This is a genomic window from Collinsella aerofaciens ATCC 25986 (assembly GCF_964239575.1).
In the GTDB taxonomy this organism is placed as follows: domain Bacteria; phylum Actinomycetota; class Coriobacteriia; order Coriobacteriales; family Coriobacteriaceae; genus Collinsella; species Collinsella aerofaciens_BQ.
Genome location: NZ_CAXSQQ010000001.1, coordinates 57,672 through 281,773, shown reverse-complemented (window position 1 = coordinate 281,773; position 224,102 = coordinate 57,672). Strand labels below are relative to the sequence as shown.

Genomic DNA, 224,102 nt, shown 5'->3' with positions numbered 1-224,102 from the left:
TGAAAACGGCACCCACCTATCGGGTGGTACTAATGGTAAGAATGAAGATCAGCCCACAACCGTTACGGGTGGCGAAATCACTGATACCTTCAAGCGAAACGGCCATAAGGATCTATTCCTGATTCGCAAGTCAGATAATAACGACTACATCGCTGCCGTAACTGGTCAGATGCTTGGTGGCGGCGCTGCCAACTGGAAGGGCACGATCGACGGTCAACCGTCTACGACCATCGAGCCGCCTATGACCATCGGCAAGTACGAGGGCGCTCAAGCTAAGTACATGATTGGCCTCGATGCAAATCCTTCCGATGGTGATCAAGGGCTTGCCCGTGATAATGCCACGCTCTTCATCACGGGCAACGAATCCAACGTCCACGGTGGCGGCATCATGACCAACGGAGACGTTGTCGCCGGCTTCACCACGAAGGTGAGTGTGTATCCCAAGATGAAGCTCAGCGGCACTAAGGCACTGACGGGCCGCACGCTTAATGCGGGAGAATTCAAGTTCCAGCTGCTGAAGCAGGGTGAGAATGCGCAGGCTCCCTCGTTTGCCAATCGCAAATTGCAGCTCAATGGCTGCTTAAAAGTTGGCGATGGGGTCACGAATGACAGCGACGGCAGCTTTACCTTCGATTTGGGCAGGGTCTACTCCGATGATTCGATCGTCTACTACCTCGTTGAGGACCCCGGCGACAAACCCGTTGCTGGCGTGGACTACGACGAGACCATCTACAAGATTGAGTTTGAAACAAATGCGACCGAAACGCGGAAGGTGCTGGATATTTTTTACACCTACTATTCAGTTGCGAGTGTAAAGGTCACTAATCTCAAGAATAATCAGTCGGAGACGATTGCTCCGTCCAACAGCAGCGATGTCTCCATTAAGATCACCAAAGGCAAAACCTTTACGAATGCATACGCAGCCACGGGCACTTGGACACCTCGGGTGACCAAGAAGGTCGATGGCGGCGAGATGAAGAAGTTCAAGTTCAAGTTGTTTACTGAGAATACCGGCAACACGGAGAAAACTTTTCAGCCCATTTATAAATTTACTTCTGGGTCGAAAAACCCTCAGACAGTAGAGTTCGATTCGGTAGAAATCGGCCCACTAGGCGATGATGAGCTCGATAGCAATCGGCAGGCGCAGTTCACCTACTACATCTGTGAATGCCCCGCCGAAGAGAACGAAGGCACCAAACACGAAGGCTACAAGAACGACACCAAGAGGTTCAAGGTCGTGGTGACGGCAACGGACAACGGTGACGGCACGCTGAACTGCACGCCGACCTACTACGAGGTCGACGCCAACGGCGCGGAATGCAAGACCGATGACCCCACCTTCACCAACACCTACTCCACCTCTTTGCCCCTTTCTGGTATGTCGGGCGTCACTCTGACGTACCTTGCCGGCGCGGCGGTGCTTTGCGCTGCTGCGGCCTGGATGCACATTCGTCGCAAGGCGAATGCGAAGGGAGGTAAGCGTCGTGAATAAGAAAGTTTGCTCCTTCCCGATCTTGTTTGCGCTGCTTGCCCTCCTGATCGGCACCTGCGCGGTTGTGTTCCCCGCTTCCGCGCAGGCCGCGCCGACCTCGGCCGGTTCCATCACGGTGAGCGGCACCGTGGCGAGCAGCTACGACGCCTACCAGATCTTTAGCGCCAACGTCGTCGACGGCGACAACGACGCTAAGATCGCCACCGACCTCGCCTGGGCAAGCGACGCCGTGCGCGACGCCGCGCTGCCTGTGCTGCACAGCGCCGGCATGCCCAATTCCCAGACCACCGCGCAGGAAGCTGCCGAGTGGCTCAACACCGATTCCCACCTTACGAGCGCGCTGAGCGCACAGCTCGCTCGTTCCCTCCAGAGCTCTGACGCCGAGTCCGTGGCCCTTAACGCGGGCACGACGGCCGAGCTGCCCTGCGGCTACTGGCTCATCGTCGCCGACGACGACGCCATCGCCCAGGGCGAGGCCGGCACCGCGCCGATCATGGTCTTGGTCGGCGGCAGCGCCGTCACCGTCAAGCCCAAGGCGGCGACCCCCAAGGTCGCCAAGCATGTGTTGGAGGACAGCACCGCCGCTTGGCAGAAGGCCGCCGACGCCATGGTCGCCGACGACCTGTACTGGCGCCTCTCTGCCACGGTCCCGGTGGGCCTCACGGCCTACGACACCTATACGGTGCGGTTTGTCGACACCATGAGCGCGGGGCTCGACCCCTCCAAGGTGGCCGCGAGCATGCATGTTTACGTGGCGGCGGGCACGGACGGCGGCTTTGACGCCGTCTCGACCGGCAGGGACGGCCGCGCCGGCACCGAGCCTGCGAAGGGCTGGACCGACATCACGGCCCAGTGCGCCACCAAGGTAGCGGCCGACGGCAAGACCTTCACCGTGCGCACCGGCGACCTGATTGCCGCGCTCGGCGGGGCCGACGCCTTTACCGCGGGCGCCCGCGTGGTCGCCGTGTACAATGCGCCGCTCAACAGCGCATGCAACCACGGCATCGCTAAGGGCAACCCCAACGAGGTCTACCTGCGCTACCCGCGCTCTCCCTTTGCCGACCAGTCCGGCGACGCCGGATTCACCCGCACGCCGAGCGACGATGCGTGCGCTTACACCTGGGATCTCGCGCTCACCAAGCGCGGCAGCGACGGCGACAAGCCGCTTGCCGGGGCGGTCCTGAGCATCGCCGACGACCGCGGCCGCACACTGGCGGCCGACGGCACGTGGGATGCGGAGGGCAAGGCCACCGTTACCACGGGCGAGGACGGCCGCGTGGCCGTCTCGGGCGTGGACTCGGGCAAGCTGGAGGTCCGCGAGCTCAAGGCGCCCAAGGGCTACACCGCCTTTGAGGGCACGCGCTCCGTGACGGTCAAGGCCGAGGGCCTGGACGTCGACCAGGTGGCCGCCGCCAAGCCCAAGCTCACCATCACGGCCGAGTCGCCCCTGCGCGCCGACCGCGCGGACGGGTCGACGGGCAGCCTGGAGGCGTCGCTCATCAACACGCCCACCGGCACACCCCCTAGCATTACCACCGGAGGCTTTATGCCTTCGACTGGCGATATGGCAATGTACGCCGCGGCCGCCGCAGCGGTCGCCGGAGCCGCGCTCATCGTGGTCGCGCTCCTGGTCAAGCGGGGAGGTGGCAGCCATAAAGAGTAGCTGGCAGCCCCACAGAGAGCGGGGCGAGACGTAGCGAAGTAGATGCTTAGAAACAGACACACGATGACCGATCGAATGGAAATCAACCGGAAAACGGAGGAAAAGAAGATGAGCATGAACAAGAACATCGCACGCCTGGCAGTAACCGCCGGCCTCACAGCAGCGTTGAGCTTCGGCGGCGTCATGGCCCCGGTCACGATGGCGTTTGCGGCGGGTACGCCGGTGGCTACGACGAGTGGCAACGTGACGATTAATGAGGAGACCTACAAGGATACGACCTTTAAGGGTATCCAGATTTTCAAGGCTAAGGTTACGCAGGACCAGAAGAGCGAGGGAGTCTGGGATTCCACTGGCGATAAGACCCTTTCCGATATTGATTGGGCAAATAATTCCGTGAAGGCTGCAGTGACTACGGCGTTTGATAATGTTGATAATGGCTCTAAACCTAGTGATTTGCCTAACGATAATTCCGCTCAGGCATGGGTCAACTTCATCAATAACCACAGTTCTGAAGTTGTGGGCAATAACGTCAATGCCGGAAGTGTGCTCGACATGATTGCTAAGTCGCTTGAAGGCCAGACGTGGACAGATGCGAAGAATGGTACCCCGGGAACATTTGAGGGCATCGATGCCGGCTACTGGCTCTTTGAAACGAAGTCGGTCGGTGCAACTACTGGAGCAGATCGCAATAAAGACGCTTACACCTCACCGATCTTCGCTGTCGTCGGTGGCGAAGATGTAAAGGTGGAGCCCAAGAAGGATGTCCCCAACGTTACCAAGGCAGTCAAGGACGATAACAACGGTAGTTTTGTGACAGATGGGAACAAGGACGTTTTCGAGGCGCCCAATAGGGTTGCGGACTCTGCATCCGACCAGCTGATTGAGTACCAGCTTGCAGGTACCGTGGCCAGCAATATCAATACTTACGAAAAGTACAGCTATACCTTTACTGATGATCTGCCTTCTACGATGGTTCCCAACCTCTCCGACGGTAAACCTGTTGTTGAGGTCAAGATTGACAATGCTAAGGTCAAGGAAGGCTACTACACTGCGAACTACGTCACTGATCAAGGAAAGAACGAGCTTGTTGTTTCTTTTGACAACCTTAAGGGAGAAATTAAATCTGACAAGGATAAGGATATTACCGTTAGTGGTAGCTCCAAAATCTATGTGAACTATAAGGCAAAGCTCAATCCTACTAAGGTTAACGCCGATATACTCGGTAAAGGCCAGAAGAATACCGTTACTCTGACCTATTCCAATAACCCCCACTCTAACGAAACAGGTACAACAGTCGTGCATCCCGCCTACGACTACACCTACGGCATTGACGTCACCAAGGTTGGTAATGAGGAAACCCCTAAGAAGCTCTCCGGTGTTGTGTTCAAGCTGCAGGAGAAGAACGACGAGGGCGAACTCGAGAATATGTTCATCGATTGCACCGGTGTAAAACAGACGAACGCCGAGAAAGCCAAGCTTACCACGGATTCCAGCGGCAAGATTAACGTTGTCGGTCTCGATGAGGGCACTTATGTCCTCACAGAGGTCACGCCCGCACCTGGCTACGATAACTCTCACGGCGACAAAGGCATCACGTTCACCATTACAAGCGGTGAGCTTTCCGAGAACGACACCACCGTGGTTACCCCTAAGGCTAAGGTAACTGATGGAGACAATCAGACGCTCGTCAAAGTCGAAAACTCCACTGACGGCATGGTGCACCTCACCGTTACCGATAAGAAGGGCTCCAACCTCCCGCTGACCGGTCTCAATGGCGTGACGTTCACTTGGATCGCTGGTGGCGCGGTGCTGTGCATTGGCGTGGCGCACCTCATCCGTAGCCGTAAGCAGGCTGAGGAGTCCGAGCAGGAGTAACGCTCGCTCACACATCCCTTTGGCAGGTGGGATGTGATGGCCATGAGACTTGCGGACACTTTTCTCGTCCATCCACGTTCTTGCTTTGCCATTCTCTTTTCGGGGCAGACTCCGCACTGGAGTCTGCCCCGTTTTTTGGACAACACAGGCAGCCTCCACCGTCCGATGCGGACTCATCCGTCATCGCGTTTCTTGACTCGTATGAGGTTCGGTTTAAGGTCCGTAGGCGCTCGCGCGGTGCGGACGGTGGAAGGCATTTGCGCCGCAACAAGCGCAAATAAGAATGCCCGGGGTTAGAGGCCCGGGCATTTAACAAAACCAGAAAACTAGGCCGCCCGCGCTCTCTTTCATTTACGCGGGATGCGTCGTTTCCTATTGACATTGTATCCCGAACTGCTCTGCTGATTCGCGATATTTTGAAAACTCAAATACGGGCCTATGCCCGGCGGGGGAGCCTTCCAATCGGCTATTATTTGTTCAGACAACCTGAGCTGTAAAGGAGTGACCGGCGATGGTGCAGGGCGCCAAACATATGAAGAGCAATAACGCCGCGGACAACGGTGGCTCAAGTCCTCAGCCCCAACCTCAGCCAAAGCCCAAGCGCCGCCGCAAGCGACTGCCGCGCTGGGCCGATCGGCTCATCACCATCGTCATCATCCTTATTGGCGTGGGCCTTATGACCTGGCCGTGGATCTTGGACCGGCTCGAGGCCTCGGGCGTGTTCAACCAGATCAGCACGGTGTCCAGCACCGTGGACGCGCTGTCTGCCGAGGAGCGCGAGCGCATCCTGCTCCAGGCGCGCTCCTTTAACGAGCGGCTGGCGGGCGAGGCCACCGAGCTTCCCGCCGACCAGATCGAGCCCTACGCTCAACAGCTCATCTTTGACCGCGACCCCATGATGAGCTGGGTCGAGATCCCCTCCATCGACGTGAGCATGCCCATCTACCACGGCACGAGCGAAGAAGTCCTTATGGCGGGCGTCGGCCACCTGGAGGGCACGAGCCTGCCGGTGGGCGGCACATCGACGCATTGCGTGCTCACCGCGCACTCGGGCATGCGCAACCTGAGCATGTTCGACGACATCCACTCGCTGGAGCCCGGCGACCTGGTACTGCTGCACACCATGAACAAGACGCTCGCCTACAAGATGGTGGACTCCGAGGTCGTGCTGCCCGAGGAGATGGAGTCGCTGACCATCGAGCCCGGTGCCGACAAGGTGACGCTCGTCACCTGCACGCCCTACGGCGTGAACGACCATCGCCTGCTGGTACATTGCGTGCGCACCAAGTACAACAAGAAGGACGTCGACAAGCAAAAGTCGCTGGCCGGCCGCCACTGGGGCAAGCGCGAGTTTGCCGTGCTTATCGTGGTCGTGGCCATTGTGCTGTTGCTGCTGGACATCGTGATCCACGCGGTCCGCAAGCGCCGCAAGGCCAAGGCCTCGGCATAGGACATCGTTCAGAACCACCACAATGGGGACAGGCACCTTTGTGGTGGTCGGGACTTCCAAACCATCACAACATTCGATGAAAATCTCGATTTTGACGATAAACGTCGAATGTTGTGATGGTTTTCGTTGTGGGCGGCGCGGTTTTCGCTATGGGCGAGACGGTTTTCGTTGCGGGCGACGCGGTTTTCGCTATGGACGGTGCGATTTCGCAGCAGAACCGCCAGCTCGTTGCCTGCCAGCCCGCCGCCCTCGTTACGTTTTCGCTGCATTTGGGTAAAGCACCTGCTCCAAGCGGCGTTGCCTTGTATACTAGAGCGGTTTATCTGTTATGCGGAAGGGAGCGCCTATGGCACTCAGCGAGAAAGACGTGCGCGGCATCGCCGAGTACGCAAAGATCGCACTGACCGATGACGAGCTCGCCCAGATGACGTCCTACATGAACGACGCCGTCCAGATGCTCGAGCCCGTCCTGCAATATGACTTGCCCGACGTGGAGCCCACGTTCCATCCCATCGGAAGCCTGTCCAACGTGATGGGCGATGACCTGCGCGAGCCCGAGCGCGACCTGCCGCTCGACGTTGCGCTCGAAAACGCCGGCAGCGCGCGCGACCGCTACTTCCGCGTGCCGTCCATTTTGGGAGAGGGGGAGAGCGAGTAATGGCTCAGAGCTTCGATTCCCTTACCGCCGCCCAGATCGCCGCGGGCGTTGCCGCCGGCGACTTTACCGCTACCGAGGTGGCCCAGGCCTCCCTTGCCGCCATCGAGGCGCGCGAGGGCGGGGTCCAGGCATTTCTGCAGGTGGCGCCCGAGCTTGCGCTCGAGGCCGCCGCGCGTGTGGATGCCGACCGCGCCGCTGGCAAGCCGCTGCCCCCGCTCGCGGGCGTGCCGCTGGCCATCAAGGACAACATGAACCTCGTGGGCACGCGCACCACCTGCGCTTCCCGCATGCTCGAGAACTACCAGAGCGTCTACACCGCCACCTGCGTTCAGCGCATGCTCGATGCCGGCTGCCTGCCCATGGGCAAGGCCAACATGGACGAGTTTGCCTTTGGCAGCTCTACCGAGAGCTCGGCCTTCCACCGCACCAACAACCCCTGGGATACCGAGCGCGTGCCTGGCGGCTCTTCGGGCGGCTCCGCTGCAGCCGTCGCCGCGGGCGAGGTCGCGCTCTCGCTGGGCTCGGATACCGGCGGCTCCATTCGCCAGCCGGCGTCGCTGTGCGGCGTGGTGGGCTTTAAGCCCACGTACGGCGCCGTGAGCCGTTACGGCGTGGTGGCCTTTGGCTCGTCGCTCGACCAGGTGGGACCCTTTGGCCGCACGGTCGAGGATGTCGCGCTGGCCATGAACGCGCTTACCGGCGCGGGCCGCGATCCGTACGACTGCACCAGCCAGGATTGCGCCGTCGACTTTACTGAGCATCTCAACGACAGCATCGAGGGCAAGTGCGTGGGCATTATCCCTGCGTTTATGGAGGCCGAGGGCCTGACGCCCGAGGTCAAGGCTGCTGTTCAGCGCGCCGCCCAGGAGCTGCAGAACCAGGGCGCCGAGCTGGTCGAGGTCGACCTGCCGCACCTGGACGCCGCCATCGCCGCCTACTACGTCATCGGCCCGGCCGAGGCGTTCTCCAACCTGGCACGTTTCGACGGCATCCGCTATGGCTATCAGGAGGAGGGCTGCGCCAACCTGTCCGACCAGAGTTCGCTCTCGCGCGCCCACGGCTTTGGTGCCGAGGCCAAGCGTCGTCAGATGCTCGGTGCCTACCTGCTGAGCTCGGGCGTGTACGACAAGTATTACTACGCTGCGCAAAAGGCCCGCACGCTCATCACTCAGGACTACGACGCCGCGTATGCCAAGGTGGACACCATCCTCATGCCCGCCTCGCCGCGCACGGCCTTTAAGTTTGGCGAGATTAGCGACCCCACGCAGATGTACCTCTCCGACCTGTACACCATCTCGCTCAACATCTGCGGCAACGGTGGTATCTCAGTGCCGCTGGGCTTGGGCGAGGATACTCAGTTGCCCGTTTCTGCCCAGCTGGTGGGTCCGGCCTTTAAGGACCGTCAGCTGCTCACGTTTGCCCGCGCCCTGGAGCGCGGTTTTGCCGATGCCGCTACGGGTGCGTCCGCGCTTTCCGTCGCGCCCGATTTTGCTGGGAAGGGAGGCGAGCTGTAATGAAGGAGCTTTCCGAGGTCCTGCAGGATTGGGAGGCCGTGATCGGCCTGGAGATCCATACCGAGCTCACCGCACTCGATACCAAGATGTTCTGCAACTGCAAACTCAGCCACGATGACGAGCCCAACGCCAACGTGTGCCCGGTGTGCCTGGGCCTGCCCGGCGCCCTGCCGGTGCCCAACAAGCGCGCCATCGAGAGCATCGTCAAGGCAGGTCTCGCCACCAACTGCGAGATCCAGCGCCACTCGATGTTCTACCGCAAGCACTACTTCTATCCCGACATGGCCAAGAACTTCCAGACCACGCAGGGTCCGGTCGCCTTTGCCATGTACGGTCACCTGGATCTTGACGTGACCGGTCGCGGTGCTGCCGAGCGCCCCGACTGCGCGTTTGGTGAGGCCGAGGCCCAGAGCCTGGCGAGCGCTTCGGCCAACGCCGAGGGCCTGTCCACGTCTATGACGTCGACCATGCGCGAGGGCAATCAGCGCGCCGGCCATCTGGCCAGCTATGACGCGTCCAACCTGCAGATGCCCGAGCGTCGCGAGGACGGTTCCTACACGGTGCCCATCCGCATCCTGCGCATCCACATGGAGGAGGACGCCGCCAAGATGGTCCACGTGGGCGGCGCCGAGGGCCGCATTACCGCCGCGGCCGAGTCGCTCGTCGACTACAACCGCTGCGGCACGCCTTTGATTGAGCTCGTCACCGAGCCCGACTTGCGTACGCCCGAGGAGGCTCGCCTGTTTATGGAGAAGCTCCGTCGCATCTTTGTGACGCTGGGCATTTCCGACTGCTCCATGGAGAAGGGTTCCATGCGCTGCGACGGCAACGTGTCGCTGCGCCGCCGCGGCGAGACCAAGCTGGGCACCAAGACCGAGCTCAAGAACCTCAACTCGTTTAAGAGCCTGCATGACGGCCTTGCCTACGAGATCTGCCGCCAGGCCGAGGTGCTCGAGGAGGGCGGCATCATCTATCAGGAGACCCGCCACTGGGAGCCCAGCCGCAAGCGCACCGTGGTCATGCGTGTGAAGGAGACGGCCGACGACTATCGCCTGTTCCCCGATCCCGATCTGGCGCCGTTCGATCTGGACGACGAGTTCATCGACCGCTGCCGAGGCGAGATTCCCGAGCTGCCCGACGCCAAGCGTGCCCGTTTTGAGGCCGACTTTGGCATTAAGACGGCTGACGCCGAGCAAATCGCCGGCGACCCCGAGTTTGCCGACTTCTTTGAGGCCGCTGCTGCCGGTATGGCCGGCAAGGAGGCCCAGACGGTCGCAAACCTGCTGGTGAACGAGATGATCGCCTACCTTAAGGGTGCAGGCGTTTCACTAGCCGAGTCCGGCATTGCGCCGGCTCAGGTGGCAGCCCTTGCCAAGCTGCTGGCGACCGATGCCATCAGCTCCAACCAGGCGCACGAGGTCTTTGAGGCCATGGCCCAGACCGGCGACGACCCCAACAAGATTGTCGACGAGCGCGGTATGCGTCAGGTGAGCGATGCCGGCGCACTGCAGCCGATCGTGGACGAGGTGCTGGCGAACTGTGCCGATCAGGCGCAGCAGTATCGTGACGGTAACCAAAAGGTCATCGGCTTTTTGGTGGGCCAGTGCATGAAGGCGAGTCGCGGCAAGGGCAACCCGAAGCTCTTCAACGAGTTGCTGAGAACGTCGCTCTCGTAAACGGGAACCCGGGAGCCCCGGCAGGGCGGGTGCTTCCTCAAAATTTCGAACAGTCCTGCGCAAGACGAAGGCCACATTAAGTGGCCTTCTTTGCGTGCGGAACTCATTTTGAGCAAGCACCCGCCCTGCCGGGGCTCCCGGGTTCTGCAACGACTCGGCCGTTCGGGTCAGGTGGGGCTGAATGGAATTTGGTGAATGAGGGCGCCGTTGGCGCCCCCATTCTTTATATATGTTGGGAACGCCAGGTGGTGGGGGTGGTGCCGGTGTATTGTTTGAAGGCTTGGGCGAAGGCGGCTTGCTGAGGGTAGTCGAGCCGCTCTGCTACCTGCGCTATCGTGAGCCCGCTATCGGCCAAAAGGTCCTGTGCTCGCTCCATACGGCGTCTGCGAATGTAGGCGCCCATCGACTCGCCTGTTTGGGCCTTAAAGGTGGCGCATAGTTTGGAGCGGCTTGTGTAGAGCCTCTCGGCCACCTCGTTGATACCCACATGTCTGCCTTTGTCGAGCGCGCGCTCAATCATTGCCGTTGCTTCTTCGGCAATGGTTATGCTGACGCGTGTGTCTGCCGCCTGCCGCGCCTGCTTGTGGGCCGCGCGCGAACAGGCGAGCTCCGCGACCATGGTCTCCACGATGCCCTGCATATAGACGTGTCCGCCTACGGTGCGGGCGCGTTCCTCGTTAATCCGGCGCAGCGTGTGGCAGATGGCAGACGTCGCTTCCTCGTGCCATGGCTCGGCAAACGCCTCAAAGATTCCCGCGAACTCGGTGGGATAGCGGTGCTCCAGTTCGTCAAAATATCCAGGCAAAAAGAGCACCGAGCGCGAGTGATAGAGCTCCCCCGCAAACAGCGGGCTTAATTCCTCGCCACAGCTATCTTGGATAAAGCTGCAAACGGCATTGTTTGGCCACGGTCCATGCAATGGTTTGAGGTTCGCGGGCGTTATGCCAGCCTCGGGCATGCATGTAAGTGTGGGCGCGCTGACTTCGCTCACGCAGGCGTATGGCTCGGGTGTGTATTCGGCCAGGTACATATCGTGCGTCGGGGTGATGAAATGCTCCATGACGATGCAGACAGGGGAGAGAGGCATGATCCATGCGCGGCCGTGCGCCCGATCGTTTGCCACCTCGCCGGTAAAGACAGCACCCTTGCCAGTAAGCTCCAGGCCAAATTGCTCAAATTGCGGTGCGTAGAGCTCGGTTATGTCGGTCGCTGCCCGCCGTATTTGCAAAAGCGTCCCTTTCCTTTGCAGAAACGTCCACGCCTGGCTTGATTGTGAGCCATGGCTAACACATCAATGATAAGTTGAATACGGTTAACTCTCAAGCCGTTAGAAAGGAATCTCATGGCAAAGGAATCAAAAAGGGAAGGCGGCGGTATCGGCGAGCTGCTTGCATATGCCGGCGACCGTAAATTTCTAACTTATTTGGGCATGGCTCTCTCGGCGCTCTCGCAGCTGCTGGGCTTTGGCCCGTACGTGTGCATTTGGCTTGTCGCGCGCGATCTGATCGCCGTGGCACCTAACTGGAGCGAAGCCTGCGACATCGCGACGTATGGCTGGTGGGCTGTGGGGTTTGCCCTGGCAAGCATCGTAGCTTATTTCGTGGGGCTCATGTGCACGCACCTGTCTGCGTTTCGCTGCGCGTCCAATATCCGCAAGACTACGAGCGAGCACCTGCTTAAGCTGCCGCTTGGCTACTTTGACACGCACGCCACCGGTGAGCTGCGCCGTATTGTAGACGGATGCGCTGCCTCCACCGAGACTTTGCTCGCGCACATGCTGCCCGATATCGCAGGCGCCGCCGCCATGGTCGTGGGCCTGCTCGTATTGCTTTTCGCCCTCGATTGGCGCTTGGGCGCGGCATGCCTTATCTCGGTCGTCGTTTCGTTTGGCGCCATGGCCACCATGATGGGCGGCAAAGGCGCCGAGTTCATGAAGGCCTACATGGGCGCGCTGGTCAAGATGAACAAGACCGGCACCGAATACGTACGCGGTATTCCCGTGGTCAAGGTGTTTCAGCAGACGGTCTACTCCTTTAAGGCTTTCCACGATGCGATCGCCGAATACGCCGACATGGCACAAAACTATGCGGGCACGTTCTGCCGAGGTCCGCAGGTACTCAACCTTACCGCGCTCAATGGTCTTGTGGCATTCCTGTTGCCCGTGGCGTTGCTGTTGGCGCCGGGTGAGACGGACTTCGCGCATTTTATGACCAACTTCACGTTTTACGCGATATTTTCGGCCGTGGTACCGACGGCCATGACCAAGCTCATGTTTGTGGGCGAGGCCTCTCAGATGAGTGCCGATTCGCTGGCCCGTATTCGAAGCGTCATGGATTCCAAGCAGCTCTCCGTGCCCGCCCAACCCAAGCACCCTGCCGGCGGCGACGTGCGATTTGAGGACGTGAGCTTTACGTACGAGGGTGCCGAAGCGCCTGCCGTTAGCCATGTGAGTTTTAGCGTTTCCGCGGGTAGCACCCTCGCCCTGGTGGGTCCCTCGGGTGGCGGTAAGTCAACCTGCGCAAGCCTGATCCCGCGTTTTTGGGATGTCTCTTCGGGTCGAGTGCTCGTAGGCGGTGTGGACGTTCGCGATATGGATCCGCACGAGCTTATGGACCAGGTCGCCTTCGTGTTCCAGACCAACCAGCTGTTCCGGCAAACACTTGCCGATAACGTGCGCGCCTCCAAGCCTACGGCCACTGGCGACGAAGTGCGTGCGGCCCTCTCCGCAGCCCAGTGCGACGACATTGTGGCCAAGCTCCCACAGGGCATCAATACCATGCTCGGTGCCGGCGGAGCATATCTTTCGGGCGGCGAGGTCCAGCGCGTGGCACTCGCCCGCGCGATCCTTAAAGACGCGCCTATCGTGGTGCTCGATGAGGCCACGGCGTTTGCCGATCCCGAGAACGAGGCGCTCATCCAGCGCGCCTTTAGCAAGCTGGCGGCGGGTCGCACGGTCATTATGATTGCGCACCGACTCTCGACTGTAGTGGGCGCAGACCAAATCGTGGTGCTCAACCAGGGCAGCGTGCAGGAGTCGGGTACCCATGCCGAGTTGCTGTCCCAAAACGGTCTGTATGCCAAGATGTGGGCCGAATACGAACAGGCCGCGAGCTGGAAAATCACTGCAGCGACCGCGGATGCCGCCGTCACGAAGGGAGGCGAGGCCTAAATGTTCGCCTCATTCCAAAAGAAGTATTTCCTATCCGATAAAGGCATCGCCGGCGTAAAACGCGGCATCTTCTGGACCACGCTCACCAATCTTATTACCATGGCCGGCATGGGCTTTCTATTCTTGGTTATGGCCAGCTTTGTCGAGCATCTCGCCAGCGGGGCTGACCTGCCGGATGCCCTGCCGATCGTGGGCGGCCTCCTGGTCTTTTTCGTGATGCTTTTTGCCTCTAACTGGCAGCAGTATTACTACACTTACTGCATCTTTTACGAGGAGTGCGGCAAGCAGCGTATGGAGATCGCCGAGCGCTTGCGCAAACTGCCGCTGTCGTTTTTTGGTCGTCGTGATCTGGCCGATTTAACCGAGACCATCATGGGTGACGTCCAGGCCATGGAGCACGCCTACAGCCACGTGCTGGGAGAGCTTTGGGGTGCCATCATCGCAAGCGCCATTGTATTCGTGGCGTCGCTGTTCTTTTGCTGGCAGCTGGCGATTGCGGCGTTTTGGAGCGTTCCCGTGGCCTTTGCCGTGCTGTATCTAACACGCGGCCCCATGACTCCGGTGTTCGATCGCGTGCGTGCCGAGAAGGTCAAGGTTACCGAGGCTATTCAAGAGACGCTCGACTGCGTTCGCGAGATCCGCGCCACCAACCAGGAGGCTCATTATCTTGAGGGACTCAACGCCGTGATCGATGCCGAGGAGCGCGAGACCACCAAGGGCGAGCTCGCTAACGGGCTTTTGGTCAACTCCGCCTTTGTCATCCTGCGTCTGGGCATTGCCACCACGCTGGTTACGGGCGCCGCGGTGGTCGCCTCCGGGCAGGTCGACTTTTTGGTGATGTTTGCCTTCCTACTTATGGTGAGCCGTATCTATGCGCCCTTTGACCAGGCGTTAATGTTAATGTCCGAGCTGTTTGCCGCTGAGTCGTCTGCCAAGCGCATGCGTTCCATCATGGAAGAGCCTGTGGCGCGGGGCAGCGAGAAATTTGAGCCCGTGGGCCACGATGTGGTGTTCGATCACGTGGCATTTGGCTATGGTGCGGGCGAGGACGGCCGCGCCGGCGAGAAAGTTCTTACCGATGTGAGCTTTACCGCCAAGGAAGGCGAGGTTACGGCACTGGTCGGTCCTTCGGGTTCCGGTAAGTCTACGGTGAGCCGCCTGGCCGCGCGCTTTTGGGATGCCACCGAAGGCACGGTCACCGTGGGTGGCGTGGATGTTGCGAGTGTGGATCCCGAGGTGCTGCTGCGCGACTACGCCATCGTGTTCCAAGACGTGCTGCTCTTTGACGACACGGTGATGGGAAACATCCGCCTCGGGCGTCGTGATGCCACCGATGAGGAAGTGCTTGCAGCCGCGCGTGCCGCCAACTGTGACGAGTTCGTGAACCGCATGCCGCAGGGCTATGACACTATGATTGGAGAGAACGGCTCCAAACTCTCCGGCGGCGAGCGCCAGCGCATCTCCATCGCCCGCGCACTGCTCAAAGACGCGCCTATCGTGCTGTTGGACGAGGCGACGGCAAGCTTGGATGTGGAGAACGAGACCGTGGTGCAACAGGCACTCTCCCGTCTGCTTGCAGGTAAGACGGTTATCGTTATTGCCCACCGTATGCGTACGGTGGAAAATGCCGACAAAATCGTTGTGCTCAAGAATGGCGTGGTTGCCGAACAGGGCACCCCGGCGCAGCTCAAAGCGGCAGGTGGAGAATTCGCCCGCATGGTTGCGCTGCAAAAGGAAGCGGCGGCCTGGCAGCTGTAGGAGTGTGACAAACGGACAGTCCCTTTGTCATATTGAGTTCACCCCCATAGTTTCCAAAAAGTTAGCCGTTGTTGACCAAATAATTATACTAAACTTGTCTCAAAAGTGTACCCGAGCAAACTTGTTTACTCGGGTACTAAGGCACCGTGCCGCGTCCAATGCGGCAAAAGGGAGAAGCAACATGAAGAAGTCGACGTTCAATACCCTGCTTGTCGGTGGCGGTTTTCTGCTTGGCACGGCCGGCATCAAGCTGCTTACCAGCGCTCCGGTCAAGAATGCCTGCGTGCAGGGTATCGCGTGCGGCATGCGCATCAAGAACGGCTACCAGGACATGGTCGAGCAGGCCAAGGCTAATGTCGACGACATGGTTGCCGAGGCTGCCTACATCACCCAGAGCGAGGCCGCTGCTGACGAGGCAGCCGAGTAACGCTCCCAGGCACAAACTATGAGATTCTCGATTATTAGCGAGATCCCCGGCAGGACCCGTCTTCAATTGGCGGGTCCTGTGCCAGAGAGCGATCTCGATGCACTTCTTAAGCTCAGCGGCGATATCGACGGCGTGCACAAGGTGCGCGTGTATGGCCGCATTGGCCAGATGGCGCTGGAGTACGACGAGCCGCGCCGTGCAAGCGTGCTCGACGCCTTGGGCGCACTCGATGCTCAAGCTATCGCCGATGCCAAGTCGGGCTACGTGATGCAGCTTGAGCCACGCAAGCACAAGCTCGTCATGGATCTTGCCACACTTATCGGCGCCCACTACGCGCGCCGCTGGTTCTTGCCGACGCCTCTGCGTGCGATGTTTGTCGTGGCCGGCTACATGACCTTTTTGCGCACCGCCCTCCGTGAGCTCGCGCAGCCGCGCCTGACCGTTCCCGTGCTCGACGCTTCGGCCATCGGCATTTCGTTCATCAAACGTGATGTCGACACCGCGGGCCAGACAATGTTCCTGCTCAACGTGGGCGAGCTGCTCGAGGACTACACGCGCGCCATGAGCGAAAACGAGCTCATCAACTCGCTGCTCGACGTGCCCGACAAGGCACAAAAAGTGGTCGGTGACACCGAGGTAAGTGTTGCCGCCACCGAGCTCGAGCCCGGCGATCTGGTCGCCGTACGCACTGGCATGTCCATTTGCATCGACGGCGTGGTCGAGCAGGGGAGCGCTATGGTCAACCAGGCGACCCTGACCGGCGAGCCGCTGGCCGTCGAGCGCAGCGTGGGCGACGACGTGTTCGCCGGCACCGTCGTGGAAGACGGCAGCATCTTGGTGCGCGTGCGCGCCAACACGGCGCAGACCAAGCTGCGCTCGATCGTCTCGCTCGTGCAGACGGCCGACTCGCTCAAGTCCGAGGGCCAGTCGCATATGGAGGACCTTGCCAACAAGATCGTCCCGTGGAACTTCCTGCTCGCGGGCCTGGTTGCGCTTACCACCCGCAGCCTCATCAAGACCTCGGCGGCGCTGATGGTCGACTACTCGTGCGCACTCAAGCTCACGGGTTCCGTCGCCGTCATGACTGCCATGAGCGACGCCGCCAAGATGGGCGTAATGGTCAAGGGCGCGAAGTACTTTGAGTCGTTTGCCAAGGCCGACACCATTGTGTTTGATAAGACCGGTACGCTCACCGAGGCGCAGCCGCGTCTTGCCTGCGTACTCACCACCGATGGCTGGAGCGAGGACGAGGTCCTGCGCCTTTCCGCTTGCCTGGAGGAGCATTTTCCGCATCCGGTGGCGCGCGCCGTGGTCAATGCGGCACGTGAGCGCGGGCTCGAGCATCGCGAGCGCCACGCCGCCGTCGAGTACATCGTGGCGCACGGCATTGCCTCGTCCATCGAAGGGCGTCGCGCTATCATCGGTTCCGCGCACTTTGTATTTGAGGACGAGGGCGCGCAGCTCGATTCCGACATCAAGGAACGCATTGAGTCCCAGATGCAGGGCCTGTCGCCGCTGTACCTGGCGGTCGATGGCAAGGTCGTCGGCGTGCTCGGTATCGAGGATCCGCTCAAGGCCGGGGTCCGTGAGGCCATCGCCGACTTGCACGCGTTGGGCGTTAAGCACGTGGTCATGCTCACGGGCGACTCGGAGCGCACGGCCGAGCGCATTGCTCGCGAGGCAGGTGTCGACGAGTTTAAGGCCGAGCTGCTGCCCGAGGACAAGTACGCGTATGTTGAGCGGATTAAGCGCGAGGGGCGCCACGTTGCCATGGTGGGCGACGGCGTCAACGATTCGCCGGCGCTCGGTTTGGCCGACGTGGGGCTGGCCATGGGCGGCGGAAGCGACATCGCCAAGGAGGTCGCCGATATCATCCTGACTGACACGGATCTCGCCGCAATCGTGCGTCTACGCCGCATGAGCCAGGGGCTTATCGACCGTCTGACGAGTTCGTATTCCAAGGTGATGCTCACCAACTCGGCGCTCTTGGCACTGGGCATTACCGGCGCGATTACCCCGCAGACGTCGTCGCTGTTGCACAACGGCTCGACGATTGCGTACAGCTTGGACAACGCGAAAGCGTATCTGCGTTAGGGTTTTCGATTGAGCTTATGGCCTGCACCCGGGCGGTACCGCAGCCGCCAGGGTGCAGGCCTTTTTAGGCAAGTGCAGCTTTGATGGCAGGGGCTTCGGTGAGCTGCTCGGCTGCCTTTTCGTCTGAGCTGTCGAGTGCTGCCAGACTGCGGTAGACCCACTCGTTGACCTGGGTGTTCTTGACGCCTGCGGTCTGCATAAGGGCGCCTACCTCGCGGATTGCTGCGAACAGATCGGCTTTGGGACCCGCGAGCTCGACCTCGATGCCGTGGTAGGCGGCCGCGCCGCGGTTCTCACTCACGTGGTCGATAAAGCCCTCGACGGTCTCAAGCTGCTGGGCGAGAGCCGCATCATCGTCAGCGTCCAGCGCGACGAGTGCGTTCGATACCGTGAGGGCGGGATGTCCGCAGGGAACAAAGCCCTCGATCACATCCATAGCTTCGGTAATGGTTGAGCCCAGGCCTGCGAGTGCATTGACGAGTTGCTGCTTGGTATCCATAACGATCCTTTCGATGGGTCAATTTTGCTTGGCGAAAATATACGTGACGCGATCGGTAGCAAAAGTGCGAAGTGCGACGCACATTGGGGTCTTCACAGCTCGTGCATAGAACAGCTGTCCGCTTTCAGAACGTGGTAAGATAACACTCCACAAGCGGAGCTCGCTCCGTATGTTCCTTGAAAAGTCGACGGGTGTTGGGTGCTCGTGCTCAATACCATCCAGACTTTCCCGACATTCGGGGGCGACTGGTTTCGACACGATAGCTCTGAGAGAGGAAGCAAGCCGAGGTCTCCTCGCCTCGTTAAACAGGGGTACCGTCAAATTGAATTGACAACAACTCTTCTTTTGAGCCTATGGCTCTCGCTGCTTAGTTTATAGCGGCGCGTCAACCCGGTGATTTCCCCGACACCGGTGCGACGTCATTTTAGGGGAATGCTCCTGCGCACGTAATCGGTATGGCGCAGGCTAAGACAGAACCGGTTGGGACGCCGCGAGCGTGTCGCTGCGCGCAAAGCGTCCGAGACAAAACCAGCGACTGAGCTTGGAGATGCCAATCAGGGGGCTTTCGTGGACCGGAGTTCGATTCTCCGCGCCTCCACCAACTGTTCAGTAGGCGAACATATGCAGGTGTCCGTCGTTAGGCGGGCGTTCGTATTGCTCGTCGAATAGAAGAAGCCGCTCCATACGGGGCGGCTTCTTTGCGTTCTAGGCCTGCGGCATGATCTCCTGCTCGCCGTCCTCGTCGAGGTACGGCATGAGGAACACGCCGCCCTGCTCGGTGGTCAGCAGCAGGTACTCGCGGTTGTGCTCGTCGCACACGATTTCCTGGCCGATGCCCTCGGGCAGGTCGTATACGGGGCCGTCCGTGCGGGCTTGCCTCACGGTCACGTCTTGCGCTCCCATGGCCTGCGACGCGCAGCTGGCGGCGGCCAGGACGATGAACAGCAGGACGACCGCCGCGAGGATGGGGCCGCACCCGCCGTTGCGCTCCTCGTCTGCGGGGCTCGGGTACGGCATGGCCTATCCCACCTTCACCAGATAGTCGTCGGCCTCTGGCTTGCCCGTGGCCTTGCCCACGGCGATGTAGCGCGTTGCGCCGCTGTAGCCCGTGTATCGGCCCCACACGTAGCCGTCGGCGATTTTGTACCAGTTATCCAGCGTCACGGTCTCGCCGCTGGAATAGTGCGCCACCTCGGTGCCGCCCAGGCCGGGGGCGTCGCGCACGCGCAGGTAGTCCACAGTGCAGCGGTAGGTGCCGCCGAAGTTCTCGGTCGTTTCCTGCTGCGCAGGCTGCGGCTGCGGGACGGCTGCGGGGGCGCTTCCAGCAGTGATGCCGAAGCATTCCAGGTAGATGCGCGCCAGCTCGTCCAGGTTGCCGTTGAACTTCTCGCGGTCGCCGTCGTTGTCGATGAAGCCGTTCTCGCACAGGCGGTAGTTGATGCCGCGCGCGGCGGCTCGGTTCGGGTTCGCGAGGTCGGAACGGCGCACCAGCTTCTCGGAGCGCCCGGGCATGAACGCCGCCAGCTTGTCGGCCAGCGCATTGTCGTACTCGTCAGGCTCAAAGCCCTCCTTGATGATGACGTGCGCGCCGTGGGCCGTGGCGATGCCGCTGGCGTCCATGTGCAGCTCCACCACTGGCGCGTCGGTGCTCAGGCGGTTAAGCCCGCCGTCGGCGTACCAGTTGCGGGACGTATCGCCCAGCTCGACCTCGGAACCGCCCAGTTCCTTGATTCGCTGGCCCAGGGCGCGAACGCGCTCGGCCTCGGTGCAGCCGCCTGCGCAGCAGCCTGGGTCGCCAGCGCCGTGGCCGCAGATGATGAACAGTTTAGCCATTGCCTACTCCTTCCCGCCTACGGTCACGCCCAGCAGGGCGTCGAGCCACTTGGATGTGATGCCTACCGACTTGAACAGCGTGTAGGCCGCCTGCACGCCGCCTACCACGGCGAAGGCGCACGTGACCCATGCGCCCGGGTCTGCGGGCACGCCGCCCACGAAGCCGGTCACGACGCCCGCCAGGAGCGAGCAGCCCAGCGCCAGGATGCGCGCGGCCTTGCCGGTCATGGCCTCGGTCTTGATCAGCTGCACCGCGAACGGCACGGCGAAAGACAGCACGATGGCTGCGATTGCTTGCATTTCTGTCATTTCGGATTCCTTTCTATCGAGCCGATTCCTTGTAGAGCAGGTCAACGCGGTCGGCGATGTGGTCGACCTTCGCCGCCATGCCCTGGCTGCGCGCCTGGCTGTTCGCCAGGTCGGCGTGCAGCACCTCGTTGGAGGTCACGACGGACTCCATGAGCGCCTTCATAGCCTCCATCAGCGCGTTGCTGCGCTCCATCTGCGCGGCGATGCGGCCCTCCATCTGGCTTCGCTCGCGGTCGCGCTGCGCCCGCTCGTTCACCTCGTCCTGCTTTCGCTCTTCGCGCTTGAGGTCGATGTTCGCCTTGCGCTCGTTCTGGGCCTTGAACTCTTCGAGGAACTGCTTGCCGAAGTACAGGACCACTAGGACGAGCAGCGCGCTGAAAAGCGACCCGGGGCCGTACGGCGCGAAGATTTCCAGCACGTCGGTCATTCGTTTTCTCACCTCCTCGAATCGCTGCCGCGATTGTCCGCGAGGTGTCGCCGGGCAAAAGAAAAGCGCCCCCGAAGGGGCGCTCGCTACTCCTGCGGCGCTTCCGGCTGGTCGGGCTCCATGGCTTCCAGCTCGTTGATGCGGTCGCGCCACGTCTGGCGCTGCGAGATGATCTCGGCCACCTCCTTGGCAGCTGCGGCGATGGCCGAGAGCAGGTCGGTGATGGACGATGCGGAGAAGATGCGCTCCACCGCCTTCATGACCTTGTAGTCGCTCTGCTCAAGCTGCTGTTTGTAGCCGTTGATCTCCCCGGCGATTTCCTGTTCTGTCATGGGTCGCTCCTTCTGTTGCTAGGGTAGGGGCATGTTCCCATCCGTGTCGCCTCCAGGTTTGGATTGCATTGAGCAACCCCCCCCCGCGGGATTTCCGAACAGGCTGCGGTACAGCGCGTCCATGGCCCGCACGCTGCGGTGCGCGTCCAGCCGCTTCATGCCTCCGCGCCAGCTCTGGTAGCTCTGCTCCACCTGCTCGTGGGTCATGATGCCGTCGGCGACCATGCGGGCCATCTTCTTGAGCTTGCGGCGCTCCCGCGTTATGGAGTCTCGGCACGGCTTCACGACTATGCGGCCCGTCTCCGTGTAGAAGATGCGCTTCTTCAGCCACGTGAACCCGCGCGTGAGCTTCACCACGCGCGTCTTGCGCGGGTTCAGCTCGATGCCCAGCTCGGCGCATTTGCCCTCTATCAGCAGCAGGCACACCTGCAGGTACTCCTTGCTCTCGTGTATCAGGTAGAAGTCGTCCATGTAGCGCCCGTAAGACTCGGGGCGCAGCATCTCGGTCACATAGTGGTCGATGCGGTTGGGGTGGGCCACGGCGCATATCTGGTTCGGCTCGCTGCCCAGCCCCAGGCCCACATCGCCCTGCGCGTCTATCAGGCGGTGCTCCAAGGCGACCACGCGCGGATCTAGCAGCGCGGAGGCCACCTGGTCTTTGACGGGTTGGTGCGCTATGCGCGCGAAGTAGTCGGAGAAGTCGCCCAGGAGGATGTAGCCCTCGCGGCCGTGCCGCCTCCAGTGGTCGGCCAGGTGGCGCTTGAGCAGCTTCAGGGCGTAGTCGGTGCCGCGTCCCTTGATGTTCGCGGAGTTCGCGGCTATGAGGGTGGGCACGACCGCGGGCACGAGCGCGTTCTGCGACAGCGACTTCTGCACCACGCGCTCGGGGAAGTGCACGGCGCTGATATGCCTCAGCTTGCCGCGCTCCCACAGGTCGAAGCGGATGAAGCCCCGGCATATGTCGCGGCCCTCCAAAAGGTCGCGGCGGGACAGGACGGCGTTGCGCAGGTAGCTTCTCATGTACCGCTGCGTGGACGACTTCCACATGACGCCCCGCGCGGCCTGCTTGGAAGCCTTGCACAGGCTGTTGAGGTCGGCCACCGTCTCAAGCGTGCACGCCTTGACGCGCTCGGCCTTTGCCTTGGCCCGCTTCTCCTCGCGGCGCTTGCGGCGTGCGGCCCTTCTTTGCTCTGAGTTCATAGAGAGCACCCCGCACGGCTTGCAATGTGGCTCTGACAGCCGCTTGAGGTATGGCCATGAAACGCGGCGAAGCCACGGAGCGCCGCGCCATGCAAGCAGCGTCCGGCCACCCTCGCGGGGTGCGTATTTACGGGCGCATGCCCGACGGTCGCGCCTTCCTTCCTCTCCGCGCTCTGCTTTCGGCCCTGGGGCCTACTCGGTCTGGCAGTAAGGGAATCCGGGGCGGGGGCGAACCCAGACGTTCGTCGCCGAATTGTAGTTGGCATTGCCGTTGTTGTTGACGTAGCACACGTTGGACGAGGAGCCACCCATGACGGAACGCAGCCACCAATTGTACCGATATACAAGGCGCGACCGCCGCCCATTATAGCGAACGCAGGCGCTCTAGCTCGGCCTCGGCCTCGGCTATGCGCTCCTCGGCGGATTTCTTGCCGGTCACCCGCACGTTCTTGCGCGCCCCCTTCAGCAGCCTGATCTCCTCCTCGACCATTCCCGCCAGCGCCTCGAAGCGGTTGGCGTTCACGGGCAGGCCGATATCCATGAGGCACTGCATGTCCAGCATCAGCTGCTCGCAGTCCGCTATGGCCAGCGTCAGGTAGCGTTTCCTCTCCAGCGCGTTGAACGAGGTGTTGGGGTAGAAGCAGTCGGCGCGGTTGACGTTGCACACGATGCTGCGCGCCGTCTCCACCGTGGGCACCGCGTTCAGCAGACGGTAGGCCTTCGGAACCACGGAGGACGACGCCATCAGCTTGTTGACCTCCACGCGGATGGCGATGGCCTGCGTGAAGAACTTGTACTCGGACACCTCGCGGTTGCGCTGGTAGACGCCGCTCACGTGCACCTCCTGGGGAAACTGGCGGAAAAAAACGGCCCGCTTCGCGGGCGAGAGGCGACCGCGCAAGGCGGTCGCCTAAAAGCAGAGTATAGAGCACTCGGCTGGCTAGCCGACGATGAAGCCGGGGCGGGGGCGAACCCAGACGTTCGCCGCCGAGGTGTAGCCGGCATGGCCGTGGTTGTTGACGTAGCACACGTTGGACGAGGCGCCACCCATGACGGAACGCAGCCACCAAGCGTACCGATTTCCGTTGACTCGGTGCGCCGTGTCTCGGAACAGGTCAAACTGGCAGTCGAAGCCGACGCTGTAGCCCTTGGTGCCCCACACTGGGCAGCCGTACACCTCCATCTCCGACAGCGAGAACACCTTGCCGATATCCTGCCAGCTCCACGAGTTGGAGTCATTGAGCGCGCCACTGGCGCTGTACCGCTCCTCAAGCAGGACGCGCTGGGTCAGCAGGTACTTGGTCAGCCCCTCGGGCAGGCACGCCTCGAAGGCCGTCTCCCACGCCTTGAGGTTGCTGTTGGGGTAGGGGCATTTCTGGTCGGCGGTGCCCTGGTTCGTGTTGGTCGTGTTCCACATCAGGAAGCTGTCGTTGGCAACGCCGGTCACGGTCTTGGCCACGGCGATGGGCGCGGAGGCCACGAAGGCGATGTGGTGGCCTTTGGAGCTGTCGCCGCAGCAGTAGTACGGGTCGAAGTGCGCCAGGAGGAAGCGCACGGACTGCCGGGCCGCCACGCCCGACGCGCTTACCAGCGGCACGTCGATGTAGTCTCCCACGCGCAGACCCGCGAAGTTGCCGTTGGCGGCTCGCTTGTGCAGCGCGTCGTACACGCTGCCGCTGCCGATCTCTCCCGCCAGGATGGTGGCGATGTTCTGCCCGCCGTACTTGCCGATTTGGCCCTGGCGGTTGTACTCGGCGTTGTTGAGCGCCGTCTGCGCGTTGCTGCGCGCGGTATCGTCGATGACCTCGTAGCCGATGCCGCCCACCGACAGGGTTTTCGCTTGTGCCATTTCGTTGCCTTTCTACTTGAGGTTGAGGGTTGTGCCGGACGCCGTGCAGGTGCTCCCGAACGTGATGGTGCTGCCAGATGCACTGGCCTTGGAGGCGGGGCAGTACACGGTGCCGTCGTCGTAGATGAACGCGCCCGTGGCGTCGGCCAGCTTGCCGTACAGGTCGGCTATCTGCTGCTTCTGCTTGGCCATGTCCGAGCTGCCCGCGCTGCCCTGCGCCACGCTGTTGGCTATCTGCAGGGCGATGTTTGCCGCAGCGTCGGCGTTCGAGGCCGCGCCGTTTGCCGCAGCCGTGGCGGCTTGCGAGGCCGTCTTCAGCTGCGACGCCTCGGTCACGCGGTCGCTTTCCGCCGTGGCTCGCTTCTTCTCGGCCTCTGCGCGCTTGGTTTCGGCGGTCTGGCGTGCCTTCTCGTTCGTGGCGCGCTGGTTTTCCGCGCTCGCGCGGGAGGCCTCGGCCTTCTGCATCTGCGCGTTCAGCGCGCTCACGTCGGCTAGCTGCCCTTCGAGGTTCGCGATGATCGCCTCCACCGCATCGACGTACGGGCCGGATATCTCGCCCGACGCGCTCGCCGAGGGCAGCACGTTCACCAGGACGTTCTCGGTGGTGGCGTCCAGCCCCGCCGCGTTCCGCACGCGCACGTAGCACACCTTGAGCAGCCCGGCCACGCCGAAGACGGCGGGGTCGACCGTCACGGTGGCCACGTTGTCGCTGATGCCAGTGAACTGCTGCTCCACGTAGGTGTGGTCGGGCTTCGCAGCCATGAGGTGCACCTTGCAGCCCGTCAGGGCCGCCTTCTTGTCGCCGTCGTAGATGGCGGCCTTCAGGACCTCGGCGCTGTCGCCCTGGTGCACGGTGATGACGGGCGGCGCTATGTTGGTCTTCTTGAGGTTGAGCGTAAGCTCGTGCGTTGCCATGCCTCATTCCTTTCCTTCGGCCGCAAGTGTCCGCGATATGTCGCCGGGCTGCGCTCTGTGGACCCCGCATATCTCCTCGTCGGTGAGCGCCGAGAAGTCCACGGCGTTGGCCTCGCCGCCTTCCGCGTCCATGACGGCCACGGGGCTGGACACGAGCGTGAAGCCGCCCTTGCCGTCGAACTCGAACACGTCTTCCGATTCCACGATGGCCCGCGCCGTGGCCGGGTCGCTGATGCACTCGAACACCGGAAGCGCCTCGGGCGGCTTCGGCGCGCCGTCGAGCGCCTGCGGCGCTTCGGGCTGCTGCACAAGGTGGTAGAACATTCCGTTTCCCCTCTCGCTGGTCTAGTTTCCCGTGATGCTGCTCATGCCGGTGATGATTCCGTTCACCACGTTGATGGTGCCCCACTTCCAGTTGTTGCCGTTGTTGGTGATGCACCCGATGAACTGCGTGGAGCCCGTGTACCCGTAGGTGCCGCCGCTGCTCGGATTGGTTCCTATGGCGAACTTCGGGGCGAGTATCCTGGCGGTGCCCGACGACCCAATGTCTGCGCGGCTGCTATCCAGGTACACGTAGTTGTTGGAGTTCTCCTGCAGCTTCACGTACGCCGAGCCGCCCGCGTTGCTGTTGCCGCTCCTCATGTACAGCTGCTCGTCGGGATGGCTCATGTAGCCCGCGTAGTAGGGGGTCGTCAGCCACGTCTGGCGGTAGTAGCGGTTGACCGCCAGGAAGCCGTAGCCGCAGGTGGATATGCCCACGCCGTCGGTCGAGCTCGCCGTGGGGCTGTCCTTCGCGTGGACGGCCTCGATGGTGCAGTACTCGGTCGAGCCGTTCACGAACGACGCTCCCGGGTGGTTGTTCGTCGTCGTGCCGGTGGTGATGTAGTTGGTTGACGACGTGCCGACCATGTTGCAGCGGAACATGGAGGTGCTGCCCACCAGCACGGTGCCCGCGATGATGGAGCCGTTCTTGTCGTATATCTGGAAGCCGTTGGTGGCGTTGATATAGACCCTGTTGCCGTTGCTGTCGGTCATGAAGATGGAGCCGTCGCGCAGGTAGAAGGCCCCGCTGTCGAGGTCCCAGTACGAGTTCCCGCCTTTGATGCGGCCCGTGGTCAGCTCGTCGGCGGTCACGCCGTCGCCGGTTATGGCCGTGCGCCACTTCCACGCGCCGCTGGAGTACTTGGAGTTGGCCACGCCGATGATTCCGCCGCCTATCTTGACGCACTTGGTGGCGCTCTCGGGCTTTTTGTCGTACACCAGGATGCCTTGGCCGGGCTCCTCGTACACCCAGCCGCCCGTGGTGTTCACCTCGCTGTTGAGCATGTCAACGATCTTCTTGCGGATATCCGTCGGCAGCTGGTCGAGCTGTTTCTGCAGCCCATCCACCTCGCCCTCGGCGCTCGTCAGCCGTTCGTCCAGCTTGCCCGTGACGCCTTCCAGGTACTCCTTGTTGGCCTCGTCTATCTGCTTGAGCACGCTCTCGCTTTGCTCTATCGACGTGTCGGTGTACAGGCGCAGCACCTCGTCCAGGTCAAGGTTGCCGTCGTCGGAGTACTTCTTCAGCGCCTCCTCCAGCGTGGTGTCCCCGTTGTCGGCGTACTCCTTGAGGGCCTTGTCCAGCTCGTCCCTTATCTGGTCGGTGTAGTCCTGGGCGGAGCCGCCGACCTCCTTGGCGTACGCCTTCTGGCGCTCCTCGGCGGCCGCCAGGCTCTCGCCCCATTTGCCGGTCGATGCCTTGTTCGAGGCGTTCACGGCCTCGGTCACGGTCGCCCGAATGGTCGAGGCGGTGGACTTGGCGGCCGACTTCTGCGCGGCCATCAGCTCGGCGACCGTCTGGTAGTTACCGAACGTGTAGGTGACCTCGCCGGGGCGCAGCTGGTCCTCCACCACCTTGGTGATGCGCGTGCGCACGCGCAGCGGCGGGTCGTACACCTTGTCCACCACGGTCACCAGGTCGCCCTCGTCCGCGCCCTCGAAGCCCTCGCCGGCGCGCGCAAGCGCCACGGCGTCCACAGTGTAGGACACGGTGGGCACGCACGACTTCGCCAGCTGCGCCTCGGTGAGCTTCTTCAGCTCGGCGGCGTCCTCGCAGTCGGAGAACTCCACGTCGCCGAACACGTGCGCCTTGCCGCCCTTGCCGTCGGGCCGTCCCCAGCGCGCCAGCGCGTCGGCCGACCCCACCCAGTTCTGCCCGCCGTTCACGTCGCCGAAGGTCAGCTTGCGATCGTAACCGCCCGTCAGGTTGCCGTCCTCGTCGGCGGTCTGCAGGGACTTGCCGTAGCCGTACAGGGCGGTACACACGTTGCCCTCGTCCACGCTGCGCTTGACGCTCACGAGGTCCTTGGCGTAGGTGAAACGCTTGCCGTTGTCCTCGCCGACCTGCTTGGCCATGCACACGCGGCGTGCGGTCACCTTGGTGCCGCTCACCTGGATTTCGAACGACAGCTCGCCGCCCCAAGTGTCTGCCACGTCGTGGATGGCCGCCCATGCGTTGGTGTGGTAGAAGTTCGTGCCGGCCTGCCCGAGGTCGGCCACGGTTCCGACCTGCCAGCGCGAGGAGGACAGCGCCGAGGCCAGCGCGGCGTAGGCGCTCACGTCGTAGGGGCGCTTGTCCTCCAGGTAGTCGCCCAGGAGCTCGATTTGCGCCGAGGTCGGGCAGTAGTACGTGTAGAGGATGCCCGCGCTTGCGCGCTCCTCTTCCACGCCGTCCACGATGTTCTCGTGCCAGCGGCCCTTGAGGTCGCGCCACACCAGGCGGTCGCCCTTGTCCAGGCGCGCCAGCGTTGTGATGCTCAGGGCGTTCTCGCCGTTGACCTCGCGCGTGTCCTCGCACTCGAACAGCGTCTTGATGGGTCCCTTGTACGCCTCCCAGCGGTCGCATGCCCACAGAATCATCAGCCCACGTACCTTTCCGTCCACTGTACCGTCGCGGTGCCGCTGGACAGCTTGAGGCTGTTGGCCCCCGGCTCCAGCGGGAAGAAGTCACTCTCGAAGGTCACGGGCGCGGGGCTGCCGTCCACCGTGGCCTGCGGGGCGGCCATGTCGATAACCACCGCGCTCGATGCCGTCACCGCCTTGTCGATCTGCACGAACTCGCCCGTGCCCATGTTCGTCAGCCGCAGCGCCGACGTGCTGCCGCCGGGCCTGACGGTCACGGTGGGGTAGGTGCGGAACGTCCCGCCCACCTGCACGCCCGAGGTGCCCGACACGGTTGCGCGCCCCTCGGCCCCGTAGGCCACGGGGTCGTATGCCGTGAACGTCAGCGTGGCCTCGCCGGTGTGCCACAACGTGTCGAGCGCGCCCGGCGAGGTCAGCACGGCCATGTAGCGCAGGCCCAGGTGCCTCTCGTCGTCCAGCCACAGCTCGGCCTCCTTGAGGCACAGCAGGCGCGAGGCCATGAGGCGGCGAAGGGCCGCCATGTCGTCGGCGGGGCGCGCCCTCCAGGCCGCCGCCACGTCTATCGTCAGGGGTTTCAGCTCTGCGCGCATGAAGCGCGAGCCGGGCTGCCCGGGCACGTCGCGCGTGGCGATTTCGTACTCGGGCAGCAGCGAGCGGGTCACGAGCCGGGTGTCGAACCACGGCGCGAAGTCGAAGCCGTTGTATATCATGCGAAGCACTCCTGCCGTTTGATTTCCTTGGCTATCTGGCGGGTGATTTTCTCGATGTCGGCCTCCTCCCGCACGGTCGCGTACAGGTTGATTGTCACGTTCGTGTCGCCATGGGCCGCGCCGCCCTTGCCGTCGAGCAGCTTGGCGATGCCCTCGGCCAGCGGGCGCGCGCCGCGCTCGTTGAACGGCACCACGCCCTCGGGGCCCGCCTCGCCGACGCCGATGACGCTGGGGCCGTTGAACACGCCGCCCTTGGCGTACCAGTCGATGCCGAAGTGCGGCACGCTCGGCGGGGCGATGCTGAAGCTGCCGGAGATGGACAGGTGCGGCAGCTTCAGGTGGGGCAGCGACCACGAGAAGTTGAAGAACCCCTTGATGGAGTCGATGACGTTGCGCACGGTGTCGCGGGCGTTCTGTATCGGCGTCTCGATGGCGCTCTTGATGGAGTTCCACACGCTGCTCACGGTGTCCTTGGCGGCGTTGAACACACTGGAGATCGTGTCGCGGATGCCGTTCACGATGCTGGATATGGTGGAGCTGATGCCGCCCCACACGCTCGACGCCGTGCTGCTCACGGCCCCCCATATGGAGTCCCACACCGCCTGAATTGCCGACAGCACCGCCGATATGGTGGAGCTGATGGCATTGATGGCCGCGCCTATCGCCGAGCTGATGGCATCCCATATGCTGGAGGCGGTGAAGCTCACCGCGCCCCACACCGTGTCCCACACGCCCTGGATGACCCCAAGGGCCGCGCCTATCACGTCGCTGACGTACTGGATGTACGCGCTCACCGCGCCGTAGATGGCCTCCCATATGGCGCTGGCGGTGCCGCTGATGCCTTCCCACGTCGCGCCCCACCATTCGGAGAGCGCCGTCACCACGTCGGTGATGACCTGGCTCACCGCGTCGATGTAGCTTCCCACCGCGCTGCAGATCGCGTCCCATGCCGCCGTCAGCTGCTCGCCGAAGTTCTCCCAGATGAAGTTCCAGGGTATGAGCAGCGTCTCGATGGCCAGGTTCAGAATCTCGCCCAGCAGCATCACGGCGACCTGCACCACGTTGCAGATGCCGTCCCAGATGGACGAGGCGGTGCCGGCCAGGCCTTGGAAGAACCCGGCTATGGCGTCGATGGCCCCCTGCACCGTGGAGCAGATGCCGTCCCACACGCCGCCCAGCGTCTCGCCGAGCTGCGTGAAGAACTCGCCGACGCTTTGGGCCACGTCGCCCGCCACCTGGGTGGCCACCTCGAACGCGGCGCACACGGCATCCCACACGGCGGTCACCGCGTCGCGGAACTCCTCGCAGTTGTTCCACAGCAGCACCACGGCGGCGATGATGGCCGCTATGGCCGCTACCACGGGGTGCGCGGCTATGAGCCCCAGCGCGCTGGTGCCCAGCTTGCCGACCACCTGGAAGGCTGCTCCGATTTTCGGCACGGTGTCCACGACGGTGCCGACCGTCGACAGCACGGGGCCTATGGCGGCCGCTATCGTGGCGATCGCCAGCACGGCGGTCTGGCCGCCCTCGCCGATGCCGGCGAACCACTCGGAGAACGACTTGACGACACCCGCCACGTTGGTGGCGATGTTGAGCAGTGGCTCTCCAAGCGGCTCGATGGAGCCCTGCAGCTCGCGCATGGCCTCCTGCGATTTCACGGCGAAGCTGTCGGAGGCGGCCTCCTGGGCCTGCTGCGCAGCGCCCGCCACGTCGCCGAAGCTGTCCTGCACGCCAGCCAGGGACTCGATCATGCCCATGGCATTGTCCTCGCCCAGCGAGGACCACAGGGTGGAGGCCAGCGCGGCCTTGTCGTACTCGTTTGGCATCTGCGTGAGGTCGCCCAGCACCGCCTGCAGCATGTCCTCGGCGGTGGCGCTGCCGTTCTTGAAGTTCTCGAAGACCTCCTGCGTGCCCTCGCTGAACGAGCCGATGGATTCCTCCATGCGGCCGTCGGACAGCGCCGTCAGGAACTCGTTGAGGTAGTCGCCCACCTTGTCCAGGTTGTACGCGCCGTTGGACGTGCCCGCTTCGAGCAGCGAGAAGTACTCGCTGGCGCTCATTCCCGCCTCGCCCCATCGCACGGAGTATTCGCTCAGGTTGTCGCCCAGCTCGTCGGTGTAGTTCAGGCCGCGCTGCATGCCCGCCGTCAGCAGGTCGCTGGCCTCGGTGGCGGACAGCCCGAAGCCCTCCATGAGGGCGTTGGTGCCGCGTATGGACTCGTTCACGTCTGCGCCGAAGGTGTCCGACAGCATGAGTGCGTTGGTGGTGACGGTCTGCAGGTCCTCGTCGGACACGTCGCGAAGGGTGGACTTGCACTGGATCAGCGCATCGTTGACCTCGTCCAGGGACTGGCCCCAGCCACCCTCGTATATGCGCTTGCCTATGCCGCTGAAACGCTCGGCCTCCTCGCCGGACATGCCGAACGCGGCGGCTATGCGGGCGTTGGCCTGCTCGTAGTCGCTGGCCACGCCGAATACGGCCTTGCCGGCGGCCACCACGGGCGCGGTCAGCGTCACCGTGGCGGCCGTGCCGGCCTTCTTGAACGAGGACGACAGCTTCGCGGCCTTCTCGTCGCCCTCGGTTATGTTCTTCCAGGAGATGCCCTGGAGGTCGCGCTCCAGGGCCTTGATGTTCTTGGATACGTCAACGGTGTCGAGCACCGCTTTGATGATGACGTTGCCGTCCATGCTCACCTCGTCGCTCTCTTGAGCGCGGCGAACACATCGCGCATCGCCGCGTCGCTTCCTTCCTCAGAGCCGTGTGAGCTGCGGCCTTTGCCGAGTTCGAACGCCTTGTGGGCGGCGTTCCAGGCCTCGACCTCCTGCCTGTTGTATTTGGTTGGCTTCGGCTTGGTCGCCGGGTTGCGGTAGTGGATGGCCGCGCCGAGCGGCGTGTCCTGCGGGCAGCCGCCCACGAGTGCCACAAACTCGGCAAAGCTGATGCGACCGCGCACCTCGTCCCACTCGATGCCGTAGGCCTGGCGGAAGCTGGTGCGTATGCGCGCCGCGTCCTCCTCCAAGTCCCACAGCGGGGTCTCGTGCGGGCGGTCGCCGGTCAGGTCGAGTCCGCACATGTCCCATACCGCCGCGTCGCGCATCCGCACGAACTCGGCGGCGTCGTAGTCGCATGCGCACCACGCGTCCGCCCAGTCCACGAAGAACAGCGCCAGGAACTCGTCCCGGCGCTGGTCGTCGGACTTGCCCTCGTCGGTCAGCACCTCGATGACGCGGATGATCGTGAGCGCGTCGTCGCGCACCAGCACCTCCTCGCCGTTCCACGGGTAGCGCGTGGCGCTCGTGCCGTCGGGCAGCCGCACCCGCTCGGCCGTGAGCGCGGCTGGCAGCATTACTTGCCGCCCTTCTTCTTGCGCTTGGCCTTGGCGCGGCGCTGGGCGCGGTTGAGCGCCTGGACCTGATCGGCGCGCTCGCTGTATGCAAGGCCGCACGCCATCAGCTGCTCGCTGGTCGCGTGGCGCGCCAACATGTTGAGGAACGTGGCGAAGACCTCGCCCAGGATGCGGATGTTCTCCTCGGGCGCGATGGGGCCCTCGTCGCCGCCCATCCACGCGAGCAGCTGCTCCCAGCCCTCGGTGCCGATGAACGCCGAGATGGTGCGCTTCATGAGGCGGGCCTGCGCGGCGTTGGCCTCGGCCGCCTTCTCGGGGGTGTCGGCCTCGCGGGCCATCTGCTCGTTGGCCTGCGCGCGGTCGATGGCGTTGCCGACCTTGGCCAGGTACTCCTCGATGTGCTTGTCGTCGAACCACACGCGGAAGCGCGGCGTGTCGGGGTTCTCCTCGGGGTCCTCGAAGAACACGTCCTCGTACGCGCGGATGTTTTTCAGAAGTTCCATTTGTTGCCCCTTTCGTGAGCGGTGAGCGTCGGGCATAGAAAAGGGGCGCGGGCCGCTCACTAGCCCGCGCCCCCATGTCCAGGAGGTTATGTCTGGTGTCGCCTGCGGCTACTTCGCCGCCACGGTGACCTTCACCTGCGTGCAGATGCTCGGCTTGGACGCGCAGCGCACGGTGATGACCGCCTCGCCTGCGGCCACGCCCGTCACGTTGCCGTCGCTGTCGACGGTGGCCACGTCGGTGTTGCCCGATGCGAAGAAGCACTTGGCGTTCGCCTCGGCGGGCGTGACGGTCGGCGCGAGCTTCATGGACTTGCCCACGGCCGGGCCGGTCGGCGCGGTGCAGGTGACGCCCGTGGGCTGCTTGAGCTTGTTGGCGGGGATGTAGCGCATAGCGCCAGCGCCCGAGATTGTGCAGGAGAACGCGCCGGGGTCGGACGCCGCGCCCTGCTGCGAGCCGACGGTCAGGCCCAGGTAGGTGCAGTCGCCCTCCACCACGTCGCCGTTGGGGTCGGTGTGGCGGAAGTGGCCCGTGCGGCCCTCGCCGGTCTCAAGCGCCAGGCTGGCAACGAAGTCCTGCGCGGGGTCGCCGTAGCAGCGGTCGCCTGTGACCTCGTACTGCGGCTGCACGCTCTTCACCTTGTCGGTGGGAGTGCCGTAGCCGTCGTAGTAGTCCTTGGTCTCGGTGGTCTCGTTGGTGGTCGGCTTCACCTCGGTGATGCCGCGCGAGAAGATGGCCCACGTGGGGCTGGCCGCGTCTGGCGTAGTGTCGATCTCCAGCGCGCTCATGTAGTTGGGCGCGAAGCCCAGGTCTTGGTTCTTTGCCATCGTTATCCCTTCTCTATGGTTATGGTCGCTTTGATTCGGAACTCCCACAGGTACGGCCCGCCCTCCGGCGGCGTTATCTCCTGCGGCTCTGTGTACAGCGCCGCGCTGGTGAAGCCGTAGGAGCCGGTGGGCGAGGACAGGTCGGCCCCGTTCAACGCGTCGGCCAGGTCGTAGGCGTCGCCCATGGCCTTGGCCTCGGAGGTGTCCTTCACGATGACCTGCAGCACGTATCCGACACGGCGGGTGCCGTCCATGTGGCGCACCGCGTCGGCCGTGGGCATGGGCCTCAGCACCACCGCGTCGTCGTGGCCGCGCGATGCTGCCAGGCGGGTGAGGAGCACCGGGCCGTAGCCCAGGGCCTCTATGGCGGCCTTCGCCGCCTCCATCACGTCCGGGGCCATGTCACGCCCCCTCGGTCAGGAGGTCGACGGCCAGGCGCTCCCAGTCCTCGCCGTGCGCTTCCTTCGCGGCCTTCGGCCAGTCGGCCTTGGCCCTCGGGTTCTTGCCGTGCTTGATGGAGCTGTCGGGCAGGTCGCGCACGTAGGCGGCGTAGTCGGCGTCCCATATGACGAGGCCCTGCCTGAAGTCGGAGGCGGCCTGCATGGAGTTGTGCATGCGCTTGGTGTCCTCTGGCGTGAACGCGTTCATGTCCTCGGCAACGCTCATGGCGAACTTCACCTGCTTGGCCTCCAGCTCCTTCGCGCTGAAACGCTTCATGAGCTTGGTCAGGTCGACCGTAACTGCTGCGGGCATGGCTACCTCACCTCCAGTTCCCAGTGGTGGGGACGGGTGCCGAACGCGCGGCGGGGCGTGCACCTCGCCACGTTCATCCACTCGCCCCCGTCGATGCTCACGCGGCTGCCCACGGGCACGTCGAACATGCCGGGGCTGTCCGCGCCGTCTGCTATCACGAGGCCCTGCGCGCCGTCGCCCAGGCCGTACTCGCGCACGAGCCACGCCGAGACGGGCTCGAAGCGCACGCGACGCACCTCGACGGGCTGCTCGAACTCGCCGCCGTAGCCGCCCTCCCTGGGCACCTTGACGGACATGGTGGAGGGCCGCGCCGAGCGCGGCACCCGCATCATCTGGTACCCCCGATGCCCGCGTAGAGCAGCGGCGTTCCAAGCAGCTCGCGGCGGACGGCGGCCTCCATGTCGCTGCGGTAGGTGCTGGCCCCTTCGGTACCGGGGTTCCACGAGAACGAGCCGACGGTAAAGCCGCCGCCCTCCATGATGCCGCCCGAGCATCCGTATGCGGCGTCGACCTCGCAGGCCGCCATGACCGCGCGCGCCCACTCCTCGGAGCCGTCCGGCTCGTTGGGGAAGATCAGGTCGCGCACGGCTGCCGTGGCGTGGGGGAGCGCCGCCTTGAACTCCTCGGCGGACAGCTCCCCGCGCCCGGCTGCCAGGTGGTCCTCGTGGGTCGGGGCTCTAGTTTCCATCGTCCTCGGCCGCCTCGGGCTTTTCCGCCTTGCCCTTGGCGGGCTGCTCGTCTGCGGCCTTCGCCTCGGGCTTTTCCGCCTTGCCCTTGGCGGGCTTGGCCTTCTTCGGGGCCTCCTTCTCGAAGGCCAGTCCAACTGTGCGCATGTCGCGCCTCCTTCCTACGCGGCCTTCATGCCTGCGGTGATGTAGTGCGCCAGGTTCTCGCGGACGCCGCACACGCCGTACTTGCGGTACTTGAACAGGTGGCCGAAGCCCTGCTGGTTGTCCTCGGCGTCGATGACCTTGCCGTGCGCGAAGTTCCAGCGCAGCACCACGGCGTCCTTGTGGACAATGAGGAAGTTCATGTCCACCGCGCCGGTGCCCTTCTTGTAGTGGCCGATCTCCTCGTCCTTGGTGGTGCCGTCCAAAAGGTCGATGGCGCTGTAGAAGCGGGACTGCGGCACCTTCACGATGGAGGAGAAGCCGTCCAGCGCCTCTCGGGACTTGGTGGTGTCCAGGTCCTTCACCATACCCAGCAGGGTGGGGGTGATGAACAGCACGCGGCCCTCTTCCGGCACCTCTTTCTCGTCCATGTCGCACATGGCGGCGTTCAGGCCCTTGAGCATGTCCGCGCCGTCGGCGTAGGTCTTCTGCTCCTTGGTGATGCCGGTGCCTGCGCACAGCGTGGAGAACACGAACGCGTCTCCCTCGGGCACCACCTTGGTGCGGTTGAAGTGCGCGGCGGCGTTGCCGAACGCCAGATTGAAGGACTGGGCGTCCACTTTCTGGTCGATTTCCAGGATGGTGCCGCGGTCGTAGTTGGCGCTGATGGGCTTCCAAGTCAGGGACGCGCCGCTGTTCTGCGGCAGTCGCCCGTTGGCCTGCACGTCGCCCAGGCCGCCCATGGAGTAGACGGGGTAGTAGAACTCGCCCAGCTGCTCCATCTGCGCGATGTTGCCCTGCGGCGCGGCGCTCTCAAGCACTGCGGTCAGGGATTCCTTGCGGTACGCCTCCATGAGCACGTTCTCGTAGCCCTTGGGCAGTTCGATGCTGTTTGGCATGATTTACTCCTTTGAAGATTCGTCGGTGAGTCCGAAAGCTGCGCGGAAGTCGGCCAGGCCGTCGGAACCTGCGCCGCCCTTGGGGTCGCCGCCCGCGCTCTCGCGGGGCTGGTCGGTGAACATGTAGGCGTTATCCTTCTTCAGGGCCTCGAAGTCGATGCCCGTGAGGTTGCCCTGCTCGTCCAGCTTCGCGTCAGCGATGTTCGGGATGATCGCGCGCGCCGCCTTGGCGTTGCGCACCCCCATCTGCGCCAGCTTGGTGTCGATGGCGAAGTCGCGGCGCATGTCGGCCTCGCGCTTCTCGGCGTCGGCCTTGTACGCCTCGTTGTCGGCCTTGGCCTTGTCGAGCGCGGCCTGCAGCTCCTCGGCGTTGCCCGCCTTGGAGGTGAACTCCTCGATCTGCTTGTCGCGCTGCTCCAGCTCGGCCTTGAGGGCCTTCACCTGCTCCTGGTACTCGTCGGTCTCGCGCTTGTACTTCGCGTAGGACACGACCTCCTTCGCCGGTTCGGTCTGCTGGCCGTTGTCGCCGCCCTCGTTGCCTTGGGGCTTGTTGTCGTCCGCCATCGCTTGCTCCTTCCGTGTTTGGTTTTCGCGCTTCCCTGCGCGCTTGGATGGCCCGCCGTTGTCGCCGCGGTCGCGTGCGGGGCCGTTGTCGCCGCCCCATCGCGTGACCGCATCTTCCCCGAGGTGTCGCCAGGCAAAAGAAAAGGCCGCCCGTGATGGGCGGCCTTGATGCCGTGCGTCTACTCGGTTGTCGCTTGGTCTACTTCATCAGCCCCGCGTCGCGCAGAACCTTGCGGGACTTGGCGAAAAGCTCCTCGCGCTCTTCCTTGGTCAGCTTTTCGGCGGCTTTCGACTCGGAGGCGCTGTCATCTATGACGAGCACCCAGTCCTCTGGCGTCACTTCTTTTTTGTCAGCCTGAACCATTTCGCTTCCTCGTTTCGCTCGTAGAGCATTTCGGTGGCAAGCTGGTCGATAACGTCGCCGCCCACGTTCGGGCACTCTCTTTTCGCCAGCTCTCGCAGCTCCTCGTACGCTTGTACGACGCTGCGGTCGTTCACCTTGATTTCGTAGATTGTACCATCGTGGCACGCCACCACTGAGCTGCGCACCCAGTCGTTTTCCGCCACCGTTCGAATGTCGGTCCACGACGGCGGCGAGCTCATGGGGTGGTTGTGGATAAGCACCACGCCGCCCTTGGTGCGCCTGCACGCCTCCACCTGCTTGGCGGTCAGGCCGCACGCCTGGCTCTTCAGGCCGTGCCCGAAGGTGTCGGTGACGCGCTCGCCATTCTTCCACGACACGACGGACATGCGTTCGTAGCCCGTGCCGTCGCGGTCGCGCAGGATGCGGCGGCTCTCGGCGTACACGGCCTCGCTTGCGCGCTTCGGGATGGGAAGGGACGCCACCTTGTCGTGGTAGGCCCTGCCGTTCACGGCGCGGCGGCTCACGTCTGCGGCGGTGCCCGCGCCCTTGCCCGGCATGAACTTCTCGCGCACCCAGGTCTTGTCCGTGGCAAGCGGGTAGATGCGCTCCTTCGATTCCACGGCGGCCTCGCGCGTGCGCTCGCGGGACAGGTAGGGATGGGCGGCTATGTGCTCGCGCTGGCGCTTCTGCAGCTTGCCCAGGCGCAGGCGCTCCTTGGTGTTGTCGAGCCCGGCGGCCTCCAGGGCCGTTGCCTCGCGCTTGGCGGCGCGTATGCCGCGCTCAAGCTCGCGCTGCTTCTGCTCTGCCTGGTATCGCTCCTCGCGCTTCTCGTCGCCGCCATCTGGATCGCGCTCGTACCGCAGCTGCTGGCCCTCCACGTAGATGCCGAAGTCGTGCTTGCAGTTCGCGCCGCACAGGCCATCGACAGAGCCGTAGCCCGTCTCGCGGTAGAACGGCGGGTACTTCTTGGACTTGCCCGACAGACTGAACACGCGGCCCTGCCACTTGGCGTGACTCTCGCGCGCCCCGCCGTGCGAGGAGGTCTGCACGAGGTCGTGCCCGGTCTCTTCAAGCAGCTCCAGCGTGTTGCGGCTGCCGGCCTGCACCGCCTGCGTGCGAATGTGGCGGCGCATGGCCACGTCCGCCTGCGCCCACGCCCCGCTCTTGTAGTCCACGACGGACACGCCGCGCCGCGCCAGCTTCAGCACTGCCTCGCGGGTGGCCTGCTCGTAGCCCGCCATGCCCGAGTTCACCCGAGCCACGGCCTGCGCCACGACTTCGAGGTAGGCGCGCTGCACGTTGGCGGGCATCTTCAGGTTGTCGCGGCTCACTACGTCCTGCACTCCCGCCGCCGTGGCCCGCGCTGAGTTGTGCAGCCTCCACTGCATCGTCTTGGACAGCGCGCCCATGGCCGTGCCCAGCGTGGCCAGGTCGGCCTCGGCGCTCTTGGCCACGGCCTCGGCCGCAGCCTTGGCAGCCTCGCGCGCGGCTCTGCGGCCCTCCTCGTTCATGGCCTTCTGCACGTCCTTGGCGGCAAGCGACGCCTTGCGGGCGGCCTGCGAGTAGGCGCTGTCGCCCTCGAAGTCGATGGAGCCTATGAGCGCGGCGTAGATGCACACCAGGCGCAGGGTGTATTCGTCCATGGCCCCCTGCGCTGCGTCGGTGAAGTGCTCTATGTAGTCCGGCCCCAGCATCAGGCGAGCCCGTCGCCCAGCATGTCGAACGCGCCGCCCTGCTGCTCGGGCACGTTGGCCTTGGCCTCGTTGCTGGTCTCGCCGTAGAAGCGGCGGCGGTACTCCCACGGGGCCATGATGCCCGCGCCGACCTCGCTCATGGCCATCTCGCGCGCGCTCTGCGTGTCGCTGATGATGGAGTCGTCGAAGTCCACGGTGACGTCGCCGTAGGGCACGGCCTCGCCCTTGATGCTGCGGCACGCGTCGGCCATGCCGTTCACGAGGCGCACGATGGACTTGCGCAGGGCGTTCTCGTGCCGGTGGATGGATCGCATCAGCTGCGAGTTGTCGGCCGCCACCTCCTTGGCGGTCTTCAGGCCCGTGTGCGACTCCCAGGAGAAGTAGCCGTTGCCGAAGCCGCACGCCACCGACAGCAGGCGCAGGCCCGTGTTGATGGCGCTGGCGTTCTCGTCGGCCTTGAGGTCGCTCTGAACGGTCTGAATCTTGGCCGACCCCTCGTCGCCGGGGTTCATGCTGAAGATGGTGTCGTCGGCCTCGCCGAAGGCGTAGTAGGTCTTCGTGAGGCTGCCGTCCGGCCCCTTGTCGGTCTTGGACTCTATGAGGGTCTTGTCCACGAACGTGCGCGGGCGGCCCACGCGAATGTGGTCGAGCAGGGAGGTGGCGGCCTCGTCGACCACCTTCATGGCCCCCACGGCGTTGCAGTACACGCTCGCGCCCATCGCGCAGTAGTCGTAGAAGCGGTTCGACACGGCGGGGCGCACCAGCGCGAAAAGCGGGCGGGTGCAGCGCGTGTCCATGTCGGCGCTGATGCCCTCGACCGCCACCTGCTTGTGCGTCTTGGTGTCGAACAGCTGCGTGAGGATGTGGTAGGTGCCGCCCTTGAGCACGTGGGCCTGGCACTGGTCGTAGTCGCGCCCGGCGACCTCCACGCGGCCCACGAACGCGCACTGCGTGCAGTCGTCGGCGCTCCACGTGAGCGGGACTATCTGCGTGGCGTCGTAGCGCACGATGCGCAGCTCGGCGTCGGGCGTGTAGGCGCTGTCGGTCACGCCTCGCGGCTCGATGACCCATGCGCCCGTGCCCATGGCGAACGCGCGGGCTATGAAGTCGGCGTTGTCCATGGCGAACGATGTGGGCGCGTCGCCGTCCTCTGTCGGCTGCGGCGCGGCCTGGCCGTCCTCGTGCCCCTCGTCGCCGACGCCGCCCGTCGCCTTGGGGTTGGCGAAGTAGCGCGCCATCCAGGCGCGGCGCTCGTCGCTCGTGCTGGAGATGATCGTGCTCTCGTTCATGAGCAGACTGGCCCACTCGTCGGCCACGAGCGCCGCCGGGTGCAGGCTGGCGCGCTCGCGCTTGTACACGCGGAAGCCGCGCCGCTCGCTGTAGTGGTACCAGCCGTTGTTCGCCGCGAACCAGCCGAACCAGACGCCCACCATGCCCTGCATGCGGGTGTCCGGCTGGTATCCCATGCGGCGCAGCCACGCCTCGGCGTAGCCCGTGTTGCCTCGCTTCTCCATCAGAGGTTGCTCCTTATCCACAGTCCTGCGGCGTAGCCCGCCGCGTCTATCGCGTCGTCGTTCACCTTCGGCAGTGTCTCGGTTATGTCGCCCTGCCCGTTCGACACGTACTCGAACTCGGGGAACTCCTTGGCGGCGAGCGGGCAGCGGTCGGGGTCGATGACTATGCGCGTAAGGTTCTGCATCCACCTGATGCGGCTCTTGGGCGCGTTCAGGCCCTGCTTGAGCGACTTCTGCGCGCCGATGCCCTGCTCCTGGTAGTAGAGGATCATGCCGCGCGCCGCGCTGTCGCACCACACGTCGGCGGCGGGGTCCTCGGCCGCCTGCAGCTTGGCCGCCACCAGCTCGGCGGTCTTGACGTCGATGGCCTCGGTTCCCTGGCGGCTCTCCTCGTCCAGCAGGTAAAGCACGCGCTCGTTCTCGTCGTATCCCGCCTCCATGAACACCCACGGGTGCACGCTGCCCGCGTCCACGCCGAACGAGCGCAGGGCGATGGCCTCGCGTTCCTCCGCGGTGATGGGGCGTATGTCCAGCAGCTCGTCGGGGAACACCTCGGAGCCCGTGCCGATGACCTCGCCGAGCCATTGCCAGCGGTAGGAGTCGGGCGTCTTGCGGCGGCTGCGCTCGGCCTCCGCCAGCGCCGCGGCGCTTATCCACTCGGGGTGCTCGTCTATGACGTCCAGGTACGTGGTGTGGCATATGAAGCGCCCGTCCTCGCCCGGGTGGGCCTCCAGGTCGCGCGCCTCCTTGTTCACCCAGTTGCGAGCCGAGCGGGGAGGGTTGTAGCTGTAGAACACCCAGAACATGTCGCCGCCGCGCAGGAACGTGGCCAGCACGCTGCGCACCTCGTCCATGCCGTCGAACTCGTCTACCTCCTCGAACCACACCACGGCGCAGTAGCCGGTGCGGAACTTCGCGGACTTCAGCTTCTTCGGCTTGTCGCATCCCACAAAGCGTATGACCTGCCCGGTGGGGCGGTACGTCACCTCCATGGGGGACAGGCCGAAGTCGAACAGGTGCGCCACGCCCAGCACGTCGCACGCCCAGCCTATCTGCTCGTACACGGACGTGCGCAGCGTGTTGCCGACCTTGCGCAGCACGACGGCGTTGGCCTCCGGGTTGAGCATGATCAGCAGCACGATGGCGATGGATATGAACGACGACTTGGTGGAGTTGCGCCCGCCCTTGAACCAGTAGTGCGTGAACTCGTGCGCCTTGATGGAGCGCCACACGCCGGCGAACACGGAGGCCACGACGTCCGAGAGCCTAACCGAGGTCGTCAACGATGGTCACCCCCGCCTCCGCCATGGCGGCCTTCGCGCCGTCCACGCCGAACATGTCGTTGAGCAGCTTCACGCTCTCGGTTATGGCCAGGCGTGCGTCGCCGTTGATGCTGCCCTCGGCCGCCTGGCGGCGGAAGATGGGCAGCGCGCCGTCCAGCACCTCGAACAGCGGGGCGGCCGCGTCCTGCAGCTCCCAGCGGCAGTCCTTGGCGGCCGCGTCGCGGATTTCCTGGATTCTGTGCGCGATTCGTGGGTCGCGCATCAGCTTGGACGCGGCGCAGCTTATCGAGTTGTAGTTCATCCGCTTGCAGTCGTAGGCCGCGCGGTACGCGTCCTGCTGCTTGGCGCGGGGCTTGGCCATCTCGCGGGCGAACGCCTCCTGCTTCGCCGTGAGCGGCTTGTCCTTCTTGGGCACCTGCGGCCTCCTTCCTGATTAGTTTCGCGCTAGCCAAGCGACGCGATCACATCGCGCTCGCGCGGCGAAAGCGCGAAACGCTCTGCGGCTGCACGCTCTGCGGCTGCACGCTCTGCGGCTGCACGCTCTGCGGCTGCACGCTCTGCGGCTGCACGCTCTGATATGAGGTAGCCGCTGCCGTATATCGCCTTGCCCTGGCCGCGCTGCGCGTCGAGCGCCCTCGTGAAGCTGCACTCCTGCGGGCCTACGCGGAAGTCGATGCCGTACTTGGAGTAGCGCGCCAGCATGGGCGCGGTCAGCACCTCGTCGGGGTACTCGTACTTCGGCAGCGCCTTGGCCTTCTCGTGGCGCAGGCGCTCTATCTCGACATCCAGCTCGGCGCGCAGGTCGGGTGCGCTCCTCGCCTGGGCGGGGTCGAGGTTGGTCACGAACGAGGTGTTGACGCTCGCGCCGTTGGCGTATGTCACGCCGACGCCCGTCACGACCTTGCAGCAGTTGCGGATGCCCATGCACGTCAGGGTGGGGGCGAACAGGAAGAAGCCCACGCCGCGCTCCTGGTAGTGCTTGACGATTTTGCTCAGGATGGAGAACGGCGGGTTGTCCACGACGGTGCAGCCCTCCGGGTACTCCTCGCGCTCGTAGTCGCCGCCCGGGTAGAACGGGCGCGCCACCTTCGCCAGGTCGAACCCGTACTCTCGGTGCGCCCACCGCAGCACGCAGCCGTACACCTCGGGCGGGGTGTAGCAGTCGTCGGTCGTCCTCTTCGGCTCGAACTTGGCCGTGAACTCCTCGTATGTCTCGCCTCTCGCCATGCGTCTCCTATCTCTCGGCCCATATGGTCGCAAGCGTGTCGCCGGGCACGGAAAAGGCCGCCCCGAAGGACGGCCCTCTGCCTGTTTCCGTATTCGGTTGCCCCTATCCGCACGCCGCCACGGCCATGGCCATGAGCCCGAGCGCCAGCGCCCTTATGGCGTAGATGGCCGCCGCGTCTATGGCGATTGCCGCCGCTATGAACAGCAGGCACCCCCAGTTGCATCCCGGGCGGTTCATCGCTCCTCCCACTCGACGGTGCCGTCGCCGTACTCGGCCTTGGGCCATTCCAGGTAGTCGGCCTCCTCGCAGAAGCTGGCCAGCAGCCGCTTGCTGGTAGTGCAGCTGCTCATGCGGCTCGTCTCATACACGGCGATGAAGAAGGGCCACGAGTGGAACTCCGTCTCCGTGTGGATGGCCCGCTCGGGCGTGCCGAAAAGGTGCTCCCAGTTCGTCATCGCGCCCCCTCCTTCGCGCTCGGCCCGACCTTGCGGTAGGTGAAGTCCTCGAACAGGTGACCGCACCAGCGGCAGCGGTCGCCGCCCTTGGGCAGGTGGCGCCAGGTCTCGCGCATGCCACACTTCGGGCAGCGCACCTCGATACTGGGTCGGCGCTTCGGCTTCTCGGTCTGCTGCTCCATGGCTACTCCACCGCCATCCGCATGGCCGGCTTCATGGCCTCGCGCAGGCTCTTGGCCAGCTCCTCGGCCGTTACCTCCACGTTCACGTCGGGCATCGCGAAACCGTGCGCCTCTTCGGCCTTGAGGCAAGGCATGACGGCGTCCTGGGCCGCGCCCTTGAGCGTCGGTGACGCTGTCACCCTCGGCTCGCAGCGCCCCAGCCACAACTCGCACTCGTCCAGCTTCGTGAGCGCCAGGGCGCGCTCGCGGCTCGCCTCGTAGGCCGTCTCGATGCCCTTGCGCAGGTTCTGCACGGCCGTCTCTTCGGTTCCGGCGTCCAGCTTTTCGCGCAGTCGGGCGTTCTCGAACCTCAGGTTGCGAGCCTCGCGGCGCGGCACTGCTACCGTATGGCTTTGCTGCTCGCCCCAGCAGTCCTCGCACAGCGGCGCGTCTACGCCCATGTTGTCCTGCCCCAGGGCGTCGATATCGCGCCCGCAGGTATCGCAGATGATTCCCATGGCTACTCCCTTCCTTCCGGCTTCACCGCGCCTGCGAGGAACCACGCCCGCAGGCTCTCGGCGCACTCCGGGCACAAGGCCCTTGCCTCGCCGTCGATTCGCGCGCTGTTCCTCAGCACCATCTTGGCGTAACCCGCCAGGGTCGCCGGCACCTCCTTGCCGCAGCGTTCGCATGCGCACATGTACAGCCTCATGCCTGCTCGCCTCCCTTCGGCAGAGCGTCGGCGATTCGGTCCCAGTCGGTGGCCGGCTTCTCGCTGGGGTACTCGTAGGCCCCCACGCACGGCACCGGCAGCACCGCCATGCCGTCGTGCTCGCCTGCGTACTCGTCTGCGTCCGATCTGCTCTCGAACGCCAGCACCACGTCGCTCTCCGTGGCCACCGCGTAGATCTTCTTCATCGTTTCGTCTCCTATTCGAACTCGAAGCACTCGCATGCCTCGCTTGTCTCGTCTACCGCCTCCACGTCGGGGCCGCCGCCAGTCATGGCGTCGCGGGCGCACACGGCCTCGCCGCCAGCGCCCTGCACGCGGCCGCAGAAGCGGCACTCCCGGCACGTGCGGCCCTCCCACGGGTCGGGCCGGTTCCACGGTGCCCTGGGGTCGGACTCGAAGCACCCGGGCGGGAGGTTCCACCCGCTTGAAGGCTCGTACCCGCTCACATGCACCGCCTGCCCCTCGGCAGCCGCCCCCAGCCGTCCATGGCCAGGGCGTCCGCGTACTTGGTCGGTTCCGGCAGCAGCAGGTACTCCCAGTGCCCCGAGCCCGGCGGGGCGGGGCGGTTGAACCTCTGCTCGGCCCTGACCCAGCGGAAGTGCAGCCGGTTGGCGTGCGCCAGCCCGTGGCAGCCGCTGCCGTTGCCGCTGCCGCACAGCATCACCGTGGGCTTGGGAACCTCGCGCCCGTCGCGGAACAGCTTGCCCGCCCCGCGCCTCACGATGTGGTGGCGGTTGAGCGGCCACGGCGCGCCGCACACGGCGCACCTGGGCGTCTCGATGCTCGGCCCCTCCATGAGGGGGCGCAGGATCTCGGGCAGCGTGTCAACGTTTGCCATTCGATAGCCTCCTGTCCTTGCCTTGCAGCTCGTACTTGTCGCACATCTCCGACAGGCGGCTCACGATGGCCACCGCCGTCTCCTCGTCGCCGTTCTTGGCCAGGCGGCGTATGAGGTCGCCCTTGCCGTGCTGCGTGGTCACGACCACGGGCCTCATGTTCTCGTACCTGTCGTTCACGACGCGGAACACCTGCCCCAGCGTCCAGTCGGTGGGGGACTCCTTGCCCAGGTCGTCCAGCACCAGGCACCCCACGCGGGAGAGCCTGGACAGCACGCCGTCCTCGGTGCCGTCGCCGCCGTAGGTGCCCTTGATGGCGGCCAGCACGCCCAGCATGTCGGTCACCCTCACGCTGGTGCCGCCGTCCACCAGGAGCCGCGCCACGGCGCTCGCCAGGTGGGTCTTGCCGGTTCCCACGGGGCCGCAGATGTACGCCCCGCGCCCTTGCTCAACCTTCGCGGCAATGCCCTCGGCCATGGGGGAGGCGGCTGTCATGAAGCGTGGCTTGATTCCGGCCCGCTCGTAGGCCCGGCGGCGTTTGGCTGCGGCCTCCTCGGCCTTGGCCCTGGCCTCAAGGCGCGAACGCTCGTCGCGCTCCGCCACGGCACCCGGGCAGCCGCACGGCTTCCAGCCGCAGAAGGTGCGGCGGCCAGCCAGCACCACGTAGCGGACCTCCAGCTGCGCCCCGCAGTGGGGGCACTCAGTCGTACTCGGCATAGCCGTCGGCCTCCTTCCGGGTCCTCGGGCCGCGGTTCACGTAGTCCTCGAACTTCGGCGAGAACAGCGTGGAGGGCCGCAGGTACTTGGCCATCTTCGGGTCGCCCGCCCACTCGGCTGCCATCGTGTCGATGACGGCCAGGAAGTCGGGGAGGCGGTAGCCATCGGCCCAGCGGGCGTGTATCAGCCTGCGGGTCTTGGCGCTGCTTGAGCGGTAGCGGGTGCCGGCTGCCTCGTTGAGCGCATGCACGATTTCGTCAAAGGGGATTAAGGGGTTATCTATATACTCAACCTCAACCTCAACCTCTGCATTGCCGCAACTCGATGCGCCTGCATGTGCATCCGCATCTGCTTGCGCATGTGCGCCTGCATGTGCATCCGCATATGCTCCCGCATGTGCTTGCGCATCGGATTGCGCATCGGCTTGCGCCCGTGCCGCCGCATCGTCCACCGCGTCTTCCTTCCCCGGCCTGTTGCCCCAGCGGGCGTTGGCCGCCTTCCTTGCGCGCTCGCTCTTCTCGTCGCCCATGTCGAGCCTGCCCTTGAGCACCAGGAAGGTGGGCAGCCACGCGGGGCTGCCCTGCGGCTCCTTGCCCGTGAACCGGTACTCGACGATGGCGTAGATGAACGGCGCGCGCTGCTTCTCGGGCATGGCCTGCGCGGCCGCCCAGAAGTCGTCGTGTATAACCATGCCCATAGTGTCGCCGTCGCCTTCCCTAAAACGGGATATCCTCGTCGTACAGATCGGGCATGGCCTGCTGCTGCGGCGCGGGCTGCTGTGACGCGTACGCCTGCTGAGTGGCCGGCTGCGGCGCGTAGGCGGGCTGCTGCGGCGCAGGTGCCGGGGCGGGGCGTCCCTGGCCGTACGTGCGGGCCTGCGGCGCTTGCGGGGCCGCCTGGGGCGCGTACTGCTGCGGCGCGTAGCCCTGCTGCTGTTGCTGGCCGCTCATGAACTCCAGCTCGTCCACCACGACCTCCAGCGCGCTGCGCTTCTGGCCGGTCTGCTGGTCGTTCCAGCTGCGGTAGCGCAGCTTGCCCTCGATGGCCACCTTGCTGCCTTTGGCGAGGTACTGCGCCAGCTTCTCGCCGCGGGTGCCGAACAGCGTGCAGTCCACGAAGTTCGGGTAGTCCTCCCACTGCCCGGTCTGCTGGTTCTTGCGGCGGTCGTTGACGGCCACGCCCATGGACAGCACGGACATGCCGCCAGACGTGGAGCGCAGCACGGGGTCGCGGGTCAGGTTGCCGGATATGCACACGCGGTTGATGCTCATAGATACCCTCCTTGGGTTACGTCCCCGCTGTTCCAGATGCGGGTGATCTGCGCGTCTACCATGCGGATACGCAGCTTGATTACGTTGATGGCCTCCTGCGAGGCCTTGTAGATGGCCTCGGAGCAGTCGCGGCGGCGCTTGGCCTCCGCTATCTGCTCCTGGCCCCGGCACACGTCGCCGATGATGGTGACGGGCGTGCCCTTCTGGCGCTCGTTCAGGATGGCGATGCGCAGGGCCTTGCGGTACTCGGCCTCGTTCTCGGCGTACTGGCAGCCCGACTCCTTGCAGGTCTTCAGCTCGGCCTCCAGCCTGTCGGTCAGCTCGTCCAGCTCCTCGGTGAGCGCCTGCATCTACTCCACCTGCCAGTCGGGGCGCGGGCAGCACGGGCTGTTGGCCACGAACTCCATGTACTGCGGCATGCTGGCGAACTGGTAGCGCGCCCCGCAGCTGCGGCAGTGGGCCGTGAAGGGGCCGTCTGCGGGCGGCTGCTTCTCCTCGGGCGCGGGCTGCTCCTCCATGGCGTCGGGATCGCTCTGCCCGTCGATGGCGAACGCGCCGCACAGCGCGTACTTGCGGGCGTAGCTCGACGCCATGCCGGTCACCTGGGCGTCGTCCGAGCCCTTCTTGTGCTCGTCCTCGCGGGCGTAGGCGCTCACCTGCAGCAGGCCCTCGCCGCCCTCGGCGGGGAACACGCACGCCGTGGACTTCACGTAGTAGCGGTCGCCTATCTGCACCAGCTCGTCGGTCATGAAGAACGCCAGGCCCTCCTTGGCGCACGGCTCCTTCAGCGCGGCCACTATGTCCTCGTAGCTGCGGTAGCTGAACTTGCCGAAAGCGTTGTACTTGGCCTTGGGCACCACCACGGCGCGCTGCACGCGGGCAACGGCCGCCATGAGGTCGATGGACTGCTGTTCCTGGGTCATGCTAGTAGCCTCCGTTCATCCGCTCGTAAACCTGGCCCACCGTGCCGTGCATGATGGTGCCCACGACGCCCTGCGCCTTGAGGGCCGCCGCGACGCCCTGCATTTGCTCGCGCGTGGCGCACGGCACCACGACCGTCCACGGGTCGCCCGCCATGGCCACGGGTGCCGGTGCGGGCGGCGCTGGCGGCACCGGGGCGGGCATGGGCGCGGGCTGCGGCTCGGGCATCTGCTCAAGCGGCTGCGGGAACTCTGCGGGCTGGCATTCCGCGGGCTCGGGCACCGCTTCGGGTTCGGGTTCGGGTTCTTCCACGGGTTCCGGCTCCATGGCCGCCTTCAGCTCGGCGATGCGCCGGCGCTCCTCCTCGGCCTTGTGCGCCGCCGTTATGGCCGCGCCCAGGTCCAGGTGGGCGAACAGCTCGCGCTCGGCCTCGTCGTAGAACGGCTCGCCCTGGAACTGCGCCTTGAGGGTTTCCCAGTCCTGGGCCAGGCGCTCCACCTTGGCCTCCAGGGCCTTGAATGCCTTCACCTCGCCGAAGGTCTTGTTGGTCCACTGCTTCTCGTGGAAACGCTCATAGGGCACGACGGGGGCCAGCAGCCCGGCGAACTCCTCGTAGTGCTCCCGCAGCTTGGCGTACGCGCGCAGCTGGCGCTCCTCCTCGGCCTCGTCCAGCTGCGCCTTGATGCCGTCGGCTGCCTGCTTCGCGATGCCCGCCACGGCCTTGCACCTGTCCTCGAACGCGGCCAGGGGCTTCGTGTACTCGCGGCTCACGGCCTTGCGGCGCTCGTCTATCTCCTTGGCGATGCCGTTGAGGTAGGCGCGGTCGCGCTTGGCGGCCTTCACGTTCTCGTCCTTGCCCATGTCGTAGGTCGCGTCCTCGTAGTCGGCCACCAGCCTGCGCACGTGCGCCTCCAGGGCGTCGAAGTTGGCCTCGATCACGGCGGGGGAGTACGCCACGGTCAGCTCTGACGCCTCCTCGGGCTCGATGATCTCGGCCTCAACTGCTTCGCTCATTTACTCCTCGCTTCCCAGGCGCGCCATGCACGCCTCGTAGGTTTCCGTCTCGGCCGCGTTCGGCTCGTAGCCGTCGGCCTTCATGGCCTCGTAGATGATGGTCACGCTCTCGACCTTCGCTCGGTTGAAGTACACGGAGCCGCCGCCTTCCATGAGGCTCCAGGCCGTCCAGCCGCTCATGTTCCACGCTGCCCGCCAGCCCATGGCCGCGGCCAGCTCGGTGGGCGTGCGGTCGATGGGTCGGCCCAGCAGCTCCTCGAACGATTCCACGGCCTCGGACTCCATGGCGAACGCGGTCAGCGCCAGAGCCGTGCGGCGCATCGACTTGAGGTCGCCCGCGTGGGCGGCAAGCCACTCGCGGCGGGCCTTCGCGCCGTCCTCGTAGGCGGCCTGGAAGTCGGCCTTGCGCTGGGCTGCGGCCTGTGCGGCCTCGTCGGCCCCCTCGGCCACCGGCGCCAGCAGGGTCACGCCGAACGACGTCTCCTCGGCCAGAAGCCCCGCGCCCGCGTTGTCGGCCACGTAGGCGTCCAGCGCCGCCAGGTCGGGGCGGTAGTCGGAAAACGTGCGGCATGCGGCGAAGCCCTCGGGGCATTCGTCGACGAACTCGACGCCCGCGTCGGCAAGCACCGCCACCACCTCGGCGCGGTTGCGCCTCTGCTCGGCCTCGGCCTTCAGGCCCGCGTACACGCGCTGCCATTCGGACTGCTTGCAGTCGCGCAGCTCGGCCACGGCCTCGTCGTCGCCCTCGAACTCGGCGATGGCGGCCAGGCGGTCGAGCGTCATGTCGTAGGCGGCGTCCTGCACCCTGCGGGCGGCGCGGCGCGCCTTGGCCACGGTGCCCGCGTCGGTGCGGGCGGCCACGGCCACCTCCTCGTCGGGAATGTCGAGCGCCAGCATGGTCTGCACGCCGCGCGACTTCTCCTCGGCGGTCAGCCCCAGCTTGGCGTCGGTCTCCACCATGGCCTTGGCGGCCTCCACGCGCGCCAGCTCGGCGTCGTCCAGGTCGTCGTAGACCTCGGCGAGGAAACGCTCGGTGCCGATGGCCCTCATGGCGCGCACGCGGCACTCGCCGTCGATGATCCAGTAGATGCCGCCCTCCTTGTACAGGATGGGCTTCATGACGGGCTGGCCGGGGTTGAGGCGGTTGGCCTTGAACTGCGCGGCCAGGCCCGCGATGTGCTCGGCGCTCTCCCTGGTGGTGAAGTCGCGCGGGTTCATCGGCTCGCCGTCGGCGCGCTCGTAGGGGTACACGTCGCAGATCGCGACCTCCTCTAGCGATTGCATGCGCGGGCCTCCTCGTCTACGACCACGCGGCACTCCATGCCCACCAGGCGGGCGCGGCACGCCACGCGGGCCACCTCGCCCATGAGCGCGATGCGCTTGGTGGGCACGGGGCCGTTCTTGATTTGCGCGGCCATGCAGGCGGCCCCCATGTTGAACGCCTGGCGCATGGCGGCGTCGAAGCCGCCGTCGCCCGGCTCGGGCACGGGGACGGCGCGCTCGATGCGCTTCAGGATGCTGTCCACCGTCTTGTCCGCGACGGTCTTGCTGATGATTTCCGTGAGCATTTGGGTCTCCTAACTGGGAAAACTAAAAGTGATAAAAACTTTTCAGGATTTCGGAACTTTTTTCTCTATGCGCTCCTTGCGCTTCTGCGCCGCCTTGACCCTGCGGTACAGGTAACGGCACAGCCACCGCTCCATGGCCTCGTCGTGCGCCTCTGCTGCCTTGTCGGCGGCGTAGCGGCTCATGCCCGAGGTGTCCGGGGCCTGCGGCATGGGGTCGGCGCGGCTCTCTCGGCCGCACTCGGTGCGCTCGTAGGTGCGGCGCTCCTCTGCGGTCAGCCTCGGCAGCAGCTCGGCTATGCGGGCCTCTATGGCCTCAAGCTGCTGCTGGCGTCTGCACGGTTCGCAGATGCCGTCCTTGCCGAGGGTCGCCCTGCGGCACCCGCACGACGGGCACAGCTCCAGGCGGTGGCGGTAGCAGCGCAGGGACACGTGGCCGCCGCTGGCGTTGATCACGCGCCGCGCGTTATCCAACTGGTTCTTGGACAGCCGCAGCTCGCGGCGAATCTCGCGGGCGGGCACCTTTCCCGCCAGCTCGGCTATGCGGTCGAGGTCGGCCTTGCGCCACGCCCTGTGTGGCCTGCCCTTGTCTCGGCGGGTCACTCGTCGCTCACCTCCACGACCACGCGGGGGCGCGCCCTGTCGGTGAGCACCCTGTCGGGGCACTGCTCCACGTACTTGCGGGAGTCGTCCTTGATTACGCCCGCCGCCACCAGGCCGTCGAGCACGAACTTGCGCGCGAAGCCCACGTTGTCGGCGTCGCGGCGCATGTCGGGCTCGTAGAACGTGGTGCGCACGGTCACCCGGCGCTCGAAGCGCGGCGCGCGCTGCTGCATGGCCGCCGCCCTCACGCGCGCCGTCTCGCGCTTCTTCATGGCCGCCGCCTTGTAGCGGTTGGCGCGCTCGGCGCTGATGTAGTCGTTCAGGCTCGGCATTCGGCCCTCGACCGTGACGGTGCACCTCATTGCGCGCCCCTGTCGTAGATGCCCTGCGCCTCGGTTAGCGTGGAGGCGGCGAAAACGGCTGGGCCCACGATGGCCTCCCACGTGCCAACCAGGTCCACGGAGTCCACCGGCGTGCGGCGGAAGCTCACGGCGGCCAGCATGGAGGGGCGCTGCAGCACCATGTAGCGGGACAGCACGCTCCACAGGTTGTGGTCGCGCTTGAACTCGCTGGCCTCGCTCACGGTCATGCCGTTCTGGCACGCCAGGGTGTACACGTTGTCGCGCTGGATGACGTGGCCCTCCAGCATCAGGCGGTAGCAGATGCGGCGCAGCTTCGCCCATGTATCGGGGTTCGAGGCAACCCAGCCGCACGCCTTGGCCACGAGGGCCTGGGCCTTGGCGTCTACCTCGGCCATACTGTTGCCTCCAGCGCCCATGTGGCGGCGATGCACGCGCAGACGAACAGGGCGGCGAAAACGGCCTGCAGCCTCTCGCGGCGCTGCTCGGGTGTTACACTGGTCTCGGTTCGGAAGTGAACCGTTGCGGTGCGCGTCTTTCGCTTGCCGGCTGCGACGCGCACCCTCTTTCCCTTGATCTTTTCCATTCCTGGAACTTCCTCTCGTTCTCTGGGTCCTTGTAGAACTCGCGCATCATGGCGGCGCACTCGTCGCACATGGCGCGCTGTATCGGGGTCATTCGCCCGCGACGCCCGGCAGAAGCGGCGGGGCGTCCTCGTAGGCGACCTCACCGGTGTCCCTATCCACGAACATCACCTCCTGGTCGTCGTACACGTGGATGTTGAGCATCTGCCCCGTGAACTCCACCAGCTTGGGGATGAAGTCACGGAACTTCGGGTCCAGCTCAAACTGCAGCACGCACTTGCCGCTCTTCACGTTGAGGGCGGTGAACCCCCCCGTACGGTCACCTCGTTCAGCATGGCCTACTCCTTCTCGTCGTACGCGGTGTCGCGCGCGATGGTCTTGAAGTCGGTGCTCCAGCCCTTGCCGTTCACGCTGAACTGCACGGAGCTGTAGACGTTGAACTGCATGCCGCCGAGCTCTAACCAGGTCGTGCTCGCCTCCAGAAGCTCGATGCCGCTCGTCTGGAAGCCCCACATGGCCGCGATGCGGCGCTTGAGGCTGACGTGCGTCTCCTCCATGCAGCCGTTCTCGGCCAGCTCGAAGTTGACGGCCACGCGCTTGCGGTCGTCGATGAGGTGGTCGAGCGTTTTGCCGATGATCTCGGCGACGAACTCGGGCTGGTGGCTCTTGGTGGTCATGGTTTCTCTCCTATCTATAGGTTTAACTATCGTTGCTGCCGAAAAAAATATCAGCCACACGCACGCCGAAAAGTTTTGCCAGTTTTTTGGCGTCCTCGATAGTCACGCTATCGGGGTTGCTTTCCATCTTTGCGTACGTGGGCCGCGAGATGCCGAGAAGGCCAGCCACGGCCTCCTGTGAGTACCGTGCCTTCTTGCGCGCATCAACCAATTCCATCGAATCACCTCCTTGCTTGGTATGCCTAAGACTATAACCAAACATATAGTGACTGTAAAGAAGATTTGTCATATTCTGTAAAAAGATTTTAACGGTCGCAGCGGAAGGAGGACACGTGAGCATAGCCGAGAACATCCGAAGGATTAGGACGCAGCACGACATGACGCAGGAGGAGTTCGGCAAAGTTGCCGCCGTCTCCGCTATGGCCGTATCTCAGTGGGAAAACGGGCGAGCAGTGCCTCGCATGGGCGCAGTTCAGCGTATTGCGGATTATTTCAATATCAGTAAAGGCGAGGTTATTGACGAGGGAACAGATGGCGTTGTTTTGCCCGCCGGTGCCATGCCCGTGGTGGCCAGCAGCGCAACCGTGCCGCTGCTCACGCTCGGGCGCGTGCATGCCGGCGCGCTCGCCGACGAGGAGGAGATAGCGCACCGCGTTGAGGTGCCCGCCTCGGTGTGCGCCGGGCATCCGCGCGCGTTCGCCCTGGAGGTCGAGGGCGACTGCATGAACCGCGTCATACCCGAGGGCAGCCACGTGCTGGTCGACCCCGACCGCCAGCCCGCCAACGGGTCCATCGCCGTGGTGGAGACCGAGGACTACCGCGCGGTCATGCGCCGCTGGTACAAGGGCAGCACCAAGCTGATGCTGTCGGCGGATAGCTTCGAGGACTACGAGGACATGATTTTCGGCATGGACGACGGACCCGTGCGCGTGATCGGCACGGTGGTGTGGTTCCAGGCCGCCGACGAGATGGAGTAGACGTGGGCGGGCGCGCGGCGATATACGCCCGCTTCTCGAGCCACAACCAGCGCGGCGAGTCCATAGAGATACAGGTGGAGAAGTCCCGCGCCTACTGCGCCGAGAACGACCTGCGCGTGGTGGCCACGTACTGCGACTTCGCGCAGACGGGCACCAACACCGACCGCGCCGAGTTCCAGCGCATGATGGCCGACGCCAAGCGAGGGCTGTTCGATTTCGTGGTCATATATAAAGTTACCCGAATCATGCGCAACCGCGACGAGATGGCCATGGCGCGCATCATGCTGCGCCGCTGCCGCGTCGAGATACTGTACGCGGGCGAGGACATTTCGGACGGCTCGGCGGGCGTGCTGCAGCTGGGCATGCTGGAGGTGCTGGCGGAGTACGAGAGCGCGCTCGACGGCGAGCGCATACGCGACGGCATACAGAAGAACGCCGAGCGGTGCATGGCCAACGGCTGCGTGCGCTACGGCTGGGACATAGTGGACGGGCGCTACGTGGTCAACGAGGAGGAGGCCGCCGCCATCCGCCTGGGCGTGCGCATGGTCTTGTCGGGCAAGTCGGTGGCCGACGTGGTGCGCGCCTGGGAGCCGTACCGCACCAAGCGCGGCGGCAAGTGGCGCTTCCAGACGGTGCGCCGCATACTGATGCGGCGGGAGAACGGCGGGGAGTACCGCTACGCGGGCGTGGTCGTGCCCGGCGGCATGCCCGCCATCGTTCCCATGGATGACGAGGAGAGGGTGATACGGATGCTTGAGGACTCGCACAGGCCCCGCGCCAAGACCGAAGCGTGGGACTTCCCGCTCACGGGCAAGCTCTACGACGGGCGCGACGGCGGGCTGATGACCGGCACCAGCGGCACGGGCAAGTCGGGCAGGCCCTATCACTACTACCGCTGCCGCAGCTGCGGGCGCACCGTGCGCCGCGATGCCGTGGAGAAGCGCGTGGCCGACGCCGTGCGCGAGGCCCTGGGCAGCGCCGACAGCCGCGAGCGCATCGCTCGCATGCTGGCCGACGCCGAGGAGGAGCGCGCCGACGAGAAGCCCTTGAGCGAGACCATAAAGGGCGAGCTGGCCAAGATCGAGACGGCGTTCTCCAACATATGGGCGGCCATCGAGTCGGGCATCGCGCCGCCGGGCGGCAAGGAGCGCATAGACGCGCTGAAGCAGCGGCAGGCGCTCCTCAAGGACGAGCTGCGCACGGCCGAGGCCCTTGAGGCCGCCCGCCTTGACTACGACCGCGCGCTGTTCTGGCTTGAGGGCATGGCCGCCGCCGAGGTGGACGACGCGCAGCTCCTGCGCACGTTCGTGGCGCGCGTGGTGCTGGGCGGCCCCGACGATGACGACGGCCTGCGCGTGGCGTTCACGTTTGACGATTCTGCCGGCTTGGGCGATAATTCGTCGCTGCCTGGCGCTATGGGTCCAGGTGGCGAGGTGTTCGACCGAATGAACGCCAGCTCCACCAATAGTTACAGGCAGGTAGAGAAGTGTCTCTACCTGCTTTTTTATTACATATAGATACCGCGGAGAATCGAACTCTATGCAGGGCGCGAGCGTAAAGCAAACGCGAAGCGTTTGTAGCGAGCGGGCGAGGACGCCGGCAGGCGGCCGAAGCCGGCGCGGATTTGCGAAGCAAATACGCGGATTCTCCGCGCAATGCCCCAGCCCAAAACAGATGCGATGTTTATCGAATCTCAGCCGGCCATGCCCCGCACCAACGGAACCCCGTACCGCGGAGAATCGAACTCTGCGCAGGGCGCGGACGTTAGGAAAACGTCGCGGCAGCGCAAGGTGGAACGCGCTTTCCTAACGGTCATCCAACGGAAACTGCCTCCCAGAATATCGGCTCAGAATGGGATGCATTTTCCGGATGGACTGTTGGCGGAAAGCTCATCCCGGAATCCCGTCTCAAACTGGGATACGCTTTCCGCTCCATCTTCTCAACTCCAAAACCTATGCGCCCTCCATCCCAAAACTGGGTAGAAGAAGGCCAAAATGCAATCGCAGGAGGTCGATATGACTGCAGAAGATAAGGCAAAGAACGCCGGTAAGGTCGCGCTCGTCTTGGAGGGTGGCAGTTTTCGCGGGCAGTTTACCGCCGGCGTGCTCGACGTTCTCATGGAGGCCGGTGTCGAAATTCCGGCGGTGTACGGCGTTTCGGCCGGTGCGCTCAACGGCGTCAACTACAAGTCGCACCAGATCGGTCGCACCAACCGAGTCAATTTGACCTTCTGCAACGACAGCCGCTACATGGGCGCCGCGTCGTTTGCGTCCACGGGCTCCATCGTGGGCTACGACTTTATCTTCAACGATGTCCAGGACCGCCTGGATCCTTTTGATAACGAGACGTTCGACGCGAGCCCCATTGAGATGTACGCCGTCGCGACGGACATGCTCTTTGGAACCGCCGCGTACCTCCCGGTCAAAAGCGCCGTGCTCGACCTCGACGCCGTGCGCGCCTCGACGTCGCTGCCGCTGGTGACGCCGCCGGTCGAGATTGACGGGCACAAATACGTCGACGGCGGCGTGGCCGATTCGGTTCCTATCGAGCATGTGCTCGAGGAGGCGGGCTTCGACCGTGCGGTCGTCATCGTCACCCAGGACCGCTCGTACGAGAAAAAGCCCTACGAGTTTTTGCCGGCCGCACGCGCTCGCTATGCCGACTACCCCTACCTGCTCGAGGCTATCGAGACGCGCCACGATCGCTATAACATCCAGCGCATGCATCTGTGGAAGTATGAGCGCGAGGGCCGTGCGCTGGTCGTCGCTCCGCAAAAGCCGGTCGAGGTCGGCCATGTCGAGCACGATCCGGCAAAGCTTCTCGACCTGTATATTCAGGGTCGCCAGGAGGCAAAGCGTTTGCTCGCGGAGATCCAGGAGTTTGTTGAGCGCTAGCGCTGCAACGTCACGGCTCGTGGATGACATGTGCAGAAACTCTGGTCGGAGCCAAAATACCTGTTGACTCGTACGGCGAGCGGGGTAATATGGACGGGTTACTTGCAGAGCCCCGTGAATCTCTGTAACAACACGTACTGTACATGGAGGAGTCTAAGTGATTTCGAAATCGACTCACTACGCCAAGCAGGGCGAGGTCCAGCGCAACTGGGTTCTCGTCGACGCCGATGGTGCTGTCCTGGGCCGTCTTGCCACCCAGATCGCAATGATCCTGCGCGGTAAGAACAAGCCCCAGTTCACGCCCAACAGCGACTGCGGCGACTTCGTTGTCGTCATCAACGCCGATAAGGTCCAGCTTACCGGTAACAAGGCCGACACGAAGACCTATTATCGCCACAGCGGCTACAACGGCGGCCTCAAGGCTGAGAGCTTCCGCCAGGCTATGGAGAAGCACCCGGAGAAGGTCATCGAGCGCGCCGTTCGCGGCATGCTGCCCAAGACCACCCTTGGCCGTGCCCAGATGACCAAGCTTAAGGTCTACGCTGGTGCCGAGCATCCGCATGCTGCCCAGAACCCCACGAAGATTGAGCTGGAGGCTTAAAGATGGCTGAGAACACCGTTGTCTACCAGGGTACCGGCCGTCGTAAGAACGCCGTCGCCCGCGTCCGTCTCGTCCCCGGCACCGGCAAGGTGACCATCAACAAGCGTGACGCCGAGCAGTATTTCGGCCGTCATCAGCTTGTTGAGAACGCCCTTGCTCCCTTCAAGGTGACCGACACCGCCGGTCAGTTCGACGTTATCGCTCTGTGCGATGGCGGCGGCATCTCCGGTCAGTCCGGCGCTCTGCGCCTGGGCATCGCTCGCGCTCTTCTGAACGCTGGCGACTACCGTGCTGACCTCAAGAAGGCCGGTTTCCTTACGCGCGATGCTCGCGTGGTCGAGCGCAAGAAGTACGGCCTCAAGAAGGCCCGCCGCGCTCCCCAGTTCTCCAAGCGCTAAGGTTTTATCTCCTTACGAGATACAATGTACAAGCGGGGCCTGCCGATTGCTCGGCGGGTCCCGCTTTTCTTTTTCGACTAGGGTGGACGACTGCGTTTTGTCCACTTGGGAAGGAGCGATCCTATGCCCCAGAACATCTTCGGTACCGATGGCGTCCGTGGCGTCGCCAACGCCGACCTCTCGTGCGACCTCGCGTTTCGCCTTGGCCGTGCGGCGACCAAGTTCCTTGGTCCGGACATTTGCATCGGCCGTGACACGCGTCTTTCGGGCACCATGCTCGAGAGTGCTCTGACCGCCGGCATTATGGCCGAGGGCGGCCGCCCGCACTGCTGCGGCGTTATCCCTACGCCGGCCGTGGCGCTGCTCACCGTCCAAAACGAGCTCGACGGCGGCATCGTCATTTCTGCTTCGCACAATCCGCCGGAGTTCAACGGTATCAAGTTCTTTAGCCGCAAGGGCATGAAGCTTCCCGATGCTGTCGAGGAAGAGATCAGCGCCTGGGTCATGTCCGAGGAGGCCATGGCTGCCGACACGCTGCCGACCGGCGCCGGCGTGGGCCACATTATCAAGATGAAGGACGCCCGCAAGGCATATGTCGATCATGCCATCGATACGCTTGATGGCCTGAGGCTCGATGGCCTGGTCGTTGCCGTCGACTGTGGTCACGGTGCTTCCTGCCAGACCACGCCCGCCGCGCTGCAGCGCTTGGGTGCCACGGTGCACGCCATCAACACCGATTATTGCGGCACCGACATTAACGTTGAGTGCGGCTCTACGCATCTTGAGCCCCTGCGCGAGCTCGTGCTGCGCACCCATGCTGATATCGGCCTGGCCCACGACGGCGACGCCGACCGCGTGCTGTTCGTGGACAGCGAGGGCAATGAGATCGATGGTGACTACATCCTGGCTATCTGCGGTTCTGACCTTGCCGCTCGCGGCAAGCTCGCCAACTCCGAGATCGTCTCGACCGTCATGTGCAACCTGGGCTTCTCCATCGCTATGAAGGAGCAGGGCTTCGAGATGGTTCAGACCGCCGTGGGCGACCGCTACGTTCTGGAGCGCATGCTCGCGGACGGCGCCGTCATCGGCGGCGAACAGTCCGGCCACATCATCTTCCTGGAGCACAACACCACCGGTGACGGCCTGGTGACGGCTCTGCAGCTGCTGGCCGTGCTCAAGCGCACCGGTCGTACCCTCACCGATCTTGCCGGCATCATGAAGAAGTACCCGCAGGTACTCGTCAACGTGCATTCGGACAACAAGGCCGGCCTGGACGATTGCCAGCCCATTTGGGACGCCGTCGCTGCTGCCGAGAAGGAGCTTGACGGCCGCGGCCGCATTCTGGTGCGCCCGAGCGGTACCGAGCCGCTGGTCCGCGTGATGGCCGAGGCCGAGACGCACGAGCTGACCCAGCGCGTTGTCGACGACATCGTCGAGGTTGTCAAGCGCGAACTTCCCTAATGGTCAAAAACCGTTGCCAAGTGGTAAACTGTTAAGGTTATTTTGATTGATTGGTATGTCCGAGGGGGAGCATGTTCACTAAAGTCCTAAGGTCTTTTGGTATGCGTGGTCGAGTCCTTACGCTGGATGCTCCCATCTCGGGCGACGTCATTCCGCTTTCCGAGGTAAACGACCAGACGTTTGCCACCGGCCTTTTGGGCCAGGGCGTGGCGATTCAGCCCACCGGAACGCGTGTGATTGCACCGGCTGATGCCAAGGTCGAGGCCATTTTTCCCACGGGACACGCTGTTGCGCTTAACACGGTCGATGGCTTGGACGTGCTCATCCACGTTGGTTTGGATACCGTTCAGCTCGAGGGCAAGCACTTTACCGTACATGCGCAAGTGGGTGACATCGTCCATAAGGGCGATGTACTCATTGAGTTCGATCGCGAGGCAATTGCTGCCGAGGGCTACGATGTGACGGTTCCCATCTTGGTGTGCAACTCCGTTGAGTTCTCGAGCATCAAGGGCTCCGTTGGCGTGCATGTCGAAGAGATGGACCAGCTCATCGTTGCTCGCGAGCGCTAGCAAGTGCACGTGGCCATTAGCCTACAATTCAAACACGTTTACGGAGGGCGCCCTTGAAAGAGGACGCCCTCCGTGGCAAGATGGGATTTGTCCGAAGCTAAAAGGCTTTGGGTCACCGTGGACGGGCAGGGGCCTCGACGCGGTTAGACACGAGACACATACATTACGCGACCTCGCCCTGGTGGCCGCACACGTTGGTTGCGGCCGACGCGGGCCGCGGGCAAGTGCTTGTAAGGGAGCCTTGCCTCTCTTGTACGAGAAAGGACGCGTAATGAAGATCATTAAAGCTAAAGACTACGAGGATATGAGCCGCAAGGCCGCTAATATCATCTCGGCCCAGGTTATCCTCAAGCCCGACTGTGTGCTGGGTCTTGCCACCGGCTCCACCCCGATCGGTGCCTACAAGCAGCTCGCTGCTTGGTACGAGAAGGGCGACGTCGACTTTGCCGAGGTCAGCACCTACAACCTGGACGAGTATCGCGGCCTTTCGCACGACGATCCCCAGAGCTATCACTACTTCATGCGTGAGAACTTCTTCGATCACATCAACATCAACCTGAACAACACGCACGTTCCCGACGGTTCCAACCCCGACGCCGCCGCTGCCTGCTCTGAGTACGACAAGATCGTCGCCGACGCCGGTTACCCGGATCTGCAGCTGCTCGGCATTGGCAACAACGGCCACATCGGCTTCAACGAGCCCGATGACCACTTCTCCAAGGGCACGCACTGTGTCGACCTCACCGAGAGCACCATTCAGGCCAACAGCCGCCTGTTCGACAGCATCGACGATGTTCCCCGCCAGGCCTACACCATGGGCACTCAGACCATCATGTATGCCCGCATGATCCTGGTTGTCGCCAACGGCGAGGCCAAGGCTCAGGCCGTGCATGACATGTGCTATGGTCCGGTTACGCCCGAGTGCCCGGCTTCGATCCTGCAGCTGCACACCAACTGCGTTGTCGTTGCCGACGAGGCCGCCCTTTCGCTCTGCGAGTAGCGCGAATCCTGCAGCTCGACATAGCCTTGCCTAAGGCCTCCGCTTTGCGGGGGCCTTTTTGCTATTCCTTTTTGCCCACTTGACCAAAATCTTGCCGCAAGCTTGACGAACGCCAGATGTCCAACAGCTTGATTCATTCCATACCAGATTCTATGCAAAAATGCCACTAGAAGGTCGTAGACGGTAGCGGGTGCTAGGCGAGTTGAATGACATGGCTGAACCTTGTTCATCTGCGTTACACTGCCGCTTAGATGGGACAAGCTGACAAGCTCATTTACCTGCTTAAAGACCGATTAGTCGGGGGATTAATAACAATCGGCCCTCGCTGTACAAAAACTTGCCGCTTGCGTACCAAAAGACAACCTAAAACACAAGGTCGCTCTATTCATAGCGCGGCTTGTATGGTCTTGCGGCTACAGTGTCCATACGGTCGAGTTGAGGAGCGGGCATGGTAAACGATTTGAGCGGTATAGACGACCTCGAGCTGATGCCGCTGGGCGGAGGCTATATGGTGCGACGCGAACGCTTGATGAATGAGCTTATCGCCAAGGGCCGAAAGGCCGGCATCGTGGTTCTTTATGCGCCCGACGGGTTTGGGAAGACCTCGGTGCTGCTGCAGTACACCCATGAGGTTAAATGCGACCCGACGCGAGGCCCCGTGCGGATTATCGAGGCCGATCGCGCCATTGGGCGCGAGGTGTTTATGCAGCTCGAGGTGGTTGCCGAAGAACTCAAAGACAAACCGCACTCCCTTATCGCGATTGATAATGTGCCAAACCTCGATCAGCACGATACCGAAGACCTCATCGACAGGATTCGCGGCCTGCGCGCTATGGGGATAGGGCTCTTTATCTCCTGCCGTCCTTCAAATCGTCAGTTGATTCATGGGCTGGGCGATTCGGTTAAGATCAATGCGCAGATGCTCAAGGTGCATGCCTATGAGTATTCGGCGTGGGCATCGGCGTTTTCGATCAGCACATCGCTCGACTTTTATCAGCTCACGCAAGGCGTGCCCGAGCTCGTTTCGGCATTGCAGACGGGTCTGTATGGCCAAGGCGACGTAGCCGGCCTGCTCGAAAACGAGATTGTCAACGTATATGGCGCGGCACTTGTCGATCTGGCTTCGCTCGACAATAATGCACTGTTTTGCGTGGCATGTCTCATGGTTTTGATGGGCGAGGGCAATATAGCAGAACTCGAGGCTTGTGGGGTAAGGCTGTCGATGGTCGACCAGTCCTACTTTGTACGCGACTACCCGATCTTTGGCTTGGACCCCGCCGAGCGGAGTTTTACGTGTCTGGGCACGGAGGATAACGGACGCTTGCGTTTGCGTAAGTTGGTGGCCGAGGTTCGCCCCGAACTTGTTCCGAGGGCGGCCCGGATTTTGCTTAAGGCGGGCCGATGCGATGCGGCGATGGGCCTGACGGACGCCTTTTTGGACCGTGAGGCGGTTCTTGAACTTGCTGGGCAGTATGGGGTCGATCTGGCTCTGACGGGGCACGGGGCCGATATCTGCCGAGCAGCGCTGGGCACGATCGATGCCGACGATCCGGCTCCAGAGCCAACGCCTGCCGAGGCGCTTGGCGTATATCTGGCAGCGGTCAGCGTGTCCAATACAAAGCTTGCTCGCTATATGGCATCAGTCATCGAGCGCGGGGGCGAACGGGCGGCCTGCGAAATGGACCCTGTTTCATGGAGGGTGGCCCAGACACTGACGGCTGTTTGCTATGGGGACAACGGGCTTGGGCTTCCTACGAACCTGGCCGTACCAGAAATCGAGACGTCCCACACCGCACTCGACATGCTGTCCGCGCATATCGAGGTCAAGCGATGCCTGACCGAACGGGGAGATGACGGCGGCGTTCTACAGCAGCTCAAAACGAGCAAGGCCTACGACTGCGAGCTCGACATCGCGGGGATTGCTATACGAGCCGACAGCATGCTGGTGGAGCTCTTTGACGGGTCGTTTGCGGGAACCGACAAGCGCGACGACGAGATGGCGGTGGTGCGGGAGGCGCTCGACGTACGTGGGCTTAAGGCGATGGCTATCTGGGTGCGCATGGTGTTGGCGGCACGGCGGCTCCTTTCCGGCTTGCCGGTAACCGACGACGCGGCGTTCAACGAGCTCGATCGTTTTGCCGTGCGCATGCGCGACAACCAGATTCAGCTGTTTGGCCTGTTGCTAGAAGGCTGGCAGTCGCTGGCAGAGGGACGGCCGGTTAATGCAAAGTTCCGTGCGGTCCAAGTGCTCAAACTTGCCGAGGAGTCGATTGCGTACATGCGCGATAACGCATTGCTGCTGGAGCGCGCGGCATATCTGCGTAACACCTCGATGGTTTCGGTGCGCGAGGAAGCGGAGTTGCTCGATATAAGCCAGACGCAGGTTGGTGGAGCGGAGGCCTGGATGGTGGCGCTGCATTTGGCCTGTGCGGGCCGAGACAGCGATCTTGCGGCCTGGATGTCCATGAATCGTGCGGGGATTCTAGAGCCATCGTATCGGCTCTTTGCGCGCCTTGCCATGCATTGTCTGGGCGAGCCGGCGGGCAGGATACGCAAGAAGCTTCCCGTGCGCGAGCTATCGCGGTATTCGCTGCGCGATGATCTGGAAGGGGAGGGCGAGCGTCTGTTCCAGGCTGGCGAGGTTGAAGCCGTTGATACCATCGACCATATCGAGATTCGCATGTTTGGTGCGTTTCGCGCCGAGCGCGACGGGTTTCCCATCACGGACAAAATGTGGCGCCGCAAGAAGGCGGCGACACTTGCCGAGCGGCTTGCGCTGGGCATGGATGCGCTCGTCGATCGTGAGACGCTGGCCATGGAGCTGTGGCCCCATGCCGAATTCAATAGCGCCCGCAACAACCTGTACTCGACGATATCGCGCTTGCGGTCGGCTTTGGGGCCGACGCCAGACGGCAAGTCGTGTGTGCTCATCCAAAATGAATGCATCGGACTCAACGGCGACTACGTCAAGACCGATGTACGGCTGTTTGACCAGATAAGCCGCGAGGTTTTGGGAAATCGCACGGGTACGCGCGGGCCCCATCTGGTCGAGTTGTGCCTTAAGATTGAGCAGCTTTATGCCGGACCGTTGTATGTTCCCAATGGCTGTAATCCCACCTACTTTTTGCGCATGCGGCGCATTATGCAGTCAAAGTACATCGATTGCATGATTAAGGGAGCAAATGCCGCTCTAGAAGAAAACGATCTGCAGTCGGCGATTTGGCTGGCGGAGTCGGGGCTTCGGCAGGAAACGGCGCGCGAGGATATGGTGCGCTGTGCCATGCGCGTCTACAGTGCGGCGGGGCGGCGGCGCGATATCGTCGAGCTGTACAGCGGGCATATGCACCATCTGAGGGAGCAGGTCAATGGCGTGCCCGAGCCCGAGACGCGGTGCCTATACGAGCGCTTGGTGGAGGGGCGGCTCAATCGCGTGCTGGTCGAGCGATAAAAAACGGGCGCCCGAAGTACTTGGGCACCCGTAAGCTTGCTATGTGTTGGCTCGCCGGATCATTGGCTCTTAGACGAGCTTGATCTTCTCGATGTCCTTGCGCGAGGACTCGCGATACAGCGAGAACTTGCGGCCGATGACCTGGACGACCTCGGCGTGGCAGCGCTCGGCGAGCTCCTCGGCGGCCTCGCGGGCGGAAAGACTGGAGCCATCGAGCACGGAGCACTTAACGAGCTCGTGCTTCTCCAGGTAGGCGACCGTCTGCTCGACGGTGCCCTCGTTGACGTCGGACTTGCCGATGATGATGGCGGGGTTGAGGTGATGGGCCATGCTGCGAAGCTGCTTGACCTGTGCTCCTGTCAGTGCCATGGGTTCTCGCTTTCTATGTATGGGGCGCCCCGCGACGGGGCCTTAATCTACGTGAGCTGTCCCACGATAGCGCAGGAACGGCGCGGTGTGGAGCGCGTTTGCCCAGTTCAAAAAGAATGCGGATGCCAGGCGGGTGGACGGTGCGGGCTGCGAACAGGCTATGTGCTGGGCGCAGAGACCGGCTCCCATGCAATAAACGCCCAACGAACCTTGCGGACATGATCGAGCATATAGCGCCCCTGCGGCACGCCCTTGGAGCCCGGCTCGCCGGCATGGGGGTTCTCGATCATGTGTTGGGCGATGTAGTCGCGCAGACGGTCGACCTTATCTTCGTTGCCATGCTCGAGCATACGGGAAAAATCCGCCACACCCGCCTCAAGGCTATTGAAGGTATCGCGACGAGGCGATTCAAAGTACGTAACCTGCGGCAACGCACCCATCTGAATGAGGATATTGAAGGCGTACACAAAGCCATTGCTGCAGGTAACCGAGGCGCCGATGGCGTTCATCAGGTGCAGGTCATAGCGCGGGCTGGAGTTGGCGACCATCGTGACAGCACAACGACGACGAGCCGTACGATCAAGCTTGGCAAGCGCGCCTTTTAGATTGGTCGTCGTAACTGACCGACTGGCAAAGGCAACATCCACCGCTTTCGCGACGGGTCCAACCAAATCCCAATCATCATCCCAAGCAAGCTCAAGCGGCGTTATGCGCCCCTCGAGCCTGTAGTGCTCAATGCCGGCATCAAGCGTGCCCAGCATGGCGGGGGAGAAATCAGCCGCAATCACAGGATGCCCAGCCTGAGCAAGCGGAATAGCAATCGACCCAGCTCCACACCCCATATCAAGCACGGATTCACCAGGCTTTAACGCCAACAGCTTCATAAAGTCCCGGGCATACGGGGCAGTCTCAAGCGGCCGAAAATGCCGAGCCCGCTTATCCCATTCAAAAGAATCATCAGCCCGATGCCGAGCGGCCTGCAGACGCATCCATTCGCCATTCCAATCCGCAGAAAGCAGCTCAGAGCGAGCATCCCCATCAACCACGGGCCAACCTCCTAGCAACAAAAAAGCGACTCCTCCCAAAAGAAGAGCCGCAACCAGCATATATCAGAAAAAGAACCGTTCCAACGCCAAACCGCCGCACCAGTCAAGTGGTGCAGGAGCGAAGCAACTGCAACCGGGATAGAACCCAACCGAGGTCCCGTTGTGCGGGAGCCCCGGGGAGGGCAAATATATAAGGTCGATCGCGAGTTCCGCACGAGCCGGAGAGCACTTAATGTGCTCTCCGTGCGAGTCAGGACTGTCCGAGCAGGCGACCTTATATATTTGCCCTCCCCCGGGGCTCCTCGCCAGTCCCCCTCAGCTAGTTCTTCAGCGAGTTCAACGGCGCCGGGAAGCGTCCACCGCGGTGGGCAAGCACGGTGCCGGCGTTGGGGTTCACCGGCATGATGGGTGCACGGCCAAACAGGCCGCCGTACTCGACGCAGTCGCCCACGCCCTTGCCGATGGCGGGGATCACGCGGACGGCCGTGGTCTTGTTGTTGATGACGCCGATGGCCATCTCGTCGGCGATGATGCCGGCGATGGTCTCGACCGGGGTGTCGCCGGGGATGGCGATCATGTCCAGGCCAACGGAGCACACGCAGGTCATGGCCTCGAGCTTCTCGAGCGAAAGCGCGCCGGCTTCGACGGCGGCGATCATGCCGGCATCCTCGGACACGGGGATAAAGGCGCCCGAGAGACCGCCCACGCTGGAGCTGGCCATGACGCCGCCCTTCTTGACGGCATCGTTGAGCATGGCGAGCGCGCAGGTCGTGCCGGGGCCACCGCAGGTGCCCACGCCGATGATCTCGAGGATGCGGGCAACGGAGTCGCCGATGGCAGGCGTGGGAGCCAGCGACAGGTCGACAATGCCCTTCTCGACACCCAGGCGATGGGCGGCCTCGCGGCTCATGAGCTCGCCGGCACGGGTGATCTTAAAGGCGGTCTGCTTGATCTTCTCGGCGACTTCCATCATCGATGCGGAATCGGGCAGCGTCTCCAGGGCTGCGGCCATAACGCCGGGGCCCGAGACGCCTACGTTGATGACGGCGTCGGCCTCGCCACCGCCGTGGACGGCGCCCGCCATAAACGGGGAGTCCTCGACCATATTGGCAAAGCAGACAAACTTGGAAGCGCCGACGGAGTCCTGGTCGGCCGTGAGCTTGGCGGCGTCGATGATGGTCTGGGCGGCCATGAGCACGGCGTCCATGTTGATACCGGCGCGCAGGCTGGCGACGTTGACGCTGGAGCAGACACGGCTCGTGGTGGCGAGCGCCTGGGGGATGGACTGGATGACGCGGCGGTCGGCGTCGCCGATGCCCTTCTGGACGAGTGCGGAGAAGCCGCCCAGGTAATCGATGCCGAGCGTCTCTGCCGCGCGGTCGAGGGCGTGCGCGATGGGGGTGAGGTCCTCATCCTTGCAGCACGCGGCAATCTGCGCCACCGGGGTGACGGAAACGCGCTTGTTGACGATGGGGATACCGTACTCGCGCTCGAGGTTCTCGGCGGTCTCGACCAGATGCTCAGCCGTGTGCGTCACGTGGTCGTAGATCTTCGTGCACATGCGGTCGAGGTTCTCGTCACCGCAACCCATGAGCGAAACACCCATGGTGATGGTCCTGATGTCGAGGTTCTGCTCCTCAACCATGCCGCGGGTTTCCGCGATTTCTGCGGGCGTGATCGCCATCCTTGCGCTCCTATCTGCCAAAACGAGCATAGCCTTATCTATTCTAACGTGCCGCACGTGCCAAGTGGCGCATGCGGCACGTTTTGGTGCTCGGTTGTTTCCGTTGTGTTACTGCCCAAAGACCTCTTCGGCGATACGAGCGCTTTCGGCGGCGTCCTTGGCGTAGTAGTCCGCACCGATCTGCTTGGCGTATTCGGGGGTGAGCACGGCGCCGCCTACGATGATCTTGACGCCCGGCACCTCGGCATGGAGCAGCTTGATGGTCTCTTCCATGGCCACGACGGTGGTAGTCATAAGCGCCGAGAGGCCGACGAGTTTGATATCGCGCTCCTTGACGGTCTTGAGTACCTCCTGCGGATCGACGTCGCGGCCCAGGTCAAAGACGGTGTAGCCGTAGTTGTCGAGCAGCATTTTGACGATGTTCTTGCCAATATCGTGGATGTCGCCCTTGACGGTGGCCACGCAGATCTTTCCCTTGTCGGCAATCTCGCCGGCGGGCATCAGGCGTTTGATGGTGTCGAAGCCCACGCGCGCGGCCTCGGCCGAGGCCATGAGCTGCGGCAGGAAGAACTTGCCCTGGTCAAAGAGGACGCCGACCTCGTCGAGGGCGGGGATAAAGTGATTGTTGATGAGGTCCATGGCGTCGTGGTCTGCCAGTAGGCGCTCGGTCTCGGCAGCGATCTCGCCTTTGCGGCCCGAGACGACCATGTGGCGGATGGGGTCGTCATCGGCGCTTGCGGTGGTGCTTGCGGCAGGCGCGGCATCGCTCGTTGCTGACTGAGCGGCCGCCGGGTTGGCGGCAATCTTATACGGATCGGTCCAGCCGGCGTAGCGCTCGATGTATCCGGTCGAGCCCTCGTCCTCAACGCTCAGGACGCGATAGCTGTAGACGGTATCCATAAAGCGCTTGGAACCCGGGTTCATGATGGGGGCATCCAGACCTGCACCAAAGGCGGCGGCCAAAAAGACCGAGCCCAGCAGCGGGCGGGCAGGCAGGCCAAAGCTGATGTTCGACACGCCGAGTGCGCACTTGACGCCCAGGCGCTCCTTGCACATAGACATGGCACGTAGAATCTGCTCAGCCTGGCGCTGGTTGGTCGAGGCGGTCATGACCAGGCAGTCGATGAGGATGCGGTCCGGGCCGATGCCGTAACGGGCGGCCTCGGCCACGATGCGCTCGGCGATGGCGAAGCGGGCCTCGGCGGTATCGGGGATGCCGCCCTCGTCGAGCGTAAGGCCGACGACGTTGGTGCCGTAGTGGGCGACCAGCGGAAAGATCTCATCCATGATCTGCTGTTTGCCATTGACCGAGTTGATGATGGGCTTGCCGGCGTAGCGACGTACGGCGGCCTCGACGGCGGCGGGGTCGGTGGAGTCGATCTGCAGCGGCAACAGCGTGGAGCCTTGGAGCTGCTCGGTCGCTTGCTGGATGACCTTGACCTCGTCGATCTCGGGCAGGCCCACGTTGACGTCCAAGATGTCGGCGCCCTGCTCCTGCTGGCTGATGCCCTGGCTCACGACGTAGTCCAGGTCGCCGTCGCGTAGGGCCTGCTGCAGGCGCTTTTTGCCGGTGGGGTTGATGCGCTCGCCGATGACGGCGATCTTGTGGCCGTCGCAGGGAAGGTCCACGACCGTTTGGGCACTCGTGACCGACATGCTGGGCTTGCGGTGACGCGGGCTGGGCGTGTGGTTGTCGATGAGGGTGCGAAGTGCCGCCATATGCGTGGGCGTGGTACCGCAGCATCCACCGACGACGCTCACGCCGTCCTCGATCATGCCGGCGACGGCCTCGGCGTACTCGGGTGCCTGGATATCAAAGACGGTATTGCCGTCATCGTCCACGCGGGGCAGTCCCGCATTGGCCTGCACCATAACTGGCTTGTCGGTGACGGTGAGCATACGCGCGGCGAGTCCTCGGAGCTCGGCCGGGCCCTGGCTGCAGTTGATGCCCAAAACGTCGGCGCCGATGGCGTCGAGGGTGATGGCGGCGACCTCGGGGCTCGTGCCCAGGAAGGTGCGGCCGTCTTCCTCAAAGGTCATGGTGGCAAAGACGGGCAGGTCGGAATTCTCGCGGCAGGCGAGGACTGCCGCCTTGATCTCGGCCAGGTCGGTCATAGTCTCGATAATAAAGAGGTCGACGCCCGCATCGACGCCGGCGCGCACCTCCTCGGCAAAGAGGTCGTAGGCCTCGTCAAAGCTGAGGGTGCCCAGGGGGCGCAGCAGGGCGCCGATAGGGCCGATGTCGCCGGCGACGTAGCGGGCGCCGGCCTCGCGGGCGCAGGTGACTGCCGCGGCAAAGACGTCTGCCACGGTAGCGACGCCGTCGAGCTTGTGGGCGTTGGCGCCAAAGGTGTTGGCGGTGATCACGTCACAGCCGGCCTCGACGTACTGACGCTGAATATCGGTAATGACCTGGGGCTCCTCAAAGTTGAGCAACTCGGGCAGGGCGCCGGCCTTCATGCCGGCCGCCTGCAGCATGGTGCCCATGCCGCCGTCGAACAGCAGGTGCCCCGTGCCCTCGATGGCGGCGCGCAGGCGATCGTCCTTAATGTGCAGGTCGTCGATCGTGCGCGTTTTGTACGCGGCGCCGTTGCAACGCGCAGCATTGACAGGTGCCGCCAGCGCAGCACCGTCCAGATCATGAGTGATAAGCGGAGTAAACATCGGGGGCTCCTAATGGCTGGAATAGCAGGTGGTGTGGGCGGCGCGGAAGCGGCAGTGCTCGCGCATGCGGCAGATATTGCAGGTGGGGCGGCTCTGGGCGTCGTGGACTTCGCCGTCAAACAGGCCGATCACCGCGGTCACGCTCTTGGTGGGCATGAGCAGGCTGGTGGGGGTGACGGTAAGTCCAATGAGGCGCGTGGCGTTGAGGGCATCCACGATCGAGCGCTGGGCAGAGAGCGGGCAGTCGCCATAGCCGGGACTGAAGCGCCAGTTGCCGGCGAGTCCGTGTGCGGCGGCCGCAGCCTTGACCTGCTGGTCCATCTGCTCGACGGCAGCTTCTACATAGGCAGAGCATGCGGCATCGAGCACGGCGCCTTCCAGGGGTTGCTGAGCTCCGGTGGTTCGCAGACGGCGTTCGGCAGACATCCCGAGGGTACATGCCATGAGCGCCGCCAGGCGGGCGTCCTTAAGGTGGCGATAGATATCACGACCCCGCAGCTCAACATTGGTGCCAACCAAGCGGATGCAGGGCTCGCCCTGCACGTCAACGCCCGTGGCATCGACGGCAAACACGCGTCGCACGCCGCGGGGCTCGATATCCAGCTCTAGGCGCTCGACTACAAGCTCAATTCGTCGTGACAGCTCGGGCTCAATCTGCTGGCCGCCGTAGCCCAGATACCGCAGCATCTCGGCACGGTCGACACGAGGGTGGTGGGCAGCGTCGATACGGTAAAGCGCCGGCGACGCAAGGTCGGCCGGCACTTCAACAACGGTTGTATCGACGTGCGGTTTTTCCATTACCCCAGGCGCTCCATAATGGTCGCGGCGATTGCAGGACGGTTCATAGTGTACAGGTGCAGACCGTCGGCACCGTGCTCCTTAAGGTCGCAAAGCTGACGAGCAGCATAATCTACACCGGCTGCCTGCAGGCTCTCGGGGTCGTTCTCGTACTTGGCGAGGATCTTGATGACGGGGGAGGGCAGCGACGCGCCGCACATAAAGACCATGCGGCTGATCTGCGACTTGCCCATAAACGGCATGATGCCCGCGGTAATGGGCACGGTGATGCCGGCCTTGTCGGCAAGCTCGCGGAAGCGATAGAAGCACTCGTTATCAAAGAAGAGCTGTGTCACAAAGAAGCTCGCGCCGGCGTCTTGCTTTTGCTTGAGGTGCTCGACCGAGAGGTTGAGATCCTCGCAGGCAATGTGGCCTTCGGGGTAGGCTGCGGCGCCCACGCAAAAGCCGGCGTCGACGAGCTCGGGGATGAGGTCGCGGGCGTAGGCGTAGTCGGAGGCAGGCTTGTCGTCCTCGGTCGCGCCGGCGGGCAGGTCGCCGCGCAGGGCTAGCACGTTTTCCACGCCGGCAGTGCGATACTCGTCAATCTTGGCGGCGATGTCGGCGTGGGTGCGGCCCACGCAGGTGAGATGCGCTACCGAGGGCGTATCGAATTCGCTCGAAATCATATGCGCGATGGGGGCGGTGGTGGCACCGTTACCCGAGCCGCCGGCCGAGCAGGTGACCGAGACAAAGCTCGGCGAAAGCTTACACAGATTGCCTGCCACCTCGCGAGCCGTGTCGAGGGTAAGCTCGCCCTTGGGCGGGAACATCTCAAACGAAACGGGTGCGGTGCCCTGGGATGCTGCCTGCTTAAAAACCTCGTCGACGCGCATATCGTGCTCCTTTAGATACTTAATAGTGTGATGTGTAGTAAGGATTCTACAGCACCACTGTGTTACGGTGGAGTTTCACTCGCTATTTGGGGATACCAATCGAAAATGCTTTGCTATCGGCATTTCTTATAACAGAGCGGTCAATCTAGGATGGGGCTATAAAGACTGGTATCTTATACGAAATACCAGTTAATAGAGCCCCATCCCAAATTGACTACCCTTAAACTATGGGGAGAGGTCTGCAATTTATACAGTTGATTGGCCATTAAGGGCGGCAGCGCCGCTGTGATGCGGTAACCTCATTGATTGGTTTCGCGACAGCAACATAACGGTAATGTCGCGGAAACACGGCGAGTCTAAGCTATGACTCGTTCGTTAGTAATCAACACCGCTTCTCACGCGGTGCCGATACGAAGGGAGTTCCGTATGGCCGATCTTACTGACCGCTTCGGGACCATGGTGTTCTCTGAGGAAGTCATGAAGGACTACCTCCCCAAGGACATTTGGAAGCGCCTTGCTGCAACCCTCGAGGACGGTGAGCCGCTCGACCTGGATGTGGCCAACGCCGTTGCCCACGCCATGAAGGTCTGGGCCATCTCCAAGGGCGCGACGCACTACGCGCACTGGTTCCAGCCGCTTTCGGGCATTACTTCCGAGAAGCACGACAGCTTCCTCGAGCCCAACCACGACGGCACCGCCATTACCAAGTTTACGGGCAAGAACCTCATCCAGGGCGAGCCTGACGCCTCCAGCTTCCCCAACGGCGGCCTGCGCGCCACCTTCGAGGCCCGTGGCTACACCGCTTGGGATCCTACCAGCCCCGCCTTCATTAAGGACGATGTCCTGTGCATCCCCACGGCTTTCTGCTCCTACACGGGCGAGGCCCTGGACAAGAAGACCCCGCTGCTGCGCTCCATGACCGCGCTCTCGCGTGAGTCCAAGCGCGTTTTGGCGCTGTTTGGTAAGACCCCCAAGAAGGTCGTTCCTTCCGTGGGCGATGAGCAGGAGTACTTCCTGATCAAGAAGGACGCTTACCGCAAGCGCAGGGACCTGGTCATCACCGGCCGCACCCTCTTTGGTGCTGCTCCCTGCAAGGGCCAGGAGCTCGAGGAGCACTACTTTGGCGCTATCCGCCCCACCGTCTCGGCCTATATGAAGGACCTGGACGATGAACTGTGGGCGCTTGGCATTCCCGCCAAGACCAAGCACAACGAGGTTGCGCCCTGCCAGCATGAGCTCGCCCCTGTCTATGGCGAGGTCAACGAGGCCATCGACCAGAACCTGGTCATGATGGAGAAGATGAAGCTCATCGCCTCCCGCCACGACTTGGTCTGCCTGCTGCACGAGAAGCCCTTTGAGGGCATCAACGGTTCGGGCAAGCACAACAACTGGTCGCTTGGCACCGAGTCCGAGAACCTGCTCGACCCGGGCGACACCCCGCTCGACAACCTGCAGTTCATCGTCTTCCTCACCGCGGTGATTGAGGCCGTCGATAACTATCAGGAGCTCCTGCGTGCCTCCGTTGCCTCGGCCGGCAACGACCATCGTCTGGGCGCCAACGAGGCTCCTCCGGCGATTATGTCCATCTTCCTGGGCGACCAGCTTACCGAGGTCGTCGAGAAGATCATCGATGGCAAGGCTTCCGTCCATGCCACGCGCGGCGTGCTTGACCTGGGCGCCGATACCCTGCCCAAGCTGATGCAGGACAACACCGACCGCAACCGCACCTCCCCGTTCGCCTTCACCGGCAACAAGTTCGAGTTCCGTGCCTGCGGCTCCGAGCAGAACGTCTCCGACTCCAACCTGGTGCTCGATGCCGCCGTGGCCAAGTCGCTCAAGTCCTTCGCCGACGCACTCGAGGGTACGCCCGAGGATAAGTTCCAGGATGCCGCGCTCGAGTACTGCAAGAAGGTGCTGACCGATCACCAGCGCATCCTGTTCTCCGGCGACGGTTACTCCGACGAGTGGCCCATCGAGGCCGAGAAGCGCGGCCTTGCCAACAACAAGACCACGGCCGACGCTCTTCCCGCCTTTGTTTCCGATAAGGCTATCGCGCTCTTTGAGGAGACGGGCGTCCTGACCAAGGCCGAGGCCCAGTGCCGCTACGATTGCAAGCTCGAGAAGTACAACAAGCTCATGAACATCGAGGCCACCACGATGGTTCGCGAGGCGCGTCGTACCTATCGCCCGGTCATTACCGCCTATGCCACCAAGGTCGCTAAGGGCCTTGAGACTATTCGTGCCGCCGGTGCTGAGGCTGCCATGCAGTGCGAGCAGAACACGCTCAACAAGCTCTGCAACGGTATCACCGCCATCAACGACTCCATCAAGGCGCTCGACGCCGTGCATCAGAAGGCCGAGGCCCTCGATGGCCAGGAGCAGGCCAACGTATACGCGCACGAGGTCGTTCCCGCTATGGACACGCTGCGCGCCGCCGTGGATGCCATGGAGGAGATCGTGGCCGCCGACTACTGGCCGGTCCCGACCTACGACGACATCCTGTTCTATGTGTAGAACGTAACTGACATATCGTCACGGTATTGAGCCGGGGTCCGCATCGCGCGGGCCCCGGCTTTTTGTTTGCGAAGGACGCTTTGAAGCCCGTTTTGCCGCCGATGTGCCTAGGTATAAAGGGCTATGGGCAAAAAACGTCAAATATGAGTACTGTCACAAGTCCTGTAACATTATTTATTTGCAAAATATGTAGTGTTACGCAACATATGTCCAAGTACTTAGCCGATAAACGTCTGCAATTTTTCCGCCGTAGGACGCCCGACGGCTAAATCGCCTTCTGAAGGCATGAAATCGCTGTAACTAAAATGGTAACAGTACTCATATTTGCCATTTTCTGACCACAGGCCTTGCGATGATGCCGGGATTCGCACCCTGTCGGGTTCGAATCCCGGCATATCGGTAGCAAAAAGCCCGTCACCGCGGGGGTAACGGGCTTCTAGTTTCAAATGGTGCCCCCAGCGGGATGTCCGCGTGCGGCTGGCGCCGCCCGCTTCCGCTGCGTCGCTCCGCTCCTTGCGTGCTGCGCTGGAAAACGCTTGCGCGTTTCCTCAGCTCCGCACCCTGTCGGGTTCGAATCCCGGCATATCGGTAGCAAAAAGCCCGTCACCGCGGGGGTAACGGGCTTCTTAATTTAAATGGTGCCCCCAGCGGGATTCGAACCCGCGATATCCACCTTGAAAGGGTGGCGTCCTTGGCCGCTAGACGATGGGGACAGCGGGAAAGAGTATAGCAGACTTTTTTAGCCGTTCACATATCGTTGGCAAACTGAAAAACCACCACAAAGGTGCCTGTCCCCTTTGTGGTGGTGAGGTGCTAGGGGAGGAGCTTCATGGCGGCGTCGTGGGCGGCGTGCTCGTAGGTGTCGTCGAGGGGCTTGAGCGGCAGCAGGGCGGCGGCCTGTGCATCGCCACGGTGCTCGAGGGCATGGGCGATCAGCCAGTCGGCGAGCTCGGGGTTCTTGGGCAGCGCCGGGCCATGCAGGTACGTGCCGATGACGCCCTTGTAGATCAGGCCCTCAAAGCCATCGTCGCCGTTGTTGCCGGTGCCCGCGACGACGGACGTTCCGAGCGGCGTTGCCTCCGCGTCGAGCAGGGTGCGACCTCCATGGTTTTCGAATCCCACAAAGGGCTCAGGTGCCAGATCGGTTTTGACGGCTACGTTGCCGATCAGGCGATCGGAGCCACGTACGGTTTCGGCGGCAATGACGCCCAGGCCCTCGATGCGATCCTCACCCATATAGTACGAACGGCCGAGCAGCTGATAGCTGCCACAGATGGCAAGCAGCGAGCCGCCATCCTCAACATAGGATGCGACCTTGTCTTTTTGGGCGAGCAGCTCGTGTGCCACGGCTAGCTGGTCGCGGTCGGAGCCGCCACCCATCATGACGATATCGGCATCGGTGAGATCGAGTGACTCGCCCATACGGACCTCGTCCACGCGCACGGGAATGCCACGCCAGGCGCAGCGGCGCTCGAGGGCGATGACGTTGCCGCCGTCGCCGTAGAGGTTAAGGGCATCGGGATACAGGTAGACGATGCGCAGCGGGCGCGAAAGCTCGACTGGCGCGATACCGACAGGAAGAGCGCTGCCGTCGGCACGGGCTACGGCGCGCCCAGCAACAGCGTCGGCGGTGGCGCCTTTCAGCCCGTCGAGCTCCTTGACCAGCGGCGGGAAGGCCGTGTAGTTGGCGACGGCGTAGAAGGTGTCATCGGCGGCCTCGTCTGCCACGGCGCCAATTGCCTGCGCGACGTCCGAGATAATCGCGGCATCGATGCCGGCGTACCTGAGGCGCACCTGCATGTCGTGCGCGCGCGTGCCTCCGGCAAAGGCGACAAGACCCGGCGTGTCGGCGATGCGCTCAAAGTCGACGTCGTAGATCCACGATACATCGTGGCCGTCGGCATCGTTATCGTTGAGGAAGAAAGCGCAGAGTCTGCCGCCTGCCGTCTTGATGGACTGGATTTGTCGATCGAAGCCTACGGGATTCTTAGCCAGGTTGGCCTCGACGGTGCGGCCGGCGATATCCCAGCGGCCCATGCGTCCGCCGGCGGGGACGTAGGCATCGAGCGTGGGCTGCAGGTGCGCCGTATCCACGCCTAACTCATGTGCGGCAAAGAATGCAGCGGCAACGTTGTAGACCATGTACAGGCCGTTGTAACGCGTGACGATGTGTGCGGCTGGCGCGCTGGAATCAGATCCAAACACCAGGTCAAAACCATAGCCGTCGCAGCCGAGCTCCACGCCCGTCACGCGACGGACAAGCGCAGGGCGGGCCCAGCCGCACGAGGGGCAATGGTAGGCGCCGAGCTGGCCGTATTGCACGTAGTCATACTCCAGCGGCGCGTTGCACCGTGAGCAAAAACGTGAGTCGCTAATACGGTCGGACTCGGTGTTGGTGGCGCCGTCGATGCCAAAGGCAATACTCGCGTTGGGAACGCGCGCGGCAATCGAGGCGCACAGCGGGTCGTCGGCGTTGTAGATAAGCGTTGTTGTCGGCGAGAGCTCCAACGCATGGGCGATGACCTCCTGGGTGTGATCGATCTCGCCATAGCGATCCAGCTGGTCGCGGAACAGGTTGAGCAGCACAAAGTACGTCGGCTTGAGCTTGGGCAGGACGCGCACGGTGTAGAGCTCATCGCATTCAAAAACGCCCACGCGCTTGCCGCCGCCGGCTCGCTTGAGGCCGCTGCGCGCCTCGAGCAGTGCACCCACCACGCCCGGCTCCATGTTGTTGCCGGCGCGGTTGCATACCACGGTGGCGCCGCTGGCGGCAACGGCGTCGGCGATGAGGTTGGAGGTGGTGGTCTTGCCATTAGTACCCGTAATCACCACGCTGCGGTCGACAAGGCCAGCGAGGTCGCTCAGCAACTCGGGATCGATCTTCATGGCGATGCGGCCGGGGAGTACGCCGCCCTGGCGTTTGAGGACAGAGCGCAGTCCCCAGCGAGCGATATCGCTCGAGGTACAGGCGAGAGATGAGCGGAGGTTCATGAAACCGTTCCTAACGTAAACGACATGGTCGGGTCGAGTGCGTCACTAAAAACCGTAGCGGCGCGCAAATTCCTGGGCAAGCTGTGACACGTCTTCACAGGCATTGGCCCAGGGGGCAAAGTCGGGAGTGTCCGAGATAATACCGTCCGCTTCCCAAACGGCCTGGTGCGAAAGATCCCAGGGATCGCGCGGCTCGGGCCGGCAGGGAAGGTACGGCGTCTGGTACATGGGGTTCAGCAAGAAGAACGCGCCGCCCTCGCAACGGTTGGCAAACTCACGCAGCGCGCGTGTCGCCGGGCGCATCTTGTTCGTTTTGAACAATAGGATTGTGCGGGCGAGCAGATACCAAGGAGAGTTCTCGAGCGCGTCAGCCCCGATCTCTTCCTCGAGTTGGTGGGCTAGGGCAAAAAAGCCGTCCTCGTCTTCCAGACGAGCGAGGGCGAGCAACACGGTGCCTGCGGCTCGGGTGGGATAGCCTTCTGCTTTAAGGACGCGGCGGGCGTAGTTGGCGGCAGCACGGTAGCGAGCGCTCGCCATACATAGCTGCGAGATGGCCTCGAGTGTATGAAGCCACCCGATAAGAGCCGGCTCGCTCACGGTAAGGTCTGCTGCAGTGACACCGTCGGCCAAAACATTATTGGCCCAGTAGTGTGGGGCTTCCATGTCGAACCCGGGCACGCTTTGCTGCAGGTAATCGGCCGTGGTCGCCTCGAGCTTCATCAGGTCACCCAGGCAGGCGTCAACGGGCGTGTCGGCCAGGATGATGGCGAGCAGCTGTGCGTCGAGGACATGCGCATCGATGCGGGCGATCTTGAGCAGCTCATCGCGCATGTCGTCGAACAGACGATTGCGCGTCTGCTCGAACTCCTCGTCGCTGCCCATGTCCTCGATGCGATGGAGCTCGTCGAGCAGGTGGCGATGAACACCGGCATAGGACAGCAGCGCTTGGGCATGCTCGGACTGCGCATACTTTTGAGGATTCGCGCTAATGTCGTTATGGACAAGCTCGCGTGCTGCATCGGTGAGCTCGGGGTGCGACGCCAGATAGGTGCGCTCCAGGTAGGCGGGGATGTAGACGCTCGGATCCATTAGAGGTCCCCTCCCTTAAATGGAAGCCCCTGCTCGGCCGCGCGCAGGATGCGCTCGTCGATCTGGGAACGCACGATATCGTTGGTGGCGACCCAGGCGGCAAAGCTGGCGTTGTCGGGGGCGCCCAGGCCCTCCTGCAGTACCGGCGTCGCCTCGGACAGCGCAAGGACGAGCTCGTCGGTGGAGCCCACACCCACGTTGACGCGGGCATAGACGCCATCGGGAAACTCGGTTTGGAAGTAGAGTGCCTCGGCCGCGTGCGGGCACGAGCGTGCGAGGATGCGCAAATAGTGCTCGGCGCCCTCGTAGTCCAGCTCGCGCCAGGCAGCGCTCATCAGCGCGATGAGCGTCCATGGGTCCAAGTCGCGCTCCGCGTCCTTGGGACGACGGCGCAGCGGCGTGTTGGCGAGATAGGGGACGGAGTGTGCAGAGCGAAACCGTTTGAGCTCCTCGGCGGGGTATTCGAGCTTTGCCATGGCGAGCATTGCGGTGTGGCGGACACCAGCGGGGTCGTTGGGCGCAAAGTCCAAGCTGCGATTTGCGGTTTCGAGCGACATGCGATAGCGGCCGCTAATGAGGGCGCGTGACGCAAGGGCGGCAAGCCAGCGCAGGTAGGGGCGGCGCATGAGGTCGCCTGCGGCCTCACGCTCGTAGGGGTCCTGCGCCGAGGCGATTTTGAGCGCCAGGTCATGCTCGACTTCATCGCGCTTGGATGCCAAGTACTGTACGTATTCCTCGTTGGAGCTGGCGGTGAGCGCCGTCAGCATGCGCTGGGCATCCCAGTTGGCCGGATCGAGCGCGGCTGCCTCGCGGAGCATGTTCTCGGCAGCTGCCTCTTCTTGCTCTGCCTGGGTATCGTCAGGGATAAAGGGAATGCGGTAGTCGACAGCCTCGACCACCTTGGCAATGAGGTGCCCGGCGCGGTCGCGGTCGTGCACGATGAGCGGTGCGGGGTTGCGGGTGAATTGTTCCATCAGACGCTCTACGGCAGCACCGTCGGTGAGCGGGATATTGTCGCGGCGCAAGGCCTCAAGAACGAGGCGATGGTAATCCTCTTGAATGGGATCGAATGCCATGGGGCCTCCTTTGCTGCGGTTAGGGTTCAAATATCTCTATATAAGGTTCTAGTTTACCCGCATGTGGCACACCGGGGGTGCCGCACTTGGACTTGCACCTTTGCACCACGAAGACGGATGTCGCACAAATGTCGGCACCTTGGACGACCGAGTGGTATCACGGTGCCGCAAACGGTCGATTTTTGGCGGCGAACGGTGCATATTTTGGAGGGGCACCGTCCTGCCCGGGATATGTAGTCAACCTTGATAAAACGTTTGCCCAGCTTGGGAGTATGAATGCCGCACAAGGGTCTTCAGGGATAGAAAAAACGTTTCATCATTGGCGGCTTTAGGTGAATAACTGACCAACCAGAACGGTAAAATAGTGTTTGTCTGAGCGTTGAGACGTTTAGACATCGCGCATTGTCATCGCCGGCAACGCGCAAACCGGTCCTAACGGAGCCAATTGGGTGCTCCGTTATATACGCAAGTCTAAGAGGGGCTTGTTTAGGAGGCACAGTATGGGACGTTTTACCAATCCTCGCGATCTGTACTTTGGTGAGGGCGCTCGCCACGAGGTGAAGAACCTCAAGGGTAAGAAGGCCATCATCGTTTCTGGCGGCAGCTCTATGCGCCGCGGCGGGTTCCTGCAGGACGTTGAGGCCGACCTCAAAGAGGCCGGCATGGAGGTCAAGCTGTTCGAGGGCGTCGAGTCCGATCCCTCCATCGAGACCGTCATGAAGGGCGCAGCCGCTATGCGCGACTTCGAGCCCGACTGGATCGTTGCTATCGGCGGCGGTTCGCCCATCGATGCTGCTAAGGCCATGTGGGTCTTCTACGAGTATCCCGAGGAGTCCTTCGACAACATTATCCAGCCGTTCAGCTTCCCCGAGCTGCGTCAGAAGGCTCACTTCTGCGCCATCTCCTCTACCTCCGGCACTGCTACCGAGGTCACCGCATTCTCCGTCATCACGGATTACGAAAAGGGCATCAAGTACCCGCTGGCCGACTTCAACATCACCCCTGATGTCGCCATCGTCGACCCCGAGCTCACCTACACCATGCCCGCCAAGCTGTGCGCTCACACCGGCATGGATGCTCTGACCCACTGCATGGAGGCCTACGTTTCCACCTGCGCCTCTATGTTCACCGACGCCAACGCTCTGCACGGCATCCGCGAGATCGTCGAGTGGCTGCCCAAGTCCTATGCTGGCGACCATGAGGCCCGTCAGCACATGCACGAGGCTCAGTGCATCGCCGGTATCGCCTTCTCCTCGGGCCTGCTCGGCATCGTTCACTCCATGGCTCACAAGACCGGTGCTGCCTTCGAGAACGGCCACATCATCCACGGTGCCGCTAACGCCATGTACCTGGGCAAGGTCATCCAGTGGAACTCCAAGGATCCCCGTGCTGCCGAGCGTTACGCTTACGTGGCCAAGGAGATCCTGCACCTTCCCGGCGAGACCAACGAGGAGCTCATCGCTGCGCTCGTCCAGAAGATCCGCGATCTCAACGACCAGCTCAACATTCCGCAGTCCATCAAGGATTACGCGAATGGTGGCGTGAAGGTCGACGCCGAGAACCCGCAGATGGTTTCCGAGGAGGAGTTCCTCGCCAAGCTGCCCGAGATCGCCGCGAACGCCGAGCAGGACGCCTGCACGCCCGAGAACCCGCGTGAGACCAAGGCTGCCGACTTCGAGAAGATCCTCAAGGCCTGCTACTACGACACCGACATCGATTTCTAATCGACTCTTGTTATCGTAACGAGGGGCTCCGCACGTATCCGTACGGAGCCCCTTTCTTTTTTAGAGAATGGGATAGTTATGGCTGCAATTTTCAATAGCCCCAGCAAGTACATCCAGGGTCCGGACGAGCTCGCCAAGCTCGGCTCCTATGTCGAGCCGCTCGGCGCTAAGGCCCTCGTCATCGTGACGCCTTCGCGCAAGAAGCGCGTCGGTGCCAAGATCGAGGGCGGCTTTGCCGAGGCCAAGGCCGAGCTGCTGTTTGAGGACTTTAACGGCGAGTGCTCCAAGGGCGAGGTCGATCGCCTGGTTGCGCTCGCTCGCGACAACGGTTGCGACATCATCGTCGGCGTCGGTGGCGGCAAGATCCTCGACACCGCGAAGGCCGTCGCCTATTACCTGGAGTCCCCGGTTATCATTTGCCCCACCATTGCCTCGACCGATGCACCGTGCTCGGCACTTTCGGTGCTTTACACCGACGACGGCCAGTTCGATAAGTACCTCTTCCTTAAGGCAAACCCCAATATCGTCCTGATGGATACGACGGTTATCGCGGCGAGCCCGGTGCGCCTGACGGTTTCCGGTATGGGCGATGCGCTCGCAACCTACTTCGAGGCCCAGGCGACGCACGATGCCGACGGCGGCACCTGCGCTGGCGGCAAGGGCAGCATGGCTGGTCTGGCGCTCGCCAAGCTCTGCTACGAGACGCTTATGGCCGACGGCGTCAAGGCCAAGGTTGCGCTGGAGAAGGGTGCGCTCACGCCTGCCGTCGAGCACATCATCGAGGCCAATACGCTGCTTTCGGGCATTGGCTTTGAGAGCTCGGGCCTTGCTGCTGCTCATGCCATCCACAATGGCCTGACGATGCTGCCCGAGTGCCACGGCATGTATCACGGCGAGAAGGTCGCCTTCGGCACCATCGTCCAGCTGGTACTCGAGGATGCCCCGACCGAGAAGCTCGAGGAAGTCTTGGGCTTCTGCATTGAGCTGGGCCTGCCGGTCACGATGAAGGAACTTGGCGTTGCCGAGCTTACGCGCGAGCAGGCCATGATTGTTGCCGAGGCCGCCTGCGCGCCCGAGGACACCATGTGCAACATGCCCTTTGAGGTGACGCCCGAGATGGTCGCAAACGCCATTCTGGGTGCAGACGCACTGGGCCACTACTATCTCATGGATGAGTAAATCAAGCTAAGGAAGGGGCAAAGCCAACAGATGGCTTTGCCCCTTTTTGCTATGGTGCAAACTAACCTGGCCCCTTCGCACCAAGTTGGTGCAAAGGGGCCAGGTTACTTTGCACCAATCGTTGTTTGATGAAGGGCGGATTCTCGTATGGCGCTTCCTATGGTTTACGGCGGTCCCGGCCGGTATGTTCAGGGGCCGGGCGAACTGTCGCGTCAAGGCAGGTATTTGTCATGGTTGGGCTGCGCTGCCTATGTCTTGTTTGACCAGGGCACCGAGGATCGGCTGTGCAGGCAGATCGTCGATGGATTTCTGGACGAAGATCTAAGCGAGCCGTTCTTTAAGATTTATGACGGTCCGTGCAGCGAGATTTCCGATGTCGACCTGCAAGGTGTTGCAAATGCGGTCTTTAGAAACGAACGCAACATGGCCAACGAGCAGGCCAAAGTGACCAAACAAAAGCTCGTGCAGCTCATGTGCGAGGCATAGTTTGGCGCTTGATTGACCTTGTGCAATCGAGGTGGCGATAGGCATAGGCTATTTGCCGCAAAGATACGCCGCGTGTAATTTGCCCGAGGCGTGAGCTAATGGCGTATCATTATCTATCGCTTGTTTGCACTGCTCAGGGAGGGGCCGCGCATGGCGCAGGAACACGATCTGTTTGATGACATTATCGAGATCAGCAAGGGTTTCGACTTTCTTAAAAACCCGCTTGGCGGCGTGACCGATGCACTCGATCCGTCGGCACCGCAGTGGAATCCTGCCGACTACAAGGAGCGCCCGCGCGGCAACACCATTCCGTGCCTGACCTGCAAAAACGAAAAGAGCGGTTGCACCGCGTGCATGGACGTGTGCCCGGTCAACGCTATCGAGGTCGAGGAAGACGCCATCGAGATCCTCGACTCCTGTCGCAAGTGCGGCCTGTGCGCCGCTGCCTGTCCGACCGAGGCGATCATCTCGCCGCGCCTGGCGCCTAAAAACCTGTATGACGATATCGTCTCCGCTGCTACGAGCCACGAGACCGCCTACGTCACCTGCACACGCGCCCTCAAGCGCATGCCGCGTGAGAACGAAGTCGTCGTTGCCTGCGTGGGCGATATTACGGCCGAGACCTGGTTCTCGGTACTGGCGGACTATCCCAACGTGAGCGTCTACCTGCCACTGGGCGTGTGCGATAAGTGCCGCAACACCGGTGGCGAGGACATTCTGGGCGAGGCCATTGCTACCGCCGAGGAGTGGGCGGGTACGGGCATGGGCCTGGAGGTCGACCCCAAGAGCCTCAAATGCCATAAGCGCCGCGAGTACGAGCGCAAGGAGTACATGGATAAGATTGCCCGCACCACGGGCCTGACGGTGACCAAGCTCAATCCGGCGACGGCGGCGCTGGCCTCGGTGACGCAGAAGTTGAAGGCTCACCGTCACCAGATCACGCAGCTCGAGCGCACGCTCAACACCATGTGCGGCACCACGACGACCAAGCGTCGCCGTTCGCTCACGCACGGGCGGCAGCTGGTGCTCTCGACGCTGCAGAACCACCCCGAGCTTGCCCAGAATATGCAGGTGAGCACACCGGAATGCGATTTTGACAAGTGCACGTCGTGCGGCGAGTGCGTCAACGTGTGCCCCACGTTTGCCTGCGATTTGGTGGGAAGCGGTCGCTTTGCATTGGAGTCCACGTATTGCCTAGGTTGCGGAGCCTGCGTCAAGGTGTGCCCCGAGCATGCGCTCAAGCTGGTCGAGCACGATGCGTCCAATCTGGTCGTTGTCGACCCCGAGGCCGAGGAAAAGGCCGCTCAGAAGGCCAAGGCCCACGAAGAGGCCCAGAAGGCCAAGGCCGAGGCAAAGGCCAAGCTTGACAAGATGCTCGATCAGGTGGAGAAGCTCGCGGACTAGTCAGCGAGCTCTATCTCTGCTTCATTTGCGCCGCCGCGGTGTCCGGATTCGCCCGGATGCTGCGGCGGCGCTATACTTATACGGTTTGAAGTACCTGTACCAAAAGGAGCTGTCGTGTCCCTTTCCATCGGTATCGTGGGCCTGCCCAACGTGGGCAAGTCGACGCTGTTCACCGCGCTTACCAAAAAGACCGGCCTTGCCGCCAACTACCCGTTTGCCACGATCGACCCCAACGTGGGTATCGTCGACGTACCCGATAGCCGCTTGCAAAAGCTTGCCGACATCGTTAACCCGGGTCGCATTGTGCCGGCAACGGTCGAGTTCGTCGACATCGCAGGTCTGGTGAAGGGCGCTAACGAGGGCGAGGGCCTGGGCAACCAGTTCTTGGCAAACATCCGCGAGACCGATGCCATCTGCGAGGTCGTGCGCTACTTTAAGGATCCCAACGTCATGCGTGAGGTGGGCCGCACGGGCGAGTTCGTCGATCCCGCCGGCGATGCCGACACCATCATGACCGAGCTCATCCTGGCCGACATGGGCACGCTCGAGAAGCAGCTGCCTAAGCTCGAGAAGGAGGCCAAGCGCGACAAGGAGCTCATGCCCAAGTTCGAGGTTGCCAAGCGCCTGCTTGCCTGGCTCAACGAGGGCAAGCGCGCCGCATCCATGGAGATGACCGACGAGGAGCGTGCCGCCGCCAAGGGGCTGTTCCTGCTCACCATGAAGCCCATCCTGTATGTGGCCAACGTGGACGAGGATATGCTCAACGACGATCTGGCGCCCATCGACGGCGTCAAGCCGCTGCCGATCTGCGCCAAGATCGAGGCCGAGCTTTCCGAGCTCGATCCCGAGGACGCCGCCGACTACCTGGAAAGCCTGGGCCTGGAACAGCCCGGTCTGGACGTGCTCGCGCAGGCGGCCTATAAGCTGCTCGGTCTGCAGTCGTTCTTTACGGCCGGCGAGATGGAGGTCAAGGCCTGGACGGTTCGTCAGGGCGCGACCGCCCCGCAGGCCGCCGGCGTCATCCACACCGATTTTGAGCGCGGCTTTATTAAGGCCGAGGTTATTGGCTACGACGACTACATCGAGCTCGGCGGCGAGCAGGGCGCCAAGGCCGCCGGCAAGCTGCGCATTGAGGGCAAGGACTATGTCATGGCCGATGGCGACGTCGTGCACTTCCGCTTTAACGTGTAAGGACGACGCATATGTTTAAATATGGCAAAAAAGCTGGCTACATGGGTATTGCGCTGCTCGTACTTGCGGTGATTCCGCTGGTGGTTGCAGCGTGTGTTATCCCCAACATTGGCTCCGAGGTGGCAACGAAGTTTAACGCCGCCGGCGAGGTGACGCGCTGGGGTAAGAGCTACGAGCTGCTGGCACTGCCGGTACTCAATCTGCTGCTGAGCGTGGCGACGTACTTTACGGCGGGACGCCAAGCCAAGAACAATGACGACTCCGCCGCCATGGCGCGCATCGTGTGCGAGCGCTACCTGCGCAACGGTTGCATCACGGGTGTGTTCCTCAACGTGATCAACGTTTACTTTATGTACTCGGCGATTACCGGAACGGGCTTTGGCCTTGGTTTCTAGCTTGTCCTTTTAGGCAACGAGCCTGCACATATATTCAATGGCTGCTGCGAGGCCGCCGCTCGATCGTGGTTTAAAGACCATGTCGGCGGCGGTCTCGTTTTCGTATCCGGCACCGCGAAGGGCGAGTGCGATGCCGGCTTCCAGGAGAAGGGGCAGACCGCGTTGGCTGGTTGCGATTACGGCAGCCTGATTGAGCGAGCAGCTGTGCGCTTGGCATTGGATGGCAAGTTCACCTTGCGCCGGGCAAGGGACCAGAACAGCGGCGACGCGACTTGATAGCAATGCAAATGCTGTGCGCTCATCGGGCGAAAGGCATTCTGCTTCAACGACGACGAGCTTGGGCGGTGCGCTGTTTGTGCGAAGCGTGGCTCGGTACATGCGGACCGAAGAACCCGACATAGAAAACTCCTGTGTATTCGGCAAAACGTAAACTATAGTTTACGTTTATGTTCGGCTCCATTTCAAACTCGGCTGCATGGACGAACGTGCGAAACAGATTCTTGGCAGGCGGGTCGAAGAGACACGCAGGGACCTTGGTATCTCCAAGGTTGATTTTTGTGTGGCGACAGGAATCAGCCGACCCTACCTCGACCGAATCGAAGATGGGACGGCAAATTTCACGCTCAAGGTTCTATTTAAGATCGCGCCCGCACTCGGCATGACGGTGTCAGAGCTTCTCGAGGGTATCGAATAGGGGATACCCGTCGACAACTGAATTACGCCATCGGGATACGGTCGTGGTTGACTTGGCTGTAGAACAGGCGCTGGATTTCGGCGGCATCGCGTGACTGGCCGAGTGCCCACATGGTCTTGGCCACGAGCGTCTCGGTGGTCATGTCATCGCCACGCAGAATGCCCGGATGATCGGCGTAAGCACGGCCGACCTCATAAACGCCCAGATCGAGGCCCTCTTCGGGGACCTGCGTGGTCATAACGACGGTGCGGCCCGAATCGACCCAGTGGAAAATCGCCTCCTGGAATGACTCGCCGGACTCGCCAAACTCGGGAATACCGCCAATGCCAAAGGTCTCCAGAATCACGGCGTCGTAGCTATCGGCAAGGGCGTCAAGGATACCCGGGTTTACGCCGGGCGTCAGCTTAAGGACAAACACGCGCGGGTCGATGCTGTCGTAGAAACGCACCGGGTTTTCGCCCTGATGCGTGCCGTGAAGCCCGTTGCGCACGATGCGGTCGTTGCGGATGTAGGCAATGGGCGGATAGTTGACGCTAATGAACGCGTTAAAGCTCATGGTGCGCTGCTTGCGGGCGCGCGTACCGGCAATGGCGACGCCGCCAAACACGATAGAGACGTCGTGCGAATGCTCATCGAGCGCATAGAGCAGGCTCTGGTACAGATTGAGCTTGGCATCGGTAAAGGGGTTGCCCATGGGTTTTTGCGAGCCGGTGAGCACGATGGGCTTGGGGCTGTCCTGAATTAGATAGGAAAGCGCTGCCGCGGTGTAGCTCATAGTGTCGGTGCCGTGCAGAATCACGAAACCGTCGTGATCGGCATAGCCCTCGACGATGACGTCGCGGATACGCATCCAGTCACTGGGACGCATATTGGTGCTGTCGATGTTCATGGGCTGCACGACGTCGAGCTCGCAGAGGCCCGAGATCTCGGGGACGCTCTGGGCGAGCTCCTCACCGGTCAGGGCGGGGGAGAGACCGTTGCCGTCTTCGGTCGATGCGATGGTGCCGCCCGTGGCGATGAGAAGGATGCGCTTCATGCTGGTATTCCTATCGTATTTGCCGCCGCAGAGGCGGAGTCGTTCGGCAGTATTGTGGCACAGGGCGTCCAATGTTCAAACGTATTACATCATCTGTAACGTTTGGTAACACTTCAATTGCCGTCAAATAGGGGCCCTGGTCGTGCGTTTGCCGTGCGCTGATGGCTGCGAGGGACGAGAAACCCCATATAACGTGTACACTATGGAGGTTATTTTCGTTCATTCACGCGGGTGGGCACCGGCTCCCCGCCAACAAGAGGGGGAAACCATGGATCAAAAGGCTTCCGCAAAGGTCCTCGTACTCGACTTTGGTGCGCAGTACGGTCAGCTTATTGCCCGTCGCGTTCGCGACCTCAACGTGTATTCCGAGATTGTCCCCTGCGACATCTCGGCCGACGAGATTCGCGAGATGAACGCCTCCGCGCTCATCCTTTCTGGCGGTCCGGCCTCCGTGTACGCCGAGGACGCTCCGTCTATCGACCCCGCCATTTTTGACCTGGGCCTTCCCGTCTTGGGCTTCTGCTACGGCCATCAGATCACGGCAGTGACGCTCGGCGGCAAGGTCGGTCACTCCGAGGTGGGCGAGTACGGCCGCGCCACCATCACGCGCACGGCCGGCGCCAAGCTCTTTAACTCCACGCCCATGGAGCAGACCGTGTGGATGAGCCATCGCGACGCCGTTTCCGAGGTGCCCGAGGGCTTTACCGTTACCGCCAGCACCGACGTGTGCCCGGTTGCCGCCATGGAGTGCGTCGAGCGCAAGATCTTCACCACGCAGTTCCACCCCGAGGTCAAGCACTCCGAGTACGGTCAGCAGCTGCTGAGCAACTTCCTGTTTGAGATCTGCGGCCTGGAGCCCAACTGGAGTATGGACAACCTGGTCGAGACCATGACGGCCGAGTTCCGCGAGAAGGTCGGCGACGACCGCGTGATTCTGGCCCTGTCCGGTGGCGTCGACTCCTCCGTCGTGGCTGCGCTGGGCGCTCGCGCCGTGGGCAAGCAGATGACCTGCGTGTTCATCAACCACGGTCTGCTGCGCAAGGGCGAGCCCGAGCAGGTGGAGGAGGTCTTCACCAAGCAGTTCGATGTCGACTTTATCCACGTCCACGCCGAAGACCGTTATGCCGAGCTTCTGGCCGGTGTGACCGAGCCCGAGGAGAAGCGCCGCATCATCGGCACGCAGTTCTGGAAAGAGTTCTTCGCGGTTGCTCAGCAGCTTGAGACCGATGGTAAACCCGTGAAGTACCTGGCTCAGGGCACCATCTACCCCGATATCATCGAGTCCGGCGCTCGCAAGACGGGCGGCAAGACGGCCACCATCAAGAGCCACCACAACCTGATCCCGTTCCCCGATGGCGTGCACTTCGACCTCATTGAGCCGCTCGACCACTTCTTTAAGGACGAGGTCCGCGCACTTGGTCTGGCGCTGGGCCTGCCGGGTCACATCGTGTTCCGTCAGCCCTTCCCGGGCCCGGGTCTGGCCATCCGCATCATCGGTGCGGTCGACAAGGAGAAACTCGAGATCCTCAAGAATGCCGACGCTATCGTGCGCGAGGAGCTCGACGCCTACAACCAGCGCCTGTTTGAGCAGACCGGCGAGCGCAACTCCGAGCACAGCTGCTGGCAGTACTTTGCGGTTCTGCCCGACATTAAGTCCGTCGGCGTTATGGGCGACGAGCGCACCTACCAGCGCCCGATTATCCTGCGTGCCGTCGAGTCCAGCGATGCCATGACCGCCGACTGGGCCAAGCTGCCCTACGACGTGCTGGCCCGCATCTCCGGCCGCATCGTCGCCGAGGTCCCTGGCGCCAACCGCGTGTGCTACGACATCACGTCCAAGCCGCCCGCGACCATCGAGTGGGAATAATCAGAGACCCTTTGCGAGGGAGGTCGGAAACGGCCTCCCTCGTTTTTTATTTGCGTGCCATGGGTGCTTATGCATTGTGGTGTATGTGGTACATGCAAACCAGCCACGCAATCTCTCAAGCTGTTTAGCTGGGATTATTGTTTGCTGGTATGTTTTAAAGTGCTTTCAATTACCGAAGCAACGTCATCAATTTATTTCTAATTAATGCTGACCGGCAGATTGCGTCCGCCCGCAAGAGGCCGCTCGGACTGGTACTCAAAATGTACTCACGACGTTTTGGGTATCGATTTGCAGGTACTCACAGACGGCAAAAACGGGTGTCTACCTCGATATATTCGTTATCCCCAACGATTCCTCAACGAATATTGACTAGTGATTGAGTGCTGCATGGCTCAAATTATCTACGTAATTACGTAATTACGTATTTTGAAGTAAAATGGTTTCGGCCAATTAAGGAACGTAGAACAGGTCAATTCGGAGGGGCGACCATGGAGGAAGATCAGGCTGTTCATGCCGAAAGGGAGCTGGATAAGTTCACGCTTTCGATAACCCGCGAGGATAAGCGGGCTCTTAAGTCCTATGCCGCGCGCCAGGATAAGACAGTGGCTAAAGTCCTGCGCGAATGGATTGACGAGAAGTGCAAGGGGGAGAAGTGATGTCCCAGACGGCGCAAGCAGTCGTTCAGAACCTTGTTGATCGCGCTGTCAAACTGGGCGATCGTCAGCTCGCTGCCGACATCCGCGCCTTTGCTGCGCAGCGCCAGTTTGGGCTTGTATTTGAACACAACCGTCCAGAACGACTTCGCCTTTATGGCAAACCTATCATGAAGGGCGATGTCGTACAGGTACTTCCCGAGCGTGGTAGAAAAGAGGACTCTAACTCCCAACTGTTATGGTTGGTAAATACCGTTCGGGGGGGGGTTGCTGATCTAAAGCCATATCAATCGCCCTCATATGACGAAAACGAATGCGAGCCCCGCCCCGTTGCTGTCGACGATGTCGTGCCTGTCGCTGAATATGACCAGCCGATTTATGCCGGCCTCAAAGAGACTGGGCGTGTTGAGCGCGGTGGCGATAAGCCCTATCAGGTTGTCATTAACGGCGAAAACTACCATGCTCTTGAAACCTTAGCCTTTGCCTATGCAGGCAAAGTGGACTGTATATATATTGACCCACCCTATAACACTGGCGCCCGCGACTGGAAATACAACAATGATTACGTCGACGGCTCCGACGCCTATCGCCACTCCAAGTGGCTTGCCTTCATGGAGCGCCGCCTCAAGCTCGCCAAGCAGCTGCTCAATCCCAACGATTCAGTACTCATCGTGACGATCGATGAGAAGGAGTACGCAAGGCTTGAGCTTCTTTTAGAGAGCGTTTTTCCCAACGCGACCGGTATCCAGACGGTTTCAATCACCATAAACAAGAACGGGGTTGCCCGTGGCAACCAGTTCAAGAGGGCTGACGAGTACGCTGTCTTTTGCTTTTTTGGTACCGCCGCGCCGTGCCAAGTGGACCGCAGGCTCTATTCCGTCGAGTTCGGAGAACTTGAGGAAAAAGTGGCTGATGACGCGTCGAGCAGCCGCTCCCAACGTAAGGTACGTTGGGAGTGGCTGCTGAGGGGCGGTCCCAATGCCGCCCGCACCGCAAGGCCGAACCTCTTTTATCCCATCTATATCGATGAGGAGACCGCGACCATTAAGGAGCTCGGCGCTTCTCTCCCCCTTGAACAAGACTGGACAAAGATACCGACAAAAACGGGTCTCAGGGCAGTTTGGCCTATTAGGACCGATGGCCGAGAGGCGACTTGGAGGATCTCCCAGAATGCTCTACAGGCCAAGCTTGATCGCGGGTGCGCAAAAGTAGGTGAGTACAACAAAAAGAGTGATCGGTACTCCCTCCTTTACCTAGGAGATTCCCAAGAGGAGCGTCTCAAGAATGGAGAAATTAAACTCATTGGCAAGGCTGAGGATGGGTCCTTGCTTCTCGAAGAGCAGGGAGAGCGCTCTGCCATTCCAACAACCGTTTGGAGTGGCGCGCAGTTCTCTGCCGGTGAATACGGGAGCCGATATATCAAAAAGTTCATCGGCGATAGGCGCTTCACATTTCCAAAGTCCCTTTATGCGACCGAGCTCTCAATCGCTTCCGTTGTTGCCGACAAGCCCGACGCCCTTGTAGTCGATTTCTTCTCAGGATCGGGCACCACGGCGCACGCCGTCATGCGCCTGAACCATCAGGACGGCGGGCGCAGGCGCTCCATCAGCATCACGAACAACGAGGTCTCAGAGGACGAATCCAAAAAGCTCACCAAGCGCGGTCTTCGCCAGGGCGACCCCGAATGGGAGGCGCTGGGCATCTGCCAGTACGTTACCAAACCTCGCGTCACGGCGGCCATCACGGGCAAGACGCCCGAGGGCGACCCCATCAAGGGTGACTACAAGTTCACCGACGAGTTCCCCATGGCCGACGGCTTCGAGGAAAACGCCGTCTTCTTTGACCTCACCTACGAAGATCCAGACGCCGTCGAGCTGGGCGTGGCCTTCGAGGAGATCGCGCCTCTGCTCTGGCTGCGCGCTGGTTCGCGTGGCAGCATCATCAAGCACGAGCAGCCGGGCTTTGCCATGGCCGACGCCTATGCCGTCCTTTTCGACTTTGCTTCGGTTGGCTCTTTCATAGACGCCGTCAAGCAGAATGCCAGCATAAGGTGCGCCTATGTGATCACGGACGACACGGCTCGATATGCCTCCGTCAAGACTCAGCTCCCCGGGCTCGACGTTGTCCGTCTGTACGAGAACTACCTGCAATCGTTCAAGATTGCCGCCGAGGATGCGGTGAGGTAAGCATGAGAGTCGAACTTAAGGATTTCCAAGCCGGGGCAGTCGCGACCCTGGCAAACAAGTTGCAGTCGATGTGTCGACGCTATGAGCAGGACGGCGAACTGTCTTCGGTGTGCCTCGCATCTCCCACGGGCTCGGGCAAGACGGTCATGTGCGCGGCGACGATCGAAGCACTCTTCTTCGGAGACGATGATCTGGGCCTCATGCCCGACGAGAATGCCGTTGTTCTTTGGCTCTCGGATTCCCCGAGCCTGAACGAGCAGACGAGCGTGCGTTTCTCCAACGTGGCGGACAAGCTGGCAGACAGCATCCTCGACAGGCGCCATCTGGTCACGATTACCAACGACTTCGGAGCCGCGCACGACATTCTCGAACCGCGCCACGTCTATTTCCTCAGCAAGGACCTACTTAGCAAGAACGGCCTGCTCACCAAGGGTGGTGAGGCCAACTCCGGCCGCGTGTTCTGGGATATCCTTGACCGCACCATCAGGGACCCGGAGCGTAACCTCTATCTGTTCATAGACGAGGCCCACCGCGGCCTGGGGGCCAATGCGTCAAGTGAGCGCGGCACCGCGACGATTTACGCCAACCTAATTGATGGCCTGGATGGTCGTGCAGCGATGCCCGTCGTCGTCGGGGTCTCCGCCACGCCGCAGAGGTTCGAAGCCGCCATGGACCAGCGCGTCGACCGTATACGCATGCCGAAGGTCGCCGTGACCCCTCGCGAGGTCCAGGAATCGGGCCTGCTCAAGGACATCATCGAGCTACGCGTGCCAGAGAAGGACGACCCAGTCGAGCACCAGTACCTCACTATGGCGTGCGAGCGCTATGCCCTGGCCTGCCGCGAGTGGGGCGAGTACTGTGCCCGTGAGGGCGAGAGTTCCGTCAACCCGCTGCTGCTCATCCAAGCGGCGGACAACGTGAGCAGCTCGGCCCTGGCCGAGATGTGCGACCAGATCACGGGCCTGGTCCCCGGCCTTTCCGAGGCGATGTCGTTCGCCAACGTCTTCGGCGAGCATAAGGACATCGCGGCGGGAAAATACCTCATTCCCTATGTCGAGCCCGAGTTCGTTCAGGACACCTCGCGCATTCGCGTACTCTTCGCCAAGGAGGCTGTCTCCAACGGATGGGACTGCCCGCGAGCGGAGGTCATCTTCTCGCAGCGCAGGCGTTCGGACTCGACCTATATCGCACAACTCGTGGGACGTATGGTACGCACTCCACTTGCGCGGCGCATCGAATCCGATGATCTTTTGAACTCCGTCGCCTGCTACCTACCCCAGTTCAATCCCGAGAGCACTCAGGACGTGGTCGACTACCTCATGGGCCGCAAGGACGACATGGGCGAGAGCTCCATCGGCAAGCAGAACATCGTTCTCAACCCCGTGACTATCACGGCGGCTGTGCCCAAGTCCGAAGCCGACTACCAACAGGAGCTCAAGGCGTACAAGGAGAACGAGAAGGCCATCGAGGCGACGCGGCAGGCACAACCCGGCTACCAGGCGCCGCTTGCCGGCATCGCGATTCAGGAGCCGTTGGACATGCAGGGAACGCAGCCCTCGCTTGCCTCGGCGGTCAGGCCCGTCGACGTACCGGCGCCAGAAGCGGAGCTGACGCCTCAGCCCGCAACGGGCAACTACGTTGTAGCGCCTGCCCCGGAGCAACCTGCGACCCCTGAGCCAAGTTCCACGCAGACCGAGCCGACCCAGCCCGTCTCGGTCGTAAAACCCGTGCCCATGGCAAAGCCCAAGCCGCCCACCAAGCGCGAGCAGTCTTTCACGCACCAGGAGTGGCAGGGCATCCGCACAGCCTTCGACTCCATCCCCGTCCAGCGCATTCCGAAGAAGGCTAGAAACGAATTCCAGAGCCTGGTTAAGACGGCGACTCTGCTTGTCGAGACTGGCCTCGATGTCAATGCCGCAGCCGACGTGAAAAAACAGTTCGTCCAGAAGCTCAAGGGATACATCGTTGCTAACGAGGACGAGTACCGCGAAACCAAACACGACGTAGAGGTTGCCGAGACCGTCAAGATCACGCTCGACAAGCTCAACGAGACCGAGGACCAGGAGCAGGAGGAGGCCCGCACGGACGCCGAGGGTCTCAGAAAGGCCGCTCGCGACGCCGACATGCATTTCACTAAGGAGTTTGCGAATGAGTATCGTCGCGCCAACTTCAAGGAGCTTGGGCGGCCCGAGTGCGACCTGCGCCTTGCCGCAGCGGTTCGCACGCAGGCCATCGTTGATGCGCTCGAGGGCTGGGCGGCTCAATGCCGAAAGGGATACTTCGATAAGGTCGATGGATCTGGCGATTATGACTACCTTAACGACGTGGCAAAGCAACGCTACGACGAGCTGGCCCGTGAAACCGAGGGCAAGCGTCTCACAAAGATAGAGTGGCCCACGTCTACCAGCACGTCGGACGACTTCGCTAAGTATCCGTGCCATATCGTGCAGAAAGAGGACGGCCTCTGCCCGCTCGACCTGAACCCGGCGGAAGACTATATCGTTAGGAACGAATTGGCAAAGAATCGCACAGTTGCCTTCTATCGCAATCCGTCGGGCAGCATGTCTGCCAAGGCGTTTTCGATCCCGTACATGTCTTCGGTGGGACGCAAGGCCCTGCATCCAGACTTCCTCTTCTTCGTGAAGGATGCTGAGGGTGTCATCAGACCGTCCATCGTCGACCCGCATGGCGAGTTCCTCGGTGACACGCTGGCAAAGCTCAGAGGCTATGTAACCTACTTGCGCGATTATCCCGACGTGTTCAAGCAGGTACTCTTCGTCGGTGATATGGGCGAGGGCGTGTACAAGGTGCTCAACCTCCTGCGCCCCGAGGTCCAGGATGCCGTTATGGCCTACAGCGATGTCGACTGTAAGGCGCTCTTCTACGGTTCCTTCGCAAACGATTATCACTAGGATCGTCGGGATTTGCCCGGCAGACGTCTCGGCCATATACCAGAAGAGAAATAGTAAGGCACGCTAAGGCGGCCATCCGTTAGGGATGGCCGCCTCTCTTCAGTCTTGACCCATGTTTTCCAACGTTTCGGTGGCATTCGCCGGTCATGACCTCGTATCCGTTACGCGGGTGGCACCTCCGCTACGCTGCGTCAAGGGGACCCATGAGACCCCGCACAAACCTCCGCTCCGCTCCGGTTGGTGGAGGTCGTCATGGACCTCCCTTGACCCGTCTTCACTCCGGTGCGGCTTTGCAGGGAGCAAAGCCGACGACGACGCGCGGCGTCGCCATTCGGCTTTGCCCGCAGGGGCGAGATGTTGAGGGCAGGGTGCCCGGAACGGAGGAAGACATGCAGCAGCTGATGACCGAGGAAATCGCCAAGACGGTGCCGAGGCTCTACGAGCAGGACGGGGCGGAGGACCCCACGGTCTATGCCCACTACTTCTCGTGCGTGAACGGATGGGACTGGTGGCTGCTCGAGTTCGACGGAACGGACGAGGCGTTCGGCCTCGTCGAGGGCTACGACGACGAGCTCGGCTACTTCAGCATCAAGGAGATGGCCGAGCTGAACCGCCAGATGGGGTTCGCCGCCGTCGAGCGCGACGAGCACTTCTCCCCGAAGCCGCTCAGCGCCGTCAGGGGGAGGTAGCTCCATGGAGATGGACGAGTTTGACGCCGTGGGCAGATTCGGCAAGTCCCCGGGCGGAGCCGTCGGGCTGACTGTCGTCGTCGAGTTTGAGTCGGGTGGCGAGGGCGGGGCGTTCGAGATGGGCACAGCTCTGGAGGGGTCGCCCGAACTCGGGCGACTCGTCTCGGACGCATGCGACGAGGCCGACGCCTTGGTGGGGGACGGGGGCGGATGGGCTGCCGTCCGAATCGGATTCGGCGACGTGGAGAGCATCGACTGCGAGAGCGGCCGGACCGTGCACGTTGCCGAAGAGGGGTGAAGCGTACACAGAGAGCGCGGGCATGCCATCGGCGTGCCCGCGCCAGCTATTCCGGGGATGCCTCGCGCCATCCCCGAGCCCCTGCGCGCCAAGGGGCGGTGCCCCTTGGAACCTTGGCTAAGGTGGCTCGGGGGACATGGAGGATACCGGAGCGCGTGCGTCCGGCGGCATCAACAGAACTCAACCTGATGCTTGACCGCTACGGCCTAGAATTCGGCGGCTTCCGCTACTTCGTGGCACCGCAGGAACAAGTGTAGTATGCCGCAGAATCTGTAATCGTAACCGTTTCCACCCATTCCGCAGAATCTGTAATCGTAACCGTTTCCTCCCATGCCGCAGAATCTGTTACGGTATTGTATACCGTATGATATGCGCCACATGCTTTATTGCCTGCCATAAGTGCATTATACGCATGAGCTTGTTCATTGCCCGTGATATCTGCTCCGCAGCCGTTGCAAATTGAGCGCTCTTCCGTATGGGTAACTGCGGGATGGTTCACTTTCTCCGTATGGGTCACTGCGGGATGGTACACCTTCTCCGTATGGGTCACCGCAGGATGGTAGATATCATACTTATGAACATGCGCCGGGGTGTCATCCTTCTTCGAGGAGCTACCGGAGTTGCTATTGTTGCTTCCACTCGGCTTGCTGTCGGAACCGCTGTTCCCATTATCCTTCTTGGAGCCGTTGGATGAGCCTGAATCGCTCTTCTTGCTGTCGGAAGTTTCCGGGGTCTTCGCGTCGGACTTCTCTTCCTTGGCGGTCTCCTGCGCCTTCTCGGTCTCCTTCTCGACGGCACCGGCATCGGCATTCGGGTTCTTCTTGATGTTGTTCTCGAACTTCTTCACAACCTCAGCGCCCTTGTCACCGGTCAGGGTGGAATCGCCCTTCTTCACGGCTTCCGCAACGTCCTTGGCGATGGCTGTCAGGTCATCTTTCGTTACCTTGTCCGCATCCACCTTATCGAAAGTCACGCCTGTGGCAACTGTCTTGTCGGCTTTTCCGGCGGTAACCTTCTTCGATGGCACCTTATAGATTGAGCCGTCGGCGTTCACCGGTGAGATGAATGTGACGGTATAGGTACCGGACTCACCGACCTTCACGGTCACCTGCTTGTTCGCGGCGATAGCAGTGTAGAAGTCCACTTCCCCGTCCGCATCCTCTATATGGGCGATGACGGGCGTGGAGGTGTCCGCATCCCAGCCGTCAGCCTTCACCTCAAGGGATAGCACCATGTCCTGCTCCTCATCGTCCTTCGACTGCGACACCGCAGGGGCATTGGAATCTCCCGTCCAACTGGCATGTGAGATAGCGTAAGCCCCGCAGCCGATGAGAAGCGCCGCACAGAGGATTCCTGCACCAGCCGCGCAGACCTGTTTACGGGAGAACTCGCGCCCGAAGAGCTTGATTCGACCGCTATTTTCCATTCGTGAACACCGGGTCATACATCGTCTCTCCCAGCTTCAGAACCAGGCTGTCGTTACGTTTCTCGAGGGTATAGGCCACCGACGCCCCATCGGCCGTCAGCTCGCCCTTGTAAACGAGCGGGCGCGGTGTCGAGTCGGTATCCTTCGCCCTCTGGTCTTTGACCGTGAGGCTGTACTTTCCCGAATGGTCCGATGCGGCCCATTCGTCATCACTGGGACCTTGAGTGAACAGATAGCCCTTTTGGTTATACGACGCCTTCTTGAATGCGATCTTTCCGCTGTCGAAGTTGATCTCCTCGGGGCTCGCCATGGACTCCGGCCGGTTCGAGCGTTCCCATTCCTGCGATTCAAGCAGCTCTTTGACGCGGGCGACCGCCTTGCCGGTGTAGTCCTCGTAGTACTTCTTCGCATCGTCCTCGCTCAGGAAATAGCGCTCGCCGTACTCCTCGTCGCCAGAGGGGATATAGGCATCCGCATCGTCGGCCTTCTTGAGCGTCAGGGTACCGAGCTCGCTTGAGCTCAATACGATGTTCTCGTCTTCCTGCCTCCACGTTCCCGAGGACTCGAACGACCCTGCGTAATGCCAGCCGTCCCCGTCGTCGAAGGTGATCGTCGTCTCGGAACCCAGCTTGTTATTCGTCATCTTCCCGAGGGCGACGTTGTCGCAGACCGATATGTAATAGAGCGTCTTTCCCTTCACTCCCGTCGGTCCGCATCCGCTCAAGCCGCTCAATCCGGCAATCGACATCAGTCCGACAGCGCCCAAAAAGCCGCGCCGGGATACATTCATCGCCATGGCAGTTCTCCTTTGATTCATAGATGGTACTTACGGCGATCCCTTCAACCTGGAAAAGGGCCACGTGAGCATTGTATTGCAAATTGTCACTTATATAGGTGTGACTCATATAGGTCCGACTCAAATCATTGGCACCACCAGTCGGGAGGTACCAATGACTCAGCTAGATGCAAAAATGAAAGTCGGACTTCGCATCAAGGAATTGAGAAACGCTCTTGGATACAGCCAGGAAGCCCTTGCGTACTCGATAGAGATGTCTCGAACCTATTTTGCCGAGGTCGAAACCGGGAAACGGAACATCTCGATCGAGAACATAGAGCGCATAGCAAGGGGCCTTGGTGTTTCTCTAAGGGAGTTTTTCGATTCCGACCTGTTTACGGGGTGACTCGGTGACGGATCGCTGAAAAAATCTGTGGATGCGCGGTGCTGCTTCTCTTTATGCTATTCGAATATCGCGAGACCTGTTGACTTCTATTTCCGCCACGAATCGGCGGTGCAGGATAAGGCTCCACTACGTTTCGCCGGAGGCAAACGGCGCAACTCGGCGAGCCGAGTTCGAAAGCGCAGGTAGATGCCTGCGCCTAAAACGAAAAACACCCGCATCCACGTGTAGCGCGCGGGCGCGGGTGCGTAGTTGATTGGGGCGTTTCCGCTGGATATGGGCGATTACGCGGCTAGAAGCCCTCGGGAACGTAACCTGCGGCCGTTTTCGGCTTCGTCGGCGCTGTCGACGTGGCGTCGGGGGCGGTCGGGCCCCGCCAAACCCTCGGTGCCGTCTCGTTCCTGATCTTGCGGCGAGCGGTTGATCGCTCCATGAGTGTTCGTTCGGCATCGGGTGACGTCATCCCGAGCATGGGTCCCACGAAAGTCTCGGTAACGTCCCTGCTGGGGAAGGCCATGGGTACGCCGTCGTGGATCACGAGGGCTCCCGTCTCGCGGCCGGTCCAACGCTGGAGCTCGTCGGGCGTGATGAGCGGCCTGCGCACGAGTCCCTCGCTCGTGCCCGTCGAGCCGGTGTTCGTTCCCTTAGTTCGGCTCGTGGACTGCGCGACCGCCGTGTAGGAGCCCATCGACTCCGAGAGCTTGCGCGCGGTGTCGAGGTTGGAGCAGGAGAGAACGACCTTGTCCTTGAGGAGGTCGAGAATCGTCTCGGCCTCTTCTCGGCTGTAGCCGGAGACGGACTGGAGCTGGAGGAGCGACTGACAGAACCAGAGAACATGGACGCCTTCCGAGCGCATCTCTCCCAGGTCCTGGACGATCCTCTCGTTGCGGCCGAGGGAGGCCGCCTCATCGAGGAGGAGGACGGTCTCGACGGGGCAGCGCCCGGCATGGCCCGCGGCGCAGGAGCGCAGCGCCGAGAGCGCTTGGGAAACGAACGTCTGGACGAGTCGCTTGTAGTTGCCCGTTGCAGAGGATGATGAGATGAAGACCACCGTGGGCTCCTCGCCGATGCCCCCGAGGCCGCACTCGTCATCGTGGAGCATCCGAGCCACGTTGCCGTCGACGTACTCGGTGAGGCAGTTGCTCAAGGTCGAGACGATGCCGGGCCCGCCCCCGTGCTCACCGTTGAGCCCGCCGAGGAAGGGGAGCGCGGGGTCTTCCGCGGGCAAAGACGCCGCCAGGGCGGCGATGCGGTCAAGCGGTCCCTGGTCGCCCGACGGCGAGATCGCGGCAGCGACGGACATGACGGTCTTCTCGTCTTCCGGGATGGACGCGTCCTCGATGAGGGCGAGGGAGATACCGACGAAGAGGTTCCGAGCGCCGTCGTAGAAGAACGGTTGGCTTTTCGACGGCGCGGGCACGATGCAGCGTGCGAGCTCACGCAGCTCCCGTGCACAGCCGCCGGCCCCCTCCGCCCCAAAGGCCTCCTTTGCCCTCTCGAGCGGATCGAATCGTACTGAGGATGCAGGCGCGTCGAACATCACGTCGACGATGCGGTGAGTGCCCGTCTTCTCGAACACAGGCTCAAGGAAGGCCCTGAGCTCGCCCTTGATGTCGTTGATGATGAGGGAGCGGCCTTGCTCAAAGTTTGCCAAGGCTGACAAAATGGCGACGCGGCGGCTCTTGCCCTCGCCGCTCTCGGCGAGGACGCAGGCATGGACCGAGTCGATGAGCCTGACGCTCCTCCCGATCTCGCCCACGACTAACGTGCCGCCCGAGGGCTTGCCGCCCTCCTGCCATGACTCGCTCCTGCGCTTAAGCTCGCTGTGCGCCGAGACGAGCCTCGCGTCGCCGTGGATGGGCGCGCCCGGCGCACGACGCCCGCCGACCCAGGTCCCGTCGTGGAACCAACGCGACCAGTCGAGATGGCTCCAGATGCCGACGGCTATTGAGACAGTGAGGGTTGCCGCGCACCCCACGAGGAAGACATCGTCCCGGATCAGCTCCGGCAGGACTTCGAGCGGGTTTTGGAACATGGTGCCGGGGAGTTCGGGCACTGCGGCCATCCCGAAGCTCGTGAGCGTCGCGGCGATGCCGACGACCCATGCTTCCAGCCAGCGCCATGCCGCCGGCAGCAGGACGAGCGCGATCGCGGCCCCAGCGGCCGCGCCGGCGGCGACACAGCGCTTGAGGTGCGCGCCCTCGTCGACGTTGAAGCTCTTCTGCTTGCTCATAGAATCATTCCCTTCACTATTGTTTTCGCTGAGTCGAGCACGATGCCCGCCGCATCGCCCCTGATCGCGGCCGATACGGCGGCTGCGAGCGCCCTCGCGAGCGCGCGCTCGGCCTTCTGGCCGACTTCGTCTGACAGGTCCTTCTTGCCTTTGGGACCCTCTGTTGCGGACGCGAGCGCTTTGGCAAGGGCCCTGCCCACAGCAACGGGGGCTTTTGCCATGGAAAGCGCGTAGGACGGGCACGACCGGAGGCATCTCTCCGGGATGGGCCCGCGCTCGCGGACGGCTTCTCGCGCGCCCTCCAGGTCTTTTCCGGTGACGCAGGCGCGGACCTCGCCGACGAGCGGCCTCATGCGCTTGCGCTCCGTTGCGGGCCCGTCGTCCGGCCTTGCGGACCTTATCGGTTCCCTTTCGGGGTCCGTTGCCCGGTCGGGTGCGATGACCCTCAGCAGGGCGTTGCCCTGGCGCGCGCGTAGCTCGTGCATGGCGTCGTTCAAGTAGCGGTCCTGCGCAACACCTTCGAGCCCCTTGAGGCCGGCGCAGCGCTCCACGGACTCGCGGTAAGCCGCGCTCGCCTCCTTGATTTCAGGGTGCCTCGACCCTGCTTCCTCGATTGCGGCATCGACGGCCTTGGCGACATCTGGGTGCCAGCGGCGGAGGTGCGCGTAGGAGATGCGGCCGTCCGCAGGCAGCGTGACGCCAATCTCATCGGCGGGGATATGGCGGACGGCGTCGACCGCCCGCGACCTCGCGAGGTCGCGGGCCTCGTGCTCGGCCGCGAGCGCCGGGACCAGGGCCGCGTCGGTGAGCGCGTTCCTTGCCCGGTCGAGCCTGTTGCGGGCCATGAGCGAATCGAACGAGCCGTCGGACGACCAGGCAATAACGTGCACGTGCTTGGAATTCGGGTGGTTCTCGTGCTCGGCGGCTACCCAACGGACGCTGGACTCGGGGATGCCCATTGCCTCGGCAAGCGCCGGCGTGAGGTTTCGGCGGCAGAAGCGCTGCCAGTCCTCCTTGCATGCGAGATCGAGCTCGCACGCCTCGTCCCTGCGGACGCTGAGCACAACGGTGGCAATCGCACCGTCGGCCTTTTCGAGCTCCCTGCGGGCCGTGCGGAGCTGGACGGCCCCGTTCTGGTCGAAGAGCGCGGTCGACCCGGGCCTCTCGGCGCAGTAGCCGACGATCCCCATCCTCTCGGCGAGCTCGGAGCGCCTGAGATCGTCGACGGTGGCGGATTTGTCGGCCCCCTCGCGCGTGGCGACGTACTCGACGTTGTTGGTGATGACGGCGGAACGCCCGCGCGACCCGGAGAGGTGCACACGGGCGTTCACAACGAGGCTGCTACGACTTGCCATCTGAAAGGCGCTCCCTCGCCTCCGAGAGCGTCATGCCGCGCTGCATGAGGCCGGCCTGCTTGTCGTAGGCGGCGTAGATGTCCGAGGCGCTCACGCCGTCCAGGCCATTGAACGTGCCCTTCTCGATCTCGACGGCGGCGATTGCTGCGACGATCGAGGCACGCGTGGCGCGGTGCACAACGCGCGCGATGCGGTCCTCCTGCTCGGCGTTGCGCTCGCCGAGCGTGCGGTCGAGTTGCTCCAGCAGTGGCTGCATGACGCCGCGCAGATAGGTTCCGAGCTCGGTGGAGTAGAGCGCCAGGCCGTCGGAGGCGAGCCCAGCGGCGATGAGCTCGCGGGCGGCTGCACTGTCGCTAAGATCCTTTGAAACCCCGTAGGCGTGGAGGCGGCGATACGCCTTGTTAGGGAGTCGGAGGCTCATGACCTTCGACCCGTCTTTTCCGATGGCCATCTTAGAGTCCCTCGTTCGGGAGGGGCGCGCCGACAGCGCGGAGGGCGGCGATGTTCTCGGGCGTGCGCTCGTAGGTCTTAGGCCAGAAGGTGACGGGCATCATGGCGAGGTCATCGCGGGGGATGCCGTAGGCGAAGAGGTAGGCCTCGATGGCGTCGCCGTATTCTGCATCGTTGACGCGGTAGGCATCGGTGAAGAAGATGCCGGTCGGGTCGTCGTTGCTGCCTTTGACGAAGTGGACGCCGTTCCCGCCTTCCTTGAACGGGTTCAGAATCTTGAAATCAGGCTTCGCGTAGTAGGCGATTCCTGCACGGACGATGCGCGTGAAGCCCGGATGCTCGACGGGCCGCGCCGCGCGTGCGAAGCCCAGGTCGGGGTCGGACTCCAGCAGATGGGAGAGCACGGAGCCGACGGCGTCGTCCTTGTGCTTGGGGACGGTCCCGAGGAGGTCGTCGAGATGCGATTTGGTTTTCTTGACAAGTTCCATCATGGTTTTCCTCTCTGCCGGTGCCGTATGGGTACCGGTGGTTCATTTGAGGGTCTTTGCTGATGATGCTTCTAGCTGCGGCGAAACGTTGCGGTGCCGAAGGTGCCAAAGAACAGGAAAGAGTTTCTGGGCCTATGGCACCTTTGGCACCATCGAGAGACTTTGCAGGTGAGGGGGGCGACCGAGGTGCCGCAACGGCATGTTGCGGCACCTCTATCGGCCCTAATCCGTCTCCCGGTACACCCAACAGCGCTGCTTTCCGTACGGGGGACAGAGGCGCTTGTTGCCCGGGGCCCATCCCGGGCACTGCGACGACAGGATGCGGCTGACCATTTTGCAGTTGGCCTTGGTCTTCTCGAGGTGGAGGGCCTTGTCGAGAATCTCGAACGTGCACATGGGACGGTCGGTGTTGCCGGGGAGATACGCGAGGACCTTCTGCACGCAGGGGTCCTCCTCGACGAAGCGTCCGCGCTGTGCGGCCGCCTCGGTCTCCATCTCAGGTGTTAGGACGGTCGAAAAGCGGACATCGCCCGTCCTCATCCACGTGCGGGCCTCTGCCCATGCCTGGCGGATTGCGGCCGGGAAGTCCTCATCGAAGACGGACTTCTCAGTGCGCTCGATGCCGCAGAGCAACGGGAGGAAGCGCCTTGCGCCGCTTGAGCGTTCGCGTATAAAGTCTGCCTCGTTCGTGGTACCGACGAAGACCACGCGCCGGGGAAACGCCTCCGTCCTGCGGCAATAGGCCCCTCGGAACTCATCGACCTGACGGGTGACCCCAGCCTTCACGCTCTCGATAGAGCGCTCGGACATCCCGTTGAGCTCGGGGACCTCGACGATCCATTTGCCCCGGTTCTGCTCGCCCGTGAGCTTGACGTCGCCGAGGTTGATCACGGAGTCCGTGAAGTACTCGTCGCGGATGGCGAGGCCTCGGGCGAAGGACGACTTGCCGATACCCCCGGCGCCGCACAGGATGGGCATGTAATCGGCCTTGCAGCCCGGGCTGTAGGCGCGGGCGATGCCCTCGCAGAACAAGATGCGCTCGACCTCCGAGACGTATACGCTCCTCTCCGCACCAAGGTAGACATTGAGGAGCGTCCCTACGCGCGGGATGCCGTCCCAGGTGAGGGCGTCGAGCATGGCGACGAGCGGATCGTAGGCATTGTCCTCGGCGACGATGGTCAATGCGAGCAACATGAACTTCTCCTTCTGGAGGGAGATGGTCTGCTGGAGGAGGGCGAAGAGCCGTGCGTCGTCGCTGTCGCGCCACCGGCGTTCCCTCGCATCCGCGTCCCAGGGCAGAGGGCCGGTCTTGAAAAGCTCGTTTGCGAGCCGGTTGTAGCCGACGTTCAAGGGGAGGGACTTGAGCTCCTCGACGATCTCGTTGACCGTCGGCGGGGAGCGGCGCTCTGGAGGCTGCGGCCCAAGGACGTCGTCGTGCTTCTGCGCACCCATCAGGCCACCTCCTCGCGAGACTGGGGGCGTCGTGGGCCGTTGATGGGGCAGGCACTGCCGAAGACGAGCACTTCGAGCCGGCTAAGGCGAAGCTCCGTGTCGACCAGACGCTCGACCAGCTCTTCCTCTGTCAGGGGATGGTCGAGGCCGTGGTCGCGCAGGATGGTGCGGCGCCGGGCGGAATTCATCATGCTAAGATTCATCGATGGGGTCCTCCTTATGTGTGGACTCATGATTTTGGGCGACGGCCGAGCTTTGGTCGGGGAGGCCGTCGTCTATCCCGAGGTTTGCGATAAGTGCGTCTTCGAGTTCCACGGGGGAGCGCTCGGGCGCGAACGATTCGGCGAAGGCGGCAAGCGTCTCAAGCGACTCGACGAGCTCGTCGTCCATGTCTGCCGCGCGCCGGATACGCCGGAGTTCCGTTACGACGGGCCCCACGCGCTCCTTGACCGCCTTGCGCATGCGGGTGGTCGCGACCACGGTGAAAGTGCCCTCAAGCAAGCATTTCGTGATGTACTCCTGCTTTGACAGGCTACTCAGGGCGACGCGGAGGTCGAGCTGGTCCGCCTCTGCGGGCGACATGCGGAAGGCGATGGTCTTGCAGCGGCGGCGCCCCTTGGCGTCCATAATCGGCTTAGACATCCGACATCATCCCATCAAGGGCCTCCACTAGATCGTGCTGCGTCGAGGGGAAGAGATGCGAGTACATCTCCGTGACCTCGGCGGTCTCGTGGCCCATGCGATCGGCGATCGCCGTGGGCGAGTAGCCGCTGTTGACGAGGGCGCTCACGTGGGAGTGGCGGATGTCGTGGATACGGATGCGCTTCACGCCCGAGAGCTCGCAACCCCTCTTCATCTCATGCGACAACGCATGTTTTGTGATGGGGAAGAGTCGGTCGGTAGGAACGATTTCGGGATGTGCTGCCAGATAGTCGCGCAGTTCCTCGCGAAGGAGGCTCGGCATGACAATGTCGCGCTTCGAGGCTCGCGTCTTGGGTGGGCCGATAACGTCCTCGCCCTTGACGCGGGCATAGGAGCGGCGGATGCGGATGACGTTGAGCCCGAAGTCGATGTCCTCCGGACGAAGGGCAAGGAGCTCGCCCTCGCGGCAACCCGACAGATAGAGCGTCAGGAAAGCGAGGTAGATGAGGGGCTTATCCTCGATGGCCTGGGAGAAGAGCTTGAACTCGGTAGGGGTCCAGTAGAGCATCTCCTTCTCGGGACGCTTGGAGCCGACCTTTCCCGCCGCCAGCATGGGGTTCTGGGGCAAGCGGTAGAAGCGGACGGCGTGGTTGAAAATGGCTGAGAACTGGTTGCAGATGGTGTGGAGATAGCTCTGCGACAGGCCCTGCTCAAGGAGCCAATTCTCCCAACGCACAACGTCTGCGGCCTTGACGTCGCAAAGGCGCATCTTACCGAAGACCGGGAGGATGTACTTGTCGATGATGGCATCCTTGGTGAGCTTGGTTCCAACGCGCAGCCGAGGGTAGACGTCGCGGGTGTACATGGTCTTGACGAAGGCCTCGACGGTGATCTTGACGCGCTCGTTGCAGGACGCGAGGAAGTTGCGCTCCCAAGCGACGGCCTCCTTCTTGGAAGCGAATCCGCGCTTCGTCTTTTTGTGGCGCTCGCCTAAAGAGTTGCGGTACCAAGCCTCGACCGTCCAGGTCCCGCGCTTCTTGTCTCGGTTAACTGACATGGGCCATCGCCGCCCTCTGCTTGGAAGGGGCGGAGAGAAGCCGTGCCTCGAAGTACGAGCGCTGAACCTTCCCGGGGATGGTCATGATTCCCTGAGCTGCAAGTTCTGCATTCAAGGTCTTAATCAGCTTGAACGCATAAGACTTGCTCATGCCCGTGATCTCGGCAACCTCCTCCGCGCCGATAAGCTGACGTGTCATATGTAGTCTCCTTTCCAGAGCGGGGCACCGATTGCCCCTCGTCTTGATTATGTCCAAAAAACGTATGACCTACTACGGAAAGTGTAATTTTGCAGATTAAGTCACATCTCCTACATTTTTTGTATGCATGAGATTTCGCATGTAGACTTGAGAACAGTATTTCTTCGGAGGTGTATCTGGATGACTGCCGTCGATCGCATCGGTGCTGCCAAAGAGACCCTGACGTCATTTGTGGCCGATAGGGAGTGGGAACAAACGAGCAAGCGCTGGGGAAGGCTACGGCTGTCCGAGAAACTGCTCCGCCTCCGTTCGGCGCGAAAATGGACACGAAAGGTCGCCGCTCAGGCGGCAGGCATTTCGGAGTCGGCCTTGAGGAACTACGAGCTCATGAAGTCTGCCCCGAAGGAAGAGCATTTGGAGGGGCTTGCGAACGCCTATGGCATACGGGCTGAGGCGCTCCATTTTTATGATTTCAACGATACTGACCTGATTGCTCAGGCTTTTTTCCAATTTGCCGCGACATATGGGTTCGAGCCTGTTGCAAACGAGCGCTATTCAGCGCTCAAGCCGACTTCGCCTTTCATGGAGTCTTTTCTAAAGAAGTGGGCAGCTCAGTATGCTCAAATTGAGAGCGACTCCGATCGAGACGACTATGAAAGATGGAAGGACAACTTCTCAGCCGACTTTGATCCGTCCCAGTTCCCCCTCCGATACGAATATGATCCACGAGATTCTTGGGTGCCGATTACGCCTTGGCAAAATAGGATGCAGTCCAAGAAGCTGCCCGAGCTAAGGGCGCGGTGTACCCCTGCAAAGACCCAGCTGGATTTGGCCCGAGAGGCTGATCTCTCCCTCGCAACGCTACGTTCGTATGAACAGGGGGCTAGGGTGCCGAAATATGCGGCGCTTCAAAAACTGTCCAGCGCTCTTGAGGTGAAGAGGGGAGCGCTTGTATTTACCGATTTCGGTAGTCCTGTTCAAGCTGCTCATGCGCTATTTCAGCTCTCGGCTTCATATGGATTGATTCCGCTTCAACTGGAAGAGGGGCCGGCGCTTCTAGCGAGAGCGCCTGTTCCCGACTCTTTTCTTTTTGAATGGGCGAAGAGGTACGAAACGCGCGTGAAGCAGGCCGATGAATACGACGAGTGGCTTGATCAGTTCGACTATTTCGAGCACGATAAGTCCGATGGCTATGTCGAGAAGTTCCGGCAGCATGAGATACGCCAACCGAACGGTTCATCGCTTATTGACGGCTATGTCTATAGCGATTTCTGTCCCTTTGACGAGCGATTTAAGAAGGGGTATGCCCTACCCTAATTGTGGTCAGATTAGCCGGCGTGAGGACCAAATGAGTATCAAACGGCGATGGGAGAATGCCTGATAGAACGGACTGAGGTAAAACGAGCGCCTCATTTACCTGCGGCACCCGTTATCGAGTGGGAGTGATTTTCGGGGTCTGACGCTTCTCAACACCATCTTCCAAAAACTGACATTTCCGCAGGTCAAGAAAGGGTTTCGTTCGATTCGGACGGAACCCTTTCTCACAGAGGAAATAGACGAACGATCTCCAGTTAAAAGCCAGTCTTGGTAGCTTCTCCGATTTTACCAAAGCAGCCTATGGCTACTCGATGAGTGGTGCGCAAACGCGAAGCAGCCTGGTGCCGATATCGTCCCGCGAGTCGGTCGACGACTATGCGTCGTGGGCGAGCTCCTCGAGACGTCCAAGCGCGATTTCCAGCCAGTCGAGCTCTCGCTCGCAAGGTCCCATCGACCAATGCGTAATGTACCGGCACTGCGAGAAGACCGCGTTGCCGAGCGTCTGTACATTGTCGATGCGCGCAAGCTCGCGCCTGAGGCCCTGTGCATCATGCAAGGCGAGCCCGTAAAGCTCCTCATACGAGTGACCGCAATCCATCTCGAAGCCAAACTCCTGGAAGCGCGCCGCCCAGTCGTCGCGCTCGAGTGCGGCGGCACCACGTTCCTCGATCGCAAGCCTCAGCTTGCGAGCGTACTTTGCAACGTTATGAGGTTCCATCGCGGCGACTCCTTGATTCGAATAAGATGGGCTTGTGGTATCGAGGGCACGTAGCGCATCGCCCTCCTGCTCCTGCGGGGCATGCGCTACGGTCAGTTCAGGACGTGACCGAACGCCGCTACTGTTTCGTCAGATGCCCGGTCGGGCACCTCCTTGCCCATTGCCTGCTCGATGACGTCGAGGAGCCTCTTCGCGCGATCTAGGAAGAACGCGTCGAAGTCATCGGCGGCGAGGGCGTCGTAGTCGATGAGGTGCGACTCAACACGCCTACGGAGCTCATCACCGTCGATCTGCTCATCCTTCATGATCTTCGGCAGGTACTTCGAAGGGGCAACACCCCCGATCTCCCGGTTAGTGCGCGCGATGAGCGGGGTCTTGTTCACGATGGAGTTCCACTTCGTCCGTTCGAGCCCCGTCCTCTCACAGTACGCACGCGGGAAGATGTGGTGGATGTCCGGCGGGGTCTCCATCGACTTCACCATGGTCATTGGTGCGCCGTTGACGAAATCGAGGCAGTTCTCGCGGAACACGAGGGCCATGACCCCCTTATAGGCGGCGCTGTTTCTGGTCTGAAGGCCCAGCAGGCGCGTGGACTGGAAGTAGGCGGCGTTCACGGTGCGCATCTGCGAGTCGGCGCCCTCTATCGCCGCAACCAGGTCCTCGATGTCGTTGGCGTAACGCGTCTCGTTGGCGCCACCGTACATCTCCCCGAAGATCCCGCACCACAGCCACCGGCGGAGGATTGCCTTCACGGGCTGCCGGTCGAACGCCTTGCGCCCGATGTAGGCGCAGGTGGCCGCGAGAGGGATGAGCTGCGTCGTATAGGGAAGGTCGCGCATGCGGAAGACGCACTCGCCGATGAGCAAATCGCGCGCCATGTCGAACCCGTCCAACAGCGCGTCCAGGTTGGCGACGTAGTCCTCGTAGCGCAGCGCCAGAACGTCCTTCTTCTTGCAGCTGGTGCTGCCCTTGGTGCCGGCGCGCTTCGCGCGATACGTCGTGTAGAGCGTCATGGAGGTCAGAAACGTGGTCTCGTCGACGCCCTGCATGAGATCCGTTCTGATGTCCTTGCTTTCGGCGCAAATACGCGGGCGCACGACCTTGTTCCAATTCCCACGTAGGTCGAAGTCATAAGTGGCGAAGGCAGCCGTCACGAGTTCGAACACGGTAAGAGAGACACCTCCCGTGTTCACGTTCTCGAAGACCTTGCAGACCGCCTCACGGGGCGTCGTCTTGTCCAAGGTGATGACCGGAATCTTGTAGTCCTCCATCGTCCTGAGGACATTCTCTTTGAAAACCTTCCAAAGGGCGTACTCTTCGGACTTGAGACCATAGTGTTCAATGAACCCTGTAAACCAGTCGTCACGCCCCTGGGAGTCGAAAACGAGATTGGCGGGAAACATGAGCTCCTCGATTTCGCGCTCGCGGCTCGTGAGGTCGAGGACGATCTTGCGGCCGATGTCCTCGGTGACGACGCGCTTGTCCGATATGGAGGCAATCGCATCCTCGCGGTCTTCCTCCGGATCGAGGCACCTGCGCATGTTGAGGTAGTAGAAGCGGCTGAGCTTCTGGCCGCGCTCGTTCGAGGTGCTGACGGGGTCTTTCCCGAAAAGCGAGCAGTAGAGCGAGGTGAGACGCTGCTGGCCGTCGAGAACGAGGTAGTTGGGCTCGCGGGAGATGCCGTGCGTTCCCTCGAAGGCGCGGTACTTCAGCCTCACCTCGCTGCCGCCGCACTCGAGCCTCATGAGGGCTCCCATCGGATACCCCTGCGTCAAGCTCGCGATGATGTTCCTGATGCGCCCGTCATCCCACGTCCAGCCACGCTGGAACTCCGGGAGCTGATGCGTCCCCTTGCCAACCCCTTCGAGAAGCTCGCCGAGCGAGGTGTCATATGATTTGGGCGCCGCTATAGCCATATAGGCTCCTTCGAGGTAAATGGGAGTGATACCGGTGTATTACAATTGCCTGTAAACTCTTATTTTACAATGCGTAGCCTATATTGAGAACACGACGAGAAGAGCGGTGCAGCTACGAGGTGCCACATCCCACCACCACCCGCTGCCAATCCAAGGTCGCCCGCAGCCCACCCGCCTCCGCTCTGTTGCGCGCACGGCTCGGAAACCGCCCCGCCCTGCGCGGAGAGCGTCACTCACGGCCATGCCCGCCGCTCCGGCTGTGTATTGCTCCGCGGCTCGGGCCAGCCAGCTCCGCCTGCGTGTTGCTCCCGGCTCAGGTCAGCCGGCTGCGCCGTCTGCCCTTCGCGGCGGTTCGTGGATCCCCAGGGCGCAGACGATGTCGCCGTTGGAAAGGCCGTCCGCCTTGCGGCGGATCGCCTCGTCAGACATCTCCTGCGTCAGCTTCGGACGCCTTGCCATGCGTATCACCCCCGTGAAACTCGTCAGTTCTCTCACGGTGGATTCTCGCGGCACGTCACAAAGGCATGGAAAAGGCGGAGCCGTGTCCCGTCGTTTCCGTCGGGGCGTGCTCCGCCTTCCCCCATATTCTATCGCCTAGCGACGCTCCCGCTTCCTAACGCGCCAACTGGCTAAACAGAGACGATGTTATCCCTGCTGCGTTCTTTGCCATCTTCCCCGATCCAGCGCGTCTTGACCATGAATTTGCTGGTAGAGCCGTCGGCAAAGAAGATGGTTTCATCGAAGCTCTCGCCAGGTTCGAGCCGCTCGTAAGGCTCTTTATCCTGTATGAAAGCATAGGGTCCGGCATTCTCGTCATACTCACAGGTAACATTGGTTACGGTGGTGCCACCCGTGTTCGAAACTCGTATGCGGTGCCCTTTTAATCCAATGAGGACGTAGCGGGCTTCCACCTTGGAGGATGATCTTCTCTCTGCGGCTTCTTCCTCTCTCTGAAGCTGCAACTCATGAAGTTTGAGCTGCAGATTCTCAAGCTGCTCGCCTCGCTTCTTGTCACGCAGGCTCAGCCTGTAGTTCAAAACGAAAGAAACGACGGCGAGGATAAGGCTGAGCGCCGATATGACGATGGGGGCAAAGGTGATTAATTGCGAATCTCCAGTCATTTGACCTTCCAGCCCTTTCGCTTCAGTGCCTTCTTCAAATCCTTCGAAAGCGCCGAAATGATGTCGTCGCCCATATCCTGGATTGTCGCGTCGATTGATGCCGAGTTCGCTTCAGTAAGCTGATCTCTGGAGATTGCCGCTCCACAATGTGCGCAGATGAAACGTCGCTCATCAGCCGAGTCCTGATCTTGGCCAGATACCTCGGAGAACTCAGTGCAGCCGCACGTGGGACATGAAAGTGGCACCTGCACAGATAAGTCGTCCATGAATCGCCTCAATACAGTTCAGTTGGCCGGTATTCCAATATGTGCAATTTTACCGCTGACAAGGCGAGAGATTGGAGGCGAGCATGGCCGACACGCAAGAGCTCAACCCTGCCGCTCCCGCCGCCCCTTCAGCCCGTACTTCCTGCACAGGCGAGAGTTGCGCTGCCGCATCATGTCCCGCTTGCGCCGTACCTCGTCGAGCTCGGCGGACTCCTCCGCGTGCGTCCGCTCGCGCTCGAGCTGCTCGTTGAAGGTGCGCTCCTGCTCCAGGTGGTAGCGCTCGGTGCCTCTGGGCGGGTCTACGAACAGCAGGTTGACGATAAAAAATAGGGCAGAATCGCGCTCGCAATCCCGCCCATGAAACCCATGGGTTTTGACATCTGAGGCTATTCTAGCAAACCCAGCGATTCCGATAATGTACGTGTGAAGAGGGCCGCGGCTTCGACGGTCCCGATCGCACGTGCCGTAATGCGAGAGGCGAGCCGCTTCGTCGGCGAGCGCGGTCCGGCACCCTGCGCGACCCGCCGGGCGCGTCCGCGCCGCTCTGCTAGGAGAGCCGTTTCCTCGCGAGCTGCTTCAGGTAGGACTGCCTGAAGTCCCGGCGCGTTAGTCGGTAACGTTCCGGGCAAGAACGGAGTCTAGGATGTCGTGCAGCACGACCGCGACGAGGTAGAGGCCCTCGGAGAGGTCCTGGTCCCCGGATTCGTTGATATAGAGGTTCAAGCGGCCCGGCAAGATTAATCTCCAGAAAAAGGAAATGGCGAGGTACGTACCTCGCCAATCTGACACCTAGGGCTTCCGCCTTTCGGCAGGCTTATTTTGCCACCGTTTGGACCGGGCTTCAAGGTGGTCTGGTTCCGAGTGCTGCATTTTGCGGCTGACGGTGCCCGAACGCCTCGCCCGTTGGTCGGTGAGCTCCGCGGCGCTGGGCACCTTCTGGGCAATCGGAGGATGCATCGGACGAGATCGGCCGTTGAGGCCCCCGCTGCCTCCGGATGCGTTCCAGCTGGCGCAGGATTATTCCGCTGGTGGCAGATGGCTTGGAAGTGACGTCGGGAAACTGCCTCTCCGACGAGCTGTTTGCGCAGGTCATCTCAATTATTCCCGAAAGTTGCCGATTATTCTCACCAGCCCGCCCGGACCTTGCGCACTGGAGAAACCGGCTTGCCCGCGCTTCTTGCGCCGGCGATTATTCCTCACGGTCGTTTCCGCAGGTAGGATGGGCCGCCGGCGTGTACCGGCTGCCGTCACGGGCATGGGTGGCGCAACCCGTGTACCATCCCCAGAACCGGCTGGTGCACGGGTTTCGGGCGCTTTCCGGGCGCCGGGGGATAAGCGAAACTGCAGGTGAGAGCGCGAGTTGGTACAAGAAGCGGCACTCGATTTGATCATCGAGCGGGAATAACATCCGCACATCATTGTAAGGTTCATTTAGTAGCCTGATTTTTCATACGGTGGCTTCAGTTAGACAGGTTTTTCACCTGGTAAACCTGCAAGCCACTGGATTTCCTTTTGCCTCGCAACCCGAATAACGAGCATTTGACGAGCAAAATCGCAGGTCAATAATGATCGCTTTTGCTCACGTCCGTTCGAAAGCACAATAATGTGCTGAAATTCTGAATCGAACGTCGTGAGATAGAAAATGACGTCATGGGCGCAAGTTCCCGCCCAAAATTGCGCGATTTTGCGAAATAAGCGACATCAAGTGTGCGTCAAAGGGAAAACCGCAGGTCGCACAGCGAATAAATCAGACAATGAAAGGCCAGCGCATAACCGAAGGACGCAAGACGGCACATATAATATAGCAATATAGCCAAGAACAATATAAGAACGACCCTCACAAGGACTATGCCGATGGACAACGAAAGTTACGAAGAAATCGAAAGGGAGGCCGTACTGGGTTCCAAAAAAAGACGGGAGTTTTGGGACACTCTCTCAAGAGCACGCGGTTTTTCAAAAGAGGTTCGAGATACGGTCTTGCAAGCCCGTCCTCGAGTCAATCGGCTGTGCCGTTTCAGGACGTTTGAACCTGGTTCTCTTGAGCAATTGCGCACGAACACACTCTTGTTCTCTTCTCCCCCATATTATGACGATCCTCTCGACACATATTTTTATGTCGACAAAAAGGCTCTCCAAATCCAGTTCAATCTGATTATCGATGCATTCAGAGGACACCCCCTTAAAGAGATTATCGCTCTGCTTGGCCAATTCGGCATCCCTGACTTCAACAAACTGCGCGATATAATTGGAAGGGCTGAAATAGAAGAGCTCCCGTTTCAGTTCGATCAGCTGAACAGTCAAATCGACGATATTAGGCGAATAGTGCAAAACGTCGGATACTCCCTTTGCTTCTGCGATGACCCGCTTAACGAGGTGCTGTGGCTGAAATACGCAGATAACCATAAGGGCTTTGTACAGATATACGATGCGAACTGTTCCATAAGATTTCTATGCGGCCAAAAGAACAATTGTGGACTCTGCGCGAATGACGATTCCTCTTTGGCCCCTTTCCCTATTTACTACTCGAATGAGGGGTACGATGCAACACGATACGCACTTGTACTCCTTCTCCTTCGTGAGTTGCCAGCTAATGTGAAAGTATCCTGCCCAGAACTTATCAAATATCTTAAGGAATCAATTAGGTGGGAGTTCGAAAAGGTCACGCTTATCAAGCGTAAGCAGCACGAGTACGACTGCGAATGGAGACTTTTATGCAGAGGGTCTGCAGAGGGTAGACCATCGATTCAGATGGTTCCCTCGTCAGTCGTGTTAGGCCTCCACATGAAAGAAGCGGAAAAGCGAAGCGTTGTGGATGCAGCCAAGTCCGCCGGAATAAAAGAAATTTTGCAGACGCATATTGACGAGGGAACTGGCAAGCTTGCAATTCGCTCTTACCAATCAACAGAAGAATAAGTTAGCCGCTAATCGATTGGTACACCCCAAGGAAGACTGTCTTTCCCCTTCCCGTTTCTCTTGCTCTGCCATGTTGAAAAAAGATATCGATCGAATTCAAAGAATTCTGTTTCACTATATGGATGTTGCCTATCGTAACTGCCGATATTCGTTATGAAAGCGTTGTCAGTGGATCGCAACGCATAGTGTTGATACTTCAACGAAGGTAATAGTTGTTTGTATAGAGCATAGTTGAAGGAATCATCTATTTTCATATGTTTAACGAGCCGAGAGTACTCTCCATTAAGATCATAATCTACAAAAAGGGCGAGATTGATGGCACAAAGCGCAAATACGTCATCTGTTACACGACGAGAATAATAGGCAACTCCGTCAAAGCCGAGTTTTTTACACGCCATCATTATTGCCTGAGAGACGATATATTCAGACTTAAACGTCCTGTCAGCTTCATTAACCCTGTACGAAGTTGCTATCATGAGCATAAATAGCTTCAGCCAGCAATGAACGCGCTCCGCATCGAGATCGTTCAAACCACTGAAATCTCTCACGTTGATTGCTAAATTAAGTATTTTCTGTGTGCCATCTAGGACCACTGGCGAGACATTAAAATTGATTTCCGGCGGACGCCCCGTTTCTATCCAGCATCCATACGAGGAATTGGCGAGATAGTAACTCGGACTGCCGGGAATACTAAACCTGTAGCTTCCGGTCTTAGACCTTAGGCTTTTCGGCAAATGCAGCATATCTTTCGCCGTGTAAGCGCGAGAAGGGTTCCCAGTCCTCGACCGAAAGAATTGCAGCTCCCGAGTCCTGCACCCAGGAAAAGCCCAACTCTCATTCAACTTAGCAGCCGCAAAGGAATCGGAGCTGACATCCGACACCAAGTTTTTGATGATTGTATTGCATTTCACAACATCGGCTTTGTAGTAGCTACGAAGTGCCTCGATAATCTTTTTCCGATATCTCTTAATGATAGACAGGCTATCACCATCTGCTCCGGCCTTTTCGGCCTGATTGAGTATGATGTCGTAACGATCCTTAAGATCGGAAAGATAGCCGTTGTCACGTTCAACAACGAATGGAGTATAAAGCTCCCTGCAGATGAAGCCATTCATCAACCAAGATAGTCTCATATTCATATTATTGCTAATAGACCCATAATCAATCAGCACATTCTCCGAATTGAATATACAGGCTGCACTATTCAAAGAGTAAACGAGAAACACATTACGACACATACTATATAACCAAGAACAATATAAGAACAATCATTACAAGGACTATGTCGATGGACAGCATGCAAAGGAAGAAAAACGCGGCCGCGTTCGCCGCCGAATAGAGTGGGCGCGGATACGAGAAGGGCGACGCCCAGGTATTCTGGACGGAGCTCCTACAGCAGATCGTCTGCATGCAGAGCATCAGCCGGAACGTGAGGCTCGAGTACCGCACCGCCTCCGGCGGCTTCATCGACTGCCTCATCCCGGACGCAGGGGTCATCGTTGAACAGAAGGGGTTGGGCATAGACTTAGACAAACCCGAGGAGCGCCAGGGCCGCATGGTCACGCCCTTCGAGCAGGCCCTCACCTACGCGGAGAGCTTCCCGCGAAACCGCCAGCCGCGCTTCGTCGTGGTGTGCAACTTCTCCACCTTCCGCGTGCACGACCGCGACGCGTGCCCCCGCGCCGAGCTCGCGGGCAAGTACGTCGAGTTCACTTTGGAGGAGCTTGGGCGGAACCCGCACCTACTGGATTTCGTCACCGACCCCGCCAACAGCCGATCCGAACGCAAGAAGCAGGTCTCGATGGAGGCGGGCCGCCTCATCGGCGAGCTGCACGCCCTGCTCCAGGCGCAGTATATCGATCCGGAGTCCGAAGAGAGCCAGAAGGCCCTCAACATCCTATGCGTGCGCCTGGTGTTCTGCCTGTTCTGCGAGGATGCGGAGCTCTTCCCCAAAGACGCGCTCTTGAACTATCTGAGGAACGTCGAGCCAAAGAACATGCGCGTCGCGCTCAAAAGGCTCTTCAAGGCGCTCGACACTCCGATCGAAAAGCGCGCCCCCTACGACAAGTCGGTCAAGCCCTTCCCCTACGTCAACGGGGCTTTTCGCGGAGGAATCCGAGATCCCCAACTTCACCGACGAGATAAAGTTCAAGCTGCTGTTCGAGGTGTCCCAGCAGACCGACTGGTCACAAATCAGCCCCACCATCTTCGGCGGAATATTCGAGTCAACCCTGAACCCGGAGACCCGCCGCTCGGGCGGTATGCACTACACCAGGTGTCCGCGAGGCCCACGGCGGCGAGCACCTCATCTACGCGGCTCTCGGGAAGGCCCAGCAGCGTGGTGCGCACGCGCAGGTTCTCGCGCGCGGTGAGGTTGGGGTAGAGCGGCGCCTCCTCGATGAGGCTGCCGATTGCGTAGAGGTCCTCGCGGCGCCAGGCGTGCCCGGCAAAGAGGATCTCCCCGGCCGTCGGCCGCAGCATCCCGCAGATCATCTTGAGCGTTGTCGACTTGCCGGCGCCGTTGGGACCGAGCAGCCCGTACACCTCGCCCTCGCGGATATGAAGGCTCACGTCGGCCACGGCGTCCTGCGCCTGGTCGCCGCGGCCGAAGCGCTTGGTGAGCCCGCGCGTCTCGAGCATGTAACCCATGGGTTTATCCTTTCTCTTCCGGGCGCGCGGGCCGAGTCGCCGTGCCCGCGCGCCTTACCTTTCGGGTTCACCATCCATGGTGGGGCGCGTTTCTAACGAAGCTGTAACGGCCGTTGGGCTCTTTTGGCGCCAGCCCTTCTCGACCCGTACGCCACTCATGGTATGTTTATCGCGATAACAAGGACGGAGGTGCCCGTGGCACGCAATAAGTACCCGGAGGAGACGGTCGAGAAGATTCTCGACGTTGCCGAGCGGCTCCTCGTGGAGCGCGGCTACGAGCACACCACGATGATCTGAAGAGCAATACGCTAAACCGAAAAAGGTAATCGAAGCCGCGCCTGTGGACTTATCGAGGGTCGAGATTCCCGCCCCATCCATCGGCACCTAGCAGAAGGTCGTCGACATCCTCGACCGCTTCGGCACCCTAACGAAATCGCTCACCGACGGTATCCCTGCCGAGATCGAGGCACGCACTGCGCAGTACGGGTACTACCGCGACCGCCTGCTCGACTTCCCGCGCAAAGCGATCGGAACTGAATGGTCCGATGGAACCAGGGCTGCCGCTAAGGGCCTCCCAACGTTTGTTACGGTTGCGAACTCTTCGAGGGCCATATGGGCGGCGCGGCGGAAAATTGCCGGTCTGAACCGCGAGGCCCCATCTACATTCCCGCAGACTCTTTGCATAATCATAAAAGGAAGGGCACGGGCATCCGCGTTCGCGGAAACACGGCTCGAAGCGCGCATCAGCCTCTTCCGTGCGGCGTCGGCTTCTTACGTGAGCCGATTCCCGCTTCATCGTCTCCCGCTGATTCGCGAGCGCCTGCTGCGTCTTGGTGCTCCTCGCCGGCTGCTTAAGTGCTTTTGCCGCCTCGCGAGCGCGCCGCTTGGGGTTCTTCGCGGGCTTGCTCGCCTCAGTCGAATCGTGACCGAAGAACGAGAGCTTCGCCCATTTGCTGACAACGAATCGCAGGGTCTCCTCATCGGACGGCTCCGCGCCGAAGACGATGCGGGCGGCGCCGTACCTTCCGTCCTCGACATGCTCCGCCAGCCCGACCCAGAATTGGCCGTCGTGATATACGGTCAGGGTGGACGACACGTTGATCTGCATGGCTGGTTCCTCCTTTATGTAGATGACCACGCAGAGAAGGGGCAACCAAGGAGGTAGGTTACTGATGCGGACTCCCGCACGCCCACGACTACCCGACGGGGACTGTGTTTTCATCTCTGGTGCCCGCATTGTAGCACGCGCGGGTGCGCCCGGCATCGCTGCCGGCGTGGCGCGACTGGGAATCGCTCCTCGATGCATCCTTGTGCACCTTGCCTTCTCGGTTTCGAAACTTTAGAAATAATCGAGTTTCGAAACCGAGAAGGAGTGGATTATGGCTTGGGTAGACCGCAATATGTACCGACTCCACTGTGTTGGAGAGGCTGGCCGAGTACATGATGGGCAATTCCGGCAACCTCAACTCGCCCAACAACATCGCCAACGTCTTCGACGCCAACAGGGTTCCCACCAACCACGTCACCGTCGGGCGCTATATCTTCTACCTCCGCGACGCCTTCGTCTTCTATGAGGCAAAGCGCTACGACATCAAGGGAAAGAAGTACATTACAACCCGAAGAGGATTCCTCGCTGAACTCCCTTGAGCGTCGGGCGGCATTATTGAGTGTGGGCGTTATCGTAGGTACCTTTGATCTCCTCCGGCAAATTGTCGGGAATCAGCGCCTTCACCCTATCTTCGCTGCCATCTTGAATCGCCTGCTCGTAGTACCAGCATTTGAACTTCAACATGTCCAGCGCGCGGTTCATCTTCGCGATTTCCGACTCCATGTGGGTCTTCCGCTCCTCGAACATGGCCTTGCGCTTGGGATATGTCGATGGGCCTTCTGCGCACCATTCCATGAACAGCCGGATGTCCTTGATCTCCATTCCAGCCTTCTTTAAGCATTCGATGACCCGAAGCGCCTCGAGTTCCGTATCGCCGAATCGGCGAATGCCGGATGTCCGCTCCAATTCCGGAAACAATCCCTGCTTGTCGTAATAGCGCAGCGTGGAAACGGGCAGACCGAACATCTCCGCTACCTGTCCGATTGTGTACATGGTCCCTCCGGATAAATCTCGAGTTCATTCCTTGACTTAAAGTCAGGTTTAGGTATTACCTTCATTCTCGTCAATATAAATCGCGATTTCAAGGGGTATTCCGTAATGAGCAAAACGGTTTTGATAGTCTCTTCAAGTCCTCGAAAGAATGGCAATTCCGAGACGTTGGCGGATGCCTTCGCCAAAGGTGCGCAAGAAGCGGGCCACAGCGTGGAGACCGTGCACCTGCGCGAAAAGCAGCTCGGCTTCTGTAAGGGCTGCCTTGCCTGCTCAAAGCTGGGGTACTGCGTCATCCAGGACGATGCCATAGAAATCGCCGCCAAGATGCACGATGCGGATGTGTTGGTGTTTGCAACGCCCGTCTACTACTACAGCGTCTGCGGCCAGCTCAAGACCATGCTGGACCGCGCCAACCCACTCTTCGGTTCCGATTACGCATTTACCGAGGCGTATCTGTTGGCAACGGCGGCGGACGGTGGGCACTCGACCTTCGACGGCGCGAAGAAGGCGGTGCAGGGATGGGTCGACTGCTTCCCCCGTTGCACGCTTGCCGGAACGGTTTTCGCTGGCGGCGTGAACGACGTGGGCGAAATCGCCGGACATCCCGCCCTAGAGCAGGCGCGACGAATGGGCATGGAAATCTAGGCGCGGCTTAGCTGCGCGAAAGCAGCTTGTACTCAAAACCATCGACAGGAGGAAATCGATCATGGCAATTAAACAGACGGCAGGCAGAGATGCCCTGGGGGACTTTGCCCCTAAATTCGCTCAGCTCAATGACGATGTGCTGTTCGGCGAGGTGTGGAGCCGAGAAGACGGGCTTTCCCTTCGAGACCGCAGCGTGGTGACGGTGGTGGCCCTAATGGCGCAGGGGCTGACGGACTCTTCGTTCCAATATCATCTGATGTCCGCAAAGAACAACGGCGTGACCAGGGCTGAGATAGCGGAAATCCTTACGCACGCGGCGTTTTATGCGGGATGGCCCAAGGCATGGGCAGCCTTCCGCATGGCGAAGGAGGTCTGGGCGGATGACGATGCTGCCGACGCAAAAACCAAGCATCAAAACGAGATGGCCTTTCCCATCGGTGCCCCCAACGACGCATTTGAGAAGTACTTTATCGGGCAAAGCTACCTCGCACCCCTTTCCACCGAGCAGGTCGGCGTCTACAACGTGACGTTCGAGCCCGGTTGCCGCAACAACTGGCACACACATCACGCCAAAAGCGGTGGCGGACAGATCCTCGTCTGCGTGGCTGGTCGAGGGTTTTACCAGGAATGGGGTAAACCGGTACAGGAGCTGCACCCTGGCGATGTAGTAAATATTCCCGCGGGCGTAAAGCACTGGCACGGTGCGGCGCCCGACAGCTGGTTCTCCCATCTCGCGCTGGAGGTTCCGGGCGAGGAGACCTCCAACGAGTGGTTGGAGCCTGTGGGCGACAAGGAATACCTTAAAGCGACTGACAAGGAGGCTTAGGCATGGAGCAGTTGAAACTGACGCAGGAATGGGACAAGGTGTTCCCCAAAAGCGACAAGGTTGAGCACAGCAAGGCGACCTTCCACAACCGATACGGCATCACGCTGACTGCCGACGTGTACGTGCCTAAGAACGCGGAAGGCAAGCTGCCCGCCATCGCCGTCAGTGGCCCGTTTGGCGCTGTGAAGGAGCAGTCTTCCGGTCTGTACGCGCAGAAGATGGCGGAGCTGGGCTTTTTCGCGATTGCCTTTGACCCGTCCTATACCGGCGAGAGCGGCGGCACGCCCCGCTATGTAGCATCGCCGGACATCAACACCGAGGACTTCTGCGCAGCGGTGGATTTCCTTTCTGTGCAGGAAAGCGTTGATCCGGATCGTATCGGCATCATCGGTATCTGCGGTTGGGGCGGCATGGCAGTCAATGCGGCGGCCATCGACACCCGTATCAAAGCTACTGCGGCTATGACCATGTACGATATGACCCGCGTGACCGCAAACGGCTATTTTGACGCCGAGGATTCCGAGCAGGCGCGCTTTGAAAAGCGGAAAGCGTTGAACGCGCAGCGCACCGAGGACTATAAAAACGGCAGCTATGCGCTGGCGGGCGGCGTGGTTGATCCGCTACCGGAGGATGCGCCGCAGTTTGTAGCGGACTATTACGCCTACTACAAGACTCCGCGAGGCTACCATTCCCGCAGCCTGAACTCCAACGGTGGCTGGAATGTGACGTCCTCGCTGTCGTTCCTGAATATGCCGATTTTGCAATACAGCAGCGAAATTCGCTCTGCGGTGCTGCTGGTGCATGGCGAGAAGGCGCACTCCCGCTATTTCAGCGAAACTGCGTACAGCAAGCTTACGGGAGACAACAAGGAATTGCTCATTATCCCAGGTGCCAGCCACACCGACCTTTACGATCAGATGGACATCATTCCGTTTGGAAAGCTGAAGGCATTCTTTGAGGAATATCTGAAATAAGGCGTGCCTTGATTCAATGCCAAGCCTCCAGCAACGATTCTTCTAAAGAGTGGGAGTAGCTGAAACGAGGCGACTGAATAACTCCATACGTTTTGGTTAAAACAAAAAAATATGCCGCGCGCCTGCGGCATGAAGGAGGGAGATTTCTATGAATATCGTTGTATTGAGTGGTAGCCCGCGTAAGGGCGCCAATACCGACACCATGGTCGAGGCGTTTGCCGAGACCGCGCGTGAGGGCGGCAATACGGTCGAGGTCGTCCGCGTTGCCAGCAAGAAGATTGCTGGTTGTCTGGGATGCCAGTACTGCTTTACCCATGAGGGCATCTGTGTGCAGAAGGATGACATGGCCAACGTGATCGAGTCACTGAAAGACGCCGACATGGTTGTCTTCGCCTCGCCTATCTACTGGTTCGATATCACCGCGCAGGAGAAAGCCGCTATTGACCGCCTGTACGCCTTCGGTGCCACGGGCTTCCCGTTCACCAAGACGGCCCTTTTGCTCGATAGCCACAGCGAGGGCGTCTATGATGCGGCGATCGCTATGTACAAGTCAACCTGCGCGTACTGCAAGTGGGAGGACCAGGGCATTGTTACCATTAGCGGCATGACCGAGCGCGACAGCATGGCATCGTCGCCCAAGTTGGAAGAGGTGCGAGAGCTCGCTCGCAAACTCGCCTAGGGACAAGAAGAGCGCGTGGCAATCAGCACGAGTGGAAATGCTTGCTGTCCTTACCAAGAGGAATGCTGATTGCCATGCGCCGTTGCCCTTGCGGACAATCTTGGCGTGCTAGGAGGCCTTCTCGCTCAGGAACTCCCTGAATGCGGGGATGTCAAAGCCAACGAGACCACGCCCGCGCTCTCCGATGACGCCGTCCTCGAGGAGACGGCGTTTGTATTGGCTTGCATAGTTGCTGGCAACGCCCATACGCTTGGCTATCTCCGAGACCCTGCTGGGGCCAGAATCGGGCAGCATCGCGATCAAAAACTCAATGTCCTTATCGGAAAGCTCTCGATAGGTCGTTTCGAGAGAAGCCCGATGCCATGCTTCTCGAGTTGCCTGAAGATGCCATTCATGCACGTGCGCCAGTTGCCCTGGGCTTCTTGAACATATGTCCAATCGATGCCCACTGGACCAATTTGAACGCCGTTCATGCGCGCATGAGACTGTGAAAGGTAGCTATCTGCCGCTTCTTTGGTTCGCTCGATAATATCTTCGAGCATGCCTGGCATGGCGGAGCCATTTGCTGTACTCCATGGTGGCTCCTTTGCAAGTTTTGCTAATTTTTGCAACTTTTGCTAACTTTTGCGAGTTTTGCTAACGGCTTAGGACGGTGCGGGAAGCCCCCGTATCGTCGACATTTCCGAGGATGACCTCCGCAACGAGCGGGGCCCGGGGCGCGATATTGCTGCGCTCCGGGCCCCGCTGCTTTGTAAAACTATGGCGGTTCTGCCGTCGTCCTAATCAAACAAACTCGGCATGTCGTTTTCTTTCATGAGGGCACCGGCTGAGGGGAGGCTCTGCGCGGTGAACTTCTCGGCGGAGACGCCGGCGCCAAGGATCTCCTCGGTTGTGCCGACGGTGGTGACCGAGCGGCCCTTCTTAGCGGTAAAGGCCTGGACGCCCTGCGTGTTGGTGGTCGTCTTGGTCTTGAGCAGCGACGTGTTGAAGTTCATCAAACGATAGTCGCTCGAGACCAGCGCGATGTCGCGATCTTCCTTGAGCACCTGGGCATACAGCAGCTTGCTGCCACCGTAGATGGCGTTCTTAAGGCGTTTGCGGTTGGTCTTGGTGACGTATCCAGAAAGCGCGACGCGCACCACGCGGCCGTTCTCAAAGACGAACAGCACGTCGGCCTTGTAGTCCTCGGGGTCGATGACCCAGATGACACTCTCGTCGGGTTCCATCTCGAGGTCGGTGGGCAGGTACGAGCCCAGCTGGGCCGACTTGGTATCCTCAAACGTCGCGACCTTGCACTTGTATACCTGACTCTTGTTGGTAAAGACCAGCAGCTCGTGGGTGTTGGAGGACGGGAACTCGATAAAGGGCTTATCGCCGTCCTTGTACTTGAGCGTGGTCGCCTTCTTGAGCACGCGGTCCGTCATCTTCTTAAGGTAGCCATCGCGCGAGAGCATGATGGTCACCGGGTACTCCTCGACCTCGGGCTCCAGGCTTACCTCGACGACCTCATGGGGCTCGATCCTGCCCGTGCGGCGCGGCATCACATATTTCTTGTTGACTGCTGCCAGCTCATCGCTGATGACCTTCTTGATGTTGTCTTCGCTCGAGAGAATCTCCTCAAGCTCGGCAATCTCACCCTCGAGCTTGGCGATGTCCTTGGTGCGGTTGAGGATGTACTCCTCGTTGATGTTGCGGAGCTTAAGTTCGGCAACAAACTCGGCCTGGGTCTCGTCGATGTCGAAACCCTTCATAAGGTTGGGCACGACTTCGGCTTCGAGCTTGGTGCCGCGGATGATGGCGATGGCCTTGTCGATGTCGAGCAAGATCGCCTCGAGGCCGTGCAGCAGGTGCAGGCGCTCGGACTTTTTGCCCAGGTCATAGTTAATGCGGCGACGTGTGGACTCAATACGCCACTTGACCCACTCGTGCAGGATCTGGCGCACGCCCATAACACGGGGATAGCCATCGACGAGCACGTTGAAGTTGCACGAGAACGAATCCTGTAGCGTGGTCGAGCGATAGAGCTTGGCCATGAGCTTGTCGGGGTCGACGCCGCGCTTAAGGTCGATGGCGATGCGCAGACCCGAAAGGTCTGTCTCGTCGCGGATGTCGGCGATCTCCTTGACCTTGCCTTCCTTGGAGAGCTTGACGATGCGTTCGATGATGACATCGGTCTTGGTGGTGTAGGGGATCTCGTAGACCTCGATGATGCGCTCTTCGGGAATCCAACGCCAGCGGGAGCGGATCTGGAAGCTGCCCAGGCCGGTCTCAATAATCTTCTCCATCTCCTCGCGGCGGTAGATGATCTCGCCGCCGGTCGAGAAGTCGGGCATGGGCATGTACTCGAGCAGGTCGCAGTCGGGATCCTGCAGGTAGTGCATCGTGGCGGTGCAGACCTCGTTGAGGTTGAAGCCGCAGATGTCGGACGCCATGGCGACGCCGATGCCCTTGTTGGCCGAGACAAGGATGTTGGGGAACGTGGTGGGCAGCAGGCGCGGCTCCTTCATGGCACCGTCGTAGCTGTCGACGAAGTCGACCGGGTCCTTGTCGATGTCCTTGAAGATCTCGGCGCTGATGGGGGAGAGCTTGGCCTCGGTATAACGCGAGGCGGCGTAGCTCAGGTCGCCCGAATAGTACTTGCCAAAGTTGCCCTTCGACTCTACGAAGGGGGCAAGAAGCGCCTCGTTGCCGGTGGCCAGACGCACCATCGTCTCGTAGATCGCGGCGTCGCCGTGCGGGTTGAGCTTCATGGTCTGGCCCACGATGTTGGCGCTCTTCTGGCGCTCGCCCTTGAGCAGACCCATCTTGTACATGGTGTAGAGCAGCTTGCGGTGCGAGGGCTTAAAGCCGTCGATCTCGGGGAACGCACGCGAGACGTTGACGCTCATGGCGTAGGGCATGTAGTTGACCTCGAGCGTCTGCGTGATCGGCTGGTCGGTGACCTCGGAGTGCAGGCCGATGACGTTCTCGGCGTTGACCTGCTTTTTCTTTGGCTGGTTCTTCGTCTTCTTCTTTGCCACGATATCCTCTTGAACTTCTTATGGGCCGTCGTTATCGATTTGCTGTTACTGCAGGTCCAGCTGGTCCAGGTATTCCTTGCCGTGCTCGGAGATATGGCGCTTGCGGCCTGCCTCGTCGTTGCCCAGCAACAGATTGAACATGGTCTCCATCTTGGTGACGTCCTCGGGCTCCACCTTGATCAGGCGACGCGTCTCGGGGTTCATGGTGGTGAGCCACATCATGTCCGGGTCGTTCTCACCAAGACCCTTGGAGCGGTTGATGGAGCACTTTTGGTCGCCAATCTCCTTGAGGATGCCGTTCTTCTCGAGCTCGGTGTAGGCAAAGTAGGTCTTCTCTTTGCAGTTGATCTCGTAGAGTGGCGATTCGGCGATATACACGTAACCCTCGTCGATAAGCGTGGGCACCAGGCGGTAGAGCATGGTGAGCACGAGCGTACGGATGTGATAACCGTCGACGTCGGCGTCCGTACAGATGATGACCTTGTTCCAGTTGAGGTTGTCCAGGTCAAAGGCACCAAGGTTTTTGATGCGCTTGTCCTTGATCTCCACGCCGCAGCCCAGCACGCGCATGAGGTCCATGATGATGTCGGACTTAAAGATGCGCGGATAGTCTTCCTTCAGGCAGTTGAGGATCTTACCGCGGACGGGCATAACGCCTTGGAACTCGGCATCGCGCGAGGTGCGAATGGCGCCTGCTGCCGAGTCGCCCTCTACGATGTAGATCTCGCGGCGGCTCTTGTCCTTGGAGCGGCAGTCGATGAACTTCTGCACGCGGTTGGCCATGTCGGTCTTCTGCTGTAGGTTGGTCTTGATGCTCTGACGCGTCTTCTCGGCGTTCTCGCGCGAACGCTTGTTGATGAGCACCTGCTCCATGATCTTGTTGGCAGCGTCTTTGTTCTCGATTAGGTAGGTTGAGAGCTGCTCCTTAAAGAAGGCCGTCATAGCCTGCTGGATAAAGCGGTTGTTGATGGCCTTCTTAGTCTGGTTTTCATAGGACGTCTGGGTGGAGAAGCAGTTGGTCACCAGCACCAGACAGTCCTGGACGTCCTGCCACTTAATGCCGCTCTCGTTTTTGTTGTACTTGCCCTGTTGCTTAATGTAAGCATCGATGGCACTGGTCAGAGCGCTGCGGGCGGCCTTCTCGGGCGAGCCGCCATTCTCGAGCCACGATGAGTTGTGGTAGTACTCCTGCATCATGATGGTGCGCGAGAAGCACATGCACGCGGTGATCTTTACATTGTAGTCGGGCAGGTCCTCGCGATCGCGACCGCGACGGTCGGCCTCGATAAAGAAGGGCTCGGTGAGGTAGTCGGTACCGACCTTCTCGAGCACGTAGTCTTCGATGCCCTTGGGATAGCAAAAGTCCTCTTCGGAAAACTCGCCATCGTCGCCCTCAATGCGCAGGCGGAAGGTCACGTTGGCGTTGACCACGGCCTGGCGGCGCATGGTCTCGCGATACCAATCGTGGGGGATGCTGATGGAGGTAAAGACCTCAAGATCGGGGCGCCATTTGATGGTGGTGCCGGTACGGTCCTCGTCGCTGGGCTCAATCTCGAGTGCCTTCTTTTTGGCGCCAACGACCTTGCCCTTTTTAAAGTGCAGGGAGTACTTGTTGCCGTCGCGCCAAACCGTGACGTCCATGTATTCGGAGGCGTACTGGGTCGCGCACGAGCCCAGGCCGTTGGTACCGAGCGAGAAGTCGTAGTCGCCGCCCTGGTTGTTGTTGTATTTGCCACCTGCGTAGAGCTCGCAAAAGACGAGCTCCCAGTTAAAGCGCTTCTCGGAGGGGTTCCAGTCGAGCGGGCAGCCGCGGCCGTTGTCCTCTACCTGAATGGAACCATCGCGAAAGGCGGTAAGGGTGATGAGCTTGCCGTAGCCCTGGCGCGCCTCGTCAACGGCGTTGGACAGGATCTCGAAGGCGGCATGCGCGCAGCCGTCGAGTCCGTCCGAGCCAAAGATGACGGCGGGGCGCAGGCGTACGCGCTCCTCGTCCTTGAGCTGGCGGATACTGTCGTTACCATAGTTTGCGGTGTTTTTTGCCATACTCGCTCTCTCGGTGCTCCTTTGCTGCGTTTAAGTCATATAGATAGTCAAGGTAGCATAGCCCAGCCCACAGACGATTCCAACCAACACGAAATCCATCGAACAACCGTTCGATTAGATAATGAATGCTTGGAATGCGGGAGGGACCTGTCCTGTCCTATCCAAACATCTGCGGCAGGTCGATGAAGACGGTTCGATCGCTTTCGCCAGCTTCGAAGCCCGAACGGGAGAAGAATCCATAGCGATGGCACTTGAGTCCCGTTGCCTCGACTTGGGCGATTTCCTCGTCGACCATTTTTTGCGTGATGGGGGATTTGCGGAACTTTGCTTCGTAGAATGCGTAGCCCTCGGGGTCTTGCGTTACCACATCGAATTCGCCGCTCGTTTTGTTTGCGGGGTCGTCGTACCAGTACTTGCCTATGGCGTCGAAAGCCGGTTCGATCTTGCCGGTCCTGTTCTGCCGCACGAGGTATTGACGGCAGATCTCCTCGAACATATGAGGAACGTAGTTTTCCTCGAAGTCTTGGAAGACGTGACGATCATAGAAGACTTCCGGGTCGAGCAGCTGACGCGCTGAGGCATTGCGGAAAACATAGCGATAGTAAAAGAGCGAAAGCGGATCCACTACAAAGTAGCCAGACTTGCGCTTGTTCGTAGGGTCGTTGATGGGTGCACGCTTTTGGACGATTTCGAGTGACATGAGCTTGTCGAGCACGTCTGCCATGGCCGGACCGCTCGAGACGTGCGACTGTGCCAGCACGTCCCCCCAACGGGAGTAGCCTTGTGCGAGAGCCCCGAAAACTTCGTTGGCGTTGGTCATCTTCGAGATCTCGGCGTTGAGATAGGACGGCACCTCGCTTTCTAAGCGGGCGCCAGGTTCCGTGACGAGCTCGATGATGTTGTCGCGTACGCTTTGGGATTGATCGATGAGGCGATTGTAAAAGGGGATACCGCCAAAAACGCTATAGAGCCGCACCTTGTCCTCGGGCGAGAACGCGGGATAGAACTTCGCAGCGTCAAAGTAATCCATGGGCTTAAGCTCAAGCGCGAGATCAATTCGCCCGTAGAGGGGGCTTTCATGCTCGATGAGGGATTTCATAATCTCAACGTAGGAGCCGCACAGGACAATGTTTAAACGTGAGTCTTCCCTGTGGGCGTCGATTGAGGTCTGAAGAATGCTGTCTAAGCCTTTAACCGCATCTCTCAAGTAGGGGTATTCGTCGAGAACGAGGGTAATGTTCTTGTCTTTAGCTTGGGCAAACAGAAATTCGATGAGCTCGCGGATGCCTGTGAAGGCGAGCGGAGGAAAGCTCAGCGCTTCAGCAACAAGGACGGACAGACTCTCGAGGTTGTCTGCCTCGGAGGTTTGGCGGCACTCGTAATAGACCGTTGCGACGTCCGACAAATCGGTTAGCGCCTGCTTGATGAGCTCACTTTTTCCGACGCGACGCCTGCCGTAAATGAGAACATTGCGCTGCTCGGGTGCTTTGAGCGTTTTCTTAATACGGGCGAGCTCACGCTCCCTGCCAATAAATTCCACTTACTCGGTTCCTTCCGACTCGGTTTTGTCCGAGTTAATTGTATCGCATGGATCAGTTTATGCTCGAGTTTACTCGGACAAAACCGAGTCGGTTCTGCCCGAGTAAATTTGAAGGCGGCCGAATGCGTCTTGCTGCGTTTGCGGTTGGATACGTTGTCGAAAACGTGTCGTGCGGATTGTTGGATCGAATCGAACATTGGGACAGACGTCTCGTTTTATGGGCCGGGGGCGTGCATGTGCGAGTTCTTTTGGCCCATAAGGAACGCTGGTGGGTCGTTATTTGGGCCACGGGTCACTTCGCCGGCGCCGTGTTTCGTCATACGCTCATAGTGGAAGCCGATGCCACGGGGTCGACTTGGGACTCGGGCAATGGATGAGCTGCAAGCCGAAAGGAGCGGTGAGAATGATGAGGCCCATGACAAAGAAACTGCTGTTAGGAATTCCCACCGTGACGCTTTCGGCCGTGCTGGCGTGTACAGTGGCCGGCTGTGGCGGTAGTGCTCCGAGCGGCTCGCCTGGCGGTTCGGGCGGCAGCGCGCCTGTGCAGGAAAAGCCCAGGGCCTATGATTCGCAGACGGTCGAGGTGGCAGGCATTACCTATGAGTCGGTGGCTCACGGTACGTTCTATCGCGGCGATGCCAAGCTGCAGGACGGCTTTTACCTGCACATCAAGATCACCAACAACAACACAAAGAACAGGACGTTCAGTTCCTTTAACGTGCATGCTGCCCAGGGCGATCTTGAGGCAGGCGACCCGTTGTTTACTTCCGGCAAGGCGGCCGTGCTCGACTACGTTGCAAGCGAGGCTCCCGATGAGCTGCACGAGGGCATCGACCTTTCCGAGAGGCCAGGTATCGGCCCGGGCGAGACCGTTGAGTACGTGTATTTCTGGGCGCCCAAGACGGCGTACTACGGGCCCATAACTGTCGAGTTCGTAGACGCTTATGCCCCCGCCAAGAATCATGAGGCCATGCACTTTGACACCACGGGATGCGAGACCAAGGAGTTCAAGGCGGCCGGCGGCGTGGCCGATTCTGGCGAGAAGACAGATTTAACGGGCATCGACTGCGCATCGTACAGCATCGAGGCCGCCGATGGGTACACGCTGGATTCGTCCGACGAAGAGCGCGAAAAGGCAAACTTCTTCCACGACGAGACTGGAGGACGCCTGAACATCAGCATCTTCCCGCGCTCGCCGGAGGAAGAGGTTGCAAGCCTAGAGCAGGTCTACGAAGGCAAGGAGACAACAACCGACCAGGTCGAGTACAACGGCATAACGTGGCTGCGCTTTACCGGTCCCGACAACGGCCATACGCTGTTTGCGACGGCTCCCGCGACGGGCGAGACCGTCCGCGTGTCGATTGGCTGGAAGATCGATTGGGACGCCGCCGCGCCCATGACGGAGGCATTGAAGCTCAAGTAGCGGGTTGCGATTCCCATGTCAGGCGACTCAGGGCTGGCTCCGAGTTATCGGGGCCAGCCCCTTTTGGTGTTCGATGAGCCGAGTCGGCGTCTCTCACAAAAGTAACTAGGAGCTAGCGAGACCTATCCGAATTGACCTCATTGGCGGTGTCTTTTTCGAGCGCCGTGCGGCGGGCGCTGTAGGCGATGAGGCCGGCGCCTGCCGCGGCGAGTGCTGTAGCGGCTGCCGTAAGGGGAGCATTGACATCGCCCGTGCCAGCGAGCGCGCCCGCTTTTCCGGAGCGCTTGTTATTGCTGTGGTCCTTGCCACTGCCGGAGCTCCTTCCGCCGGAGCCGCCGCCCTTGTCAGTACCGCCGCCACTCGAGCCGCCACTGCCGTCCGCCGTCATCGGTGCATCGTGAAGCCCCGTCGTATCCGCGTTGTCGCATACGCCGACCTGAACTTCTGAGCGTTCGCATGCCGCGTCGGGCACATGAAGCTCGTGCAGCACGGCACCCAGCGCCGAGTTTGCGCCCGGTCGAATTTCCTCGAGCGTTACGGGATCGAGCGCCACCAGATTACGCGCCTTCGCATATAGCGTTACACGTTTGCCTACTTCGTCGCTCCAACTTTCGGGGATGGCGAAGCTCATGCGGAACTGTGCCGTGCAACCCGGTGCCAGCACGGCGTTGCCGTTGTCGGCTACCAGCGGGTGCGTTGCAAAACGCGCGCCCAGCGTCTCGAGCGCGTACTTCACATGTGCCATGTCGTTGGCCGAAGCGTCCTCGGCAAGCTCTGGATCGTAGATCGAAGCCATGCGTGCGTTCACTCCGAATCCGATGGATGCGCTGGAGAACGGCTGGCTGGAGCCCTCTCGGTATAGATCGATCGTGCCGGCGGTCAGCAAGGTGTTGCCGTCGTTTCGCACCGTGACCATGAAGGATTCGCCTGCCGCTCCGGGCACCACCGCGCCCGAGGTGGCTACCGCGCCCGTCGGCGTCGCGCATGCCACCAGAGGCACTTCGATACCGTGTAGCTCTGCCTCGCTCTTCTCTGCACTCACAATGTGCGTGGCGAGCGCCGAGAGCATGCCGCCCGACGTTAAAAATGTCGTTATCTGATCGACGGGATGGTCCAGCTCGCACATCACGAACGGCTCCGTGAACAGATCGCCAGCCAAGGTGCTGGCGAAGATGCGGAAGTGCTTGCCCATCACTGCTACCGGGTTGCCTTCTTCGTCGTAGGTTTGTCCCACCTTGCCATCGGTGTTCTCTACATAGAGCACGCACCTGCCGTTGTTGCTTACGCTAAACGATGCCGGGCCACAGCCTGCGGCACCCACGGGCTGCGTTGCAAATGCCGATGCGCCTCGCGTCCAAGCAATATGCTGCAGTTGCTCGTTGACGGTTGCCAAAAAGCCCGTGTGCTGCGGCCACGGCATCGCGTGGGGTACTGTGGCATCTGGCGACATAACGCCCCAACCCGCGATGGACTGGCCGATCACGGCGTACGACGCGCAGCCACAACCGCCTGCAGTCTCGTATGCAACGGGCACCACCATTTTGCCGTTGATATTCTCGGGCGCGCCCAGCTCGATGCTCGATGGTGCCTGCGGAAAGTGGAGGACCTGACGGAACGTGAGACTGTCGCCCAAATTATCCGACCACAGGGTAAAGCATTCCAGCGCAACCTCGGCCTCGCTGCCGAGCGCCTTCTCTGCGGTGGTTCCGCGGCGGTGGAGGTAGGCGCCCGACAGGCGCCCGTCGACCAGCGTCTTGCCCACCGTGATACGCGGGCACTGCAGGCAATGGTAGCCATCCTCCTGAAGGCGGCCGCGAGAGATGCTGCGCCACGACGTGTGCGATACCACGCGAACTCCGTCGTTGCTTATGCGCAGGCGCACAACGGACAGTATGCCGGCTGTGCTTGCCATATCGAAAAGGGTGTCGTCGCCGGCGGGGCGCTCGCCCGAGACCAGCAGCACGTAGGCGTCCTGGTTTCCTCTTCCGTCCGTATATTCCACTACGTCGAAGTCGTAATCGTATATGCTGTCGCGCTCCACGTCGCCCTCGCCAAACCCAAGGGGAAAGTCCACAGGCGTGGGAGCGGACCACGTTCCGTTTGCCTTTGTGTGTACCACCAGGCGCGAGCGACCATTGTCGCCGTAGCGCACCGAGGCGATACGGAACAGGCATTCTACGCCGGCAATCATTGCCAGCTTCATGTGGGCTTCGCTGAGCACGCCAGCAAACAGCACGTTGTCGCTCGAGGGCTTGATGCCGCCACGCTCGTCCTCCGACACGCCGGCAGAATCGGCGTTCGGGTCGGCAACGGTGTTCGTTGCCTGACCGATGTAGGTGTACTCATACATCGGCGCGGCGTTTTCGTCGTTCTCTATCAGTGCATGGACGAAATGCTCGATCTGTCCCGTGTCGTCGCTTTCTGCATCCGCCTCGAGCTCAATGCGCGTGACCGCTTGATCCCAATCGCGCACGACAGGCGCGGTGTTTACGGCAGTGGCCTTAACCTCGGCGCGTGCGAGCAGTTCGGCGTTGGTGACGATGGTGGCCGATGCGATAAATTGCGGCACACCACCCGCCTCGGCGTTGCCGGCCGAGCCGAAGCAGGCATCCAGCGTATAAGGCGTATCTCCATCCAATGCGAGCTCAGAGCGCTGGAGCACATACTGGTCGCCATTGTTCACCGACATATTCCACGAATCGATGAGTGTGGGCCACGACCCCGACCAAGCCTTGGTGGTCCACTTGAACATTACGAACTGGAGTATTACATCGACATCGACGTCTGCACCTACACGCAGTCGCGGAAGCTGGTGTCCATTTGCCTTTTCGTACCCAATGAACAGCGTGAGGGATGCGGCGCCGCGCACGGCAGACGAAGCGACGCCTGCAACGCCGGCGCCAAAGGTGACGGCAAGCCCGATCTGGATGGTGAACGAGCCCGACGTGTTTGAATAGTCGAGCGAAATGTTTTTAAAAAACGCCGCGCCGCTGCCGTGCGTGTGGGCACCCACGGTGAGCGCCAGCTTCGCCAGCACCCAGGGGTTGACGTTTAGGAAAAACGGCACCGGTCCTAGGGTAAACTGCTCGGTCCAATTGAGGTCGGTTCTTACTTGAAAGAGTGCCTTAATATTGCCGTATGCGGGGTCGTTGTTGTTACCCCAGGTTTTGCCCACCCAATCGTAGGCGAGCGAGCCGTACAGCTGTGTGGCGATATCCATCGTGAACAGCAGCGTGCAATGGTGGCGAAGGAGCTTAGTGTTTCTTGGATCGGTTCCCGAACCGGCACTCATACTCTTGTACTGATTCCACTTCCCCTCCATCTCGTCGAGCTAGCGGTTTGCCTGCTTGGCACCCGACTCGCGCGGTGACTTCTTCCAGTACTCCGGATCCGGATTGCCCGAATCGTTCATGTAGCCGACCGGTTTGTATCCTCCGCCAAACAGTACGTACCCGGCAAACGAGAAATCGAACAAAATAGGGAACGAGGGCATCCAGCAGGTGAACTTGTTGCCGCCAATGCCGGGAAACGCTGCTGGGAAATCAAACGGAGTAATCTCTTGGTCCATGGTAGTGGGGACGATAGTGGTCGATCCGGATTCCGCCTTTGCGGCCGGCGCGGTGACAACGGCCATGGGAGAGGAGAGCGTGTAGGTTTTGCCCTGATAGTCGAGGACAAAGCGCAGCTTGCACCCTTCTTCCAGAAGGCCCGATGCCGCATCGAGAAACTTGTCTTCGAGTGTGAACGTTGCCAGATTATCCGAACCCGATGCACTGGCCTTGACTTGGCCAATCTGCGTGACGGTTTCGGGCGAGCTACCCGCGGCAGGTGTCACTTTGTTAATGCGCAGCGTTGCCTGCCCACCCTGTGGCATATGTGCCTGCACGGTAAAGGCGTGCGTGTCGGGTTGATCGTTTCCGGCGTCGTCCTTCGGCAATGCCATGAACGTGGCTTCAGCGTACTGGATGTCCCATTCGTCAAACGTGAGCTGGCGGAAGTACGGCTCGCCGTCGGAAAGCGGACGCGTGGGTGCGGTTATGGCGGTGCCGCCCTGGATACGCGCAAGGGGAATCTCGACATCACGGTAGCCCGCCATGCTAATGGAAATGCCGCCGTTAAAGTCGTACGCGTCGAGAAGCGTTGCCTCGTCCACGTAACCTTCCGAAAGAGGGGCGATCTCAAAGATGGCCGTGCCCTCGTCGTCGGTTGTGGCGGTGAGCTGCTTGCCTGCGGCATAGCGCGATGTGAGCGTGACCTGGGCACCCGCGATGGGCGTATTTTTGTTGGCGACGTCGACCACGACCACACCAAACATGGTGCGCGAGAGAACGAGCACCCTGAAGGGGTCTTTTTCGTCGGCATAGGCTTCGGTGGGCGCGAACGGCAATATGAAGGCGTTTGCGCTTCCCGGCACGCGCGGCAACATAATGCTCGCCAGCGAGGACGCTCCGGCAACAAGTAACGAACGGCGATCAAGCATCTTTGGCTCCCATCCCGCAAACATCGGAGGAAATAATCCAATTTTGCGAGAAGGTGCCCCGTGGCGGTAGTGCCGTTCGATGGCCAAAATGTCCAATTTGAGTGCGCGAAAGCGTCAGGCCCCCGGAGGGCTTTCGATACGCCGGGCAGTCTGGCCGTTAGCGCAACATGTGGGCAATCAGCTCGGCGCGAGTTCCGATACCAAGCTTGGCATACACTCCTGATAGGCGGTTTTTAACGGTGCCCGGCGATACTCCCATGTGGCGTGCGATTTCGGCGTTGGTCCATCCGCGGCAGGCGAGCATGGCCATGGTGAACTCCGTGGTCGTTAAATCGTCGGCCACGTCCTCGCCCGAATCGGGGTTGTGGATGCGCCGCCAGCCGTAGCTGAAGCGGTACGTGATCTCGATGATGCGTGCGAAATCGTCAGGGTATTGCGATTTTAGGCATGCCTCGATGAGTCCCTGCAAAAGGCCATGGTGCTCGCCAATGAGCTCGATAAGGCCGTCGGGACGCGCAATGTCCCAAGCGGCTCCGAAGTGTGCCTTTGCGGCGTCGATATCCTTGAGGCTCATGCATGCCATGGAAGCCGACAGGTGCAGGAACAGCTCCGAGATGGGATAGCTTCACTGTTTCATGATCAGGGCGTTTTCCGTCATGCCCAGACTGCGGCCATATTCGCCGCGCAGGTACAGGGCATGCGCCATCACGTAGCTGGCGAACAGGCGCAGGCCTTCGGGCAGATGCGCCGCAAGTGGATAAAACTCTTCAGCAGAATACGGGGAAGGCAAGTGCAGCAGGACACTCGCAGCGGAGGCGAACAGGATATGCGTGGCGTGGACGGCGGGCGATTCCTCGTCAGTTGGCGCATCGAGGATGCCCGCAAGGCAACGGCGGGCATCGGCGATACGGTTGAGCGACAGACTGGCATATCCGCAGATAAGGCATGCGGAATAACGCAGTGCGGGGTCGGTGGCGTCAAGATAGGGGCGTGCTGTCTCGGCGGCGGGTGTGGCCTGTCCGCGAAAGTACAGCGCTTCTGCCGTGGCGATGGTGCGTGAATCGGGGTCGGAAATGCCTGCAACCGCAGCGTCAATCTGCCCCGGCACAAAGGCAGTGCACATCAACGGCATGGGAATGCGCGGGTAGCCATCGCAGTCCATCTTCCATCTCCCATCAGGTGGCAACAATGCAGCAATTGTACTCCTGTTGCTCGGGACCCCTTTCGTTTTACTGTTCGGTTAACGCTGCGGATCGTTTTGGAAGGCTTACGAGCATGGTAGTCCCGTTCTCGGAACTTGTTTCGACCTCTACCGTGCCACCGTGAAGTGCTGCAATCTCCCAAACAAGCGCTAGCCCGAGTCCTGCGCCGCCGTATGCCCTGCTGCGGGATTTGTCTAGACGAAAGAACGGCTGGAAGATGCTCTCTCGGTACTGCTTGGGTATTCCCGGGCCCTCATCTTTGACTCGCAGGAGCACGTGGCTGTCGCTGTCGCTGATGGAGACATTGACAGTCGAGCCGGAGCGACTGTAACGGATGGCGTTTTCGGCCAGGTTGAACAGCAACCGATAGAGGAGCGTGTCGCTCCCGATTACTAAAGCGTCTCCAGCACAGTTGAGGGCTATGCTCCTATTTTCGGCAAGTGGCGCAAGGTCAGTGAGGACCTCTTCGGACAAGGGACCGAGTTCAACATCGTCCTCGCAAGGAACGCTGCGGAGCTCACTCATCTCAAGCAATACCTTGGTCATTCGAGACATGCGCTCGGTTTGTTCTTGTAGCAGGCCGAGCAGCTCGGCTGTTTCGGGTTGCAAACCGGAGTGCTCGGAGATGAATAGTTCAATCTGTGCTTGCATAAGGGCGAGCGGGGTGCGCAGCTCGTGTGCGGCGTTGCCGGTAAACTGACGCTGTGCAGAGAATCCTTCGCCAAGACGGGCGATCATGTCGTTGAAAGAGGCGCTGCATCGTTGTAGCTCGGTGGGCACATCTTCACTGAGTCTGATTTCGCTTAGGTTGTCAGGCTGCACGCGCTCTACCTGGGCGGCGAAATCCCGTAGCGGTTTGAGTGCACGGCCGCTCACAAAGTATGCCAGCACGCCGCCAAGGAGTGTGACTCCAGCCGTGATGTACCAGGCTGTCGTGCCAAAAGACTCCTGTGCGTCGTTTACGACGATCGTGACCCTGTCATCGGGGACCGCTTTCGTTGGGTCGAACGCCTGGGGCGAATCTTCGCCGGTTGCGTTAAAGGCCGAGATGTTACTGCCGATGGCATCCATGTAGCGCATGCCCGTATAGCCGACCAGGCAGTTCGTCAGCACGCATGCTGCACACGTGAGCAGTGCTGTCATAATCGTTATGCGCCATTGCAGCGAAAGCCTTTTCATTCGCTATCCTCCATAACGTAGCCCTCTCCAATCCGATTACGAATCGGGTCGTATCCCAAAGCGCTGCGCAGCTTTTTGCGGAGTGACGAGATGTGAACGCGGGTTGCGTTGCTAAAGCTGTTCACGCTGCTATCCCAAACGTGCTCGATAAGCTCCTCTTGACTTACCGGACGCCCCTGATTAAGCATCAGGTATTCCAAGATTCCCGTTTCCTTGCGCGTAAGAGATAAAGCCTCGCTGTCCACGGAAGCGATGCGCGCCTTGGTGTCAAAGCTGAGCTTTCCGCAGGTTAAAACTACGTCGCTTTGTGTAAAGCGTCTTAGGGTAAGGCTGCGAATCCTTGCCGCAAGCTCGTCCAGATGAAACGGCTTGGTGAGGTAATCGTTGGCGCCGGCATCGAGTCCGGCGACTTTATCGGATACTTCGCCACGTGCGGACAGAATCAGCACTTTGGTCTCGCAGTCAGTTTTCCTAAGTTCCCTGAGTACGGTCATGCCGTCGATACGGGGAAGGTTGAGGTCGAGTACCACGAGGTCGAAGGCCTCAACGTCCAGCAGGTCGAGCGCCTCCTGCCCGTCGTGACAGCAGTCGACGCTGTACGCCAAGTTTCGCAAGCTGCGCGCGATTGCGTCACACAGCGCCTGCTCGTCCTCGACGATCAAAATACGCATAACAGTCTCCTTGCACATTTCAAATCGCGCTTAACACGGATTTTATAGTCGATATGGTCCAATAGGTCGCGTGACGAAAGGAGTGGTCAAGTTGTTCAAAGCGATAAAACCTGTAATGCAGGTTGCGTTGCTGATCGTCGGTGTGGCCATGGTGTGCTTTGGCGTTATGCGTGGCGAGGCGGATGCCGTGCTGGCCAAGGCGATTAGGCTGTGCTTGGAGTGTATCGGAATTGGATAAAAGAAAAAACACCGTGTCGCATGTTTTGGCCAGAATTCGCGGATTCATTCAGGCGGCGGCAACGCTCATCACCAACATTCACCTGCCAAACTTTGCTAAAGGCGGCATCTATCACGGCGCGGGAAAAACAGTCTGCGTACCCGGGCTTAACTGCTATTCGTGCCCCGCGGCATCGGGTGCGTGCCCCATCGGGTCGTTCCAGTCGGTGGTAGGTTCATCTAAGTTCAACTTCTCCTACTACGTTACCGGTACGCTCATTTTGCTCGGCGTGCTGCTGGGACGCTTTGTATGCGGCTTTCTGTGCCCGTTTGGCTGGCTTCAGGAGCTGCTTCATAAGATTCCCGGCAAAAAGTTCTCCACGAAAAAGCTCAAGCCGCTCACGTACATCAAGTACGTCGTGCTGTTGTTTGCCGTGGTGCTGCTGCCCGTCTTGGTGGTTAACGACGTGGGCATGGGCGACCCGTTCTTTTGTAAGTACATCTGTCCGCAGGGTGTGCTCGAGGGCGCCATTCCTCTGGCCATTGCCAATGCCGGCATTCGATCTGCGTTGGGACAGCTCTTTACTTGGAAACTTGCCGTTCTCATTGCCGTGGTAGTGCTGAGCGTTTTGTTCTACCGCCCCTTCTGCAAATGGATTTGTCCACTCGGCGCATTCTATGCGCTCATGAATAGGGTGTCCCTACTGGGGATTCGGGTTGACGCATGCAAATGTGTCTCGTGCGGCAAGTGCTCAAAGGCTTGTCAGATGGACGTTGATGTGGTCCGCGCGCCCAATCATGCCGAATGCATCCGGTGCGGAAAGTGCATCGGGGCCTGTCCCGTCGATGCCATCAGCTATCGCTATGGCCTGGATGTGTCGGCGGAAAAGCTTCCCTTGCCCGCCGATAAAAAGTAAACAAGCTTCGACAAAACGGAGGAATGACTATGAAGCTTTCTAAGATTGCGGCCCTGTTTATGGTGCCGGTGCTGGCCTTGTGTCTTGTGGCGTGCTCGGCACCTGGCGGCAATGCGAGCGAATCTGCGAGCTCCGATCCTAAGATCGCAGAACTCACTGCGCAGAAGCCGGCCAATGCCGACGAGGCCGCCGAGCTGTATGCGAAGCTCATGCAGAAGGAGAACGAGATCTTTTCGAGTGATAACGCGCTGTGGGAAAAGGTATTCAATGCGGCAAATAAAGACTCGGCAATGATTGAGGACGGCAGCAATTACGGCGATTTCCTGCTCAAGACCATCGACGGCGCCAAGGATGAGTTTACGGCGGATGAGCTCAAGACGCTCAAGGCCGGTACACAGCAGATCAAGGAGATCGAGGACAAGCTCGAGAGCCTGGAGAAGGAGTTCCCCGGCTGTGGAAGCACGCCGAGTGCAGGCGAGAGCGTCGACGCTTCGACCGCTGGCATGACGGCTGGTGCCAATGCTTCGAGCGAGGCGACGAAGTTCCCCAGCTTTACGGGCAAGGACCTGGATGGCAACGACGTGAACGGCGACGAGCTGTTCTCTAAGAACAAGGTCACCGTCATGAACTTCTGGTTCACTACTTGCAAGCCGTGCGTGGGCGAGCTGGGCGATCTTGAGAAGCTGAATCAGGAGCTTGCCGAGAAGGGCGGCCAGGTCGTGGGCGTCAATTCCTTTACGCTCGATGGCAACAAGGGCGAGATCGCAGATGCCAAGGACGTGCTGAGCAAGAAGGGCGTGACATATAAGAACATCTGGTTCAAGTCGGATAGCGAGGCCGGTAAGTTTACGTCAAATTTGTTCTCGTTCCCGACAACGTATGTCATCGATCAGAATGGCAACATCGTAGGGGATCCAATCGTGGGAGCCATCAGCTCCGCTGAGCAGCGCGCAGCGCTCGACAAGCTTATCGACCAGGCGATTGCGAATAGCGAGCAGTAGAAAACGCGTAAAGCATGGCGAGGATCGCGCGCCGCTGTGCGGAGTAGTCCGCTGCCTTTCAAGATAATCTCCACCATACAGAGGTCCCGCTCGGGACCTCTTCTTTTGGGCGTCGTCCCGTTCGTTTTTTGGCGCGGTTCCCTACATTCCTCACTGGCTCCGGCAAAAAATGGGGATAGAGTAGGACAAACGCGTCGAATACGAACGGCGGGGGAGAGCGGGCAAGTGCGTCCGCGTGGGAGAGGTTGCCGTCCATGTTGGAGCTCAAAGGTATTTGCAAAAGGTACGTCACACAGTCGTTTACGCAGGTGGCGCTCGATAACGTGAGCCTGGCTTTTCGCGATAACGAGTTCGTGGCCATTCTGGGTCCCTCGGGCTCGGGCAAAACCACAATGCTCAACGTTATCGGTGGGCTGGACCACTTTGATTCCGGTGACCTGTTGATTGACGGTATTTCGACTAAGGACTTCCGTGACCGCGATTGGGATGCCTATCGCAACAACCGCATCGGCTTTGTGTTCCAAAGCTATAACCTCATTCCGCATCAGACCATTTTGGAAAACGTGGAGCTGGCGCTCACGCTCACGGGCGTGGGGCATGCCGAGCGCCGCCAGCGTGCGCGCGAGGCGTTGGAGAAAGTCGGCTTGGGCGAGCACGTTAACAAGCGCCCGAGCCAGCTATCGGGCGGACAGATGCAGCGCGTGGCCATCGCCCGCGCCCTGATTAACGATCCCGAGATTGTGCTGGCAGACGAGCCGACCGGCGCCTTGGATTCCACAACGTCCGTGCAGGTCATGGACTTGCTCAAGGACGTGGCGCGCGACCGTCTGGTTATTATGGTCACGCACAATCCCGAGCTGGCGTACCAATACGCCACGCGCATCGTCAACCTGGCGGACGGCAAGATCACCGACGATTCCGATCCTTTCGATGTCGCTGACGCCACGCGCCGCGAGGCAAAGCCTACGCGCAAAACCTCGATGAGCTTTGTGACGGCGCTGGGGCTTTCTGCCCGCAACCTTATGACCAAGAAGGGCCGTGCGGCCATGACGGCCTTTGCGGGGTCGATTGGCATTATCGGCATCGCGGCGATTCTGGCACTGTCCAACGGCGTAAACGGCTACATCAAAAAGGTCGAGGAGGATACGCTGTCGAGCTACCCGCTCACCATTTCCAAGCAGGATTACGACCTGTCGTTCATGATGGGCGGACAGGGGGCCACGGATGACGAGGCGTCCAACGGCGAGGATTCGTCCGACGACGGTACCGACGGCAAGGCTCAGGAAACCGATAAGATTCCCGTGGTCACGGCCGTAAAGGATATGTTTGCGAGCGTTAAGTCCAACGACATGACGAGCTTTAAGGCATGGCTCGATGCCGGTGGCGACGGAATCGATAAAGAGGTCAACGCCATTCAGTACGGCTACGGTGTATCGCCGGTTGTCTATCGTGCCGGCAAGGGCGACGAGAAGCCCGTCCGGCTGGTGCCCAACGCTATGACCGAGGCCATGAGCGGAGGCGCAAGTTCGGCGGCAACGGTGAGCATGGAATCCATGGGAACCTCGGTCTTTAACGAGATGATCGACGACCAGAGTCTGCTCGACAGCCAGTACGATGTCGTCGCTGGTCACTGGCCCACGTCCGCCAACGAAGCCGTGATGGTGCTTTCGAGCCGTGGCACGGTGGGCGATTACACGCTTTACAGCATCGGCGCGCTGGATATCAACGAGCTCAACGACCTGGTTAACAGCGCCATGGCGGCCGACGGTGGGGCCGAAACGCCCGAGACCGGCGCCGACTTTACCTACGACGATGCGCTGTCCACGACGTTTAAGGTGTTGTCGCCGGCCGATGCTTATCGCAAAAACGAAGAGACCGGCATGTGGACTGACATGTCCGGTGACGCCGACTTTATGGCCGACAAGGTTGCCGACGGCATTGACGTGCACATTGTGGGCGTGGTGCGACCTAACGAGACGGCCAATGCGAGCGCGTTGTCTCCGGGCATTGCCTATACACATGCGCTGACTCACCAGCTTATGGAGCGCGCCGCCGATTCGCAGATTGTGCAAGAGCAGCTTGCCCACCCCGAGACGGATGCCTTTACGGGCAAGTCTTTCGATGAACTGCAGGGCGAGGCAAAACAGGGCGTGGATCTGGGCAGTATGTTCAGTGTGGACGAGGCGGCGCTGAAGAGTGCGTTCTCGTTTGATGCGTCTGCACTCTCGGGTGCGGCCGGCGGTATGGACCTTTCTGGTATCGACTTGTCCGGGCTGGACATTGACCTTTCGAACGTTGGCAAGGACATCGACTTCAGCGACATCATGGCCAAAGCGCCGGCCCCAGATTTCTCGGGCATCTTTGACGGTCTGGAGCTCACGCCCGAGCAAATGCAGCAGGTGGGAACGCTTGCCAACCAACTGTTTGAGGGCTTTTTGCAGTCTGATCAGTTTAGGGCGCTGTCACCCGATGATCTTAAGGACGCGTCAAAGCTTGCTGCCGCATTCTCGGCGTATCTTGAGAGTGATACGGCAGCCCAGCAAATCCTGGCCCAGCTCAAAGCGCTCGGCGGCGATGCCCTGGCCGAGCGCTTGCAGCAGGCGATGACCGACTATGTGCAAAAGCAGCTGGCTCCGTATCTGCAGCAGGCTATGGATCAGGTGATGAAGTCGATCAGCGATCAGATTGCGGCGACGGTGTCAGCTCAGCTCAAGGCGGGCGCGGAAGGGCTCATGGGCCAGATGGCGACGCAGATGTCATCGAGTTTTGCCAACCTGGCGAGCGCTATGCGTGTGGATGCGAGCGCCTTTGCTCATGCCATCCATTTCAACATGGATGCCGAGGATCTGAGTTCGCTCATGATGAGCTATGCCAAGGCTTCGAAGCTCACCTACGACAACAATCTGACCACGTTGGGCTATGCGGATGAGGCCGACCCCATCTCGGTCAAGATTTTCCCGCGCGACTTTGAGGCCAAGGAGCGTGTGCTCGATCACATCGATGCGTACAACAAGCAGGTCAAAGCCGCCGGCCACGATGAACAGGCGATCTCGTACACCGACTACATGGGCATCATCATGGGTTCGGTGACCGACATCGTGAACACCATCAGCTTGGTGCTCATCGCATTCGTGAGCATCAGCCTGGTGGTGAGCTCCATCATGATCGGCATCATCACCTACATCAGCGTGCTGGAGCGAAAAAAGGAGATTGGCATCCTGCGCGCGATCGGCGCGTCAAAGCGCAACGTGGCCAACGTATTCAATGCCGAGACCTTTATCGAGGGCCTCATCGCTGGCGTCTTTGCCGTTGTCGTCGTGGTGGCCGTGAGCTTTCCGGTTAATGCCTGGGCGCTTGCTGCCAAACAGGTCCCCAATCTGATGAGCCTGCCCGTGCAGGATGCGCTGGTGCTCATCGCGATTTCGGTGCTGCTGACGGTCGTTGCCGGTCTGCTGCCGGCCCGCAGTGCGTCCAGGAAGGATCCCGTGGAGGCCCTGCGCTCTGAATAATGTGACAAAGGGGCTGTTCCTTTGTCACATTGAGACCTTTGCGAAATTAGAGCGTAAGCCTTTAGTTCTTCTTTGCAGAGAGCATGAGCCTAATTTCCGGATGGGTGTATTCGTCGAATTCTTCTGCCGCTTCGGTGTCAAAGGTGTAGTACGACTTGATAGATTCGTCCTCCGTCTTGATGCTGATTTCTTCATATAGGGAGCCGGCCAAAAATGCCTGTTTAAATTCATCCGACAGGCTGCATGGCGTGAGGAGGTCCGGTGTGGCAACGGAAACGTCCAGCCCATTGAGCGAAGCACAGAGCGTCGCGATATCCTGCTCGGCGCGGGCGAGGTTGTCTGCAAGGCTTGCCACGGGGTCGATCTGGCTGGTGTAATCGACGTCCGTGAGCATGCCGTCTGCATCAAAAGAAAGGTAGACATAGGCTGCTTGAGCGCCGAGGTCATTATCGCGCAGATAGCCGATAACGCGGTAGCCGTAGTCGTGATACGACTCGTATGGGTTGTCTGCCGCAACGCGTTCGCACACGGGCTCCAAGGCATCCTGCGCAATGACAAGCTGTTCGGCTGCCGCGGCCTTTCTCGCCTGAAGTTCGCTGCTTCCCTGGACAAACTGCGGGATGTAGGCGCCAAGCAGCACAATGACTGGTACTGCGATGAGCGCGATCATCTGTTTCTTGGCGCTCGGAATCGCAACGCCGTATGCGTTTGCCATGGCTTCGGCATTGCTCGAGGTTTCGGCTAGCACGTCTGCCGCGGTGGCAACTGCCCCTACGGCGCCGGCAATCTCTGCGGCGCCGCCTAGGTTGCGCGCAACATCGTTATCGCTGTTCTTGAGCAGGCGGCCGGCAGCTTGCGTGGCAAGCACGCCGGCGACCTCCGCGGAACGGTCCTTGTTGGTCTGGGCTACCGCAAGCCTGCTCTGCAGCTCCTTCCACTGTTTGCCCTGCATTCCAAAGCGCGGTGCAAGAGCGCAATAGCAAAAGACGGCGAGTTCGATTACGGTGAGTGCGATGGCGGTATATATGCCCGCGGGTTGGAATTCTTTTTGGTGGAACGCGATATCGTTGATCATTTGGAGCGGCAACATCAGCAGGCATGCTACGAACGACATGGCGAGTGCAGTCGCTGCGATCTTGGGGTACGTGCAGTACCGCTGGATGCGTTTCTTTTCTTGCTCGGTGAGCTGCTGCATGGGGGCCTCGACTCTCATCGTTCTACGCGGGCGATGCACGCATGCGTTTGAGTATAAATGAGTGCAGGGCGTCAGTTGCTCTAACACGGCGCTAATGGCGTGGTGCTAGAGCACAAGGCATAATGAACATGACAAAGGGGCAGTTCCTTAGTCATGTTCGTTGATATGAGAGAAGAGTAGATGATCCTTTCGCTGGCCCCCATGGAGGGAATTACCGGGCATGTGTTTCGTCGCGTGCATGCGGAGTGCTTTGGCGCGCTCGACTGTTATTACACGCCGTTTTTGCCGCCGCCGCGGGTGGGCAATCGCTTTGGCGGCAAGGCGTTTAAGGAGATCGATCCTGCCAATAACCAGGGGCTCAACGTGGTGCCTCAGTTGATGTCCAAGAACGCGGATGAGTTTGTGTGGGCGGCACAGGTGCTCGCCGACATGGGCTATCGAGAGGTCAATCTCAACTTGGGTTGCCCCTCGGGGACGGTTGTCGCCAAGGGCAAGGGCTCGGGCTTTTTGCGCCACTTGGACGAGCTCGAAGTGTTCTTGAGCGATGTGTGCGAACGTTCGCCGTTGCCGGTGTCGGTAAAAACCAGGCTGGGGCTGGAGAGCGACGACGAATACGAGCGCGTGCTCGATCTGTATTGCCGCATGCCGCTGGCAGAGCTGATCGTGCATCCGCGCGTACAGAAGGACCGTTATACGGGCTCGCCGCGCAAAGAGTTTTACGGCAAGACGTTGGAGCGGGCGCCGTTTCCCGTGGCCTATAACGGTGACATTTTTGATCTTGAGGATATGGACGCGCTGGTGGAGGCCTATCCCGGCACGCGCCATGTGATGTTGGGGCGTGGCCTGCTCGCGAACCCCGCGCTGGCTCGCATGGTCAAGGGCGGCCCAGCTGCAACGGCTGCTGAGCTGCAGCGCTTCCACGACACGCTGTTTGCGGCATATGCAGAAGAGATTGGCGGCAATGCGGTCTTCCGCATGAAGGAGTGGTGGTTCTACGCCAAGTGCGCTTTCGCTGATCCCGCTACCGTCCACAAGATCGTACGCAAGACCAAAAAGGTCGACGAATACCGCGCTGCCGTCGAGCGCGTCTTTCGCGAACAGCTGCTTGCACCCACAGCTCGCTTCCACGGCTAACTAGTCATCGGGGGCGTTCTTTAACGACTGGTCATTTAAGGACGTCCCCAATGGCTGTGTTGCACTAGAGCAGGTTCTCCTGCACCCACGCGATGATGTCGTTCGACTCGTAGAGCGGTTTGCCGTCGATGAACAGGCAGGGAACCTGGCGCTTTCCGCCGACGGCGATGAGCGTCTGCTCGGCTTCGGGGTCGGTCGAGATATTGCGCTCGGGAATGGTCACGCCGTTATCGGCAAGGAATCGCTTGACTTTTATGCAATACGGGCAGCCGGTCATAACGTACAGCGTGAGCTCATGATTAGTAGCCATGGGTCTCCAATCGGTTGAGGTTTCGATTGAAATACCCAAAGCAGCCGCGGTCTATGCGCGCGTCAACGACGACTCGATGGCCTGGATCAGAAACGCCGTGGCTCCGGTGCCGCAGGGCTTGTCGTAGTAGTCAACAAAGCGCTGATCGGCAAGATAGCCGTGGGCGAGGCCCAGGTATGCTTCGTCTTGGGGCTCGCGTCCCCAGTTAAGGGCAATCCATCGACGGTGCATTGCGACAAGTTTGTGGGCCTCGTTGCTCCCTGGGTCGCCAATGCCCATGGCAATCGAGAGTTGACCCAGAATAGCGCGTTCAAGTTCCTTCATGTCGTTCCATGTCTCGGGGTCCATATCCAGCAGTGCTTCTTTTGCTGCATCGATAGCCTCATCGCCATAGCGCACCCGCGCTTCGGCGCCGTAGTGCTCCTCGTTTTCCTGCACGGTGCGCCAGCGCTCCAGTTGCGGCAGGACGGCGCCCATGAGCGAGACGGCTTCGTCGAGCGACATGCCGGTGTTTTGCGCCAGCCGCGGGGCGCAATCCTCGATCATCGCCTCCATGGTGGTGTCGTAGGTGTACTTGCCGTGGTCGTAGCACCACTTGCAGTAATGGTCGGTCGTGGCGCCCGTGGCATCGGTGCCGCAGTCGTTGGGCGTGAGTATCATGCCGCAGCTCTGGCAATAGTGCTCGGGCATTTCGAACAGGTGAGACAGAGGCTCGCCGGTTACGGCGGCGATGAGTTTCATCATGTCGATGCCCGGTGTGACCTCGCCGCGCTCCCAACGGCTGACGGCTTGGCGTGTGACGAAGAGCTTGGCGGCGAGCTGCTCCTGGGTAAGGTGATGGGCGCGACGGATGGCAATGAGCTTTTCTGCAAAGGCCATAGCGGCTCCTTTCTGCTGGTTGATGGCTTAAGCATACGCGGCGGCAGGCGCCCTTCCAAGCAACCGTTGGTTGCACGACGGGAAACCGCGGCGAAGAATTGCGCGCAACGCCCCAAGCCTCCATGCCGTACAATGACCGGCATGGAACCTATCGCACACATACTTACCGACCTGCCGCAGAAGTTCGGCATTCCGCGCAACAGCTTTTTGGCGCCTCATCTGCAGGGACGCATCGTTTTTGAGCCGGAATTTGCCTCCAATGCAGCGGTTGAGGGTCTGGACTCCTTCTCTCACCTGTGGCTGTTGTGGCGCTTCGAAAACGGAACGCCCGGTGGCACGGCTAAGGACATAGCCGCCGATGCCAAAACGCAGGACAGGTCCGGTACCAACGCAAAATGGTCGAAGACCGTGCGTCCGCCGCGCCTGGGTGGAGCCGAGCGTGTGGGCGTCTTTGCCACGCGCAGCCCGTTTCGCCCTAATCCCATCGGTCTCACCTGCGTCAAACTCGATCGTGTCGAGTTCACCGATGATGGCCCGATCATCCATGTGCTGGGGGCCGATCTGCGCGATGGCACGCCCATCTACGACATTAAGCCCTACATCCCGTTTGCGGATTGCCACTCGGATGCGACCGGCGGCTGGATTGAGGATGCTCCGTGGCAAGAGCTCGATGTTGAGTTTCCGCAAGCTCTGCAGGATACGGTCCCGCCCGCAAAGATTTCTGGCTTGGTCGAGGTTCTACGCCAAGATCCGCGCCGCGCGGGCAGCAAGCACGAGCCAAACCGCGTCTATCATCTGGCCTACGCCGGACTCGACATATCGTTTACGGTCGACGAAACCCAGCTAACCGTAGTCGCCGTCAACGACGCGCGGGGCTAACCTGCCATTCGTCTGCACCCGTCAAATTAAGCGCCAAACCCCGCGCCAAAACCGCCCACGCTGGTGGACAATAACGCCTACCAAAACAATCACTTTGCACGGGGGCTCAGCATGAAATACGACTTTAGCTCGCTTATCGACCGCCACGGCATGGACTCCATCGCCGTTGACTCCTGGGGCGAGATCCCCGGTATGGCTCCGAACGCACCCGACGAGGGCTTCGACCGCATTCCCATGTGGGTGGCCGACATGAATTTTGCCACGGTGCCCACGGTCCAGGAGCACATCATTCAGCGCGCTCAGCATCCCATGTTTGGCTACTTTAACCCGCGCGCCGAGTACTTCGACCGCATCATCGAATGGCAGAGCCGCCGCAATGGCGTCGAGGGCCTGCGCCCTGAACATATCGGCTACGAAAACGGCGTGCTGGGCGGTGTCGTGTCGACGCTGCGTGCGTATGTTCAGCCGGGCGATGCGGTGCTGGTCCACAGCCCCACCTACATCGGCTTTACCAAGTCCATCGAAGCCGCGGGCTATCGTATTGTCCACAGCCCGCTTAAACTCGACGACCAAGGCGTGTGGCGCATGGACTTTGAGGACATGGAGTGCAAACTCGCCCAAAACCACATTCATGCCGCGGTGTTCTGCTCGCCGCACAATCCCTGCGGCCGCGTATGGGAGCGCGACGAGATCGAGCGCGCCATGGACATTTATCGCCAGCACGATTGCGTGGTGATCTCGGACGAGATTTGGTCCGATATCATCCTGCCGGGACACAAGCATATCCCGACGCAGTCGGTGAGCGAGGATGCCCGCATGCGCACGGTTGCCCTCTATGCGCCGAGCAAGACGTTCAACTTGGCGGGTCTGGTCGGCAGCTACCACATTATCTACAACGAGACGCTGCGCGACCGCATGTGCGCCGTGTCCAACAAGACCCACTACAACGAAATGAATGTCCTCTCCATGCATGCGCTTATTGGTGCCTACCAGCCGCAGGGCTACGAGTGGGTGGACGAGCTCAACCAGGTGCTTGCCGGCAATATCGAGTACTTCTGCACGTATGCAGAAAAACACTGGAAGGGCGTCGCGTTTTCACGTCCGCAGGGCACGTACATGGTGTTTATTGACTGCGCCGAGTGGTGCCGCGAGCATGGCCGCGATATTCAGTGGCTGCTCGACGAGGGGGCGCGCGTGGGCGTGGGGTATCAGGACGGCCGCCCGTTCCATGGACCCTGCCACATTCGTGTGAATCTGGCGCTGCCGCTTTCGCGCGTAAGGGAAGCGTGCGATCGCTTGGACCGCTACGTTTTTAATGCACGGTAGGCGTGTGCTGCATGCGGGGCCTTCTGCCAAGCCGGCTGGAAGGCCCCGCATGGTAAAACGTCTGTAACCATTGGACGCTCGAGTGGTTTCGTTTGCTATTATCTTTAACCATTTTAGTCTGTAAACAGGATCTTCTGGAGCTCGATGAAAAGACCTCGCCGCTCGGTGTCCATATCGTTGTTTGTCGCGCTTGCGGTAGCGTGTGCCTTTGTCGTAGCGATAGCCGGCTGCTCCGGGTCGAATGACGGGGCATCGACGTCTGCATCAAAAGGCCTGGAGGCCTCGCAGGTCCAGGACGACAATCTTAAGACGCTCAACGTTGGCAGCGACCTCTATCCACCGTTTGTGTATACCGACGAGTGCGGCGATATCGTTGGCCTGGATGTCGAGATATTGACCGAGGCTTTGGCCCGCATTGGTTACAAGCCAAAATACCAGCTGATTGACTGGGAAAAGAAGGAAGAGCTGCTGGCGAGCGGCGAGCTCGATTGCGTCATGGGTAGCTTTAGCATGACGGGTCGCGAAAACGAGTATCGTTGGGCCGGCCCGTACCTTGCGAGCCGCCAGGTGGTCGCAGTCGATCCCCAGAGCGATATCTACACGCTTGCCGATCTTGAGGATAAGGTCGTGGCCGTTCAGTCCACCACCAAGCCCGAGGACATTTTGCTCAACCGTACAAATGAAAACGTTCCGCAGATCAAGGAACTCTACTGCTTTTCGGACCGTTCATACCTGAACCCGGCGCTCGTCGAAGGTCTGGTCGACGCCATCGCCGCGCATGAGTCCTCGCTGCTCACCTACGAAAAAGACTATGGCGTAACGTATCGCATTTTGGATGAGCCGCTGCTAGAGGTTGGTTTGGGCACCGCTTTCGATATCAACGATACGCGCGGCATCGACGTCAAGCTCACTCATGCCTACCAAGAAATGCTTGCCGATGGCACCATGGAACGCCTGGTGTCAAAGTACTTTGATGACCCTTCGCCATTTTTGAATATGGAGGGCCTGTCATGATCGATGCGCCCGACCACGCCGTAGGGGAGCGGGGCGATCGTTCGGCATGGGTATGGCTCATTGCCGCCCTGTTGGGGATAGCGCTCTCGGTTGTTGCCGGCATGATGAGCTACGGTTACACGACAGCCCAGGCCGAGCAGCGCTTTGCCGACGTTGTCGATTACGTGGCGACGCAGAGCCTTTCCTACGATGCATTCAATAGCGCCTATACGACCAAAAACCTGATTCGCGTTATGGAGATCGCCGGAGAGGTGGCGCGCGATATGGAGCGCGACGGCTCGGTGGATAACGCCGCGTTGGAGCAATATGCTGACCAGTTCAACGTGAGCGCGCTGATCGTGACGGACGCATCGGGCAACCTGGTGTCCGAGTCCTCGACGGATGATGTGGGCTACGAGTCGCTCGCTACGTATCTCAAAGAAGCGCCCGTGCTGGAGGTGGCAACCCATCCGCTTAAGTCCTATACCGCCCGCATCACGCTTGCGGATGACTCAGCCGCAGACATTGGTTGCGTGACCCGGCAGGATGGCGAGGGTATCGTTGTCGCGGTAAGACATCAGAGTGCGAAAGCAGTTGCAAGCAATACGCTCAAACTGCAGAGTATGCTCGAAGGCTATGAAACCACCGATAGCGGCAATATTGTGATCGAAAGCGACGGCAAGGTCGTTGCGACCAATACTGTCGAACCCACCGTATTGGGCGTGTTCGACCTGCCCGCGACGGACGCCATCATTGTCGACGGGATTAAAGAGCACTGCCTGCCCGGCAAAGTCCGACTGGTCAACGTCAACGGCGAGTGGTATTTGGGCACATTTGGAAAAGCGCGCGGGTTCTACGTGTACACCTATGCCTCGGCGCGGCGCTACTTTGAGGTCGTCGCGGCTGTTGCTGCCGGCGTGCTGGTGCTCTACGGCGGTGTTATAGCCGATGTTGTGATGGCGCGCCGCCGCGCTGATCGTCGACGTTTGACGGACTTGCTGCAGCAGGAGCGCGACTATGGTGACAGGCTGGCTAAGGCAGCGCGTGAGGCCTCGTCTGCCAACTCGGCAAAGACGGAGTTTCTACGTCGCATGAGCCACGATCTGCGCACGCCCATCAACGGCATTCGCGGCATGGTCGAGGTCGGCGATGCCAATGCGGACGATCTGCAAAAGCAGACCGAGTGCCGCTCAAAAATCTGGACGGCATCGGGACTGCTGCTCGACCTTGCCAACGAGGCGCTCGATATGAGTCGCCTGGAGAGCGGCCAGGTCAATCTGGAACTTGTTCCCACAAACTTGGTGACCCTCACCCGCGAAGTGTGCGATATTCTGGAGCGCCAGGCCGAGGAGCGTCTGGTGACAATTATCTGCGACCAGCAGACGCTTAATCATCCCTATGCACGGGTGAGCGTGACGCACCTCAAGCGCTTGTTGCTCAATATTGCCGGCAATGCCGTCAAGTACAACCGCCAGGGCGGCTATGTTCGTCTGGTGTGCCGCGAGGTGGAGCCAGCGGATGGCGTCCCCGTCTATGAATACACGATCGCCGACAACGGCATTGGCATGAGCGAGGAGTTCCAACAACACCTCTACGAGCCGTTTTGCCGCGAGGAGCAGCAAGTGGAGGGCGCTTCATCGGGAACTGGCCTGGGCGCGCCTATTGCCAAACAGTTGGTCGAGCTTATGGGCGGAACCATGAGCTTTACGAGTGTCTTGGGGCAGGGGACGACGTTTATCATCCGCCTGCCGTTCGAGAAGTGCGACCGCTCCGAGATTCCTCAGGCAGTTCGCGTAGATGCGGGCGACGGCGATGCGCTCCAGGGCCTGCGCGTTTTGCTCGTAGAGGATAACGATCTGAATGCCGAGATCGCGCAGTTTACGCTCAGCCGTGCCGGTGCCGTCGTGACGCATGCTAAGGATGGCGAGTCTGCCGTTGAGGCATTTGCCGCGAGCGTGCCGCACGAGTACGACGTGGTGTTGATGGACATCATGATGCCTGGTATCGATGGCCTTGAGGCCACGCGTCGGATTCGAGCACTCGATCGCGAGGATGCCGTGACCACGCCGATTATCGCCGTGAGCGCCAACGCCTTTGCCGACGACCGCAGACTTTCGCGTGAGACAGGCATGGACGCGCACCTGAGCAAGCCTGTGAGCTCGCAAGAGCTCGTCGAGGCGCTGGCGCACATCGCCGCCGACGCTTTATAACAATATGGCCCGGTTCCAAGGTGGGTTGGAACCGGGCCATATTGTTATTGATGAGGCCTGCTGAGAGGCTTACTTTTCTTGAATCTGCTTGCCGCAAAGATGCTCAATCGTAATCTCGTAGAGCTGGACGCCCTTAATGTCCTTGGCGATTTCCTCTTCGACTTCCTCGGCAGAAGGGTAGTACTTAAGGGCGAGCTGGCGGACTTTGTCCTCGATAAACGCGGGGGTGTCATTCGCCAGGCGACAACGGCCAAAGACGACGGTGCTCATAACGTAGGGAGCCCAGTCGCCGTCCTGGTACCACTCGTTTCCGTAAACGGTAAAGCAGACCTTGTCATCGCGCTTGAGTGCGTCGACCTTGTGGCCAGCCTTGGCGCCATGGAAATAAATCTTGTCGTGCTCGGCGTCAAAGAAGTAGTTGACGGGAATGGCGTACGGGTAGCCATCGTCGCCGTTGACGGCAAAGACGCCGCGCTTGCAGGTGGCGAGCAGTTCGTGCGCTTCCTCGTCAGTGATGGCGCGTTTCTTTCGACGCAAGGGCCTAAACATCGTTGGCTTCCTTTCTGGTCGTGCGTGGTGGTTGAGCACAAACTATAGCGAAACGGATCCGTTTTTCTTGATGCGGGCGAGTATGTTTTTGAGCTTGTTAAAGTCGAGCGGTTTGGACAGATGGGCGTTCATGCCGGCATCGTGTGCCGCCTTGGCGTCCTCGGCAAAGGCATTGGCGGTGAGCGCGATGATGGGGATATCGGCTGCATCGACCTTCTCGCTCAGACGAATCGCGCGGGTTGCCTCGTAGCCGTCCATGTCCGGCATCATAATGTCCATCAGGATCGCATCGAAGCTGCCGGCGGGATGGGATAGGTACAGATCGACGACTTCGTTGCCGTTGGCGGCGCGGGTGACCACGACGCCCTCGGATTCTAGCAGCGCCTGGGCAATCTCGGCATTCAATTCGTTGTCTTCGGCGAGCAGTACGTTCATGTTGGCCAGCGAGCAGTCGAGCGCCCTCTCGACCGTATTCGCCCGCGTCTGGGGGTTCTCGTCGATATCGAGCGGAATCTCCACGTAGAACGAGGTGCCCACATGGAGCTCACTGGTGACTTCGATGGTGCCGCCCATCAGTTCAATAAGCGACTTGACGATTGGCATGCCCATGCCGGTTCCTTGGAACTTGCTGCGCGCATCGTCACCTTCTTGGGCAAACGGCTCATAGATATGCTTTAAAAACTTGGGAGTCATGCCAATGCCGGTATCCGAAACGCTAAAGCAAAAGAGCGCGCGCCCGTTATCGAGTGGCTTGGTCTTTGAGCTAAAGGTGACGGAGCCGCCGTGCTTGTTGTACTTAATGCTGTTGTCTAACAGGTTGATCATGATCTGTCGGATATGGGTGGGACTGCCGACCATGTATGGCCCCGTGGCGTACGGCAGACTATTGTCCTGCATGATGATGCCGTTACTGGACGCGCGGAGCTTGCACAGAACCAGCGTATTGTCACAGAGCTCTTTGAGGTTAAAAGGCGCATGTTCCAGTGTTAGCTTGCGGTCTTCGATTTTGCCCATCTCGAGGATGTCGTTGATCAGCGAGAGCAGGTGATTGGCGGCAACGCGCGCCTTGGCACGGCTCTCGCGGGCGACCTTGATATCGCCTTCCTTCAATTCCTCAATCTCGATAAGGCCCAGGAGACCGTTGAGCGGCGTACGGATGTCGTGGCTCATGCGCGTGAGGAATGCCGTCTTAGCGGCGTTGGCGGCGTCGGCTTTTTTGCGCTCGGTTCGAGCGCGCACGAGCGCCCAGATGAGCAGGACGATGCCGACCGACAACATACCGATGAGGGTAGCGGCAATGGCGGTGCGGTTGCGAAAAAGGAATTGAAGCGTGTCTGATTCCTGGGCCGTGTACGACATGGAGGAGTAATTGCTTGCGGAGAGCGATTCTCCGGCATTGATGATCCCCTTGTTGATGATTCCCAGCAGCTCGGGCTTTCCGCGCGAAATCCAGCACGAGAGCTCACAGGTGTCAGGGAGCTCGACCGTCTCGTAGTCCTTGAGATCATGACGGTCACCGATAGTTTTTACACGTGAACTGGGAGCGAGGATGCAGCGCGCCGTTCCCTTCCTGAGGGCGTCGAACACTTCATTGTCGGATTGGTATTCGGTCACGGTCGCTGTGGGGAACAGATTTTCAAGTGCATTTTTGTTGACAAACGATGATTTGGTACAGGCGATGTTCTGAAGGTCTTTGTTCAGGTCGCTGCCGGTGTGGATGGCGGTGAGGGATATGGTCCCCAACGATACCGACTGCGCAACGCCTGTTTGCTCGGCAAACCAGTAATCTCGGTATACCGGCAGCGCAACGTCTATGCTTCCCTTTGACAGGGCCTTTGACATCATCTTGTAGCTATCAAAGGGGACGGTTTTGACCGTAATGCCAAATTTATCGTGCAGCGTCGTCGCAAGCGATGCGAGCGAGCCTTTCATTTCGCCGTTTTCGTCTTCGTTGCAGTAGGGGAGTTTGCCCGTAATGTAGCCGAGCGTGATGGTGTTGCCATTTGCTTTGAGCCAGGAACGTTCGGGGCCGTTGAGCGATGATGAACCGCTGTTTTGGGCCGAGTAGCTAGATTTGACTTCGTCGTTATAGCGTGGGTTGACGCGGGCGATTGCCGTCATGGCGGCATTGATGTCGTTCATCAGGTCGGGGCGGCTTTTGGGAACGGCAAGATAGTAGTCGTTCGAACCAATGTAAAACATGGGAGAGGCACTGGGCGACGAGATCGTGTCGTTCATGATGATGGCGTCGACCTCGTTGTTTGCGAGTGCGTCAAAGAGAACGGAGTCTCCGTCATACTCCCTGTATGTGCAGGCGATTCCCTCGTTGGCGAGCCACTGCTGGCCGACGAGGGTTTGCATAACACCGCGGTTGCAGCCGATAGTGAGCCCTTGAAGTGCTTGAGGGTCACCCTTTGCGAGGTCGTCACGGTCGGGCCTGGCGTAGATGTAGTAGCGCTCGGTGCCCTCGGGGTTCGAGGAAAAGAGCAGCTTTTGGGCGCGTTCCTCGGAGTAGGAGATGTTGGGCATGAGGTCGATCTCGCCCGCCTCGAGCATGTCCATAAGCTCGGTGAAGGTGCCGGAGACGTATTCGTACCGCCAGCCGGGCGTGTAGTACGACAGGGTCTGGAGGTACTCGTAGCCCCATCCCGAGAGACGCTCGCCGGGGGTGCCGTCTTGGAAGCCCTCGTTGCTGACGAGCCAACCAACGCGGACCGTCTTGACTTGCTGACTAGAGTCATCGGCAAAAGCCTGGACAGGCGCGATAGAACTCAGCACGGCAAGCGCGGTAAGCACAATGGCCAGGGCGCGATATATAACCGAACGAAGGACAGTGGCAGCTCTCACGTGCAATCCTAACGAATCGAGACATTACCGCATAAGGATACCAGCTCAGCCTGCCCAGTCGGCAGCTGCACTGCTAAACGCTCCCGCCCGGCAGTTGGGGACAGTCCCTTTCTGCCGGCAGTTGGTAGTCATTGGGGACGTTCTTAAACGACTAGTCATTGGGGACGTTCTTGTTTGACTAGTCAATTAAGAACGTCCCCAATGACTAGTTCCGTTTGCGGGGGAGGCGTGGGACAATACCGAGCGAATGCGATTGGTTGTTTGGGAAAAGGGGTCGCGATGAACAAGTTGAGGACGCTTGCCGACGTGTTGCGCCAGGCTGGCTTTGCGCGCATCACGGGCCTGTTTCTTATCTTTTACCTGCTGTGCTCGACGGCCGTCTGGTTGTCCGAGCCCGCGACCCTCACGTTTGGCGATGGGCTCTGGTTTAGCTTTGAGACGGTTTCGACCATCGGCTTTGGCGACATTCCGGCCGAAACACCGGTTGCCCGCGCTGTTACCGTCGTCTTGAGCGTTATCAGCATTTTCTACATCGCCATGCTCACGGGCGTGGCGGTGAACTACTGCAATACGCTCATCAAGATGCGTCAAAAGGACACCATGGCGCGCTTTATGGACGATCTTGAGCATTTGGAAGAGCTCGATCGCGACCAGCTTGCCGATCTTTCGCGTCGCGTGCGCGAGTATCGTCGACGCCAGCGCTAAGACGAACGTCGTGCGCCACAACAGGGAGACAAATATGAACATCACCGTGTACCTGGGTGCCAGTGCTGGCAATGACCCGGCGTTTCTGCCCGCGGTGCAGGAGCTGGGCAACTGGATTGGCGCCAACGGACACGCGCTCGTGTACGGCGGGTCCAAGTCGGGCCTGATGGGTGCGCTCGCCGATAGCGTGCTCGATGCCGGCGGACATGTGACGGGTGTGGAGCCGAGCTTTTTTATCGAGGCCGAGTTTCAGCACGACGGAATCGACGACCTTATCGTGACGAGTGATATGGCAGAGCGTAAGGCAAAGATGATTGAGCTCGGCGATGCGTTCATTGCCTTTCCGGGCGGCACGGGCACGCTCGAGGAGATTGCCGAGGTTATTTCTGCGGTATCGTTGGGGCACTTGAGCGCGCCGTGCATCTTGTACAACCTCGGGGGCTACTACAACGATCTTAAGGCGCTGCTCGAGCACATGATCGATAAGGGCCTATCGAGCCTTCAGCGTCAACGGGGCATCTTCTTTGCCGATACTTTGCTCGAGATCGCCTCGATCGTCACGGAACAAAGCGTGGAATAAAATCGCAGGCCGACCACAGGCGCCTTGCTCAACGGTGCCTCATGCGGCGCAGACGGTGGGTCAATTGCCGTCTCGTCCGTCGTAAAATAAAGCGCATCTATGACCGCATGACTCCGGGAGGTCCCGATGGATAACCTTGCCAAACCCACAAATCGCGCGCTGTTTTTGGTCAGCGTTGCCGTGACCGGTGCGTTCGCAGGTGCCGCGGTCTGGCTGTTCTTTTTTGCGATGGAGCACGGCATCGACTATCTATGGACCGAGATTCCGAGCACGCTGGGCGTCGCTTCGCCCGAGCTTGCCAGCGGCCCGTTTGGCTTTCTGCCGTACCCGTTTTTTGTCTGCCTGCTGGGCGGCCTGTTAATCGGTCTGTACGAAAAGATGACAGGCACCAAGACCGATGACCTCAACCAGGTGATGGCTAAGGTTAAGCAAGACGGGCGCTACCCGTACGACAACCTGGGCAAGCTTTCGCTCGCGGCATTGCTGCCGCTGCTGTTTGGCGGAAGTATTGGACCGGAGGCCGGCCTGACCGGCGTTATCGCTGGTCTGTGCAGCTGGGTCGGCGACCGCATGCGTCGCTTTGGCGCCGAGTTTAGGGAGCTTACGCTGCTAGGCACCCAGGCTGCCCTGACGGCGCTCTTTACCGCGCCCGTCTTTGGCTTTGTGGCGCCGCTTGCCGGTAGCGCTGACGGCCAGGGCGAAGACGCCGATGATGAGTCCGCGTCCGGCGAGATCACCATCAAGCTGCCCAAGGTGCAAAAGACGGTGGTCTACGGCATTGCGATTGCCGGCGGTCTGGGCACCTACCTGCTGCTTGGCCAGCTTGTGGGCGGCGGCATGGGCATGCCCAGGTTCGAGTCCGCCGAGGTGGGCAACCTAGAGCTTGCCTGGCTCATTCCTCTGTCGCTGATCGGAACAATCTGCGGCTGGTTGTACTTTGTCTCTGAGCACGCGAGCGAAGCGCTTGCCCATGCAATAGGGGCGCGTCCTGTCGTCAAGGCCATGCTGGCCGGTCTGGTACTCGCCGCCTGCGGTACTGTTCTGCCCTTCACCATGTTTGCCGGCGAAACGCAAGCCGACGTGCTCATGGAAACCTATCTGACCATTCCCGCCGGCGTGCTTATTTTGACCGGTCTGGTCAAGGCCATGCTGACCCCCGCTCTTATCAATTTGGGTTGGCGCGGCGGCCACTTCTTCCCGGTTATCTTCTCGGGCGTAAGCCTGGGCTACGGCCTGGCCATCCTCACCGGCGCAGATCCGGTCTTTTGCGTCGCCGTCTGCACGGCCTCGACGATGGGTGCCGTCATGCGCCAGCCCGTTATGGTCGTGGGCCTGCTGCTCATGTGCTTCCCACTCAAGGGTATCGTCTGCATGATCATCGCGGCCGTCATCGCCGCCGGCATTCCGCTGCCCAAGCCGCTGCGCAAGTAGCGCGGTTTTTCACGAGTCAATTCCAGGGGTACGAGATGATCCTGTACTTTAGTGCGACAGGGAACAGCGAGCATGTGGCGCGTCGCATTGCAGCGGCGACAAGCGACAAAGTTATGTCGATTGAGCGCTTTGATGCCGAGATCCTTCACCTTGCTGTGATGGAAGGCCCCTGTCGGCTGGGGTTTGTCGCCCCGGTATACGCCTGGGGCTTGCCGACGCCAATGATCGAGTTTTTGAAGACTGTCGACCTATCGGTTGCTGCCGGTACAAAGGGCGGCGAGCGCCCCTATACGTTCTATGTCTCGACATATGGTTCGACGACCGGGCAATCGGCCAAGTTCGCCCGCGATCTGCTACACGAGCGTGGGCTCGAGTTAGATGCGGCGATGAGCGTCAAGATGCCCGATACCTGGACGCCCGTGTTTGATTTGTCCGACTCCAAAAAGGTCGAGAACATCAACAAGGCGGCCGAGGTGCAGATCGATGCGGCGATTAAGGCAGTTCGGGCGCGCCGCACGGGCAACATGATGCGCCATCGCGTGCCTCTGTTTGCATCGTGCGCGTATCACGCAATTGGGCTGCCGCGCATGCAGCAGACGAGCAAGTTTGCCGTCGATGCCGATTGCTGCATCGGCTGCAGCCTGTGTGCCAAGCGCTGCCCCATGGCGGCGATCGAGATGCGCGACGGCCTTCCCGTCTGGACAAAGCCGGAGTGCGCAGCCTGCCTTCGTTGCCTGCACTGTTGTCCCGAGTTTGCCATCTCGCGCGGTAAGCGCACGGCCTTCCACGGCCAGTACAGGCATCCCAAGCCAGGTGTGAGGATGTAGCGGCTGCTGGCCGCGCTATTTCCAAATTGCGAGCGCGGCGGTGCCCAGGACGATGAGGGCGAGACCGATGGCGCTGCGTCGTGAGAGTATTTCGTTGAATGCCAGGCGCGCAAATAGTACCGATACGACAATCGATAGTTTGTCGATCTGCACCACGACGCTCACCTGGCCTGCAGCGATGGCATAGTAATAGAGCAGCCACGATGCTCCGGTCGCGATGCCCGATGTTGCGAGAAATGTGAGTTCGCGCCGGTCAGCGTGCGCGACCTGCTCCAGTTTTCCCTTGGCTGCCACGATTGCCCATGCCATAACCAGTACCACACAGGTACGGATTGCCGTGGCCAGGTTGGACTCGACGCCTTCGATGCCAACCTTGGCAAGGATGGACGTGAGCGCCGCGAACGCGGCGGCACCGAGGGCTTAAGCGAGCCAGGTCCGGTCTTGCTGCTGCTCGGGTCCGGCGGACTGCTTCTTCTCGATCATTAAAAACGTGCCGAGGGTGATGACAGCGGTTCCCACGAGCTTAACCGCAAGGTTGCTCGTCTCGCCAAAAAGCACGATGGCGATCAGTGCAGCGAGTACGGTGCTCATCTTGTCGACTGGTACGACCTTATTGACGTCTCCGATGCCCAACGCCTTAAAGTAACAGATCCACGAAGCACCGGTGGCGAGTCCCGAGAGGACGAGAAAGAGCCAGGATCTGGATTCGATGCTGCCAATGGTTCCAATGGATCCAGAAATGCCCGCCATTGCCCAGGCGAAAACGAGCACCACGCAGGTGCGAATGGCCGTCGCGACATCGGAGTCGGTCTGCTTGATGCCGCATTTGGCCAGGATAGATGTGATGCCGGCAAAGAAAGCCGACACAAATGCTGCTGCGACCCACGACACGGGTGAAATGCCTCCCCAAAGAACGACCGCGCCAGATTACGGCGCTCGTCCGATGATACCGTCCCGCCATGAAGCTTTGATATCGCTGTGGTGAGACAGGGGCCATAGTTCGAGAGGGCATTTGGTTAAGGCTCGAATCGAAGATATGCTGTCGGCTTCTCTTTGGTTGCCGAGATCTAAACGGCATGTCGTGAAGGGTGGTAGCGACGTTGTTGCTGCTTCTTCTTATCTAGTAAATGAGGTGGGGTGCCGCCCAAGCCCTTTAGCTGTCGATTACAGGTCGCGTGCTCGATAGACCTTGATGCTGATGGTGCAGCTGATTGCACATAGCACGAGGGCCAGTACGGCAATTCCTGCGCACAGACAGCCAAGGACGGCGGGATCGGGATTCGCTCCGGCAATCGACATGAGCCAGTTGCTGATGGGGTTGGAGGAACTCAACGTTGCCATGGTAAGGCACCCGAGCATGGCAAACAGGCCGACGGATAGGCGCAGCGCCTCCATGTGTCCAAATCGAAAGAACAGCGGCTGCGCCAAAAACACCATCATGAGGGAAATGAGCACCGAGGCTGCCGAGGCGATTGCGATTTCAAAGACCGTCTGTCCCGTCGAAGGAATGCCCGCGCTGTTGAAGAGCGGGATGGCGACGATACGCAAAAGCGTAGCTGCACATGCCATGACGGCGGAGAAGACAATAACGCTCAGGTAGCGTGCACAAATAATGTCTTTGCGCGAGAAGGGCAGCGTTGCCCGATAGCGCTCCCAGCCATTTTGATTGTCGAAGCCGGCCAGCGAGCTCATGACCATGATGGGCGACATGGCACTGACCGCGCAGGCGCCAGCGCTCATGCCGGAATCGCCATCCGACGCGTTGGCAAGAGTCAGCACGACGAAGATAAACAGGCCGACGCCCGCGATGCTCGGGATGAGCGTGCGAACGATGGCGAGTTCGGACATAAAGGCGCGTTTCATTTCGAAGCCCCTTTCAGCATGAGGCGCAGATAGTCATCAATGGTTGCCCGATCGCAGGGAATCTCGGGGAAGGCCTCGAGTGTTTCGCGACGGTTGGGTACGAGTACGTCCACGCTGTAGGCATGGCGGGCGGCGCGGGCACCTTCGACGCAAGCCATAAGCTCGGCGGCCTGTGCTTGGGTGCAGTGGGCGATGCCGGCTCGGTCGGTAATGTCCTCGCGCGGCAGGTCAAACACAATCGAGCCGTTATCGATGCAGATGACGCGGTCGGCAGCGCGATCGAGGTCGGACGTAATGTGGCTCGAGAGCAGCACGCTGTGCAGGCCGTCGGAAACAAAGGCGAGCAGCTCATCAAGCAGCTCCTCGCGTGCCATGGGATCGAAGCCCGCGGTGGCTTCGTCCAAAACGAGCAGCTTGGCCTTGTGGCTGAGTGCGCAGGCAAGCTGCAGTTTCATGCCCATGCCGCGGGAGAGGTCCTTGACCTTTGTCTTGGGATCGAGGCCAAATCGGTTGATGAATCGGGCGAACGTTTCGCGGTCCCACGTGGGGTACGCTGGGCCTACGAGCGACTCGATCTGGCCCACCTTGAGCGTGGAGGGGAAGGGGCACGTGTCCAGGACAAGACCGATGTGGGAACGCAGGCAGCGCTGCGCCTCACCGGGTGCGTCGGCGCCACAGTGCTGCTCAAACAGGTGTACCTCGCCGGCATCGAGTTTGATAAGCCCAAGCGCGGCTCGAATCGTCGTTGTTTTGCCGGCACCGTTGGCACCCACAAAGCCGACGATCTGGCCAGGCTCCACGGCAAGCGTGACGTCGCGCAGCGAAAAACGGTCACTCACATGGCGTGAGATGCCTTTGAGTTCTAAAAGGTTTTGCATGGTATAGCCTTTCTTGCAGATGGCTACTGCATGGTTTCGGGGGCTACCAGGTCGAGCATCTCGTGCAGCTTGTCGCGCGTGACGCCCAGGGCCTCGGCTTGGCTTGCCGCTTTCGCGAGCAGCTCTTCGATATGGCAGAGCTGGTTTTCACGCAAGAGCTCTTGGTTGCCTTCGGCGACAAAACAGCCCTTGCCCTGCACGGTGCAGATAAAGCCGAGCTGCTCCAGGTCGGCGTAGGCGCGCTTGGTGGTGATGACGCTCACGCCAAGATCGCTCGCGAGTGCACGGATGCTGGGGAGTTTGGCTCCCGCAGCGAGTGCGCCCGAGAGTATCTGTGCTTTAACCTGCGAAGATATCTGCTCGTAGATGGGCTTGTCGCTCGAATTGGATAGGATGATGTCCACAGCGGCTCCTTAGCTGATGGGCTACACATGTATATAACCGGTAAGCACAGTATATATACACTATATACAGTTATGCAAGAGACAAATACGGAATAGCCCACCGGCGCCGCGCTTGCTCCAAAACAATCTCAATTTGTAACACCTGGGTCCGTTTTGGGTCGCCTTCTGTTACAGATTGAGATGTTATTTGCCCGCCTGCCTATTTGTCTCAATCTGTAACAGTAAGAGTCGATTTGCGCGGCTAGATGTTACAGAACGAGACATTGGCCACCCGTCTATCCTTATATCTCAATCTGTAACATCTGGAACCGGTTTGGACGGCTACCTGTTACAGATTGAGATTTTGCTGGCGGACCCCATTTGGTTGTCTCAATCTGTAACAACTGGAGAAGTTTTTGGCTGCTAGATGTTACAGATCGAGACAAACTGCTGCGGAGTGCCGCCATCGACTGCTACCCTAGGCCCCAACTGATGAATTTGTCCTGATAGGTGCCCTATGGCGGAATTTCGCGGCTACAATAGTACGGTTACATCGACGTAATGCACTCAATGCAAGAAAGGATCCGCATGGCAAGCCTGTCGGATGAAATCTCGTCGCGCCGCACATTCGCGATCATCAGCCACCCGGATGCTGGTAAGACCACGCTTACCGAGAAGCTGCTGCTCTATACCGGCAGTATCCAAACTGCCGGCTCGGTCAAGGGCAAGAGCTCGGCCAAGCATGCCGTCTCGGACTGGATGGACATCGAGAAGGAGCGTGGTATCTCCGTTACCTCCTCGGTGCTGCAGTTCACCTATAACGGCGCCTGCGTCAACATCCTCGATACACCCGGTCACCAGGACTTCTCGGAGGATACCTACCGTACCCTTATGGCCGCCGACGCCGCGGTCATGGTCATCGACGGCGCCAAGGGCGTCGAGGCCCAGACCAAAAAGCTCTTTAAGGTCTGCACGCTGCGCCACATTCCCATCTTTACCTTTGTGAACAAGCTCGACCACGAGGCTCGCGACCCGTTTGAGCTCATGGAAGAGATCGAGAATGTCCTGGGCATCAATACGTATCCCATGAACTGGCCGATCGGCAGCGGCCGCAACTTCCGCGGCGTGTTCGATCGTCAGACTCGTCGCGTCATTGCCTTTGAGGGCGACGGCCACGCCAACGCCACCAAGAAGGTCGCCGAGGTCGAGGCCGAGCTGGGCGATCCTTCCATGGATGAGCTCATCGGCGAGGAGAACCATAAGAACCTGATGGACGACATCGAGCTGCTCGATGGTGCCGGCGACGAGCTCGACTTGGATGCCGTGGCCTGCGGCAAGCTGAGCCCGGCGTTCTTTGGCTCGGCGCTCACCAACTTTGGCGTGGAGCCCTTCCTCAAGGAGTTCCTGCGTCTGGCCCCGACGCCGCGCGCCTATACCGATACGCTCACCAGCGAACCGGTCGATCCCTGCCGCGACGACTTTAGCGGCTTTGTGTTTAAGATCCAGGCCAACATGGACAAGAACCACCGCGACCGCATCGCCTTTGTGCGCATTTGCTCGGGCAAGTTCGAGCGCGGCATGGATGCCTTCCACGTGCAGGGCAACCGCAAGCTTAAGCTTGCCACGGGTACCTCGATGATGGCCGATGACCGCGCCATCGTGGACGAGGCGTACGCGGGCGATATCGTGGGCCTGTTTGATCCGGGTATCTTTAGCATCGGTGATACCGTGTGCTCCGGCAAGCGCCACGTGCAGTACCCGCAGATCCCGACGTTTGCCCCCGAGATGTTCGCTCGCATTACGCAGGTCGATACGCTCAAGCGCAAACAGTTCGTCAAGGGTATGGAGGAGCTTGCCCAGGAGGGTGCCATCCAGATCTTCCGCGAGCTGGGCGCTGGCATGGAGAGCGTCATCGTGGGCGTGGTCGGCGTGCTGCAGTTTGAGGTGCTCGAGCGCCGCCTCAAGGCCGAGTACCGTGTTGAGGTTCGTCGCCAGCCGCTGCCCTATACGGACATTCGCTGGATCCAGAACGACCCCGATACCATCGATATCCCGGGCCTTTCGCTCACGCGCGACACGCTGCGCGTCGAGGACATGCGCGGCGGTAAGCTGCTGCTGTTCACGAGTCCGTGGAACGTGGATTGGGCAACCGATCACAATCCCGATCTTATCCTGTCGGAGTTTGGCAACGTAGCCTTTTAACGCATCGGCGCGGTGGCCCTGTGGGGCTGCCGCGCCGCTTGCTTGCCTGATGCCGTGTGAGCGGCTATCATACCCACCGTCGTCTCAAGACCGGGGCGTCCGAGCAGTTCGGGTCCGATATCCTGCTCGTAAAACCTAAAACCAAAGGAGTACATAATGATCAAGAAGGTCATGGAGGACTACAAGGTTCTGTTGCGGAGCATTCCCGCGGCAACGGTTTCGCTGTTTTTCGTGAGCGTCATCATGATGAACCTGCTGGCCAACAAAGAGCTTATCAGCCTGCCGTATCTGGCACTCGATTGCGGCTTTGTGGTGAGCTGGGTTTCGTTTTTGTGCCAGGACATGATCTGCAAGCGCTTTGGCGCCAAGGCATCCATCAAAATCTCCATCCTCGCGCTGGCAGTCAACCTCGCCGTGAGCCTGTGCTTTTGGGCATGCTCGCTCACGCCCGGCATGTGGGGCGCTTACTACGACACGGGCATGATCGAGGTCAACACCGCCCTTAACGCCACCATCGGCGGCACTTGGTATGTGGTGCTGGGCTCTTCGCTGGCAATGCTCGTTTCTGCCGTGGTTAACTCCACGCTCAACCAGTCGCTTGGCCGTATGCTCAAAAAGAATAACTTTGCGAGCTTTGCCTTCCGCTCCTATGTGTCCACGGGTGTTGGCCAGTTTATCGACAACCTGGTCTTTGCCATTGTGGTGAGCCACACGTTCTTTGGTTGGACCTGGGTGCAGGTCCTTATGTGCTCGCTGACCGGCGCTGTTGCCGAGCTGCTGTGCGAGGTCTTCCTGAGCCCCGTGGGCTACAAGGTCGTGCGTGGCTGGGAGCGTGAGAATGTGGGCGCCGAGTACCTCGAGCGCCACGCAACCGCCTAAGGAGCGAGTATGCGGGTTTTGATCACGGGCGCTTCGGGCGGTATCGGAGCCGCGTGCGTGCAGCGCTTTTTGGACGAGGGTCACGAGGTCGTGGGCTTTGATCTGCTGCCGGCGGCGATCGAACACGAGCGCTACCGCCATCTGATCGTTGATGTACGCGAGCCGGACTCGTTTCCAGGCGATCTTGAACCCCAGGTAATCGTGAACGTTGCCGGTACGCAGGATTCGGCCGACGACATCGCCGCCAACCTGTGTGGCACCATCAACGTGACCGAGCGCTACGCCTTTGTGGGGGAGGGGTTTGCCGCCAAGCCGGCGCCGGCTATCAAATCCGTGGTCAATGTGGGGTCGGCGAGCGGGCATACGGGATCGGAGTTTCCCGCCTATGCCGCCAGCAAGGGCGGCGTTATCGCCTACACCAAGAACCTTGCAAACCGTCTGGCGCCGCAGGCCATCGCCAACAGTGTGGACCCGGGTGGCGTTATCACGCCACTCAACCGTTGCGTGATGGAAGACGAGCATCTGTGGAACAAGATTATGGAGCTCACGCCGCTTAAACGCTGGGCCACTGCCCAAGAGATCGCCGAGTGGATCTACTTTGTGGGCGTGACCAACCGGTTTATGACCGGGCAGAGTCTGCTCATTGATGGTGGCGAGGCCGGCCGCACACAATTTATTTGGCCCGAATAGGAAACGCGCCCGATGGATGAACTGCACCCCAAAACTTGGACGGCTTAAATAAGAACTACGCCGCAAGGGACTGTCTCCGGAACTCCTCCGGGGTCAGTCCCTTCAGTTTAACCTGGCGCCTCCTCGTGTTCCAATGGACCACGAAGTCGTCGAGGTCCGCCTTGAAGGACTCGAAGTCCGGCCACGTCCTTCCGCGGAAGAACTCGTCCTTGATGTGGCCGAACACCTGCTCCGTCGCGCCGTTGTCGATGCAGTTGCCCTTCCGGGACATGCTCTGCACCACGCCGGCCTCCTCCAACCGCCTGCACCAACCGGCCTGCTGGTACTGCCAGCCCATGTCCGAGTGCAGGATCGGCCTGGAGCCCTTGGGCTTCTTGGACACGAGCTGGTCGAGCAGCTCGTGCTGCTGAGCCATGTTGGGGTGCAGCGACGTGGACCAGGCGACGATCTCCTTGCTGCCGAAGTCGTGGACCGGCGCGAAGTAGGCCTTGCCCCAGGGCTGCTTGAACTCGGTGACGTCGGTGCCCATCTTCTCCCACGGCCCGTCGGCGGCGAAGTCGCGCCCGATGACGTTCTCGAAGGTCTTTCCGACCTTGCCCCTGTACGAGTTGTACCTGTGGTAGTCGGTCTCGCGGCGGATCCCGCAGCCGATGCCCATCTCGCGCATCATCTTCAGCACGGTCTTGTAGGCTATGCGCACGCCCTGCTCGGCGCGCAGGCACATGGCGATCTGCCTGTGGCCGCACCCGTTGGCGGTGCGCGAGAATATCTCGGCGGCGGCCTCCCAGAGCTCGGGCCTGGTGGGAGCCTTCGGGTGCGACAGCGCGTAGTAGTAGCTGGACCGGGCCATGCCGGCGCACTCCAGCAGGCGCCCCAGCCCGTGCCCCTCTTCGCGCAGGACCCTCACGGCCTCGACCTTCGCCCTGGTCAGAGCCCGTCCCTCTCGACCAGGGCACGCAATTGTTTTAGGTAGGCCACCTCGGTCTCGAGCCTTCGGCAGCGCTCCTCGAGCTCCTCCTCGCGGGTCCGCGGCCTCGCCTTGGAACCGCTCGGCCGGCCCTTGGGCCTCGGGCGCAGGGCCTCCGCGCCGCCCTCGCGGTATAGCGCGCACCACTTCTTGAGCGGCGACATCGACATTATGCCGAACGCAGCCATCGCCTCGGCCTTCGTCATGCCGCCGTCGACCACGGCGGAGGCTGCGGCGACCTTCTGCTCGTATGTGTACCTGGCCTGCTTGCCGTCCATGGATAGCAGCACCTCGCTTCCGAACGACCGGTATACGCAGAGCCATTGTCTCACGGTTCCGCGCGGGACCGACAGCGCCTTCGCCGCAGACTTGTAGCCGTGGCCTCGCTCGAAGAGCCCGATCGCCGCCCTCCTGGCCTCGATGTCGTGCTTCACCCTCAAGTCGACTCGCATAAAAAGCCTCCCATTTCTCATGTCCAAGAAATGGGAGGCAGTTCAGGAAAGCCGTCGAGCGCGTTTTTGATGTATCGATTTTTAGCCGAGGCAAGTCCAGTTGACGGGGGTCGAGCCGTGCTGTTCGAGTAGCCGATTGGCTGCCGAGAAGGGACGCGATCCCATAAAGGCGGGGAGTTCTGCCGTGGCACGGTTGGCCGAAAGCGGCGAGGGGTGCGTGGAGGCCAGGCAGAACTTGCCGGTTGTCTTGCCCGCACCAGTTGCGACGATCTTGCCTTCGACCATCTGCTGGGCAAAGCGACCCCATGTCAAAAAGACTACCGGCTGGGGCAGCTGGCAGCAGCGTTCGATAACGTAGTCGGTCAGGGTGCTCCAGCCCAGTTTGGCGTGCGAGTTGGCGGCATGCTCGCGCACGGTGAGCGTGGTGTTGAGGAGCAGGACGCCCTGCTGTGCCCATGGGGTTAGGTCTCCCGTGGCGGGAATGGGGCAACCCAGATCGGCTTTGAGTTCCTTATAGATGTTGCGCAGGCTCGGCGGCAACTTGGTTTGCGTCGCGGGGACCGAGAACGACAGTCCCATGGCCTGGTTGGGTCCGTGATAAGGGTCCTGACCCAAGATGACAACTTTGACCTGGTCGGCCGGGGTGTAGGCGAGGGCATTGAGGATGTCGTCTTGTGCCGGGTAGATAGTCTGCTCGGCACGCAAAAGGGCGATGTGCCCGAGCAGCTGGTTCGTAGTGTCACGTACCGGCTGCGGCGCATCGCCCAACCAAGTTGCTATGTTGCGGTCGCGGGTTGCGGTGTCCATGGGGCTCCTTTATGGCAGATGCTCTGTTGGCATCTATTGTAAAGGCGTCCGGAGGCCTTTATGCCGCGGCAACAAAAGGTGAGGCGCTTACGAGGCTCGCTCGGGCGTTACTGCCATGTGGGCGTGGTCGTGAGCGTGCGCATGAAGTCGCGGAAGCTGCACGGTTGCCACTATGACGCCGGTGAGGATGAGAGCGGCGCCAAAGAAGGCGATGGGGCTCAGGACCTCGCCGACCAAGAAGAACGAAAAGACGGCGGAGCAGACCGGCTCGAGCGAGAAGGCGAAGCCGGTGGTCTCAGCGGGCACGTGGGGCTGCACGAGCGTTTGGGTGATAAAGCCATAGGCAGAGCAGATGAGTGCGAGTGCGACGACGACTACGACCTCGCCCGGCGTGCCGGGAAGCGTGAAACCGCCAAAGACGCATGCGGCAATGCCTGAGAATAAGCCGCCGAAGCCCAGCTGCCAAACGCCCAGAGCCAGCGGATCGACTTCTTCGACAAAGCGCTTCGCCACAATGATATGGCCGGCATAGACAAAGGCGGAGAGCAGCATGATGAGCGCGCCCGGGTTCAGGCTGGTGAAATCGGCGCCCGAGAGCAGCAACATACCGCAGGTGACGATGGCGGTGCCGACGAGCACCTTGCGCTCGGGGGCGCGACGCAGCAGGGCTGCGTTGGCAAACGGCACGATTACGACTGTCAGGCTCTGCAAAAAGCCGGCGGTGGAGGCGGAGGTGAGGCTGGAGCCCAGGCACATGCACGTGAGCTCGGTTGCCATGATGGCACCGATGATGGCGGCGCGAACCATAAGGTCGCGGTTGATGCGAAACGCGTGCTTGTGGAAGAGCAGCAGACAGGCCGTAAAGGCGATGATGCAGCGCAGCGCAACGATGCTCGTGGCGTTCATGCTGTCCATGCCGATCTTCATGAGGGGGTACGAAAAGCCCCATGCGACGGGAACAGAAAATGAGAGCGCGATTGCTTTTTTGCGATCCATGGGACTCCTTTTGTTACAGAACGGTTTCGCAAAAAGGATTCTGCTCCCAGATGTGGATGTAGTAAAGCGAATGTATCTTCAGTATGATTAAGAAATACTAAAGTTGGTGCGAAAAGCGCTGGCAAAACGTTTTACGGCTGCATTGATGTGGAGGCATGATGGCATCGCGGTATCAGATTGTTTGTATGGTGGTCGATCGCGGCAGTCTTAAGGGCGCGGCGGACGAGCTGGGCTATACGCAAAGCGCGGTGAGCCAGGCCGTCAAGGCGCTCGAGCGCGAGCTGGGCACCACGCTTATCGAGCGCGGTAAGCAGGGTGTGTCGCTTACGCGCGATGGCAAACAGTACCTGCCGTATTTGCGACAGATTGTGACTGCCGAGGCTGAGCTCGAGGGCAAGCGCCAGGAACTGCTGGGGCTTTCGTCGACTGATATTCGCATTGCGACGTTTACCAACGTGAGCCGTACTGTGTTGCCGCGCGTGATCCGCGACTTTGGTGCGCTGCACCCGGGCGTACGCTTTACCCTCAAGCAGGGCGATTACACGCGCAACGCTCAATGGGTGCACGATGGCGTGGTTGATTTTTGTTTTACGGCGCGCGGATTTACCGCGGGGCTCGAGAAGCGCGTGGTCTATCACGATGAGTTGGTGGCGCTGTTGCCGGCCGCGCATCCGCTGACGGCAAAGGAAAAGGTGACGCTCGCCGACCTGGCGTCCGAGCCGTTTGTGCTGCTGGATGAGGGCGAACAGAGCCTGGTGCTCGATGCATTCGCGGCGCATGGACTGTCGCCGCACGTGACGAGTGAGGTGACCGACGACTACACCATCATGGCGATGGTGGAGGAGGGCCTAGGCGTGAGCATGCTCTACCGTCGTACTGTGGAGGGCATGCGAGCCGATATTCGCGTACGTCCCATCGTGCATGCCCCCTCGCGCGACGTGGTGGCCGCCTGGCGCAGCTGGGACACCATGCCTATCGCCACGAGGCGCTTTATCGACTATATGAGCTCGCATATTGTCAATTAATGACTGGCGTGGCGTTGAGCGCGGTGTTTAGCGGGCTGTCGCTTTGGCTTGGGTGGCGCGATAGGTGCGTGCCGGGTGGCAAAGTAGTACCGCCACGACCATAAAGAACGCCGTGGTGCCCAGGCTGATGGGGTAGACCATCATGATGTTCGCAAAGGTGCGGAAGTGCGGGAACACGCAGAACACCCAATAGAAGCGGATGCCGCAGACACAGATCATGGTGATGAGGGCGGGCGTGAGCGAGATACCAAAGCCGCGCAGGTAGCCGGACATGTTTTCGTAGAACATGCTAAAAGCGTACGCCGGGAAGATCGAACACACGCGAATATAGCCGATCGAGACGATGTTGGGGTCGCTGTTGAACAGCGATAGGATCTCGCGCCCCAGACCGACAATAACGATAATCGTGGTGAGCGCGACGATACCGCCTTCGACCAGGCAGACCTTGAGCGTTTTGGTGCAGCGGTCGATCTGGCGGGCACCGTGGTTTTGTCCCACAAAGGTGGTGCAAGCCTGGCTAAAGCTGTTGAGCAGGTTGTAACACACATACTCCAAGCTCATAGCGGCGCTCGATGCCGCCATGACTTCGGTGCCCAGGCTATTGATGGCGGATTGGATGATGATGTTGGCGACGGCAAAGACAGCGCTTTGGATGCCGGCGGGCAGGCCAATCTTGACGATGCGCTTGAGGGCGACGGGGTCGATAGCCAGGTCGCGTGGGGTGACGCGGACGACGGAGTCGGTCTTGAGTAGGCGGATAAAGAGCGTAGCGGCGCTGACGGTGTAAGCGATGGCGGTGGCGATGGCGACGCCCGCGACGCCCCAGTGGAGTACAGGGACAAAGATGAGGTCCAGGCCAATGTTGAGGACGGTGGACACGGTAAGCGCCTGCAGCGGCATGCGAGTGATGCCGACGGAGCGGAAGATCGCGGCCTCAAAGTTGTAGAGCAAAATCGAGGGCATGCTCAGCAAAAAGACGCGTAGATAGAGTGAGGCGAGCGGCATGGTCTCGGCGGGAACGTTGAGCGCGGCGAGCATAGGCTCGGCAAAGATCTCGCCCAGCGCGATGACGACAAAGCCCACGAGTGCCATTAAAATCGAGGTATGGACGGCGCGTTTGACCATGTTCTGATCGTTGCGGCCGATGGCGTTGGCGATGACCACGTTGGAGCCAAGCGACATGCCAATAAACAGGTTGAGCATAAGGCTGGTAAGCGGAACATTGGAGCCGACCGCCGCCATGGCGAGGGTGCCCTGGTCGCCCGAGAAGTTACCGATGATGACCGTGGCGATGAGGTTCGATAGCTGCTCCAAGATGCTCGTGGCGGCCACGGGGAAGGCGAACAGGGGAATATTGCGCCACAGCGAGCCGGTGGTCATGTCAATGTGCTTAGATGCGGTATCAGCCATACGCTCTCAATCTCTAATATGCTATTTCGTGCTTATTTGCGCAGACGATGATACTCCTAATCGACTAGTCATTGGGGACGTTCTAAAACGATTAGTCATTCAAGAACGTCTCCAATGACTAGGTGGGGAAGGCGTGCGACAATGGTGGGCGTTGTGTTGTTCGCGCTAAGGAGTTGCCATGTTGTTGTGTCCCGTTTGCCATGAGCCGTTGGCGGACAATGAGCGCGGTGCTGCATGCGCGGGCGGACACCGGTTTGACCGTGCGCGCGAGGGCTATCTATACCTCCTATGCTCGTCCAAGAGCGGCGATTCCATGGGCGATCCCAAGTCGCAGGCACGCAGCCGTCGTGACTTTCTGAACCGTGGATACTACGAGCCGTTGCGCGATGCGATGGTCGAGCTGGTGCGCGAGCGGGCGGCAGAGCGCGCTGCGTCTACGAACGGCTCCATGACGTTGCTCGATATTTGCTGCGGCGAGGGCTACTACACGAGTGCCATGGGCGCGGTGCCGGGCGTGGATGCTTACGGTTTCGACCTGGGCAAAGAGATGGTGCGCCTTGCCGCCAAGCGCGGCGATGCGACCTACTTCGTGGCCAACATGAAGGATATCCCCGTGCCTGATGGCGCCTTCGATATGGTGACCGAGCTCTTCGCTCCCTTTAACGAGCGTGAGTTTGTCCGCGTGCTGGCGCCCGAGGGCTCGCTCTACACCGTCGTGCCAGGTGCCCGTCATCTGTTTGGGCTTAAGGAAGTGCTCTACGATACGCCGTACCTTAACGACGAGAAGCTGCCGCAGACCACTGAGCTCGAGTTGGTCGGAACGCAGCGGGTGTCTGCGAATATTACGCTTCAGACCCAGGACGACATCGAGGCGGTGTTCCAGATGACGCCGTACTACTACCGCACGCGCCCTGCCGACAAAGAGCGCCTGGCAAACCTGGACACCCTTCAAACCGACATCGACTTCATCATCGCCGAGTACTGCCACGGCTAACAACCTGCCAAAAAGGGACAGGTTTATTTTGGTAGGTTTTATCTGGGCAAACGTAAAGGGCCGACCGCGTTGCTACGCGATCGGCCCTTTTTATTGGCGTATATACCAGAGTCGCTGAGCGATTGACACGGATGCGGCTTAGCTCAAACGGTCCATGCCCTCTTTCTTGACGCGGTTGGCGAGTACAAAGTAGATAATGCTGACAATCAAGCCGGTAAAATCGGGGATGCTTGAGCCGGTCCCACCCAAGAGGGGCAGGGAGAGGAGCAGACTGATGACCGAACATGCTAGGCAGACGATGGACCAGATCCAGACAACGCCAGCCTTGGCGGGATTATTTGCCGCGCGGATACCAAAGACAGCGGTCACAATTTCGACGACGCCCAATACGATGACGACGACGCAAGAGACGATCATGGCACCCGTGATATCGCCTGCCGCGCTGCCCGCAAAGAGCGCTGTAGCACCCATGCCTGCACTTAGAATGCCGACGACAAAGAAGAAGAACGATAGGATTTTGAGTAATTTGCAGGCGTTGCTCATGGCTGGTCCTTTCGATACGGGTACGGCCGGTCTGGCGCACCCCATGTGCTGCACATATGGTGAAGCACATTGTAGTTCAACGCGGCGATGCATGCGCCTGAAAGCGCTTTGAGCCCGCGCAGCCCAACCCCAACCTTTCAAAAAGGAAAGCTGGACGTAAGCCAAATCGATGGCAGCTCATGTGCGGCGCTGCGATGATGAGGCCGTAACAAGGGGCTGGTCTCAAGGAGGAGCCATGATGTACGGAGTCAAGCAAGTGCGTGAGCCGCGGTCGTTGGGAAGGCGCATGGGTGATTCTGTGATCGCTGCCGTGTGCACGGGATTGATGGCGGTGCTTTGCATTGGGATGCTGTGGACCATGTCGCATGTGGGACAATAGCGGACGGTTGGGTGCCGACATAAACGGCGCTCACGTATTCGTTTTGCTTGTTAAGGAGTACCCATGGGCGTCGTCGATCCCTTTTCTGTTGCTCGGGCCGCGGGGCTTGAGCTGACCGGGAAGTCCGAGGGACTCACGCTCACCGACGGCACGATGGAGCTGCGTGCCGATTTTGGCCGCATGCTTCCGCGGCTCAAGCAGGGCCGTCTGCAGCAAGAGCTGTTGGTAAAGGCTGCGCGCGCAAAAGGCATCGAGCGCCCATGGGCGATTGATGCCACGGCAGGTTTTGGCGAGGATTCGCTGCTGCTGGCGGCCGCGGGCTTTACCGTCGATCTGTATGAACAGGATTGCGTGATCGCGGCGCTCCTCAAGGATGCCTTGGATCGCGCGGCAGATGATCCGGCGCTTGCGACAGCCGTGGCGCGCATGCGCTTACATGCGGGCGAGGACAGCATTGCCGGCCTTCGCCATACAGCTGAGCTGATCGGGCAGGGCGAGCTCACCGCTCCCGACGTGGTGTATCTGGACCCCATGTTTCCCGGGCGCACCAAGAGCGCGGCGGTGAAAAAGAAGTTCCAACTCTTGCATCATTTGGAACAGCCGTGCGCCGATGAGGAGACGCTGGTCGAAGCTGCGCTTGCGGTGCACCCGCGCAAGGTCGTTATCAAACGACCGGTGAAGGGGCCACTGCTTGCCGGCGTTAAGCCGAGCTATCAACTTGCGGGCAAGGCCGTCCGCTACGATGTTTTGGTGCCGCCGCGCCCGTAGCTTGCGTGCGATGGCTGGCGCTCCGTCAGTGCCGTGCCGATGCGGGTCTATTTCCAAGGATGCGACGTCAGATGCCAGCCGCCGCAGTATTCGCATTTGTAGCAGGCCAGCCCGCGCCGCCCGCGGTTTTCGCAGTCGGCCATAACGGCCTCGGCCTCGGCGCGCGTGTCGTAACGGTTTTTTCGCTCGCACGACTTGTAGCGCCAGGCTTCATCGCGTTCGGCGTCCAGGGCGTCGCGGCGCTCGTCCTCGCGCGCAAACAGGTCGCTCATATCGCCGCCGGTGGCAGCGCCCAAAAACTCGCTTTTGGCCTTTGACCAGGCGGCTCGCTTTTTGCTTCCCATCTGCATCGCGCCCCTCTCCAAACGTTGGTATGATTGCTCAATCAAAGTGATACCAATAAACGTGAGGTCGCCGCGTGATGATCAGAAAAACCCTCGATACCGACATTCCCGCCGTCATGGCTATCTATGACGTGGCCCGTGCCTTTATGCGCGCGCATGGCAACGCCACGCAGTGGCCCGAGGGCACGCCTTCTGCCGAGCAACTGGCTGCCGATATCGCCGCTGGTGGCGGCTATGTGTGCGAAGTCGACGGCCGCGTGGTGGCGACGTTTGCCTTTTTACCGGGCCCGGACGAGTGCTATGACGTAATTGAGGACGGTCAATGGCGTAGCGACACTCCGTACGCCGTGCTGCACCGTGTGGCATCCGACGGCACCGTGCACGGTATCGCGGCTGCGATGTTTGCCTTTGCCAAGGAGCGTGCCGACCACCTGCGTATCGACACGCATCAGGATAATCTGCCTATGCAGGGTGCGAGTATTAAGGCGGGGTTCGAGCGTGCCGGCGTCGTGTATGTGTCGGACGGCACGCCGCGTGTTGCGTTCGACTGGCTGCGCGAGGCATAAGAGCGAGGGCTCATATCAATAATTCGTGCGAACGAAAATGGCCCCGGGTGGGGCTATTTTCGTTCGCTACGCTGTTTTGCAAGCCGGCTTTCGCAAGGCGCGAACCTACGAAAATCGCCGCGCGGCAACGCAGGGCGATGAGCTCGGTCGGGGGATAGGGCCCGCTTCGCCCGCCGGCCCGTACATTGTATCATCCAGTGTGAAGCGTGAACGCCCGTTGCCGCGTGCGATGGGCTCGTAATAAGAGGAGAGCCATGTCGAAGCAAGCGGTCGTTGGAATCTTGGCGCATGTCGATGCAGGCAAGACCACGCTAGCCGAGGCCATGCTGTTCAACGCGGGCCGCATTCGCAAGCGCGGCCGCGTGGACGATGGCGATTCACATCTGGACACGAACGCGATCGAGCGCGAGCGTGGCATCACGATCTTCTCGTCGCAGGCCGTGCTCGAGCATGGCGATACCCGCGTCATGCTCGTGGATGCGCCGGGGCATGTCGATTTTTCTGCCGAGGCGGAGCGCACGCTGCGCGCACTCGACTACGCGATTTTGGTTGTGGGCGCCAACGACGGCGTGCAAGGGCATACCGAAACCCTGTGGCGTCTGCTTGCGCGCTATGACATTCCGACGTTCATCTATATCAACAAAATCGATTTGGAGAATCCCGGCCGCGATGTTTTGCTGGCACAACTTGGGCAGCGTCTTTCTGAGGGGTGCCTGGATGCCAACGAACTGCTGGTGGGTGGGGCCGTTCAGGAGGACGCTGCTGCGTTGGACGAGGCGGCGCTCGAGGAGTTTCTAGAGGTGGGTGAGCTTTCCGTCGCGACGCTGTCACGCATGGTTGCCGAGCGCAAGCTCTTTCCCTGTTTTGCCGGCTCGGCGCTCAAGGACCAAGGCGTGGACGAGCTGCTGGATGGCATATGTGCGCTGATGCGCGAACAGGCATGGCGCCCGGAGTTTGCCGCGCGCGTCTACCGCGTGAGCCGCGGAGATCGCGGCGAGCGCTTGGCATGGGTTAAAGTGACCGGCGGCACGCTGCATGCCAAGCAGATGATTGACGGACGTTCCGGTGCCGAGGCGTGGGAACAGAAGGCCGATCAGGTGCGCATCTATAACGGCGAAAAGTATGAGCTTGCCCAAGAAGTTGCTGCTGGCGGTATTTGTGCCGTGACGGGTCTTGCGCACGTTCGCCCAGGGGACGCCCTGGGCGCGGAGCCCGCGTGCGATGCGCCCATCATCGCTCCGGTCCTCACCTATACGGTGCTTCCGGACGAACATGACGTCCATACGGTGTTCAAAGCGCTGACTGAGCTGGCGGACGAAGATCCCATGCTCGGCGTAAGCTGGAATACGCATCTTGAGCAGATTCATTTGCAGTTGATGGGCGCCGTGCAACTCGAGGTCATGCAGCGGGTGTTGGCAGATCGCTTTGGCCTTTCGGTTGCGTTTGAGTCTGGCGGCATTCTCTATAAGGAGACTATTTCGCAGCCGGTCGAGGGCGTGGGCCACTTTGAGCCGCTGCGCCACTATGCCGAGGTGCATTTGCGCCTGGAGCCGTTGCCGGCGGGCTCGGGCGTGCAGTTTGGCACCGTAACCTCGACTGACGAGCTCGATCTTAACTGGCAGCGTTTGGCACTCACCAACGCCATGGAGCGCGATCACCTGGGTGTGCTGACCGGCTCGCCCATCACCGATGTGCGCATTACGCTCACGGGCGGCCGCGCGCATGCCAAACACACCGAGGGCGGCGATTTTCGCCAGGCCACGTACCGCGCGGTTCGCCAGGGGCTCATGCGGGCACGTGAGGCTGGCGCGGCGGTACTGTTGGAGCCGTGGTACCGCTTTGAGCTCGAGGTGCCGGGGGAGTGCATGGGCCGGGCGCTCTCGGATGCCACGCGCATGGGTGCCGAGTACGAGCCGCCGACGATGGCGGGAGATCGGGCGAAGCTTGTGGGTCGCGTGCCGGCATCTGAGGTGCAGGATTACGCGCTGGAGGTGGCTGCCTACACGAGCGGTCGCGGGCATCTGTACCTAGAGTTCGCCGGCTATGCGGCTTGCCATGATGCCGAGCGCGTAATCGAGGCTGCCGCCTATGAGCCAGAGGCCGATCTGCCCAACACGCCCGATTCGGTCTTTTGCTCTCACGGCGCTGGCTACACCGTCAAGTGGTACGACGTACCCGCCGCGGCGCACGTAAAGGTCGATCCCACCACCTTCCGCCCCTGGCGAGCAGCAGACGCCGAGTTTTTTGGCCACATGTGACAGAGGGACAGCCCCTTTGTCAGATTCAGTTGGTATAACTCGGTACAAGTTGGTATAACTATTACCAGGGTTTGCCAATCCGAGGAGGCCGACATGAATCCAAATCCCTTTAAGCCCACGGCTGGCAAGCGGCCTCCGATACTCATCGGTCGCGAGTCGGTCATCGAAGATTTCGAGGAAGGGCTCGATAATGGCGCTGGAGCGCCGGGCAGGCTCATGCTCATTACGGGAAACCGCGGCTGCGGCAAGACGGTTCTCCTGCAGGAGCTGCAACGTCTGGCCAGCGAGCACGGATGGGCGGTTGTCTCCGATTCCGCCTCGCTTGGCCTATGCGGCCGTCTGGCCGACGCGCTTCGCTCGAATAAACCCGTTGTGACGTCAATGGAGTTTGGGCCGTCGTTTGGCCGGATGTCGGTCGAGGCGGCGCGGGCAAAGGGCGAGACGTTGCGAGGGCTGGTCAACGAGCGCCTTGAGAAGCTCGGTCCAGGCAAGGGCATACTGTTTGCGATTGACGAGGCACAATCGGCGTCTATCGAGGAGCTGGCGGCTCTTGCCGTTCTCTATCAGCAGGTGCTCGGAGACCAGGATGCCACGGGCTTGTCCGATAGCGACCAGCGCGGCCTTGCGCTTGTTTTTGCCGGCTTACCCAGTATGGTTGACGATCTGCTCGAAGAGCCGAGCGTGACGTTTTTGCGGCGTGTCCAGCAGCGCACGCTGGGGGCGATATCTTTGCCCAAGGTGCGCGATTCGTATATCCAGACGGTCAAAGACGCTGGTCTTTACGTTGACGCGGAGACGGCGGACCTTGCGGCACGCAAGAGCATGGGGCATCCATATATGGTTCAGCTGGTGGGCTATTACATGTGGCGGTCTGCTGTTCGACGCGGCTCGCAGGTCATCGAAAGGCGCGATGTCGAGGATGGCCATGCGGATGCCGTCTCCGAGTTCTACGAAGCGGTTGACGCGCCCCTGTATTACGGGCTGCGCAGTCCACAGCGCCTTTTTATCGAGGCTATGGCGGTTGACGAGAACAAACCGACGCGCATGGCGGATATCATTGAGCGTTGTGATCGTACCCAGAGCTGGGCGAGTAAATATCGCGCAAGCCTGATTCGCGAGCGCGTCATCGAGGCTGCCGGATACGGCCTCGTCCGGTTTACCGTGCCCATGCTGGGCGCGTACGTTCGCGATCGAGTTTTATGGCATGAGTAGGGTGATAAAGGTGACGGAACAGAAGATGAGCCCGCAGGCTATCGAGGTGCGTGGCGCGCGCGTCCATAACCTTAAGGACATCGATATCGATATTCCGCTGGGAAAGCTTGTGGGCATTGCCGGCGTGTCGGGTTCGGGCAAGAGTTCGCTGGCGCTGGGGGTTCTTTATGCCGAGGGCTCGCGCCGTTACCTGGAGGCGCTCAGCACCTATACCCGCCGTCGCCTGACGCAGGCCGAGCACGCTCAGGTGGATGAGGTATTGCACGTGCCGGCGGCACTCGCATTGCATCAGCGCCCCAGCGTGCCGGGCGTGCGGTCCACTTTTGGCACCATGACTGAACTCAACAATAGCCTGCGTCTGCTCTTTAGCCGTTGCGCCCATCATGTGTGCCCGCATTGCGGGGCGCGTGTGGAGCCGAGCCTTAACGTTGCCGCAGGCCTGTCGCTCGCGTGCCCTGCATGCGGTCGTGAGTTCTACGCGCCGAGCGCCGAGGACCTTGCGTTTAACAGCGGCGGTGCGTGTCCCACCTGCGGCGGCACCGGTGTCATGCGCGAGGTGGACGAGGCGAGCTTGGTACCCGACGAGTCAAAGACTATCAACGAGGGCGCGGTGCTTCCTTGGGGCACGCTCATGTGGGATCTGATGAAGCAGGTGGCCGGCGAGATGGGCGTGCGCACCGACGTGCCGTTTAACCAGCTCACGCCTCAAGAGCGCGACATCGTGTTTCATGGTCCGGCGGTTAAGAAGCACATTCTCTACGTCCCCAAAAACGGCGAGGGCGCCACGCCGCTCGACTTTACCTATTACAACGCCGTCTATACCGTCGAGAATGCGCTCGCCAAGGTCAAGGACGATAAGGGCTTAAAACGCGTTGCGCGCTTTTTGCGCGAGGGCCCATGCCGCGATTGCGGCGGCACGCGTCTCTCCGAGGCTGCGCGCCAGCCCCAGGTGCGCGGTATCAATCTGGCGCAGGCGGCGGCTATGACGCTAGGCGAGGCGATTGAGTGGGTGCGCGGGGTGCCCGCATTCTTGCCGCCCGAGATGCGGCCCATGGCGACGGATATCTGCGATTCGTTTTTGAGCGCGGCCCGTCGTCTGGTCGACTTGGGTCTCGATTACCTTTCACTCGACCGCGCCGGCGCCACGCTTTCCACGGGTGAGCGCCAACGCGTGCAGCTTGCTCGCGTGGTGCGTAACCGATCGACAGGCGTGCTTTATGTGCTGGACGAGCCTTCGATCGGCTTGCATCCTGCCAATGTCGACGGCCTGGTAGGCGTGATGCGAGATCTGGTGGATGACGGCAACACCGTGGTTGTTGTCGACCACGATACGCGCGTACTGGCGGATGCCGACTATCTGGTCGAGATGGGTCCCGTTGCCGGAGCAGGCGGCGGCAATGTGATCGCCGCTGGTACGGTAGACGAGGTCGAGCGATCGCAGGGCAGTCGCATCGCGCCGTTTTTGCGCTCAGAGTCCAAGCGCTTGCGTCCGCAGGTGACTGACGACGACATGTTCGACCAGGGACATATCCGCATGGCAACCGATACCATCCACACCGTCAAGCCGCTCGAAGTCGATATCCCGCGCGGTCGCCTTGTCGCGGTGACGGGCGTTTCGGGTTCGGGCAAGACGACATTGGTGCTCGAGACGCTCATTCCGGCACTCAAGGCGCAGGCAGCCGGCGAGCGCCTGCCAAGACACGTGCGTTGGGTCGATGCCGAGGGCATTAGCCGCGCAAATCTGATTGACGCTACGCCCATCGGCGCCAACGTGCGCTCGACGGTGGCAACCTATGCCGACATCCATGACGAGCTGCGTCGCGCCTTCGCCCGTACGCCCGAGGCCAAGGCGGCCGGCTACAAGGCGGGTGCCTTTAGCTACAACACCGGCGCCTTGCGCTGCCCTACGTGCGACGGCACGGGCTCGATATCGCTCGACGTGCAGTTTTTGCCCGATGTCGAGATCGTCTGCCCGGCATGTCGCGGCTCACGTTATGCAGACGCTGCTTCGCATATCCATCGTGAGGGCAAGGACGGGAGCTTGCTGACGTTGCCGCAGCTCATGGATATGAGTGTGGATGAGGCGCTCGACGCCACACTGGGGCTCAAGAAGGTTCAGGCGCGCTTGCAGACCTTGCACGACCTGGGTTTGGGCTATCTCACGCTCGGTGAGCCCACGCCGGCGCTTTCGGGCGGAGAGGCACAGCGCCTTAAGCTCGCGAGCGAGATGGGCCGTGTTCAGGATGATGCCGTATTCGTGTTCGACGAGCCCACGATCGGACTACATCCGCTCGATGTTCAGGTACTGCTGAGTGTGTTCGACGGCCTTGTTGCCAAAGGCGCCACGGTTATCGTGATTGAACACGATCTCGACCTTATCCGTAACACCGATTACGTGATTGACATGGGGCCGGGCGGTGGCGATGCGGGCGGGCAAATCGTCTGCGCCGGTATGCCGGACGACATCGCAGCCTGCTCCGCAAGCATCACCGGCCGCTACCTATAGACAATGAGGCAAAGGGACAGGCCCTTTGCCTCATTGATGCCTATTTCATGCATTGAGCGGCGAGATAGTCGCGGAAGAACGGCAATTCAAATGCGACGAGCCCTCGTCCTCGTTCCCCGATGATGCCGGCGTCTATCATGCGGCGTCGGTAGCGGGAGACCTGCTGCGGCGAACGCTTAAGGCGCTCGACAAGGTCAGCGGTGGTGGACTCTTCCTCGTCATCGAGCATGGTGATGAGGAATCGCTTGTCCTCTGCAGTGAGTTCCCGATAGGTTGCCGCGAGGATTCGGTCGTCCATCTCGTCGCGCGCGATTTTGATTCCCAGGTCAAAGTCGCGTGACGAGATTTCCTTCGAATCGCTTGTGAGATCCCAGACACGGTAACCTACGAGTTGCAATAGGAAGGGAAATCCAGAGATCGAGCGAACGGCTCTATCGATTCCCTCAGCATCTGCCAGGCGATCGTTTTCCTGGATTGTGCGAATCAAGGCCTCGCGTACGTCATAGTCGGCAATGCGACCCAGATGATATTGTTGGGCGCGGCGAAGGAACGAGACCGTCTTGTGGTTCAGCAACGTAGAGACGTTGTTGGGAAGTCCCGCCATAAGCAAGGCGACGCGTTTCCCATCGGTCACAAAGTGCTGATACGTGGCTGCGAGTTGGATCATCTCGTCGAGTGTCGGGTCCACCTCGTCAACCGTGACGAGCAGACCGGTGCCCGCCTCGTTGAGCTGGTCGATGATGTCGCTCATGCGATAACGCCAGGTTGAAGCATCGTGAACGCGATTGACCTCGACGCTGCCGAGCGGTGCAATTCCGAGACCGGTGACTTCGAAGTTCTTAGACGGGTCGATAAGATGGCCGGCAGCACGTTTCGCCCCGAACTCGATTTCCTCAAGCATTCCCGGGAGCGCGGTCGTCTTTACGGCTATCCAGCCGTGGGATTCCGCTCTTGTCGCGAGCGACGACATGAGAGCGGTTTTACCGGTTCCACGTGCGCCTGAGAAGATCGAGGTCAATTCTGGGCGCCTGCGCTGACTCAAGAAGGCACGGTCCAAATCCCGAATAATCTGTTGTCTGCCAGCGAGATGGGCAGGAACCTCACCAAAACTGGGGGTAAACGGGTTCTCGAGATATTTCACACGGCTTTCCTTTCACACCGCCGTTTAACTTTATTTTACTTTAGTTAATTCTGATTAAAAGTGAGGGCTCTTTATCTGGAGCATCAATTAGGCGTGTGTGTCATCGGCGTGGCGCTTGAATGTGACAAAGGAACTGTCCCTTTGTCACATTCCCGGAAAGCTTGTCTGGCGCAAGGCTTCGTAGAGGACGATGGCGGCGCTGTTGGAGAGGTTGAGTGCGCTGATGCGGTAGTCGTCAGGGTTGACGAAGTTGCCGCAGATGTCCTGTTGAAGGATGGCCTCGTGGCTGTCCTCGGTATGCCCGAGTGATTCCTCGTGGGCTTCCCATGCCTCGGCGTTATCGAGTGAGTCACAATCGCGCAGCATCGGGATGCGCTCGCAGCGCTCGGGCGCCGCGGCAAGCAGTGGCTCGGGAATGCCCGAGCTCTCGCTGCCAAAGACCAAGTAGTCGCCATCACGGTAGGTACTCTGCGCATAGGTACGGCGTGCCTTTTTGGTCAGCAGATGCAGGCGCTCGTCGGCGGGGGAGAGGTCGTTACGCGCAAGAAAATCCTCCCAGCCGGCATAAGTCGTCACGTCCAAGTTTTGCCAGTAGCCCAGTCCGGCGCGACGCACCGTCTTGTCGTCGAGTGAAAACCCCAGCGGCTCCACCAGATGCAGGCGGGCGCCGGTAACCACGCAGGTGCGGCCGATATTGCCCGTATTGGCCGGAATCTCGGGCGCATACAGCACAATGTTGAACATGAATCTCCTTGGCTCAGAACGAAAAACCACCACGAAGAGCACCTTCGTGGTGGTTTGGCGGTTACGTAGGCGGAAAAATGCCCGCTTGGATAAACCTAGGCGCGGTGCCAGTCGGTCAGGCAGGCATCGAGGGAGGCGATGAGCGCATCCTTGTCCATGTGACGGCCGATGATGCACAGGCTCGTCATGCGGTCGCCCGTCTCGTCGTCCCAAATCTGCATGATCTCGGGGTTCTCGTCGATGATCTTCTGCTTCTCGCCCTCGGGCGCCGAGTCAACGAACAGGCCGTTCTCCATCAGGCGCATCTGGTGGCCGGCCTGCTCAAACATGTAACACATGTCCGGATTGCCGGTCTGCCACAGCGGACCCTTGACGCGAATGACCTCGTCGGGCCACTCCTGCTCAACAAAATTGGTGAACTTCTGCAGGTCAAACGGCTTGCGGCGCGAGTAAACAAAGGTCTCGATGTCGTACTCGAGCACCTCGGGGTCGTCGTGCTCCTCGGGATGCTCCATGGCCTCGATCCAGGCGGCGGAGTTGTAGGCGCGCATAAAGTCGAAGCGGTCGGTGTCGAGCAGCTCCTCCATGGGGACCTCGCCGTTTTGGGCCTCGACGATCACGGCGTCCTTCTGCAGGCTGCGCACGATGGCCTTGAGCTCGGCGATCTGCTCGGGGCTCACGGTATCGGTCTTGTTGAGGATCAGTGTGGAGCAGAACTCGATCTGCTGGATGAGCAGGCTTTCGATGTCGTCCTCGTCGATATCCTCAGCCAGCAGGTCGCGACCGCCGTTGAACTCGTCGTACATACGGGCGCAGTCGACCACGGCCACGATGTTGTCGAGCGCAAGTTTAGGCTCGCCGCCCACCTTGGCCTCGTCGCAGAAGCTCGAGATGGTGTAGGCGATGGGGATAGGCTCGCAAATGCCCGATGCCTCGATGATGATGTAATCGAAGTTGCCCGAATCGGCGATGCCCTGCAGCTGGTTGGCAAGGTCGTCCGAAAGCGTACAGCAGATGCAGCCGTTGGTGAGCGGGATGAGGTCGTCGGCCTCGGAAAGGCCGCCGTCGGCGATGAGGCTGGCGTCCACATTGATCTCGCCGATATCGTTGACGATCACGGCGGCGCGGATGCCGCCGTCGTTAGCGAGGATGTGGTTGAGCAGCGTGGTCTTGCCGGCACCGAGGTATCCGGTAAGCATGATGATCTTCACGGGTTTGTTGGGCATGTGCCCTCCTTTATTAGACATGGCTTACAGTTGAATCATATGCCAAACGCCTGCTCTTATACCCACGCGCTGGCAAATAACACAGGCTACTCCCAGGCTCCCCATACATCGGGGCAATAACCGACGGTGGCCTTTTTGCCGTTGCGCACGATGGGCTTGGCTAGAACCTGCTGATTCTCGAGCAGCTTGTCGAAGCGCTGGATAGGGGTGAGGTGCTGGATGAGTGCGAGCGTCTCCTCGTCCTTGGCTTTGGGGTTGAGCAACTTGTCGATGCCGCCGACCGCCTGCATCACGCTCGTGAGCTCGCCCTTGCTCATCTCCTTTTCCTTAAGGTCAATAAACTGCACCTTAATGCGGCGCTCCTTAAAATAGCGCTGGGCCTTCTTGGTGTCGAACGACTTTTTGGTGCCGAAGATTTGCACGTTCATAGTATGTTCCGCCGTTCTACCTGATAAAGTTGGTGCGCTTGCGATCGGCTTCGGGGGCTTCGATGCCGGCGGCCTGTCCTGCCTCGATACAGCGAAGGAGCCAGGCCATGTTCTTGCCGATGTTTCGCATGGTGGCCAGGCCCTCGGCGTCCTGGGTGGCCTCGCCCGGCATGGCACCAAACACGTTGTTCCAGTACGTGGACGCTACCACAGGCATCTGGTTGATGGTGAAGTACTTATTGAGCACGTCGAAGGTCGTCGACGTACCGCCGCGACGGGCGACGGCGACGGCAGCGCCCGGCTTGTGTTCAAAAGCTTTGCTACCGGCATAGAATGCGCGATCGAGTGCCGAGAGAATGCGGCCGCTGGGGTGCGCGTAGTAGACAGGCGAGCCAAAGACAAGGCCGTCGGCCTGTTCGGCGGCAGCGATCAGCTCGTTGACCACGTCGTCGTCAAAGGTGCAGCGACCGCCAAGCTTGCCACACTGGCCGCAACCGATGCAATCGCGAATGGGCTTGGCGCCCAGCTGAAACACCTCGGTATCAATGCCTTCTGCATTAAGTTGCTCTGCGACTTCGGTGAGTGCGCGGGCGGTGTTGCCGTTTGCCTTGGGGCTGCCATTGACCAAAAGAACCTTCATCACAAACTCCCTCTGCTGTCGGTGACTTCTGCGGAGGATTATCGCACGAGAGGGTAGATGACGTGGGGCGCGATGTGAAACGGCTTGTGTTTCACATCGCGCCCCACAACGCTAGTCCAGCTTGGTGCCCGGTACTTGCGGTGCCTCTTTAAGCAACGCTTTGAGCTCGTTCAAAATGGAAACGGGCTGACAGTCGACGCCGTCCAGATGGAGCGTGGCCACGCGAATGGGCGGCTGATATTCAAGCGAGCCGATGAGCACGGGAGAACCCAGGAACCGTTCGATGTCGCTTGCGATCTCGTCGATCGCCTCGGGGCCGAGCTCATCAAAGAGTGCCACGAACATCGGCCCCGTCGAGCGGAACAGGCGGCCCTTGCCGCGCGAACAATCCATGAGGCAGGCGGCGCTTTCGGCGAGCACGCGGTCGCCTGCATCGAATCCAAAGCGGGCATTGACCTCGGCGATATCGTCGACCTTAATGGCAATAAAGCCTGCCTCGTGCGGCACGTGGCCCATCTCTCCAATAGCGTTGACCAGTGCGTGGACATCGCCCAGGCCCGTTACCGAGTCGGTCGTATCCGCCAGGCTTCGGTTGACGATAATGCCCACATACATGCTGGGCTCGGTATCGGTGCCGTCCAAGCGGTAGCCCGTGCAGTCGCAAAGCACGTACGTTCCGGTGGCATCCATTACGCGATACTGCATGTAGTGGAAGTGCCACGTGCTGTTTATCACCATGTCGAGCTCGGCGCGTACGTTGTCGCGGTCCTCGGGATGAACGCGGGCGAGCCACATGTCGAGTGAGTTAAAAGGGTGCTGGGAGGGCAGGTCAAAATCGCGCACGGCGTTAACCGACCATTGCGATTTGCCCGTATCGAGATTGAGGATAAAGGGATAGCGCGTCTCGGAGCTCATGGAGATCGCTTGGAACACCCGGTCGTTGCAGGGAAGCTGATCGACGATTGGGCGTTGCGGCGCGTCACTGTCTTTCGGTTGCTGCACACGATGCATAAGCTTATAGCGATACATCTTGCGATCGGCATCCATCGTCATCTGGCGACGCGTGTCGCCGGCAAGTGGATCGACGCGCGAGCAGCCAAAACTAAAGCTGCCGATCATGGGCGCCTTGCCACCTGAGCTCGCCTCGATCAGTCCGGTACGTACCTGCTCCAAGCGCTGCTCGAGTTCAGTCTCGTTTGCGGAGAGCGAGATGAGCACAAACTCGTCTCCACCGATACGGAACAGCATTTCATCGTGCTCCATGGTTTCGGAGAGCGTGCGGCAGATGCCCAGAATATAGCGATTGCCTTCGGCGTGGCCAAACCTATCATTGCAATGTTTGAGATGGTCGATGTCAATATAGGCGCAGGTGAAGGGGTCACCTTTGTGCCAGAGTTGCTCGACGTGACGGTCGAATCCGTTGCGGTTGCCCAAGTTGGTGAGCGGGTCGATATAGGCGTTGCTCTCAAGCAGCCGGCGCTCTTGCTGCAGGATGGCGTGCGTCTTTTGCAGTTGTTCGCCAACGGCGCGTAGCTCAGCAGGCAGCGCGGCAACATCGAGTTCGGCGGTCGAGATGCCATTCGCAAGTCGCTGAAGATAGGCAATAATCGATTGCTCGCCCAGGCGATATGATTCGTTCATGATGGATAACCTCCTTGGGCGGAACAGCGGTTTGTATCATATCCCCAATTCGGTTTGAATTGGGGATATAAGTTAACTAATGGAGGCAAATTCCCCCTTCGGCGGTGGTGTTTTGCGCGCGAGCGTATCAGTTGTTATTGCCACCATCGAGCAATGCCTCAAAATCCTTCGCTGGCATGGGGCGGTAGTAGAGGAAGCCTTGAGCGTCGCGGGCGCCCATTTGCCGTAGCACGTTCGCCTGCTCATTTGTCTCGACGCCTTCGACCACAACGGGCAGATGGAGCGACTGCGCCATCTCGAGCATCGATGAAATGATCTGCGTGCTGCGGCCTTGATCGCCGTCGACGGGCGCAATCTGCCAAATGTGCTTGTCGAGCGTCACCATAAAGCCGCTTTCCTCGAGTGCGGGGATATGGGTGCACATGCTGTGGACGGCTATTATTCGACAGGCGGTAGCGCGACGATGCGATGTTCGATGAAAATGCGACTGAGACGATATATGTTGACGGGTATACTTGTCCCGGTTTAAAACGCAGGAACGGAGATGGTCGCATGGCACAGCCGGATACGACGCACACGGTGGGGCTTGCGCTCGAGGGAGGCGGCTACCGCGGTATGTATACGGCGGGCGTGCTCGACGTTTGGATGGAGCACGGTTTGACCTGCGACCATATGGTGGGTGTCTCGGCGGGCGCGGCGTTTGGCTACAACTTTAAATCGCGCCAGATCGGCCGCGCCATTCGCTACAACAAGGCCTATTGTGCCGATAAGCGCTATGCGGGTGTGACCAGCTGGTTGCGAACCGGTGACATGTTCAATGCCGATTTTGCCTATCACGAGGTGCCCATCGAGCGCGATCCCATCGACCTGGAGACATATCGCGCCTGCCCTATGCGGTTTACGTGCGTGTGTACCGATATCGAGACGGGCAAGGCCGTCTACCACGACCTGCCCTATGGCGACGAGCGCGATATCGAGTGGATCCGGGCGTCGTCGGCGATTCCCGTGGCGACGCGTCCCGTTGCTATTGGCGGGCATAAGTATCTGGATGGTGGCGTGGCTGATTCCATTCCCAGCGCTTGGTTGTTTGCGCAGGGGTATGACCGCAATATCGTGGTACTCACGCAGCCGGCGGGCTTTGTGAAGCAACCCAACAGCGTGATGCCCATGCTGCGGCGCGTGTTCCGTCACTACCCGGAGTTTGTTGCAGCGCTCGATCATCGGCATGAGGTCTACAATGCCACGCTCGATGACTTGGCGCGTCGTGAGGCTGCCGGCGAGGTCTTTGTGGTGCGGCCGAGCGAATCGGTGAAGGTGCCGTCGCTGTGCCGCGAGCCGGATGAGCTCGAGCGTATCTACCAGGTCGGCCGCCACGATGCGGAGGCGACCTTGCCGGCGCTGGAAGCGTATCTGGCAGAGTAGAGCAAACTGCCGTGGACTCGGCGGAAAGCGCATCCCGGAATCGGCGCTAAAAATGGGATGAGGTTTCCGCGAGAGGCCCGTAGCGGAAAGCGCGCCCCGGAATCGGCATCCAAAACGGGATGCAGTTTCCCCGACGGCGGGTTTTGGAAACGGCGTCCCAGAATTTGCGCCTGGAATGGGATGGGGTTTCCCAACGGAGCCGCATGCGGAAAGCGCATCCCGGAATGGAGGTCCAAACTGGGATGCGCTTTCCATTGCTGAAGATATGAGGCCGCGGATCGGCTGCTCGGCCTAGACTTATGCCTGCTGCCAGGTGTCGACGAGCTCCTTGGCGGCGGCGTAGGGGTCGTCGGCACTGCAGACAGCGCTCACCACAAAGAAGCCATCGACGCCGGTGGCCTTGAGCTGCGGCAGGTCGGCCGTCTTGACGCCGCCGCCCACCACGATGGGCACGGGGCTTGCCGCGTGGAGTGCGGCCAGGTCCTCAAAGCTCTTGGTGATGATAGAGCCGTCGGCCGCGCGTCCGCAGTCGCGCTTGGTTTCGGTCTCGTGGAGCGGGCCGATGCCCAGGTAGTCGACTAGGCTCATGTCGGCGGTCTTGACGTACTCGAGCATCTCCTCGCAGCGGGCCGAAAGGCCCACGATGGCATCGGGGCCCAGAAGCTTGCGGCAGACCTCGACGGGAATATCGCTCTGGCCCACGTGCACGCCGTCGACAGCAATACCCTGCTCGCGCGCGGCGAGTACGCAGTCCAGGCGGTCGTCGATCAGCAGGGCAACCTGACCGGTTTTGCCGGCCTGTGCGATTGCCTGCGCGGCGTCGCCCGTCAGCGCAATGATCTCGCGGGCGCTTGCCACCTTGGAGCGCACCTGGATGCAGGTAAAGCCGGCGTCGAGCGCCTGGGCCACCACATCGCCCACGGGACGCCCGAGCGTGTTTTCGGGGCCGAGTACCAGATAGGCCGAGATATCAAGGTTGTCGCGGATGCTCATCGTGCTTCCTCCTGCTTTTTGATCTGCGCTTCCATGCGTTCGAGCTTGCCGGTCATGGTGTCGGTAAATCCGGGTCGAATATCGGCTTTGAGCACGACTTCGGTGCGGATGCCCTTGCTCGCCAACACAAAGGTTGCGTCGCGCACGACCTGCATGACCTCGTCCCAGTCGCCCTCGATCTCGGTGAACATGGAGGTGGTGCGGTTGGGCAGGCCGCTCTCGCGAATGACACGCACGACCTCGGCGACCTCGGCGGATAGCTCATCGCCGGTGCCGCACGGGGCGATGGCCACGGCGACGAGCGTGTTCATGCCGGCATTGGTTGCGGGCTCGGACATGGCCTATGCCTCCTCGAGCTCGAGTCGGTTATCGGCGATGTCTTGGGCGGTTGCGCGGTAGAGCTCGTCGATAAAGGCGACCTTAAAGCTTGCCGGGGCGTCGGCGACAGCGGCGGCACGCGTGCCGGCCACGTTGTAGACGGCGGTGCCGCAGACGGCTGCCGTAAACGGGTCGGCGGCGCAGGCGTACACGGCCAGCACGCCGCCCTGCGAGCAGCCGCAGCCGGTGATCTTGGACATGAGCGGGCTGCCGCCGTGAGACTTGGCCACCGTCGTGCCGTCGGTGATCAGGTCGACTTCGCCCGAGACCACAACGGCGCCACCGGTGTGGCGAGCGAGCGCCACGGCGGCACCACGGGCGGCGTCGACCGTGTCGGTGGTATCGACACCGCGCACGCGGCTCAGATCGGCCGCCTCGCCCTCAAGACCCCACAGGCCGGCGAGCGCGATAATCTCGGAGGCGTTGCCGCGCACGATGGCGGGCTTGTACTGCTTGAGCTCGTTGACCAGCTGGGTGCGCAGGCTACCGATACCCAGGCCCACCGGATCGAGCACCCAGGGCTTACCGGCGTCGTGTGCCGCCTTGGCCGCGCGGGGAATCGTTTGCTCGTAAATGGGGAAGAGCGTGCCCATGTTGAGATAGATGGCGCCGCCGCCGGCAACGAGTGCCTCGCCCTCGTCGGGCAGATAGACCATGGCGGCCGATCCGCCCACGGCGAGCTGCGCGTTGGCGACAAAGTCGATCGTCACCGTGTTGGTGATGGAACCGGCCATCGGATTGGTAGCGCGAATCTCCTCCACGGCCTTGACCATATGTTGCTTAAGCTGTTCCGAATCAATCACTGCACATGCCTCCTTGGCATAGAAAAGGGGCGCTGTGCATAGACAGCGCCCCTGTAAAGGCGGCATGCTCCCTACGCCAGCATTAACTGACAGGTTCAAAGGATTGGGCCCATTGCCCTCTCAGCCTTGTGGTTTGCACCGCCGGCACTCCCGCATCGAATCTGTTGTTCCCTATACTAGCGCACCTGCCAAAAAGGGACAGGTTTATTTTGGCAGGTAACAACTGGGACTTTGCGTTTTCCCAGATGAAACCTGCCGAAATAAACCTGTCCCTTTTTGGCAGGTCGGTACAATAGATGGGATTAAGAATGACCGAGGGGACCTTATGATCAAACTTGTGCTGACCGATATGGACGATACACTGATTCCAGCCGGGCATGACGGCGCCAGCGACTACGCCATTGAGGGTATTCATGCCATGCAGGCGGCGGGTTTGCACTTTGGGCCGGTTTCGGGTCGTCAGCCGTCCGCGATGGGCTGGATGTTCCGCAATCGCTCCGAGTGCTTCTCGACCGGTGCGTTTTGCAACGGCCAGGTGATGTTTGTCGATGGCGAAGTAGTCGCTTCGCGCGCAATCGATAACGATGTCCTTATGCGCTTAGCCGATTATTTTGAACAGGAGACCGACGATACGTATTTGAAGGTCTACCGTCTGGGTGATGACTTTTGGAATAACGATGCCTATTGCGTGACAAGCGATCCCGAGCGTGTGCGTCGCGCCATGAAGTCAGGCGGCAACGCGTGGCTCAAGGGCGAAGAGGCTCCCTGTCGTCCTGTCGTTGACGATGCCCCGGTATACAAGGCGAATATCTGGAGTGCCCGTTCGCGCGAGGAGCTCGCCGAGCTGCGCGAGCGTGTTGCCGCTGAGGTGCCGGAGCTCTCACTCGTGTTTCCCAACAACCGCGTGCGCCTGTTCGACGTTCTTCCGACCGGCTGGGACAAGGGCTGCGCTGCGCTGGAGCTGGCGCGCGCTTTGGGCCTGACGCCCGACGAGGTGGCCGTATTTGGCGATTCCGATAACGATTTGCCCATGATCGATGCCGTTCCTAACTCCGTTGCAGTCGCCAATGCCAACGAGGCCGTCACGGCTGCCGCACGCTGGCATATTGGCGCTGCGGCAGATGATGCGGTTGCCGGGGCTCTGCATCAGATTGCCGCCTGCGCCGCGACGGGGGAGATGCCGTCGTTTATGAGCCAAATGGACACGGCGGGTTTTGACGTCACGAACGTCTAGGGAGAAAGCCATGAAGCTCCAGCAACTCAGATATGTCGTCAAAGTTGCCGAATGCGGCAGCATCACCGAGGCCTCGCGCCGGCTCTTTGTGTCGCAGCCTTCGATTACCGCGTCGATCCGCGATCTCGAAAACGAGATGGGTGTGCATATCTTTGAGCGCACCAACAAGGGTGTCATTGTGTCCGAGGAAGGCGAGACCTTCTTGGGGTACGCGCGCCAGGTGCTCGACCAGGCCGACCTGCTCGAGGGCAAGTACAAAGGTACGTCCGAGCAGGTGCCGCACTTTAGTGTGAGCTGCCAGCATTATTCCTTTGCCGTTAATGCGTTTGTCGATGTGATCCGCGAGTTCGATGCCGCGCGCTACGACTTTACCCTGCGCGAGGAGCAGACCCACGAGATTATCGAGGATGTCGCGCATATGAAAAGCGAGCTGGGCATCCTGTATCTGTCGGAGCACAATCGCGAGGTCATCGAGCGCATGCTGGTGGCCAACGAGCTCGTGTTCGAAGGGCTCTTCTGCGCCACGCCGCATGTCTTCGTCTGCGCCGACCATCCGCTGGCGGGCCGCTCCAGCGTGACGCTCGAGGATCTGGAAGACTACCCGTTCCTGTCCTACGAGCAGGGCAGCTATAACTCGTTTTATTATTCCGAGGAGCTGACCTCGACCTTTGAGCGTCGCAAGAATATCCGCGTGCGTGACCGTGCGACGCTGTTCAATTTGGCCATGGGCCTCAACGGCTACACGGTATGCTCGGGCGTGATCAGCCACGAGCTCAACGGCCCCGGCATTATCTCGATTCCGCTCGACGTGGACGAGTACATGGAGATCGGCATTATTACGCGCAAGAACACGACGCTCACGCGCTACGGTCGGGCCTATATCGACGCGATTCGTCAGCATATCTAGGCTGCTGTGCTCCGCACGGTTCAAGTCTCTTTATGACAGTCCAGACTGATATAGGAAGCATCTATATCAAACTGTTATAAACGTATATTTTACAATGGCCATATGAGCGCTCATACTCTGTCCCAGTAAAGCAACCAATGCAAAGGGAGATATCTATGAGCACTTCGATTCAACCGAACGCGCCGTTTCGCGCCGATATCGTCGGCAGTTTTCTTCGTCCGCAGGCTGTAAAGGATGCCCGTGCCGCCTATGTCGCGGGTAAACTTGACGCTTCCGGCCTTAAGGCCGTCGAGGACGATGCTATTCGCGATTTGGTGGCAAAGCAGAAGGCCGCCGGCCTGCAGGTCATCACCGATGGCGAGTTTCGCCGCAGCTACTGGCACCTCGATTTTATGTGGGGGCTGAACGGCGTCGAGCGTCGCACCTCGCGTACGGGATATATGTTCCACGACGAGGAGACCACGGCCGATACCGCCGTGGTGACTGGCTCCATCAGCGGCGAGAACCACCCCTTCGTCGAGCACTTTAAGTTTGTCAAGGCACTTGAGGGCGAGGACCACGTTGCACGCCAGACCATCCCGGCGCCTATCCAGACGTTCTCTGAGGTCACGCTCGACCGCTGCGATGGCCAGCAGGAGAGCCTGCGCGCTGTCTATAAGACCGATGAGGAACTTGCCGACGCCATCGCAGCCGCTTATCGTACGGTGATCGCCGACCTGTACGCTGCAGGCTGCCGCAACATCCAGTTTGATGACTGCACCTGGGGCATCTATTGCGATACCGACTTTGTGTCCAAGACCGGCATGAGCCCGGTTGATCTGCAAAAGGTGAGTGAGCTGGGCGTGGCGCTCAACAACGCCGCTATCGAGGGCAAGCCCGACGACCTGGTCATTAACACGCATGTGTGCCGCGGTAACTACCACTCTACCTATGCCTTCGAGGGTGGCTATGACCCCATCGCGCCATACCTGTTCGCAAACGAGGATGTTGACGCATTTTACCTGGAGTTCGATACGCCGCGCGCCGGCGGTTTTGAGCCGTTGAGGTACGTTGCCCCTGGCAAGAAGGTCGTGTTGGGCCTGGTGACCACCAAGGCCGCTGAGCTTGAGGACGAGGATGCCATCGTCGAGCGTATTCACGAGGCTGCAAAGTATGTTCCGCTCGAGAACCTGTATCTGTCTCCGCAGTGCGGCTTTGCCAGCTGCGAGATTGGCAACAAGCTGACCGAGGACGAGCAATGGGCAAAGATCGCGCTGGTCAAGCGTATTGCCGAGCGCGTTTGGAAATAGCGGTAACGTTCGCAGGTGACGGCGCGTGCGAGACATGGCGCATCGCGTACAATGGTTCGGATCGTATCGTTCGGGCAGGTAATCCGCTATGCTCGAGCGCCCTTCCATTTTGAAAGGACTCTCATGTCCCAGTCCTCGACGCCCGCCGCCAGCGATGCCATCTACGACGCATCGTCGCTCGGCCGCCCGCGCATGTTTTTGCTCGGTCTGCAGCACCTGTTTGCCATGTTTGGCGCCACCGTGCTGGTGCCCGTGCTCACCGGTCTCTCGGTTTCGGCAACGCTTTTGTTTGCCGGTTTGGGCACGCTGCTGTTCCACTTCCTGTCGCGCGGTAAGGTGCCGGCATTTTTGGACTCATCGTTTGCCTTTATTGCCGGTTATGCCGCAATCGCGCCCAACGGCGAGACCGAGCTTTTGCCCTACGCTTGTCTGGGCGTTGCTTGCGCCGGCCTGCTTTATCCGGTGCTTGCGGCGCTCTTCCGCGCCTTTGGCGCCAAGCGTGTCATGCGTTTCTTCCCGCCGGTGGTGACTGGCCCCATCGTCATTTCGATCGGTCTGATCCTGGCGAGCTCCGCTATTGCTAACTGCCAGACCAACTGGCTTGTGGCTGTCATTGGCGTTGCCGTTATCGTCATCTGCAACATCTGGGGCCGTGGCATGGTCAAGATCGTGCCGATTTTGCTGGGCGTTGTGGTGAGCTATGCCGTTGCGGCTGCGCTCGGCGAGGTTGATTTCTCGGGCGTTGCCGCCGCTCCGTGGGTCGGTCTGCCCATCGTGTGGGACAACACCGTGTTTGCACTCTTTGGGCCGCAGTTCGATAACGGTCTTGCCACGACGGCCATCATCACCATCATGCCGCTGGCCTTCGCGACCATGATCGAGCATATCGGCGATATCTCTGCTATCGGTTCGACTTGCGAGCGCAACTACATTGCCGATCCCGGTCTGCATCGCACGCTGCTCGGCGACGGCCTTGCCACGATTCTGGCTTCGCTCTTTGGCGCTCCGGCCAACACTACGTATGGCGAGAACACCGGCGTGCTCGCCCTGACGCGCGTGTTCGACCCGCGCGTAATTCGAATTGCCGCGTGTTGCGCCATCGTGCTTTCGTTCTGCCCCAAGTTCGCCGCGGTCATCGCCGCCATGCCGGCATGCGTTATCGGCGGTGTGTCGCTCGTGCTCTACGGCATGATCAGCGCTGTGGGCGTCCGCAACCTCATCGAGAACCAGGTCGATTTCCAGAACAACCGCAACGTGCTGGTTGCCGCGCTGGTGCTCGTGCTTTCGCTCGGCATCGCGTACAGCACCGCCGGCGCCATCGTGTTGGAGCTGGGCGGCGTGACCATTTCGCTGTCCGGCATTGCCGTGGGCTCACTGGTGGGCATCGTGCTCAACGCCATCCTGCCGGGTAACGACTTTGAGTTTGATGTCTCCGAGCTTGAGGAGGCTGCTGAGTAGCAGCTGCGTTTAGCTAAAACAAGATATGGTGCCCATGCGTATATGCGTGTGGGCACCATTTTTAATGCGTCAGTATCCAGTGGATGCCGCGGGCCATGCGTAAGTCGGTTTGGGCAAAGTGATTGCCGGGGTTGAGCTCCAGCGTTGTTGGAATGCCGCGCTCGACGAGCAACGCTTCCATCGCGCGTGTGTCGTCGAGTACATGCCGCATCATGCGGTTGGGCGTCTTGGTTTCCTTTTTGCCGAGTGACAGGTAGACGGCTTGCGGGCTGCCGGCAAAAGGGGCCGTGCTGGCACGGTCGACAAAGTCGGGAAACCATAGCGACCCCGATGCGCTCGCGGCGCGGTCAAAGGCGTCGGTTTGCCAGAGGGACCAGAGTGCGAAGAGGCCCGCGAGCGAGTAGCCGGCAATGCCGCGCCAGGTGGGCGGCTGAGGAAGCGACGACTCGACCTGGGGGATTATCTGATTCAGCAGCTCATCAAGAAAATCGGCAGCTTGGCCGCCGAAAGGCTCGGCATCGCGTACGGTCCCGTCGCATGCCCAGGGGCTCAGCTCGCGATTCCAATCGAGCCCGCCAATGGTGACGAGGGCGAATGGCGGACAGTCGAGCTCTCGGCAACACTTATAAACCTCGCTGCCGTCGCCCACGACCACAGGAAGGTAGATGACAGGCGCGCTTTCCGTATGATTCGAATAAACGGTTATCTGCTTTTGATGCGCTTCCATGACGGGCTTCTCTCAGTGTTGTGATATCGGCAGCCCCAATTGTCGCACGCCAGCGTATGCCGGTTGGGCTAGACCAAAGACAATCTCGTGCATCCCCTGCGGACGCATATGGAAAACGCCACCGCCGGAGGGGAGCTCGGCGGTGGCGTTGTTAAACGGTGCTGGGGTTCGGGGCCTTCGCGGGAGCTGCCATGTGCGCAGAGGCGTCTAAGAACGCTTACGGCTCGCCATGGTGCCTGCGGCGATAGCGGCTGTTCCCGCAAGGACGGTTGCCACGATGGCCGCACCCGAGGTGTCGCCGGTTGCCGCGAGCACGCCGGTAGTCTTGGCTTTCGTGGTTGAAGCCGCAACGGCCTTGGTCGGCTTTGAGCCCTCAGGCTTGGGGTTCTGCTTGGACTCCGCGGGCTTGCTTTCTGCGGGCTTGGTCTCGTCGGGCTTGGGGTCTTCCGGCTTGGCTACCTCGGGAGGTGCGATGGTCGTACTTTTGGCGACTGCTTTGATATAGAGGGAGTCGACCGTGGCGTCGCCCGTGCCGATGGCTTGGCCTGCCTCGTAGATGCCGTCACGGAGCTTGCGATAGTCAATGACCTTGCCGCCTTCGGGCGTCTGGATGGCGGCGTTCTCAATCTTGATGGTGCCGATTGTCTTGCCGTCAGCGCTCATGGCACGGGCAAAGATTGCCGCTGTATCTCCTTCGGCCGTTACCTTGCTGCGGATGATCGAGATGACTGCGGGTGTGACGCCCTCGCTGGTCTGGGCGATGATGCCGATGTTCTCGCCTTGGGGTTCGCGCCTCGTCTCGCCATCTTGGTTTTCGCTGTAGGGGATGGGGCCGTCGCCGTTCTCGACATAGCGGGCTATGGCCTTGACAACGGAGTCGCTGATGTAGATGTGGCCGCCCTTCTCGTTGGGTCGATCGTTTCTGGTGGAGAATGCAGCCGAAACCTCGCCTTCCGCAAACGCGTCCACGGTGGAGCCGTTCTTGACGACGATGTCGTCCTGGTAGGTGAAGAGGGCGTTGGCGCCACCGTATCTGCCTTTACTTGCACGGACCGTCACGTTTGCATGATCGAGGGTGATGCCCTTGTGGGCATAGACGCCATATTCAACACCGTTTACGTTGAGGGAGGCGTTTGTGGCTGCGAGGCTGCCCTTGGCCTCGACGGCAGCGTCTTCCTCGGAGCTTGCCTTGACCTGGCTGCCGTCCGAGATGTTGATATTGTCGCCGCTCCAAAGGGCCTCACCATCGGCTGAGCTTGCCTCGACCGTCCCGCCACCCTTGATGGTGAGGTTCTTGTCGGCTCCAATACCCTTGTCCTTGGTAGCCCTGGCGGTGACGGCTCCGCTGTCGTCAATCGTGATATTGCCGTTTGCCCTGATGCCATCCGATGCACCCGTGGCGTTGACGTTGCCCGAACCTTTGATAGCGAGATCACCTCCGGCATTGATGGCATCAAACCCAGTGCTCGTGGCGTTGACGGATCCGGCTCCGTCGATGTTGATATTACCCGTGGTGAGGATAGCGTCCTCAGTAGATGTCACGCTGAGCGTGCCGCCCTCGTCGCCTTGGATATTGAGCTCGGCATTCTCGTTAGTGCCATGAGAAACGTTGATGCTTTCGATCCATTCGGCAGTGACGATGTTGGTTCCCGAGTAATTCACGTTGAGCTTGCCTGCGGCCTGGATCTCGCCGCCGTTATAGTTGTTGAGCTTCAAGTCGTCGGCGCCGTCCCACGACCAGGTACCGGCCTCGTCGCTCGCCGCGGTGTTGTACTTGTTGCCGCCGACCTTGACCCATTCCGCTGCGAGCGAGACGCTCGGCATGAGCAGCGAGCTCACCGTGAGCGCGCAGGCCAGGCCGCAGACGATGCGGCGCGTCACGCGGCGCCAGCTGCCGTGCGCGAGTCCTATGCGACGGCGAACGTCGGGTTCGGCAACATGGGTTCCGGCGGTAGTGTCATTGCGTTTGGGGGTCGTGAACAAGGCTGCCATGGTTGCTCCCGTTCTCATAGGGCCTATACGACTAGATTCAGCGTATCTGCTGGATGTTGCCGGCGGTAGTGCCGTTTGGAGGGCAAAATGGCCAAAATGGGGGAGAAATAGGCCGCACGCCGGCGCAGGGACCGGCGCTAAAAGAAAAGCGCGGGGCCGCATGGCGACTCCGCGCTTTATTGTTCAGCTTTTGCAGCCTTGCCCTTACGCTACGAAGAAGTAGACGAGGAAGGCAAGGGCCGCGATCCACCCGTCCCGTGCGAAAAAGTGTTTACGAGCGCTTGCGGCTCACCACGGCGCCCGCGGCGATGGCGGCTGTTCCCGCAAGGGCGGCTGCCACGATGGCTGCGCTCGAGGCGTCGCCGGTTGCTGCGAGTTTGCCGGCGATCTTGGCTCCCGTGGCTGCAACTGCAACGGTCTTGGTCGTCTTCGTGCCCTCGGACTTGGAACCCTCGGGCTTGGTCTCGCCTGGCTTCTCCTCGGGTTTGATCTCCTCGGGAGGCGCGATGACCGTGCTCTTGGCGACAGCTTCGTTATAGGGGGAGTCGATCACAGCGTCGCCCGTGCCGATGGTTTGACCCACCACGTAGAAGATGCCGTCATCGAGTTCTTCCTTGTTGCGATAGCCAATGATCTTGCCGCCTGTGGGCGTCTGTATGGGAGCGCCTTCGATCTCGATGGTGCCGATTGTCTCGCCGTCCGCGCTCACGGCAAGGGCGAAGATTGCCGCCGTGTCTCCCTCAGCTGTGACCTTACTGCGGACAATCGAGATGGTCGCGGGCGTGATGCCCTCCTTGGTCCGGGCAAAGATGCCGATGTTCATGCCCCTATGCTCGGGAATGACCGCGCCACTTTGGTCGTTGCTGTAGTGATCGGGGCCGTCGTTACCGGACTCGACATAGCGGGCTATAGCCTTGACAACGGAGTCACTAATGTAGATGTGACCACCCGCTTCGTTGGGGTAGTAGTTTCTGGTGAAGATTGCGGTCGAGAACTGGCCTTCTGCGAACGCATCCACGATCGAGCCGTTCTTGATGACGATGTCGTCCTCGTCGGTGAAGAGGGCGCTGGCTTCATCGTTCCCTGCACTTGCACGGACCGTTACGGTTGCGCCATCGAACGTGATGCCCTTGTAGACATAGATGCCATACCCAACGCCACTTGCGTTGAGGGAAGCGTTCGTGACCGTGAGGCTGTTTTTACCGTCGATGGTGGCGTCTTCCTCGGAGCTTGCCTTGACCTGGCTGCCACCCGAGATCTCGATGTTGCCGTCGGCCCAAATCGCATTGTCTTTGATAGAGCTTGCCTCTACCTTGCCGCCGCCCTTTATGATGAGGTTCTCGTTAGCATCGATACCCTGATCCTCGGTGGCCTTGGCGGTGACGGTTCCGCTGTTGTCGATCGTGATGTTGCCGTCGGCCCTGATGCCATCCGAATCGCCCGTGGCGTTAACGTTTCCCGAGCCCTTGATGGTGACATCGCCCCCGGCATCGATGGCATCGTGCTCGGTGCTCGTGGCGTTGACAGTGCCAGCGCCGTCGATGTTGATGCTGCCGACGGAAGTGATGGCGTCACGAGAAGATGTCACGTTGAGCGTGCTGGACGCGTCGCCCTGAATATTAAGCTCGGCGTTCTCGTTCGCGCCATCCTTAACCTTGATGCCGCGGCCGTCGCCGTTAGTGACGATGTTGTCGCCCTCGTAGCTCACGTTGAGCTTGCCCGCTGCCTCGATCGCGCCGCCGTTATAGCCGTTGAGCTTCATGTCATCGGCGCCGTCCCAGCTCCAGGTGCCGGCGGCGTCTCCCGCGGGCCCCGCGGCCGCTTCGTGGCGGACGCCGCCGACGTCCACCCACTCGGCCGCGAGCGAGACGCTCGGCATGAGCAGCGAGCTCACCGTGAGCGCGCAGGCCAGGCCGCAGACGATGCGGCGCGTCACGCGGCGCCAGCTGCCGTGTGCGAGCAGCGTGCGACGGCACACGTCGGGCTCGACAAAATGGGCTCCAGAGGTTTTGTCATTGCGCTTGGGGGCCGTGAACAAGGCGGCCATGGTTACTCCCATCCTCATAGGGCCTATGCGATTAAGCCCAGCATATCTGCAGGATGTAGCCGGCGGTAGTGCCGTTTGGAGGGCAAAATGTCCAAAACTTGGGAAGCAAAACATCGCGCGTCTGTGCGTTGCCTGGCTTTAAAAGAAAAGCGCGGAGCCGCTCGATGCGATTCCGCGCCTTGTTGTTTTGCTTTAGCAGACTATGCCGCTACGCTACAAAGAAGTAGACGAGGAAGGCGAGGGCTGCGATCCACATGAGCGGCTTGATCTTGGAAGCCTCGCCCTTAAAGAGCGCGACGATCACGTAGGCGATAAAGCCCAGGCCAATGCCGGCAGAGATGGAGTAGGTGAAGGGCACGCCGGCGACAATCATGAACGCCGGGAAACCCTGCGACACGTCGGACCAGTCGATCTCGGAGGCCTCGCTCATCATGAGGTAGCCGACGTAGACCAGAGCACCGCAGGTGGCGGCGCTGGAAACGATGGTGACGATGGGGGAGAAGAACGCGGCGAGAATGAACAGCACGCCGGTGGTGACGGAGGTGAGGCCCGTGCGGCCACCGTCGGCAGCGCCAGAGGTGGACTCGACGAAGGTGGTGATGGAGGAGACGCCCATGAAACCGCCCACAGCAGCGGCGGCGGAGTCGACGATCAGGATCTCCTTGATATTCTCGACGTTGCCGTCGTCGGTGAGGAACTCGCCCTGCTTGGCCACGGCCATCGCGGTGCCCATGGTGTCGAAGAAGTCACTCATGAGCAGAGAGAACGAGATGACGAGGAGCGCGGGGTCGGTAAGGACCTTGACGATGGCGGGCACGCCGCCGGCGTCGGCGATGGGGCCACCGATGCTCGAGAAGTCGAGCGGGGCGATGATACCGGTCGGAGCCTGGGTCACACCTAGGGGGATACCGGCGATGACGGCGACGACGATGCCGATGAGCAGCGAGCCGGGGACGTTGCGGCAGGCGAGGGCGACTGTCACCAGGATGGAGATGATGCCGACGATGAAGGTGGGGGAGGTGATGTCGCCCAGACCGACGAGTGTACCGGCGCCAGCGGTGATAATGCCGGCATCGCACAGGCCAATCATGGCGATGAACAGGCCCAGGCCCACCGAGATGGCGTGACGCAGGACAACCGGGATGGCGTCCATGATGGCCTCGCGCAGGCCACAAAGCACGAGCAGCAAGATGACGACGCCCTCAAGGAAGATGACGCTCATGGCCACGTGCCAGTCACCGCCGCAGACGGTGGTGGTGATTCCGGCGATCATCGCGTTGACGCCTAAGCCCGACGCGCAGGCGAGCGGGCGGTTGGCGAAGATGCCCATGCAGATGGTCATGATGCCGGCGCCCAGGCAGGTGGCGCAGGCGAGCGCTCCCGCATCGATGCCGGCGCCCGAGAGCACCGCAGGGTTGACGGCGATGATGTAGGCCATCGCCAAGAATGTTGTCAGTCCAGCGCGAAGTTCGGTCCCGATTGTGGACTTGCGCTCACTGACGTGAAAAAGTTCGTCCATGCATACCCTTTCCTTGTTCGGCCCCGAGTTTAGGCCGATTGACACGAACTCAACTACTATATCGCCTTTGAAAGGTTGATGTTCCTCGCATGTTGATGTTCGGCGCTTTGTAGCAGACGTACGGTATTTTTCGCATGAAAATGTGTGGGTACCGTATACTTAAGCAGTTACAACGACCCCTATGGAGGAACGTATGATTAAAGAGCTCTGCCACGACGAGGCTATTCTGTCCCAGCGTTGCGAGGTCGCGACCGTCGAGGACGAGTCGGTGGCACAGGACCTGATCGATACCATCAAGTCGCTCGACGATGCCGGCTGCCTTGCCGCCAACCAGATCGGCGTCACCAAGAAGGTCTGCGTCTATCTGGACGACGCCGGCGAGCCCCATGTGCTCTACAACCCCCGTCTGGTGTTTGGCCTGGGTGCCAGCAAGATGGAGGAGAGCTGCCTGACGCACGAGGAGGTCACCAAGTCCACGCGCTATATCAAGTGCAAGGTTGCCTTTGACCAGATTGTCGACGGCAAGATGAAGGAGTGCCGCCGCGACTACGCGGGCTTTGAGGCACAGATGATCCAGCATATGATCGATCACTGTCTTGGAAAGTTGGTCTAAGGGGACCAAAGCACCGCACTTCGTCTCTTTTGGCCCGGGCATGACATTGTTGTCATGTCCGGGCTTTTGTGTTTAGCGCCTTTTTGTTTGGAGACAATGAAATTAGCAAGAACGTAAAGCTAGGAGGCGCTATGTGTACGAGTATTCGATTTACCGATAATTCTGGCCACATGTATCTGGGCCGCAATCTCGACTGGAGCTTTGACTACGGCCAACAGGTTCGCGTGATGCCGCGCGGGTTTCACATTCCGTATTCGTTTATCGACGACGCGACAGCGGCGCACGCGGTGATCGGTATGTGCATCGATTACAGGAACTACCCTATGTTCTTCGATTGCGGCAACGATGCGGGCCTCGCCGTGGCGGGTCTCAATTTCCCGGGTTATGCCGAGTATGCCGAGGGCCCTGTCGACGGCAAGACCAATATCGCGGCCTATGAGTTTCCCCTGTGGGTGGCAGCGACGTTCTCGACGGTCGATGAGGTCGAGGCCGCGCTGCGCGACACGGTGATTGTCGCCAAATCTGCCGGAGAGGGGCTGGGCGTGTCACTGCTCCATTGGATTATCGGCGACAGCCAGCGCAGCATCGTGGTCGAGATGATGGCTGACGGCCTGCATGTATACGACGATCCGGTCGACACCCTTGCCAATCAGCCGACCTTCCCGTGGCATATGGAAAACCTACGCACCTATATCACCGCCACAAGCGATTTTCCGCAGACGGCGACGTGGCGTGGCGCCGAGCTTAAGCCCTATGGAGCCGGTGCCGGCATGCGCGGCATTCCGGGCGATTGCTATTCGCCGAGCCGTTTTGTAAAGGCGGCGTACCTCAATGCCAATTACCCGCAAAAGGAGAGCGAGACCGAAAACGTCGTTCGCATGTTCCGCTCGCTCGAGGGCGTGGTGATGATCGAGGGAGCGTCCAGGATGGGCGATGGCAAGTTCGAGAAGACTATCTACACCGGATGCTTTAGCGCGCGCACGGGCAATTATTACTACGCGATGTATGGGGATCCGTCGATTCGCTACGTGAGCCTGATGGATGCCGAGGGCGCGAGCCCCGATAGGCTCGTGGTTCCCGAGCCGCGCCGTTCGTAGCCGATAGCTTTACTGCAATGCAAAGCGGCCCTGCATCTCCCGTGAGGTGCAGGGCCGCTGTCGTTGATGCGCGACGTCGCTAGAAGTTGGCGTCGTTGAGTTGTTCGTTCTCGAGGCCGTCGAGCTGTTGCTGTTCGGGCGTATCGGCGACGCTCTCGAGCAGCTCGGTGGGATCGACGTTCATGCTCTTGCCGGCCTCGTTGCCGTTGACCAAGTCGTCCGAGAAGATGTCGACCTCCATTTCCTCGGCCTCTTCGATCTGAACCTCGAGCGGCACCTGGGTGCGCACAAGTTTGACGGCCGGGCGCATGCGGGCAAAGAGCGGTACGTACTCAATGATGATGGCCGAGTTCTCGAGACCGTACCAGCGTGCCGGGCTTCCGCAGGCGCGGCGGACGGCGTACTTGATGGCCATCACGCGGTGGTCATTGCGGTTGATGTCCGTTTCGGGGGCAAGCATCTTGCGCAGCATGCAAAAGCGGAAGTCGCCCACGTTACCGCGCGTCTCGTAGATGGAGTAGGTGTGATGTTGCGGCGGCAGCTCGCCCGATGCCATCAAGTCGCCGACGATCTGACGCAGGTAGGCATTAACGCGCTGGTTGACCTTAAAGCCCAGGTCCAGGCGCACGCGGAATAAAAAGTCCGTGCCAAAGGTCTCGACGGAATACTCGTGCATATAGGATTCGTCGGTAACGTGCACGTTGATGAACCAATATGCCTTGGCGCGCTTGGGGTGCTTGTCCAGGATGGAATAGAGCACGTCGCGGTCGAGTGTGAGCGGGTCGGGGCTGTTGGTGAGAAATACCAGATTGTCGGCGAGCACGGGATAGGTCTCGTCGTTGCGCAGGCGGTTGAGCTGGTCGATGTACTTGGAGACGGGCAGCAGGATCGTCTGCGTGCGCTCGATGGCGGTGCCACGGCGCCACACGTACATAAGGCCAAACAGCAGTGCGGCCAGGAAGATCATCACATAGCCGCCGTCAAAGAACATGGTGAGGCACGAGGCGAAGAAGCACAGCTCAATGGCACCGAAGAGCAGGGCGAAGACGCAGGCGCCCAGCTTGTGCTTGAGAATGCCAGCGATATAGCTCGTCAAAAGCGTCGTGGTCATGAGCATGGTCACGGTAATGGCGAGGCCGTAGGCGCTCTCCATGCGCTCGGAGTTTTGGAACAGCAGCACGATGAAGATGCAGCCGACCCACATGATGTTGTTGACGAGCGGAATATAGAGCTGGCCCTTGGTGTCGCTGGGGTAGTGGATGCGCAGATGCGGCATAAGGTTGAGGCGCGTGGCCTCGGATACCAGCGAGAACGAGCCGGTGATGAGCGCCTGCGAGGCAATGATGGCCGCCACGGCCGAAAGCACGATGGCAAAGGGGCGCAGGGGCTCGGGGAGCATCATATAGAACGGGTTGACGATATCCATCGCGAGCATCTGGGGATTGGAATTGTTGGCGAGCAGCCAAGCGCCCTGACCCAGGTAGTTAAGGATAAGCGCCGCCTTAACAAACGGCCAGGATGCGTAGATGTTGGCCTTGCCCACGTGGCCCATGTCTGAATAGAGCGCCTCGGCGCCGGTCGTCGACAGGAAGACGAAGCCGAGCACCATGATGCCCGAGTGGTTGATGGGCGAGAACAGGAACATGACGCCGCGGATGGGGTTGAGCGCGCGCAAGATGGACAGGTTGCCGAGCATGTTGAATAGACCGGCGCCTGCCAGGAACAGGAACCACAGCGTCATGAGCGGACCGAACAGCTTGCCGATTGACGAGGTGCCAGCGCGCTGCATGGCAAACAGGCCGCAGATAATGATGATGGTAATAATGATGACGTTAGTTTGCCCGTCACCCAACAGCGCGTGGCCCCACTCGATGGTGCGCAGACCCTCGATGGCCGTGGTAACCGTGACGGCGGGGGTGAGGATGCCGTCGGCGAGCAGCGCCGCACCGCCGATCATGGCGGGGAGAATCAGCCACGGTGCCACCTTGCGTACCAGGCTAAACAGGGCGAAGATGCCGCCTTCGTTGTGGTTGTCGGCCTTCATGGCGATTACCACGTACTTGACCGTGGTCACGAGCGTCATGGTCCAGATGACGAGCGAAAGCGCGCCCAGGATCATGTCCTCGCTGACGGTACCGATGCCGCCGTTGTTGGCGACGATTGATTTCATGGTGTACATGGGGCTCGTGCCGATGTCGCCATAGACGACGCCGAGCGTTACGAGCAGCATGCCAGCGGAGAGGGGGATGGCTCCGTGCCCGCCTTGCCCGTGCTGGTCTTGGAGGTTTGCCTCCAGTTTATTGTGTGCCACGAGGACTCCCTTAGACATCCGGTTATCTGTCTAGGACAAAAAACTTTATGCCGTCTTTATACATACAAGAGCAGTTTGGCACATCGGGTTATTTTAGACAATAATCCTCAGCTGGGGATTATTTATCTACGCAGGTAGTATTTCAAAGCAGGGGCTTTTAAGCACGTACTGTCTGGGCGATGCCAGCCTTGGCGTTTGCGCGTTTGCCGGCGAGTTCGCAAAAAATCGCGCCGCCGATGATAAACGCGGCGCCCATCAGGCGGACCGGTGTTATGGCTTCGCCCAAAAGGACGGCCGAGAACACGACGGCCGAAAGCGGCTCGAGGTAGCCGACGACCGCGACGGTCTGGACGGGCAGCTTGGCGACGGCACTAAAGTAGAGCAGGCAACCAATGCCGGTGTTGACGACGCCGAGCATGACGACGGCGCGCCAATCAATACTGGCGGCGACGCCGGCGGACAGGAATGAGGGAGCGCCCTGCGTGATGAGCGTGAGGACCAGCGCGGTCACAAAGGCGGCGCTCACCTGGAGCGTGGAGTTCTCGAGGCCTTCGATGTGTGGCGCACCCTTGCTAGCGATGACCATCAGCGCATAGCAAAATGCCGAGGCGATACCGCAGGCGATACCCGCAATGGGCATATTGCCGCCTAGACCTTGTGCTGCAATGAGAAAAGCACCGCAAGCAACGGCGATAAAGCCGGCGATTTTGCCGCCGGTCAGCTTTTCGCCAAAGATGAGCGGGGAGAGCGCCATGACAATGATGGGGCCGCAGTAGTACAGCAGCGAGGATACGCCGACGCCGATCGTCTGATAGGCGCGGAACAGGAAAATCCAGCTGGCGCCCAGTGCGGCTCCCGAGAGAAGGAGTGCTGCGGCTTCGCGGGGACGAGATGGTGCCTGCAACTTATGGCTTTGGGTGATGGCGAGGATGGTGACAAGCGAGAGCGCGCCCAAAAACGTGCGTAGTAGCACGATATCGGAGCTCGGCAGCGCGATGGCAGCGGCGATGATGCCGTTGGAGCCAAACAATAGCAATGCTGCTAAGTACGTAAACAGTCCGTTGTCCATGCGTTTCCGTCCCCTCTATATTCGAGCATGTTCACTATGGGTGAACTGGTAATAGAAGAAAAGCGAATATAATGCATGGCAAACATGATAAAAACGCATGTAAAGGTTGAGGGGTGCCGTGGAAACGAATATTCAAAAGATGCAGGTGCTGCTGGAGACGGTGCGCGCCGGAAGCTTTACGCGTGCTGCCGAGCGCCTGAGCTATTCGCAATCGGGCGTGAGCCGTATGGTGGCCGATCTCGAGGCCGACTGGGGCTTTAAGGTGCTCGACCGCAGTCGCGAGGGCGTAGTACTTTCTGCCGATGGACGGCAAGTTATGCCTGCGGTTGAGGCGTTATGCGAGGAATTCGTTCGCTTGCAGCGACGGGTGGATGAGATGCGCGGGCTCATGCGCGGTAAAATCTGCATCGGTACGTTTTCGAGCGTGGCGACCCACGTGCTGCCGCCGGTGATTGCGCGCTTTCGCGCCGATCACCCGGACGTCGATTACGAGTTGCTGATGGGCGATTACTCAGAGATTGAACAATGGGTGGCAGAGGGCCGCTGCGATCTGGGCTTTATCCCGCGTGAACCCCGAGAAAACGGCATGGCATCGCGGTCTTTGGTGCGCGACGAGTTGATGGCGGTAGTGCCGGCGGACTCTTTGCTTGCCACGGCGGAGGTCGTTTCTCTTGCCGATTTAGCCAACGAGCAGTTTATTCTGCTAGAACGAGGCACCGATGATGAGATTACGCCGCTGTTTCGCCGCGCAGGCCTGGCGGTGCGCTCTAAGCTGTCGACCTGGGATGACTATGCGATTATGGCTATGGTCGAGGACGGCCTGGGCGTGAGCATTCTTCCCGCGCTCATCTTGCGCCGCTGCCAGTTCGATGTTGCCGTGCGCCCACTCGAGGGGCATCCCCATCGGCAGATCAACGCCATATATCGAACGGCCGATGTTTCGCTTGCTGCCGCCCGTTTCCTCGAATACCTCTAAACGTGTGCGTGTCATTGTCCGCTTTGGGCAAATCTCAGAGTCCGGCGCATTTTCTTATGAAATTGAACTTCCCGATAATGCGCCGCGCTATACTGCTGCCTAAATTGAACCCAGGTTCAATTCGTGTTCTATAAATTGAACTTTGCCAGCAAGGAGGTTCTAGTGGCCCAAGAGACGTTTAGCGATCGCCTGCGACAGGCTATGTCCGATCGCGACGTTCGCCAGTCGGACGTGATCCGCGCATCGGAGATGCTCGGCAAAAAACTCGGCAAGAGTCAGATGAGCCAATATGTGAGCGGCAAGACGATCCCGCGGCGCGATGTGGCTGAGCTGCTCGCCCGTATTATGGAGGTCGATGTTACCTGGCTGCTTGCCGGCGACGCCGATCAAGGCGAGGCATCATCACCCCGCAACGATTCCAAGCCCGAACCCCATCCCTCAGCTCAAATTGCAAGGAGCACCACCATGCGTACTTTTTCTAAATCCACCAAGCTCGATAACGTCCTGTATGACGTGCGCGGCCCCGTCGTCGACGAGGCCGCCCGTATGGAGGACGAGGGCGAGCGCATCCTCAAGCTCAATATCGGCAACCCGGCGCCCTTCGGTTTCCGCACGCCCGATGAGGTCATCAAGGACATGCGCCAGCAGCTGCCCGACTGCGAAGGCTATTCCAACTCGCGTGGCCTGTTCTCCGCGCGCAAGGCGATCATGCAGTATTCGCAGATCAAAGGCCTGCCCAACGTTCAGATGGAGCATATCTACACGGGCAACGGCGTGTCCGAGCTCATTCAGCTTTCGATGAACGCGCTGCTCGACAATGGCGACGAGATTCTGATCCCCAGCCCCGACTATCCGCTCTGGACGGCGTGCGCAACCCTTGCTGGCGGTCATCCCGTACATTATCTGTGTGATGAGCAGGCGGATTGGTATCCCGACCTGGAGGATATGGAGTCCAAGATTACGAGCGCGACCAAAGCCCTCGTTATCATCAACCCCAACAACCCCACGGGTTCTGTCTATCCGCGCGAGGTGCTCGAGGGCATCGTCGAGATTGCACGCAGGCATCAGCTGATGATCTTTGCCGATGAGATCTACGACCGCCTGTGCATGGACGGCTACGAGCACGTCTCGATTGCCTCGCTCGCCCCCGACCTGCCCTGCGTCACCTTTAGCGGCCTTTCCAAGTCGCACATGATCGCGGGCTATCGTATTGGCTGGATGGTGCTTTCGGGCAACCAGCGCTGCATGAGCGACTTCATCATGGGCGTCAACATGCTCTCTAACATGCGCCTGTGCTCCAACGTGCCGGCCCAGTCGATCGTCCAGACGGCACTCGGTGGCCATCAGTCCGTCAACGACTACATCCGTCCCGGCGGCCGTGTCTACGAGCAGCGCAACTTTGTGTATGAGGCGCTCAACAAGATCGACGGCATCTCGGTGGTTAAGCCGCGTGCGGCGTTCTACATCTTCCCCAAGATGGATGTTAAAAAGTTCAACATCACCGATGACGAGCAGTTCGCCCTCGACCTGCTGCACGAGAAGAAGATTCTGATCACGCGCGGCGGCGGCTTTAACTGGGCCGAGCCCGATCACTTCCGCATCGTGTACCTGCCGCGCATGGAAGTGCTCAAAGAGTCCCTCGAAGACCTCGCCGACTTCTTTGACCATTACCGCCAGAGCTAGTGGGATAGAAGTTCCGCACTATGAAAAGCTCCCTGCAGTTGCTTTGCTGCAGGGAGCTTTCTTGAATCGGCGGAACTAAATAACGATCCCGTTGCAGTGGTCGATTTCGTGCTGGATGATCTCGGCGGTGTAGCCCGAGAAGTTTTTGATGCGGTGGACGAAGTTCTCGTCCAAATACTCAACCTTAATGCGGCGATAGCGGGTACAGGGACGCTCGCCGATCAGCGAGAGACATCCTTCGCTCGTCTGATAGGCATTGACCTGCTCAAGAATTTGAGGGTTGTACATCAGGAGTGTCCTGTTGCCGTCCTTTACGCAGATGATGCGTTTGCGCACGCCGATCATGTTGGCGGCGAGGCCCACGCACTCGCGCTCATGCTCGTGGAGTGTATCCAGGAGATCCTGCCCGGTTGCGGCATCGTCGGGTCCCGCGTCTTCGGAAGGCAGACGCAAAAAGAACTCGGATTTCATGATGGGCTTAATCATGGCGGCCTCCTCATGTCTTATGCTTTCGTGGACTTTTAATAATAGCGCGGAAGGAAAGCTGCGCGTCCGCGTTACAATCTTTCGATGTTGGACCATGTTGCCAGATTCGTCGTGTACGGCGTCTGGCGTAAGTCTAGGGCTCATTTTTCGCCCTGGACTGTTCCTCTGGGGCGATGCGACTGTCGTTCCAAGAGGAAGGAAATGCATGGGGAGCAAATCTCAGCAACAAGTTCAAGCAACGCCATCGGCCACTGCGGCGCTTCTCGTCGTTATGTATATTGCAGCCTTTGTTGCCGCGTTTAACGAGAACATCATTAACGTGGCGTTGCACGACATTATGGCAGCCTTTTCGGTGAGTGCCACCACGGCGCAGTGGCTCGTTTCGGGCTACATGATCGTGACGTCGATCTTTACGGCCATCATGGCCTTCCTGTCCGGCCGTTTCTCGACGCGCAAGCTGTTGTTTTTCGCATGCGGATGTATGGTCGCCGGCGAAGTCCTGTGTCTGATCGCTCCGTCGTTTAGCGTTTTGCTACCAAGTCGTATTTTGCAGGCTGCGGGATCGGGCATCTTGTTCCCGCTCATGATGAACGTGGTGCTGTCTTGCGCCCCGCGCGAGAAGCTCGGTCTGTATCTTAGCCTGGGCGGTGCCTGCATTACGCTAGGGCCGGCGTTTGGACCCGTAATCAGCGGTCTTATGTGCACGTTGTTCGGCTGGAGGGCGGTGTTCGTAGTGCCGCTGGTGGGCGGCATTGTGGTCGCTGCGGCGGGCGTTAAGCTTGTTCAGAATGTCGGAGAGCGCTCGAGCACCACGCTTGATATTCTGTCGGTTGTTTTGCTCGCCGCCGGCATTACGGCATTCGTGTATTCCGTAGGCGAGTTCTCGACCAATCCGATTGCCGGCATCGTGGCGCTTTTCGCCGCCATTGTGCTGCTCGGCCTGTTTGCGGCCCGTCAGCTCAAGCTCGAGCATCCGGTGCTTAACGTGCGTCCCATGGCGAGCGTTCGTTTTTGGCCCGCGTGCCTGCTTGTGGTGGTGTCGATGATGACGACGTTCTCGATGAGCGTTTTGTTGCCGCTCTATTTTGAGGGCGCATACGGCATGACCGCACTTGTTGCGGGCTTGCTCATTTTGCCGGCGATTGCCTGCAATGCTGTGACCTCGATTGTGGGCGGACGCGTGATGGACGCCCGTGGCGCATGGCCGCTGCTGCCGGTCGGCTTTGCCCTGATTGCTGTGGGGCAGACTGCAATCTCGATGACGGCCGCAAGCATGAACATCGGCCTCGTCGTGGCGCTGACCGTTGTGGTGTATGCCGGAGTCGGTTTGGTGCTGAGCCCCTCGCAAACGGCCGGCTTGGAGACGCTGCCTGTCGCTGAGCATCCTCACGGAACAGCATTGCTCAACACGTGGAACATGATTGCCGCATCGTTTGGCCCGTCGCTGTTTATCGGCCTGCTCTCGAGTTCTGCGGCGACTGCCGGCGCCGCTGGCGTTGCGACCGACGTTGCCCAGGCGATTGGATTTGCGGCAGCCGTGCGTGTGGCGGCTGTAATTGCCGTGGTCGGATTTGTGGTATCGGTTGTGTACGCTCGCCGCGAGTCGCACATGTCGCATTAATGTGTGCACATAGATTCTGCAGCTAGATTGGATGACGACACCATAAACTAATGGACGTTTTGCCGAGAGGCATGAATGTTTAAAGCGCAAAGAGTGCGCGACGGGCCCCGCGAATGGGGCGATGATGCCCGAGAGGGCCAAGAAGGAGTCTCATGTCCGAGAACGAAGAGATCATGAACGAGATCGAGAACGAGACCATGGCTGCCGAGGTCGAGGCAGTCGAGACCGTGGAGACCGAAGCTGCCGAGGTTGAGGCTGCTGACGAGGTTTCCGCCGAGGAGGAGGCCGAGGTTGTCGAGGCCGCCGTTGATTACGATGACGAAGAGCTGATGGACAAGATGCAGAAGGCCGCCCGCCTGCTGCGTAGCCGTCGCTTTGCTATTTCCAAGGAGGAGGAGGCCAAGGCCGAGCGCATGGCGAACATCGAGCGCGCCATCAAGCTTCTTGACCTCAAGCCCAAGATGGAGCAGAAGGAAATGTCCGACCTGCTGGGCATGCGCCTCCGTGAGCTCGATGGCCTGATGGCCGAGGCCGAGGCTGCCGATCTGGTCGGCCGCATCGACGACGCCGAGGGCGATATGCGCAAGATTGTTGTCTTCGCCGCCGAGGATGCCGCTGAGGGCCTGGTCGAGCTTGCCAACAAGAAGGAGAAGCTCCTGCCCGAGCTTTCTTATGAGGAGGCCACCGAGCTGATGGCCGCTCTCGATAAGGTTATCGCTCCGCTCGTCGCCATGGGCCTGGACGAGGACCGCGGTCCTCGCGGCGGCCGTGACGACCGTGGTGGCCGTGGCGGCGACCGTGGCGGTCGCGGCGGCTTTGGCGATCGTGGTGGCCGTGGCGGCGACCGCGGCGGTCGCGGTGGCGATCGTGGCGGCCGTGGCGGTTTTGGTGACCGTGGCGGCGACCGTGGCGGTCGCGGCGGCTTTGGCGGCAACCGTGGTGGCTATGGCGATCGCGGTGGCAACCGTGGCGGCTTCGGCGGCAACCGTGGTAACGACCGTGGCGGTCGCGGTGGCGATCGTGGCGGCCGCAACGGCGGCGGCTTCCGCGGCAACCGTTTTTAGTTACGGCGTTTTACCAAACGCCGTAACGGGCCGACGCTGCGCGGGCCACATTTGGACAATCTGACGTTCAACTTCAAGGGCGCGACCAGAAGGTCAGCGCCCTTTCGTTTCACGTCACCTTGCCTCAAATGCGACCCGCTCGCTGTCCGTCCTCTGCCTGCGGCGTTGTCTTGCTCCGGATGCGGCAGTTAGGGACGTTCCTTTTCTGCCGGCAGCTTGGGACACTCCTTGTAGTCATTGGGGACGTTCTTAAACGACTACATAGAACAAGAGTGGATGATCTCCCGGTTTGAGCCTGCATTCAAGCTCAAAGTGGGAGATCATCCACTCTCGTTTCGTTTGTTGATTTCGATGCCTACATTTGTAGGAACAGTTCGTGGAGGCGGGTATCGTCGTCGAGCTCGGGGTGGAAGGTTACGCCGAGCTGGTTGCCCTGACGGGCGGCGACAATACGACCGTCGACTTTCGCTAAGGCCTTGGCGTCGCCGTGGACCTCGACGATGCGGGGCGCGCGGATAAACGTCAGCGGCACTTCACCGTCGATGCCGGCTATTTGCCCCTTGGTTCGAAAGCTGCCGAGCTGCCTGCCGTAGGCATTGCGCTCGACAAGTACATCCATGGTTTCCAGACGCGGCGTGCCCTTATCGTCATGGGCGGCAAGGTCGTGAGCCAGTAGAATCAGGCCGGCGCAGGTGCCCAGGACGGGCATACCTTCAGCGATACGGGCACGAAGCTCCTCGAGCATGCCCAACTCATCAAGCAGCTTCCCTTGAACGGTAGACTCGCCGCCGGGAAGTACCAGACGGTCAAAGTCCTGCTTCAAATCAGCCGCCTGCCTCAGCTCAATACAGTGTGCGCCAAGCTCGAATAGTCTTGCCTCGTGCTCGGCAAAAGCGCCTTGGACCGCCAGCACGGCAACCGTTTGGTCTGCATAATCGCTCATGTGCGATCCTTTCTGCTGGACTAGCGCCCGCGCTCTTCCATGATAATCTCGATTTCGTCGGCGTTAATGCCCACCATGGCCTCGCCCAGGTCCTCCGAAAGCTCGGCGATGAGCCTGGCATCGGTGAAGTTTGCCACGGCCTTGACGATGGCAGCGGCGCGCTTGGCGGGGTCGCCGCTCTTAAAGATGCCCGAGCCGACAAAGACGCCCTCGGCACCCAGCTGCATCATCAGCGCGGCATCGGCCGGGGTCGCTACGCCGCCGGCGGCAAAGTTCACGACGGGAAGCTTGCCCGTGGCATGGACCTCGCGTACCAGCTCGACCGGAACCTGCAGTTGCTTGGCTGCCTCAAAGAGCTCGTCGTCGCGCAGGGCAACAACGTCGCGGATCTGCTTTTGGATCTTGCGCATGTGACGCACGGCCTGAACGACGTCGCCCGTACCCGGCTCACCCTTGGTGCGAATCATAGTGGCGCCCTCGGCAACACGGCGCAACGCCTCGCCCAGATCGCGGGCGCCGCAGACAAACGGCACGTCAAACTGGGTCTTGTCGATGTGATAGACGTCATCGGCGGGGGAGAGAACCTCGGACTCGTCGATGTAATCGATCTCGATGGCCTGCAGGACCTGCGCCTCGACAATGTGACCGATGCGGCACTTGGCCATGACGGGGATGGAGACGGCCTCTTGTATGCCCTTGATCATCTTGGGGTCGCTCATGCGCGAGACGCCGCCTGCGGCGCGGATGTCGGCCGGGATGCGCTCGAGTGCCATGACGGCGCAGGCGCCTGCCTCCTCGGCCATGCATGCCTGCTCGGGCGTGGTGACGTCCATGATGACGCCGCCCTTGAGCATCTGCGCGAGTTCGCGATTGAGTTTGACGCGATCGGCCTTGCTGGTCTGTTCTGCCATGGTTGCTCCCTTGGTTGGCATGTGCATTGCTTGACGGAACATCCTATCGGGGAGCTGGGTATGGCAAAATACTCAGTTTTCGAGATAATAATAAGGTCAGCCTAATACCAGATTGAACAGCTCGATAAGGTCAGGTGGCAAACTCATGCTTGACTACAATTTGGAAAAACGCGGCGAAGCATCGCTCTATGAGTATGTTTACCAGCAAATTCGAGATGATATCGTAGCTGGACGTATTGTGGCGGGGGAGCATCTTCCGTCTAAGCGCGCCTTTGCCAGTCATCTGGGAATCAGTGTCATTACCATCGAGAATGCATATAGCCAGTTACTCGCTGAGGGCTATATTTGCTCAATGCCACGTCGTGGCTACTACGCTTGTGAGCTTCCGGATGCACCGGTTTTGGCTTCGGCTGCGGAGGGCATCGACCGAGATAACGCCTCTGCGGGTCCCAGCGCGCATGATGTCAACGGACAGGTCGAGCTATTCGATGCACTTTCTCCTTCCGCTTTGGAGGCGGCGCGGCTTTGGCAAAGCGCACTACGGGCGACGCTGGCATCCGAAGATGAGCGCGAAATCTTTTCGCCCGCACCGGCGCAGGGCACCGCTCGGCTACGACGCGCAATTGCTCACCATCTGCGTGGGACGAGGGGCATGAATGTCGATCCCAACGATATCGTTATCGGCGCGGGCGCCCAGCTGCTCGATACCATGCTGGTTCAGTTGCTTGGAGCCGACAAGGTGTATGCCGTTGAGGATCCGGGCTATTTGCGCCTGACGCGCATCTATCAGGCTATGGGCTGCAAAGTTCGACATGTCCCGTTGGATGACGACGGCGTGGACCTGAGCGCTCTGCAGAAAACCGGGGCCGATGTCCTTCACCTTATGCCGTCCCATCAGTATCCGACCGGCCTTGTGACGAGCATTGCGCGTCGCTATGCGCTTCTGAGCTGGGCCGCCGAGCGACCAGATCGGTATCTTATCGAAGATGACTTTGATTGTGAGTTTCGCCTTGCCGGGAAGCCGATTCCCGCGCTCGCGTCGATAGATGCCGCCCAGTCGGTTATCTACACCAACACGTTTTCGAAGAGCCTGTCATCGGCGTTGCGTCTAGCGTACATGGTGCTGCCCGATGAGCTAATGGAGCGGTTTAGGCGCAACCTTGGTTTTTACGCCTCGTCGGTGAGTTCCGTTGACCAGGTCGCTTTGGCTCGTTTGCTGGAATCGGGTGATTACGAGCGACATGTGAACCGCGTGCGCGTTCGTGCTCGCGAGGCGCGTGATGGCCTGGCGGCGCTTGTGCGGAAGGCATTTCCGGCAGGGGAAGTCTCGATCGAACACGCAGACGCGGGCCTTTACTGCACCGTGGTTGCGGAGCGTGGAACGGGCGGAAGCACTTTTGCACGGGCCCTCACGCGCTCGAGCATCCCTTTTATCGATATCGGTGACTGTTTTTGGTGTGCCGATGGCGCATCTGCCCCTGAAAACTCAACTCATATTCTTGTCCAGTATGACGATCTGAGTCCAAAAGTACTAACTACCTTGGAATTGCAGCTAATGGGGGGCACTCTGCAATCTAAGTGAGTAGACTTTTAGCACTTTGGCGACCAGGCAGTTTTGTAACAAGCTATCTACCTGCGGTTTTGAAAAGCAGGAAGACCGGCCTGCTCGGAATGTTCAAAAAAGTCTACTCACTTGCCGCGTAAAGCTTCTGCATGAGAAAAAAATAGGGTTTTCAACAGGGCTTCGTCCAGCTCTCGACAAGCTTTTGGCCAGTTGGGGAGGGCTGTTGAAAACTTGGCAGTCCGTTCGGCGCCATTTTTGGTGCGTTCGCGCCAATGCGTGACTGACTGGGTTGAAATTCGTGTTCTCCTGTGCCTATGAAGGATCTACTTTGTGACATATCGGCTTTTAGGTACTGGCGTTTGCCTCCTCAAGTCCGCGCTTTGTGTCCGCCGCTTCCACGACCGGAAGAAGACCGGCAGCGATATGATCTCGCCCGCAACCCGACGGCTGCGGTCGCGCTCGGTTTTCCGTTGCATACATTGGTTCGGACGAGAAACAAACGGACTTGTCCTGCCAGCATTAGGCAGCGGCTGTTTCTTGGTGAGCTCCCCAGGGAATCCGTGCTGGAAACGGAGCATGGATTTTTGATTACGTCTCCTCTACTGACGGCATTCATCATGTCACGGCATCTGACGGATCTTCAGCTTCTTTTGGTATTGGCGGAGATGTGTGGCTTGTTTGCGGTGTGTGCCCTGCCGGCGTTACTTGAGACGGAGCTTTCGCGTGCAATTGATTCGGGTGCGATTTCGACAACGTTCGGTTGGGCGCGCTGCCCGTCCGAGGACGGCACCGCCTCAAATATATGGCGTCGAGACGCTTTGGTTTTGGGCGGAGACCTTGACCGTTTTTGTTCAGATGTTTGTGGGATGCGTTACGGCAATAGATTTATGGCGGTATCGCAACTCGTTCCATTGGGTGCCGCGTCGCCTTTTGAGGTCGAGGCGTATTTGCTACTTGCACTGCCGCGATCCCTGGGAGGCGAAGGTTTTTGCGACATAGAGCTTAATGTTGAAGTGATGCTAAGCACAAGTGCTCGAGCGATTGTGGGAAAGTCCCGTGTATATATCGACATACTTCTGTCTTCGCCGGACGGCAGGCGACAGGTGGCCATTGAATGTCAGGGAAAGGCCTCGCACGGACGCGCAGGGGATGGCTTGCGTGACGCTGAACGCATGACGGCCCTTCAGGCCATGGGCTACGATGTGCTTCTCCTGACACACAGACAGATATCGGATGAGGATAGATTCCGCGCGATCGTTAAGGCCGTATGCAGGATGCTCGATGCTGAATATCGTGATAAAAGCTCGGATGAGCAAAGGGCTGAGGCATTACTCCGGTCTGAACTATTCATTGACTGGACAAAATTGGGAGTAATCGACGGAAAGATGCCCGCTAGACACAAAATGGCTCGATCGTGGACGGCTGCGGTTCTAAGTGAGTAGACTTTTGGCACTTTGGCGACCAAGCCGTTTTGCAACAAGTCATTTACCTGCGGATTTATAAAGCAATATGGATGGTGTGCTCGGCAAGTTCCAAAAAGTCTACTCACTTAGTTTTTGACGAGAAACCGATGCCGAAGGCAGTCCTATTTCAGGGCGTTAACGAGTCCTCGAGACACAAAAAGGCCCGAACCATGCGGTCCGGGCCTTATCGAGCTAGAGATTGTCTCTCAGGCGTCTGGCTTAGCCAAAGTAGCGCTTGAGCAGGCCGGCGAAAGCCTTGCCGTGGCGGGCCTCGTCGCGAGCCATCTCGTGCACGGTATCGTGGATGGCATCGAGGCCAGCGGCCTTGGCGCGCTTGGCAAGATCGGTCTTGCCGGCGGTGGCGCCGTTCTCGGCCTCAACGCGCATCTCGAGGTTCTTCTTGGTGGAGTCGGTCACGACCTCGCCCAGGAGCTCGGCGAACTTAGCGGCGTGCTCGGCCTCCTCGTGGGCAGCCTTCTCCCAGTACAGGCCGATCTCGGGGTAACCCTCGCGATGAGCGACGCGAGCCATGGCCAGGTACATACCGACCTCGGAGCACTCGCCCTCAAAGTTGGCGCGCAGGTCGGCAACGATGTCCTCGGAGACGCCCTCCATCTTGGCGACGCCCACGACGTGCTCGGCGGCCCACTCGAGCTGGCCCTCCTCCTGCTTCAGGAAACGAGAACCGGGAACGCCGCACTGGGGGCACTTGAAGTCCTCGGGCAGCTGGTCGCCGTCGAACTCTTCCACATAACCGCAAACGGGGCAAACAAACTTCATGATTCGATCCTTTCGATCGATGGCGATTGTGCGCTCGTCCGGTCCCGTAAGGGCCCTCTCCGGACGTGCGTCTTGACGAGTTCTATTATCCATAAATGCAACCAAATGTGAAGCCTATTAGGAATGATTTTTAATAAAACAATTTTGGGATATGAAGATGTTGATTGATTAACGATTGGCAGGCCGTCTTTGACCGCCGCTGAGTACAATCGGTCGAGCAAATGTTGACCCATCAACAAATAAAGGAGTTTCCTTTATGCATCTAGCCCGTCGTGCCTGGTGCCGAACATATCAGACGGTTTTTCGCATTGCATTGCCGATCCTGCCCTATACCGAGCCGCACATTTTGGAGCATGCCGAGGATGTGCCCGCGGTGCTTCAAAAGCGCTCGATCCAGAAGGTCCTTATCGTGACAGACCCTGGTATTGCACGTTTGGGGCTCACGGCATCACTCGAGCGTGCGCTTACGGCTCAGGGGATTGGCGTTACGGTCTATGCCGAAACGCGTGCAAACCCCACGGTTTCAAACGTGGAAGAAGCGGCGTCCCTGTATCGAGAGAGCGCCTGCCAGGCCATTATCGGCTTTGGCGGTGGCTCGGCCATGGACTGTGCCAAGGGCGTGGGCGCACGCATTGCGCAGCCAAACAAGCCCATCAACAAGATGCGCGGCCTGCTGCGGATTCATCGTCGCCTGCCGCTGCTCATCGCCGTTCCCACTACCGCCGGTACGGGAAGCGAAGTCACGCTTGCGGCGGTAATTACCGATGACGGGACGCACTACAAATACCCCATTAACGACTTTGTGCTCATCCCGCGTTTTGCAGTCCACGACCCCGAGTTTACGTGCGGCTTGCCCGCTTCCATTACGGGGCAGACGGGCATGGACGCCCTGACGCATGCCGTTGAGGCCTTTATCGGGCGAAGCACCACGCCCTATACGCGCAAGATGGCGCGACAGGCGGTGCAGCTTATCCACGACAATTTGCTCGAGGCCTATGAGCATGGTGACGACATGCGCGCTCGTCGCAATATGCTTTCGGCGGCGTATAAGGCGGGCGTTGCGTTTACCCGCTCCTATGTCGGATATGTGCATGCCATCGCGCACAGTCTGGGCGGCCGATACGGAATTCCGCACGGTTTGGCCAACGCGATCAGCCTGCCGCACATGCTTCGCGCTTATGGTGACGCCGCCGCCCCCAAGCTTGCCGATCTTGCTCGCATGGCGGGCATTGCGCCGGCTACCGCGCAGGATAGTCTTGCGGCCGAGGCCTTTATCGATTGGGTCGACCGCATGAACGAGGCCCTGGGAATCCCCAAATATGTTTTGGGCATTCGCCGCTCTGACATTCCCGAGATGGCGGCGCATGCCGATGCCGAGGCCAATCCGCTATACCCCGTTCCGCTTCTAATGGACCGCTTGGAGCTCGAGCATATGTACGAAGTCGTTGCAGGTGGTATGTTTGAGGACGAGAATTAGGAGGGTCCATGAACACCGAGGAAATTGCGCGCATCGTCGGCGATCAGCGCGCCTACTTTAAGACGCACGCCACGTTTGATGTCGATGCTCGACGTCGCGCGCTCGTGAGTTTACGCGATGCGGTGCGGGCCCACGAGGCCGATATCGCCCATGCGCTCAAGACCGATTTGGGGAAGTCGCATGACGAGGCCTATATGTGCGAGATCGGCACGTCGCTTTCCGAGATTCGACATCAGATCGCTCACGTGGCTCGGTGGAGTCGTCCGCGCCTGCGTCCGTGCGATCTCGCTAACGCCGTGAGCGTGTGCAAAACGCAAGCCGTGCCCTATGGCGTCACACTCATCATGGCTCCGTGGAACTACCCGTTTTTGCTAACACTCGAGCCGCTCGCCGGCGCCCTTGCCGCGGGCAATACCGTGGTCATCAAGCCGAGTGCCTATGCTCCGGCATCGAGCGCGGTGCTCAAGCAAATCTGTGAAGAGGCATTTGATCCGTGCCTGGTGACGGTTGTCGAGGGCGGGCGCGCCGAAAACGAAGCGCTGCTCGATGAGTGTTGGGACAAGATCTTCTTTACCGGTAGCGTTCCGGTCGGCAAGCTCGTTATGGAGCGCGCGAGCAAAAACCTCACGCCCGTGACGCTTGAGCTGGGCGGCAAGAGCCCCTGCATCGTGGATGCGACGGCAAATTTGAAGGTCGCGGCACGGCGTATCGCCTTTGGCAAATGGCTCAACGTGGGGCAGACCTGCGTGGCGCCCGACTACCTGCTGGTCGATACGCGCGTGCACGACGAGCTGCTGGGCCTCATCAAGGAAGAGGTCCGCCGTATGTTTGGCGAGCATCCGCTCGATAACGAGGATTACGGGCATATCGTCAATGCTAAGCATTTTGCGCGCGTGCGCGGGCTGATCGATCCCGATAAGGTCGTGCTGGGAGGCACGGCGCGCGAGTCGTCGCTCAAGATTGAGCCGACGATCCTAGACGGCGTGACCCCCGATGACGCCGTGATGCAGGAGGAGATCTTCGGTCCCATCTTGCCGGTGCTGACGTTTGAGAGCCTAGACGAGGCCGAAGCGTTTATTACGGATCGTCCGACGCCGCTGGCCCTGTATATCTTTAGTCAGGATCGCGCAGTTCAGCAGCGCTTCGTGCGTTACGTGCCCTTTGGCGGTGGCTGTGTCAACGACACGATCATGCACTTGGCTACGAGCCATATGGGCTTTGGCGGCATGGGCGCGAGCGGTATGGGGCAGTACCATGGACGCGAGAGCTTCGATACGTTTAGCCACAAGAAGAGTATCGTGAACAAGGCAACTTGGCTGGACGTGCCGTTTCGGTATGCGCCCTACGCAAGCTGGAAGCACAAGTTCGTGCGCATGTTTGTGCATTAGAAAAGGGCGCAGGTAATACGAACAAGTGTTCCTATTACCTGCATTTTGCGTTAGACTACTGTTATGGAGCACGGATGGGCCAACTCCCTTTAGAAGGGATTTGGTATGAACGTAAGCGATGTTATTTCGTTATTGGCGTTGTTGATTGCGGCTATCGAACTCGGTCTGTTTATCGGCCGAATGAAATAGCCGCCCCCGCGTAAGCGAAGACGGCCACTTCTCACGATGAAAACGTGTATCGGAGTTGGCAAGACCCGCGGCAACGGGTGCCATCCGTGTTCCTATCTTATCTGCAAGCGTTCTGTCGCGCAAGCGTTGAGGCAAACGATTGAAGGACGCAGACAGGATGTATTTGTGTCCGCGCGGGACCGTAGACTTCTCAATAAGGTTACACACCGGTTTATCCGGCCGTTAGAGGAGCTGCTATGTACGAGCCTTCACGTGTTCTTCTGTCATTTCACATTGCAGGATTTCAGTATGCCGATGGCGCCTTGGTCCTGGGCGATCTTAAAGCGGGCGATAAGCTGACGCTGTGTGCCGAGCGCGATAATCCCCATGACCCCGAGGCAGTTGCGATCTACTATGGCAAGACCAAACTTGGCTACGTTCCGGGAAACGAGGTCGGCCCGCTGTCCTTGATGATGTATTACGGCCACGAGGACGTATTTGAGGCCCGCGTGCAACAGGTTGCCCCCGAGCGCAGCCCGTGGCACCAGGTGCGCGTTGGCCTCTATGTGGTGGATGCCCGCTAGTCGGCAATGGAGGCGGCCATGTTTGATGACGACGACCAGTTCGATCTGACAGACGATCCGTTTGAGTGGGATCTGCTACTCGACGACGATGAGTTGGAGCAGGATCGTAAGAAACGGCAGGACAAGAAAACTCAGAGTGACGCTTCGAAAAAGCAAGACAAACGCCGCCGCGGACTGTTCGGCGGGCTCTTTGGATAACCGCCGCATCGCTGCGTCTGTATACTTAGCACGAGTTGAACACGTTGCGAAATGAGGACACAGACGATGATGTGGTTTACCGCCGACTTGCACCTGGGCGATACGAATATCTTGCACGACATGGACCGGCCGTTTGGCTCGGTCGAGGAGATGAACCGCAAGGTCATCGATGCCATCAATGAGTGCGTGGCTGCGGACGACCGCCTCTATATTCTGGGTGACTTTACCTATCGTTTGCCCCTGGCGGAGGCGGTGCGCCTGCGCGAGCGTATCGAATGCCAGAACGTGACGCTCATCCGCGGTAACCATGACGGCGACTGGGAAGATTCCGACGTACCGCGGATTTGGGAAGACGTGCGCGATTACCTGGAGATTGCTCCCGGCTATGCCAAGGGCCATCGTCTGGTTATGAGCCACTACCCCATGCTCAGCTGGAACGGCAAGGCACGTGGCGCCATTATGCTGCATGGGCATATCCACAGCAGAGGTGACCGCGCCAACGCACGCAACCGCGATCGCGAGCGCCCTATCTTTCGCTACGATGTCGGTCTCGATGCCAACGAGTACAAGCCCGTAAGCCGCGATCAGATTCTTAGCTTCTTTGGGTTATAGGGCGCCAGAGCCACCACAAAGGGGACAGGCACCTTTGTGGTGGTTCTGGCGCCGTTGCCATTATGGCGGCGGCGCCTTTTTTGTCCGCGCGGCGCGGTAGAGTGTAGCCGGTTGATATTTGCGTCCATCGAGGAGCTGCTATGAACGAGATCAAGTGCCCGCATTGCGGCGAAGTTTTTAAGGTCGATGCATCCGGCTATGCGGATATCGTCAAGCAGGTGCGCGATGCCGAGTTCTCGCGCGACCTGGATGAGCGTGTGAAGGCAGTCCAGCGTGAGGGTGAGCAGGCGCTGGAGCTTGAGCGCTCGCGTTCGACGGCTGCCTTGCAACAGGCAAAGTCTCAGCGCAATGCCCAGCTTGTCGAGCAGAAGAACACTGCGGATCAGAAACTGGCGCAAGAGGTTGCCAAGCGCGATGCTGAGCTTGCCGAGCTGCGCGCTAAGCTCGAGGGCGCTGCCGCAGAGCGCGAGAGTGCAAGCCAGCGCGCGGCGGTTGAGGCACGAGCCAATGCTCAAAAAGAGAATGCCGAACTCCAGCGTGAGATTGATAGCCTGCGTGCGCAGCTTGGGCGCAAAGATGACGAAGCAAAGCTTGCCGAGTCGGCGGCGCGCAACGCTGCTCAAAACGATTTAGCTGCACGCGACGCTCAGATTGCCGAGCTGCAGGCCAGGCTTGCCGCGGCGGACAAGGCCCAGGAGATGGCGCTTGCCGCTGCCGCGGCAGAGTCGCAGCGTGAGCTCGATGCCGCTCGCAGCGAGGCCGAGCGCGCGCTTGCTGACTATCGCGCGAAGGTGCAAGAGAAGTTTTCCGCCGCAAAGGCTCAGTCCGAGCAAGAGGCCGAGGGCCTGCGTGCCCAGCTGCGCGAGCAGGAACTGATGGCAAAAATGAACCTGTCAGAGGCGGTCGCCGCGGCGGAGCGAGAGCGCGATGAGGCGCGTGCCAAACTGACGAGCGAGCTGGCGGTGCGCGATTCTCGCGAGGAACAGGTCAAGGCGGCACACGAGCTCGAGCTTGCGCAGGCCAAGCGCGCGAGCGATGACCTGATTCGCTACAAGGACGAAGAGATTGAGCGCCTTAAGGACATGAAGGTCCGCCTGT

Annotated in this window: 218 protein-coding genes, 1 tRNA gene, 1 other RNA gene, 4 pseudogenes and 1 riboswitch (2 of these 225 cut by a window edge); of the genes and pseudogenes, 88 read left to right on the top strand and 136 right to left on the bottom strand. The window is 60.7% G+C overall.

Annotation, left to right across the window (positions count from 1 at the left end; genetic code table 11):
• The 7 genes from ACESUZ_RS01350 to gatB form a co-directional block, all read left to right on the top strand.
• Positions 1–1,492 carry the final stretch of a recombinase family protein gene (locus tag ACESUZ_RS01350; protein WP_373198061.1) on the top strand. It extends 3,233 nt beyond the left edge of the window, so only the last 1,492 of its 4,725 coding nucleotides appear in the window; its start codon lies beyond the left edge, outside the window; the stop codon is at positions 1,490–1,492.
• A complete protein-coding gene (locus ACESUZ_RS01345) occupies positions 1,485–3,155 on the top strand; it encodes a SpaA isopeptide-forming pilin-related protein (protein WP_373198060.1) in 1,671 nt (556 codons plus the stop codon). Before ACESUZ_RS01350 ends, ACESUZ_RS01345 begins: the two co-directional genes overlap by 8 nt.
• 114 nt (positions 3,156–3,269) lie before the next feature.
• Positions 3,270–5,030 carry a SpaA isopeptide-forming pilin-related protein gene (locus tag ACESUZ_RS01340; RefSeq protein WP_373198059.1) on the top strand — a complete coding sequence of 587 codons (1,761 nt, stop codon included), beginning with the start codon at positions 3,270–3,272 and terminating at the stop codon, positions 5,028–5,030.
• A 532-nt stretch (positions 5,031–5,562) separates the two neighbouring features.
• Positions 5,563–6,480 carry a class C sortase gene (locus tag ACESUZ_RS01335; protein ID WP_373198058.1) on the top strand — a complete coding sequence of 306 codons (918 nt, stop codon included), beginning with the start codon at positions 5,563–5,565 and terminating at the stop codon, positions 6,478–6,480.
• Positions 6,481–6,826: 346 nt separating this feature from the next.
• Positions 6,827–7,138, top strand: a complete 312-nt coding sequence (gatC, locus tag ACESUZ_RS01330) for an Asp-tRNA(Asn)/Glu-tRNA(Gln) amidotransferase subunit GatC (protein WP_035136890.1) — start codon at positions 6,827–6,829, stop codon at positions 7,136–7,138.
• Positions 7,138–8,652, top strand: a complete 1,515-nt coding sequence (gene gatA, locus ACESUZ_RS01325) for an Asp-tRNA(Asn)/Glu-tRNA(Gln) amidotransferase subunit GatA (protein WP_373198057.1) — start codon at positions 7,138–7,140, stop codon at positions 8,650–8,652. The genes gatC and gatA overlap by 1 nt, the downstream gene beginning before the upstream one ends.
• On the top strand, positions 8,652–10,328 hold the full coding sequence (gatB, locus tag ACESUZ_RS01320) for an Asp-tRNA(Asn)/Glu-tRNA(Gln) amidotransferase subunit GatB (protein WP_368142552.1): 1,677 nt from the start codon (positions 8,652–8,654) through the stop codon (positions 10,326–10,328). The genes gatA and gatB overlap by 1 nt, the downstream gene beginning before the upstream one ends.
• A gap of 223 nt (positions 10,329–10,551) precedes the next feature.
• Here the strand turns inward: gatB and ACESUZ_RS01315 are convergent, their stop codons facing one another.
• Positions 10,552–11,556 carry a helix-turn-helix domain-containing protein gene (locus ACESUZ_RS01315; protein ID WP_373198056.1) on the bottom strand — a complete coding sequence of 335 codons (1,005 nt, stop codon included), beginning with the start codon at positions 11,554–11,556 and terminating at the stop codon, positions 10,552–10,554.
• A 114-nt stretch (positions 11,557–11,670) separates the two neighbouring features.
• Here ACESUZ_RS01315 and ACESUZ_RS01310 point away from each other — a divergent pair, with 114 nt between their 5' ends.
• The 4 genes from ACESUZ_RS01310 (at position 11,671) to ACESUZ_RS01295 (ending at position 17,776) form a co-directional block, all read left to right on the top strand.
• Complete coding sequence (locus tag ACESUZ_RS01310; protein WP_373198055.1) at positions 11,671–13,497, top strand: ABC transporter ATP-binding protein; 1,827 nt, start codon at positions 11,671–11,673, stop codon at positions 13,495–13,497.
• Complete coding sequence (locus ACESUZ_RS01305; RefSeq protein WP_373198054.1) at positions 13,498–15,255, top strand: ABC transporter ATP-binding protein; 1,758 nt, start codon at positions 13,498–13,500, stop codon at positions 15,253–15,255.
• Between the two features lie 181 nt (positions 15,256–15,436).
• Positions 15,437–15,682: a DUF6110 family protein gene (locus tag ACESUZ_RS01300; RefSeq protein WP_055250999.1), complete on the top strand. Its 246-nt coding sequence runs from the start codon at positions 15,437–15,439 to the stop codon at positions 15,680–15,682.
• Between the two features lie 78 nt (positions 15,683–15,760).
• Positions 15,761–17,776 carry a heavy metal translocating P-type ATPase gene (locus ACESUZ_RS01295; protein WP_373198053.1) on the top strand — a complete coding sequence of 672 codons (2,016 nt, stop codon included), beginning with the start codon at positions 15,761–15,763 and terminating at the stop codon, positions 17,774–17,776.
• 64 nt (positions 17,777–17,840) lie between these two features.
• On the opposite strand, the gene ACESUZ_RS01290 is transcribed toward ACESUZ_RS01295, so the two are convergent.
• Positions 17,841–18,275, bottom strand: coding sequence for a hypothetical protein (locus tag ACESUZ_RS01290; protein ID WP_373198052.1), 435 nt, complete (start codon positions 18,273–18,275; stop codon positions 17,841–17,843).
• Positions 18,276–18,512: 237 nt separating this feature from the next.
• On the opposite strand from ACESUZ_RS01290, the gene ssrA reads away from it, so the two are divergent.
• Positions 18,513–18,876, top strand: a transfer-messenger RNA (tmRNA) gene (ssrA, locus tag ACESUZ_RS01285).
• A gap of 104 nt (positions 18,877–18,980) precedes the next feature.
• On the opposite strand, the gene ACESUZ_RS01280 is transcribed toward ssrA, so the two are convergent.
• The 52 genes and pseudogenes from ACESUZ_RS01280 to ACESUZ_RS01025 form a co-directional block, all read right to left on the bottom strand.
• A complete protein-coding gene (locus tag ACESUZ_RS01280; RefSeq protein WP_373198051.1) occupies positions 18,981–19,292 on the bottom strand; it encodes a hypothetical protein in 312 nt (103 codons plus the stop codon).
• A gap of 3 nt (positions 19,293–19,295) precedes the next feature.
• Positions 19,296–20,108, bottom strand: a complete 813-nt coding sequence (locus ACESUZ_RS01275; RefSeq protein ID WP_117765363.1) for an N-acetylmuramoyl-L-alanine amidase — start codon at positions 20,106–20,108, stop codon at positions 19,296–19,298.
• Positions 20,109–20,111: 3 nt separating this feature from the next.
• Positions 20,112–20,417, bottom strand: coding sequence for a hypothetical protein (locus ACESUZ_RS01270; RefSeq protein WP_117637892.1), 306 nt, complete (start codon positions 20,415–20,417; stop codon positions 20,112–20,114).
• A gap of 13 nt (positions 20,418–20,430) precedes the next feature.
• Positions 20,431–20,856: a hypothetical protein gene (locus ACESUZ_RS01265; protein WP_373198050.1), complete on the bottom strand. Its 426-nt coding sequence runs from the start codon at positions 20,854–20,856 to the stop codon at positions 20,431–20,433.
• Between the two features lie 74 nt (positions 20,857–20,930).
• Complete coding sequence (locus tag ACESUZ_RS01260; protein ID WP_117637890.1) at positions 20,931–21,176, bottom strand: hypothetical protein; 246 nt, start codon at positions 21,174–21,176, stop codon at positions 20,931–20,933.
• Between the two features lie 18 nt (positions 21,177–21,194).
• Positions 21,195–22,376, bottom strand: a complete 1,182-nt coding sequence (locus ACESUZ_RS01255; protein WP_373198144.1) for an RNA-directed DNA polymerase — start codon at positions 22,374–22,376, stop codon at positions 21,195–21,197.
• Between the two features lie 192 nt (positions 22,377–22,568).
• Positions 22,569–22,709 (bottom strand): annotated as a pseudogene (locus ACESUZ_RS01250) (DUF6273 domain-containing protein); the annotation flags it as partial.
• 31 nt (positions 22,710–22,740) lie between these two features.
• Positions 22,741–23,211 carry a hypothetical protein gene (locus ACESUZ_RS01245; protein ID WP_373198049.1) on the bottom strand — a complete coding sequence of 157 codons (471 nt, stop codon included), beginning with the start codon at positions 23,209–23,211 and terminating at the stop codon, positions 22,741–22,743.
• A gap of 105 nt (positions 23,212–23,316) precedes the next feature.
• Positions 23,317–24,225 (bottom strand): DUF6273 domain-containing protein, encoded by a 909-nt coding sequence (locus ACESUZ_RS01240; protein WP_373198048.1) that lies wholly within the window; start codon positions 24,223–24,225, stop codon positions 23,317–23,319.
• Positions 24,226–24,237: 12 nt separating this feature from the next.
• Positions 24,238–25,140 carry a BppU family phage baseplate upper protein gene (locus ACESUZ_RS01235; RefSeq protein ID WP_373198047.1) on the bottom strand — a complete coding sequence of 301 codons (903 nt, stop codon included), beginning with the start codon at positions 25,138–25,140 and terminating at the stop codon, positions 24,238–24,240.
• 3 nt (positions 25,141–25,143) lie between these two features.
• Positions 25,144–25,464, bottom strand: coding sequence for a hypothetical protein (locus tag ACESUZ_RS01230; RefSeq protein WP_117637887.1), 321 nt, complete (start codon positions 25,462–25,464; stop codon positions 25,144–25,146).
• A 21-nt stretch (positions 25,465–25,485) separates the two neighbouring features.
• Positions 25,486–28,038, bottom strand: a complete 2,553-nt coding sequence (locus tag ACESUZ_RS01225; protein ID WP_373198046.1) for a phage tail spike protein — start codon at positions 28,036–28,038, stop codon at positions 25,486–25,488.
• A complete protein-coding gene (locus ACESUZ_RS01220; protein ID WP_117637885.1) occupies positions 28,038–28,751 on the bottom strand; it encodes a distal tail protein Dit in 714 nt (237 codons plus the stop codon). Before ACESUZ_RS01220 ends, ACESUZ_RS01225 begins: the two co-directional genes overlap by 1 nt.
• Entirely contained in the window at positions 28,748–31,438 is a 2,691-nt protein-coding gene (locus ACESUZ_RS01215; protein WP_373198045.1) for a phage tail tape measure protein, read from the bottom strand. The genes ACESUZ_RS01220 and ACESUZ_RS01215 overlap by 4 nt, the downstream gene beginning before the upstream one ends.
• 2 nt (positions 31,439–31,440) lie before the next feature.
• Complete coding sequence (locus ACESUZ_RS01210) at positions 31,441–32,097, bottom strand: Gp15 family bacteriophage protein (RefSeq protein ID WP_161160595.1); 657 nt, start codon at positions 32,095–32,097, stop codon at positions 31,441–31,443.
• Positions 32,097–32,600, bottom strand: a complete 504-nt coding sequence (locus ACESUZ_RS01205) for a hypothetical protein (RefSeq protein ID WP_158573936.1) — start codon at positions 32,598–32,600, stop codon at positions 32,097–32,099. Before ACESUZ_RS01205 ends, ACESUZ_RS01210 begins: the two co-directional genes overlap by 1 nt.
• A gap of 108 nt (positions 32,601–32,708) precedes the next feature.
• Positions 32,709–33,425, bottom strand: a complete 717-nt coding sequence (locus ACESUZ_RS01200) for a phage tail tube protein (RefSeq protein ID WP_117637882.1) — start codon at positions 33,423–33,425, stop codon at positions 32,709–32,711.
• Between the two features lie 2 nt (positions 33,426–33,427).
• Positions 33,428–33,826, bottom strand: a complete 399-nt coding sequence (locus ACESUZ_RS01195; protein ID WP_373198044.1) for a phage tail terminator protein — start codon at positions 33,824–33,826, stop codon at positions 33,428–33,430.
• A gap of 1 nt (position 33,827) precedes the next feature.
• A complete protein-coding gene (locus tag ACESUZ_RS01190; RefSeq protein WP_118349157.1) occupies positions 33,828–34,178 on the bottom strand; it encodes a minor capsid protein in 351 nt (116 codons plus the stop codon).
• Between the two features lie 2 nt (positions 34,179–34,180).
• The gene (locus tag ACESUZ_RS01185; RefSeq protein ID WP_373198043.1) at positions 34,181–34,474 is read right to left on the bottom strand and encodes a putative minor capsid protein; all 294 of its coding nucleotides are present in this window, start codon (positions 34,472–34,474) and stop codon (positions 34,181–34,183) included.
• Positions 34,475–34,506: 32 nt separating this feature from the next.
• The gene (locus tag ACESUZ_RS01180; RefSeq protein WP_373198042.1) at positions 34,507–34,866 is read right to left on the bottom strand and encodes a hypothetical protein; all 360 of its coding nucleotides are present in this window, start codon (positions 34,864–34,866) and stop codon (positions 34,507–34,509) included.
• Positions 34,856–35,011: a hypothetical protein gene (locus ACESUZ_RS01175; protein WP_158559642.1), complete on the bottom strand. Its 156-nt coding sequence runs from the start codon at positions 35,009–35,011 to the stop codon at positions 34,856–34,858. Before ACESUZ_RS01175 ends, ACESUZ_RS01180 begins: the two co-directional genes overlap by 11 nt.
• Positions 35,012–35,025: 14 nt before the next feature.
• The gene (locus ACESUZ_RS01170; RefSeq protein WP_117637877.1) at positions 35,026–35,907 is read right to left on the bottom strand and encodes a hypothetical protein; all 882 of its coding nucleotides are present in this window, start codon (positions 35,905–35,907) and stop codon (positions 35,026–35,028) included.
• 3 nt (positions 35,908–35,910) lie between these two features.
• Positions 35,911–36,471 (bottom strand): phage scaffolding protein, encoded by a 561-nt coding sequence (locus tag ACESUZ_RS01165; RefSeq protein ID WP_152067361.1) that lies wholly within the window; start codon positions 36,469–36,471, stop codon positions 35,911–35,913.
• Between the two features lie 199 nt (positions 36,472–36,670).
• Entirely contained in the window at positions 36,671–36,835 is a 165-nt protein-coding gene (locus ACESUZ_RS01160) for a hypothetical protein (RefSeq protein ID WP_158573939.1), read from the bottom strand.
• Complete coding sequence (locus tag ACESUZ_RS01155; RefSeq protein WP_373198041.1) at positions 36,808–38,529, bottom strand: phage minor capsid protein; 1,722 nt, start codon at positions 38,527–38,529, stop codon at positions 36,808–36,810. Before ACESUZ_RS01155 ends, ACESUZ_RS01160 begins: the two co-directional genes overlap by 28 nt.
• Positions 38,529–40,064 carry a phage portal protein gene (locus ACESUZ_RS01150; protein WP_373198040.1) on the bottom strand — a complete coding sequence of 512 codons (1,536 nt, stop codon included), beginning with the start codon at positions 40,062–40,064 and terminating at the stop codon, positions 38,529–38,531. Before ACESUZ_RS01150 ends, ACESUZ_RS01155 begins: the two co-directional genes overlap by 1 nt.
• The gene (locus ACESUZ_RS01145) at positions 40,043–41,296 is read right to left on the bottom strand and encodes a PBSX family phage terminase large subunit (protein ID WP_373198039.1); all 1,254 of its coding nucleotides are present in this window, start codon (positions 41,294–41,296) and stop codon (positions 40,043–40,045) included. The genes ACESUZ_RS01150 and ACESUZ_RS01145 overlap by 22 nt, the downstream gene beginning before the upstream one ends.
• Before the next feature lie 13 nt (positions 41,297–41,309).
• Entirely contained in the window at positions 41,310–41,741 is a 432-nt protein-coding gene (locus ACESUZ_RS01140; RefSeq protein ID WP_117765325.1) for a hypothetical protein, read from the bottom strand.
• Between the two features lie 29 nt (positions 41,742–41,770).
• On the bottom strand, positions 41,771–42,553 hold the full coding sequence (locus ACESUZ_RS01135; protein WP_373198038.1) for a hypothetical protein: 783 nt from the start codon (positions 42,551–42,553) through the stop codon (positions 41,771–41,773).
• Between the two features lie 103 nt (positions 42,554–42,656).
• Entirely contained in the window at positions 42,657–42,791 is a 135-nt protein-coding gene (locus tag ACESUZ_RS01130; protein ID WP_264297873.1) for a hypothetical protein, read from the bottom strand.
• A complete protein-coding gene (locus ACESUZ_RS01125; RefSeq protein WP_373198037.1) occupies positions 42,788–43,009 on the bottom strand; it encodes a hypothetical protein in 222 nt (73 codons plus the stop codon). The genes ACESUZ_RS01130 and ACESUZ_RS01125 overlap by 4 nt, the downstream gene beginning before the upstream one ends.
• Positions 43,006–43,191, bottom strand: coding sequence for a hypothetical protein (locus tag ACESUZ_RS01120; protein WP_373198036.1), 186 nt, complete (start codon positions 43,189–43,191; stop codon positions 43,006–43,008). Before ACESUZ_RS01120 ends, ACESUZ_RS01125 begins: the two co-directional genes overlap by 4 nt.
• Positions 43,192–43,193: 2 nt before the next feature.
• Positions 43,194–43,688: a hypothetical protein gene (locus tag ACESUZ_RS01115; RefSeq protein ID WP_373198035.1), complete on the bottom strand. Its 495-nt coding sequence runs from the start codon at positions 43,686–43,688 to the stop codon at positions 43,194–43,196.
• A gap of 2 nt (positions 43,689–43,690) precedes the next feature.
• The gene (locus ACESUZ_RS01110; protein ID WP_346964632.1) at positions 43,691–43,882 is read right to left on the bottom strand and encodes a hypothetical protein; all 192 of its coding nucleotides are present in this window, start codon (positions 43,880–43,882) and stop codon (positions 43,691–43,693) included.
• Positions 43,879–44,088 carry a DUF3110 domain-containing protein gene (locus ACESUZ_RS01105; protein WP_152067355.1) on the bottom strand — a complete coding sequence of 70 codons (210 nt, stop codon included), beginning with the start codon at positions 44,086–44,088 and terminating at the stop codon, positions 43,879–43,881. Before ACESUZ_RS01105 ends, ACESUZ_RS01110 begins: the two co-directional genes overlap by 4 nt.
• A 256-nt stretch (positions 44,089–44,344) precedes the next feature.
• Positions 44,345–44,740 carry a hypothetical protein gene (locus ACESUZ_RS01100; RefSeq protein WP_118349165.1) on the bottom strand — a complete coding sequence of 132 codons (396 nt, stop codon included), beginning with the start codon at positions 44,738–44,740 and terminating at the stop codon, positions 44,345–44,347.
• Positions 44,727–45,455, bottom strand: coding sequence for an ATP-binding protein (locus ACESUZ_RS01095; RefSeq protein ID WP_373198034.1), 729 nt, complete (start codon positions 45,453–45,455; stop codon positions 44,727–44,729). The genes ACESUZ_RS01100 and ACESUZ_RS01095 overlap by 14 nt, the downstream gene beginning before the upstream one ends.
• Positions 45,439–46,152 (bottom strand): conserved phage C-terminal domain-containing protein, encoded by a 714-nt coding sequence (locus ACESUZ_RS01090; protein ID WP_373198033.1) that lies wholly within the window; start codon positions 46,150–46,152, stop codon positions 45,439–45,441. The genes ACESUZ_RS01095 and ACESUZ_RS01090 overlap by 17 nt, the downstream gene beginning before the upstream one ends.
• Positions 46,153–46,171: 19 nt before the next feature.
• Complete coding sequence (locus ACESUZ_RS01085; protein ID WP_373198032.1) at positions 46,172–46,726, bottom strand: single-stranded DNA-binding protein; 555 nt, start codon at positions 46,724–46,726, stop codon at positions 46,172–46,174.
• Positions 46,723–47,076 (bottom strand): hypothetical protein, encoded by a 354-nt coding sequence (locus ACESUZ_RS01080; RefSeq protein ID WP_117637860.1) that lies wholly within the window; start codon positions 47,074–47,076, stop codon positions 46,723–46,725. The genes ACESUZ_RS01085 and ACESUZ_RS01080 overlap by 4 nt, the downstream gene beginning before the upstream one ends.
• Complete coding sequence (locus tag ACESUZ_RS01075; RefSeq protein ID WP_199410671.1) at positions 47,077–47,649, bottom strand: ERF family protein; 573 nt, start codon at positions 47,647–47,649, stop codon at positions 47,077–47,079.
• A 1-nt stretch (position 47,650) separates the two neighbouring features.
• Positions 47,651–48,661, bottom strand: coding sequence for a DUF1351 domain-containing protein (locus tag ACESUZ_RS01070; protein WP_373198031.1), 1,011 nt, complete (start codon positions 48,659–48,661; stop codon positions 47,651–47,653).
• On the bottom strand, positions 48,662–49,945 hold the full coding sequence (locus ACESUZ_RS01065) for a ParB/RepB/Spo0J family partition protein (RefSeq protein WP_373198030.1): 1,284 nt from the start codon (positions 49,943–49,945) through the stop codon (positions 48,662–48,664). It abuts the gene before it with no gap.
• Complete coding sequence (locus ACESUZ_RS01060; RefSeq protein WP_117765307.1) at positions 49,933–50,229, bottom strand: hypothetical protein; 297 nt, start codon at positions 50,227–50,229, stop codon at positions 49,933–49,935. Before ACESUZ_RS01060 ends, ACESUZ_RS01065 begins: the two co-directional genes overlap by 13 nt.
• 42 nt (positions 50,230–50,271) lie before the next feature.
• Complete coding sequence (locus tag ACESUZ_RS01055) at positions 50,272–50,829, bottom strand: hypothetical protein (RefSeq protein WP_117765305.1); 558 nt, start codon at positions 50,827–50,829, stop codon at positions 50,272–50,274.
• Positions 50,826–51,191, bottom strand: a complete 366-nt coding sequence (locus ACESUZ_RS01050; RefSeq protein WP_158551309.1) for a RusA family crossover junction endodeoxyribonuclease — start codon at positions 51,189–51,191, stop codon at positions 50,826–50,828. The genes ACESUZ_RS01055 and ACESUZ_RS01050 overlap by 4 nt, the downstream gene beginning before the upstream one ends.
• On the bottom strand, positions 51,188–51,586 hold the full coding sequence (locus tag ACESUZ_RS01045; RefSeq protein WP_158551308.1) for a hypothetical protein: 399 nt from the start codon (positions 51,584–51,586) through the stop codon (positions 51,188–51,190). Before ACESUZ_RS01045 ends, ACESUZ_RS01050 begins: the two co-directional genes overlap by 4 nt.
• On the bottom strand, positions 51,574–51,774 hold the full coding sequence (locus ACESUZ_RS01040) for a hypothetical protein (RefSeq protein WP_117637854.1): 201 nt from the start codon (positions 51,772–51,774) through the stop codon (positions 51,574–51,576). Before ACESUZ_RS01040 ends, ACESUZ_RS01045 begins: the two co-directional genes overlap by 13 nt.
• An 88-nt stretch (positions 51,775–51,862) precedes the next feature.
• Entirely contained in the window at positions 51,863–52,045 is a 183-nt protein-coding gene (locus tag ACESUZ_RS01035) for a hypothetical protein (protein ID WP_373198029.1), read from the bottom strand.
• Positions 52,046–52,110: 65 nt separating this feature from the next.
• The gene (locus ACESUZ_RS01030) at positions 52,111–52,449 is read right to left on the bottom strand and encodes a hypothetical protein (RefSeq protein WP_373198028.1); all 339 of its coding nucleotides are present in this window, start codon (positions 52,447–52,449) and stop codon (positions 52,111–52,113) included.
• A 22-nt stretch (positions 52,450–52,471) separates the two neighbouring features.
• Positions 52,472–52,666, bottom strand: a complete 195-nt coding sequence (locus ACESUZ_RS01025; RefSeq protein ID WP_114513521.1) for a helix-turn-helix transcriptional regulator — start codon at positions 52,664–52,666, stop codon at positions 52,472–52,474.
• 115 nt (positions 52,667–52,781) lie between these two features.
• On the opposite strand from ACESUZ_RS01025, the gene ACESUZ_RS01020 reads away from it, so the two are divergent.
• The 9 genes from ACESUZ_RS01020 to ACESUZ_RS00980 all read left to right on the top strand — a co-directional run bounded on the left by ACESUZ_RS01020 (position 52,782) and on the right by ACESUZ_RS00980 (position 63,797).
• On the top strand, positions 52,782–53,426 hold the full coding sequence (locus ACESUZ_RS01020) for a LexA family protein (RefSeq protein WP_346964622.1): 645 nt from the start codon (positions 52,782–52,784) through the stop codon (positions 53,424–53,426).
• A 2-nt stretch (positions 53,427–53,428) separates the two neighbouring features.
• On the top strand, positions 53,429–54,943 hold the full coding sequence (locus ACESUZ_RS01015; protein WP_373198027.1) for a recombinase family protein: 1,515 nt from the start codon (positions 53,429–53,431) through the stop codon (positions 54,941–54,943).
• A 498-nt stretch (positions 54,944–55,441) separates the two neighbouring features.
• Positions 55,442–56,320, top strand: a complete 879-nt coding sequence (locus ACESUZ_RS01010; protein WP_373198026.1) for a patatin-like phospholipase family protein — start codon at positions 55,442–55,444, stop codon at positions 56,318–56,320.
• 157 nt (positions 56,321–56,477) lie between these two features.
• Complete coding sequence (gene rplM, locus ACESUZ_RS01005; protein ID WP_022094635.1) at positions 56,478–56,921, top strand: 50S ribosomal protein L13; 444 nt, start codon at positions 56,478–56,480, stop codon at positions 56,919–56,921.
• 2 nt (positions 56,922–56,923) lie between these two features.
• Positions 56,924–57,319: a 30S ribosomal protein S9 gene (gene rpsI / locus ACESUZ_RS01000; RefSeq protein WP_022094634.1), complete on the top strand. Its 396-nt coding sequence runs from the start codon at positions 56,924–56,926 to the stop codon at positions 57,317–57,319.
• Positions 57,320–57,442: 123 nt separating this feature from the next.
• Positions 57,443–58,780, top strand: a complete 1,338-nt coding sequence (gene glmM, locus ACESUZ_RS00995) for a phosphoglucosamine mutase (RefSeq protein ID WP_006234694.1) — start codon at positions 57,443–57,445, stop codon at positions 58,778–58,780.
• A 101-nt stretch (positions 58,781–58,881) separates the two neighbouring features.
• A complete protein-coding gene (locus ACESUZ_RS00990) occupies positions 58,882–59,349 on the top strand; it encodes a PTS sugar transporter subunit IIA (protein ID WP_306421699.1) in 468 nt (155 codons plus the stop codon).
• Positions 59,350–59,620: 271 nt separating this feature from the next.
• Positions 59,621–60,349 (top strand): glucosamine-6-phosphate deaminase, encoded by a 729-nt coding sequence (nagB, locus tag ACESUZ_RS00985; RefSeq protein WP_373198025.1) that lies wholly within the window; start codon positions 59,621–59,623, stop codon positions 60,347–60,349.
• A 448-nt stretch (positions 60,350–60,797) separates the two neighbouring features.
• Entirely contained in the window at positions 60,798–63,797 is a 3,000-nt protein-coding gene (locus ACESUZ_RS00980; RefSeq protein WP_373198024.1) for an AfsR/SARP family transcriptional regulator, read from the top strand.
• Between the two features lie 69 nt (positions 63,798–63,866).
• On the opposite strand, the gene ACESUZ_RS00975 is transcribed toward ACESUZ_RS00980, so the two are convergent.
• The 6 genes from ACESUZ_RS00975 to ACESUZ_RS00950 all read right to left on the bottom strand — a co-directional run bounded on the left by ACESUZ_RS00975 (position 63,867) and on the right by ACESUZ_RS00950 (position 71,230).
• Positions 63,867–64,166, bottom strand: coding sequence for a YhbY family RNA-binding protein (locus ACESUZ_RS00975; RefSeq protein WP_006234690.1), 300 nt, complete (start codon positions 64,164–64,166; stop codon positions 63,867–63,869).
• 158 nt (positions 64,167–64,324) lie between these two features.
• Positions 64,325–65,155 carry a methyltransferase domain-containing protein gene (locus ACESUZ_RS00970; protein ID WP_505455739.1) on the bottom strand — a complete coding sequence of 277 codons (831 nt, stop codon included), beginning with the start codon at positions 65,153–65,155 and terminating at the stop codon, positions 64,325–64,327.
• A gap of 376 nt (positions 65,156–65,531) precedes the next feature.
• Positions 65,532–66,896: a PFL family protein gene (locus tag ACESUZ_RS00965; protein ID WP_035136908.1), complete on the bottom strand. Its 1,365-nt coding sequence runs from the start codon at positions 66,894–66,896 to the stop codon at positions 65,532–65,534.
• 108 nt (positions 66,897–67,004) lie between these two features.
• Entirely contained in the window at positions 67,005–69,560 is a 2,556-nt protein-coding gene (locus tag ACESUZ_RS00960; protein WP_373198022.1) for a homocysteine S-methyltransferase family protein, read from the bottom strand.
• Positions 69,561–69,569: 9 nt separating this feature from the next.
• Positions 69,570–70,358, bottom strand: a complete 789-nt coding sequence (locus tag ACESUZ_RS00955) for a hypothetical protein (RefSeq protein ID WP_373198021.1) — start codon at positions 70,356–70,358, stop codon at positions 69,570–69,572.
• On the bottom strand, positions 70,358–71,230 hold the full coding sequence (locus ACESUZ_RS00950) for a methylenetetrahydrofolate reductase (protein ID WP_161115993.1): 873 nt from the start codon (positions 71,228–71,230) through the stop codon (positions 70,358–70,360). The genes ACESUZ_RS00955 and ACESUZ_RS00950 overlap by 1 nt, the downstream gene beginning before the upstream one ends.
• 426 nt (positions 71,231–71,656) lie before the next feature.
• Between ACESUZ_RS00950 and ACESUZ_RS00945 the strand changes: the two genes are divergently transcribed.
• A complete protein-coding gene (locus ACESUZ_RS00945; protein WP_195621871.1) occupies positions 71,657–73,744 on the top strand; it encodes a glutamine synthetase III family protein in 2,088 nt (695 codons plus the stop codon).
• Between the two features lie 218 nt (positions 73,745–73,962).
• On the opposite strand, the gene ACESUZ_RS00940 is transcribed toward ACESUZ_RS00945, so the two are convergent.
• From ACESUZ_RS00940 to ACESUZ_RS00920, 5 genes are all read right to left on the bottom strand, one after another.
• A complete protein-coding gene (locus ACESUZ_RS00940; protein ID WP_373198020.1) occupies positions 73,963–74,190 on the bottom strand; it encodes a hypothetical protein in 228 nt (75 codons plus the stop codon).
• 190 nt (positions 74,191–74,380) lie between these two features.
• Positions 74,381–74,457 (bottom strand) — tRNA-Glu (locus ACESUZ_RS00935).
• A 100-nt stretch (positions 74,458–74,557) separates the two neighbouring features.
• Complete coding sequence (locus tag ACESUZ_RS00930) at positions 74,558–76,735, bottom strand: MurT ligase domain-containing protein (RefSeq protein WP_373198019.1); 2,178 nt, start codon at positions 76,733–76,735, stop codon at positions 74,558–74,560.
• Positions 76,736–76,780: 45 nt separating this feature from the next.
• Entirely contained in the window at positions 76,781–77,824 is a 1,044-nt protein-coding gene (locus ACESUZ_RS00925; RefSeq protein WP_373198018.1) for a hypothetical protein, read from the bottom strand.
• Positions 77,824–78,900, bottom strand: a complete 1,077-nt coding sequence (locus ACESUZ_RS00920) for a tetratricopeptide repeat protein (protein ID WP_373198017.1) — start codon at positions 78,898–78,900, stop codon at positions 77,824–77,826. The genes ACESUZ_RS00925 and ACESUZ_RS00920 overlap by 1 nt, the downstream gene beginning before the upstream one ends.
• Positions 78,901–79,400: 500 nt before the next feature.
• Here ACESUZ_RS00920 and ACESUZ_RS00915 point away from each other — a divergent pair, with 500 nt between their 5' ends.
• From ACESUZ_RS00915 to ACESUZ_RS00890, 6 genes are all read left to right on the top strand, one after another.
• Positions 79,401–80,624, top strand: a complete 1,224-nt coding sequence (locus tag ACESUZ_RS00915) for an iron-containing alcohol dehydrogenase (protein ID WP_022093871.1) — start codon at positions 79,401–79,403, stop codon at positions 80,622–80,624.
• A gap of 78 nt (positions 80,625–80,702) precedes the next feature.
• On the top strand, positions 80,703–81,803 hold the full coding sequence (locus ACESUZ_RS00910) for a glycerol dehydrogenase (protein ID WP_373198016.1): 1,101 nt from the start codon (positions 80,703–80,705) through the stop codon (positions 81,801–81,803).
• A gap of 147 nt (positions 81,804–81,950) precedes the next feature.
• Positions 81,951–82,289 (top strand): hypothetical protein, encoded by a 339-nt coding sequence (locus tag ACESUZ_RS00905; RefSeq protein WP_373198015.1) that lies wholly within the window; start codon positions 81,951–81,953, stop codon positions 82,287–82,289.
• Positions 82,290–82,439: 150 nt separating this feature from the next.
• Complete coding sequence (locus ACESUZ_RS00900; protein ID WP_271746928.1) at positions 82,440–83,693, top strand: 4Fe-4S binding protein; 1,254 nt, start codon at positions 82,440–82,442, stop codon at positions 83,691–83,693.
• Positions 83,694–83,807: 114 nt separating this feature from the next.
• Positions 83,808–84,884 carry a redox-regulated ATPase YchF gene (gene ychF / locus ACESUZ_RS00895; RefSeq protein WP_035136922.1) on the top strand — a complete coding sequence of 359 codons (1,077 nt, stop codon included), beginning with the start codon at positions 83,808–83,810 and terminating at the stop codon, positions 84,882–84,884.
• An 11-nt stretch (positions 84,885–84,895) separates the two neighbouring features.
• On the top strand, positions 84,896–85,279 hold the full coding sequence (locus ACESUZ_RS00890; protein ID WP_373198014.1) for a DUF1648 domain-containing protein: 384 nt from the start codon (positions 84,896–84,898) through the stop codon (positions 85,277–85,279).
• A gap of 9 nt (positions 85,280–85,288) precedes the next feature.
• On the opposite strand, the gene ACESUZ_RS00885 is transcribed toward ACESUZ_RS00890, so the two are convergent.
• Complete coding sequence (locus ACESUZ_RS00885) at positions 85,289–85,678, bottom strand: hypothetical protein (protein ID WP_373198013.1); 390 nt, start codon at positions 85,676–85,678, stop codon at positions 85,289–85,291.
• Between the two features lie 76 nt (positions 85,679–85,754).
• Here ACESUZ_RS00885 and ACESUZ_RS00880 point away from each other — a divergent pair, with 76 nt between their 5' ends.
• The gene (locus tag ACESUZ_RS00880) at positions 85,755–85,973 is read left to right on the top strand and encodes a helix-turn-helix domain-containing protein (RefSeq protein WP_035136926.1); all 219 of its coding nucleotides are present in this window, start codon (positions 85,755–85,757) and stop codon (positions 85,971–85,973) included.
• A gap of 22 nt (positions 85,974–85,995) precedes the next feature.
• Here ACESUZ_RS00880 and ACESUZ_RS00875 read toward each other — a convergent pair whose 3' ends face one another.
• The gene (locus ACESUZ_RS00875) at positions 85,996–87,009 is read right to left on the bottom strand and encodes an asparaginase (protein WP_373198012.1); all 1,014 of its coding nucleotides are present in this window, start codon (positions 87,007–87,009) and stop codon (positions 85,996–85,998) included.
• 268 nt (positions 87,010–87,277) lie between these two features.
• Here ACESUZ_RS00875 and guaA point away from each other — a divergent pair, with 268 nt between their 5' ends.
• The 6 genes from guaA (at position 87,278) to ACESUZ_RS00845 (ending at position 95,614) form a co-directional block, all read left to right on the top strand.
• Positions 87,278–88,876: a glutamine-hydrolyzing GMP synthase gene (gene guaA, locus ACESUZ_RS00870; RefSeq protein WP_373198011.1), complete on the top strand. Its 1,599-nt coding sequence runs from the start codon at positions 87,278–87,280 to the stop codon at positions 88,874–88,876.
• A 488-nt stretch (positions 88,877–89,364) separates the two neighbouring features.
• The gene (locus ACESUZ_RS00865; RefSeq protein WP_158553195.1) at positions 89,365–89,532 is read left to right on the top strand and encodes a hypothetical protein; all 168 of its coding nucleotides are present in this window, start codon (positions 89,365–89,367) and stop codon (positions 89,530–89,532) included.
• Between the two features lie 167 nt (positions 89,533–89,699).
• Positions 89,700–91,715, top strand: coding sequence for a site-specific DNA-methyltransferase (locus ACESUZ_RS00860; protein ID WP_373198010.1), 2,016 nt, complete (start codon positions 89,700–89,702; stop codon positions 91,713–91,715).
• Between the two features lie 2 nt (positions 91,716–91,717).
• Positions 91,718–94,627 (top strand): DEAD/DEAH box helicase family protein, encoded by a 2,910-nt coding sequence (locus ACESUZ_RS00855; protein ID WP_373198009.1) that lies wholly within the window; start codon positions 91,718–91,720, stop codon positions 94,625–94,627.
• A gap of 389 nt (positions 94,628–95,016) precedes the next feature.
• The gene (locus tag ACESUZ_RS00850) at positions 95,017–95,316 is read left to right on the top strand and encodes a DUF2958 domain-containing protein (protein ID WP_373198008.1); all 300 of its coding nucleotides are present in this window, start codon (positions 95,017–95,019) and stop codon (positions 95,314–95,316) included.
• A 4-nt stretch (positions 95,317–95,320) separates the two neighbouring features.
• Entirely contained in the window at positions 95,321–95,614 is a 294-nt protein-coding gene (locus tag ACESUZ_RS00845) for a hypothetical protein (RefSeq protein ID WP_195919668.1), read from the top strand.
• Between the two features lie 226 nt (positions 95,615–95,840).
• On the opposite strand, the gene ACESUZ_RS00840 is transcribed toward ACESUZ_RS00845, so the two are convergent.
• Both ACESUZ_RS00840 and ACESUZ_RS00835 read right to left on the bottom strand, forming a co-directional pair.
• A complete protein-coding gene (locus ACESUZ_RS00840) occupies positions 95,841–97,040 on the bottom strand; it encodes a hypothetical protein (protein WP_373198007.1) in 1,200 nt (399 codons plus the stop codon).
• Entirely contained in the window at positions 97,030–97,836 is an 807-nt protein-coding gene (locus ACESUZ_RS00835) for a hypothetical protein (protein WP_195920037.1), read from the bottom strand. Before ACESUZ_RS00835 ends, ACESUZ_RS00840 begins: the two co-directional genes overlap by 11 nt.
• 154 nt (positions 97,837–97,990) lie before the next feature.
• On the opposite strand from ACESUZ_RS00835, the gene ACESUZ_RS00830 reads away from it, so the two are divergent.
• A complete protein-coding gene (locus ACESUZ_RS00830; RefSeq protein WP_195920036.1) occupies positions 97,991–98,221 on the top strand; it encodes a helix-turn-helix domain-containing protein in 231 nt (76 codons plus the stop codon).
• 289 nt (positions 98,222–98,510) lie between these two features.
• Here ACESUZ_RS00830 and ACESUZ_RS00825 read toward each other — a convergent pair whose 3' ends face one another.
• From ACESUZ_RS00825 to ACESUZ_RS00785, 9 genes are all read right to left on the bottom strand, one after another.
• On the bottom strand, positions 98,511–100,451 hold the full coding sequence (locus ACESUZ_RS00825) for a type IV secretory system conjugative DNA transfer family protein (RefSeq protein WP_373198006.1): 1,941 nt from the start codon (positions 100,449–100,451) through the stop codon (positions 98,511–98,513).
• Positions 100,448–101,806, bottom strand: a complete 1,359-nt coding sequence (locus tag ACESUZ_RS00820; RefSeq protein ID WP_373198005.1) for a hypothetical protein — start codon at positions 101,804–101,806, stop codon at positions 100,448–100,450. Before ACESUZ_RS00820 ends, ACESUZ_RS00825 begins: the two co-directional genes overlap by 4 nt.
• On the bottom strand, positions 101,793–102,257 hold the full coding sequence (locus ACESUZ_RS00815) for a hypothetical protein (protein ID WP_271759199.1): 465 nt from the start codon (positions 102,255–102,257) through the stop codon (positions 101,793–101,795). Before ACESUZ_RS00815 ends, ACESUZ_RS00820 begins: the two co-directional genes overlap by 14 nt.
• 1 nt (position 102,258) lies before the next feature.
• On the bottom strand, positions 102,259–102,744 hold the full coding sequence (locus tag ACESUZ_RS00810) for a hypothetical protein (protein ID WP_373198004.1): 486 nt from the start codon (positions 102,742–102,744) through the stop codon (positions 102,259–102,261).
• 222 nt (positions 102,745–102,966) lie between these two features.
• Entirely contained in the window at positions 102,967–104,196 is a 1,230-nt protein-coding gene (locus ACESUZ_RS00805) for a VapE domain-containing protein (protein WP_271759197.1), read from the bottom strand.
• Positions 104,196–104,399, bottom strand: coding sequence for a hypothetical protein (locus tag ACESUZ_RS00800; RefSeq protein WP_271759196.1), 204 nt, complete (start codon positions 104,397–104,399; stop codon positions 104,196–104,198). Before ACESUZ_RS00800 ends, ACESUZ_RS00805 begins: the two co-directional genes overlap by 1 nt.
• Positions 104,389–104,838, bottom strand: coding sequence for a plasmid mobilization protein (locus ACESUZ_RS00795; RefSeq protein ID WP_271759195.1), 450 nt, complete (start codon positions 104,836–104,838; stop codon positions 104,389–104,391). Before ACESUZ_RS00795 ends, ACESUZ_RS00800 begins: the two co-directional genes overlap by 11 nt.
• Positions 104,831–105,895, bottom strand: coding sequence for a site-specific integrase (locus ACESUZ_RS00790; RefSeq protein WP_373198003.1), 1,065 nt, complete (start codon positions 105,893–105,895; stop codon positions 104,831–104,833). The genes ACESUZ_RS00795 and ACESUZ_RS00790 overlap by 8 nt, the downstream gene beginning before the upstream one ends.
• Positions 105,885–106,094 carry a hypothetical protein gene (locus ACESUZ_RS00785; protein WP_271759193.1) on the bottom strand — a complete coding sequence of 70 codons (210 nt, stop codon included), beginning with the start codon at positions 106,092–106,094 and terminating at the stop codon, positions 105,885–105,887. Before ACESUZ_RS00785 ends, ACESUZ_RS00790 begins: the two co-directional genes overlap by 11 nt.
• A gap of 180 nt (positions 106,095–106,274) precedes the next feature.
• Here ACESUZ_RS00785 and ACESUZ_RS00780 point away from each other — a divergent pair, with 180 nt between their 5' ends.
• Entirely contained in the window at positions 106,275–107,411 is a 1,137-nt protein-coding gene (locus ACESUZ_RS00780; RefSeq protein WP_271759192.1) for a helix-turn-helix domain-containing protein, read from the top strand.
• Positions 107,412–107,784: 373 nt separating this feature from the next.
• Here ACESUZ_RS00780 and ACESUZ_RS00775 read toward each other — a convergent pair whose 3' ends face one another.
• From ACESUZ_RS00775 to ACESUZ_RS00755, 5 genes are all read right to left on the bottom strand, one after another.
• Positions 107,785–108,129 carry a hypothetical protein gene (locus tag ACESUZ_RS00775; RefSeq protein WP_195235086.1) on the bottom strand — a complete coding sequence of 115 codons (345 nt, stop codon included), beginning with the start codon at positions 108,127–108,129 and terminating at the stop codon, positions 107,785–107,787.
• A 92-nt stretch (positions 108,130–108,221) separates the two neighbouring features.
• Positions 108,222–110,045, bottom strand: a complete 1,824-nt coding sequence (locus ACESUZ_RS00770; protein WP_373198002.1) for a GmrSD restriction endonuclease domain-containing protein — start codon at positions 110,043–110,045, stop codon at positions 108,222–108,224.
• 318 nt (positions 110,046–110,363) lie between these two features.
• The gene (locus ACESUZ_RS00765; protein ID WP_373198001.1) at positions 110,364–110,504 is read right to left on the bottom strand and encodes a hypothetical protein; all 141 of its coding nucleotides are present in this window, start codon (positions 110,502–110,504) and stop codon (positions 110,364–110,366) included.
• Positions 110,505–110,674: 170 nt separating this feature from the next.
• Positions 110,675–111,166, bottom strand: a complete 492-nt coding sequence (locus ACESUZ_RS00760; protein ID WP_373198000.1) for a hypothetical protein — start codon at positions 111,164–111,166, stop codon at positions 110,675–110,677.
• On the bottom strand, positions 111,163–111,432 hold the full coding sequence (locus ACESUZ_RS00755; protein ID WP_195235082.1) for an ECs_2282 family putative zinc-binding protein: 270 nt from the start codon (positions 111,430–111,432) through the stop codon (positions 111,163–111,165). The genes ACESUZ_RS00760 and ACESUZ_RS00755 overlap by 4 nt, the downstream gene beginning before the upstream one ends.
• 1,854 nt (positions 111,433–113,286) lie before the next feature.
• Between ACESUZ_RS00755 and ACESUZ_RS00750 the strand changes: the two genes are divergently transcribed.
• Positions 113,287–114,345, top strand: coding sequence for a hypothetical protein (locus ACESUZ_RS00750; RefSeq protein WP_373197999.1), 1,059 nt, complete (start codon positions 113,287–113,289; stop codon positions 114,343–114,345).
• Positions 114,346–114,353: 8 nt separating this feature from the next.
• On the opposite strand, the gene ACESUZ_RS00745 is transcribed toward ACESUZ_RS00750, so the two are convergent.
• Complete coding sequence (locus tag ACESUZ_RS00745; protein ID WP_195235080.1) at positions 114,354–115,460, bottom strand: RES domain-containing protein; 1,107 nt, start codon at positions 115,458–115,460, stop codon at positions 114,354–114,356.
• A 284-nt stretch (positions 115,461–115,744) separates the two neighbouring features.
• Here ACESUZ_RS00745 and ACESUZ_RS00740 point away from each other — a divergent pair.
• Positions 115,745–116,386, top strand: a pseudogene (locus ACESUZ_RS00740) (type IIL restriction-modification enzyme MmeI); the annotation flags it as partial.
• A 152-nt stretch (positions 116,387–116,538) separates the two neighbouring features.
• On the opposite strand, the gene ACESUZ_RS00735 reads toward ACESUZ_RS00740, so the two are convergent.
• On the bottom strand, positions 116,539–116,985 hold the full coding sequence (locus ACESUZ_RS00735; protein ID WP_373198143.1) for an ATP-binding cassette domain-containing protein: 447 nt from the start codon (positions 116,983–116,985) through the stop codon (positions 116,539–116,541).
• Positions 116,986–117,189: 204 nt separating this feature from the next.
• On the opposite strand from ACESUZ_RS00735, the gene ACESUZ_RS00730 reads away from it, so the two are divergent.
• Positions 117,190–117,291, top strand: coding sequence for a TetR/AcrR family transcriptional regulator (locus ACESUZ_RS00730; protein ID WP_218565035.1), 102 nt, complete (start codon positions 117,190–117,192; stop codon positions 117,289–117,291).
• 127 nt (positions 117,292–117,418) lie between these two features.
• Here the strand turns inward: ACESUZ_RS00730 and ACESUZ_RS00725 are convergent, their stop codons facing one another.
• The gene (locus ACESUZ_RS00725) at positions 117,419–118,102 is read right to left on the bottom strand and encodes a YjdF family protein (RefSeq protein WP_373197998.1); all 684 of its coding nucleotides are present in this window, start codon (positions 118,100–118,102) and stop codon (positions 117,419–117,421) included.
• 308 nt (positions 118,103–118,410) lie between these two features.
• Between ACESUZ_RS00725 and ACESUZ_RS00720 the strand changes: the two genes are divergently transcribed.
• Positions 118,411–118,641, top strand: a complete 231-nt coding sequence (locus ACESUZ_RS00720; RefSeq protein ID WP_373197997.1) for a hypothetical protein — start codon at positions 118,411–118,413, stop codon at positions 118,639–118,641.
• Positions 118,642–118,654: 13 nt separating this feature from the next.
• Here the strand turns inward: ACESUZ_RS00720 and ACESUZ_RS00715 are convergent, their stop codons facing one another.
• Positions 118,655–119,095 carry a MerR family transcriptional regulator gene (locus ACESUZ_RS00715; protein WP_373197996.1) on the bottom strand — a complete coding sequence of 147 codons (441 nt, stop codon included), beginning with the start codon at positions 119,093–119,095 and terminating at the stop codon, positions 118,655–118,657.
• A gap of 105 nt (positions 119,096–119,200) precedes the next feature.
• On the opposite strand from ACESUZ_RS00715, the gene ACESUZ_RS00710 reads away from it, so the two are divergent.
• The 4 genes from ACESUZ_RS00710 (at position 119,201) to ACESUZ_RS00695 (ending at position 122,219) form a co-directional block, all read left to right on the top strand.
• Positions 119,201–119,740 (top strand): flavodoxin family protein, encoded by a 540-nt coding sequence (locus tag ACESUZ_RS00710; RefSeq protein WP_373197995.1) that lies wholly within the window; start codon positions 119,201–119,203, stop codon positions 119,738–119,740.
• A 61-nt stretch (positions 119,741–119,801) separates the two neighbouring features.
• On the top strand, positions 119,802–120,566 hold the full coding sequence (locus ACESUZ_RS00705) for a carboxymuconolactone decarboxylase family protein (protein ID WP_373197994.1): 765 nt from the start codon (positions 119,802–119,804) through the stop codon (positions 120,564–120,566).
• Positions 120,567–120,568: 2 nt separating this feature from the next.
• Positions 120,569–121,540, top strand: a complete 972-nt coding sequence (locus ACESUZ_RS00700; protein WP_373197993.1) for an alpha/beta hydrolase — start codon at positions 120,569–120,571, stop codon at positions 121,538–121,540.
• Positions 121,541–121,688: 148 nt separating this feature from the next.
• Positions 121,689–122,219 carry a flavodoxin family protein gene (locus ACESUZ_RS00695; protein ID WP_373197992.1) on the top strand — a complete coding sequence of 177 codons (531 nt, stop codon included), beginning with the start codon at positions 121,689–121,691 and terminating at the stop codon, positions 122,217–122,219.
• A gap of 108 nt (positions 122,220–122,327) precedes the next feature.
• On the opposite strand, the gene ACESUZ_RS00690 is transcribed toward ACESUZ_RS00695, so the two are convergent.
• The 5 genes from ACESUZ_RS00690 to ACESUZ_RS00670 all read right to left on the bottom strand — a co-directional run bounded on the left by ACESUZ_RS00690 (position 122,328) and on the right by ACESUZ_RS00670 (position 128,822).
• Positions 122,328–122,513, bottom strand: coding sequence for a DUF8462 domain-containing protein (locus ACESUZ_RS00690; protein WP_373197991.1), 186 nt, complete (start codon positions 122,511–122,513; stop codon positions 122,328–122,330).
• A 5-nt stretch (positions 122,514–122,518) separates the two neighbouring features.
• Positions 122,519–122,761: a hypothetical protein gene (locus ACESUZ_RS00685; protein ID WP_373197990.1), complete on the bottom strand. Its 243-nt coding sequence runs from the start codon at positions 122,759–122,761 to the stop codon at positions 122,519–122,521.
• 237 nt (positions 122,762–122,998) lie between these two features.
• A complete protein-coding gene (locus ACESUZ_RS00680; RefSeq protein WP_373197989.1) occupies positions 122,999–125,239 on the bottom strand; it encodes a DNA gyrase subunit A in 2,241 nt (746 codons plus the stop codon).
• A 45-nt stretch (positions 125,240–125,284) separates the two neighbouring features.
• The gene (locus ACESUZ_RS00675) at positions 125,285–127,282 is read right to left on the bottom strand and encodes a DNA gyrase/topoisomerase IV subunit B (RefSeq protein WP_373197988.1); all 1,998 of its coding nucleotides are present in this window, start codon (positions 127,280–127,282) and stop codon (positions 125,285–125,287) included.
• Positions 127,283–127,439: 157 nt separating this feature from the next.
• Positions 127,440–128,822: an ATP-binding protein gene (locus ACESUZ_RS00670; protein WP_040358713.1), complete on the bottom strand. Its 1,383-nt coding sequence runs from the start codon at positions 128,820–128,822 to the stop codon at positions 127,440–127,442.
• A 406-nt stretch (positions 128,823–129,228) separates the two neighbouring features.
• On the opposite strand from ACESUZ_RS00670, the gene ACESUZ_RS00665 reads away from it, so the two are divergent.
• Complete coding sequence (locus ACESUZ_RS00665; protein WP_373197987.1) at positions 129,229–130,245, top strand: hypothetical protein; 1,017 nt, start codon at positions 129,229–129,231, stop codon at positions 130,243–130,245.
• A 112-nt stretch (positions 130,246–130,357) separates the two neighbouring features.
• Here the strand turns inward: ACESUZ_RS00665 and ACESUZ_RS00660 are convergent, their stop codons facing one another.
• The 6 genes from ACESUZ_RS00660 to ACESUZ_RS00635 all read right to left on the bottom strand — a co-directional run bounded on the left by ACESUZ_RS00660 (position 130,358) and on the right by ACESUZ_RS00635 (position 137,795).
• Complete coding sequence (locus ACESUZ_RS00660; protein WP_373197986.1) at positions 130,358–133,537, bottom strand: hypothetical protein; 3,180 nt, start codon at positions 133,535–133,537, stop codon at positions 130,358–130,360.
• 39 nt (positions 133,538–133,576) lie between these two features.
• Positions 133,577–134,725 carry a carboxypeptidase-like regulatory domain-containing protein gene (locus ACESUZ_RS00655; protein WP_373197985.1) on the bottom strand — a complete coding sequence of 383 codons (1,149 nt, stop codon included), beginning with the start codon at positions 134,723–134,725 and terminating at the stop codon, positions 133,577–133,579.
• Positions 134,726–134,882: 157 nt separating this feature from the next.
• Complete coding sequence (locus ACESUZ_RS00650; protein ID WP_373197984.1) at positions 134,883–135,308, bottom strand: helix-turn-helix domain-containing protein; 426 nt, start codon at positions 135,306–135,308, stop codon at positions 134,883–134,885.
• A 42-nt stretch (positions 135,309–135,350) separates the two neighbouring features.
• Positions 135,351–135,887, bottom strand: coding sequence for a hypothetical protein (locus ACESUZ_RS00645; RefSeq protein WP_373197983.1), 537 nt, complete (start codon positions 135,885–135,887; stop codon positions 135,351–135,353).
• Positions 135,888–135,954: 67 nt separating this feature from the next.
• On the bottom strand, positions 135,955–137,106 hold the full coding sequence (locus ACESUZ_RS00640) for a HAMP domain-containing sensor histidine kinase (protein ID WP_373197982.1): 1,152 nt from the start codon (positions 137,104–137,106) through the stop codon (positions 135,955–135,957).
• Positions 137,103–137,795, bottom strand: coding sequence for a response regulator transcription factor (locus tag ACESUZ_RS00635; RefSeq protein WP_443985219.1), 693 nt, complete (start codon positions 137,793–137,795; stop codon positions 137,103–137,105). The genes ACESUZ_RS00640 and ACESUZ_RS00635 overlap by 4 nt, the downstream gene beginning before the upstream one ends.
• A 73-nt stretch (positions 137,796–137,868) precedes the next feature.
• Between ACESUZ_RS00635 and ACESUZ_RS00630 the strand changes: the two genes are divergently transcribed.
• The 4 genes from ACESUZ_RS00630 to ACESUZ_RS00615 all read left to right on the top strand — a co-directional run bounded on the left by ACESUZ_RS00630 (position 137,869) and on the right by ACESUZ_RS00615 (position 143,420).
• The gene (locus ACESUZ_RS00630; protein WP_226812590.1) at positions 137,869–138,015 is read left to right on the top strand and encodes a CD1871A family CXXC motif-containing protein; all 147 of its coding nucleotides are present in this window, start codon (positions 137,869–137,871) and stop codon (positions 138,013–138,015) included.
• 13 nt (positions 138,016–138,028) lie between these two features.
• Positions 138,029–138,910 carry a 4Fe-4S binding protein gene (locus tag ACESUZ_RS00625; RefSeq protein ID WP_443985218.1) on the top strand — a complete coding sequence of 294 codons (882 nt, stop codon included), beginning with the start codon at positions 138,029–138,031 and terminating at the stop codon, positions 138,908–138,910.
• A gap of 29 nt (positions 138,911–138,939) precedes the next feature.
• Positions 138,940–139,911, top strand: a complete 972-nt coding sequence (locus ACESUZ_RS00620; RefSeq protein ID WP_373197980.1) for a TlpA family protein disulfide reductase — start codon at positions 138,940–138,942, stop codon at positions 139,909–139,911.
• A gap of 254 nt (positions 139,912–140,165) precedes the next feature.
• Positions 140,166–143,420, top strand: coding sequence for an ABC transporter ATP-binding protein/permease (locus ACESUZ_RS00615; protein WP_373197979.1), 3,255 nt, complete (start codon positions 140,166–140,168; stop codon positions 143,418–143,420).
• A gap of 61 nt (positions 143,421–143,481) precedes the next feature.
• On the opposite strand, the gene ACESUZ_RS00610 is transcribed toward ACESUZ_RS00615, so the two are convergent.
• Entirely contained in the window at positions 143,482–144,615 is a 1,134-nt protein-coding gene (locus ACESUZ_RS00610; RefSeq protein WP_373197978.1) for a hypothetical protein, read from the bottom strand.
• A gap of 180 nt (positions 144,616–144,795) precedes the next feature.
• Between ACESUZ_RS00610 and ACESUZ_RS00605 the strand changes: the two genes are divergently transcribed.
• The gene (locus tag ACESUZ_RS00605; RefSeq protein ID WP_373197977.1) at positions 144,796–145,749 is read left to right on the top strand and encodes a tRNA dihydrouridine synthase; all 954 of its coding nucleotides are present in this window, start codon (positions 144,796–144,798) and stop codon (positions 145,747–145,749) included.
• Positions 145,750–145,813: 64 nt separating this feature from the next.
• Here ACESUZ_RS00605 and ACESUZ_RS00600 read toward each other — a convergent pair whose 3' ends face one another.
• Together ACESUZ_RS00600 and ACESUZ_RS00595 are read right to left on the bottom strand one after the other, a co-directional pair.
• Entirely contained in the window at positions 145,814–146,059 is a 246-nt protein-coding gene (locus ACESUZ_RS00600) for a glutaredoxin family protein (RefSeq protein WP_373197976.1), read from the bottom strand.
• Between the two features lie 51 nt (positions 146,060–146,110).
• Entirely contained in the window at positions 146,111–146,938 is an 828-nt protein-coding gene (locus tag ACESUZ_RS00595; RefSeq protein WP_373197975.1) for a TipAS antibiotic-recognition domain-containing protein, read from the bottom strand.
• A 141-nt stretch (positions 146,939–147,079) separates the two neighbouring features.
• On the opposite strand from ACESUZ_RS00595, the gene tsaA reads away from it, so the two are divergent.
• The 4 genes from tsaA to ACESUZ_RS00575 all read left to right on the top strand — a co-directional run bounded on the left by tsaA (position 147,080) and on the right by ACESUZ_RS00575 (position 152,346).
• Positions 147,080–147,817, top strand: coding sequence for a tRNA (N6-threonylcarbamoyladenosine(37)-N6)-methyltransferase TrmO (tsaA, locus tag ACESUZ_RS00590; RefSeq protein WP_373197974.1), 738 nt, complete (start codon positions 147,080–147,082; stop codon positions 147,815–147,817).
• Between the two features lie 111 nt (positions 147,818–147,928).
• On the top strand, positions 147,929–149,143 hold the full coding sequence (locus ACESUZ_RS00585; RefSeq protein WP_373197973.1) for a MalY/PatB family protein: 1,215 nt from the start codon (positions 147,929–147,931) through the stop codon (positions 149,141–149,143).
• A 144-nt stretch (positions 149,144–149,287) separates the two neighbouring features.
• Entirely contained in the window at positions 149,288–150,157 is an 870-nt protein-coding gene (locus tag ACESUZ_RS00580; protein ID WP_373197972.1) for a substrate-binding periplasmic protein, read from the top strand.
• The gene (locus tag ACESUZ_RS00575; RefSeq protein ID WP_373197971.1) at positions 150,154–152,346 is read left to right on the top strand and encodes a hybrid sensor histidine kinase/response regulator; all 2,193 of its coding nucleotides are present in this window, start codon (positions 150,154–150,156) and stop codon (positions 152,344–152,346) included. The genes ACESUZ_RS00580 and ACESUZ_RS00575 overlap by 4 nt, the downstream gene beginning before the upstream one ends.
• Before the next feature lie 69 nt (positions 152,347–152,415).
• Here the strand turns inward: ACESUZ_RS00575 and ACESUZ_RS00570 are convergent, their stop codons facing one another.
• Positions 152,416–152,895 carry a pyridoxamine 5'-phosphate oxidase family protein gene (locus ACESUZ_RS00570; protein WP_373197970.1) on the bottom strand — a complete coding sequence of 160 codons (480 nt, stop codon included), beginning with the start codon at positions 152,893–152,895 and terminating at the stop codon, positions 152,416–152,418.
• Between the two features lie 42 nt (positions 152,896–152,937).
• Positions 152,938–155,742, bottom strand: coding sequence for an ATP-binding protein (locus ACESUZ_RS00565; protein ID WP_373197969.1), 2,805 nt, complete (start codon positions 155,740–155,742; stop codon positions 152,938–152,940).
• Between the two features lie 279 nt (positions 155,743–156,021).
• On the opposite strand from ACESUZ_RS00565, the gene ACESUZ_RS00560 reads away from it, so the two are divergent.
• The 4 genes from ACESUZ_RS00560 to ACESUZ_RS00545 all read left to right on the top strand — a co-directional run bounded on the left by ACESUZ_RS00560 (position 156,022) and on the right by ACESUZ_RS00545 (position 159,285).
• Positions 156,022–156,447, top strand: a complete 426-nt coding sequence (locus ACESUZ_RS00560; RefSeq protein WP_373197968.1) for a potassium channel family protein — start codon at positions 156,022–156,024, stop codon at positions 156,445–156,447.
• 34 nt (positions 156,448–156,481) lie between these two features.
• Positions 156,482–157,027 carry an LOG family protein gene (locus ACESUZ_RS00555; RefSeq protein WP_373197967.1) on the top strand — a complete coding sequence of 182 codons (546 nt, stop codon included), beginning with the start codon at positions 156,482–156,484 and terminating at the stop codon, positions 157,025–157,027.
• Between the two features lie 126 nt (positions 157,028–157,153).
• On the top strand, positions 157,154–158,458 hold the full coding sequence (locus ACESUZ_RS00550; protein ID WP_373197966.1) for a chloride channel protein: 1,305 nt from the start codon (positions 157,154–157,156) through the stop codon (positions 158,456–158,458).
• Positions 158,459–158,493: 35 nt separating this feature from the next.
• Positions 158,494–159,285: an EFR1 family ferrodoxin gene (locus ACESUZ_RS00545; RefSeq protein ID WP_373197965.1), complete on the top strand. Its 792-nt coding sequence runs from the start codon at positions 158,494–158,496 to the stop codon at positions 159,283–159,285.
• Positions 159,286–159,300: 15 nt separating this feature from the next.
• On the opposite strand, the pseudogene ACESUZ_RS00540 reads toward ACESUZ_RS00545, so the two are convergent.
• The 5 genes and pseudogenes from ACESUZ_RS00540 to ACESUZ_RS00520 form a co-directional block, all read right to left on the bottom strand.
• Positions 159,301–159,693, bottom strand: a pseudogene (locus tag ACESUZ_RS00540) (EamA family transporter); the annotation flags it as partial.
• Between the two features lie 12 nt (positions 159,694–159,705).
• A complete protein-coding gene (locus tag ACESUZ_RS00535) occupies positions 159,706–160,176 on the bottom strand; it encodes an EamA family transporter (protein WP_373197964.1) in 471 nt (156 codons plus the stop codon).
• Positions 160,177–160,449: 273 nt separating this feature from the next.
• Positions 160,450–161,148 (bottom strand): ABC-2 transporter permease, encoded by a 699-nt coding sequence (locus ACESUZ_RS00530; RefSeq protein ID WP_373197963.1) that lies wholly within the window; start codon positions 161,146–161,148, stop codon positions 160,450–160,452.
• Complete coding sequence (locus tag ACESUZ_RS00525) at positions 161,145–162,026, bottom strand: ABC transporter ATP-binding protein (RefSeq protein ID WP_373197962.1); 882 nt, start codon at positions 162,024–162,026, stop codon at positions 161,145–161,147. Before ACESUZ_RS00525 ends, ACESUZ_RS00530 begins: the two co-directional genes overlap by 4 nt.
• A 23-nt stretch (positions 162,027–162,049) precedes the next feature.
• A complete protein-coding gene (locus ACESUZ_RS00520; protein WP_117746148.1) occupies positions 162,050–162,430 on the bottom strand; it encodes a GntR family transcriptional regulator in 381 nt (126 codons plus the stop codon).
• A 567-nt stretch (positions 162,431–162,997) separates the two neighbouring features.
• Here ACESUZ_RS00520 and ACESUZ_RS00515 point away from each other — a divergent pair.
• From ACESUZ_RS00515 to ACESUZ_RS00505, 3 genes are all read left to right on the top strand, one after another.
• A complete protein-coding gene (locus ACESUZ_RS00515; protein ID WP_055286676.1) occupies positions 162,998–164,611 on the top strand; it encodes a peptide chain release factor 3 in 1,614 nt (537 codons plus the stop codon).
• Positions 164,612–164,767: 156 nt separating this feature from the next.
• On the top strand, positions 164,768–165,490 hold the full coding sequence (locus ACESUZ_RS00510) for a VUT family protein (RefSeq protein ID WP_240125889.1): 723 nt from the start codon (positions 164,768–164,770) through the stop codon (positions 165,488–165,490).
• A gap of 9 nt (positions 165,491–165,499) precedes the next feature.
• On the top strand, positions 165,500–166,180 hold the full coding sequence (locus ACESUZ_RS00505; RefSeq protein ID WP_373197961.1) for an SDR family NAD(P)-dependent oxidoreductase: 681 nt from the start codon (positions 165,500–165,502) through the stop codon (positions 166,178–166,180).
• Positions 166,181–166,235: 55 nt separating this feature from the next.
• Here the strand turns inward: ACESUZ_RS00505 and ACESUZ_RS00500 are convergent, their stop codons facing one another.
• The 5 genes and pseudogenes from ACESUZ_RS00500 to ACESUZ_RS00480 form a co-directional block, all read right to left on the bottom strand.
• On the bottom strand, positions 166,236–167,111 hold the full coding sequence (locus ACESUZ_RS00500; protein WP_373198142.1) for an IS3 family transposase: 876 nt from the start codon (positions 167,109–167,111) through the stop codon (positions 166,236–166,238).
• A complete protein-coding gene (locus ACESUZ_RS00495) occupies positions 167,108–167,425 on the bottom strand; it encodes a helix-turn-helix domain-containing protein (protein WP_373198141.1) in 318 nt (105 codons plus the stop codon). Before ACESUZ_RS00495 ends, ACESUZ_RS00500 begins: the two co-directional genes overlap by 4 nt.
• A gap of 18 nt (positions 167,426–167,443) precedes the next feature.
• A pseudogene (locus ACESUZ_RS00490) lies at positions 167,444–167,599 on the bottom strand (helix-turn-helix domain-containing protein); the annotation flags it as partial.
• 81 nt (positions 167,600–167,680) lie between these two features.
• On the bottom strand, positions 167,681–168,406 hold the full coding sequence (locus tag ACESUZ_RS00485) for a uracil-DNA glycosylase (protein ID WP_373197960.1): 726 nt from the start codon (positions 168,404–168,406) through the stop codon (positions 167,681–167,683).
• Between the two features lie 87 nt (positions 168,407–168,493).
• The gene (locus ACESUZ_RS00480; RefSeq protein WP_373197959.1) at positions 168,494–169,402 is read right to left on the bottom strand and encodes a DMT family transporter; all 909 of its coding nucleotides are present in this window, start codon (positions 169,400–169,402) and stop codon (positions 168,494–168,496) included.
• A gap of 158 nt (positions 169,403–169,560) precedes the next feature.
• Between ACESUZ_RS00480 and ACESUZ_RS00475 the strand changes: the two genes are divergently transcribed.
• The gene (locus tag ACESUZ_RS00475; RefSeq protein ID WP_373197958.1) at positions 169,561–170,427 is read left to right on the top strand and encodes a LysR family transcriptional regulator; all 867 of its coding nucleotides are present in this window, start codon (positions 169,561–169,563) and stop codon (positions 170,425–170,427) included.
• 27 nt (positions 170,428–170,454) lie between these two features.
• Here ACESUZ_RS00475 and ACESUZ_RS00470 read toward each other — a convergent pair whose 3' ends face one another.
• Entirely contained in the window at positions 170,455–171,837 is a 1,383-nt protein-coding gene (locus tag ACESUZ_RS00470; protein WP_373197957.1) for an MATE family efflux transporter, read from the bottom strand.
• 178 nt (positions 171,838–172,015) lie between these two features.
• Between ACESUZ_RS00470 and ACESUZ_RS00465 the strand changes: the two genes are divergently transcribed.
• Entirely contained in the window at positions 172,016–172,831 is an 816-nt protein-coding gene (locus tag ACESUZ_RS00465) for a putative RNA methyltransferase (RefSeq protein WP_373197956.1), read from the top strand.
• Between the two features lie 138 nt (positions 172,832–172,969).
• Here ACESUZ_RS00465 and ACESUZ_RS00460 read toward each other — a convergent pair whose 3' ends face one another.
• Positions 172,970–173,374 (bottom strand): hypothetical protein, encoded by a 405-nt coding sequence (locus ACESUZ_RS00460; RefSeq protein WP_227790202.1) that lies wholly within the window; start codon positions 173,372–173,374, stop codon positions 172,970–172,972.
• Between the two features lie 442 nt (positions 173,375–173,816).
• Between ACESUZ_RS00460 and ACESUZ_RS00455 the strand changes: the two genes are divergently transcribed.
• A complete protein-coding gene (locus ACESUZ_RS00455; RefSeq protein ID WP_138111811.1) occupies positions 173,817–174,521 on the top strand; it encodes a class I SAM-dependent methyltransferase in 705 nt (234 codons plus the stop codon).
• 47 nt (positions 174,522–174,568) lie between these two features.
• Here the strand turns inward: ACESUZ_RS00455 and ACESUZ_RS00450 are convergent, their stop codons facing one another.
• Positions 174,569–174,865 (bottom strand): hypothetical protein, encoded by a 297-nt coding sequence (locus ACESUZ_RS00450; protein ID WP_055310006.1) that lies wholly within the window; start codon positions 174,863–174,865, stop codon positions 174,569–174,571.
• A 77-nt stretch (positions 174,866–174,942) separates the two neighbouring features.
• On the opposite strand from ACESUZ_RS00450, the gene ACESUZ_RS00445 reads away from it, so the two are divergent.
• From ACESUZ_RS00445 to ACESUZ_RS00430, 4 genes are all read left to right on the top strand, one after another.
• A complete protein-coding gene (locus tag ACESUZ_RS00445; RefSeq protein ID WP_373197955.1) occupies positions 174,943–175,431 on the top strand; it encodes a GNAT family N-acetyltransferase in 489 nt (162 codons plus the stop codon).
• Positions 175,432–175,685: 254 nt separating this feature from the next.
• Complete coding sequence (locus tag ACESUZ_RS00440) at positions 175,686–177,689, top strand: GTP-binding protein (RefSeq protein ID WP_373197954.1); 2,004 nt, start codon at positions 175,686–175,688, stop codon at positions 177,687–177,689.
• Between the two features lie 93 nt (positions 177,690–177,782).
• Positions 177,783–178,901 (top strand): DUF8462 domain-containing protein, encoded by a 1,119-nt coding sequence (locus ACESUZ_RS00435; protein WP_373197953.1) that lies wholly within the window; start codon positions 177,783–177,785, stop codon positions 178,899–178,901.
• The gene (locus tag ACESUZ_RS00430; RefSeq protein ID WP_373197952.1) at positions 178,894–181,407 is read left to right on the top strand and encodes an excinuclease ABC subunit UvrA; all 2,514 of its coding nucleotides are present in this window, start codon (positions 178,894–178,896) and stop codon (positions 181,405–181,407) included. The genes ACESUZ_RS00435 and ACESUZ_RS00430 overlap by 8 nt, the downstream gene beginning before the upstream one ends.
• 40 nt (positions 181,408–181,447) lie before the next feature.
• On the opposite strand, the gene ACESUZ_RS00425 is transcribed toward ACESUZ_RS00430, so the two are convergent.
• The 7 genes from ACESUZ_RS00425 to ACESUZ_RS00395 form a co-directional block, all read right to left on the bottom strand.
• Positions 181,448–182,308 (bottom strand): DUF8462 domain-containing protein, encoded by an 861-nt coding sequence (locus ACESUZ_RS00425; RefSeq protein WP_373197951.1) that lies wholly within the window; start codon positions 182,306–182,308, stop codon positions 181,448–181,450.
• A 384-nt stretch (positions 182,309–182,692) separates the two neighbouring features.
• On the bottom strand, positions 182,693–183,292 hold the full coding sequence (locus ACESUZ_RS00420; RefSeq protein WP_373197950.1) for a tRNA (cytidine(34)-2'-O)-methyltransferase: 600 nt from the start codon (positions 183,290–183,292) through the stop codon (positions 182,693–182,695).
• 95 nt (positions 183,293–183,387) lie between these two features.
• Entirely contained in the window at positions 183,388–184,518 is a 1,131-nt protein-coding gene (locus tag ACESUZ_RS00415) for a GTP-binding protein (RefSeq protein ID WP_373197949.1), read from the bottom strand.
• Between the two features lie 86 nt (positions 184,519–184,604).
• On the bottom strand, positions 184,605–184,946 hold the full coding sequence (locus ACESUZ_RS00410; protein WP_373197948.1) for an arsenate reductase family protein: 342 nt from the start codon (positions 184,944–184,946) through the stop codon (positions 184,605–184,607).
• A gap of 16 nt (positions 184,947–184,962) precedes the next feature.
• A complete protein-coding gene (locus ACESUZ_RS00405; RefSeq protein ID WP_373197947.1) occupies positions 184,963–185,586 on the bottom strand; it encodes a flavodoxin family protein in 624 nt (207 codons plus the stop codon).
• Positions 185,587–185,697: 111 nt separating this feature from the next.
• Positions 185,698–187,227: a diguanylate cyclase domain-containing protein gene (locus ACESUZ_RS00400; protein ID WP_373197946.1), complete on the bottom strand. Its 1,530-nt coding sequence runs from the start codon at positions 187,225–187,227 to the stop codon at positions 185,698–185,700.
• Positions 187,228–187,354: 127 nt separating this feature from the next.
• Positions 187,355–187,651: an EAL domain-containing protein gene (locus ACESUZ_RS00395; protein ID WP_161115307.1), complete on the bottom strand. Its 297-nt coding sequence runs from the start codon at positions 187,649–187,651 to the stop codon at positions 187,355–187,357.
• Positions 187,652–187,779: 128 nt separating this feature from the next.
• Here ACESUZ_RS00395 and ACESUZ_RS00390 point away from each other — a divergent pair, with 128 nt between their 5' ends.
• The gene (locus tag ACESUZ_RS00390; protein ID WP_006234518.1) at positions 187,780–188,649 is read left to right on the top strand and encodes a patatin-like phospholipase family protein; all 870 of its coding nucleotides are present in this window, start codon (positions 187,780–187,782) and stop codon (positions 188,647–188,649) included.
• A gap of 297 nt (positions 188,650–188,946) precedes the next feature.
• Here ACESUZ_RS00390 and ACESUZ_RS00385 read toward each other — a convergent pair whose 3' ends face one another.
• Genes ACESUZ_RS00385 through thiM form a run of 3 tightly spaced genes read right to left on the bottom strand, consistent with a single transcriptional unit; the run spans position 188,947 to position 190,823 of the window.
• A complete protein-coding gene (locus ACESUZ_RS00385; protein ID WP_006234517.1) occupies positions 188,947–189,642 on the bottom strand; it encodes a thiamine phosphate synthase in 696 nt (231 codons plus the stop codon).
• Positions 189,639–189,980 (bottom strand): thiamine-binding protein, encoded by a 342-nt coding sequence (locus ACESUZ_RS00380; protein ID WP_225093307.1) that lies wholly within the window; start codon positions 189,978–189,980, stop codon positions 189,639–189,641. The genes ACESUZ_RS00385 and ACESUZ_RS00380 overlap by 4 nt, the downstream gene beginning before the upstream one ends.
• 3 nt (positions 189,981–189,983) lie before the next feature.
• A complete protein-coding gene (thiM, locus tag ACESUZ_RS00375) occupies positions 189,984–190,823 on the bottom strand; it encodes a hydroxyethylthiazole kinase (protein ID WP_238022525.1) in 840 nt (279 codons plus the stop codon).
• Positions 190,824–190,874: 51 nt separating this feature from the next.
• Positions 190,875–190,985, bottom strand: a riboswitch (TPP riboswitch).
• Positions 190,986–191,148: 163 nt separating this feature from the next.
• Between thiM and ACESUZ_RS00370 the strand changes: the two genes are divergently transcribed.
• From ACESUZ_RS00370 to ACESUZ_RS00355, 4 genes are all read left to right on the top strand, one after another.
• Entirely contained in the window at positions 191,149–192,057 is a 909-nt protein-coding gene (locus ACESUZ_RS00370) for an HAD-IIB family hydrolase (RefSeq protein ID WP_138375182.1), read from the top strand.
• A 10-nt stretch (positions 192,058–192,067) separates the two neighbouring features.
• On the top strand, positions 192,068–192,964 hold the full coding sequence (locus ACESUZ_RS00365) for a LysR family transcriptional regulator (protein ID WP_138111844.1): 897 nt from the start codon (positions 192,068–192,070) through the stop codon (positions 192,962–192,964).
• Positions 192,965–193,119: 155 nt separating this feature from the next.
• The gene (locus tag ACESUZ_RS00360) at positions 193,120–194,253 is read left to right on the top strand and encodes a 5-methyltetrahydropteroyltriglutamate--homocysteine S-methyltransferase (RefSeq protein WP_229025959.1); all 1,134 of its coding nucleotides are present in this window, start codon (positions 193,120–193,122) and stop codon (positions 194,251–194,253) included.
• A 123-nt stretch (positions 194,254–194,376) separates the two neighbouring features.
• The gene (locus tag ACESUZ_RS00355) at positions 194,377–195,711 is read left to right on the top strand and encodes a uracil-xanthine permease family protein (RefSeq protein ID WP_373197945.1); all 1,335 of its coding nucleotides are present in this window, start codon (positions 194,377–194,379) and stop codon (positions 195,709–195,711) included.
• 61 nt (positions 195,712–195,772) lie between these two features.
• Here ACESUZ_RS00355 and ACESUZ_RS00350 read toward each other — a convergent pair whose 3' ends face one another.
• From ACESUZ_RS00350 to ACESUZ_RS00335, 4 genes are all read right to left on the bottom strand, one after another.
• Complete coding sequence (locus tag ACESUZ_RS00350) at positions 195,773–196,438, bottom strand: alpha/beta hydrolase (protein ID WP_117716506.1); 666 nt, start codon at positions 196,436–196,438, stop codon at positions 195,773–195,775.
• Between the two features lie 207 nt (positions 196,439–196,645).
• Positions 196,646–198,430 carry a carbohydrate-binding domain-containing protein gene (locus ACESUZ_RS00345; protein WP_161115311.1) on the bottom strand — a complete coding sequence of 595 codons (1,785 nt, stop codon included), beginning with the start codon at positions 198,428–198,430 and terminating at the stop codon, positions 196,646–196,648.
• Positions 198,431–198,701: 271 nt separating this feature from the next.
• Positions 198,702–200,477, bottom strand: a complete 1,776-nt coding sequence (locus tag ACESUZ_RS00340; RefSeq protein WP_373197944.1) for a hypothetical protein — start codon at positions 200,475–200,477, stop codon at positions 198,702–198,704.
• 208 nt (positions 200,478–200,685) lie between these two features.
• On the bottom strand, positions 200,686–201,996 hold the full coding sequence (locus ACESUZ_RS00335) for an NCS2 family permease (protein WP_138375321.1): 1,311 nt from the start codon (positions 201,994–201,996) through the stop codon (positions 200,686–200,688).
• 193 nt (positions 201,997–202,189) lie between these two features.
• Between ACESUZ_RS00335 and ACESUZ_RS00330 the strand changes: the two genes are divergently transcribed.
• Positions 202,190–202,609, top strand: a complete 420-nt coding sequence (locus ACESUZ_RS00330) for a peptide deformylase (RefSeq protein ID WP_035137017.1) — start codon at positions 202,190–202,192, stop codon at positions 202,607–202,609.
• 131 nt (positions 202,610–202,740) lie between these two features.
• On the top strand, positions 202,741–203,706 hold the full coding sequence (gene bsh, locus ACESUZ_RS00325) for a choloylglycine hydrolase (RefSeq protein WP_195240203.1): 966 nt from the start codon (positions 202,741–202,743) through the stop codon (positions 203,704–203,706).
• A 79-nt stretch (positions 203,707–203,785) separates the two neighbouring features.
• On the opposite strand, the gene ACESUZ_RS00320 is transcribed toward bsh, so the two are convergent.
• Positions 203,786–206,035, bottom strand: a complete 2,250-nt coding sequence (locus tag ACESUZ_RS00320; RefSeq protein WP_373197943.1) for a KUP/HAK/KT family potassium transporter — start codon at positions 206,033–206,035, stop codon at positions 203,786–203,788.
• A gap of 139 nt (positions 206,036–206,174) precedes the next feature.
• Complete coding sequence (locus ACESUZ_RS00315; protein ID WP_215673334.1) at positions 206,175–207,086, bottom strand: DMT family transporter; 912 nt, start codon at positions 207,084–207,086, stop codon at positions 206,175–206,177.
• 118 nt (positions 207,087–207,204) lie between these two features.
• Between ACESUZ_RS00315 and ACESUZ_RS00310 the strand changes: the two genes are divergently transcribed.
• Positions 207,205–208,062 carry a LysR family transcriptional regulator gene (locus tag ACESUZ_RS00310; protein WP_226812551.1) on the top strand — a complete coding sequence of 286 codons (858 nt, stop codon included), beginning with the start codon at positions 207,205–207,207 and terminating at the stop codon, positions 208,060–208,062.
• Positions 208,063–208,263: 201 nt separating this feature from the next.
• Positions 208,264–209,745 carry an aminotransferase class I/II-fold pyridoxal phosphate-dependent enzyme gene (locus ACESUZ_RS00305; RefSeq protein WP_373198140.1) on the top strand — a complete coding sequence of 494 codons (1,482 nt, stop codon included), beginning with the start codon at positions 208,264–208,266 and terminating at the stop codon, positions 209,743–209,745.
• A gap of 75 nt (positions 209,746–209,820) precedes the next feature.
• On the opposite strand, the gene ACESUZ_RS00300 is transcribed toward ACESUZ_RS00305, so the two are convergent.
• Complete coding sequence (locus ACESUZ_RS00300; RefSeq protein ID WP_343006603.1) at positions 209,821–210,231, bottom strand: peptide deformylase; 411 nt, start codon at positions 210,229–210,231, stop codon at positions 209,821–209,823.
• Positions 210,232–210,502: 271 nt separating this feature from the next.
• Here ACESUZ_RS00300 and ACESUZ_RS00295 point away from each other — a divergent pair, with 271 nt between their 5' ends.
• Positions 210,503–211,852 carry an MFS transporter gene (locus ACESUZ_RS00295; RefSeq protein ID WP_373197942.1) on the top strand — a complete coding sequence of 450 codons (1,350 nt, stop codon included), beginning with the start codon at positions 210,503–210,505 and terminating at the stop codon, positions 211,850–211,852.
• 152 nt (positions 211,853–212,004) lie between these two features.
• Positions 212,005–212,916 (top strand): hypothetical protein, encoded by a 912-nt coding sequence (locus ACESUZ_RS00290; RefSeq protein ID WP_373197941.1) that lies wholly within the window; start codon positions 212,005–212,007, stop codon positions 212,914–212,916.
• Between the two features lie 355 nt (positions 212,917–213,271).
• On the opposite strand, the gene pdxT is transcribed toward ACESUZ_RS00290, so the two are convergent.
• Positions 213,272–213,859: a pyridoxal 5'-phosphate synthase glutaminase subunit PdxT gene (pdxT, locus tag ACESUZ_RS00285; RefSeq protein WP_195246464.1), complete on the bottom strand. Its 588-nt coding sequence runs from the start codon at positions 213,857–213,859 to the stop codon at positions 213,272–213,274.
• Positions 213,860–213,879: 20 nt separating this feature from the next.
• A complete protein-coding gene (gene pdxS / locus ACESUZ_RS00280) occupies positions 213,880–214,770 on the bottom strand; it encodes a pyridoxal 5'-phosphate synthase lyase subunit PdxS (protein WP_373197940.1) in 891 nt (296 codons plus the stop codon).
• Between the two features lie 145 nt (positions 214,771–214,915).
• On the opposite strand from pdxS, the gene pdxR reads away from it, so the two are divergent.
• Together pdxR and ACESUZ_RS00270 are read left to right on the top strand one after the other, a co-directional pair.
• A complete protein-coding gene (pdxR, locus tag ACESUZ_RS00275; RefSeq protein ID WP_270226241.1) occupies positions 214,916–216,352 on the top strand; it encodes a MocR-like pyridoxine biosynthesis transcription factor PdxR in 1,437 nt (478 codons plus the stop codon).
• 542 nt (positions 216,353–216,894) lie between these two features.
• On the top strand, positions 216,895–217,776 hold the full coding sequence (locus tag ACESUZ_RS00270; RefSeq protein ID WP_373197939.1) for a putative endonuclease domain-containing protein: 882 nt from the start codon (positions 216,895–216,897) through the stop codon (positions 217,774–217,776).
• Positions 217,777–218,016: 240 nt separating this feature from the next.
• Here ACESUZ_RS00270 and ACESUZ_RS00265 read toward each other — a convergent pair whose 3' ends face one another.
• Positions 218,017–218,577, bottom strand: a complete 561-nt coding sequence (locus ACESUZ_RS00265) for a ferritin family protein (RefSeq protein ID WP_022094328.1) — start codon at positions 218,575–218,577, stop codon at positions 218,017–218,019.
• 256 nt (positions 218,578–218,833) lie between these two features.
• On the opposite strand from ACESUZ_RS00265, the gene ACESUZ_RS00260 reads away from it, so the two are divergent.
• From ACESUZ_RS00260 to ACESUZ_RS00235, 6 genes are all read left to right on the top strand, one after another.
• Entirely contained in the window at positions 218,834–220,054 is a 1,221-nt protein-coding gene (locus tag ACESUZ_RS00260; RefSeq protein WP_373197938.1) for an iron-containing alcohol dehydrogenase, read from the top strand.
• Positions 220,055–220,062: 8 nt separating this feature from the next.
• Complete coding sequence (locus tag ACESUZ_RS00255) at positions 220,063–221,442, top strand: aldehyde dehydrogenase (RefSeq protein WP_195521000.1); 1,380 nt, start codon at positions 220,063–220,065, stop codon at positions 221,440–221,442.
• Between the two features lie 425 nt (positions 221,443–221,867).
• On the top strand, positions 221,868–222,194 hold the full coding sequence (locus tag ACESUZ_RS00250) for an HIRAN domain-containing protein (RefSeq protein ID WP_035137041.1): 327 nt from the start codon (positions 221,868–221,870) through the stop codon (positions 222,192–222,194).
• Between the two features lie 18 nt (positions 222,195–222,212).
• Entirely contained in the window at positions 222,213–222,392 is a 180-nt protein-coding gene (locus tag ACESUZ_RS00245; RefSeq protein ID WP_195544263.1) for a hypothetical protein, read from the top strand.
• A gap of 51 nt (positions 222,393–222,443) precedes the next feature.
• Positions 222,444–223,004, top strand: a complete 561-nt coding sequence (locus ACESUZ_RS00240; protein WP_138111904.1) for a metallophosphoesterase — start codon at positions 222,444–222,446, stop codon at positions 223,002–223,004.
• A 140-nt stretch (positions 223,005–223,144) separates the two neighbouring features.
• Positions 223,145–224,102: the 5' portion of a DUF2130 domain-containing protein gene (locus tag ACESUZ_RS00235; RefSeq protein WP_373197937.1), read on the top strand. It continues 800 nt past the right edge of the window; the window shows 958 of its 1,758 coding nt (coding positions 1–958); its start codon is at positions 223,145–223,147; its stop codon lies off the right edge, out of view.

Excerpts from the sequence above, each read along its gene's own strand:
- ACESUZ_RS01340 (WP_373198059.1), top strand. The coding sequence starts at position 3,270 with ATGAACAAGAACATCGCACGCCTGGCAGTAACCGCCGGCCTCACAGCA.
- ACESUZ_RS01335 (WP_373198058.1), top strand. The coding sequence starts at position 5,563 with ATGAAGAGCAATAACGCCGCGGACAACGGTGGCTCAAGTCCTCAGCCC.
- gatC (WP_035136890.1), top strand. The coding sequence starts at position 6,827 with ATGGCACTCAGCGAGAAAGACGTGCGCGGCATCGCCGAGTACGCAAAG.
- gatA (WP_373198057.1), top strand. The coding sequence starts at position 7,138 with ATGGCTCAGAGCTTCGATTCCCTTACCGCCGCCCAGATCGCCGCGGGC.
- gatB (WP_368142552.1), top strand. The coding sequence starts at position 8,652 with ATGAAGGAGCTTTCCGAGGTCCTGCAGGATTGGGAGGCCGTGATCGGC.
- ACESUZ_RS01310 (WP_373198055.1), top strand. The coding sequence starts at position 11,671 with ATGGCAAAGGAATCAAAAAGGGAAGGCGGCGGTATCGGCGAGCTGCTT.
- ACESUZ_RS01305 (WP_373198054.1), top strand. The coding sequence starts at position 13,498 with ATGTTCGCCTCATTCCAAAAGAAGTATTTCCTATCCGATAAAGGCATC.
- ACESUZ_RS01300 (WP_055250999.1), top strand. The coding sequence starts at position 15,437 with ATGAAGAAGTCGACGTTCAATACCCTGCTTGTCGGTGGCGGTTTTCTG.
- ACESUZ_RS01290 (WP_373198052.1), bottom strand. The coding sequence starts at position 18,275 with ATGGATACCAAGCAGCAACTCGTCAATGCACTCGCAGGCCTGGGCTCA.
- ACESUZ_RS01280 (WP_373198051.1), bottom strand. The coding sequence starts at position 19,292 with ATGCCGTACCCGAGCCCCGCAGACGAGGAGCGCAACGGCGGGTGCGGC.
- ACESUZ_RS01275 (WP_117765363.1), bottom strand. The coding sequence starts at position 20,108 with ATGGCTAAACTGTTCATCATCTGCGGCCACGGCGCTGGCGACCCAGGC.
- ACESUZ_RS01270 (WP_117637892.1), bottom strand. The coding sequence starts at position 20,417 with ATGACAGAAATGCAAGCAATCGCAGCCATCGTGCTGTCTTTCGCCGTG.
- ACESUZ_RS01260 (WP_117637890.1), bottom strand. The coding sequence starts at position 21,176 with ATGACAGAACAGGAAATCGCCGGGGAGATCAACGGCTACAAACAGCAG.
- ACESUZ_RS01255 (WP_373198144.1), bottom strand. The coding sequence starts at position 22,376 with ATGAACTCAGAGCAAAGAAGGGCCGCACGCCGCAAGCGCCGCGAGGAG.
- ACESUZ_RS01240 (WP_373198048.1), bottom strand. The coding sequence starts at position 24,225 with ATGGCACAAGCGAAAACCCTGTCGGTGGGCGGCATCGGCTACGAGGTC.
- ACESUZ_RS01235 (WP_373198047.1), bottom strand. The coding sequence starts at position 25,140 with ATGGCAACGCACGAGCTTACGCTCAACCTCAAGAAGACCAACATAGCG.
- ACESUZ_RS01230 (WP_117637887.1), bottom strand. The coding sequence starts at position 25,464 with ATGTTCTACCACCTTGTGCAGCAGCCCGAAGCGCCGCAGGCGCTCGAC.
- ACESUZ_RS01225 (WP_373198046.1), bottom strand. The coding sequence starts at position 28,038 with ATGATTCTGTGGGCATGCGACCGCTGGGAGGCGTACAAGGGACCCATC.
- ACESUZ_RS01220 (WP_117637885.1), bottom strand. The coding sequence starts at position 28,751 with ATGATATACAACGGCTTCGACTTCGCGCCGTGGTTCGACACCCGGCTC.
- ACESUZ_RS01215 (WP_373198045.1), bottom strand. The coding sequence starts at position 31,438 with ATGGACGGCAACGTCATCATCAAAGCGGTGCTCGACACCGTTGACGTA.
- ACESUZ_RS01210 (WP_161160595.1), bottom strand. The coding sequence starts at position 32,097 with ATGCTGCCAGCCGCGCTCACGGCCGAGCGGGTGCGGCTGCCCGACGGC.
- ACESUZ_RS01205 (WP_158573936.1), bottom strand. The coding sequence starts at position 32,600 with ATGGAACTTCTGAAAAACATCCGCGCGTACGAGGACGTGTTCTTCGAG.
- ACESUZ_RS01200 (WP_117637882.1), bottom strand. The coding sequence starts at position 33,425 with ATGGCAAAGAACCAAGACCTGGGCTTCGCGCCCAACTACATGAGCGCG.
- ACESUZ_RS01195 (WP_373198044.1), bottom strand. The coding sequence starts at position 33,826 with ATGGCCCCGGACGTGATGGAGGCGGCGAAGGCCGCCATAGAGGCCCTG.
- ACESUZ_RS01190 (WP_118349157.1), bottom strand. The coding sequence starts at position 34,178 with ATGCCCGCAGCAGTTACGGTCGACCTGACCAAGCTCATGAAGCGTTTC.
- ACESUZ_RS01185 (WP_373198043.1), bottom strand. The coding sequence starts at position 34,474 with ATGTCCGTCAAGGTGCCCAGGGAGGGCGGCTACGGCGGCGAGTTCGAG.
- ACESUZ_RS01180 (WP_373198042.1), bottom strand. The coding sequence starts at position 34,866 with ATGGAAACTAGAGCCCCGACCCACGAGGACCACCTGGCAGCCGGGCGC.
- ACESUZ_RS01175 (WP_158559642.1), bottom strand. The coding sequence starts at position 35,011 with ATGCGCACAGTTGGACTGGCCTTCGAGAAGGAGGCCCCGAAGAAGGCC.
- ACESUZ_RS01170 (WP_117637877.1), bottom strand. The coding sequence starts at position 35,907 with ATGCCAAACAGCATCGAACTGCCCAAGGGCTACGAGAACGTGCTCATG.
- ACESUZ_RS01165 (WP_152067361.1), bottom strand. The coding sequence starts at position 36,471 with ATGGCGGACGACAACAAGCCCCAAGGCAACGAGGGCGGCGACAACGGC.
- ACESUZ_RS01160 (WP_158573939.1), bottom strand. The coding sequence starts at position 36,835 with ATGGTTCAGGCTGACAAAAAAGAAGTGACGCCAGAGGACTGGGTGCTC.
- ACESUZ_RS01155 (WP_373198041.1), bottom strand. The coding sequence starts at position 38,529 with ATGCTGGGGCCGGACTACATAGAGCACTTCACCGACGCAGCGCAGGGG.
- ACESUZ_RS01135 (WP_373198038.1), bottom strand. The coding sequence starts at position 42,553 with ATGGCGAGAGGCGAGACATACGAGGAGTTCACGGCCAAGTTCGAGCCG.
- ACESUZ_RS01130 (WP_264297873.1), bottom strand. The coding sequence starts at position 42,791 with ATGAACCGCCCGGGATGCAACTGGGGGTGCCTGCTGTTCATAGCGGCG.
- ACESUZ_RS01125 (WP_373198037.1), bottom strand. The coding sequence starts at position 43,009 with ATGACGAACTGGGAGCACCTTTTCGGCACGCCCGAGCGGGCCATCCAC.
- ACESUZ_RS01120 (WP_373198036.1), bottom strand. The coding sequence starts at position 43,191 with ATGGAGCAGCAGACCGAGAAGCCGAAGCGCCGACCCAGTATCGAGGTG.
- ACESUZ_RS01115 (WP_373198035.1), bottom strand. The coding sequence starts at position 43,688 with ATGGGAATCATCTGCGATACCTGCGGGCGCGATATCGACGCCCTGGGG.
- ACESUZ_RS01110 (WP_346964632.1), bottom strand. The coding sequence starts at position 43,882 with ATGAGGCTGTACATGTGCGCATGCGAACGCTGCGGCAAGGAGGTGCCG.
- ACESUZ_RS01105 (WP_152067355.1), bottom strand. The coding sequence starts at position 44,088 with ATGAAGAAGATCTACGCGGTGGCCACGGAGAGCGACGTGGTGCTGGCG.
- ACESUZ_RS01100 (WP_118349165.1), bottom strand. The coding sequence starts at position 44,740 with ATGGCAAACGTTGACACGCTGCCCGAGATCCTGCGCCCCCTCATGGAG.
- ACESUZ_RS01095 (WP_373198034.1), bottom strand. The coding sequence starts at position 45,455 with ATGCCGAGTACGACTGAGTGCCCCCACTGCGGGGCGCAGCTGGAGGTC.
- ACESUZ_RS01090 (WP_373198033.1), bottom strand. The coding sequence starts at position 46,152 with ATGGGCATGGTTATACACGACGACTTCTGGGCGGCCGCGCAGGCCATG.
- ACESUZ_RS01085 (WP_373198032.1), bottom strand. The coding sequence starts at position 46,726 with ATGAGCATCAACCGCGTGTGCATATCCGGCAACCTGACCCGCGACCCC.
- ACESUZ_RS01080 (WP_117637860.1), bottom strand. The coding sequence starts at position 47,076 with ATGCAGGCGCTCACCGAGGAGCTGGACGAGCTGACCGACAGGCTGGAG.
- ACESUZ_RS01075 (WP_199410671.1), bottom strand. The coding sequence starts at position 47,649 with ATGACCCAGGAACAGCAGTCCATCGACCTCATGGCGGCCGTTGCCCGC.
- ACESUZ_RS01070 (WP_373198031.1), bottom strand. The coding sequence starts at position 48,661 with ATGAGCGAAGCAGTTGAGGCCGAGATCATCGAGCCCGAGGAGGCGTCA.
- ACESUZ_RS01065 (WP_373198030.1), bottom strand. The coding sequence starts at position 49,945 with ATGCAATCGCTAGAGGAGGTCGCGATCTGCGACGTGTACCCCTACGAG.
- ACESUZ_RS01060 (WP_117765307.1), bottom strand. The coding sequence starts at position 50,229 with ATGCTCACGGAAATCATCAGCAAGACCGTCGCGGACAAGACGGTGGAC.
- ACESUZ_RS01050 (WP_158551309.1), bottom strand. The coding sequence starts at position 51,191 with ATGAGGTGCACCGTCACGGTCGAGGGCCGAATGCCGAGCCTGAACGAC.
- ACESUZ_RS01045 (WP_158551308.1), bottom strand. The coding sequence starts at position 51,586 with ATGGCCGAGGTAGACGCCAAGGCCCAGGCCCTCGTGGCCAAGGCGTGC.
- ACESUZ_RS01040 (WP_117637854.1), bottom strand. The coding sequence starts at position 51,774 with ATGGAAAAGATCAAGGGAAAGAGGGTGCGCGTCGCAGCCGGCAAGCGA.
- ACESUZ_RS01030 (WP_373198028.1), bottom strand. The coding sequence starts at position 52,449 with ATGACCACCAAGAGCCACCAGCCCGAGTTCGTCGCCGAGATCATCGGC.
- ACESUZ_RS01025 (WP_114513521.1), bottom strand. The coding sequence starts at position 52,666 with ATGGAATTGGTTGATGCGCGCAAGAAGGCACGGTACTCACAGGAGGCC.
- ACESUZ_RS01010 (WP_373198026.1), top strand. The coding sequence starts at position 55,442 with ATGACTGCAGAAGATAAGGCAAAGAACGCCGGTAAGGTCGCGCTCGTC.
- rpsI (WP_022094634.1), top strand. The coding sequence starts at position 56,924 with ATGGCTGAGAACACCGTTGTCTACCAGGGTACCGGCCGTCGTAAGAAC.
- glmM (WP_006234694.1), top strand. The coding sequence starts at position 57,443 with ATGCCCCAGAACATCTTCGGTACCGATGGCGTCCGTGGCGTCGCCAAC.
- ACESUZ_RS00990 (WP_306421699.1), top strand. The coding sequence starts at position 58,882 with ATGCGTGGTCGAGTCCTTACGCTGGATGCTCCCATCTCGGGCGACGTC.
- nagB (WP_373198025.1), top strand. The coding sequence starts at position 59,621 with ATGAAGATCATTAAAGCTAAAGACTACGAGGATATGAGCCGCAAGGCC.
- ACESUZ_RS00980 (WP_373198024.1), top strand. The coding sequence starts at position 60,798 with ATGGTAAACGATTTGAGCGGTATAGACGACCTCGAGCTGATGCCGCTG.
- ACESUZ_RS00975 (WP_006234690.1), bottom strand. The coding sequence starts at position 64,166 with ATGGCACTGACAGGAGCACAGGTCAAGCAGCTTCGCAGCATGGCCCAT.
- ACESUZ_RS00970 (WP_505455739.1), bottom strand. The coding sequence starts at position 65,155 with ATGCGTCTGCAGGCCGCTCGGCATCGGGCTGATGATTCTTTTGAATGG.
- ACESUZ_RS00965 (WP_035136908.1), bottom strand. The coding sequence starts at position 66,896 with ATGGCGATCACGCCCGCAGAAATCGCGGAAACCCGCGGCATGGTTGAG.
- ACESUZ_RS00960 (WP_373198022.1), bottom strand. The coding sequence starts at position 69,560 with ATGTTTACTCCGCTTATCACTCATGATCTGGACGGTGCTGCGCTGGCG.
- ACESUZ_RS00955 (WP_373198021.1), bottom strand. The coding sequence starts at position 70,358 with ATGGAAAAACCGCACGTCGATACAACCGTTGTTGAAGTGCCGGCCGAC.
- ACESUZ_RS00950 (WP_161115993.1), bottom strand. The coding sequence starts at position 71,230 with ATGCGCGTCGACGAGGTTTTTAAGCAGGCAGCATCCCAGGGCACCGCA.
- ACESUZ_RS00945 (WP_195621871.1), top strand. The coding sequence starts at position 71,657 with ATGGCCGATCTTACTGACCGCTTCGGGACCATGGTGTTCTCTGAGGAA.
- ACESUZ_RS00930 (WP_373198019.1), bottom strand. The coding sequence starts at position 76,735 with ATGAACCTCCGCTCATCTCTCGCCTGTACCTCGAGCGATATCGCTCGC.
- ACESUZ_RS00925 (WP_373198018.1), bottom strand. The coding sequence starts at position 77,824 with ATGGATCCGAGCGTCTACATCCCCGCCTACCTGGAGCGCACCTATCTG.
- ACESUZ_RS00920 (WP_373198017.1), bottom strand. The coding sequence starts at position 78,900 with ATGGCATTCGATCCCATTCAAGAGGATTACCATCGCCTCGTTCTTGAG.
- ACESUZ_RS00915 (WP_022093871.1), top strand. The coding sequence starts at position 79,401 with ATGGGACGTTTTACCAATCCTCGCGATCTGTACTTTGGTGAGGGCGCT.
- ACESUZ_RS00910 (WP_373198016.1), top strand. The coding sequence starts at position 80,703 with ATGGCTGCAATTTTCAATAGCCCCAGCAAGTACATCCAGGGTCCGGAC.
- ACESUZ_RS00905 (WP_373198015.1), top strand. The coding sequence starts at position 81,951 with ATGGCGCTTCCTATGGTTTACGGCGGTCCCGGCCGGTATGTTCAGGGG.
- ACESUZ_RS00900 (WP_271746928.1), top strand. The coding sequence starts at position 82,440 with ATGGCGCAGGAACACGATCTGTTTGATGACATTATCGAGATCAGCAAG.
- ACESUZ_RS00890 (WP_373198014.1), top strand. The coding sequence starts at position 84,896 with ATGTTTAAATATGGCAAAAAAGCTGGCTACATGGGTATTGCGCTGCTC.
- ACESUZ_RS00885 (WP_373198013.1), bottom strand. The coding sequence starts at position 85,678 with ATGTCGGGTTCTTCGGTCCGCATGTACCGAGCCACGCTTCGCACAAAC.
- ACESUZ_RS00880 (WP_035136926.1), top strand. The coding sequence starts at position 85,755 with ATGGACGAACGTGCGAAACAGATTCTTGGCAGGCGGGTCGAAGAGACA.
- ACESUZ_RS00875 (WP_373198012.1), bottom strand. The coding sequence starts at position 87,009 with ATGAAGCGCATCCTTCTCATCGCCACGGGCGGCACCATCGCATCGACC.
- guaA (WP_373198011.1), top strand. The coding sequence starts at position 87,278 with ATGGATCAAAAGGCTTCCGCAAAGGTCCTCGTACTCGACTTTGGTGCG.
- ACESUZ_RS00865 (WP_158553195.1), top strand. The coding sequence starts at position 89,365 with ATGGAGGAAGATCAGGCTGTTCATGCCGAAAGGGAGCTGGATAAGTTC.
- ACESUZ_RS00860 (WP_373198010.1), top strand. The coding sequence starts at position 89,700 with ATGAAGGGCGATGTCGTACAGGTACTTCCCGAGCGTGGTAGAAAAGAG.
- ACESUZ_RS00855 (WP_373198009.1), top strand. The coding sequence starts at position 91,718 with ATGAGAGTCGAACTTAAGGATTTCCAAGCCGGGGCAGTCGCGACCCTG.
- ACESUZ_RS00850 (WP_373198008.1), top strand. The coding sequence starts at position 95,017 with ATGCAGCAGCTGATGACCGAGGAAATCGCCAAGACGGTGCCGAGGCTC.
- ACESUZ_RS00845 (WP_195919668.1), top strand. The coding sequence starts at position 95,321 with ATGGAGATGGACGAGTTTGACGCCGTGGGCAGATTCGGCAAGTCCCCG.
- ACESUZ_RS00840 (WP_373198007.1), bottom strand. The coding sequence starts at position 97,040 with ATGGAAAATAGCGGTCGAATCAAGCTCTTCGGGCGCGAGTTCTCCCGT.
- ACESUZ_RS00835 (WP_195920037.1), bottom strand. The coding sequence starts at position 97,836 with ATGGCGATGAATGTATCCCGGCGCGGCTTTTTGGGCGCTGTCGGACTG.
- ACESUZ_RS00830 (WP_195920036.1), top strand. The coding sequence starts at position 97,991 with ATGACTCAGCTAGATGCAAAAATGAAAGTCGGACTTCGCATCAAGGAA.
- ACESUZ_RS00825 (WP_373198006.1), bottom strand. The coding sequence starts at position 100,451 with ATGAGCAAGCAGAAGAGCTTCAACGTCGACGAGGGCGCGCACCTCAAG.
- ACESUZ_RS00820 (WP_373198005.1), bottom strand. The coding sequence starts at position 101,806 with ATGGCAAGTCGTAGCAGCCTCGTTGTGAACGCCCGTGTGCACCTCTCC.
- ACESUZ_RS00815 (WP_271759199.1), bottom strand. The coding sequence starts at position 102,257 with ATGGCCATCGGAAAAGACGGGTCGAAGGTCATGAGCCTCCGACTCCCT.
- ACESUZ_RS00810 (WP_373198004.1), bottom strand. The coding sequence starts at position 102,744 with ATGGAACTTGTCAAGAAAACCAAATCGCATCTCGACGACCTCCTCGGG.
- ACESUZ_RS00805 (WP_271759197.1), bottom strand. The coding sequence starts at position 104,196 with ATGGGTGCGCAGAAGCACGACGACGTCCTTGGGCCGCAGCCTCCAGAG.
- ACESUZ_RS00800 (WP_271759196.1), bottom strand. The coding sequence starts at position 104,399 with ATGAATCTTAGCATGATGAATTCCGCCCGGCGCCGCACCATCCTGCGC.
- ACESUZ_RS00795 (WP_271759195.1), bottom strand. The coding sequence starts at position 104,838 with ATGTCTAAGCCGATTATGGACGCCAAGGGGCGCCGCCGCTGCAAGACC.
- ACESUZ_RS00790 (WP_373198003.1), bottom strand. The coding sequence starts at position 105,895 with ATGTCAGTTAACCGAGACAAGAAGCGCGGGACCTGGACGGTCGAGGCT.
- ACESUZ_RS00785 (WP_271759193.1), bottom strand. The coding sequence starts at position 106,094 with ATGACACGTCAGCTTATCGGCGCGGAGGAGGTTGCCGAGATCACGGGC.
- ACESUZ_RS00780 (WP_271759192.1), top strand. The coding sequence starts at position 106,275 with ATGACTGCCGTCGATCGCATCGGTGCTGCCAAAGAGACCCTGACGTCA.
- ACESUZ_RS00775 (WP_195235086.1), bottom strand. The coding sequence starts at position 108,129 with ATGGAACCTCATAACGTTGCAAAGTACGCTCGCAAGCTGAGGCTTGCG.
- ACESUZ_RS00770 (WP_373198002.1), bottom strand. The coding sequence starts at position 110,045 with ATGGCTATAGCGGCGCCCAAATCATATGACACCTCGCTCGGCGAGCTT.
- ACESUZ_RS00765 (WP_373198001.1), bottom strand. The coding sequence starts at position 110,504 with ATGGCAAGGCGTCCGAAGCTGACGCAGGAGATGTCTGACGAGGCGATC.
- ACESUZ_RS00760 (WP_373198000.1), bottom strand. The coding sequence starts at position 111,166 with ATGACTGGAGATTCGCAATTAATCACCTTTGCCCCCATCGTCATATCG.
- ACESUZ_RS00755 (WP_195235082.1), bottom strand. The coding sequence starts at position 111,432 with ATGGACGACTTATCTGTGCAGGTGCCACTTTCATGTCCCACGTGCGGC.
- ACESUZ_RS00750 (WP_373197999.1), top strand. The coding sequence starts at position 113,287 with ATGGACAACGAAAGTTACGAAGAAATCGAAAGGGAGGCCGTACTGGGT.
- ACESUZ_RS00745 (WP_195235080.1), bottom strand. The coding sequence starts at position 115,460 with ATGAATGGCTTCATCTGCAGGGAGCTTTATACTCCATTCGTTGTTGAA.
- ACESUZ_RS00735 (WP_373198143.1), bottom strand. The coding sequence starts at position 116,985 with ATGCTCGAGACGCGCGGGCTCACCAAGCGCTTCGGCCGCGGCGACCAG.
- ACESUZ_RS00725 (WP_373197998.1), bottom strand. The coding sequence starts at position 118,102 with ATGCAGATCAACGTGTCGTCCACCCTGACCGTATATCACGACGGCCAA.
- ACESUZ_RS00715 (WP_373197996.1), bottom strand. The coding sequence starts at position 119,095 with ATGTACACAATCGGACAGGTAGCGGAGATGTTCGGTCTGCCCGTTTCC.
- ACESUZ_RS00710 (WP_373197995.1), top strand. The coding sequence starts at position 119,201 with ATGAGCAAAACGGTTTTGATAGTCTCTTCAAGTCCTCGAAAGAATGGC.
- ACESUZ_RS00705 (WP_373197994.1), top strand. The coding sequence starts at position 119,802 with ATGGCAATTAAACAGACGGCAGGCAGAGATGCCCTGGGGGACTTTGCC.
- ACESUZ_RS00700 (WP_373197993.1), top strand. The coding sequence starts at position 120,569 with ATGGAGCAGTTGAAACTGACGCAGGAATGGGACAAGGTGTTCCCCAAA.
- ACESUZ_RS00695 (WP_373197992.1), top strand. The coding sequence starts at position 121,689 with ATGAATATCGTTGTATTGAGTGGTAGCCCGCGTAAGGGCGCCAATACC.
- ACESUZ_RS00690 (WP_373197991.1), bottom strand. The coding sequence starts at position 122,513 with ATGCTGCCCGATTCTGGCCCCAGCAGGGTCTCGGAGATAGCCAAGCGT.
- ACESUZ_RS00685 (WP_373197990.1), bottom strand. The coding sequence starts at position 122,761 with ATGCTCGAAGATATTATCGAGCGAACCAAAGAAGCGGCAGATAGCTAC.
- ACESUZ_RS00675 (WP_373197988.1), bottom strand. The coding sequence starts at position 127,282 with ATGGCAAAAAACACCGCAAACTATGGTAACGACAGTATCCGCCAGCTC.
- ACESUZ_RS00665 (WP_373197987.1), top strand. The coding sequence starts at position 129,229 with ATGAGGCCCATGACAAAGAAACTGCTGTTAGGAATTCCCACCGTGACG.
- ACESUZ_RS00660 (WP_373197986.1), bottom strand. The coding sequence starts at position 133,537 with ATGAGTGCCGGTTCGGGAACCGATCCAAGAAACACTAAGCTCCTTCGC.
- ACESUZ_RS00655 (WP_373197985.1), bottom strand. The coding sequence starts at position 134,725 with ATGCTTGATCGCCGTTCGTTACTTGTTGCCGGAGCGTCCTCGCTGGCG.
- ACESUZ_RS00650 (WP_373197984.1), bottom strand. The coding sequence starts at position 135,308 with ATGGCATGCATGAGCCTCAAGGATATCGACGCCGCAAAGGCACACTTC.
- ACESUZ_RS00645 (WP_373197983.1), bottom strand. The coding sequence starts at position 135,887 with ATGGACTGCGATGGCTACCCGCGCATTCCCATGCCGTTGATGTGCACT.
- ACESUZ_RS00640 (WP_373197982.1), bottom strand. The coding sequence starts at position 137,106 with ATGAAAAGGCTTTCGCTGCAATGGCGCATAACGATTATGACAGCACTG.
- ACESUZ_RS00635 (WP_443985219.1), bottom strand. The coding sequence starts at position 137,795 with ATGTGCAAGGAGACTGTTATGCGTATTTTGATCGTCGAGGACGAGCAG.
- ACESUZ_RS00620 (WP_373197980.1), top strand. The coding sequence starts at position 138,940 with ATGAAGCTTTCTAAGATTGCGGCCCTGTTTATGGTGCCGGTGCTGGCC.
- ACESUZ_RS00615 (WP_373197979.1), top strand. The coding sequence starts at position 140,166 with ATGTTGGAGCTCAAAGGTATTTGCAAAAGGTACGTCACACAGTCGTTT.
- ACESUZ_RS00610 (WP_373197978.1), bottom strand. The coding sequence starts at position 144,615 with ATGCAGCAGCTCACCGAGCAAGAAAAGAAACGCATCCAGCGGTACTGC.
- ACESUZ_RS00605 (WP_373197977.1), top strand. The coding sequence starts at position 144,796 with ATGATCCTTTCGCTGGCCCCCATGGAGGGAATTACCGGGCATGTGTTT.
- ACESUZ_RS00600 (WP_373197976.1), bottom strand. The coding sequence starts at position 146,059 with ATGGCTACTAATCATGAGCTCACGCTGTACGTTATGACCGGCTGCCCG.
- ACESUZ_RS00595 (WP_373197975.1), bottom strand. The coding sequence starts at position 146,938 with ATGGCCTTTGCAGAAAAGCTCATTGCCATCCGTCGCGCCCATCACCTT.
- tsaA (WP_373197974.1), top strand. The coding sequence starts at position 147,080 with ATGGAACCTATCGCACACATACTTACCGACCTGCCGCAGAAGTTCGGC.
- ACESUZ_RS00585 (WP_373197973.1), top strand. The coding sequence starts at position 147,929 with ATGAAATACGACTTTAGCTCGCTTATCGACCGCCACGGCATGGACTCC.
- ACESUZ_RS00580 (WP_373197972.1), top strand. The coding sequence starts at position 149,288 with ATGAAAAGACCTCGCCGCTCGGTGTCCATATCGTTGTTTGTCGCGCTT.
- ACESUZ_RS00575 (WP_373197971.1), top strand. The coding sequence starts at position 150,154 with ATGATCGATGCGCCCGACCACGCCGTAGGGGAGCGGGGCGATCGTTCG.
- ACESUZ_RS00570 (WP_373197970.1), bottom strand. The coding sequence starts at position 152,895 with ATGTTTAGGCCCTTGCGTCGAAAGAAACGCGCCATCACTGACGAGGAA.
- ACESUZ_RS00560 (WP_373197968.1), top strand. The coding sequence starts at position 156,022 with ATGAACAAGTTGAGGACGCTTGCCGACGTGTTGCGCCAGGCTGGCTTT.
- ACESUZ_RS00555 (WP_373197967.1), top strand. The coding sequence starts at position 156,482 with ATGAACATCACCGTGTACCTGGGTGCCAGTGCTGGCAATGACCCGGCG.
- ACESUZ_RS00550 (WP_373197966.1), top strand. The coding sequence starts at position 157,154 with ATGGATAACCTTGCCAAACCCACAAATCGCGCGCTGTTTTTGGTCAGC.
- ACESUZ_RS00545 (WP_373197965.1), top strand. The coding sequence starts at position 158,494 with ATGATCCTGTACTTTAGTGCGACAGGGAACAGCGAGCATGTGGCGCGT.
- ACESUZ_RS00530 (WP_373197963.1), bottom strand. The coding sequence starts at position 161,148 with ATGAAACGCGCCTTTATGTCCGAACTCGCCATCGTTCGCACGCTCATC.
- ACESUZ_RS00525 (WP_373197962.1), bottom strand. The coding sequence starts at position 162,026 with ATGCAAAACCTTTTAGAACTCAAAGGCATCTCACGCCATGTGAGTGAC.
- ACESUZ_RS00515 (WP_055286676.1), top strand. The coding sequence starts at position 162,998 with ATGGCAAGCCTGTCGGATGAAATCTCGTCGCGCCGCACATTCGCGATC.
- ACESUZ_RS00510 (WP_240125889.1), top strand. The coding sequence starts at position 164,768 with ATGATCAAGAAGGTCATGGAGGACTACAAGGTTCTGTTGCGGAGCATT.
- ACESUZ_RS00505 (WP_373197961.1), top strand. The coding sequence starts at position 165,500 with ATGCGGGTTTTGATCACGGGCGCTTCGGGCGGTATCGGAGCCGCGTGC.
- ACESUZ_RS00495 (WP_373198141.1), bottom strand. The coding sequence starts at position 167,425 with ATGGACGGCAAGCAGGCCAGGTACACATACGAGCAGAAGGTCGCCGCA.
- ACESUZ_RS00485 (WP_373197960.1), bottom strand. The coding sequence starts at position 168,406 with ATGGACACCGCAACCCGCGACCGCAACATAGCAACTTGGTTGGGCGAT.
- ACESUZ_RS00480 (WP_373197959.1), bottom strand. The coding sequence starts at position 169,402 with ATGGATCGCAAAAAAGCAATCGCGCTCTCATTTTCTGTTCCCGTCGCA.
- ACESUZ_RS00475 (WP_373197958.1), top strand. The coding sequence starts at position 169,561 with ATGGCATCGCGGTATCAGATTGTTTGTATGGTGGTCGATCGCGGCAGT.
- ACESUZ_RS00470 (WP_373197957.1), bottom strand. The coding sequence starts at position 171,837 with ATGGCTGATACCGCATCTAAGCACATTGACATGACCACCGGCTCGCTG.
- ACESUZ_RS00465 (WP_373197956.1), top strand. The coding sequence starts at position 172,016 with ATGTTGTTGTGTCCCGTTTGCCATGAGCCGTTGGCGGACAATGAGCGC.
- ACESUZ_RS00460 (WP_227790202.1), bottom strand. The coding sequence starts at position 173,374 with ATGAGCAACGCCTGCAAATTACTCAAAATCCTATCGTTCTTCTTCTTT.
- ACESUZ_RS00455 (WP_138111811.1), top strand. The coding sequence starts at position 173,817 with ATGGGCGTCGTCGATCCCTTTTCTGTTGCTCGGGCCGCGGGGCTTGAG.
- ACESUZ_RS00450 (WP_055310006.1), bottom strand. The coding sequence starts at position 174,865 with ATGGGAAGCAAAAAGCGAGCCGCCTGGTCAAAGGCCAAAAGCGAGTTT.
- ACESUZ_RS00445 (WP_373197955.1), top strand. The coding sequence starts at position 174,943 with ATGATCAGAAAAACCCTCGATACCGACATTCCCGCCGTCATGGCTATC.
- ACESUZ_RS00440 (WP_373197954.1), top strand. The coding sequence starts at position 175,686 with ATGTCGAAGCAAGCGGTCGTTGGAATCTTGGCGCATGTCGATGCAGGC.
- ACESUZ_RS00435 (WP_373197953.1), top strand. The coding sequence starts at position 177,783 with ATGAATCCAAATCCCTTTAAGCCCACGGCTGGCAAGCGGCCTCCGATA.
- ACESUZ_RS00430 (WP_373197952.1), top strand. The coding sequence starts at position 178,894 with ATGAGTAGGGTGATAAAGGTGACGGAACAGAAGATGAGCCCGCAGGCT.
- ACESUZ_RS00425 (WP_373197951.1), bottom strand. The coding sequence starts at position 182,308 with ATGCTTGAGGAAATCGAGTTCGGGGCGAAACGTGCTGCCGGCCATCTT.
- ACESUZ_RS00420 (WP_373197950.1), bottom strand. The coding sequence starts at position 183,292 with ATGTTCAACATTGTGCTGTATGCGCCCGAGATTCCGGCCAATACGGGC.
- ACESUZ_RS00415 (WP_373197949.1), bottom strand. The coding sequence starts at position 184,518 with ATGCCCAACAAACCCGTGAAGATCATCATGCTTACCGGATACCTCGGT.
- ACESUZ_RS00410 (WP_373197948.1), bottom strand. The coding sequence starts at position 184,946 with ATGAACGTGCAAATCTTCGGCACCAAAAAGTCGTTCGACACCAAGAAG.
- ACESUZ_RS00405 (WP_373197947.1), bottom strand. The coding sequence starts at position 185,586 with ATGAAGGTTCTTTTGGTCAATGGCAGCCCCAAGGCAAACGGCAACACC.
- ACESUZ_RS00400 (WP_373197946.1), bottom strand. The coding sequence starts at position 187,227 with ATGAACGAATCATATCGCCTGGGCGAGCAATCGATTATTGCCTATCTT.
- ACESUZ_RS00395 (WP_161115307.1), bottom strand. The coding sequence starts at position 187,651 with ATGTGCACCCATATCCCCGCACTCGAGGAAAGCGGCTTTATGGTGACG.
- ACESUZ_RS00390 (WP_006234518.1), top strand. The coding sequence starts at position 187,780 with ATGGCACAGCCGGATACGACGCACACGGTGGGGCTTGCGCTCGAGGGA.
- ACESUZ_RS00385 (WP_006234517.1), bottom strand. The coding sequence starts at position 189,642 with ATGAGCATCCGCGACAACCTTGATATCTCGGCCTATCTGGTACTCGGC.
- ACESUZ_RS00380 (WP_225093307.1), bottom strand. The coding sequence starts at position 189,980 with ATGTCCGAGCCCGCAACCAATGCCGGCATGAACACGCTCGTCGCCGTG.
- ACESUZ_RS00370 (WP_138375182.1), top strand. The coding sequence starts at position 191,149 with ATGATCAAACTTGTGCTGACCGATATGGACGATACACTGATTCCAGCC.
- ACESUZ_RS00365 (WP_138111844.1), top strand. The coding sequence starts at position 192,068 with ATGAAGCTCCAGCAACTCAGATATGTCGTCAAAGTTGCCGAATGCGGC.
- ACESUZ_RS00360 (WP_229025959.1), top strand. The coding sequence starts at position 193,120 with ATGAGCACTTCGATTCAACCGAACGCGCCGTTTCGCGCCGATATCGTC.
- ACESUZ_RS00355 (WP_373197945.1), top strand. The coding sequence starts at position 194,377 with ATGTCCCAGTCCTCGACGCCCGCCGCCAGCGATGCCATCTACGACGCA.
- ACESUZ_RS00350 (WP_117716506.1), bottom strand. The coding sequence starts at position 196,438 with ATGGAAGCGCATCAAAAGCAGATAACCGTTTATTCGAATCATACGGAA.
- ACESUZ_RS00345 (WP_161115311.1), bottom strand. The coding sequence starts at position 198,430 with ATGGCAGCCTTGTTCACGACCCCCAAACGCAATGACACTACCGCCGGA.
- ACESUZ_RS00340 (WP_373197944.1), bottom strand. The coding sequence starts at position 200,477 with ATGGCCGCCTTGTTCACGGCCCCCAAGCGCAATGACAAAACCTCTGGA.
- ACESUZ_RS00335 (WP_138375321.1), bottom strand. The coding sequence starts at position 201,996 with ATGGACGAACTTTTTCACGTCAGTGAGCGCAAGTCCACAATCGGGACC.
- ACESUZ_RS00330 (WP_035137017.1), top strand. The coding sequence starts at position 202,190 with ATGATTAAAGAGCTCTGCCACGACGAGGCTATTCTGTCCCAGCGTTGC.
- bsh (WP_195240203.1), top strand. The coding sequence starts at position 202,741 with ATGTGTACGAGTATTCGATTTACCGATAATTCTGGCCACATGTATCTG.
- ACESUZ_RS00320 (WP_373197943.1), bottom strand. The coding sequence starts at position 206,035 with ATGTCTAAGGGAGTCCTCGTGGCACACAATAAACTGGAGGCAAACCTC.
- ACESUZ_RS00315 (WP_215673334.1), bottom strand. The coding sequence starts at position 207,086 with ATGGACAACGGACTGTTTACGTACTTAGCAGCATTGCTATTGTTTGGC.
- ACESUZ_RS00305 (WP_373198140.1), top strand. The coding sequence starts at position 208,264 with ATGTCCGATCGCGACGTTCGCCAGTCGGACGTGATCCGCGCATCGGAG.
- ACESUZ_RS00300 (WP_343006603.1), bottom strand. The coding sequence starts at position 210,231 with ATGATTAAGCCCATCATGAAATCCGAGTTCTTTTTGCGTCTGCCTTCC.
- ACESUZ_RS00295 (WP_373197942.1), top strand. The coding sequence starts at position 210,503 with ATGTATATTGCAGCCTTTGTTGCCGCGTTTAACGAGAACATCATTAAC.
- ACESUZ_RS00290 (WP_373197941.1), top strand. The coding sequence starts at position 212,005 with ATGTCCGAGAACGAAGAGATCATGAACGAGATCGAGAACGAGACCATG.
- pdxT (WP_195246464.1), bottom strand. The coding sequence starts at position 213,859 with ATGAGCGATTATGCAGACCAAACGGTTGCCGTGCTGGCGGTCCAAGGC.
- pdxS (WP_373197940.1), bottom strand. The coding sequence starts at position 214,770 with ATGGCAGAACAGACCAGCAAGGCCGATCGCGTCAAACTCAATCGCGAA.
- pdxR (WP_270226241.1), top strand. The coding sequence starts at position 214,916 with ATGCTTGACTACAATTTGGAAAAACGCGGCGAAGCATCGCTCTATGAG.
- ACESUZ_RS00265 (WP_022094328.1), bottom strand. The coding sequence starts at position 218,577 with ATGAAGTTTGTTTGCCCCGTTTGCGGTTATGTGGAAGAGTTCGACGGC.
- ACESUZ_RS00260 (WP_373197938.1), top strand. The coding sequence starts at position 218,834 with ATGCATCTAGCCCGTCGTGCCTGGTGCCGAACATATCAGACGGTTTTT.
- ACESUZ_RS00255 (WP_195521000.1), top strand. The coding sequence starts at position 220,063 with ATGAACACCGAGGAAATTGCGCGCATCGTCGGCGATCAGCGCGCCTAC.
- ACESUZ_RS00250 (WP_035137041.1), top strand. The coding sequence starts at position 221,868 with ATGTACGAGCCTTCACGTGTTCTTCTGTCATTTCACATTGCAGGATTT.
- ACESUZ_RS00245 (WP_195544263.1), top strand. The coding sequence starts at position 222,213 with ATGTTTGATGACGACGACCAGTTCGATCTGACAGACGATCCGTTTGAG.
- ACESUZ_RS00240 (WP_138111904.1), top strand. The coding sequence starts at position 222,444 with ATGAGGACACAGACGATGATGTGGTTTACCGCCGACTTGCACCTGGGC.